Origin of the sequence: Pseudobacter ginsenosidimutans (genome assembly GCF_007970185.1) — a bacterium.
Classification (GTDB): Bacteria; Bacteroidota; Bacteroidia; order Chitinophagales; family Chitinophagaceae; genus Pseudobacter; species Pseudobacter ginsenosidimutans.
Genome location: NZ_CP042431.1, coordinates 2,941,246 through 3,171,931 on the forward strand (window position 1 = coordinate 2,941,246; position 230,686 = coordinate 3,171,931).

Annotated in this window: 187 protein-coding genes, 2 tRNA genes, 1 pseudogene and 1 riboswitch (2 of these 191 running past the window's edge); of the genes and pseudogenes, 127 read left to right on the top strand and 63 right to left on the bottom strand. The window is 46.7% G+C overall.

Annotated elements, in window-relative coordinates; all coding sequences use genetic code 11:
* From FSB84_RS11965 to metG, 3 genes are all read right to left on the bottom strand, one after another.
* On the bottom strand, positions 1-780 hold the beginning of the coding sequence (locus FSB84_RS11965; protein ID WP_130541299.1) for a 3-hydroxyacyl-CoA dehydrogenase/enoyl-CoA hydratase family protein. Its footprint begins 1,602 nt before the window's first position; the window shows 780 of its 2,382 coding nt (coding positions 1-780); its start codon is at positions 778-780; its stop codon lies off the left edge, out of view.
* Positions 781-864: 84 nt separating this feature from the next.
* On the bottom strand, positions 865-4,719 hold the full coding sequence (locus FSB84_RS11970) for an AsmA family protein (protein WP_130541297.1): 3,855 nt from the start codon (positions 4,717-4,719) through the stop codon (positions 865-867).
* A gap of 47 nt (positions 4,720-4,766) precedes the next feature.
* Positions 4,767-6,845, bottom strand: coding sequence for a methionine--tRNA ligase (gene metG / locus FSB84_RS11975; RefSeq protein ID WP_130541295.1), 2,079 nt, complete (start codon positions 6,843-6,845; stop codon positions 4,767-4,769).
* Between the two features lie 101 nt (positions 6,846-6,946).
* Here metG and FSB84_RS11980 point away from each other — a divergent pair, with 101 nt between their 5' ends.
* The 11 genes and pseudogenes from FSB84_RS11980 to FSB84_RS12025 all read left to right on the top strand — a co-directional run bounded on the left by FSB84_RS11980 (position 6,947) and on the right by FSB84_RS12025 (position 13,587).
* On the top strand, positions 6,947-7,987 hold the full coding sequence (locus FSB84_RS11980) for a S66 peptidase family protein (RefSeq protein ID WP_130541293.1): 1,041 nt from the start codon (positions 6,947-6,949) through the stop codon (positions 7,985-7,987).
* Positions 7,988-8,202: 215 nt separating this feature from the next.
* The gene (locus FSB84_RS11985; RefSeq protein ID WP_130541291.1) at positions 8,203-8,538 is read left to right on the top strand and encodes a type II toxin-antitoxin system HigB family toxin; all 336 of its coding nucleotides are present in this window, start codon (positions 8,203-8,205) and stop codon (positions 8,536-8,538) included.
* Between the two features lie 10 nt (positions 8,539-8,548).
* Complete coding sequence (locus tag FSB84_RS11990) at positions 8,549-9,100, top strand: helix-turn-helix domain-containing protein (protein ID WP_130541289.1); 552 nt, start codon at positions 8,549-8,551, stop codon at positions 9,098-9,100.
* Positions 9,097-10,005, top strand: a complete 909-nt coding sequence (locus tag FSB84_RS11995) for a S66 peptidase family protein (protein ID WP_130541287.1) — start codon at positions 9,097-9,099, stop codon at positions 10,003-10,005. Before FSB84_RS11990 ends, FSB84_RS11995 begins: the two co-directional genes overlap by 4 nt.
* Positions 10,006-10,092: 87 nt before the next feature.
* Positions 10,093-10,218 (top strand): annotated as a pseudogene (locus FSB84_RS31685) (DUF6934 family protein); the annotation flags it as partial.
* A gap of 38 nt (positions 10,219-10,256) precedes the next feature.
* Positions 10,257-10,544, top strand: a complete 288-nt coding sequence (locus FSB84_RS31690; RefSeq protein ID WP_394367093.1) for a DUF6934 family protein — start codon at positions 10,257-10,259, stop codon at positions 10,542-10,544.
* Between the two features lie 10 nt (positions 10,545-10,554).
* A complete protein-coding gene (locus FSB84_RS12005; RefSeq protein WP_130541283.1) occupies positions 10,555-10,743 on the top strand; it encodes a hypothetical protein in 189 nt (62 codons plus the stop codon).
* Between the two features lie 98 nt (positions 10,744-10,841).
* Positions 10,842-11,264, top strand: a complete 423-nt coding sequence (locus FSB84_RS12010) for a globin domain-containing protein (protein ID WP_130541282.1) — start codon at positions 10,842-10,844, stop codon at positions 11,262-11,264.
* A gap of 8 nt (positions 11,265-11,272) precedes the next feature.
* Positions 11,273-11,686, top strand: a complete 414-nt coding sequence (locus FSB84_RS12015) for a globin domain-containing protein (RefSeq protein WP_130541280.1) — start codon at positions 11,273-11,275, stop codon at positions 11,684-11,686.
* Positions 11,687-11,714: 28 nt separating this feature from the next.
* Entirely contained in the window at positions 11,715-12,464 is a 750-nt protein-coding gene (locus FSB84_RS12020) for a hypothetical protein (protein WP_130541278.1), read from the top strand.
* A 187-nt stretch (positions 12,465-12,651) separates the two neighbouring features.
* Positions 12,652-13,587, top strand: coding sequence for a hydrogen peroxide-inducible genes activator (locus FSB84_RS12025; protein WP_130541276.1), 936 nt, complete (start codon positions 12,652-12,654; stop codon positions 13,585-13,587).
* 2 nt (positions 13,588-13,589) lie between these two features.
* On the opposite strand, the gene FSB84_RS12030 is transcribed toward FSB84_RS12025, so the two are convergent.
* Genes FSB84_RS12030 through FSB84_RS12040 form a run of 3 tightly spaced genes read right to left on the bottom strand, consistent with a single transcriptional unit; the run spans position 13,590 to position 17,245 of the window.
* Complete coding sequence (locus FSB84_RS12030; protein ID WP_130541274.1) at positions 13,590-14,399, bottom strand: alpha/beta hydrolase; 810 nt, start codon at positions 14,397-14,399, stop codon at positions 13,590-13,592.
* 30 nt (positions 14,400-14,429) lie between these two features.
* The gene (locus tag FSB84_RS12035; protein WP_130541272.1) at positions 14,430-15,218 is read right to left on the bottom strand and encodes an alpha/beta hydrolase; all 789 of its coding nucleotides are present in this window, start codon (positions 15,216-15,218) and stop codon (positions 14,430-14,432) included.
* A gap of 44 nt (positions 15,219-15,262) precedes the next feature.
* Positions 15,263-17,245, bottom strand: a complete 1,983-nt coding sequence (locus FSB84_RS12040; protein WP_130541270.1) for a KUP/HAK/KT family potassium transporter — start codon at positions 17,243-17,245, stop codon at positions 15,263-15,265.
* Positions 17,246-17,443: 198 nt separating this feature from the next.
* On the opposite strand from FSB84_RS12040, the gene FSB84_RS12045 reads away from it, so the two are divergent.
* The 5 genes from FSB84_RS12045 (at position 17,444) to FSB84_RS12065 (ending at position 23,449) form a co-directional block, all read left to right on the top strand.
* Positions 17,444-19,003 carry a hypothetical protein gene (locus FSB84_RS12045; RefSeq protein WP_130541268.1) on the top strand — a complete coding sequence of 520 codons (1,560 nt, stop codon included), beginning with the start codon at positions 17,444-17,446 and terminating at the stop codon, positions 19,001-19,003.
* Positions 19,004-19,014: 11 nt separating this feature from the next.
* Positions 19,015-20,001 (top strand): hypothetical protein, encoded by a 987-nt coding sequence (locus FSB84_RS12050; RefSeq protein ID WP_130541266.1) that lies wholly within the window; start codon positions 19,015-19,017, stop codon positions 19,999-20,001.
* 65 nt (positions 20,002-20,066) lie between these two features.
* Positions 20,067-20,774 (top strand): phosphoribosylformylglycinamidine synthase subunit PurQ, encoded by a 708-nt coding sequence (purQ, locus tag FSB84_RS12055; protein WP_130541265.1) that lies wholly within the window; start codon positions 20,067-20,069, stop codon positions 20,772-20,774.
* A 112-nt stretch (positions 20,775-20,886) separates the two neighbouring features.
* Entirely contained in the window at positions 20,887-21,342 is a 456-nt protein-coding gene (locus FSB84_RS12060; RefSeq protein ID WP_127130757.1) for a protein-disulfide reductase DsbD domain-containing protein, read from the top strand.
* A gap of 91 nt (positions 21,343-21,433) precedes the next feature.
* Positions 21,434-23,449, top strand: coding sequence for a protein-disulfide reductase DsbD family protein (locus tag FSB84_RS12065; protein ID WP_130541263.1), 2,016 nt, complete (start codon positions 21,434-21,436; stop codon positions 23,447-23,449).
* A gap of 430 nt (positions 23,450-23,879) precedes the next feature.
* On the opposite strand, the gene FSB84_RS12070 is transcribed toward FSB84_RS12065, so the two are convergent.
* Positions 23,880-24,461 (bottom strand): RNA polymerase sigma factor, encoded by a 582-nt coding sequence (locus FSB84_RS12070; RefSeq protein WP_130541261.1) that lies wholly within the window; start codon positions 24,459-24,461, stop codon positions 23,880-23,882.
* A 337-nt stretch (positions 24,462-24,798) separates the two neighbouring features.
* Between FSB84_RS12070 and uvrA the strand changes: the two genes are divergently transcribed.
* Both uvrA and FSB84_RS12080 read left to right on the top strand, forming a co-directional pair.
* Positions 24,799-27,603 (top strand): excinuclease ABC subunit UvrA, encoded by a 2,805-nt coding sequence (uvrA, locus tag FSB84_RS12075; protein ID WP_130541259.1) that lies wholly within the window; start codon positions 24,799-24,801, stop codon positions 27,601-27,603.
* A 190-nt stretch (positions 27,604-27,793) separates the two neighbouring features.
* On the top strand, positions 27,794-28,297 hold the full coding sequence (locus tag FSB84_RS12080) for a hypothetical protein (RefSeq protein WP_130541257.1): 504 nt from the start codon (positions 27,794-27,796) through the stop codon (positions 28,295-28,297).
* 362 nt (positions 28,298-28,659) lie between these two features.
* Here the strand turns inward: FSB84_RS12080 and FSB84_RS12085 are convergent, their stop codons facing one another.
* Both FSB84_RS12085 and FSB84_RS12090 read right to left on the bottom strand, forming a co-directional pair.
* Positions 28,660-29,088 (bottom strand): DUF4293 family protein, encoded by a 429-nt coding sequence (locus FSB84_RS12085; RefSeq protein WP_158643869.1) that lies wholly within the window; start codon positions 29,086-29,088, stop codon positions 28,660-28,662.
* Between the two features lie 107 nt (positions 29,089-29,195).
* The gene (locus FSB84_RS12090) at positions 29,196-30,476 is read right to left on the bottom strand and encodes a serine hydroxymethyltransferase (protein ID WP_130541253.1); all 1,281 of its coding nucleotides are present in this window, start codon (positions 30,474-30,476) and stop codon (positions 29,196-29,198) included.
* 102 nt (positions 30,477-30,578) lie between these two features.
* On the opposite strand from FSB84_RS12090, the gene FSB84_RS12095 reads away from it, so the two are divergent.
* Both FSB84_RS12095 and FSB84_RS12100 read left to right on the top strand, forming a co-directional pair.
* The gene (locus FSB84_RS12095) at positions 30,579-31,577 is read left to right on the top strand and encodes a sugar phosphate nucleotidyltransferase (RefSeq protein WP_130541252.1); all 999 of its coding nucleotides are present in this window, start codon (positions 30,579-30,581) and stop codon (positions 31,575-31,577) included.
* Between the two features lie 199 nt (positions 31,578-31,776).
* Positions 31,777-32,184, top strand: coding sequence for a carboxypeptidase-like regulatory domain-containing protein (locus FSB84_RS12100; protein WP_158643870.1), 408 nt, complete (start codon positions 31,777-31,779; stop codon positions 32,182-32,184).
* 138 nt (positions 32,185-32,322) lie between these two features.
* On the opposite strand, the gene FSB84_RS12105 is transcribed toward FSB84_RS12100, so the two are convergent.
* From FSB84_RS12105 to FSB84_RS12120, 4 genes are all read right to left on the bottom strand, one after another.
* Positions 32,323-33,117 (bottom strand): hypothetical protein, encoded by a 795-nt coding sequence (locus FSB84_RS12105; protein WP_130541249.1) that lies wholly within the window; start codon positions 33,115-33,117, stop codon positions 32,323-32,325.
* A gap of 137 nt (positions 33,118-33,254) precedes the next feature.
* Entirely contained in the window at positions 33,255-34,550 is a 1,296-nt protein-coding gene (locus FSB84_RS12110) for an ABC transporter permease (RefSeq protein ID WP_130541247.1), read from the bottom strand.
* Between the two features lie 11 nt (positions 34,551-34,561).
* On the bottom strand, positions 34,562-35,494 hold the full coding sequence (locus FSB84_RS12115) for an ABC transporter ATP-binding protein (RefSeq protein WP_130541245.1): 933 nt from the start codon (positions 35,492-35,494) through the stop codon (positions 34,562-34,564).
* 115 nt (positions 35,495-35,609) lie between these two features.
* Positions 35,610-37,193, bottom strand: a complete 1,584-nt coding sequence (locus FSB84_RS12120; RefSeq protein WP_130541243.1) for an NAD(P)/FAD-dependent oxidoreductase — start codon at positions 37,191-37,193, stop codon at positions 35,610-35,612.
* Positions 37,194-37,448: 255 nt separating this feature from the next.
* On the opposite strand from FSB84_RS12120, the gene FSB84_RS12125 reads away from it, so the two are divergent.
* The 3 genes from FSB84_RS12125 (at position 37,449) to FSB84_RS12135 (ending at position 39,778) form a co-directional block, all read left to right on the top strand.
* On the top strand, positions 37,449-37,826 hold the full coding sequence (locus FSB84_RS12125; protein WP_130541241.1) for a hypothetical protein: 378 nt from the start codon (positions 37,449-37,451) through the stop codon (positions 37,824-37,826).
* 280 nt (positions 37,827-38,106) lie between these two features.
* Positions 38,107-39,540: a chromosomal replication initiator protein DnaA gene (dnaA, locus tag FSB84_RS12130; protein WP_130541239.1), complete on the top strand. Its 1,434-nt coding sequence runs from the start codon at positions 38,107-38,109 to the stop codon at positions 39,538-39,540.
* A gap of 147 nt (positions 39,541-39,687) precedes the next feature.
* Positions 39,688-39,778 (top strand) — tRNA-Ser (locus tag FSB84_RS12135).
* Between the two features lie 271 nt (positions 39,779-40,049).
* Here FSB84_RS12135 and FSB84_RS12140 read toward each other — a convergent pair.
* Both FSB84_RS12140 and FSB84_RS12145 read right to left on the bottom strand, forming a co-directional pair.
* On the bottom strand, positions 40,050-41,444 hold the full coding sequence (locus FSB84_RS12140; RefSeq protein WP_130541237.1) for a RagB/SusD family nutrient uptake outer membrane protein: 1,395 nt from the start codon (positions 41,442-41,444) through the stop codon (positions 40,050-40,052).
* 14 nt (positions 41,445-41,458) lie between these two features.
* On the bottom strand, positions 41,459-44,431 hold the full coding sequence (locus FSB84_RS12145; protein ID WP_130541236.1) for a SusC/RagA family TonB-linked outer membrane protein: 2,973 nt from the start codon (positions 44,429-44,431) through the stop codon (positions 41,459-41,461).
* 723 nt (positions 44,432-45,154) lie between these two features.
* On the opposite strand from FSB84_RS12145, the gene FSB84_RS12155 reads away from it, so the two are divergent.
* From FSB84_RS12155 to FSB84_RS12200, 10 genes are all read left to right on the top strand, one after another.
* Positions 45,155-46,576 (top strand): PQQ-dependent sugar dehydrogenase, encoded by a 1,422-nt coding sequence (locus tag FSB84_RS12155; protein ID WP_130541235.1) that lies wholly within the window; start codon positions 45,155-45,157, stop codon positions 46,574-46,576.
* Between the two features lie 301 nt (positions 46,577-46,877).
* Positions 46,878-47,489, top strand: a complete 612-nt coding sequence (locus FSB84_RS12160; protein ID WP_158643871.1) for an RNA polymerase sigma-70 factor — start codon at positions 46,878-46,880, stop codon at positions 47,487-47,489.
* A gap of 69 nt (positions 47,490-47,558) precedes the next feature.
* Positions 47,559-48,812 (top strand): FecR domain-containing protein, encoded by a 1,254-nt coding sequence (locus tag FSB84_RS12165; protein ID WP_158643872.1) that lies wholly within the window; start codon positions 47,559-47,561, stop codon positions 48,810-48,812.
* Positions 48,813-49,024: 212 nt separating this feature from the next.
* Entirely contained in the window at positions 49,025-52,636 is a 3,612-nt protein-coding gene (locus tag FSB84_RS12170; RefSeq protein ID WP_130541229.1) for a SusC/RagA family TonB-linked outer membrane protein, read from the top strand.
* Positions 52,637-52,655: 19 nt separating this feature from the next.
* On the top strand, positions 52,656-54,074 hold the full coding sequence (locus tag FSB84_RS31030; protein ID WP_147122147.1) for a RagB/SusD family nutrient uptake outer membrane protein: 1,419 nt from the start codon (positions 52,656-52,658) through the stop codon (positions 54,072-54,074).
* 26 nt (positions 54,075-54,100) lie between these two features.
* Positions 54,101-55,030 (top strand): hypothetical protein, encoded by a 930-nt coding sequence (locus FSB84_RS12180; RefSeq protein WP_130541227.1) that lies wholly within the window; start codon positions 54,101-54,103, stop codon positions 55,028-55,030.
* 137 nt (positions 55,031-55,167) lie between these two features.
* Positions 55,168-56,097 carry an ABC transporter ATP-binding protein gene (locus FSB84_RS12185; RefSeq protein WP_130541225.1) on the top strand — a complete coding sequence of 310 codons (930 nt, stop codon included), beginning with the start codon at positions 55,168-55,170 and terminating at the stop codon, positions 56,095-56,097.
* 21 nt (positions 56,098-56,118) lie between these two features.
* Positions 56,119-58,446, top strand: coding sequence for a Gldg family protein (locus tag FSB84_RS12190; protein WP_130541224.1), 2,328 nt, complete (start codon positions 56,119-56,121; stop codon positions 58,444-58,446).
* 15 nt (positions 58,447-58,461) lie between these two features.
* On the top strand, positions 58,462-59,808 hold the full coding sequence (locus FSB84_RS12195) for a MutS-related protein (protein WP_130541222.1): 1,347 nt from the start codon (positions 58,462-58,464) through the stop codon (positions 59,806-59,808).
* The gene (locus FSB84_RS12200) at positions 59,805-61,124 is read left to right on the top strand and encodes a MutS-related protein (RefSeq protein WP_130541220.1); all 1,320 of its coding nucleotides are present in this window, start codon (positions 59,805-59,807) and stop codon (positions 61,122-61,124) included. Before FSB84_RS12195 ends, FSB84_RS12200 begins: the two co-directional genes overlap by 4 nt.
* 90 nt (positions 61,125-61,214) lie before the next feature.
* Here FSB84_RS12200 and FSB84_RS12205 read toward each other — a convergent pair whose 3' ends face one another.
* From FSB84_RS12205 to FSB84_RS12215, 3 genes are all read right to left on the bottom strand, one after another.
* Positions 61,215-63,755: a DUF5686 and carboxypeptidase regulatory-like domain-containing protein gene (locus FSB84_RS12205; protein ID WP_130541219.1), complete on the bottom strand. Its 2,541-nt coding sequence runs from the start codon at positions 63,753-63,755 to the stop codon at positions 61,215-61,217.
* 79 nt (positions 63,756-63,834) lie between these two features.
* Entirely contained in the window at positions 63,835-64,986 is a 1,152-nt protein-coding gene (locus FSB84_RS12210) for a FecR family protein (RefSeq protein WP_130541217.1), read from the bottom strand.
* A gap of 43 nt (positions 64,987-65,029) precedes the next feature.
* Positions 65,030-65,575 carry an RNA polymerase sigma-70 factor gene (locus FSB84_RS12215; protein ID WP_158643873.1) on the bottom strand — a complete coding sequence of 182 codons (546 nt, stop codon included), beginning with the start codon at positions 65,573-65,575 and terminating at the stop codon, positions 65,030-65,032.
* 147 nt (positions 65,576-65,722) lie between these two features.
* Between FSB84_RS12215 and FSB84_RS12220 the strand changes: the two genes are divergently transcribed.
* The 10 genes from FSB84_RS12220 to FSB84_RS12265 all read left to right on the top strand — a co-directional run bounded on the left by FSB84_RS12220 (position 65,723) and on the right by FSB84_RS12265 (position 81,497).
* The gene (locus FSB84_RS12220; protein ID WP_130541213.1) at positions 65,723-69,220 is read left to right on the top strand and encodes a SusC/RagA family TonB-linked outer membrane protein; all 3,498 of its coding nucleotides are present in this window, start codon (positions 65,723-65,725) and stop codon (positions 69,218-69,220) included.
* 9 nt (positions 69,221-69,229) lie between these two features.
* Complete coding sequence (locus FSB84_RS12225) at positions 69,230-70,693, top strand: RagB/SusD family nutrient uptake outer membrane protein (protein WP_130541212.1); 1,464 nt, start codon at positions 69,230-69,232, stop codon at positions 70,691-70,693.
* Positions 70,653-71,651, top strand: coding sequence for a hypothetical protein (locus FSB84_RS12230; protein ID WP_130541210.1), 999 nt, complete (start codon positions 70,653-70,655; stop codon positions 71,649-71,651). Before FSB84_RS12225 ends, FSB84_RS12230 begins: the two co-directional genes overlap by 41 nt.
* Before the next feature lie 37 nt (positions 71,652-71,688).
* Positions 71,689-73,230, top strand: coding sequence for a hypothetical protein (locus tag FSB84_RS12235; RefSeq protein ID WP_130541208.1), 1,542 nt, complete (start codon positions 71,689-71,691; stop codon positions 73,228-73,230).
* A gap of 108 nt (positions 73,231-73,338) precedes the next feature.
* Positions 73,339-74,262, top strand: coding sequence for an ABC transporter ATP-binding protein (locus FSB84_RS12240; protein ID WP_130541206.1), 924 nt, complete (start codon positions 73,339-73,341; stop codon positions 74,260-74,262).
* Between the two features lie 12 nt (positions 74,263-74,274).
* Entirely contained in the window at positions 74,275-76,593 is a 2,319-nt protein-coding gene (locus tag FSB84_RS12245) for a Gldg family protein (RefSeq protein ID WP_130541205.1), read from the top strand.
* A 1-nt stretch (position 76,594) separates the two neighbouring features.
* Entirely contained in the window at positions 76,595-77,932 is a 1,338-nt protein-coding gene (locus tag FSB84_RS12250; RefSeq protein ID WP_130541204.1) for a MutS-related protein, read from the top strand.
* Positions 77,929-79,242, top strand: a complete 1,314-nt coding sequence (locus tag FSB84_RS12255; RefSeq protein WP_130541202.1) for a MutS-related protein — start codon at positions 77,929-77,931, stop codon at positions 79,240-79,242. Before FSB84_RS12250 ends, FSB84_RS12255 begins: the two co-directional genes overlap by 4 nt.
* Positions 79,243-79,395: 153 nt before the next feature.
* Complete coding sequence (locus FSB84_RS12260; protein ID WP_130541201.1) at positions 79,396-80,397, top strand: SPFH domain-containing protein; 1,002 nt, start codon at positions 79,396-79,398, stop codon at positions 80,395-80,397.
* 5 nt (positions 80,398-80,402) lie between these two features.
* Entirely contained in the window at positions 80,403-81,497 is a 1,095-nt protein-coding gene (locus tag FSB84_RS12265) for a hypothetical protein (RefSeq protein ID WP_130541199.1), read from the top strand.
* 17 nt (positions 81,498-81,514) lie between these two features.
* On the opposite strand, the gene FSB84_RS12270 is transcribed toward FSB84_RS12265, so the two are convergent.
* The 3 genes from FSB84_RS12270 to FSB84_RS12280 all read right to left on the bottom strand — a co-directional run bounded on the left by FSB84_RS12270 (position 81,515) and on the right by FSB84_RS12280 (position 87,215).
* The gene (locus FSB84_RS12270; RefSeq protein ID WP_130541198.1) at positions 81,515-82,432 is read right to left on the bottom strand and encodes a helix-turn-helix domain-containing protein; all 918 of its coding nucleotides are present in this window, start codon (positions 82,430-82,432) and stop codon (positions 81,515-81,517) included.
* Between the two features lie 34 nt (positions 82,433-82,466).
* Positions 82,467-86,144, bottom strand: a complete 3,678-nt coding sequence (locus FSB84_RS12275; RefSeq protein WP_130541196.1) for a PKD domain-containing protein — start codon at positions 86,142-86,144, stop codon at positions 82,467-82,469.
* A 126-nt stretch (positions 86,145-86,270) separates the two neighbouring features.
* Positions 86,271-87,215: a quinone oxidoreductase family protein gene (locus tag FSB84_RS12280; protein WP_130541195.1), complete on the bottom strand. Its 945-nt coding sequence runs from the start codon at positions 87,213-87,215 to the stop codon at positions 86,271-86,273.
* 91 nt (positions 87,216-87,306) lie between these two features.
* On the opposite strand from FSB84_RS12280, the gene FSB84_RS12285 reads away from it, so the two are divergent.
* From FSB84_RS12285 to FSB84_RS12300, 4 genes are all read left to right on the top strand, one after another.
* Positions 87,307-87,669, top strand: coding sequence for a winged helix-turn-helix transcriptional regulator (locus FSB84_RS12285; RefSeq protein WP_158643874.1), 363 nt, complete (start codon positions 87,307-87,309; stop codon positions 87,667-87,669).
* A gap of 281 nt (positions 87,670-87,950) precedes the next feature.
* Positions 87,951-89,708 (top strand): autotransporter outer membrane beta-barrel domain-containing protein, encoded by a 1,758-nt coding sequence (locus tag FSB84_RS12290; protein ID WP_147122149.1) that lies wholly within the window; start codon positions 87,951-87,953, stop codon positions 89,706-89,708.
* A 263-nt stretch (positions 89,709-89,971) separates the two neighbouring features.
* Positions 89,972-93,487 (top strand): T9SS type A sorting domain-containing protein, encoded by a 3,516-nt coding sequence (locus FSB84_RS12295; RefSeq protein ID WP_147122151.1) that lies wholly within the window; start codon positions 89,972-89,974, stop codon positions 93,485-93,487.
* Positions 93,488-93,733: 246 nt separating this feature from the next.
* Complete coding sequence (locus FSB84_RS12300; protein WP_130541190.1) at positions 93,734-94,498, top strand: carboxypeptidase-like regulatory domain-containing protein; 765 nt, start codon at positions 93,734-93,736, stop codon at positions 94,496-94,498.
* Positions 94,499-94,602: 104 nt separating this feature from the next.
* Here the strand turns inward: FSB84_RS12300 and FSB84_RS12305 are convergent, their stop codons facing one another.
* On the bottom strand, positions 94,603-95,034 hold the full coding sequence (locus tag FSB84_RS12305) for a hypothetical protein (protein ID WP_130541188.1): 432 nt from the start codon (positions 95,032-95,034) through the stop codon (positions 94,603-94,605).
* 123 nt (positions 95,035-95,157) lie between these two features.
* Between FSB84_RS12305 and FSB84_RS12310 the strand changes: the two genes are divergently transcribed.
* The 6 genes from FSB84_RS12310 to FSB84_RS12335 all read left to right on the top strand — a co-directional run bounded on the left by FSB84_RS12310 (position 95,158) and on the right by FSB84_RS12335 (position 103,613).
* A complete protein-coding gene (locus FSB84_RS12310; protein WP_130541187.1) occupies positions 95,158-95,757 on the top strand; it encodes a sigma-70 family RNA polymerase sigma factor in 600 nt (199 codons plus the stop codon).
* Positions 95,758-95,835: 78 nt separating this feature from the next.
* A complete protein-coding gene (locus FSB84_RS12315; protein WP_130541185.1) occupies positions 95,836-96,930 on the top strand; it encodes a FecR family protein in 1,095 nt (364 codons plus the stop codon).
* A gap of 76 nt (positions 96,931-97,006) precedes the next feature.
* Positions 97,007-100,093, top strand: a complete 3,087-nt coding sequence (locus FSB84_RS12320) for a SusC/RagA family TonB-linked outer membrane protein (RefSeq protein ID WP_158643875.1) — start codon at positions 97,007-97,009, stop codon at positions 100,091-100,093.
* Positions 100,094-100,117: 24 nt separating this feature from the next.
* Positions 100,118-101,896, top strand: coding sequence for a RagB/SusD family nutrient uptake outer membrane protein (locus FSB84_RS12325; protein ID WP_130541182.1), 1,779 nt, complete (start codon positions 100,118-100,120; stop codon positions 101,894-101,896).
* 18 nt (positions 101,897-101,914) lie between these two features.
* Positions 101,915-102,772, top strand: a complete 858-nt coding sequence (locus FSB84_RS12330; protein WP_130541180.1) for a glycerophosphodiester phosphodiesterase family protein — start codon at positions 101,915-101,917, stop codon at positions 102,770-102,772.
* A 217-nt stretch (positions 102,773-102,989) separates the two neighbouring features.
* On the top strand, positions 102,990-103,613 hold the full coding sequence (locus FSB84_RS12335; protein ID WP_130541178.1) for a GyrI-like domain-containing protein: 624 nt from the start codon (positions 102,990-102,992) through the stop codon (positions 103,611-103,613).
* A gap of 1 nt (position 103,614) precedes the next feature.
* Here the strand turns inward: FSB84_RS12335 and FSB84_RS12340 are convergent, their stop codons facing one another.
* Positions 103,615-104,214, bottom strand: coding sequence for an FMN-dependent NADH-azoreductase (locus tag FSB84_RS12340; RefSeq protein ID WP_130541176.1), 600 nt, complete (start codon positions 104,212-104,214; stop codon positions 103,615-103,617).
* An 87-nt stretch (positions 104,215-104,301) separates the two neighbouring features.
* Here FSB84_RS12340 and FSB84_RS12345 point away from each other — a divergent pair, with 87 nt between their 5' ends.
* Entirely contained in the window at positions 104,302-104,694 is a 393-nt protein-coding gene (locus tag FSB84_RS12345) for a winged helix-turn-helix transcriptional regulator (protein WP_130541175.1), read from the top strand.
* Here the strand turns inward: FSB84_RS12345 and FSB84_RS12350 are convergent.
* From FSB84_RS12350 to FSB84_RS12355, 3 genes are all read right to left on the bottom strand, one after another.
* Positions 104,691-105,626 carry an SPFH domain-containing protein gene (locus FSB84_RS12350; protein WP_130541174.1) on the bottom strand — a complete coding sequence of 312 codons (936 nt, stop codon included), beginning with the start codon at positions 105,624-105,626 and terminating at the stop codon, positions 104,691-104,693. The two genes, FSB84_RS12345 and FSB84_RS12350, sit on opposite strands and share 4 nt — an antisense overlap.
* On the bottom strand, positions 105,623-105,793 hold the full coding sequence (locus FSB84_RS30665) for a hypothetical protein (RefSeq protein WP_158643876.1): 171 nt from the start codon (positions 105,791-105,793) through the stop codon (positions 105,623-105,625). Before FSB84_RS30665 ends, FSB84_RS12350 begins: the two co-directional genes overlap by 4 nt.
* An 89-nt stretch (positions 105,794-105,882) precedes the next feature.
* Complete coding sequence (locus FSB84_RS12355) at positions 105,883-106,683, bottom strand: SDR family NAD(P)-dependent oxidoreductase (protein WP_130541172.1); 801 nt, start codon at positions 106,681-106,683, stop codon at positions 105,883-105,885.
* A 198-nt stretch (positions 106,684-106,881) separates the two neighbouring features.
* Here FSB84_RS12355 and FSB84_RS12360 point away from each other — a divergent pair, with 198 nt between their 5' ends.
* The 3 genes from FSB84_RS12360 to FSB84_RS12370 all read left to right on the top strand — a co-directional run bounded on the left by FSB84_RS12360 (position 106,882) and on the right by FSB84_RS12370 (position 113,189).
* A complete protein-coding gene (locus tag FSB84_RS12360) occupies positions 106,882-108,093 on the top strand; it encodes an ROK family protein (RefSeq protein ID WP_130541170.1) in 1,212 nt (403 codons plus the stop codon).
* A 74-nt stretch (positions 108,094-108,167) separates the two neighbouring features.
* Complete coding sequence (locus tag FSB84_RS12365) at positions 108,168-111,278, top strand: SusC/RagA family TonB-linked outer membrane protein (RefSeq protein WP_225980058.1); 3,111 nt, start codon at positions 108,168-108,170, stop codon at positions 111,276-111,278.
* 18 nt (positions 111,279-111,296) lie between these two features.
* Positions 111,297-113,189, top strand: a complete 1,893-nt coding sequence (locus FSB84_RS12370; protein WP_130541168.1) for a SusD/RagB family nutrient-binding outer membrane lipoprotein — start codon at positions 111,297-111,299, stop codon at positions 113,187-113,189.
* A gap of 95 nt (positions 113,190-113,284) precedes the next feature.
* Here FSB84_RS12370 and FSB84_RS12375 read toward each other — a convergent pair whose 3' ends face one another.
* Both FSB84_RS12375 and FSB84_RS12380 read right to left on the bottom strand, forming a co-directional pair.
* On the bottom strand, positions 113,285-114,253 hold the full coding sequence (locus FSB84_RS12375; protein ID WP_130541166.1) for a YeiH family protein: 969 nt from the start codon (positions 114,251-114,253) through the stop codon (positions 113,285-113,287).
* Positions 114,254-114,323: 70 nt separating this feature from the next.
* The gene (locus tag FSB84_RS12380) at positions 114,324-115,217 is read right to left on the bottom strand and encodes a LysR family transcriptional regulator (protein WP_130541164.1); all 894 of its coding nucleotides are present in this window, start codon (positions 115,215-115,217) and stop codon (positions 114,324-114,326) included.
* Between the two features lie 195 nt (positions 115,218-115,412).
* On the opposite strand from FSB84_RS12380, the gene FSB84_RS12385 reads away from it, so the two are divergent.
* From FSB84_RS12385 to FSB84_RS12405, 5 genes are all read left to right on the top strand, one after another.
* Positions 115,413-116,756 carry a TolC family protein gene (locus tag FSB84_RS12385; RefSeq protein WP_130541163.1) on the top strand — a complete coding sequence of 448 codons (1,344 nt, stop codon included), beginning with the start codon at positions 115,413-115,415 and terminating at the stop codon, positions 116,754-116,756.
* A gap of 24 nt (positions 116,757-116,780) precedes the next feature.
* Positions 116,781-118,061, top strand: coding sequence for an efflux RND transporter periplasmic adaptor subunit (locus FSB84_RS12390; RefSeq protein WP_130541161.1), 1,281 nt, complete (start codon positions 116,781-116,783; stop codon positions 118,059-118,061).
* Positions 118,062-118,082: 21 nt separating this feature from the next.
* Positions 118,083-118,829 (top strand): ABC transporter ATP-binding protein, encoded by a 747-nt coding sequence (locus tag FSB84_RS12395; protein ID WP_130541160.1) that lies wholly within the window; start codon positions 118,083-118,085, stop codon positions 118,827-118,829.
* A 9-nt stretch (positions 118,830-118,838) separates the two neighbouring features.
* On the top strand, positions 118,839-120,065 hold the full coding sequence (locus tag FSB84_RS12400; protein WP_130541158.1) for an ABC transporter permease: 1,227 nt from the start codon (positions 118,839-118,841) through the stop codon (positions 120,063-120,065).
* Positions 120,066-120,206: 141 nt separating this feature from the next.
* Complete coding sequence (locus FSB84_RS12405) at positions 120,207-121,322, top strand: hypothetical protein (RefSeq protein ID WP_130541156.1); 1,116 nt, start codon at positions 120,207-120,209, stop codon at positions 121,320-121,322.
* A 64-nt stretch (positions 121,323-121,386) separates the two neighbouring features.
* Here FSB84_RS12405 and FSB84_RS12410 read toward each other — a convergent pair whose 3' ends face one another.
* From FSB84_RS12410 to FSB84_RS12425, 4 genes are all read right to left on the bottom strand, one after another.
* Positions 121,387-122,730: a T9SS type A sorting domain-containing protein gene (locus tag FSB84_RS12410; RefSeq protein ID WP_130541154.1), complete on the bottom strand. Its 1,344-nt coding sequence runs from the start codon at positions 122,728-122,730 to the stop codon at positions 121,387-121,389.
* A 17-nt stretch (positions 122,731-122,747) separates the two neighbouring features.
* Positions 122,748-123,710: a hypothetical protein gene (locus FSB84_RS12415; RefSeq protein WP_147122153.1), complete on the bottom strand. Its 963-nt coding sequence runs from the start codon at positions 123,708-123,710 to the stop codon at positions 122,748-122,750.
* A 160-nt stretch (positions 123,711-123,870) separates the two neighbouring features.
* Positions 123,871-124,248 carry a nuclear transport factor 2 family protein gene (locus tag FSB84_RS12420; protein WP_130541151.1) on the bottom strand — a complete coding sequence of 126 codons (378 nt, stop codon included), beginning with the start codon at positions 124,246-124,248 and terminating at the stop codon, positions 123,871-123,873.
* Positions 124,249-124,354: 106 nt separating this feature from the next.
* The gene (locus FSB84_RS12425) at positions 124,355-125,017 is read right to left on the bottom strand and encodes a GDSL-type esterase/lipase family protein (RefSeq protein WP_225980059.1); all 663 of its coding nucleotides are present in this window, start codon (positions 125,015-125,017) and stop codon (positions 124,355-124,357) included.
* Positions 125,018-125,132: 115 nt separating this feature from the next.
* Here FSB84_RS12425 and FSB84_RS12430 point away from each other — a divergent pair, with 115 nt between their 5' ends.
* The 6 genes from FSB84_RS12430 (at position 125,133) to FSB84_RS12455 (ending at position 132,029) form a co-directional block, all read left to right on the top strand.
* Positions 125,133-126,257, top strand: coding sequence for a glycoside hydrolase family 26 protein (locus FSB84_RS12430; RefSeq protein WP_130541150.1), 1,125 nt, complete (start codon positions 125,133-125,135; stop codon positions 126,255-126,257).
* Positions 126,258-126,265: 8 nt separating this feature from the next.
* Entirely contained in the window at positions 126,266-128,092 is a 1,827-nt protein-coding gene (locus FSB84_RS12435) for a sodium:solute symporter family protein (protein WP_130541148.1), read from the top strand.
* Positions 128,093-128,103: 11 nt separating this feature from the next.
* Positions 128,104-129,291 (top strand): AGE family epimerase/isomerase, encoded by a 1,188-nt coding sequence (locus tag FSB84_RS12440; RefSeq protein WP_207234258.1) that lies wholly within the window; start codon positions 128,104-128,106, stop codon positions 129,289-129,291.
* 32 nt (positions 129,292-129,323) lie between these two features.
* A complete protein-coding gene (gene dctA / locus FSB84_RS12445; RefSeq protein WP_130541145.1) occupies positions 129,324-130,580 on the top strand; it encodes a C4-dicarboxylate transporter DctA in 1,257 nt (418 codons plus the stop codon).
* A gap of 41 nt (positions 130,581-130,621) precedes the next feature.
* Positions 130,622-131,206 (top strand): PhnA domain-containing protein, encoded by a 585-nt coding sequence (locus FSB84_RS12450; RefSeq protein WP_130541143.1) that lies wholly within the window; start codon positions 130,622-130,624, stop codon positions 131,204-131,206.
* 148 nt (positions 131,207-131,354) lie between these two features.
* Entirely contained in the window at positions 131,355-132,029 is a 675-nt protein-coding gene (locus tag FSB84_RS12455) for a DUF6985 domain-containing protein (RefSeq protein WP_130541142.1), read from the top strand.
* Positions 132,030-132,031: 2 nt separating this feature from the next.
* On the opposite strand, the gene FSB84_RS12460 is transcribed toward FSB84_RS12455, so the two are convergent.
* Complete coding sequence (locus FSB84_RS12460; protein WP_130541140.1) at positions 132,032-132,538, bottom strand: GNAT family N-acetyltransferase; 507 nt, start codon at positions 132,536-132,538, stop codon at positions 132,032-132,034.
* Positions 132,539-132,728: 190 nt separating this feature from the next.
* On the opposite strand from FSB84_RS12460, the gene FSB84_RS12465 reads away from it, so the two are divergent.
* On the top strand, positions 132,729-133,457 hold the full coding sequence (locus FSB84_RS12465) for a GAF domain-containing protein (protein ID WP_130541139.1): 729 nt from the start codon (positions 132,729-132,731) through the stop codon (positions 133,455-133,457).
* Between the two features lie 18 nt (positions 133,458-133,475).
* Here FSB84_RS12465 and FSB84_RS12470 read toward each other — a convergent pair whose 3' ends face one another.
* Together FSB84_RS12470 and FSB84_RS12475 are read right to left on the bottom strand one after the other, a co-directional pair.
* Positions 133,476-134,417: a hypothetical protein gene (locus tag FSB84_RS12470; RefSeq protein WP_130541137.1), complete on the bottom strand. Its 942-nt coding sequence runs from the start codon at positions 134,415-134,417 to the stop codon at positions 133,476-133,478.
* A 109-nt stretch (positions 134,418-134,526) separates the two neighbouring features.
* Positions 134,527-135,402: an aminoglycoside 6-adenylyltransferase gene (locus tag FSB84_RS12475; protein WP_130541135.1), complete on the bottom strand. Its 876-nt coding sequence runs from the start codon at positions 135,400-135,402 to the stop codon at positions 134,527-134,529.
* Between the two features lie 447 nt (positions 135,403-135,849).
* Between FSB84_RS12475 and FSB84_RS12480 the strand changes: the two genes are divergently transcribed.
* The gene (locus tag FSB84_RS12480; RefSeq protein ID WP_130541134.1) at positions 135,850-136,359 is read left to right on the top strand and encodes a hypothetical protein; all 510 of its coding nucleotides are present in this window, start codon (positions 135,850-135,852) and stop codon (positions 136,357-136,359) included.
* Positions 136,360-136,515: 156 nt separating this feature from the next.
* On the opposite strand, the gene FSB84_RS12485 is transcribed toward FSB84_RS12480, so the two are convergent.
* Positions 136,516-137,988 carry a metallophosphoesterase family protein gene (locus tag FSB84_RS12485; RefSeq protein WP_130541132.1) on the bottom strand — a complete coding sequence of 491 codons (1,473 nt, stop codon included), beginning with the start codon at positions 137,986-137,988 and terminating at the stop codon, positions 136,516-136,518.
* A gap of 246 nt (positions 137,989-138,234) precedes the next feature.
* Here FSB84_RS12485 and FSB84_RS12490 point away from each other — a divergent pair, with 246 nt between their 5' ends.
* From FSB84_RS12490 to FSB84_RS12500, 3 genes are read left to right on the top strand one after another with little or no spacing between them, the layout of a single operon-like run.
* Complete coding sequence (locus FSB84_RS12490) at positions 138,235-138,945, top strand: RNA ligase family protein (RefSeq protein WP_130541130.1); 711 nt, start codon at positions 138,235-138,237, stop codon at positions 138,943-138,945.
* The gene (locus FSB84_RS12495) at positions 138,929-140,047 is read left to right on the top strand and encodes an AAA family ATPase (protein WP_130541128.1); all 1,119 of its coding nucleotides are present in this window, start codon (positions 138,929-138,931) and stop codon (positions 140,045-140,047) included. Before FSB84_RS12490 ends, FSB84_RS12495 begins: the two co-directional genes overlap by 17 nt.
* Before the next feature lie 8 nt (positions 140,048-140,055).
* Positions 140,056-140,496 carry an SRPBCC family protein gene (locus FSB84_RS12500; RefSeq protein WP_130541126.1) on the top strand — a complete coding sequence of 147 codons (441 nt, stop codon included), beginning with the start codon at positions 140,056-140,058 and terminating at the stop codon, positions 140,494-140,496.
* On the opposite strand, the gene FSB84_RS12505 is transcribed toward FSB84_RS12500, so the two are convergent.
* Both FSB84_RS12505 and FSB84_RS12510 read right to left on the bottom strand, forming a co-directional pair.
* Positions 140,465-140,881: a hypothetical protein gene (locus tag FSB84_RS12505; protein ID WP_130541124.1), complete on the bottom strand. Its 417-nt coding sequence runs from the start codon at positions 140,879-140,881 to the stop codon at positions 140,465-140,467. The two genes, FSB84_RS12500 and FSB84_RS12505, sit on opposite strands and share 32 nt — an antisense overlap.
* Positions 140,878-141,072, bottom strand: a complete 195-nt coding sequence (locus FSB84_RS12510) for a hypothetical protein (protein WP_130541122.1) — start codon at positions 141,070-141,072, stop codon at positions 140,878-140,880. Before FSB84_RS12510 ends, FSB84_RS12505 begins: the two co-directional genes overlap by 4 nt.
* A gap of 69 nt (positions 141,073-141,141) precedes the next feature.
* Between FSB84_RS12510 and FSB84_RS12515 the strand changes: the two genes are divergently transcribed.
* From FSB84_RS12515 to FSB84_RS12525, 3 genes are read left to right on the top strand one after another with little or no spacing between them, the layout of a single operon-like run.
* Positions 141,142-141,750, top strand: a complete 609-nt coding sequence (locus FSB84_RS12515; protein ID WP_130541120.1) for a TetR/AcrR family transcriptional regulator — start codon at positions 141,142-141,144, stop codon at positions 141,748-141,750.
* Between the two features lie 55 nt (positions 141,751-141,805).
* Positions 141,806-142,909 carry an AI-2E family transporter gene (locus tag FSB84_RS12520; RefSeq protein WP_130541118.1) on the top strand — a complete coding sequence of 368 codons (1,104 nt, stop codon included), beginning with the start codon at positions 141,806-141,808 and terminating at the stop codon, positions 142,907-142,909.
* A 37-nt stretch (positions 142,910-142,946) separates the two neighbouring features.
* On the top strand, positions 142,947-143,234 hold the full coding sequence (locus tag FSB84_RS12525; RefSeq protein WP_130541116.1) for a hypothetical protein: 288 nt from the start codon (positions 142,947-142,949) through the stop codon (positions 143,232-143,234).
* Between the two features lie 11 nt (positions 143,235-143,245).
* Here FSB84_RS12525 and FSB84_RS12530 read toward each other — a convergent pair whose 3' ends face one another.
* On the bottom strand, positions 143,246-144,574 hold the full coding sequence (locus FSB84_RS12530) for a hypothetical protein (protein WP_130541114.1): 1,329 nt from the start codon (positions 144,572-144,574) through the stop codon (positions 143,246-143,248).
* A 57-nt stretch (positions 144,575-144,631) separates the two neighbouring features.
* On the opposite strand from FSB84_RS12530, the gene FSB84_RS12535 reads away from it, so the two are divergent.
* Both FSB84_RS12535 and FSB84_RS12540 read left to right on the top strand, forming a co-directional pair.
* Positions 144,632-145,846, top strand: coding sequence for a TlpA disulfide reductase family protein (locus FSB84_RS12535; protein ID WP_158643877.1), 1,215 nt, complete (start codon positions 144,632-144,634; stop codon positions 145,844-145,846).
* A gap of 15 nt (positions 145,847-145,861) precedes the next feature.
* Positions 145,862-146,368: a hypothetical protein gene (locus FSB84_RS12540; protein ID WP_130541111.1), complete on the top strand. Its 507-nt coding sequence runs from the start codon at positions 145,862-145,864 to the stop codon at positions 146,366-146,368.
* Positions 146,369-146,424: 56 nt separating this feature from the next.
* Here the strand turns inward: FSB84_RS12540 and FSB84_RS12545 are convergent, their stop codons facing one another.
* Entirely contained in the window at positions 146,425-146,631 is a 207-nt protein-coding gene (locus FSB84_RS12545) for a YqaE/Pmp3 family membrane protein (RefSeq protein ID WP_127130571.1), read from the bottom strand.
* Positions 146,632-146,761: 130 nt separating this feature from the next.
* Here FSB84_RS12545 and FSB84_RS12550 point away from each other — a divergent pair, with 130 nt between their 5' ends.
* The 5 genes from FSB84_RS12550 to FSB84_RS12570 all read left to right on the top strand — a co-directional run bounded on the left by FSB84_RS12550 (position 146,762) and on the right by FSB84_RS12570 (position 149,410).
* The gene (locus tag FSB84_RS12550; RefSeq protein ID WP_130541109.1) at positions 146,762-147,145 is read left to right on the top strand and encodes a hypothetical protein; all 384 of its coding nucleotides are present in this window, start codon (positions 146,762-146,764) and stop codon (positions 147,143-147,145) included.
* An 88-nt stretch (positions 147,146-147,233) separates the two neighbouring features.
* Complete coding sequence (locus FSB84_RS12555; protein ID WP_130541108.1) at positions 147,234-147,758, top strand: RICIN domain-containing protein; 525 nt, start codon at positions 147,234-147,236, stop codon at positions 147,756-147,758.
* A 74-nt stretch (positions 147,759-147,832) separates the two neighbouring features.
* Positions 147,833-148,333: a hypothetical protein gene (locus FSB84_RS12560; RefSeq protein WP_130541106.1), complete on the top strand. Its 501-nt coding sequence runs from the start codon at positions 147,833-147,835 to the stop codon at positions 148,331-148,333.
* A gap of 162 nt (positions 148,334-148,495) precedes the next feature.
* Positions 148,496-148,954 carry a YciI family protein gene (locus tag FSB84_RS12565; protein WP_130541104.1) on the top strand — a complete coding sequence of 153 codons (459 nt, stop codon included), beginning with the start codon at positions 148,496-148,498 and terminating at the stop codon, positions 148,952-148,954.
* Positions 148,955-148,993: 39 nt separating this feature from the next.
* On the top strand, positions 148,994-149,410 hold the full coding sequence (locus tag FSB84_RS12570; RefSeq protein ID WP_130541102.1) for a winged helix-turn-helix transcriptional regulator: 417 nt from the start codon (positions 148,994-148,996) through the stop codon (positions 149,408-149,410).
* 78 nt (positions 149,411-149,488) lie between these two features.
* On the opposite strand, the gene FSB84_RS12575 is transcribed toward FSB84_RS12570, so the two are convergent.
* Positions 149,489-150,298: a M48 family metallopeptidase gene (locus FSB84_RS12575; RefSeq protein WP_130541101.1), complete on the bottom strand. Its 810-nt coding sequence runs from the start codon at positions 150,296-150,298 to the stop codon at positions 149,489-149,491.
* 133 nt (positions 150,299-150,431) lie between these two features.
* On the opposite strand from FSB84_RS12575, the gene gloA2 reads away from it, so the two are divergent.
* From gloA2 to FSB84_RS31040, 6 genes are all read left to right on the top strand, one after another.
* Positions 150,432-150,821: an SMU1112c/YaeR family gloxylase I-like metalloprotein gene (gene gloA2, locus FSB84_RS12580; RefSeq protein WP_130541099.1), complete on the top strand. Its 390-nt coding sequence runs from the start codon at positions 150,432-150,434 to the stop codon at positions 150,819-150,821.
* Between the two features lie 224 nt (positions 150,822-151,045).
* Entirely contained in the window at positions 151,046-153,442 is a 2,397-nt protein-coding gene (locus FSB84_RS12585) for a TonB-dependent receptor (RefSeq protein WP_130541097.1), read from the top strand.
* Between the two features lie 29 nt (positions 153,443-153,471).
* A complete protein-coding gene (locus FSB84_RS12590; protein WP_130541095.1) occupies positions 153,472-154,674 on the top strand; it encodes a DUF4374 domain-containing protein in 1,203 nt (400 codons plus the stop codon).
* Positions 154,675-154,690: 16 nt separating this feature from the next.
* Entirely contained in the window at positions 154,691-155,833 is a 1,143-nt protein-coding gene (locus FSB84_RS12595) for a PepSY-associated TM helix domain-containing protein (protein ID WP_207234257.1), read from the top strand.
* 99 nt (positions 155,834-155,932) lie between these two features.
* Positions 155,933-156,388, top strand: a complete 456-nt coding sequence (locus FSB84_RS31035) for an alpha/beta fold hydrolase (RefSeq protein WP_207234256.1) — start codon at positions 155,933-155,935, stop codon at positions 156,386-156,388.
* Positions 156,364-156,939: an alpha/beta fold hydrolase gene (locus FSB84_RS31040; protein ID WP_207234255.1), complete on the top strand. Its 576-nt coding sequence runs from the start codon at positions 156,364-156,366 to the stop codon at positions 156,937-156,939. Before FSB84_RS31035 ends, FSB84_RS31040 begins: the two co-directional genes overlap by 25 nt.
* Here the strand turns inward: FSB84_RS31040 and FSB84_RS12605 are convergent.
* On the bottom strand, positions 156,899-157,639 hold the full coding sequence (locus tag FSB84_RS12605; RefSeq protein WP_130541093.1) for a serine hydrolase: 741 nt from the start codon (positions 157,637-157,639) through the stop codon (positions 156,899-156,901). The genes FSB84_RS31040 and FSB84_RS12605 overlap by 41 nt on opposite strands.
* Positions 157,640-157,887: 248 nt before the next feature.
* Between FSB84_RS12605 and FSB84_RS12610 the strand changes: the two genes are divergently transcribed.
* The 3 genes from FSB84_RS12610 to FSB84_RS12620 all read left to right on the top strand — a co-directional run bounded on the left by FSB84_RS12610 (position 157,888) and on the right by FSB84_RS12620 (position 161,150).
* Positions 157,888-159,621: a tetratricopeptide repeat protein gene (locus FSB84_RS12610; RefSeq protein ID WP_130541092.1), complete on the top strand. Its 1,734-nt coding sequence runs from the start codon at positions 157,888-157,890 to the stop codon at positions 159,619-159,621.
* 107 nt (positions 159,622-159,728) lie between these two features.
* Complete coding sequence (locus FSB84_RS12615) at positions 159,729-160,667, top strand: alpha/beta fold hydrolase (protein WP_207234254.1); 939 nt, start codon at positions 159,729-159,731, stop codon at positions 160,665-160,667.
* Positions 160,668-160,754: 87 nt separating this feature from the next.
* Positions 160,755-161,150 (top strand): VOC family protein, encoded by a 396-nt coding sequence (locus tag FSB84_RS12620; RefSeq protein WP_130541090.1) that lies wholly within the window; start codon positions 160,755-160,757, stop codon positions 161,148-161,150.
* An 11-nt stretch (positions 161,151-161,161) separates the two neighbouring features.
* Here FSB84_RS12620 and FSB84_RS12625 read toward each other — a convergent pair whose 3' ends face one another.
* On the bottom strand, positions 161,162-162,847 hold the full coding sequence (locus tag FSB84_RS12625; protein WP_225980060.1) for an RluA family pseudouridine synthase: 1,686 nt from the start codon (positions 162,845-162,847) through the stop codon (positions 161,162-161,164).
* A 337-nt stretch (positions 162,848-163,184) separates the two neighbouring features.
* On the opposite strand from FSB84_RS12625, the gene FSB84_RS12630 reads away from it, so the two are divergent.
* Positions 163,185-164,210, top strand: coding sequence for a ligand-binding sensor domain-containing protein (locus FSB84_RS12630; protein ID WP_130541086.1), 1,026 nt, complete (start codon positions 163,185-163,187; stop codon positions 164,208-164,210).
* Between the two features lie 488 nt (positions 164,211-164,698).
* A complete protein-coding gene (locus tag FSB84_RS12635; RefSeq protein WP_130544592.1) occupies positions 164,699-165,913 on the top strand; it encodes an IS256 family transposase in 1,215 nt (404 codons plus the stop codon).
* A gap of 105 nt (positions 165,914-166,018) precedes the next feature.
* Here FSB84_RS12635 and FSB84_RS12640 read toward each other — a convergent pair whose 3' ends face one another.
* The 3 genes from FSB84_RS12640 to FSB84_RS12650 are packed head-to-tail and all read right to left on the bottom strand — an operon-like array spanning position 166,019 to position 168,811.
* Positions 166,019-167,020 carry an NADP-dependent oxidoreductase gene (locus FSB84_RS12640; RefSeq protein WP_130544581.1) on the bottom strand — a complete coding sequence of 334 codons (1,002 nt, stop codon included), beginning with the start codon at positions 167,018-167,020 and terminating at the stop codon, positions 166,019-166,021.
* Positions 167,021-167,047: 27 nt separating this feature from the next.
* Complete coding sequence (locus tag FSB84_RS12645) at positions 167,048-167,950, bottom strand: alpha/beta fold hydrolase (RefSeq protein ID WP_130544580.1); 903 nt, start codon at positions 167,948-167,950, stop codon at positions 167,048-167,050.
* A 57-nt stretch (positions 167,951-168,007) separates the two neighbouring features.
* Positions 168,008-168,811: an SDR family NAD(P)-dependent oxidoreductase gene (locus FSB84_RS12650; RefSeq protein WP_130544579.1), complete on the bottom strand. Its 804-nt coding sequence runs from the start codon at positions 168,809-168,811 to the stop codon at positions 168,008-168,010.
* A gap of 92 nt (positions 168,812-168,903) precedes the next feature.
* Here FSB84_RS12650 and FSB84_RS12655 point away from each other — a divergent pair, with 92 nt between their 5' ends.
* Entirely contained in the window at positions 168,904-169,311 is a 408-nt protein-coding gene (locus FSB84_RS12655; protein WP_130544578.1) for a winged helix-turn-helix transcriptional regulator, read from the top strand.
* Between the two features lie 165 nt (positions 169,312-169,476).
* On the opposite strand, the gene FSB84_RS12660 is transcribed toward FSB84_RS12655, so the two are convergent.
* Positions 169,477-169,550 (bottom strand) — tRNA-Pro (locus tag FSB84_RS12660).
* Between the two features lie 284 nt (positions 169,551-169,834).
* Between FSB84_RS12660 and FSB84_RS12665 the strand changes: the two genes are divergently transcribed.
* Positions 169,835-170,407: a YceI family protein gene (locus tag FSB84_RS12665; RefSeq protein WP_130544577.1), complete on the top strand. Its 573-nt coding sequence runs from the start codon at positions 169,835-169,837 to the stop codon at positions 170,405-170,407.
* A gap of 9 nt (positions 170,408-170,416) precedes the next feature.
* Here FSB84_RS12665 and FSB84_RS12670 read toward each other — a convergent pair whose 3' ends face one another.
* Complete coding sequence (locus FSB84_RS12670) at positions 170,417-171,049, bottom strand: response regulator transcription factor (protein ID WP_130544576.1); 633 nt, start codon at positions 171,047-171,049, stop codon at positions 170,417-170,419.
* A 63-nt stretch (positions 171,050-171,112) separates the two neighbouring features.
* Positions 171,113-174,256, bottom strand: a complete 3,144-nt coding sequence (locus tag FSB84_RS12675; protein WP_130544575.1) for a sensor histidine kinase — start codon at positions 174,254-174,256, stop codon at positions 171,113-171,115.
* Between the two features lie 148 nt (positions 174,257-174,404).
* On the opposite strand from FSB84_RS12675, the gene FSB84_RS12680 reads away from it, so the two are divergent.
* From FSB84_RS12680 to FSB84_RS12695, 4 genes are all read left to right on the top strand, one after another.
* Positions 174,405-175,694 (top strand): OmpA family protein, encoded by a 1,290-nt coding sequence (locus tag FSB84_RS12680; protein WP_130544574.1) that lies wholly within the window; start codon positions 174,405-174,407, stop codon positions 175,692-175,694.
* A gap of 20 nt (positions 175,695-175,714) precedes the next feature.
* On the top strand, positions 175,715-177,820 hold the full coding sequence (locus FSB84_RS12685) for a tetratricopeptide repeat protein (RefSeq protein WP_130544573.1): 2,106 nt from the start codon (positions 175,715-175,717) through the stop codon (positions 177,818-177,820).
* A 790-nt stretch (positions 177,821-178,610) separates the two neighbouring features.
* Complete coding sequence (locus FSB84_RS12690; RefSeq protein ID WP_130544572.1) at positions 178,611-178,850, top strand: hypothetical protein; 240 nt, start codon at positions 178,611-178,613, stop codon at positions 178,848-178,850.
* 9 nt (positions 178,851-178,859) lie between these two features.
* Positions 178,860-179,660, top strand: coding sequence for an SOS response-associated peptidase (locus FSB84_RS12695; protein WP_130544571.1), 801 nt, complete (start codon positions 178,860-178,862; stop codon positions 179,658-179,660).
* On the opposite strand, the gene dinB is transcribed toward FSB84_RS12695, so the two are convergent.
* Positions 179,617-180,840, bottom strand: coding sequence for a DNA polymerase IV (dinB, locus tag FSB84_RS12700; RefSeq protein WP_130544570.1), 1,224 nt, complete (start codon positions 180,838-180,840; stop codon positions 179,617-179,619). The two genes, FSB84_RS12695 and dinB, sit on opposite strands and share 44 nt — an antisense overlap.
* 9 nt (positions 180,841-180,849) lie before the next feature.
* Positions 180,850-183,831, bottom strand: a complete 2,982-nt coding sequence (locus FSB84_RS12705) for a DNA polymerase III subunit alpha (RefSeq protein ID WP_130544569.1) — start codon at positions 183,829-183,831, stop codon at positions 180,850-180,852.
* 303 nt (positions 183,832-184,134) lie between these two features.
* On the opposite strand from FSB84_RS12705, the gene FSB84_RS12710 reads away from it, so the two are divergent.
* Entirely contained in the window at positions 184,135-184,416 is a 282-nt protein-coding gene (locus FSB84_RS12710; protein WP_127130529.1) for a hypothetical protein, read from the top strand.
* 173 nt (positions 184,417-184,589) lie between these two features.
* On the opposite strand, the gene FSB84_RS12715 is transcribed toward FSB84_RS12710, so the two are convergent.
* The 8 genes from FSB84_RS12715 to FSB84_RS12750 form a co-directional block, all read right to left on the bottom strand.
* A complete protein-coding gene (locus FSB84_RS12715; protein ID WP_130544568.1) occupies positions 184,590-185,825 on the bottom strand; it encodes a DUF4857 domain-containing protein in 1,236 nt (411 codons plus the stop codon).
* A gap of 1 nt (position 185,826) precedes the next feature.
* A complete protein-coding gene (locus tag FSB84_RS12720) occupies positions 185,827-186,495 on the bottom strand; it encodes a hypothetical protein (protein WP_130544567.1) in 669 nt (222 codons plus the stop codon).
* Positions 186,496-186,500: 5 nt separating this feature from the next.
* Positions 186,501-187,388: an ABC transporter ATP-binding protein gene (locus FSB84_RS12725; protein WP_130544566.1), complete on the bottom strand. Its 888-nt coding sequence runs from the start codon at positions 187,386-187,388 to the stop codon at positions 186,501-186,503.
* Between the two features lie 130 nt (positions 187,389-187,518).
* Positions 187,519-188,922, bottom strand: a complete 1,404-nt coding sequence (locus FSB84_RS12730) for a RagB/SusD family nutrient uptake outer membrane protein (protein ID WP_158643879.1) — start codon at positions 188,920-188,922, stop codon at positions 187,519-187,521.
* Between the two features lie 29 nt (positions 188,923-188,951).
* Positions 188,952-192,524, bottom strand: coding sequence for a SusC/RagA family TonB-linked outer membrane protein (locus FSB84_RS12735; protein WP_130544564.1), 3,573 nt, complete (start codon positions 192,522-192,524; stop codon positions 188,952-188,954).
* Positions 192,525-192,697: 173 nt separating this feature from the next.
* Positions 192,698-193,894: a FecR family protein gene (locus tag FSB84_RS12740; protein ID WP_130544563.1), complete on the bottom strand. Its 1,197-nt coding sequence runs from the start codon at positions 193,892-193,894 to the stop codon at positions 192,698-192,700.
* A gap of 98 nt (positions 193,895-193,992) precedes the next feature.
* Entirely contained in the window at positions 193,993-194,595 is a 603-nt protein-coding gene (locus tag FSB84_RS12745; RefSeq protein ID WP_130544562.1) for an RNA polymerase sigma factor, read from the bottom strand.
* 137 nt (positions 194,596-194,732) lie between these two features.
* Positions 194,733-195,188, bottom strand: coding sequence for a sigma-70 family RNA polymerase sigma factor (locus FSB84_RS12750; RefSeq protein ID WP_130544561.1), 456 nt, complete (start codon positions 195,186-195,188; stop codon positions 194,733-194,735).
* A 224-nt stretch (positions 195,189-195,412) separates the two neighbouring features.
* On the opposite strand from FSB84_RS12750, the gene FSB84_RS12755 reads away from it, so the two are divergent.
* Positions 195,413-198,580 (top strand): sensor histidine kinase, encoded by a 3,168-nt coding sequence (locus FSB84_RS12755; RefSeq protein ID WP_158643880.1) that lies wholly within the window; start codon positions 195,413-195,415, stop codon positions 198,578-198,580.
* Between the two features lie 2 nt (positions 198,581-198,582).
* Here FSB84_RS12755 and FSB84_RS12760 read toward each other — a convergent pair whose 3' ends face one another.
* Positions 198,583-199,251 carry a LuxR C-terminal-related transcriptional regulator gene (locus tag FSB84_RS12760; protein ID WP_130544559.1) on the bottom strand — a complete coding sequence of 223 codons (669 nt, stop codon included), beginning with the start codon at positions 199,249-199,251 and terminating at the stop codon, positions 198,583-198,585.
* A 316-nt stretch (positions 199,252-199,567) separates the two neighbouring features.
* Here FSB84_RS12760 and FSB84_RS12765 point away from each other — a divergent pair, with 316 nt between their 5' ends.
* From FSB84_RS12765 to moeB, 8 genes are all read left to right on the top strand, one after another.
* On the top strand, positions 199,568-200,068 hold the full coding sequence (locus FSB84_RS12765; protein WP_130544558.1) for a BON domain-containing protein: 501 nt from the start codon (positions 199,568-199,570) through the stop codon (positions 200,066-200,068).
* A 23-nt stretch (positions 200,069-200,091) separates the two neighbouring features.
* Complete coding sequence (locus FSB84_RS12770) at positions 200,092-200,514, top strand: SH3 domain-containing protein (protein WP_130544557.1); 423 nt, start codon at positions 200,092-200,094, stop codon at positions 200,512-200,514.
* A 114-nt stretch (positions 200,515-200,628) separates the two neighbouring features.
* Positions 200,629-202,227 (top strand): L,D-transpeptidase family protein, encoded by a 1,599-nt coding sequence (locus FSB84_RS12775; protein WP_158643881.1) that lies wholly within the window; start codon positions 200,629-200,631, stop codon positions 202,225-202,227.
* A 70-nt stretch (positions 202,228-202,297) separates the two neighbouring features.
* The gene (locus FSB84_RS12780; RefSeq protein WP_130544555.1) at positions 202,298-202,627 is read left to right on the top strand and encodes a DMT family transporter; all 330 of its coding nucleotides are present in this window, start codon (positions 202,298-202,300) and stop codon (positions 202,625-202,627) included.
* Between the two features lie 286 nt (positions 202,628-202,913).
* Entirely contained in the window at positions 202,914-203,861 is a 948-nt protein-coding gene (locus FSB84_RS12785; protein ID WP_130544554.1) for a PLP-dependent cysteine synthase family protein, read from the top strand.
* A complete protein-coding gene (locus FSB84_RS12790) occupies positions 203,858-204,313 on the top strand; it encodes a Mov34/MPN/PAD-1 family protein (protein WP_130544553.1) in 456 nt (151 codons plus the stop codon). Before FSB84_RS12785 ends, FSB84_RS12790 begins: the two co-directional genes overlap by 4 nt.
* 12 nt (positions 204,314-204,325) lie before the next feature.
* Complete coding sequence (locus tag FSB84_RS12795; protein ID WP_147122156.1) at positions 204,326-204,604, top strand: MoaD/ThiS family protein; 279 nt, start codon at positions 204,326-204,328, stop codon at positions 204,602-204,604.
* A gap of 27 nt (positions 204,605-204,631) precedes the next feature.
* The gene (gene moeB / locus FSB84_RS12800; protein ID WP_147122158.1) at positions 204,632-205,795 is read left to right on the top strand and encodes a molybdopterin-synthase adenylyltransferase MoeB; all 1,164 of its coding nucleotides are present in this window, start codon (positions 204,632-204,634) and stop codon (positions 205,793-205,795) included.
* A 55-nt stretch (positions 205,796-205,850) separates the two neighbouring features.
* On the opposite strand, the gene FSB84_RS12805 is transcribed toward moeB, so the two are convergent.
* From FSB84_RS12805 to FSB84_RS12815, 3 genes are all read right to left on the bottom strand, one after another.
* Complete coding sequence (locus tag FSB84_RS12805) at positions 205,851-206,327, bottom strand: hypothetical protein (protein ID WP_130544552.1); 477 nt, start codon at positions 206,325-206,327, stop codon at positions 205,851-205,853.
* Between the two features lie 5 nt (positions 206,328-206,332).
* Positions 206,333-206,821 (bottom strand): hypothetical protein, encoded by a 489-nt coding sequence (locus FSB84_RS12810; RefSeq protein WP_130544551.1) that lies wholly within the window; start codon positions 206,819-206,821, stop codon positions 206,333-206,335.
* Positions 206,822-206,993: 172 nt separating this feature from the next.
* Positions 206,994-208,475, bottom strand: a complete 1,482-nt coding sequence (locus tag FSB84_RS12815) for a hypothetical protein (protein WP_317132501.1) — start codon at positions 208,473-208,475, stop codon at positions 206,994-206,996.
* Positions 208,476-208,778: 303 nt separating this feature from the next.
* On the opposite strand from FSB84_RS12815, the gene FSB84_RS12820 reads away from it, so the two are divergent.
* The 17 genes from FSB84_RS12820 to FSB84_RS12900 all read left to right on the top strand — a co-directional run.
* The gene (locus tag FSB84_RS12820) at positions 208,779-209,948 is read left to right on the top strand and encodes a 2-isopropylmalate synthase (RefSeq protein ID WP_130544549.1); all 1,170 of its coding nucleotides are present in this window, start codon (positions 208,779-208,781) and stop codon (positions 209,946-209,948) included.
* 80 nt (positions 209,949-210,028) lie between these two features.
* Complete coding sequence (leuC, locus tag FSB84_RS12825; RefSeq protein ID WP_130544548.1) at positions 210,029-211,426, top strand: 3-isopropylmalate dehydratase large subunit; 1,398 nt, start codon at positions 210,029-210,031, stop codon at positions 211,424-211,426.
* An 18-nt stretch (positions 211,427-211,444) separates the two neighbouring features.
* Positions 211,445-212,041 (top strand): 3-isopropylmalate dehydratase small subunit, encoded by a 597-nt coding sequence (gene leuD, locus FSB84_RS12830; protein WP_130544547.1) that lies wholly within the window; start codon positions 211,445-211,447, stop codon positions 212,039-212,041.
* 30 nt (positions 212,042-212,071) lie between these two features.
* Complete coding sequence (gene leuB / locus FSB84_RS12835) at positions 212,072-213,187, top strand: 3-isopropylmalate dehydrogenase (RefSeq protein WP_130544546.1); 1,116 nt, start codon at positions 212,072-212,074, stop codon at positions 213,185-213,187.
* A 281-nt stretch (positions 213,188-213,468) separates the two neighbouring features.
* On the top strand, positions 213,469-214,359 hold the full coding sequence (locus tag FSB84_RS12840) for a branched-chain amino acid transaminase (RefSeq protein ID WP_130544545.1): 891 nt from the start codon (positions 213,469-213,471) through the stop codon (positions 214,357-214,359).
* Between the two features lie 104 nt (positions 214,360-214,463).
* Positions 214,464-216,143, top strand: a complete 1,680-nt coding sequence (ilvD, locus tag FSB84_RS12845; protein WP_130544544.1) for a dihydroxy-acid dehydratase — start codon at positions 214,464-214,466, stop codon at positions 216,141-216,143.
* 32 nt (positions 216,144-216,175) lie between these two features.
* On the top strand, positions 216,176-217,921 hold the full coding sequence (gene ilvB / locus FSB84_RS12850; protein ID WP_130544543.1) for a biosynthetic-type acetolactate synthase large subunit: 1,746 nt from the start codon (positions 216,176-216,178) through the stop codon (positions 217,919-217,921).
* A gap of 25 nt (positions 217,922-217,946) precedes the next feature.
* A complete protein-coding gene (gene ilvN, locus FSB84_RS12855) occupies positions 217,947-218,543 on the top strand; it encodes an acetolactate synthase small subunit (RefSeq protein ID WP_130544542.1) in 597 nt (198 codons plus the stop codon).
* Between the two features lie 50 nt (positions 218,544-218,593).
* Positions 218,594-219,673: a ketol-acid reductoisomerase gene (gene ilvC, locus FSB84_RS12860; RefSeq protein WP_130544541.1), complete on the top strand. Its 1,080-nt coding sequence runs from the start codon at positions 218,594-218,596 to the stop codon at positions 219,671-219,673.
* A gap of 283 nt (positions 219,674-219,956) precedes the next feature.
* Positions 219,957-221,213 (top strand): threonine ammonia-lyase IlvA, encoded by a 1,257-nt coding sequence (ilvA, locus tag FSB84_RS12865; RefSeq protein ID WP_262713805.1) that lies wholly within the window; start codon positions 219,957-219,959, stop codon positions 221,211-221,213.
* A gap of 113 nt (positions 221,214-221,326) precedes the next feature.
* Positions 221,327-221,471, top strand: a riboswitch (SAM riboswitch).
* Between the two features lie 321 nt (positions 221,472-221,792).
* Positions 221,793-222,368: an RteC domain-containing protein gene (locus FSB84_RS12870; protein ID WP_130544540.1), complete on the top strand. Its 576-nt coding sequence runs from the start codon at positions 221,793-221,795 to the stop codon at positions 222,366-222,368.
* A gap of 135 nt (positions 222,369-222,503) precedes the next feature.
* Positions 222,504-223,064 carry an RNA polymerase sigma-70 factor gene (locus tag FSB84_RS12875; RefSeq protein ID WP_130544539.1) on the top strand — a complete coding sequence of 187 codons (561 nt, stop codon included), beginning with the start codon at positions 222,504-222,506 and terminating at the stop codon, positions 223,062-223,064.
* Between the two features lie 12 nt (positions 223,065-223,076).
* Positions 223,077-224,081 carry a FecR domain-containing protein gene (locus tag FSB84_RS12880; RefSeq protein ID WP_130544538.1) on the top strand — a complete coding sequence of 335 codons (1,005 nt, stop codon included), beginning with the start codon at positions 223,077-223,079 and terminating at the stop codon, positions 224,079-224,081.
* A gap of 15 nt (positions 224,082-224,096) precedes the next feature.
* Positions 224,097-226,148: a peptidase associated/transthyretin-like domain-containing protein gene (locus FSB84_RS12885; protein ID WP_130544537.1), complete on the top strand. Its 2,052-nt coding sequence runs from the start codon at positions 224,097-224,099 to the stop codon at positions 226,146-226,148.
* A gap of 74 nt (positions 226,149-226,222) precedes the next feature.
* Complete coding sequence (locus FSB84_RS12890; RefSeq protein WP_130544536.1) at positions 226,223-227,143, top strand: helix-turn-helix domain-containing protein; 921 nt, start codon at positions 226,223-226,225, stop codon at positions 227,141-227,143.
* A gap of 287 nt (positions 227,144-227,430) precedes the next feature.
* A complete protein-coding gene (locus FSB84_RS12895; RefSeq protein ID WP_192909910.1) occupies positions 227,431-228,831 on the top strand; it encodes a TolC family protein in 1,401 nt (466 codons plus the stop codon).
* A gap of 28 nt (positions 228,832-228,859) precedes the next feature.
* On the top strand, positions 228,860-230,686 hold the 5' portion of the coding sequence (locus tag FSB84_RS12900; RefSeq protein ID WP_130544535.1) for an efflux RND transporter permease subunit. Its footprint extends 1,461 nt past the window's final position; 1,827 of the gene's 3,288 nt are visible here — the first part of the coding sequence; its start codon is at positions 228,860-228,862; the stop codon falls past the right edge of the window.

Below are 230,686 nucleotides of genomic sequence, written 5' to 3' on the forward strand. Positions count from 1 at the left end.
TTTGGCAACTTTCACCAGCGTATCGATACCCACTATATCAGCGGTTCTGAAGGTAGCGGATTTCGGACGGCCGATGATGGGGCCGGTGAGTGCATCGATTTCATCGATGCTCAGTTTCATTTTCTCCACCAGTCCGAAGATGGCCATAATGCCGTACACGCCGATGCGGTTGGCGATGAAGGCTGGCGTATCCTTGGCCAGTACAGTGGTTTTGCCGAGTTGAAGATCTCCATAGTGTAAAAGGAAATCGATAACGGCAGGATCTGTATATGGAGTAGGGATGATCTCGAGGAGACGCAGGTAACGCGGTGGATTGAAGAAGTGTGTACCGCAGAAATGTTTTTTGAAATCTTCACTTCTGCCTTCCGCCATCAGGTGAATGGGAATGCCTGAAGTGTTGGAGGTGATGAGGGTACCGGGCTTACGGTATTTCTCCACTTCTGTAAAGATCTGCTGCTTGATGTCCAGGCGTTCCACCACTACTTCGATCACCCAGTCGTAGCCCCCGATATCCTTCATATTGTCTGTGAAGTTGCCGGTGCTGATGCGTTTGGCTACATCTTTGGTAAAAACGGGAGATGGATTGCTTTTGAGTGCGGCCTGCAATGCGTCGTTTACCAGTTTGTTCCTTTCGCCGGGTTTGGTACTTTCTTCTGCTCCTTTTGCCAACATATCTAACAAGAGTACCTGTAAGCCTGCGCCTGCAAAATGGCAGGCGATCCTCGATCCCATTACACCGCTCCCAAGTACTGCAACCTTTCTGATGATGCGATTGGACATAGCGAAAAAATTAGTTAGTTAAACAACTATTTCCATCGAAGATAGAACAAAAAACGATAAAGGGCTAGCGGGTGGTTGAAAAAATTATTCAAAATATTGAATAGCAGGCAACTCATTTTTTTTGAGCGCCTTGTGGTAACGTTTGAGGAGTTTGCGGTTTTTCTTTACGCCAACACTGCTGGCCGCACCACTGAGTGTCATCTTCACCCAGTAATTGAAAATGGAGCGGTCGCGGAAACGGGGGAAATACACAGTGCCTGTTCTTTTTGCATTATGTTTTCGAAGCACCAGGTGATTGGCGGCCCAGGTAATGAAGCGTGTTACGAATGTCGTCTTTTCCTCAATTCCATTTTTCAGGAATTGGATATTAAGATTCCTGTATTGCATTTGCATTTCTCCGAGGGAAACGTAATCGCGACCTATGGCGCGGAGGATCATCGTGTCCAGCTCCCCGCTGCGCACTTTGATACTGGCCAGTGGTTCGAGTATTGAGTTAAGCATAGGAAGATGGGCAGGGCTCATGTGCACATCCAGGAAGAAGCCTTTCAGGCTGTCTGTATAGCTTTCGTCCATATTCAGTTTGATCCCGATCTTATCCATGAACCTGGCGGTTGCCCGCAAACGCAGGCTATCGGTATCGCTCATGTCAACATTCCTTACCGGATAAATAGCTGCATCGATATGGGTGAAGAGCACAACGCCTGTTTGTTCTGTTTTTGCGCTGAGCTCGGAATATTGTGCAGTGAGGTCATGCACCTGGATGGTGTCGATGGAAAACAGGAACGGGATCTTCTGTATCAGTCCGGTGGGCAATGGCTTATAAATGCCATGCTGAAAGGGTGGTCGTTTATCCCGGAATACTTCGATACGGGGATGCTGAATGGAAACAGTTGAAATAAAAAGTGTACTGTCGTTGAAATACATCCTGGGTTCGATATTCTTTATTTTGACAGCGCCGGTCTTTGCCTGGATATAATCGGTCTGGAATGGATGGGCTGCAATATATTCTTCCCTGCTTGCCACAGGCGTGTAACTGAAGGAATCCAGGGAGAGCTCTTTCTGTTTGTTGCTATAGCGCAGGTTCTGCCAGGTTAAATGGTTGCTCTTACTGATATGATAGCCGGTGAAATGATGTATGGACATGGCCGGGCTGTTCCTGAAGAATTGTTCAGGTTCTTTCAGCCAGGCAGTATTGAAATGCAGGTTATCCAACGAAAGCGAATCAGCGCGAGTTGAATTGCCCTTGTTCCTGTTTGTGCTCTCGAAATCCTGAATGGCTGCATGCTGCAGCAGGGCAGTGGCTTTCATAGCTGAAGCCTGCTGGAGTAATATGTCTTTGAAATGAACGCTAAGTGCTCCGGCAGCGATCCGGCTGCTGTCCTTTCCTGACTGATCGATATGGAACTGACTGCTTTCCCATTGAGCTGTGGCTGCGGTCAGTTGATTATGCGGAGAATGGTGTACGCGGATATTTGTAAACGTTAGTCCATCTGCTAACTTGCCGGGCAGCAGCTGCATAAATGTAAAACTGGAATCTTTATATTCCTTTATGTTCACTGCCGGCCTCAGCAATTTGAGAGAGCTCATTTCCAAATCCGGCCAGCGCTGGCTTTTGTGAGAGGTTTTCTGTACGTGAGGGTATACACTCATGTTCAATTCAGGCTCATTGATCACTATATCGTTGATGCGAAGCGGGCCTTTCGATGCTGTTTCGATGAATGGCGTGAATGAAACTGATTTTGCATTCAGGTAGACCGAATCCTTTTGCTGATGATGTCTTACCAGTATGCCATCCAGGCTGGAATTGCGGCTTTCATGGATATCATAGGCAGAGATGCCGATGGCGGTTCCCGGCTCCGAGAAAGTGAGCGGGCCGCCTCTAAGATGCACCTGGTTCAGTTGAACGGGAGCGTCCGTTTCTTTGATGATACTGCCTGCGGATGCCTGCCTGATAAAGGTCTTGAGCAATTGATGACCCCGCTTGAAATTAATATTGGTATTGTTGAGCTGTATGCCATTCACGAAAAGCTTTAGCGGAAGGGGAGCTGCGGCACTATCGTTTTGCGATTGCTTCATTTCGATATCCACATCAGCTTTCTTCCAGCTGATATGATCTATGCGGAGCAGGTGGATACTGTCGTTCAGCAAGAGGTCCTGCAATGCAAGATCATCTGCGGATATGCGTACCTGTTGTTCCTTATGATGAAGGTTGAATTTCCTGATCACCAGTGACCGGCTGCCTCCTTCAAAGTAGGCGCGGTCCATATCTATAAGCAGGTGTTTGGTAGCGATATTGCCTTTGGAGAAGGCGAGGCTTTCAACGGAGCTTTCGATGAAGCCTGAACTGGTGGCGCTCAACAGGCGGTCTGTGTTCACTGAACCATTGACGTTATTCAGTACAATGCGGGTATTGCTGTTGAGTTTGAAATCAAGTTGTCCGTCAATCATGCTGATGCGCCGAAGGTTGATGATGGTATCCAGCACAGTGAACAGTTCGTAGATGGACCTCCGGTCTGCCGTGTCTTTCCAGGGGAGTTTTTCGTAATGCAGCACAGGTTTGTGCAATATAGCTTCGCGGGCAGCGATATGGCGGTGGAATAGCAGGTCCTGCCAGCTTAGTCCTTTCAATTCAAATAATGGGATCCGGTAATTCCTGATTGCGGGCACACGGGCGCCGGGCGTGGTGGTGATAGAAAAATTATCGAGGCGGACTGTGTTGTTGGTGAAACGGATGCTGTCGAATTGCAGCCGGTAGGCGCTGTCTTTTCCATAACCATCGTAATTGCGGATGGCCATGAGGAATTGTTCAACGCTGATGGGCTTTTCGGCCCTGGTATCCACTATTACATTATACAGTTCGAAATTGTTACGGCTGCTGGAAAAAGTATTGGTCTGATGGCCTTTCGAAGTGGTTACATTCACGCTGGAGTTCTTCACGCCGATATAGGCCAGTTGCATATCGCTTGCGATGCCACTGAGTACATGCTGGATATTGAGGGGCTTCTTGTTTTTTCTTCGGGGCGCGATACTGTCTTCTTCGATATTCAACCGGATATCGCTGTTCACCAGGTATACAGAGTCTGCGCGGATAAGGCCCTGCCGCGATAACGCCAGGAAATCGACATTGGTGAGCATCATCGTATCCACAAACATCTTGAACACGGGCAAGCTGCCATGATGCCGGTAAGCGGTAATGGTGCAGCTATCCAGTTCTACCAGCCTGTTCCTGATATTGATGTTGAAATTCTTGTAAGCGATATGGTGATTGCCGTCCGGCAACATGAAGGATTGATGGTCTGAGCTCAGCACCACATTATCTGAGAACAGGAATTTGTCGCGCTGCCGGTGAGCGGAAGTGTCTACCTTGAAATTGTCTATATGAAAATGCAAACGTCCGATGGTGAGTGGTTGCAGTTGGGGAGCAGTCTTATCCAGCAGGGTGAACTGCGCGTTATCGATCTGGAAGCGGCTGATCTCGAGTACCTGCAATGCTTTTTCGATCGACTCATAGATCTTGCCCATTTCTTCGGGCAGCGACATATGTCTTTCTTCACTTTTCTGCAAACGGGTGATAGTGATATCGGGCGATTGCACCAGGATGGAATCGATGAGCAGTTGTTTGTCGAAGATGAGTGAGCGGACAGACCTTACCGTTAGATGAAGCTGACGGATCTGGAAATTGTATCCCATTTTCTCATCTGTGGAGTCTGCAGTATAGAAGCTGATGTTTTGAATGGAAAGTTTTCTGCCGTAGTTGTATTTGATCTTACCGATCTCCACTTTCAACTTACCATGACTTTGCAGGTACACTACATCCTCGATGGCCCTTTCCGCATGATGGATGAACCACCAGTAGAAAAGGGCCAGCAGGATGACCAGGGAACCGATAATGATCCCTGTTATTTTGAGGAATTTCTTTCCCAGCTTAATAAAGGTCATGAATAGGATTCCGATTCATCAGTAATTTACTGATTTCTATCGAACTATCAGCTAACGCCTGAGCCGGGATCTACAACATTTTCAGGTTTTACGAAATGCAGTTTTCCTGCTGCGTCCTCTGCCATCAGGATCATGCCATTGCTTTCGATGCCTTTCATCTTGCGTGGAGCAAGATTGGCCACTACCACCACCTGTTTACCAACAATGTCTTCAGGGTTGTAGTGAAGGGCTATACCGGACACGATTGTACGCTTTTCGAAGCCGAGGTCCACTTCCAGTTTTAACAGCTTGTCTGCTTTTGCCACTTTCTCTGCAGAAAGGATGGTGCCTGTTCTGAGATCGATCTTTGCAAAGTCGTCGAACTGAATGGCAGGTTTTACTGTTGCGGCTGTAGGCGTAGCTGCGGGAGCAGTAGAAGAGGTGGGCTTCACCATATTGGCGTGCAGCTTTTCCACCTGTGCTTTTACGGTATCTTCTTCGATCTTATTGAAGAGCAATTCAGGAGCACGAAGCGAATAGCCAACACTCAGTAGTTTTGTTTTTCCTGCATTCTCCCATTCCAGCATTTTGTCTACCACTTTCATTTTGTGGATCATCTTTTGTGCGGTGAATGGCAGGAAGGGATTGATGAGGATAGCGAGGTTGGCGGTCAGTTGCAGGCAGATATGCAGGCAGTTGTCGATATCCTTTTGCAGTGCCGGGTTTTCGGCCAGTTTCTTCTCCACCTTCCAGGGCTCTTTGTTCTGCAGGTATTTATTGCCTTTGCTGCTCAGCTCGATCACTTCAGCGAGTGCGTCCCTGAACCTGAATTGTTCCAGGTGGGCTTCCACTTTGCCTTTGGCGATCTCGAATTCCGCCAGCATTGCTTTATCTTCTTCAGTGAGAATGTCAGTATGCAATACGGGGACTTTTCCGCTGCAGAGTTTATGCATCAGAACAAAAGTGCGGTTCTCGAAGTTTCCGAAAGAAGCCACCAGTTCATTGTTCACCCTGTCAGCAAATTCTCTCCAGGTGAAATCATTGTCTTTTGTTTCCGGTGCGTTGGCGCAGAGTACATAGCGCAGGAGGTCCTGCTGGTCCGGAAAATCTTTCACGTATTCATCTATCCAAACGGCCCAGTTGCGGGAAGTGGATACTTTTTCTCCCTCGATGTTGAGGAATTCATTGGCAGGCACATTATCGGGCACTACAAATCCGCCATGCGCTTTGAGCATGCTGGGGAAGATGATACAATGGAAAACGATATTGTCCTTTCCGATGAAATGGATCAGTCTTGAATCCTCCCTGCACCAATAGTCTTCCCATTTATCTGTCAGTTCTTTGGTGGCGGAGATATAGCCGATGGGAGCATCAAACCAAACGTAGAGTACTTTGCCTTCGGTGCCGGGGAGGGGTACTTTCACGCCCCAGTCGGAGTCGCGGGTCATGGCGCGGCTTTGAAGGCCGTTCTCGATCCAGCTTTTGCATTGTCCATATACGTTATTCTTCCATTCCTTATGACCATCCAGGATCCATTCTTTGAGCCAGGGCTCATAGTTCTGTAAGGGGAAATACCAGTGTTTGGTCTTTTTCTTTACAGGGATGGCGTCGCTGAGTGAGCTGCGCGGATTGATGAGCTGTTCGGGACTGAGGCTGGTGCCGCAGCGCTCACACTGGTCTCCGTAAGCGTTCTCATTGCCGCAAACCGGGCAGGTGCCCATGATGTAGCGGTCCGCAAGGAAGAGGCCGGCTTTTTCATCGAAGAACTGTTCGGTTTCTTTTTCCTCGAAAAGTTTCTCGTCGTACAATTTTTTGAAGAAAGCCTGTGCAGTCTCGTGGTGCACTTTATTGGAGGTACGGCTGTAAATATCGAAGGAAATGCCCATCTTCTCAAAGCTGTCTTTGATGATGGCATTGTATTTATCAACTACCTGCTGTGGAGTAACTCCCTCCTTCCTGGCCCGGAGATTGATGGGTACGCCATGCTCATCCGATCCGCAAATGAATTTGATATCAGTTTTGCGGGCACGCTTGTAACGTACATAGATATCTGAAGGGAGGTAGCAGCCTGCAAGGTGACCAATATGCACGGGGCCGTTTGCGTAGGGCAGCGCTGCTGTAACTAAGTATCTTTTAAAATCTGTCATTTGTAGTATTGATCTTTAGGATCTGATTCATCAGACGTTGGCTGCAAAAATACCGGAATTGGGGGCAACGTCAAAATGCGCGGATTCGATAACTTTAGGAGATGAACCGTAAACATTTCCTTCGCTCCCTTACCCTGGCCGGCGCCAGTTTGCCGGTGATCCCGTCCATTCCGGCCCTCGCAGCAGCAGAGCAGGCTGTTTCTTCTGAAGCATTGCCGGCAATTCCTCCCTACCTGAAACCCGGAGATACCATTGGCATCACCTGCCCGGCGGGATACATTACGCCCGATTCCATCAAACCTGCCATTCAGCAAATGGAAAGCTGGGGGTATAAAGTTCGTCCGGGCAAGACCGTGGGCATGCGGGATTTTACATTCGGAGGGAGAGACCAGGACCGGTTCCAGGATTTCCAGGAGATGCTGGATGATCCTTCTCTCAAAGCGATCATGTGTGCCCGCGGAGGATATGGTATGGTGCGCATCATCGATCAGCTTAATTTTTCCGGCTTTGTGCAACAACCCAAATGGATCATCGGGTTCAGCGATATTACTGTTATGCATTGCCACCTGAGCGCTAACTATCCCGTTGCCAGTATCCATTCCAAAATGTGCAACAGTTTTCCAGATGATTGGAGCAAGGCTGATCCACTTCAGCAAGACACAATCCTGAGCATTCGACGTGCGTTGTCTGGTGAAAAAATGGAATACAAAACACCGCCATCGGCTTTCAATCGGATGGGGATGGCAGAAGGACTACTGGTTGGCGGCAATCTCAAAACCATCGAGAGCCTGAGCGGCAGCGCTTCCAGTATCAATACCAAAGGCAGGATACTGTTTGTGGAAGATACAGGTGAATACCTCTACAGCATCGACCGCATGTTCTGGAATCTGAAGCGGGCCGGTAAACTGTCTGACCTGGCAGCGCTGGTGGTTGGGGGCTTCAAAGTAAAGCCCGACGATCCCGGAGAGGAATTCGGCAGAACGGTGATCGATATCGTGATGGAGAAAGTGAAGGAGTTTAAGTATCCGGTTTGTTTTGATTTCCCGGTTGGGCATCAGAAGAATAATTTCGCGCTGAAATGTGGCGTAATACATCAGTTGACTGTGGGAACAGAAGGTGTGGAACTGAAGGAGAAAAGATAAGATCAATCAATAATAATAGTTGAACCCTGCCTGTATACGGCAGGGTTTTATTTTTCGAATAGACGGCAGGGTTAGAAAAATAGTTGAGAACCGGCTAGTAAAAATTTCCTCGTTTTTTGTTATCAGGGAGGAGCGTGTTTTTTAATTCGAAAGAATGTGGAGAAAAAAAAGTACGCGTTTTGAGAACTTTTTTGATAACTTTACAATTCGGTTGCATGAAGAAGGTTCATTTGGTAAAGGAGGAGACCCTGAAAAAATATGTGAAAGAGAGTGCTGTATTAAGGAGCGCTGCTAGGCATTGGCTATTTGTTTTAGGAAAAGCCCGCTGGCAGGTCCCGTCAGATCTGAAGTCTGACTTTGGAGCTGCAGATTTTCTCGGAAACGGATCTTGCAGGGTTGTATTTGATCTGGGAGGGAATAAATTCAGGATGATCTGCAAGTATGAATTCGGAAGAAAGTTTGTGCATTTGTACATCAGGTGGATTGGTACGCATGCGGCTTATGATGAGCTTTGTAAAAAGAACTTACAGTATACTATTCAAGCATTCTAAAATTACTGTTATGGAAATACAACTCCCATTTAAAGTTATCAAAGATTATAAACAATATATTGAGTATTGTAATATTCTTGAGCAATATACAGATATGAAAAAACATTCTGAAGCTCAGGAAGATATTATTGAACTACTTACAGTGCTTATTGAAGCATATGACAGAGAACAGGATGCTGAAGAAGATCAGGAGCCCATCGATCCTGTATCATCCCTCAAATTTGTGATGGAGCAGAACCGGATGAAGGCTGCTGATCTGGCAAAGGAATTAGGAGTAAGCAAGAGCCTCGTATCTGATATCCTTCATTACCGCCGTGGTTTTTCCAAATCGTTCATCCGCAAACTGGGCATGCGTTTTAGTTTCAGGCAGGAGTTATGGAACAGACCTTATAAGCTCAATCCTTCAACTAGATCTGCTAAAAGTTCAAAAGCAGCAAAGGCCGTCAAATCCGGTAAGGTTTCAAAAAAGACAAAACCAACAAATGGGATTTTGGCCAAATCAGCAAAGCCAGTCAGCCGCAAAAAAGCTTCTGCATCTTCCAAAAAAAACGTTGTAAAATGATCAAAGTACCTGCATACCTGCAACCAGGAGATACCATCGCTATTGTTTGTCCGGCCGGCTTCATGGCAAAAGAAAAAGCTCAGAGCTGTATCGATGTCTTACAGGAATGGGGATACAAAGTGAAAGTAGGCAAGACCCTCGGCAGCGATTCTGAAAATTATTTTTCAGGCACAGATGAAGAACGTTTGCAGGACTTACAGCAAATGATAGATGATGATTCTGTTCAGGCTATCCTCTGCGGAAGGGGTGGTTATGGTGTGGGAAGGATCATCGACCGGATCAATTTCAAATCTTTTAAAAAGAAGCCCAAATGGATCATCGGGTTCAGTGATATTACGGTCCTGCATGCGCATATCTATTCTAATTATAAGATCGCCACTTTGCATGCGCCCATGGCGGCCGCTTTTAATGATGAAGGCTTCAGGAATGAATATGTGCTGAGCCTTAAGAAAGCGATGGAAGGTAAGAAGGCTAAGTATTCCTGCGTACCACATACATTCAATAATAAAGGAGAAGCTGTTGGAGAGCTGGTGGGCGGCAATCTGGCTTTGCTCGCGAATATTACGGGAACTCCTTCGCAATTGAAAACTAAAGGACGAATACTATTTATTGAAGATGTTGGGGAATATCTCTACAGTATCGACAGGATGTTCTATCAACTCAAACGCAGCGGACAGTTGGAGAAACTGGCAGGATTGATCATTGGTGGTTTTACTGATATGAAAGATACAGAAAGGCCATTCGGTAAAACAGTAGAAGAGATCATCCATGAATTGGTAAGCGAATATGATTACCCGGTTTGTTTCAATTTTCCCGTGAGTCATGGGAAAGAGAATTATGCATTGAAAGTAGGAGTAGGCTATAAGCTGAAAGTAGGAGCGAATAAAGTGACGTTGGAAGAATAATTACGATTATAGATTTGCGTAAATTATTTTGAATACTGACTAGTAAAAAAACACCGTTTATTGTTTCTATGCTGGAGGACATAAACGATGAATTATGAAAAGTATGAGTTTGTGCGCGTTCATAAGAATATGAAGGAATTCAAGTTTTACAGTTCGGGACCGAATGGCAATGTAGAAATGATGATTCAATTTCAGCGTATCAATTTACTGACCTGTAATCTCGTAATGGAAGAGCAAGGCAGGATGGAAGCATGGATGATGCTTATAATGTCAGTAATCAAGACAGAAACAAAATACTGGCAACAGTTGCCGGGGCTGTTTATGAGTTTACAGCAGCCTATCCCGACAGAGTTGTTTATTTTTCCGGTAGTACGCCCGCGAGATGCCGGCTTTATCGAATGGCCATCGGCAATAATTTGAATCAATTGGCATTGTTTGAAATATTGGGAGACAGATCAGATAGTTCAGAATATATTGTAGAGGACTTTGTTAAGGATGCTCAGTACTTTGAGTTTTTCGCAAAAAGAAAAAACAATTAAATTCGATATTATGGAAAATAAAAAGAAATTATCCGGAGCGGAAATCCTGGGCATTAAAGTAATAGTGGACCCGGATATGGAATGCTCTGACCAGATCCTCTTCCCCGAGAAGCTCGCCAAAGCAAAAGAAACCATCAAAAAGATCAAGAACTGGCCTCCCGGCTTTGAAGGATGCGGAGAAATGGACCCCGATGAATAATCACCACGCTTCATCTTTTTTTTCATCCTGTTCACTTCCTTTTATTTTATAGCCCTCTTCTCTGTTCCAACTTTGCGGAAACAATCAATGAATTCCGCATGACAACCCAACAGATACAACTGATCAAACAAAGCTGGGCCAGCGTAGCAGCGCTGGATACCCTCACTGTAGGCACGCTGTTCTACGACAAACTCTTTTCAATTGCGCCGGATGTAAGGCCAATGTTCCGTTCTCCTGTTTCCGACCAATCCCGCAAACTCCTTTCCATGATCGGTTATGTGATCAACAAACTGGAAAGACTTGATGAGATCGCCCATGAAATTGGCGGGCTCGCCAAAAGACATGTTCACTACGGTGTTAAGAACGAACATTACACCGTAGTTGGAGAGGCATTGCTCTGGACCCTTCAGCAGGGCCTCGGACATCAATGGAATGACGAAATGGAAGCCGCCTGGACCAACTGTTACAGGACCCTCTCCGGCGCCATGATCCTTGCTTCCAAAGAAACAGCCACCGCATAATTTTTGAAATGACCAATAGCCAGATCAACCTGATCAAACGTTCCTGGAAAGTTTTCAGAGATGCAGACCCTCGTATTGTTGGCGATGCCTTTTACAGCAAACTCTTCAACGACACACCCACACTCCGGAAAATGTTCCCCGTCCAAATGGACGCTCAGTACAAAAAGCTCATAGATATGCTGAGTACCATCGTTGCCCGGCTGGACAGACCGGATGATATGCAGGATGAACTAACGGCTATGGCCCACCGCCACGCTGGTTACGGTGTACGTCCCGCACATTACAGGCTTGTAGGAAAAGCATTGATCTGGACCCTGCAGCGCGGACTGGGACCCGATTGGTCGCCTGAACTGGAAGAAGCCTGGACCACCTGTTATTCACAGCTATCGGATATGATGATCAATGCCTCTGTAGCCAACTGACCATTACTTTAATCAATCGTAAAATAAAATGAAAGCAATCACATTAATCCTGCTTACGACTATTGTATTGACAGGATGCAAAAAAGAAAAAGACACAACATCATCTGATGGTAAGAAAAAGGTACAGTCCATTACGCTGACTGGTTATGAAGACAAATCCATCTTTACTTACGATAACCAGGGCAGGATTACACAAATCGAAGAAAACTGGGGTACTGTATTTTATAGTTATGAGAATAACAAGGTGCTGATCAGTGCAAGACGGAATAATGAAGATACCGAGCGCTACACCGGAGAGATTTCGTTAGACGGCAAGGGCCGTTTCAGCAAAGCGGTTTATGAATACATAGAATCCGGCAGCATTATAGATTACACTTTCCAGTATAATGCGGAAGGCTATTGTAATAAAGTGACGAGGGCTGTGAAAGATGGAAATATTGAAGTATATGACTACAAGATCGTTAAGGGTAACCTGGTGCAGACGAATGAATTCAGGAATGGAGCACCGTACAGGGCAGTCAAGTACACTTATTACGAGGATAAACCTTATAAGCTGAATCAGGATAACAGGTATGGCAACAACACTGTTACAAATGGTATGACAGGCCTTTTTTCAACCAATCTGGTGAAAAGTTATTTTGTGGAAGATGCAGGTGGTAATGTTATTCACAAAGCAGACTTTAGTTACCAGTTAGACAAAGCCGGGTATGTTATCAAAGAGATCATTTCATATCCCATGCAGAATGAAGAATTGCATTGGAACTATGGTTACAAATAGGGTGTTGTTGATAAAAACAGAAAGACCGTCCCGGAAGGGGCGGTCCTTTCTTTTACCAGAGCGTTAAAACAGGTTAGGACAGGGTTTGAAAATTGGTTTGGGAATAATGATACAAAAGTTAATAATTTTGGCGATAAATCAGATCGATTGATTTTATACGATCATAGCTAAAATCTATATTTGTCGCATGACCTTTGTGCAACTGGAATACATCGTGGCCGTAGATACCTTCCGCCATTTCGCTTTAGCCGCCGAGCATTGTTATGTTACTCAGCCTACGCTTAGCATGCAGATCCAGAAACTGGAGGAAGAGATGGGCATCAAAATTTTCGACAGGAGCAAACAACCCGTAGTGCCCACTGAAGCTGGAATGGAGATCATCGAGCAGGCGAGGAAAGTACTGGCAGAGCGGAACCTGATCACCGAGATCGTTCAACACAAGCGGGGTATCCTCACCGGCGAATTGCGGATAGGTATCATCCCTACATTGGCTCCCTATCTGCTGCCTTTGTTCGTTCCGGCTTTCAATAAAAAATATCCGCACGTTAAACTGATCGTGCAGGAAATGCGCACTGAGTATATCATCAACCGCCTTCGCGAAGGCCGTATCGATACCGGCATTCTTGTTACGCCGCTCCAGGAGAAAGGCATCAAAGAACATGTTCTGTTCTACGAAGAATTCCTGGCCTATGTTTCACCAAAGAATGCTGCTTTCAAAAAAACATATGTGCTTCCCCAGGACATCGACCCCAATAAGCTTTGGCTGATGGAAGAAGGGCATTGCTTCCGCTCACAGATCGTGAACCTCTGCGAGCTGCGCAAGGCTACGGAAATGGGCACCCAATTTGAATATGAAGCCGGTAGTATCGAAACCCTGCGCCGAATGGTGGAACTCAATGATGGCATCACCATCCTTCCGGAACTCACTACCATGGATATGGACCATAAGAAAATGCAGCTGGTCCGTCATTTCAAAAAGCCCGCTCCCATGCGCGAAGTAAGCGTGGTGGTGCACAGGGATTTTGTAAAGAAAAGATTGATCGAGGTATTGAAAGATTCCATTATTGCCGCTATTCCCGATAAAGTAAGAAAGAACAAAAACCTCAAAGTGGTGCCGGTATAAGATCAGTTCCTCAGCAAAGAATCCATTTTCTGCTGATAGAGGGGGAACCCGGGCAGATCGTTATGACTGCCGTCTTCAATAGTGATGAATTCATCTTTTGATTTCAGGAATGGTTTCAGTCTGGATGCATTCCTGTAAGGTATCACGCCATCGGATGTGCCATGGAAGATGGAAACCGGGGCCGTCACCTCCTGGAGGTATTGCCAGGTGGGGATCTTGAATTTGATCATTCGTTCCATTGGATAAATGGGGATCCTTGAACTGAGGATGCTGGGAAAATCATAGTAGGGAGTTTCGAGGATCAGTTTCCTGCAATCCCTGATTGCTCCCAGTTGCGCGGCAATGCCAGAACCCATGCTGCGACCATATAAAACGATGCTGTCCGGCTTATAGCTTGCACGCGCCAGCTTGTATAACAGTAATGCCCATTCGTATAATTTCGCTTCCGTGAAAGTGCCGGTGCTTTTGCCGAATCCAGGGTAGTCGAGCATCCAGACTTCATAGCCAGTTCGTGTGAACACCGGAGCGTTCCTGGCATACCAGGAAATATTCCGGCGATTGCCATGGAAATACAGCACCACGCCTTTGGGAACGGAGTCTGTGGTAGTGAACTGGATCACGTTGATGTTCACATTGGAAGAGTAGGGGAGATTCACCTCGCGGTAAGGGATCCTGAAATCATACTTATGCGATTTGTCAACAGCAACTGGTCGGAACATGATATAGTCCTGCAATCCATAGATCGCGATGCCGATGATGCAATACACCAGCAGCAATATTTTCATCCACCTGATGATCTTCTTTTTGTTCATACGAATGCCTGCAAGTTAGCAAGGCGGCAGTTAATCCTTGAGAATATCACGGATAAAATTATGGTACTCGGGAAAGTTGGGAAGGTTATTGTGACCACCGCCGTGGATTCGGATCAGCGTGATCATATCAGGATTGATGGCCTGCAGTTTCTCGCTGTGGCGGATGGGAATGAGCCAGTCGCGGGTGCCATGAATGATATAAGTATGGCATTTCACTTTCCGGATCCAGAGATCGGTGCGCAGGTGGTACTGCAGTACAAAGCGCACAGGAAGGATGGGAAGAAAGCGGTCCACTACCTTTTTGAAGCTGTAATAAGGGCTGTCGAGGATCAGGTAGCGGGGATGGTTATCCGAAGCGATCTTCGTGGCAAATCCGCTGCCGATACTGCGTCCATAGAGGATCAGGTAATTCTCGGGGCATTGTTTTTTGAGCCTGTCGTATACGAACTGCATATCGGACAGCATCTCTTTTTCACTTCTTTTGCCGGTGCTTTTTCCGAAGCCACGGTAATCCACCATCACTACATCATAATCGTACCGGTAGAAATCGCGTGCGTACCTGGCCCAACCCTTGATGCTGCGGGTATTGCCGTGGAAGTAGAGGATGATGCCTTTGGAGTCTTTCCTGTAAAAATGGAGGCCATTGATCCTTACGCCGGGCTCGATATCGAAGAAGAGCTCTTTGAAGGGAACATCGTATTTGAACTGGAAATCGGCGGGCAGCCTTTCCGGTTTGAAGATGAGTTTATCCTGTATGAAAAAAGCAATGATGCTGAGTGCGGCAATTCCGATGATGATATACCAAACGAATGTAGGCAATACAGTCAGGTTTGCTGTAAGATACAAAAAGTCCGCGCTCTTGCTTAAAATCCGTCGTCGTTATTGATGCGTTTCAGGTTGAGATTAGTTACCGGTGCAACGATCAGCGGGAATTTCTCCACCGTTACATTGCTCACATCGAGCCCAAATCCTCTTTCTTCCGAGAGGCTGTATTCCTTGATCCAGAAGTAGAGTTTCATGATCATACGCTCGGTGATAGGCAGCTCGATATCCTGGCTGAGGAATTTTTCCATTACGATGAACTGGAAATCGCCTACCACATTGTTCCTTTCGAGGCTTTCGTAGCGGCTGGTGATATTCACTTCCTTATTGGCTACCAGGTCTGCCACCACTTTGCGGAACATGAGGTTGATCTTCGGCTCGATCCTGAATCCCAGCCTGAATTCCACGCGGATGATATCATTGGGGATGATATGGTCTACTGAATACTCGCAGGTATAGGGATCATCCAGTGTATCTACGTGAACGAACCAGTAGATATCTGCGCGTTTCGGTTTTTTGTTGAGGATAGAGTAGATGATCTTATGCTCGATCTCCTTGGGGTTATTGGCGCTGGTGAGGTACACCAGGTGGGTTGCATATTTGGGAACGGTTTTATCGTTGCTCAGTTCCTGTATCTGCGGGATATAATGTTCCAGCCGCACAAATTCCACGTACCTGTTCTTGATCTTGCGTGCCCGGTACCAGATATACATTACGGCAAAGAGTCCTCCGCCTACTATCAGGGTCACATAACCGCCGTGCGGGAATTTGTCGAGGTTGGCGGAAAGGAAACTGAGCTCGATACTGAGATAAACGGTGAGGAAGAGATAAATGAAAATGGGCTTCGTCCTCCTGCTGACCAGGTAATTGGCAAACAGGATGGTGGTGGCGATCATACACATGGTGATGGCCAGACCGTATGCGGCTTCCATCCTTGATGATTTCTGGAAATAAAGTGTGATGCCGCAACAACCGAGGAAGAGCATGGTGTTGATGCCGGGGATATATAACTGACCTCTTTCTTCCGTGGGATAGTTGATGCGCATTTTAGGCCATTGGTTCAGGCGCATGGCCTCACTGATAAGTGTGAACGAACCGCTGATCAATGCCTGGCTGGCGATGATAGCTGCAGCCGTAGCGATGATGATACCCGGCAGTACGAACCACTGGGGCATGATGGCATAGAAAGGGTTGAAGCCTTCCGCCAGCATCTGGGCTGTCATTTTATCGCCTTCGAAATTGGCGAGGAGGTAGGCGCCCTGTCCGAGATAGTTCAGGATCAGACAGCTCTTCACGAAGATCCAGGAACGGCGGATATTGGAGCGTCCGCAGTGGCCGAGATCCGAGTAAAGCGCTTCTGCACCGGTGGTACAGAGAAAGACGGCGCCGAGAATCCAGAATCCTTTCGGGTAAGTGGTCAGCAGATCGATGGCATACCAGGGGCTGAAAGCTTTGAAGATATGCAGATCGTCCTGGAGGTGCACGCTGCCCAGGGTTGCCAGCATGATGAACCAGCAGAACATGATCGGCCCGAACATCTTGCCGATGCTATGGGTGCCGAACTGTTGCAGGAAAAATAGCACGGTAAGTACACCCAGTACAATGTAAACGATAGTGGAATCCGGAATGGGACCCAGCTCATCGATATTGCGCAAACCTTCGATGGAGGAAGTGATGGAGATGGGAGGCGTGATCATTCCATCCGCAAGAAGCGCAGCTCCGCCGAGCATGGCCGGCAGCACCAGCCATTTTTTCTGACGTCTCACGAGTGCGTACAACGAAAATATGCCGCCTTCCCCCCGGTTGTCTGCCCGGAGAGTCAGGATCACATACTTTACGGTAGTTTGTAATGTGAGGGTCCAGATGATACAGGAAAGCGATCCCAGGATCAGTTTTTCCGTTATCACCTTATCACTGATGATTGCATTCAGTACGTAAAGAGGGGAGGTCCCGATATCGCCGTAGATGATCCCTAAAGCAATGAGTAGAGTTCCTGCCGTGACTTTATTAATATTTTTGCCCACAGTGAGTTAGCTTTCCCGTTATCAAAGGGTTTTTTCAAAAAAATAATAGCACCTGGGATATTCCGGGCGCTGGTACAAAGGTATAAGCAAAAAATTGAATCCGGGGGCGGTTTTTTGACCCTTCTCCAAATGAACATAAATACTTAAAATTATCCGTAAATTTTGGGCATGGAACTCACAATGCGTAATTTGGCTATTATGAAAAACGGAATGAAAACCCTGTGCAGTCTGCTTGCTGTGCTTTTGCTCACAGGACTGCTGCCCTTCACTTCCCGGGCGCAAAAGATAGCCTACGCCGAACCCGAACGGGAAGATAACCGCCGCACCAATTTCGAGATCATCGGAAAGGTGGGCAATAATATCCTCGTATTTAAAAACAATCGTACAGACAATGCCATTAGTGTGTACGACAACGATATGAAACTGATCAACCGGGTGAAGCTGGATTATATGGACGACCGGTGGATCAATGTAGACTTCATCCCTTATGCCAACCATACCTGGATGATCTACCAGTTCCAGCGAAAGAATGTAGTGTATTGCATGGGCGTGAAACTGAATGAAGAAGCAAAGCGGCTGACAGATCCCATTGAGCTGGACACTACCCGGATTGGTTGGTCTGCCAACAACAAGATCTACACTACCATCTTCAGTGACGATAAGCAGCAGGTGATGGTATTCAAGATCAACAGCAAGAACCCGAAGAATTTTCTCTTTACCACAATGCTCTTTGATGCCGAATTGCAGTTAAAAGAAAAACAACAATTGTCGCTCCCCATGGAAGAACGCCATGATTATCTCACAGACTTTTTACTGGACAATGAAGGCGAGCTGGTATTCGGCAAATTCAGGAGAAGGAACAGCAACGATTATATCACCGATCTCCAGATAATACGTAAAAAGCTCAACCGGACTGAATTCTCCTCCAATGTGCTGAATGACGACGAGAAGCTGTTGCTGGATGAAGTGAAGATCAAGGTTGACAATACAAACAGGCGCTACCTCTTCTCTGCACTTTATTACAAACAGAAAAGAGGAAATATAGAAGGATTGTATTCCGTGGTGTGGGACAAGGCCACAGACACATCTGTTCGCGTGAGCACGCTTATGTTCAGCGACGATCTCCGCAAACAGGCAAAAGGCTCGGATGCCAATCTTCGGTTAGCCTTCAACGATTATTTCATCAAGAACATCATCATAAAAAAAGATGGCGGTTACCTGCTGGCGGCAGAGTCCATGTACACAACTTCACGTGGCGGCCCCTTCAACAGGTGGGATTATATGGGCTGGGGTAACCCCTGGGCATACCCGATGGATTATTATTCCTGGGGTTCGCCTTACTATTCTCCCTGGGGTTGGAGCCGCTATGGCTACAACAGGTGGGGCGGAAGTCAATCCACCCGTTATTATGCGGAGAACATCATGCTCCTTTCCTTCGACAAAGATGGGAATATGGAATGGAATAATGTGATCCCCAAGAGCCAGTTTGATGATGATAACGACGATCTCATCTCCAACAATATCATGAATACAGGCGGCCAGCTTCACTTCCTTTTCAATGTGTACGAGCGCCGTACGCTCATCCTGAATGATCAGAGCATCGATGCCAATGGTAAAATTACGAGACACCCAACGTTGAAAAACCTCGACAAGGGCGTAGATTTCATGCCCAGATTGGGCAAACAAATAAGTTCCCGTAGTATGGTTATGCCTGCTCTGTACAGAAACTATATTACTTTCGCAAAAATCGATTTCTAAACCATTTTTGCGTGACAGGAACCTTTAAACAAAAAAACTCCGGCAATACGCTGGTATTGCTGGTGTATGGTTTAATACTAAAATTCAGCATCTTCCTTCGCCCGCAGGGGCCACTGGTACAGCCGGACGACGATCACTTTCTGTACAAATGGTTGATCGGATTCCTGGAGCCATTGCATCTATGGCCGGGCGTTTATTCCCTGATAGCATTTCTGTTGCTGTACAGTCAGGCATTGTTACTGAACCGTGTCTGCAATGCCCAGAAAATGATGGCCCGCCCCAATTACCTGGTGGCGATGAGTTACATGCTGATCACTTCCCTGTTTCCTGACTGGAATTATTTCTCTGCGCCCTTGCTGATCAATTCACTGCTGATCTGGTTGTTCTACAGGTTGAACACCCTGTACAATGCTTCCAAACCAGGCTCGGTTGTGTTCAATGCCGGCCTGATCATGGGCTTTATCACACTGCTGTACCAGCCTGCCATCGTATTCGTATTCTTCCTGATGCTGGCGGTCTTCATTGTGAGGCCTTTCCGGATCAAGGAGTGGCTGATCGGGCTGCTGGGTGTTACAGCACCTTATTATTTTATCGGGCTGGTGCTCTATCTCACCAATCAGTGGGACTGGAAAAAATTGCAGCCTGATATTTCATTCAGTCTGCCGCCAATGCCGGATTCGATATTCATCACCATCAGTCTTGGTTTGCTGGTATTGCCATTTATCATTGGAGGTTTCTTTGTTCAGAACAATCTCAGTAAAATGTTCATCCAGGTGAGAAAGAGCTGGAGCCTGTTGCTGGTTTGCCTTGTAACCAGCACTCTCATCATCCTGATCAACGGGGGCACCAACTACGTGAACTGGAGTCTTTGCGCAGTACCGCTGGCTGTATTCCATGGTGCGGCCTGGTTCTATCCGCAGGGGAAATTAATCCCTTCCATTATGCATTGGCTCATATTCGGATACGCCATGTATCTGAATTACTGGCTGCCAGCATAATCCACTTGTTCCGCTATGAAATGATTCAGGTTTCGTATCTTTGCAATCCTCAATGTATACCCATTATGAAATTTGGCGTTGTAGTTTTTCCAGGATCAAATTGTGACAGAGATATGCAGGATGCCCTGCAGAATGATCTTAACCAGGAAGTGACCATGTTGTGGCATAAAGACAAGGACCTCAGCATGTTCACCACAGATGATTGCATCGTGCTTCCCGGAGGTTTTTCTTATGGCGATTACCTGCGCTGCGGCGCCATCGCCCGTTTCAGCCCGATGATGCAGAGCGTGATCGAGTTCGCCAACAAAGGCGGCAAAGTGCTGGGCGTTTGTAACGGCTTCCAGGTGCTTTGTGAGGCAGGCCTTCTTCCCGGCGTGCTCTTACGCAATGCTAACCAGCAGTTTATCAGCAAAAACATTTATATCAAAGGTCTGGGTTCCAACCAGGCGCTCAAGATCCCTATCGCTCACGGTGAAGGCCGCTACTATGCAGACGAGAAAACGCTCGATGCGCTGGAAGCCAATGGACAGGTGATCTACAGGTATTGTGATGAGAACGGTAACATCAACGTAAATGCCAATCCAAATGGCGCTACACGCAATATCGCTGGTATCAGAAATGCCAATGGAAATGTATTCGGAATGATGCCTCACCCTGAGCGCGCAACCTCCGAAGCACTGGGCAATATCGACGGTAAGATCATATTAAACGCCTTGTTGATAAACCCCGATAGCACGTTGGTAAAGACTTCCGCTGAATTGGTCAACTTTTAGAGATTTGTTAGCTTTTTTTAGTTGAAATTTACAAGCATGATCGGCAGGTGAAAAGGATTCCTGCTAAAGGAATGAACCTGATCGTGATTTGTAAACTCTTAATTTTTGTCTGATGAAAAAGTTAGCATTACTCGGTATAGTTTGCCTGATCGGCTCTGTAGCCCTGGCCCAGTCTTCTAAAGCTGTTAAATGGACATTCACCTCCAAGAAAGTTGCTGCCGGCACTTATGAAGTGCATATGACAGCTGCTGTTAGCGGAGACTACCATATCTACGCTCAGAACGCTGGCGTTGAAGGACCTCTTCCTACCGTATTCACTTACACCAAGAATCCTCTGGTTACTGCTGAAGGCAAGGCCAAAGAAGTAGGTAAGCTCATCAAAAAGAACGAACCTGTTTGGGGCGGTGATGTGAACTACTACGAAAAAACTGTCACCTTCGTTCAGACAGTGAAAGTAAAAGGCAAAAGCAAAACAAACCTGGCTGGTAAAGTAGAGTTCATGGTTTGTAACGAAGAACAATGCCTTCCTCCCTCCGAAGTAGAATTTTCTGTTAATATCGGCGGATAGTCGTTATGCGACTAAACTGATTCACATATAAACGGGTTCTTTATTTATTGAAGACCCGTTTTTATTTTTTGCACCCGTATAATCCATCGTAATGAAGCAATTTATTACCCGGTCGCTTGCGTTCCTACTATTAACGTTTGTGTCTCTTGGCGTCTGGGCTCAGGACTCCTCCCAGGTTAAGCTCTCTTATTCTTCTGAAAGATTGAATGACAAAGAAGTTCTCCTCACCATCAAAGCCGTAGTGGTGGGTGAAGGAAAGAAATTGTATTCTGTAAACAAACCATCGGAAGAGTCTGTGAACTCTACGGTGGAGTTTGATAGTTCAGTATTAAAATTCTTCAAGGATCCCCTGATTGAAAAGGGGAATGTGAAGACTGAGAAAGATTCCGAACTGGAAGTGGATGTAAAATATGTAACCGATAGTCTGGTTTGGCAGCAGAAAGTATCGCTTGCGGATACCATTACCAAAGCATTCGATGGGAAAGTAAGTTACTTCATCAAGGATGGAAATGAATTTAAAAGCGGTGAAGCTGTGTTCAGCATCACTGCAAAAAAAGCTGGTGGAGAGAAAGCTGATAAGGCAGCATCCGAAACAGCAGCAACAGAAGAAGAGAAAGAGCCTGAATCTTTATGGGAGTTCTTTCTCGTGGGGCTCATTGCTGGTATCGGTGCATTCATCATGCCCTGTATCTATGCAATGGTGCCTGTAACTGTGAGCTTCTTCACCAAGCGCAGCACCAGCCGCGCTGCTGGTATCAAGAATGCACTTATCTATTCTCTATCTATCATTCTTATTTATACACTACTTGGATTTTTGATCACACTGATCTTCGGGCCAGGTGCATTGAATGAAATGGCGAGCAGTGCTGTGTTCAATATTTTCGTGTTTGTGATGTTTGTGGTATTCGGTATCTCCTTCCTCGGTGCATTTGAAATTACATTGCCTGCATCATGGAGTAATAAGATAGACAGTAAATCCAATTTTGGTTCTGTATCGGGGCTTTTTTTCATGGCACTTACACTGGTAATAGTTTCTTTCAGTTGTACAGTTCCTTTCATTGGAACGCTTACTGCGTATACTGCCAAGGGTGGGTCTATGGCCGCTCCGCTGGTTGGATTTTTCGGTTTCTCATTCGCGTTAGCAATGCCTTTCGCACTCTTCGCGTTCTTCCCTGCATTGCTGAACAAAATGGGTAAGTCCGGTGGATGGTTAAATACAATCAAAGTAGCACTCGGCTTTATCGAATTGGCACTCGCATTGAAATTCCTGAGCAGCGCTGATCTGGCTTACCACTGGGGTATCCTGGACCGTGAGGTGTATCTTTCACTGTGGATCGTGATCTTTGGTCTGTTGGGACTTTATCTGCTTGGTAAACTCAGGTTCCATCATGACAATGATCTTCCGCTGAATGATTATGGCAAGCCATATCTCACTGTAACAAGATTGTTCTTTGCGATAGCTGCGCTTTCTTTCACAGTATTCCTGATCCCTGGTTTGTGGGGAGCTCCTCTGAAAGGATTGAGCGCATGGTTGCCTGAAATGAAAACACAGGATTTCAACCTTGCTGAAGCAAGAACAGCAACTGTATCATATGCTGAAGGTGGAGCAGAAGACAAGAACAGAGTGAAACCTGTAAAATATACAGACTTCCTCAAATCTGAAATTCCGGGAGTAGATGCATTTTTCGACTATAAGGAAGCGCTAGAAGCCGCTAAGAAAATGAATAAACCTTTAATGGTAGACTTCACTGGTCATAGCTGCGCCAACTGTCGTAAGATGGAGCAAGAAGTATTGAATGATCCTGAAGTGATGAAGAGATTAAGTCAGGATTTTGTGGTGGTGTCTCTTTATCAGGATGATAAATTCCGTTTACCTGATGAAGAAAGATTTGAATCGAAGCATGGTCTTGGTACCATCAAGGATATCGGTAATCTGAACAAAGAGATATCTCTCGAGATGGTGAGCAGTCTTGCTCAACCTCTCTATGTATTTGTTGATACCGATGGAACTGTTATCAAGAATGCAGGAGGATACAAAGCTGATATTCCAAGATTTGTGAAGATCCTGGATGAAGTGAAGGAAGCCTTCAAAGCAAAACACAAGTAAGCACTGGCTTCAGATAATAAAAGGGCGCAATCGAATAGATTGCGCCCTTTTATTATTGCTCTAGAATGTAGTGATGGCAAAGGTTATAGCGAATTGTAAAGTATATAAAACCCCGCTTTACTCAAGCGGGGCTTCACAATTAGGCGTCATTCTGTTCCAGCCTTCTGACCAGCAAGCAAATCAGTGAAAAAGTCTGATGGAGGACCAGAATGACAATATTTTCCAGTTAATTTCTTTCAAATTTAAAGTGTGTATCCGTTCCCTTTTTACGGTTACCGTTAATCTTTTGCAAAGAAATGGTACTGGTTGAGTCAAATTCTATTCATCGTTCTTCTCTGAAAAATAGGCTTCGTACTGTCTATTTTTCTCAATTCTTTTTGTTGAACAAGAGGTTCAGTGAAAAGTTCAATGGCTTTGAAAAATTGCGTGCTTATAAAGCGATCTTTTTTTGCGTCATCATCTTGCGCAGGTTGATCAGGCCGTAACGCATTCTTCCCAAAGCCGTGTTGATACTGCAATTGGTGAGAGATGCGATCTCTTTGAAGCTCATGTCTGCATAATGACGCAGAATGATCACTTCACGCTGATCGTCTGGCAGCAGGTCCAGCATCTGACGAACCCTGTCGTAACTTTGACGTTTCATCATTTTCTGATCTGCACCATCTTCCGTAAAATTGATCACTTCGAAAATGTCACGGTCATCACTTGTTTTGATAGCCGGTGTTCTTTTTACTTTTCTGAAATGGTCTACACACAGATTGTGTGCAATGCGCATTGCCCAGGGCAGGAACTTTCCTTCCTCAGTGTAACGGCCGCTACGGATTGTGTCGATGATTTTGATAAGCACATCCTGGAAGATATCCTCAGCGAGGTATTTGTCTTTTACGAGGAACAGGATGGAAGTGTACATTTTGTCTTTGTGACGGAGAATCAACGTTTCAAGGGCATAGAGATCCCCATCCTGGAAGTCCTGGATGAGTTCATGGTCGGTCTTTTTGCGTAGTAAATTCATAAACTTCTACGGGTTTTGAAGGTTATAGGATATATATAAATGGATTTTATTGGTTAGGTCGGCTTTTCAGTGTAGAAGTAACTAAATCAATAGGCTGTAATGTTTGGTGAAGTTTTTATTGTCGGTTTAGTAAATTAAAGATAGAGACTTTTTTGAAATAAGCAAACTTTAACCATATTTTTAAAACATTTGCATACTATTGAATATGACTTATTTAACATAGATCAAATTGCTTGATTTAAGTCAAATTCCGGGGCGATTCCGTTAAACTTTCTGCCTTCCCATATGTAGTATACAATATTCTCCCGATTGCAATAATTTTGTGCTCCATTATAATATGACAGTTACTACCAAAAAGAGCAAAGCCACTTCCAAAAAGGCCGGACCTCCCAATATACAAGACAGCATTTATGTTCAAGGCGCACGCGTACATAACCTGAAAAATGTTTCAGTGAGTTTCCCGCGCAACAAGTTCATTGTGGTGACAGGTGTTTCCGGATCAGGAAAATCATCGCTCACCATCGATACACTTTTTGCAGAAGGACAACGTCGCTACGCAGAAAGCCTCAGCGCATACGCACGCCAGTTCATGGCCAGGATGGTGAAGCCGGATGTAGACTTCATCAAGGGACTTTGTCCTGCCATCGCCATCGAACAGAAAGTGATCACACGCACACCGCGCTCCACGGTCGGCAGCATGACAGAGGTCTATGATTATCTCCGCCTTTTGTTCGCACGCACAGGAAAAACCATCTCACCCGTCTCCGGACAGGAAGTGAAGAAAGATGATGTGGCCGATGTGATCGAAGCCATCAAAAAACAGAAGGCGGGCGACAAAGTGCTCATGCTGATCCCCTTCAAACAACACAAGAACCGTAAGCCACAGGAAGAATTGAATATTCTCCTGCAGAAAGGTTTCACCCGTATCTACGATGGCGAAGTGCAAAGCATCGAAGACCTGCTGGAAGCAAAAAGCTGGAAGCCTGCTAAAGAAACTTATGTGCTGGTGGACCGGATGATAGTGAAGGATTTTGATGAAGATGATATTCATCGCATGGGAGATTCCATCGGCACCGCTTTCTATGAAGGCGAAGGCAGCATGGTGATTGAAATAAATGGTTCAGTCAAACGAACCTTCTCCAATAAATTTGAACTGGACGGCATCGTATTCGAAGAGCCGGTACCCAATCTCTTTTCATTCAACAATCCATTCGGTGCCTGCCCTACCTGCGAAGGCTTCAGCCAGGTACTGGGGATCGATGCGGATCTGGTGATCCCGGACAAACGTTTAAGCGTATACGAAATGGCCGTTGCTCCCTGGAAGGGCGATAAGCTCGGCTGGTGGAGGGATCAATTCATCAAAGGTGCGCGCAAGTTCGATTTCCCCATTCATAAGCCTGTTATCGATCTTACAAAAGATCAATACACTACACTCTGGCAGGGAAATGAATTTGTACAGGGCATCAATGATTTCTTCCGTGAAGTGGAAGCCAATCTGTATAAAGTGCAGTACAGGGTATTGCTGAGCCGCTATCGCGGAAGAACGCAATGCCCGGATTGTAATGGTTACCGCCTTCGCAAGGAAGCGCTCTATGTAAAAGTAGGCGGCCTGCATATCGGTGAGCTTTGTGAAATGCCTGTTCGTGATCTGCAACAATGGTTTGCTGATCTGAAACTGAGTGTGTATGATCAACAGGTAGCCAAACGTATTCTCATCGAGATCAATCATCGTCTGAAAACTTTGATGGATGTTGGTCTCGGTTATCTCACACTGAACCGTCTCGCCAATTCATTGAGCGGCGGCGAAAGCCAGCGTATCCAGCTGACCCGCTCACTGGGCAGTAATCTCACCAACTCATTGTACATCCTGGATGAGCCGAGCATCGGCCTCCACTCACGCGATACTGAAAGATTGATCCGCGTATTGAAAGAACTGCGTGATCTCGGCAATACTGTAGTTGTTGTTGAGCACGATGAACTGATGATGCGTGAAGCTGATCATATCATCGATATGGGCCCGCTGGCTTCACATCTCGGAGGAGAAGTAGTGGCAGCAGGAAATTACGATGAGATCATCAATAACGAGAACAGCCTTACAGGAAAATACCTCAAAGGTGAAATGACCATCGATGCGCCGAAGACCGTTCGCAAGTGGACGCGCTCCATCAAAGTGGAAGGAGCTCGTCAGAACAACCTGCAGAATGTTACAGCCGAGTTTCCGCTGAATACCTTCACGGTAGTAAGTGGTGTGAGCGGAAGCGGCAAGACCACACTGGTGAAACAAATTCTTTATCCCGGTCTGCAAAAGATCAAGGGAGAGTTTGCTGATAAAGTGGGATTGCATAAAAGCATTACAGGAGATATCGATCTGATTGCGCAGGTCGAGATGGTGGACCAGAACCCCATTGGTAAATCTTCCCGCTCCAACCCGGTAACTTATATCAAAGCATACGATGAGATCCGCGATCTCTACGCCAAACAACCGCTCAGCAAAACACGCGGCTTCCAGCCCAAACATTTCTCCTTCAACGTAGACGGAGGAAGATGCGACGCCTGCAAAGGTGAAGGCGAACAAATTGTGGAAATGCAGTTCCTCGCGGATGTGCATCTCACCTGTGAAGTTTGCGGTGGAAAGAAATTCAAGGAAGAAGTGCTGGAAGTACAATACAAGGGCAAGAGCATCTATGATATCCTTGAGCTCAGTGTTGATGAAGCGCTGGAATTCTTTGCAGCAGAAAAAGACATAGTGAACCGTGTGCGTCCTCTGAGCGATGTGGGATTGGGCTATGTAAAACTGGGGCAATCATCCGATACGCTCTCCGGTGGTGAGGCGCAGCGTGTGAAGCTGGCTTCTTTCCTCGGCAAAGGAAAAGGGCAGGGACAGATCCTATTCATCTTCGACGAACCTACTACTGGTTTACATTTCCACGATATCCGCAAATTGCTGGCGAGCTTCAATGCGCTGATCGAGCAGGGGCATAGCATCCTGGTGATTGAGCACAATACAGATGTGATCAGGAGTGCGGACTGGGTGATCGATCTCGGCCCTGAAGCCGGCGATGGCGGCGGCACTATCGTGTATGCCGGCGTTCCATCAGGATTGAAAAAAGTGAAAGAAAGCTATACAGGAAAATTCCTGTAAGCTGAAAGCAAAATAGTGAACAGGCCGGGGTTGTTAAGTCTCCGGCCTGTTTCCTTTTTTTGGGGGCAGCTGCCCAGTAACCCGCCTCCGGCGAGTGACCTGTATTAGTTCGCCTCCGGCGCACACCCTGTACTTTAACTTTTCTACCTCTTCCTCTTATCTTTTCTTTGCTTCACAATTCAGCGCTGATATGTTCCGAATTCTACTTTTCTTCTTTTTCATTTTTTCTGTTCATTTTTCCAATGCGCAGCAGGTTACTGTTGCCGAGTTGAGGAAGTTCATGGACTATGATCATTTCCGCATCGATACCACGCTTAAAAAGAGAGGCTATCTTTTGATGCAGAAAGATATCGACTCTACCAGCTCCCTCTATCAATACTCGCATATCGATCATAAGGAGGATGATAAAGATGGCAGGCCTACCGTTATCCGTTCGGTGCAATACATGGATGTGAATACCGAGAAATACAGCAGCCGCCTTCTCACTTACCGGACCTACGACAAAGATGAATACAAAGACATTTCCGTGTACCTGCTCTCACACAATTTCAGGTGTACCGAGAAATACAATTTCCAGGGAGCCGAGAATCTCGTATATAACAGTGGGGATCAAACGATCCGGATCAAGATCTTCACCACGCCGATGGGAGATGGCCGGAAGTTCACGGCCTATGAAGTGGAGCTGGGAAAATAATTTCGCTTAACACGTTTCTATATAAAAATGGCGGCCAAACGGTCGCCTGTTTTTTTCCTAAAACCATTCTACGAAGTACAAAAAAATTTACCCTTACTCAAGCCTGCTGCACCTTTACCACCATAAAGCTGCCCCGGAGGGAGATTCGCAAATGGCGTGGGGGGATGTTATTGGAGGCCTTCGAAACAAAAGCTCCAAAGCTCAACAATGAACAGCAGCTCATCCTTCGCACCAAAGTAAAAAGATTATCCAACTGCGCTGGTTTGTTTCACAGTCTCCAATAACATCCCCCCACGACATTTGCAGCAATAAAAAAGGCTGACCCAATTGGACCAGCCTCAATGATGATATTTAAATGATTTTTATCTCAGTCTATCCAAACTCTTCACCAGTTTCTGGTCCCTGTAAATTCCGCGCAGTGCGAGGAAGAGCATAATGGGAACCACCAGGGCCACCAGGGCGGAGATGCCATAATTACCTTCGCCCGGAACAAATTTTTTGGTTTGCAGGTAGAACAGCAGCAGGTTGAGCAGGGAAAGCACCAATGCGATGCCCACCAGTTTGATCTGTAATTTCCTGTCTTTGAAAATAAAGATGGAGATCAGCGCCAGCAGGCCCGTTCCCACTGTAGTGATCAGGAGCAATGTACTGGTTTGTGCAGTGAGGGCAGTGAATTGTTTGATGGCCATTCCCTCCTGGATCATATTGCCGGTATAGAAAAATAATTTCAATGTCAGGAAGGCTGCAATGGCAGCCAGCAGCAACCATATCGTTTGTATACGTTGGATCATAATGGTTAGTTTGACAGGCCCAAAAATAATCATTTGTCCGTTACTTCCGCATCAAAAGAAAAAGCCTGCCGTAATTGGCAGGCTTTCCTGTTTATGAAATGAATTGATTATCCAAGTTCGGGATAAAGCGGGAACTGTTTCATGAATGTGTTCACATCATTCTTAACACCGGCGATGGTTGCCTCATCATCGATCTTGGTGAGCACTTTGTCTATAAAGCCGGCAACAGTTTCCATATGCGCTTCATTCATACCTCTTGAAGTGATGGCAGGCACGCCGATACGGATACCGCTTGTAACAAACGGGCTCTTATCGTCGAAAGGCACTGCATTCTTGTTGAGGGTGATATGTGCTTTATCAAGTGTTTCCTGCGCTTTCTTACCGGTGAGGTTCTTGTTGCGGAGGTCGATCAGCATCAGGTGATTGTCTGTACCGTTGCTGATGAGGTTGTAACCGCGGTTCACCATTGCTTTGGCCATGGCCTGGGCATTGTTGATCACATTCTTTCCATAAGCAGTGAACTCATCTGTGAGGATTTCTCCGAAAGCGATGGCTTTGGCTGCGATCACATGCTCCAATGGTCCGCCCTGTGCGCCGGGGAATACGGCGAGGTCCAGCAGCTGGCTCATGGTACGTGTATTGCCCTTTGGATCTTTCAGGCCCCATGGGTTCTCGAAATCATGACGAAGCATGATGATACCACCACGTGGTCCGCGCAAAGTTTTATGTGTAGTGGAAGTTACGATATGGCAATGATCGAAGGGATCATTGAGAAGGCCTTTGGCGATCAGACCTGCAGGGTGTGCAATGTCTGCCATCACCAGGGCGCCGATCTTGTCGGCAACAGCGCGGATGCGGGCATAGTCCCAGTCGCGGCTATACGCAGAAGCTCCGCAAATGATCATCTTTGGTTTTTCTGCGAGGGCGATCTGCTCCAGTTGATCGTAGTCAACGATGCCGGTATCTTTTTTCACACCGTAGTGCAGCGCCTGATAGTATTTGCCGGAGATATTGGCGGGGCTGCCGTGTGTGAGGTGTCCGCCCATACTGAGGTCCAGACCGAGGATCTTATCACCTGGTTTGAGGCAGGCGAGGAACACGGCTGAATTGGCTTGTGCACCGGAGTGGGGTTGCACGTTGGCCCAGGAGGCGTTGAATACTTTTTTGAGGCGTTCGATGGCCAGGGTCTCTATCTCATCAATGACTTCACATCCGCCGTAATAACGTTTGCCAGGATAGCCCTCTGCATACTTGTTAGTAGCAACAGAGCCCATAGCCTGTATTACCTGCAGCGATGTGAAATTTTCAGATGCGATCAGTTCAATGCCGTGGCGTTGGCGGTCCAGTTCCTTACGGAGGAGGTCAAAAACGAGCGTGTCTTTTTGCATGGCGCAAAAATAGTGAGAACGCCCCATAATTTTCACTATTTTCACGGTTTCGTAAGGAACCAGCTTTGTTGTTTTTGGATAAGCTGAAAACAGAATTTCGATATGAAGGCAATTATTCCCGTAGCCGGTGCAGGCACCAAACTACGGCCACATACATATACTCAACCCAAGGCTCTCATCCCGCTTGCAGGAAAAACAATCCTCAGCATTATTGTGGACCAACTGAAGAGTGCAGGGATCAATGAATACATTTTTATCATAGGCTATCTCGGACAAAAGATCCAGGACTATGTAAGAGATAATTATCCCGATATCAAGGCGCATTTTGTACACCAGACTGAAAGACATGGGATCGGTCATGCGATCCAGCTCACCAAAGACATCGTTGAAGACGACGAGATGTTTGTGGTATTGGGCGATACCATCTGCGAGTACGATGTAAAAGCCGTGCTGGATATGCCGCATTCCGCGCTGGGTGTGAAGAGGGTTGACGATCCCCGGGAATTCGGCGTGGCCGAGATCGGGGAGGATGGGTTTATCAGCAGGGTGGTGGAAAAGCCGCAGATCCCCAAATCGAATATGGCGCTGGTGGGCATTTACCGGATCAAGGAATCCGCTTTCCTTTTTCAATGCCTGGAAAGTAATGTGCGTAACCAGGTGATGACGCGTGGCGAATATTCATTTACAGATGCACTGGAATGTATGATCCGCCAGGGGGCAAGGTTTCAGGCCTTCAAAGTACAGAACTGGTTCGATTGCGGAAAGAAAGATACACTGCTGGAATCCAATGCCACCATGCTGAAGAAATTCGGCAGCATGATCTCCCAGGACCATAACTTCGAGAACACTATTATAGTTCCTCCTGTCAGCATCGCGAGGGGCTGCGATATCCGCAATTCCATTGTGGGCCCCAACGTCAGTATCGGCGAAAAGACCGTGGTCAATTACTCCATCATCAAGAACTCCATAATCGGCTCATTTGCTGATCTGTACGATATTGTACTGAGTGAATCCCTGATCGGCAGCGATACCGAAGTGAAGGGCGAAAGCCGGAGTCTAAACATTGGTGATAATACGGAGATCGATCTTGGGAAATCATGACAATTTTCCCTTAAAATTTCTTTAAAGCTTCACCCGTTATCAGGGAGATTGAGTAACTTTCATGGCTGAATGCAACATTCGGTATAGCTGTCTTGTCTTTTTACAGAGAAGACAGAGTATGGACAGTGTGATCGGCAGGTAATCAACTTTGCCAACCTTTTAAACTCCTATTATGAGAGTTCGGAAAAAAATGCTCCTTATGACGGCAATCCTGCCGCTGGCCCTTTTAGCCAAAGCTAACAATGGAAATAATGGGGAGAAGGAGCGCGGAAAAACAGAACCTGTTTTGTATGGCATGGTAGCTGATGCTGTGACCAAAAAGCCTGTGCAGGGAGTAACATTATCCATTACTACTGCAGCGAAGGGACAGGAGAACGTGAAGGATAGAAAAGAATATGTAACCGATGCGGCAGGGCAGTTCAAAGTGCCTCAGATGCCGCCAGGTGAGGTGGTGATCGTGTTAGAGAAGAAAGGCTACAAGACTTACAAGAAAGAGAATGTGATTATCAAAGAAGGAGTTTCCCTTAAAATGAATTTAGATCTGACCGCCGATGAAGATGAAAGTGACGTATTTCATCCACTAATGCGGATGATGGACGGTGATTAATACACATCGGGGTTTACCCACAGTAAGAAGCCGCTTTGTAATACAAGGCGGCTTCTTGTTTTTGTAGACGTTTCCTTTATTGTGACTAAAAAAAGCGGAACTGAGAACAGTCCCGCGTATAACGCAAATGAGAAAACACTAATCGTGTAAAAAATCAAGATTTCCGTCTTCCTTCTTCAGTGTAACGGAATCTTTTTTGAAATACTTCCTGTATTTGTTGGTAACTGATTCCGGTTGTTCATTGCCGTTAATGCTGAGTTTACTGTCGTTGTAGCGGATGGTATAGTCTTTCTTCGTATCCAGCAGTCCGTCTGCTTCCATGGCATAGATCATCTCCTGGTATCCCTTCAGCTCGATCTCTGCTTTTTTGATCTCTTCTTCTGCGCTGCGGATAGATTTTTCTATGTCCAGCTTGTCGAACCTGATATTCTCTCTGGCTTCTGCAATTTGTTTTTTGGCGCGCCCGATCTGTTCCTTCACTTGTTTCTCATGGCGCTCCTGGCTAAGGCGATGTTCTTTTTTCGCTTTTTCCATTTGCAGTTTTACTTTTTCCATCACTTCTTTGCTGATGTGTTCGGTTGCTCCCGTGGAGTGCTCAACAGCTTCTTCCACCTGACGTTGTATGGCTTCAAAATCGATATTCTTCAGCGCTTCTTCTGCATGGAGTTGGGCTTTTTCGATATCGATCTGGTCAAGGGACCTGAGCATTTCCTCCTGTGCTTTTTTCCAGTCTTTGGTCATTTGTTTCTGCAGGTTGCCCCTGGCTTTTTCAAGCTGATCCAATTCTTTGTCCAGGTCTTTGAGGTATTGTTTCTTAGCCGGATCTTTTGATTTTTCCTGGCTGAATGCGGGGGAGGTTATCAATACTCCGGCAATGGCGGCGGCTGCCAGCATGGGGCGGACAGTCAGTCTGTTCATGTGTGACAATTTCATGCGAACATGGTTTTAATAGTAATATACGATGGTTTTCGTAATAAAGTACGACGATTTTCGTAAAATGTTGCATGGAGCTTGAAAAAGAAAAAGGTGCATCTTTCGATACACCCTTTGAAACTTATTGTGATACGTAATCAGTTACTTCTGAAAGCCCATTTCCACATTTCTTTCCAGGTAACTTTTTTACCGTAGAGGAGGATGCCTGTGCGGTAGATCTTTCCTGCCAGCCAGGTGGTGCCGAGGAAACCGAGTACCAGCAGGACCATACTGGTGATCAATTCCCAGACTGCCACGCCATCGGGGATGCCATGTGCCACGCGTGCCATCATTACAACCGGTGAAGTGAGCGGGAACAGGCTGCCGAATACGGCGAGGCTGCTGGTAGGATCATTCACCGCTTTCATGGCGATTACGATCGCGAAGATGATGGGCAATGTGATTGGCAGCATCAGGCTTTGTGCATCCTGTGGATCCTCATTCACGGCACTGCCAACAGCAGCGAAGAGAGATGAGTACAAAAGATAGCCGCCCAGGAAATAGAAAAGGAAACAAGGCAGGAGCAGGGGCAGCATTTCTTTCACCTGGTCAAGGAAAGTAGCCGCTCCACCCTGAGGCATTTGTTGGGCAACATCTGCCATCTGACTGGCCGCCGGGGTGTTTACACCCATCACGAGTGTTACTATCAGGTTCATCGTAACACCCAGAACGATCCATATAAGGAACTGTACCAATCCTACTGCACCGATGCCAAAGATCTTACCCATCATTAGTTGTATTGGCTTCACGCTGCTCACGATCACTTCTGCAATGCGGTTCACTTTTTCTTCCATCACACCACGCATTACCATGGTACCGTAAATGAAGAGTACGATATAGATCAGGAAGCCGGAGATCATGCCTACTGCATAGGCAACTCCGGATTTATCCTGTTTCTTATCGCTTTCAAGTTTATTGATATCGAGGATGGCATCACGTTGCGCACTATCGAGTTGTGCTTTTGAAACGTAAGCCAGCATTTTGTGTTCCTTTATCGTGTTGTTGATCCTCTTTTCCACTTTTTCCCTGGTGATCAGTCCGAGGGACTTTGCAGTTCTGATACGGATGGAATCAGTAGCAGAGTTGAATTGTTCAGGAATGTACATGTAGGCATTGAAGCTGCCTGACTGCACACTGTCGCCCAGTTGATTTTCCTTCAGAGAATTCTGAAATGTGAAGCTGATATCTCCGTCGTTTTTCAGTTTTCCTTCAAAGACGTTAGATCGGTCAGACACCAGCACCTTTACAGAATCTCCTCCTTTAACAGAGAACCAGATGATGGCGGCATAGAATCCTGCAAACAGCAGGGGTAATAATATCGTTGTCAGCAGGAAGGTCTTTTTACGAACCCTGCTGGTAAATTCTCTCTGTGCAATGATCCAGGTTTTGTTCATGGTCAGTTGTTTTAAGCGTTGATCGATTCAAATTGACGGGCAGTGGGCGTTCCTTCCACCAGCCTGATAAAGATCTCGTTGAGCGATGGCAGTATTTCCTGGAAAGCGGTTATACCTGTGGGTTGGTCCAGGAAAAATTGCAGCACATCATTGGGTCTGCGGCCTTCGTGGATCTTCACTACCAGTTCATGCTGATTTTGTTCGATCACTTCAAATACATCTGATATGATTGATTTCGGATTTTCTTCAAAGCTGATACGGAAGAGATGTTCCTTGAACTGTTGTTTCACCTGTTTTACGGTGCCATCCAGGATCTTTTGTCCTTTGTTCACAAGAATGATATGATCGCAAATCTCTTCCACCTGTTCCATCCGGTGGGTACTGAAGATGATGCTGGCGCCGTTTTTGGCCAGGCGGTAGATCTCGTCCTTGATGAGGTTGGCATTCACAGGATCGAGTCCGGAGAAGGGCTCATCGAGGATAATGAGTTTCGGTTCATGGAGAACGGTAGTAACAAACTGCAGCTTCTGGCTCATCCCTTTACTGAGGTCTTCCACTTTTTTATTCCACCAGCTCTGCATATCGAAGCGGATGAACCATTCTTTCACTTTCTCTGTGGCAGCGGCCTTGCTCATTCCTTTGAGTTGAGCGAGATACACAGCCTGTTCACCGATCTTCATCTTTTTATACAAACCACGTTCTTCCGGCATATAGCCTGTGAGAAGAATATCAGTCTGTGTGTTGAAAGGTTTTCCGTTGAACAGGATCTCACCCTCGTCTGGGTAGAAGATGCCGGTGATCATTCTGATGAGGGTGGTTTTGCCGGCTCCGTTGGGGCCCAGCAGTCCGAATATGCTACCGGGCGCCAGTGAGAAACTGATATCGTCCACTGCTTTCTGGGTAGCATAATACTTCCTGAGGTTTTTGACTTCAAGGATGTTCATGAATAATGCTTTGGTGAAGTTGAAAAAATAGGGGTTACGTCCCCGGAGGGGTAAAGCAACCACTCTTTAGTAGCATAAAAGTTAAAATTATTACAAACGGTTCCAAATAAACCTTTCATGAAGGCTGCAGAATGGCATGGATGGCAGCGGCTACGCGCTCACCGTCCATTGCGGCGCTGACGATGCCTCCGGCATATCCCGCGCCTTCAGCACAGGGGTAAAGATTGGTGATCTGTGGATGCTGCAGGGTTTCTGCATCGCGTGGGATCCGCACCGGGCTTGATGTCCGGCTTTCGGTGGCTACCACCAGGGCCTCATTGGTGAAGTAACCGCGGGCGCCATGACGGCCTGGCATCTTTTTACCAAATTCTTTAAATGCCTGTTTGAGGGAATGATGAACGAAGCCTGGGAGCACATCTTTCAGGGAAGCGGCGTGAAGGCCCGGCAGGTAGGAGCAGTCGGGCAGTGTAGAAGAGACTTTTCCTTCCACAAAATCGACCATCCTTTGCGCGGGCGCAACCAGTTTTCCGCCACCAGCGTTCCATGCTTTTTGTTCCACGGCTTGCTGGAAATGCATGGCGGCAAGTGCTCCATATTTATTATACGAACCGAGGTCAGACAATTCCACGGATACCACCATTCCTGAATTGGCGTAAGGATTATTTCTTTTGGAGGGAGACCACCCATTTACCACCAGTTCGCCTTCGGCAGTGGCAGCAGGAGCGATGATACCGCCCGGGCACATACAGAAAGAAAAAACACCACGTTTATCTACCTGTTGCACCAGACTATATGAAGCAGGCGGCAGGAATTCTCCACGCGAAGGACAATGATATTGCAGTTGATCGATGAGTTGTTGCGGATGTTCTATGCGCACACCGAGTGCAAATGGTTTTGCTTCAATCAGTATCTTACTATCGTGCAGGAGTTGAAAGATGTCGCGGGCGGAATGTCCGGTTGCCAGGATCACTGCATCGCCGTGGAACATATCTCCTCTGGCAGTAGTAACAGCTTTGATGATCCCATCTTTTATTTGCAGGCCTGTCACTTTTTGTTCGAAGAGGAATTGGCCTCCGCAATCGATGATGGCTTCGCGTATTGCGGTGATGATCTGTGGCAGTTTGTTGGTGCCAACGTGAGGGTGTGCTTCGTACAATATCTTTTCATCTGCGCCGAACTGAACCAGCAGTTGAAGGATGCGGTTGACATCGCCGCGTTTGTTACTTCTCGTGTACAGTTTTCCATCACTGTAGGTGCCTGCGCCACCTTCTCCGAAGCAATAATTGCTTTCCGGGTTCACGATCCCTTCTTTGTTCATTTGTGCAAGATCTCTTCTTCTTGCCCTCACATCTTTTCCTCTTTCAAGTATGATGGGTTGAATACCAAGTTCGATAAGTTTCACTGCAGCAAACAATCCTGCTGGTCCGGCGCCAATGATCACCACTTTATTGGCAGAAGCAGATACATTGCGTAATGGAATGGTAGCCGGTGTTGCAGGGTGGAAGGGTTCATTCACGAATACATTGATGGTAAGCTGTATCCATGTTTGCTTTCCACGCGCGTCAATAGAGCGTTTGCGGATTTGGTAGCCTGTGAAGGCATTGGATTGTATACCGAGATGACTGGCAGCATATTGCTGCACGATGTTTGCATTGGCTGCTTCAGATGGTAGCAGTCTGAGTGTAAATGTTTGTTGCATGGTGTCAGGTAGTTAACCTAAAAGACCTTTAATGAATATGGGTATTATTGTACCCGAAGCTGCAAAAGTAGTGAATGAGGGCGACAAAAAAACGCAAACACATCATGACGAAAATAATGTCTGTTGTGCAGATTTCTTGACAAATTATATTGAAAAAGTAGAAGTACGATTGTTCTTTTTCTTTCAGGATGGAGAAGCTTTTAAGGTATAACATTTTTCCATTTAGTGCCTGGAAAAAAGGGAAAAAATTTTTCCGTGGCGGGTCAAAAAAAAGAGGGGGAAATTGGAGTTCGTTTCAAATTATTTGTATCTTCAATGACATCAGTCATCAGTTATTTTTTTATGAAGAAATGTGCCTTCAGATATGAAACGCCTGGTAATTTCTTCATCCAGATTTTCTGCAAAACCACTTGCGAAAAAGATTCCGTTCAGTGGGAGCAAGATATCCGGCCGGAACAGAAGTATGTAAAGAATGTTTCGCGGTGTTTGCTTAACTATCTCTGCTACCTTACAACAACGAGTGAAGATGCTTCGGTTCAATCAGATCGTATCAAACGGTTTTTGGCGATGGGTGCTGGAATCTTTTCCACATCCTTTTTGATTGTTGACAAAACTTTTTCTGTAAAACAGTGATTAAAATTCCGGCTGATCAGTTATTGCTGATCAGCAGACTACATCTGTGTTTATACGAAAAGTAAAGATTAATCTACTGTAGATAAACAATGTAGTAATTCCTAAAAAAACAAGTGAATAAAAAATTTTTTTATCCACAGGAAATTTAGATATTCGCACCCCTGCTCAAGTTTTTTTTGATGAATTAAATCAGAGAAAGTCTGAAATCCTGTGAAGAATTTTTGCGGTTGGCATGATTAAGGCATATTCCTAACTCAACATAAAAACTGCTTGTAGAATAATGGCAAAATCTTTTGACAAAGTTTGGAGCAATTGTTTGGAAATTATCAAGGACATAGTTGAGTGGCAACATTTCAAAACATGGTTTGAACCTATCAAGCCGGTTGAGTTAAAAGAAAACATTTTGGTAATCCAGGTACCCAGTCAGTTCTTTTATGAATACCTGGAGGAACATTATGTGAATTTGTTGGCAAAGACTTTGCGTAGAGTGCTTGGGAAAGAGGCCAGGCTGGAGTACCGGATCATGGTTGATAGTGGTAACCATTCCAACAAACCATTGACGATGGATGTTCCTACACATGGTTACAAAACATTTTCCAGTAATGAAATGGACTTTCCACTCATCATACACAATCCGGTAAAGAATCCGTTCGTCATTCCGGGATTGAAGAAAATGCAGATCGATCCGCAGCTCAATCCTATATATACGTTCGAGAACTTTATTGAAGGCGATTGCAACCGTGTTGCCCGTCGTGCCGGTAAAACGGTAGCGGAGAAACCAGGAGCCAGCTCCTTCAATCCGCTGGTGATCTATGGTGGTGTAGGATTGGGTAAGACTCACCTGGCGCAGGCCATCGGTAATGAAACAAAAAGACTTCAACCTAATAAGGTAGTATTATATGTAAGCTCGGAGAAGTTCATCAACCAGTTCCAGGACCATAGCCGGAACAATGCGATCAACGACTTCATCCATTTCTACCAGCTGATAGATGTGCTCATCATCGATGATGTACAGTTCTTCAACCGTGCAGAGAAAAGCCAGGATGCTTTCTTCGCTATCTTCAATCACCTCCACCAGAGCGGCAAACAACTGATCCTGACATCAGACAAACCGCCGAAAGACCTGGAAGGTGTACAGGAGCGACTGCTGAGCCGCTTCCGCTGGGGCCTCAGTGCAGACCTGCAGGTGCCGGATTACGAGACCCGCATCGAGATCCTGGAGCGCAAGATGAAGAACGACGGTCTTGAAATGCCTCGCGAGGTGGTAAAATACCTGGCCTATAACGTGAACAACAACGTCCGCGAACTCGAGGGCGCTTTGATCTCATTATTGGCACAATCTTCGCTGAATAAGCGGGAAATTGACCTCGATTTGGCAAAAAGAGTACTCCGTAATTTCGTGAAAACCAGCAGCAAAGAAATTACCATCGAGACGATCCAAAAGATGGTATGTGAGTATTTTGATGTGCCGTATGATAAGCTGTTGCAGAAAACCCGGAAACGGGAGATTGTTCAGGCCCGTCAGATCACTATGTACCTGGCGAAGGCATTTACCAAGAATTCATTGAAAACCATCGGTGAACATTTTGGTGGAAGGGACCATACTACGGTTATCCATTCCTGCCAGACTGTAAAAGACCTGATGGACACAGATAGTACCTTCCGCGAAAGCGTGATGGAGTTGCAACAGAAAGTGCAACTGGCTGCCATGTAAATCTGATAAGATATTTGTTATATAATAAATCCCGCTCTGATCAGCGGGATTTGTTTTTTATAATGCTGAGAATAAAAAGATTAATTGAGTTTGGAAATTGAAATTTTCCGCTTATTTTTGCCGTCCATTAAGCGGAATGCTTATTACGGTGAGGTGCCTGAGTGGCCGAAAGGGCCGGTTTGCTAAACCGTTGTACGAGCTTAAACTTGTACCGAGGGTTCGAATCCCTCCCTCACCGCAAAAAAAGGTTCATAAAACGAAAGTTTTGTGAGCCTTTTTAGTTTTACAAAATTCTCAAATACGCTTCAGGTTGAAGAGGATGGATCAAGGATCAAGTTGAAAAATTTAGGGTCTATTCTTTCGCCCAAAAAATCCAATAAGAAATACTTGATGCAAAGTTTCAGCGTATTGCCAAATAGTAATTATTCAATCCCTGCAACCTAAACAAAAGAAGGGTGCCATTTGACACCCTTCTTTTAGCATGCTATAAAATTGATCTTATTACCTCATCAGTTACAAGGATATTTTGAATCCCAATCCACTTCAGACAACAATCGGGGGAACTCAGTCCAAACCTGGTGTTCTGCATTGTCTTTAGGTAATGTACTCAACCGGTCATAGCGGCGCATATCGAACCAGCGATGTCCTTCCATGAACAGTCCATAGCGGCGTTGGTTCAGCAGTTCATCCAATACGGCATCTGATGTTACGGCACCTGCATAATCATTCAGTCCGGCTGCATCCCTTACGATATTCAGAATACGCACTGCTTCATCCAGATCGTTGGACTGCATGGCTGCTTCCGCTTTCATCAGCAACAACTCTTCATTACGGATGATGCCTACCGGCGAAGAAATTGTTTCAAACATCTGCACTTCATAAGGCATTAGTGGAAATCCTGTTGGAGCCAGCGGATTAGTTCTTTGTTTCACTTTTGCTGTACCATCTTTTTTGTTTCTGGGTAAACCAAACACACGTTTATCACCAGCTTCAGCCTCAGGTACAAAATTAACCTGCACCAGTGTGGTTACATTGGTAGCGTTTTCATTTTGAAAAAATGGATTGGTAGCATCATTGGCTGTTGTAGAATAGGTGAATTTCGGGCCTGCATCCATAGAACCAGTCTCATTGATGAAAGACTCGTTCAATGCACTACTCAAGGCTGCCCAGTCTTTCTGGTACATCGCAACACGGGCAGCTACAGCACGGTTGAATTTTCCGAATTTTTCCGGAGTTTCAAACCCCGCCCACCCTGCGGTCATAGGAAATGGAAAGGTATTGCTTCCTGTTTTCAACGCCGCATTACCATCTTCCACTAATTGTTTAATATAGGCCAATGATTGCTCATAAGTGCTGAAACAACCTGGCTTCAGCATATCGCCGGGCACACGGAGATCAGTGAAGGAAGTACGGATACCCTTGGAGTAAGCCATGTTTGCAGCATTGAGCATAACGTAGGCCTGTACGGTTTTTACAAATCCTTTCACTGCAAGTTTTTCAGCATCGGAAAGTGCAGAGGACTTCTCTGCAGATTGGTGAAGGATTTCGGCACGGCGGCGGGTTTGACTGGCAGCGCTGTACCAGCCCATCATCAAACCACCCGGATCGATGGGTTTGCTGCCCTGAAGTTCTTCATGGAAGCGGCTTTCTGTGGAAGCATAATAAACAACTTCTCTGCCAATACAGCCGCTCCAGGTATAATTTGCAGAAAGACCGTTGCGCATTACAGACTGAACTCCAACTCCAAGCTGATTGATCTGTTCTTTGGTAGCATTGTTCAATACGGTTTCAACAGCCGGATAATTCGGGTCGGTAACCAGTTCAGTTTTGGTACAACCTTTCAACAGCAAGCCTGCTGCAAAAAGTGTTGCCAGTGATATGCTGATTTTATTCTTTATTCTCATGATAGCAATAGTGTTTAGAATTCAAAATTTAAGTGGAAGAAGAATCGGCGTACAGCTGGGTGTGGTGCCAGGTCAACGCCGGTGGATAAAGCGCCGCCTGCGTTGCTGGTATTGAAGTTGGAAGCTTCGGGATCATACCCATAGTAATCAGTGATCAGGAGCAGATTAGATCCTGAGATACCTACACGAACGCGCTCAGGTCCTTTTTTCAAAATACTCTTCAGCGCAGATTCGGGAATAGTATAATAAAGAGATGCTTCTCTCAGGCGAATGAAGCTGGCATCAAAAATAAAGTTACTGATTACCTCTGCCTGTCTTTCCCTGCCAATTACATCCTCTTTTCCTGGCTGGCTGTAGTCATGTGTAGTACCACCTTCATCTTTCAGCAATTTGGTAAGCGAGGCATTATGTCCACCCTGGCTGGTATGCCAGAACATGCCGAACTCGAATCCTTTTCCAAATCGCACTGTGTTTCCCCAGCTCATCTGGAATTTCGGTTGTGACTCTTTGTAAGGAACAAGCACATTGTTTTCATCAGGACCATACCACAGAGTAGGAGATTGACCCTGCACCAGGCGTTTCCTTCCATAATTACCAAACCCTGAACTACCAACAAATGCAGGCGGAACATCCAGGCGGGTAATAAGCGATTTGTTAAACCACCATTGAATGTTGGTAGACCATTCGATATCTTTCTTCCTGATGATAGCAGCATTGAGACCCAATTCAACACCTTTGTTTTCCATATCTCCCACTGGGAAAACTGAAAGGCTGCTAACACCTGTTCCTGCGGACAGTGTGAAGGGGAAAAGGAAGTCCTGGATCTTCTTTTTATAATAGGTGGCTTCCAGCACAACACGGTTATCAAAAAGACCCAGATCAACACCGAACTCCAGCTCGGTTGCCCTTTCAGGTTCCAGGCGGCTCAGTCCAAGGGTTACCGGTGCAGCCACACCCAGCTGTCCACCGTAGTTTATCGGAGACATGCGTGAATAAGCTCCGTTGAAAGTGGGGAATCCGGAAGTTTGTCCATATGCGATACGCGGCTTCAACATCGTTACAGGAGCCACATTCCAGAATGCAAAATTGGTGAGATTAACAGCCAGTGAAGCTCTGGGGAAATAAAACCATTTGTCGAAATTCAAACCTGCCAATGTGGATTTATCGGCACGTACACCTACACGGCCGATCACTTTATCGTCCCAGTTGATATCCTGGCTGAGGTCAAGCGCTACTACCGCTTCTTTTTCTACCAGGCTTTCAGTAGTCACACGCTGACCTGTGCTGGGGTTACGTTGACCACCGAGCAATCCATCACCCTGGATCCAGGAAATATCACGACGCTGATCATCACGTAATACCACAGCGCTGGTAGTGAGATCGATATTCTTTCCAACATTCACATTATATGCCAATGATGTTTGGAGATAAGTATAAAATATTTTGTTGAGTGAGTAACGTGTGGCTCCTTTCAAACTATTGCCAGACTGGAACTGCATGTCTTCCGGCATATATGCCCTTGGCTCGGAGAGAATAAAATCGATACCGCTTCTGAGTCCGAGCTTCAGGGAAGATCTTTCCTTACGCAGCAGCCATACGTTCATTTCACCTGAATACAGGAAACGGTTGGTCCTTTCCTTATTCTCTGCCCTGTCTACCACTTCGAAAGGATTTTGACCGGTATTGGGAGACTCAGGATACTTTCCATCTGCCGTTTTGTTCAGGTTAATGAAATTAGGAATATGGGCAATGGAATAAGCCAGCGCCACACCATTGTTGTCATTACCGGCAAAGCCGCGGCTGGTATTGGTGTTCAGGTAATTGGTACTTAGTTTCAGATCGATGAAATCAGTAAGCTTATGGTCCAGGTTGAGGCGGATACTGTGACGTTTGTATCCTGTATGTTTCTGGATGCCTGTTTCACTTTGCAGTGATCCGGCAATGAGGAACCTGGTTTTATCAGTTCCGCCGGATACAGTGGCATTGGTATTACTGATTAAGCCTGTATTACCCCAGATCAGTTTTTCATAGTCCCAGGTTTGTCCGTTGGCGGCACGGAACAATTCCAGTGTTCTATCCTTACTCAACGCATAACTTCCGTTGTCCGCATCAAAGTTGTTGATCTTTTCCTCAGTCCAGTTTTCTGAGCCCAGCAAATGCAGTGCACGCGCCATACCCAGATCCTGGGAAACGTTGATCCTCGTCTTACCTGATTTACCGCGGCGGGTAGTGATCACAATCACACCGCCATTGGCGCGTGTTCCATAGGCTGCTGCAGCTGAAGGACCTTTCAGGATATCGATTGATTCGATATCACCGGGATTGATATCCGAGATCCTGTTGGGGGCCTGGTCTTCAGATCCCGCATTTGAGCCTACCGCACCGCTGAACGAATTCGTCCCTGCGCCAGAAGGCAACTGGCTGTTGTTTACGATGATCCCATCGATCACATATAACGGTTCTGAAGAACCGATAACTGTAGATACGCCACGAAGACGGATAGACATACCTCCACCCGGAGCACCCGTATTGGCTGCAATAACAGCTCCTGATACTTTACCGTTCATGGCGGCATCCAATGTGGGAGGACGTGTGCTACCTGTAAGTTCTTTGGCACTCAGTCTGGTAACAGCATTTGCTGCGTTACTTCTTTTGATACCGCCTGCCAGTCCGGTAACTACCACCTCACTTAAGTTGATGGCTTCTTCCGACAAAATAATGGTGAGGTCCGCAGCAGCAGCAACGGTGCGTGTGGTAAAGCCTACGTAAGAAACTGTAAGCTTGTCTTTTGATGCTACTGTGAGAGTGAAAGTTCCGTTAGAGGAGGTCTGAATGGAATTTCCGGCTTTATTGGTTACCGTAGCGCCGGAGAGCGGTAAACCATTTTTGTCTGTTACTTTGCCCGTGATTGCTTCCTGGGCAAACGAAAGGAATGGGAATAGGAGGGCCAGCAGGAGCAGGCTGACCCCTCGAGTCAATTTCATCATGTGTTAATTGTTTGGCTTTAATAATATAAACCGCATAATTAACAATTAGTTTCTGCTCTGATTCTATACGTGATGACGAACTAAACAAATAGCATTCTGAATTATAGTAGTATCTACTTGTATTCCCGGCTAAAAACACCGGAAATGATAATAGCCCTTCTGAATGTACAATTTCCATATGTTATGTCAAATGAAAAGCGCCTGTGAGCGCCGGCCTGACAAAATTTGGCACCGTCATCCGGTTTGGTTGCTCGATGGAAATCCTCTTGTCGGCTAGAGCAAATTAAAAGATTGCATACATCTCCTGTTCTGGAGCGGACAGTCAATAAGAATATCGTTAAACGGAAAGATGAGCTGTAAAGATTATTCTGGCAACGGAACTCCCAATAAAAAATGCTGAAAGATTTGATATCACGATCTAACGGTATACTATACCTGCTTTTAAGTTATCCTGCATACTACAGCACTGGAATTTCCTGCATATCCTCTGTGTAACTCTCTCCACAATATTTTTTTTCAACAGCAACAACCAACCTTCCCAAAGCCTCGTAACTCCTTCGGTCTCCCATTCATTTCTTCCCGGGTACCCATCCTGCCTGCCCCCCGTTCCCGTACCACGAACCTCCATTGTACTATCAATTACAATTCCGTACTGCATTGCAGGAATTAATCACTTGTATGAAATATACAGTTCTCATTTATTAAACAATTAAAACCAACTTTATGAACAAGAATTGTATGCAGGCTTTGCGGAGCAGAACGCCTCTGTTCTCCATCATCACTGGTTTATGTTTTCTTTTGTTATTACAGGCTTGTAAGAAAGGAGACCATATGCCGGGCAAGGAGATCGATCTGAAACTCATCGCAGACAACCTGATTTCTCCGCTTGGGGCGATGTCTGCACCTGATCAGAGTAAGCGCCTGTTTGTGATCGATCAGATCGGTAAAGTTTGGATCATCGATAAGAATAACCAAATGCTGCCGGTTCCGCTGATCGATCTCAGCAGCAAAATGGTAACACTGAATCCCAATTATGATGAACGCGGCTTACTGGGGCTGGCATTCCATCCCGGTTTCAAAAGCAATGGGAAATTCTATGTGTATTATAACCTGCCGCCCCGCAGTGGCGGACCCGCACCTGGCGCCAACTGGAATAATCTCAGCCGTGTTTCGGAATTCAAAATCGCAGCAGCAAATCCCAATATGGCGGATATGAATTCAGAAAAGATCCTGCTTGACCTGGATGATCCGCAAGGCAACCACAACGGTGGCACCATCGCATTCGGACCTGATGGCTATCTGTACATCGCCATCGGTGATGGCGGTGGCGCCAATGATACACCCGTCGGACATGCAGACGATTGGTATCCCGTAAATGCAGGCGGTAACGGGCAGGACAATGAAGCTAATCTCTTCGGCAATATCCTTCGCATAGACGTCAACAGCGGTTCGCCATATGGCATCCCGCAAGACAATCCCTTCGTGAACAAACCAGGCAGAGATGAGATCTATGCTTTCGGTTTCCGCAATCCTTTCCGTTGTTCCTTCGATATGGGCGGCTCTCATGGGTTGTATGCAGGTGATGCCGGACAAGTGTTGTATGAGGAGATCAACCTGGTAAAAAAAGGCGGCAACTACGGATGGAATGTGAGAGAAGGAAGGCATTGTTTCAATGCAGCCAACAATAAAGAAGAATTGCCATCCTGCCCGCTGGTAGACAATATGGGTATGCCGCTCATCGATCCTGTGATCGAATTGAACAACTGGCAAAACCCCAAAGGCGGAAAAGCAACTACCATTATCGGAGGCAATGTCTATCGTGGGCACGATATTTCCGGCTTGTATGGCAATTATATTTTTGGCACTTTCTCACAAGGTCCGGGTACGCCCAATGGAGAGTTATTTATTGCCAGACCTTCTTTCTCCGGCAACTGGGATTATTCAGAACTGGTGCTGAAGAACCGTCCGGATGATATCGGATATTATCTCAAAGGATTTGGTCAGGACAATATGGGCGAAATGTACCTCACTGTATCCAGTATGGCCGGGCCTTCAGGAAATACTGGAAAAGTATACAAGCTGGTTGAAGTCAAAAAGAATGGCAAACCTGATAAAGATGATGATATCAAAAAAGGAGATTACTGATCCATAACATAATATTACGATCATTGGCCGCATCGGTTACTGGTGCGGCCAATACCTGCTTCAATGCCTGATCCGGGTCAACTGTAAATTCAATCCATTGGAAATATTTCTATTACCTGCGGGTCCTGTTCTAATGCCAGACTATCAAACGCTGTTGCAGCATACTTTCTTCCATTCTGATCAATGAACAAAACTACTTCCAGGAACATTGGTTGCAAGAAATTCCTTTCCCCATTTGCACTTTTATCCCCCCTTTAAACCCTTTTCATTTTTATCTTTTTACATTTGTTCCCACCATACTTTGGAAACCAGCTACTCATCATACCAGGAAATTGAACTCATCGAAGCTTTCCGCGCCGGCAATGAACAAGCCTTCACGGAGGTCTACAAGCGCCTGTACAAGCGGGTTTACCTCTTCGCCAGCAAATACGTAACCCAACCCGCCGACGCCCAGGACCTTACCGCAGAAACCTTCGTTCAGCTCTGGAACAGACGTTCTGATTTCCATAATTTAGACGGCATCGCTGCCTTCCTCCACGTCACCGTACGCAATAAATGCTTCAACCTCCTCAAACACCAGAACATGAAGGAGGACAAAAAAGAAGAATTGCTTCAGCTCTTGAACGAACAAAACACTGAAGACTTCTACCTTGAGCGCGTACAGTCCGAACTCCTGCACCGCATCTACGCCGAAGTAGACAAGCTTCCGCCGCGCATGCGGGAAATATTCCTCTTATCCTATCGGGAAGGACTTAAACCAGCCGAGATCGCAGCAAAACTGCAGCTCCGCGTCCAGACCGTCACCAATCAACGGGTAAGCGCTGTCAGGCTTCTCCAGCAGGCCCTTCGCCAGGATCCGCTGGCAATCATCCTGCTGGTAATGCTTACAGAAGGCCCCGGACTCTTATCCTGAAAAAAAAATTCAAAAAAACTTAATGATCGGATGGTTGGTTTTGATCATCCGGTTGTAGAATATAATAGTATGACAACTGTTGACCAGATAGCAGACATATTGCTCAGGCATCTTCAGGGAACTTTATCCGATGCAGAACAGGAACAGCTCCGGCAATGGCTGTCTGTTTCTGCGCAACGCCGTCATTTCTTTGCGCAGCTGGATGATGAAGAAAAACTGCGTGAACAATTGCTGCTTTTCATTCCGGAAACAGAAGCAGCAACAGAAGACGCCATCTTCGCAAAGATCAATGCTATCAGGCATCAGGAAGAAGAAGCAAAAGTTATCCCCCTCCGGAAACGAGGCTGGATACGCTATGCAGCGGCTGCCGTAATATTAGTAGGAGGCGTGAGCTATTTCTGGATCACCGGCAGCAAAGATCAGCCTTCACAACCCAAGCCTGCACTCGCCAAAACCGAGATCCTGCCTGGCACCACCGGCGCAGTGCTCACACTGGCAGATGGAAGACAGGTAATACTCGACAGCGCAGGCAATGGCCTCATCGCCACCGAAAGCGGAACAGCAGTAGTATTGGAAAACGGAAAACTCCTTTATGGCGCCAATGATGAAGGAACGGGTAAAACATCTTTCAATACCATGACCACGCCCAAAGGAAGACAATTCCAACTAATCCTTCCCGACGGCACCAAAGTCTGGCTCAATGCCAACAGCTCTATCCGCTACCCGGTTGAATTTGCCGGCCATGAACGCAAAGTATACATAGCAGGCGAAGCATATTTTGAAGTGGCAAAAGATATGCGCAGACCATTTTTTGTAAATGTGAACAATATTGCAGACGTTGAAGTACTCGGCACAGAGTTCAACGTGAACGCCTACGATAATGAAAAACTGATCCGCACCACGCTCATCAATGGCAGCGTACGCGTTGCAGCCCTTGAAACAGAACCCCGTACCGACGGGCGTTTGAACGAACTGATCCTAAAACCCGGACAAGAGGCCCAGGTAGCAAACATAACAGCTGCTCAAAAGCAACGACAAGGTAAGAATCCCATTTCTTTATCCGATGAAGTGGATATCGAAAAAGTCACCGCCTGGAAAAATGGATTCTTCAATTTCGAGAATGCGGACATAGGTGAAGTGATGAGACAGCTCGAACGCTGGTACGATATAGAAGTTGTATACGAGAATAGTGTACCTGATATAGATTTTGTGGGAGAGATCGGCAGGAATTTCCCGCTCAAAGATGTCCTCGATTTCCTGCAACGGGCGGAAGTTTCTTTCCGTCTGGAAGAAGGCAGAAGACTGGTGGTGCTCAATAAATAAGAACCTTACCCATATTCGAATAGTTCATCCCCGATTGAATAAAAAAACCGCCACGGGTGCGACCGTGACGGCAATGATTTCAGTCGGTCATAAATGGCTTTGCATTCACATTTACTAACAACCAAACCACTTTGCAATTTATGCAAAAAAACTGCTATTGGCTACCGGACCGGTTCAAAGAAATCCGGCGGCGCACAAAAACCATGCTGGTTATGAGATTGACTACTTTGTTACTGACTGCGGCCATCTTACAGGCCAACGCTTCAGGTCTCGCCCAAACCGTGACTGTTTCAGGGAAGAACATCCCCCTGAAAAAACTCTTTTCCACCATCAAACAGCAGACAGGCTATGTGATCTTCAGCAATGCCATTGCATTCAAAGATGCACATGGATTCACGCTTTCCGTACGTGATATGCCGCTGCGAACATTGCTGGATTCTATCAGCAATGATCTGAATCTCACGTACGTGATCAAAGAAAAGACCATCGTACTGAGCCGCAAAACAACAAGCCCTGTAACTGTTGATCCGGTGATAGCATCGGCTTTCGCACCACCTGCAAAAGTTTCAGGCGTAGTTCGCACTTCCGAGGGAGAACCACTTGGCGGCGCTTCCATCTCACTGAAAGGTCAGACCGTAGGTAAAGTAACTTCCGCCAAAGGTGAATTCAGCCTGAGCTCCCTTCCGGAAAATGCAGTGCTGATCGTGAGCATGCTGGGCTACGAACCACTGGAGATCAGCATCCGCAAACTTAATGACGGATACACTGCTGTTATTACCAGCGCAGGCCCCAATAAAGGTTCTATCAAAGTAAGCTCGGGTAATAATGTAACCATCGATATCACATTGATGTCGAGAGAAACCAAAATGAATGATGTGGTGGTAACAGGTTACATGACCATCGACAAAAACAAATATGTAGGCGCTGTAACTACCGTTGATCCGGACAAGATCAAAGTGGCAGGTGAAACAAGTATCGACCAGATGCTACAGGGACATGTGCCCGGTATGCTGGTGACGATGTCTTCCGGCCAGGTTGGTTCCACTCCAAAGATCAGGGTGCGCGGTACTTCCACCATCCTGGGAAACCAGGAACCACTCTGGGTAGTGGATGGTGTGATCCAGCGCGACCCGCTTCCCATGCCCAATGGCAGCGGCTCACTCGCCGGTGATATGGGTGAGCTCAGGCTCATCGCTTCCAACGCCATCTCATGGCTCAATCCCAACGACATTGAATCCATCACGGTATTGAAAGATGCCTCCGCTACTGCTATCTATGGTTCTCAGGCTGCCAATGGTGTGATCGTACTCACTACCAAAAAGCCAAAACCCGGACAGATGGCCGTGAACTACACCGGCAGCTATACTGTTGGTCAGCGTCCCCGCTATTCCATGTATGATCTCATGAACTCACAGGAACTGATGCAGTTCTCCAAAGAAGTATATGAAGCCCGCGACAGCTACACCTACGAAGTACTGCCGATCGGTTATGGCGGCCTGATCCAGAAACTCCAAAACAAAGAGATCGATCAGGCTACTCTTGAAAGGGAATACAGGAAAATGGAAACGATGAATACAGACTGGTTCGATCTCCTGTTCCGTAATGCTTTCAGCCAGAACCACAGTATCAGCATCTCAGGTGGTACGGAAAAACTGAGCAACAGAACATCCTTCAACGTACAACAACAGAAAGGCGAAGCTATCGGTAACGACCTGCTCACCTTCTCCGCCACATCCAATACCACTGCACGTTTCAACGATCGTCTTACCGTCAACTTCCTGTTGAACGGAACAGTTCGTGAAGCCGACGGTTTTGCATACGGAGTAGATCCTTTCGAATATGCATACAACACCTCACGCACCATTCCCATGTACAATGATGATGGTACACTTGCCTATCATTACAAAAGAGGGAACAGCAGTAATTCATTCCCCAGCAAATTCTTCTATAATTACAATATCCAGAATGAGCTGAACAACACAAATAATAACAACAGTACAAAATCATTATCATCCACCGTTGATGCAAGATTGAAGATCACGAAAGACCTGCAATACCAGGGGCTCTTCTCTTACAATATCGCAGCTACGGATGTGAAGTCTTATGCAACTGAGCTTTCCAATTATATCACACAGTTCAGGGGCTACGAATTCGGTTCAGTGCTGAGCAATTCTCCGCAGGAACTGGCCAGTGCACTGCCTTTCGGAGGTCTGGTACAATTGCAGTCGAGCACCAACAGGGGTTATACATTACGTAACAGCCTTGTGTACAACAAGGTGTTCAATGATAAGCACGCAGTAACTGCGCAGCTTGGAACCGAAGCCAGGTCTACCATTACAGAAGGAAGTATGAATACGCGTTATGGCTACCTGCGCTATCGCGGAGAGCAATTCGCTCCTGTTCCTTTGGTAGTTGTTTCCAATGGCAACGGTACTGCAACCCCTCTGCATGAAGCTATGCGCCAGAATTCTTCCATCGTGAATACAGAGCTCAATTACCTGAGTGAATATTTTTCCGGTGTGTATGCTTATGACCAGCGCTATATCTTCAATGTGAATGCGCGCCTGGATGCCAGTAACCGTTTTGGCCAGGATAAGAACAAACGCTTCCAGCCAACCTGGTCTATCGGCGGTAAATGGAGGATCGGCAACGAGCCTTTCCTCAGTGGACTCCACTGGCTCAACAGCTTCGATCTGTCTGCTTCTTATGGCTACCAGGGTAATACCGTGGAAGCCGTAAGCCCATACCTCATCGCTACTGATGGAGGCCTGAGCAGTCTCTTCAAACAATACACGCTCTCCATCAAGTCACTTCCTTACCTGGAACTGGGATGGGAGAAAACGAAGTCCTGGAACTTCGGTCTCGATTTCTCTTTCCTCAGCGGCAGGCTGAACGCCACTTTCAACTACTACAAGAAGATCAGTAATGTACTTGCCTCCAGGGAAGTGCCTGTTGAGAATGGTATGAACTCTGCAACTGTATTCGGTTCTGAAATGGAAAACAAAGGTTATGACCTCATCGTGAATGTGGTGCCGGTGCGTACCAAAGATTTCACCTGGCAGTTCTCTGTAAATACCGGATTGGCCAGGAACACACTCAAGGAAAACCAGCGTATCAATACCAGGGCTGATTTTCTCAATGGTCAGGCCATCGTGAATGGACAATCATATTCCACTTTCTATTCCTATTCATACAAAGGATTGAATCATTCTACCGGAAGACCGGAGTTCAATAATATGGACATCAAGCTTACTGCCAACGATCTGGACTACCTGGTGAAGAGTGGTAAACTGGAGCCGGATTTCAGCGGAGGCTTCAACACTTCTGTTCGATACAAGAGCTTTTCATTCAGTGCACAGTTTGCTATGGCATTCGGAGCTCAAAAGCGTTTACCGGTTTTCTATAACAACAGTGGTGCGCCAACTCCAGAGCAGAATGTACCGAGATTGCTGAACGATCGCTGGAAACAGCCGGGTGACGAAGCTTACACCAATATCCCTTCAGTGCCTGCAGGTAATCCGAACCGGATCAATATCAACCTTCCCACCATTGTTCCTTTTGGCATTTCTCCTTACGAGATGTACAATAATTCTGACCTGCGTGTAGCAGATGTTGATTTCATCCGTTGCCGTCAGATCTCCCTGGCATATGATCTGCCGCAGACCCTGGTGAAGAAGATTCGCTCCAAACGTATGAATGTCGGTTTCAGTTTGGCTAACCCCTTCCTCGTATCATTCGATGATAAATGGAATGGATACGATCCTGAAACCGGAGGCTGGCCTGCAAGGAGGACTGCATCATTGTCTATTAATATGTCGCTCTAAACATTAATGTTTGATCACAATGAAAAAGAAATTATTCTATATAACCGCCATCATGGGAGCAACTCTCTTCGGAAGTTGTTCCAAATTCCTCGAAGAGAAATCGCAGAGCGAAGTGATCCCGAAAACAACTGTGGACTTCAGGGAGCTGCTAATGGGCTCTGGATATTATCCTTCCCAGGAACCTGCCGCATTTCTTTACTTCATGGATGATGATGTTGAGTTCAACTCAACCTTCGATAACGGATCGGCAGTAGGAAGCTCCACGGCAAAAATGTATTATCCTGCTTTTTCCTGGCAGCCGTTCTTTGTTGATTATAATGGATTGGGCGATCCTGTGGCTCAGGATCCCGGCACTACAGGATATGCTACCTACTACGCCTGGATCAAAGGCTGTAATGCAGTGCTCGATTATATCGATGATGCCATCGGTACACAGGCGGAACGCGATCGTGTGAAAGCGGAAGCCCTGGCCGTACGTGCGCTTTACTACTGGCGTCTCGTTAACCTCTACGGAGATCCATACAATTCAAATCCTAACGGACTGGCCGTTCCGCTGAAGCTAACTTCCACTATCGAGGAAGTACCCACGAAGCGCGCCACTGTTAAAGAAGTGTACGATGTGATCGTGCGAGATCTGAGAGAAGCAACCAGGCTGATGGACCCGATGCCGGTTGTTCGCACGGATTATCATATCAATCAGCCGGCCATTCATATCCTGCTCTCCCGTGTATATCTTTTCATGGAGAACTGGGAAGGATCTGTGGCTGAGGCAGACAAAGCTTTCGAACAGGGAAGCCGTCTCTGGGATATGACGCAGCTCACTGCCGCTTACCTTCACAATTATTCCAATCCGGAAGTGGAGTGGCTGTATGGTGGCAGTACACAGCCTGATCAATCCACTTATATCCCCTCCAATCATTTGCTGGGCATGTTCGATGAAAATGATGCACGCCGCAAATATGGATTTGGATTGAGTAACCAGAATGTGAATTACGTATTGGTATCCAAACTTGCTACAGGCGTTGATCTCAGGCAGAGCATCCGCACTTCCGAAGCCGTCCTTAACAGAGCTGAGGCAAATGTTCAGCTGAATCAACTGACCCCGGCTATGAATGATCTCAATGCATTGCGCAGGTATCGCATTCCCAACTATGCAGATGAGAATATTACAGACAAAGCACAGTTGCTGCAGGCTATCCGGGATGAGCGCAGAAAGGAATTCTGTTATGAGCTGTTCCGCTGGTTCGATCTCCGACGCTACGGAATGCCTTCCATTTCCCATGTTTACAAAGCTGAGCCAGGTCAACCGGACCAGACCTACGTTTTGAAAGAGAAGGATCCTATGTACGTATTGCCTTTCCCGAACAGCCTGCTGATCCGTAACCCGGCACTGGAACAGAATCCTTCCGCTAAAATGGGCGAAAGGCCAGGCAATTGATTTACTAACGCTTAACATTATTCGAAATGAAAAATATATTCATAGCCGGATCACTTGCAGCCTTGCTTTTCGCTTCCTGCAAAAAGGATAAAGCGATCGGTCCGCCTGTAGAAATTAAACCGGATTATGCACTGCCCCAGGGCAATGCATCCACAACAGACAATAACAGGATCCAACAGCTCTTCAATAATTACGGATCCTATTTCCTGTACGTGTACACGCAGAAGGATTTCGAATGGACGCAGGCCACCAGCACCGGTAACTCAAGGATCGATACAGCTGTGCTCGCCAATCCGCAGTATGCAGGCCAGATGCTCGACTTCCTGGATGATGTATGGCTGAAGTTCCTGCCCGATGCATTCAAAAAGAAGGGCGGCATCCCTTATCGTGTATTCCTGGCCGATAGTATCCGTCAATACAGGACAGGCTATCCGCCGGGCATGGAATATCTCTACTCAGATATCAAGGTATCGGGTAAAGCCATCGGGTTTGCAGGAATGAATTCCGGACTGTCTGTTATGACGCCGGCACAGAAGCTGACCAAAAAGAACGCTATTACTGCAGCCGTTTGGAATTATTATCTCGGTAATAATATCCTGGAGATCCCTGCTGCCTTTTACAATGTGAGCAACTATACGGCAGCGGCGCCCACAACCCCGCTGAATGCACTGAATCCCGCCAACGTAGAGGCTTACCGTCAGAAGGGATTCCTGCCCAACTCTTACAATACAGTAACGCAGGCTCCTTTCGAGTGGCATAATGGCGCTTACTCCTGGACCAACGCGAAATCGAATGATCTCAGCTCATTCATTTTCAACCTGACTCAGCGTACGGATGCACAGATGGCGCCTTATCTCACTTATCCGCTGATCAAACAGAAGTGGGATATCCTCGTGAATCATTTTCAGACAAAATATGGTATCGATGTGCGTGCTATAGGCAACGCTACCTACTAATATCAACTATCAACTGTTCCTCCGCATGGCGGGGGAACAGTTCCCAAAACTTTATTGCATAGTGAGGATCATCACTAAAAAAATTGTAAGCGAAAGCTTACCCAGGCATCTTTTTCCCAAAATCTAAAGTTGAATGAATGGAAAATCCCATTGTTAAAGTAGAAAACCTGAGTCACCGCTATACTGCGCAGTGGGCCATCAGGGATATAAATTTCGAGATCCGCGATAAAGGCGTTGTTGGCCTGCTGGGATCCAATGGCGCAGGGAAGTCTACCACCATGAATATCATCTGCGGAGTGCTCAAGCAAACCAAAGGCGAAGTGTTCATCAATGGCATCAATCTGAAGGATAAACCGGTGGAGGCTAAACGAAATATCGGTTTCATGCCTCAGAAACTCCCGCTGCACCTGGATTTTACAGTGGAAGAATACCTCACTTACTGTGCCGATCTCCGTATGATCGATAAGCACAAGGTAAAGGAGATGGTAGGCGCTGCGGCAGAAAGATGCGGTGTGGCGCATTTCCGCGGCAGACTCCTTCGCAATCTCTCCGGCGGTTATCAGCAGCGTGTAGGCATTGCCCAGGCCATTGTGCACAATCCAAAATTTGTGGTGCTGGATGAACCCACCAACGGCCTCGATCCCAACCAGATCCTGGAAGTGCGAAACCTCATCAAGGAGATCTCGCAGGACAGATCTGTTTTGCTTTCCACGCATATCCTCACTGAAGTACAGGCAACCTGCCAGGATATCAAAATGATCGAAGAAGGCAAGATCGTATTTGCCGGCACCATCGAAATGTTCGACAACTACATCGAACCGAATTCGCTTATCCTTAGTCTGGATACACCACCATTGCAGGATGAGCTCATGAAACTCGAAGGTGTTAAATCTGTGGAGCAGATGGCTTCTTACAAATTCAGACTGGGCTATGATGGCGATAAACGTACTGCCCAGAAGATCGCGGCAGCCAGCGTGAACAACGGCTGGGGCCTCATGGAAATGATGATCGAAAAAAGTTCACTCGATGCTGTGTTCGCCAGCCTGTCCAAGAAAAATCCAAATTAGAAAACTGATAAAAAGAAATAAATGAGACGGATTTTAAAGATCGCGAAAGCGGAATTGTTCACCCTGTTCTATTCACCCATTGCCTGGATGATCCTGATCGTGTTTGCATTCCAGACTGGGATGACATTTGCTGAACTGCTGCAGGGCGTAGTACGCCAGAAGGATACCGGCTTCGGGAACTCATTCATCACTGCCGGCCTCTTTGGCGGACAGTTCGGTCTTCTCAATAAGGTGCAGGAATACCTTTACCTCTATATGCCACTGCTCACCATGGGCCTCATGAGCCGCGAGCTCAGCAGCGGCTCCATCAAACTGCTTTATTCCTCACCTGTTACCAGCACGCAGATCATCCTCGGCAAATTCAAAGCCATGATGGGTTTCAGTCTCATCCTGATGATCCCCTTGTTCATCTATACCATCATCAGTGGTGTAGTGGTAGAGAAATTCGACCTGCCCAGCGCCATCTCCGGATTGCTTGGCATCTACCTGCTGATGTGCGCTTACTCCGCCATCGGACTCTTCATGAGCTCACTCACTTCTTACCAGGTGGTGGCAGCGCTCGGTACACTGGTTGTACTGGCTGCATTAAGCTATATGAACAAGGTTTGGCAGGATATCGCTTTCGTACGCGATCTCACTTACTGGCTGAGCATTTCAGGTCGTACAACAGAAATGATCAATGGTCTCATCAACAGCGAAGATGTACTTTACTTCTTCATTGTGGTAAGCATGTTCCTGATGCTGAGCATCCTCAAATTGCAGGCCAACCGCACACATGCTTCCTTCTCCGTAGTATGGGGCAAATACTGCGGCGTAGTGCTGGCAACGGTTCTACTCGGATACGTTACGTCAAGGCCAGTGCTGATGGGCTACTACGATACAACAGCCACCAAACGCAATACACTTACGCCGAAAAGCCAGGATGTGATGAGCAAACTCGAAGGAGGACTTACCATCACTACCTACGTGAACCTGCTGGACCGCGAATATTATCACGCCATCCCCAGCAAAGTGAACGAAGACCTCGAGCGATTCAAACAGTATATACGCTTCAAGCCTGAAACAAAAATGAAGTATGTATACTACTATGATAAGCCAAGCAACAATCCATGGGTAGACAATCGCTTCCCTAAAATGACACTGGCCGAGCAAGCCAAAGGCGTAGCTGATATGCGCGATCTCAACGTGGATATCTTCATGCCTCCTGCAGAACTGAAGAAGACGATCGATCTCACCGATGAAGGCAACACATTCGTGCGCCTCGTGGAAAGGGAGAATGGTCAGAAAGCATGGCTCCGTATCTATGACGACTTCATGAAGTTCCCCACCGAAGCGGAAGTGACTTCCGTATTCAAACGCATGGTGATGAAACTGCCGCGGGTCGGATTCCTGGCCGGACATGGAGAGCGCATCATCACTGGTGAAAAGATCAAAGATTATTCACTCTTCGCTTCCGCCAAAACTTTCCGCTATGCCCTCACCAACCAGGGCTGTGATGTGGAAACCCTCGATCTCAGCGGTAACAATGATATCCCGAAAGAAATGGATGTGATTGTACTGGCCGATCTTAAGACAAGTCTTGATTCCGCACAGCAACGCAAGCTGGATGAGTATATCGCCAAAGGGGGCAACCTCATCATCGCAACGGAGCCCGGTAATACTGTGATGGATTCACTCATGTCGCAATTCGGTGTGGGTACTATGCAGGGACAGCTGGTGCAGCCTAAAGAAGAAGTGCTGGCCAATATCGTACTCACCAGGCCAACCACTGAAGGCATCGCTCTCAATGAGCATTTCAAATTCCTCAACGAAAGAAGGTTATTCGTGGGTATGACGGGCGCAGCCAGCCTGGTACAAACTGCCGATAAGGGATTCAAGGTGGAGCCCATCCTCCGTACGGATTCCATCAAGCTCTATGCAGTGCCCGATACTTTCGCAACCTGGAATGAAAAAGAGACCATCGATTTCATGAACGATTCACCTCGTGTGAACAATGCAATAGGTGAAGTAGTGAAACAGCATATTACTGCAATGGCTGCGTCCAGGAAAGTGGGAGCCAAGGAGCAGCGAGTTATCATCCTCGGAGATGCAGACTGCATCAGCAACGGAGGCATGCGTCCGCAGACAAGAAGGTTCCAGACTTCCAACTTCACGCTCATTCCCGGAATGTTCAACTGGTTGTCTTACGGCAATGTTCCTGTGGATGTGAGCAGGCCGCCTTCTCCTGATAATGATATCGATCTTACAAAGAACGGCGCCAAGCGGATCAAGTATTCATTGATGTGGGTGATCCCGGGTATTGTTCTGGCGGCCAGCACCATCCTGCTGATCAGAAGAAAAAGGAAATAATTAAAAACGAAGTGCATGAGCCTCATCACCGATAAACAAACGCTCGACGATCTGAATATTTTCGGAAAGAGAGGAGCGAACGCGATCTACAATATTTTCAACCGCGCCTTCACCCGTGGGGGCGCGGAATTGCTGGAGGAAATTTTCCGCCGCCCGATCGCTGATATGGATGCCATCAACCAGCGCAGCGCTACCATCCGCTTCTTTGCATCATCATCAATCCCTTTCCCGTTCGAGAACGAATGGTTCGATGCAGCGGAACATTACCTTCAGCAAACCGATAACAGGAGCATGCTCAGCGAGACCGAGAACACAATCGGCAGAAAATTCAACCAGCTGATCTCGGCAGATACTGAGCTGAAGGAAATTCAGAAAAGTGTGACAGCCCTTGTTCAAATCCTGCGTAAAACGGATGAGCTGTTGAAGGAGATCAACCCGAAAGCGGCCGGAACACCCTATGCTACTGAGTTGCAGCAGATACAGCAAATTATGCATGCACCTGAGCTGCAGCCTGCGCTGCAGGAATCCGCGCCGCAAAAACTGCCCTTCAACAAGCTGGCTGAATTCGACAAGCTGCTCCGTTTCAAACAGCGCAATAACCTGCTGAAATTGCTGGCGCATATCTATCAGCTGGATGTATACATGGCTGTTGCGCGTGTTGCGGTGGAAAAGAAATTCGCGTTCCCTGTGGCAAAGAAGAAAGAAGAGCAGATGGTTGTGCTGGAAGATTTCTATCATCCGGCACTTCAAAACCCGGTGGTGAACAGCCTTACCATTACACCACAGAGCAATATCCTTTTTCTCACCGGGGCCAATATGGCAGGCAAATCCACTTTCATGAAATCACTGGGAGTGGCCATGTTCCTGGCGCATATGGGATTTCCGGTACCTGCTTCACGCATGGAATTCTCTGTACGTGATGGAATATTCACTACCATCAATCTGCCGGATAACCTGGCGCAGGGCGCCAGCCATTTCTATGCGGAAGTGCTGCGCATCAAATCCGTGGCGGCTGAGCTGAGTAAAGACAAATATCTCTTCGTGATCTTCGATGAGCTTTTCCGCGGCACCAATGTGAAGGACGCCTATGAAGCCACAGTGGCCATCACATCGGCTATTGCCAGAAGAAAGAACTGCATGTTCGTGGTGAGCACGCATATCATCGAAGCAGGAGCAGTGCTTCGGGAAAAATGTAAGAATATAAACTTCATTTACCTGCCTACCTTGATGGAAGGTAACAGGCCCGTATATACGCATAAGCTGGCATCGGGTATCACATCAGACAGGCATGGGATGGTGATCATCCGCAACGAAGGGATCCTGGATATTCTTACAAAGAAAAAAGCGGAGGCAACAGCATGAACTTCATAGCCGATAATCAAACACTGGAAGACCTGGCACTGCTGGGTAAATTCAATCCCAATTCAGTTTTCAGCATCTTCAATAAAGTGAAAACAAGGGGAGGGGAAAAATTGCTGGACAGGATGTTCCGCAATCCAATGACCGATGCGGCTTCCATCAATGCGAGGAGTAATGCATTCCGGTATTATTACAATAATAATATTTTGCTTCCTGTAAGCGGTGAGCTGGTGGAAAAGCTGGAAGCCTACCTGGATGAAGCCCGCGGCGGTTCTTACATGAGTAATCTCTGGACCAGCATGCGGAAAAAAGTGATGGCTTCGCTCGTAAAAGACGAAAGCTATGGTCGCATTGAAGCGGGGGTGCAACACTGTATCCAGTTCTTGCAGCAATCAAAGAAACTCTTGCAGGAGCTGGAGCAACTGAAGAAAAAAGAAAAAGCGCCATGGAAGGAATGGGCTGATACATTGCGCAGCATCACTGGTCATAGTTCATTGAGTGATATGCCTGATGGGAATGGTCAACTCAGCCTGATGCAGGTATCCAAACTGCATCACCTGTTTGGTCAAACGCTTCGTGAAGCAATACAACAGTTGCTGGAGCTCACCTATGAGCTGGACCTGATGGTTACTGTGGCAGATGTAGCGCGTGCGCGTCAATTCAATTTTGCAGTAGCAGAAGATGGAGATCTTGCTGTTCTCGATGTTCAGGATCTGAGGCACCCATCGTTGAAACAGGCTGTTCCCAATCATCTCCACTTCGATACGTCGGGCAATTCCCTGTTCCTTACCGGCGCCAATATGGCCGGTAAATCAACACTGATGAAATCGGCGGGTATTGCAGTATACCTGGCGCATATGGGATTTCCTTTGGCCTGTTCCTCCATGCGCTTCACCGTTATGGACGGATTGTATTCATCCGTGAATGTGCCGGATGATCTCAATAAAGGCTATAGCCATTTTTATGCGGAAGTGCTTCGCGTGAAAACTGTAGCGGCAGAAGTGGCTTCAGAGAAAAAGCTCTTCGTGATCTTCGATGAGCTGTTCAAGGGAACGAATGTGAAAGATGCTTATGACGCCACACTGGCTGTAACAGCAGCTTTCGCTTCATTCCGGAAATCATTCTTCATTATCTCAACACATATCATTGAAGTGGGAGAGGAACTGATGCGCAGTGATGATAGTATCCGATTTGTGTTCCTGCCAACCGTGATGCAGGGAACAGTACCAACCTACACTTATACTTTACAGAAAGGTATCACAGAAGACAGACAGGGTATGATCATCCTCGAAAATGAAGGTATCCTTGAAATGTTGTAAAGCCATGAATGAATAGTCCGACCCTTTGCAGTGAAGCCAGGGAGCAGCATCATCCCGTTTAATACTGCTCCCGGCACCTGCAAATAATTCCTATTTGAATTGGAAAGCTCCGCCCAGCAATCCTCCTAAGCCCAGTCGCAATGCCACCTGTCCCTTGTTGCCATTCAGGTAAGAGCCTACCACATCTACGCGCAGCACTTTGAAAATATTCTCGAGTCCGGCAAATACTTCCACGTAGTTATTATCCTTGTTCACAAAAAAGGCATTGCCACCACCTACAAGATGCCAGTTCAGTTTTTTGAATAATGGAATCTTATTGGTGAGCATTCCATTGAAATGATGTTCGAGGTGCGCGGCAGCATAAAATGAAGCAGTAGTACTGTTGAGATAATACGGAGCCAGTTGGAAACTGTTCAGGTACTCACTGGCAAAAAGCAATTGGTTGCCATTGAAGTGCTGGTAATCCTGGATCGGCACTTTGTTGTCATTGATAAATCCGCCAATGGATACACGGTATTTCATTAATCCACGCAGTTTGAAATTCACATCATCGGACACAGAGAATTTCCATTTATCGAAATCCACATCACTGCCCAATACTTTGTCGATGCCCTTGTGATAAGCCAATGTCAGCAATGGATACTTCGATCCGATGGCCACTTTCCTGGTAGGGTACTCGATGAACTGCTGTCCGGGCCTGTATTCCAGCTGGATCCTCGCAATCACTGCCTGGTGTTGCGTGAACTGGCCGAGCATTTGTTCGAAAGGATAGTTGGGAGTAAAGATCTTGTCCTTGTCTTTAAAAATGGAGAAGTCGCTAGTGTTGTCCAGTGGAAGACGGTCTTCATATAATACTCCGGCAGTGATGCGCAGGTCATTGTCGAACCGCTTATTGTATACCAGTTCACCGAAATAATTCTCATAGATCTTCATATAATTCCGGCGATCAAATAAAGTATACACACTATTGAACAGAGGCCAGATAGGATTTGCCTGGTTGAACTGGCTTACCCGCTTACCACCATTGAGTGTCCAGGAGCTGTTTTCGGCTGTAAGTCCTGTTCCATCTCTTTCCATTTTCCTTTTTGCAAATTGAAGGGTACCCCAGGCGTTCAGGTGAGAATTGCTGAACCCGTAACGGAGATTGGGCGTGAATGAGGTCGTGTTCCCCGCTTTTGGCCACCAGCGGCGATAAGTGGCGCTGGCGCCAACCACCAGACCTTCTACCGTATTGTATTGGATCTGCTTCAGCAAGGGCTTCCAGGTGATATCTGAAGGACGTTCCTTATTGAAATTGGAAAAGCGTAGTCCGTCTGTCCAAAGTATTTTGCCAACAGTGATCCTTCCTTGTTTTCTGCGCATGGAGTCGATATAGGCTTTTGACCAGGCCGAATCACTGCGATAAGCATGCAGGCTGTCTTTGATCCTGTAATCCTTTATTTCTTCCGGTTCCAGGGCAACCGGGCGGATGGAATCCCAATAAGTTTTTGATTTCTTATTGATGCTGGTATCATAACGGACGATCACATTATTGAAATAATTGCGCTTGAACTCCGGCGTTAGTTCGTATTTGTTGTAAACATTGAGGAAAGTACCGGTGGCATCGATGCCGAACTGGTTGAAGGTAAAGTATACAACCTGATCTTTCGTCTGCCAAATATCTTTTGCAACCGGTACATGGATCTGCCGGATCACCATGGTGTCCAGTATCTCCAGCTGCGACTGTTTGGTGAGGGTAAGCTCCAGGCTATGAATGCGCCAGTCGCCTTCCGTGATATTGATGGTACCTGCAAATAATGGTTCATATTTCCTGCGTGGGATCACTTTGATCTGGTTCACTTCTTTTCCATCTTCCCAATATGATCCCAGGTACTGGTATTTGTAATAATTCAAAGCCGCGTCCGCAATGGGCGAAACAAACCCCCGGGGATTGAGCTGGTTGGTCAGAACGTTTACATTATTGTTGTAAAAATTAATGAAAGTGGGGAAATTGAAACCATAACCTCCCGAGCCGCTTTCGCGGCCTGATAATACTTCCAGTTTTATCCTTCCAGGTTTCCGGTAAGCGATCTTTGTAAGGGATTCGGAAAGAAAGATCACGCCCTTGCCGGCAGAGTCAACGCCCATATCCTGTTTGTCTTCGTCCTTTATTTTCTGTCCGAATACCTTCCTGGGCAGCTTGCGGGTCTTCATCAGTGTTTTGATATAAGCTTCGCAGGTGAAGGAATCGAGGGGAGCGAGATAGTCTTTTCGTTTGCGGATGGCATTGCGGATGATCTCGTATGCCGGGTCTTCAGCATTTGCCCTAACCACTACTTCGTTCATGGTGGTTTGCTGCACTGCCAGCGTAAAATCGACAGAAACAGTACTGTTGCCGGCTCCTGCGCTAACTGTTTTCTCTACGCGTGTATAGCCTATGTATTGGCATACCACGGTATAATTCCCGGGGTCGAGCTCCAGGAAGTAGACACCCTGGTTATTGGTGGTAGTGCCCTGGGTTGAGCCTTTGATGAAAACTGATGCGTAAGGAAGGATCTCGCCTTTTTCATTGGTAACCCTGCCGGTTATGCGCCCGGCCCGGGAAGAAAGAAAGCATAGGAAGAGGAGGGAAAGCAGTAAAGTTTGTTTCATGGAGGCATGATACGGAATTGTATGCTGAAAGTTACAGCCTCCCCTGTTAAAAGTTTTTGAAAGGGTAGAGCCGGAATGGCTATTTCAAATGAAGATTTCCTTCCCTGTCAAACCAGGACTCAATTTTTGCGATGGCTTTCAGATCATCCAGGAATACTGCTACTGGCTTTTTCCTGTCGATAACCCCGGTAAATCTCCGGTCATTTATTGCGGGATTATCAATTTCCAGATTTATCCCAAACCAGCGTGGCACTACTTTGCTTATTTCCTGCAGGCTGGCATCGTTGAAATAATACAAGCCATTTCTCCAGCTCAGCACATATTTGGGATCGAAAGCTTCCTGGCTCACCGGTTGGCCGGCAGTATAGATTGCCTGATTGCCCGGTACTATCCTGCTTTCAGCTCCGGGAACTTTGAGGCTTACGGAACCTTCCACCAGCGCCACTTTTTCTATACTGCCATCATAAGTGTTTACATTAAATGCAGTTCCCAGCACCTGTACGCTGCTCTGAGGCAGGTGCACGATAAATGGTTTCGCCGGATCCTTCGCCACTTTGATATAAGCCTCCCCATTTATCCTTATCTCACGGGTATTACCGGTGAAGGATAGTGGAAATTCAAGCCGCGTTTTCGAGTTCAGCCATACTTCGGTGCCATCTGCCAGCTTGATCTTGTAATCCGCGCCCACAGGTATGTTCAGGGTGCTCATGCCCTGCTCAGCGGCCCCGGAGAGTGAATAGTTCAGTGATTTATCGGTATTATTCAGTTTCGCTGATCCGGCATCGATAGCGCCCTGCTGTTTGGAGAGATCGATCACTCTCCCGTCTGCAAGCGTCAGTTCGATGCCTGGTTTTGAAACCCCGGCCACAGTTGTGGCTGATTCTTTTGTGGAGGAGGATCTCGGCAGGAACATCAATCCGGCGCCAATCACCAGTCCGCTAATAACTGCAGCTGCAAACCATTTTCTTTTATAGAGCGGGACCAGTTTGCCTGGCAGCGGTTTACGGAGATCTTCTGTAAGATCCTTCCAGGTTGGATTTTGATGACGATTGGAGAAATATTCAGATGTATTTTTTACAGGTATTTCATTCTTCAGTTCTTCATATGCGGTATTGGCATGCGGATTCCTGCTGAACAATGCTGTCAGCTCAATTTCTTCTTCCGGGCTCAACGAGCCGCTGATCTTTCCCAGTAGCAGAAATATTTCTTCCTCAGTTAATTTATCCAGCATATTAGAATGACTGTTTTTTCGATTTTAGTCACTAACCCAAAGCCTAATTTATTTTTAATTGCTGCCTTAGCATTTTAAGCGCCCGCGTCATATGATTGCTGATAGTGGCAGTGCTGATTCCCAGCTCCTCTGAAATCTCCTTGTAGCTCTGCTTTTCAACATAATGAAGTCGGAATACTTTGGCTGGCATCGGTGGCAGGCTGGTGATGGCTGCTTCCAGTTCCCGCCCCAGTTCACGATTCACCAGTTTGTCGCCCTCCTGAAAACTCCCTGCCTCGATCTCCCCGAACTGCCGCTGCAGCAATTTCCTGCGTTCTTCTTTTTTCTTCAGATCGATACTGCGATTACCGATGGATCGCACCAGATAGCCCAGCAGGCCGGAATGGATATTCAGGAATATTTTGCTCTCCCAGAAATCGATAAAGAAATCCTGTACCAGGTCCTGCGCCGCCACTTCATCTTTCAGGATGGAAAAAGAATAGGCAAAGAGTCGCTCCCTCGTGTTGCGATACAAGGTATCAAAAGCAGCCAGATCAAAGGCTTTCAGTGCTTCTAATAATAGGGAATAATCTGTTGACTCTTTTTGCAAGCAGTAGTTTTTGGAAAAAGAATGATGGACGAATGTACATTTTTTAAAAATATTTCAAACCGGCTTAGTGACTCTTTTCCGAAAAACCGTCATTATGATAAGCGCTGAACTTTTCAACAGATCTAACAACCAAATCAACTGCGATTTATGCACGAAATGCTTCGGGTCCATCTACTGCTTGTATCGATCTTCATTTTTTCATCTTCCATACTCTTTGCCGGTTCTGTGTATGAACAGGGAAAGGAACAGACCAGGATCACCCTGAGTTTCAAAAACGTTCCGATCCGGCAGGTCTTTTCTTCTATCGAAGAGAAAGCAGATGTTATCATCATGTATGAGAATACTGATGAGATGAAAAGTACTAAGATCAGTATCAATGCCTCCAATATGAAAGTATCTGACATACTGAACCAGATATTGAAAGACAAATCGCTGGAGTGGACCATCAGGGATAATGTGATCCGGCTCGTACAAAAGAAAAAAGAAACAGGCGTTAATGGCGATGCAGCCGCAGGAAACGATAGCCATGAAAAAACAAATCTCTTCCAGTTCATCGTTTGCAAGGTGGTTGATTCAACAGGCGCACCTATAGCCAGCGCGAGTTTTTCTATTCGCGGAACAGATAAGAAAGGTGCAGCAGACAATACCGGACGATTCGTATTGCCGGAAATAAAACTTTCCGATATTCTTATCCTTTCCGCTGTTGGCTATGTTCAACTGTCTGTTCCCGTTACAGATATGTTGAGCATGCCGGCCGGAACTCCGCTTTCACTAAAGAATGGAAAAGTGAAAAGAGGATCTGGCACTGAATTCACTTTTATCTTATCGCTTGAAGAAAAGGCGATGGAGGAAGTGGTGGTAAGCACCGGTATGTTCGATAGAAAGAAGGAAACATTTACCGGCGTTACGCGCACTTACACGGGCAAAGAAGTGCGCCTTGCAAGCAGGCAAAATATACTGGAAGCCCTCAATCTGCTGGATCCTTCATTCAGGATCATACGCGATAATAACCTGGGCTCAGATCCCAATCAGCTTGCAAAAATAGAAATGAGAGGCAGCAGGAGCATGCCTCCGCCCACACCTCAGAAATATAGCCAGCAACTGAAGCTGCAATATGAGAAAGATCCCAATCAGCCCTTGTTTGTGCTGGATGGTTTTGAAACGGATCTCCTCACTGTAATGAACCTGGATGTGAACAGGATCGCCAGTATTACACTGTTGAAAGATGCCGCCTCTACTGCATTGTATGGTTCAAGGTCTGCCAACGGAGTAGTGGTGATCCAAACTATCAGGCCGGCTCCCGGTGATCTGCGTATCACGTATTCAGCCACCGGCACTCTTGTGATGCCGGACCTTTCAGGTTACAATATGATGGATGCAAGAGAGCTGTTGAAGTTCCAGGAACTGGCATCCGTTGGGGCCAATGCACCCGGGCCTTTTACCGTGGATGGTTACAATATCGTATTGCCGAAGGTAAAGCATGCTTTCAGGGAAAACGCAATCTTACAGGGAGTGGATGAGAACTGGTTGAAAGTGCCGCTCCAGAACGCAGGCTCAGTGAACCATAATCTTTCTGTCAGTGGCGGTGACTCTTATTTCACTTATGTAGGAGGTCTCAACAGGAACTCAAATATCGGGGTAATGAAGGGATCAGAGAATTCCAATACCTCCGGTTATTTCAATCTCAGTTACCGGAAAGGAAATATCAATGTATCCAATAATCTTACCATCAACGGACAAAAACAATACGGAAGCCCTTACGGTTCATTTACGGAATATGTAAAGATCCCGCCTTATTACATGATCAATAACTCAGACCGTTACCTTGAGCAACATAATACTGAATATTACACTTCCGGCGGATTCCCTTTTACTGCCGGTTTCCGCTTCTCAAACCCGCTTTACAATGCAGGTCTTCCATTTAAGAATACGGTGAAGGGAAATACGATCACCAATAACCTGATGGCTAACTGGGATGTATTCCCGTTCCTGAGATTGTCAGGTAGCTTCCAGTACCTCAAATCGGAAAGTCAGTCTGATTTTTTTGTTTCTCCGCTCAATACAAGATTCGATGAGGTGGAATCGAGCCTGAAAGGCTCTTATGATTACAGCAATCTTCATTCGGAGTCTTATTCCGGCAATTTCACGATGACTTTCAATAAAGTTGTGGCAGGTAAACATATTTTCAATACCAACCTGCGAAGCGAATTTCAGCAGAGTACCACTGAAACCAGCAATATTTCAGCAGTGGGTTTCGCCACCACGGCGGAACCGCTGATCTATCTCGCCAATTCATTCACGCCGGACAGCAGGCCTGGTGGCACTACCACCAAACAGACTTCGATGAATTTCATTGCAAGTTTGAATTACTCCTATGATCTGAAATATAGCATGGACCTTTCCTATGCACTTTCTGGCACCAGCATTTTTGGTCTTGATAATCCTTACAAACCTTTTTATGCAATGGGTTTGAAATGGAATCTTCACCGGGAGAATTTTATGCGAAATATCAAATGGGTAAATGAACTGGCCCTGGCTACCAATTTTGGTGTTACAGGAAATCAGAATGCCGGCAATTTTGGATCGAGGGCTACCTACCTGCTGAACAATACGCCAACCTTCTTTGGAGAATCTGTGAAGCTGGTGAGTGTGGGCAATCCTGATCTGGACTGGACAAAAACATATAATCTAAGCTATAACCTGATCGGTAAATTCTTCAATAAGCTGTCGTTGACAGTTTCTGGTTTCAGGAATATCACCAATCCACTTATCATCACTATGCCATTACCGCCCTCCGTTGGAATTCCTGATGGTATTCCCAGGAATATTGGAAGGATGACGGAAACCGGGCTGGAACTGGATCTGGATGCTAGACTGGTTAATACCCGTGACTGGACCCTGAACCTCAGTCTTAAATCCCCGGTATTGTATAAGCGCGAATACAGCGGTCTCGGAAACTCACTGGAGAAATTCAATGATTCTGCAAGGAACGGCGGATATGCTCAGCGCTATTATGATGGAGCAAGCCCTGATGATGTATGGGCCGTACGCTCCGTAGGTATCGGACAGGCAAGAGGCATGGAAGTATTCCTGGACAAAAATGGACAGTACACTTTTCTATTCGATAAGAACAATGAAGTGGTGATCGGAAGCAGCCGCCCGGTTACCCAGGGAGATATTGCTGTGAGAGCGCGCTACAAAAGATTTACACTGGCCGTTTTCTGCCGCTACATTGTACAGGAAATGAAATTCAATGATGCACTTTACAATAAAGTGGAAAATATCAGCAAGGCTCAGATGGAGTATAACCAGGACAAGCGGGCGCTGTACGTTCGCTGGAAACAAGCGGGAGATGATGCCAGCTTTCTCGGTATTACCAATACTACATTGGGCATGTCATCCCGTTTTCTGCAAAAAGAGAATTCCTTCGCTGTCAATAATATCACTTTCAACTACGATCTGCTGGATCAGTATTCACAGGGACTGAAAGCTTATATCAGGAAAAAACTTGGCCTGGAAACATTTGGTTTCTCTTTAACCACCACCAATATTTTCCAGTTCAAGCTATCCAATATACAAAGGGAAAGAGGACTTGATTATCCTTTCCAGCGTAGCATCACCCTGAATGTAAACATGACTTTCTAAAACTGCGTTATGAAAATTAAAGCAATTGGTAAACCAACCGTTTTTATATTCCTGATACTGGGGCTGTTGTTGCTGCAATCCTCATCCTGCAAAAAATTCCTGCAGGTACAGCCGAGGGATTATATGTTTGAAGAAGAGGCCTTCTCTACTCCCAAAGGAGTGGAATCTGTGCTGAATGGAATATATCAGTCCCTGGCCGACTCCCTTTCATATGGCAATGCCCTTTCTCTGAATGCAACGGAGAACATGGCGCAATATTATTATTCTTTCCGGGGTCCATACAGCAATGTATTCAGAGACTTCATTTATGTAGTGCCTGAGGCCAGAACGGCGCTGAATAATATCTGGAGCCAGTCTTACCGGACCATCCTCGGCGTCAACAATTTTTGCGAAAGGCTGGAAGCACCTTCATTCAATGTACTGCCTGCTGCGCAAAGGAATATTATGCTGGGAGAAGCCTATGCAATCAGGGCTTATCTGCATTTTGACCTTCTTCGTATGTTCGGCCCTGTTTATGCAAAGGATGCGGCTAAGCAAGCTATCCCATATGTAAGGATCGTTGCCAGGGAAGCGCAACCGGTATTACCCGCCAACGAAGTGGTCACAGCCATAATGAAAGACCTGGAAGCTTCATTGGCATTACTTGAAAATGATCCTGTGCGCACGAAAGGACCAGATTGGTCAACTGCTTCGGCAGAAGGTCAGGCTGTTGATTATTTATCCAACCGCCAGAGGAGGATGAACTATTTTGCCGTGAAAGCCTTTGCTGCAAGGGTATTGCTGTACGCCGGTAAAAAATCGGAAGCATGGAATTCTGTACAGTCGATGCTCACTGCTCAGGAAGCTTTCTTCCCATGGCCAACGGAACCGGATTATAACAAGGACCCACTGCTTAGCAAAGAAACATTTTTCGGAATCGAGAACAGGAAAATGTACGATTATGACCGCCGGATGTTCAGTGCCTTATTGAATGATGAGGTTATTGCTACACCCGCACCTGCCCGACTGGATGAGATATACAATGCCGCTTCAAAAGATCTTCGCCTGAAGTATTGGTTCAAGGTGGGGCTTGAAGGAGACAAGACCTACAAGGTGATGACCAAGTTCAGCAATACCACTGTTGCGAGTTCCTGGCTCAGGTATTTCCAGCCACTGATCAGGAAGTCCGAACTCTACCTCATTGCTGCGGAAACTGCTCCTGTATTGGAACAGGGATATTATTACCTGAACACATTAAGGGTTAACAAGGGACTTCCTCCGGTGCAATACCAGCCCGGAAGCACCACTGCGGAACTGATGTCGAATATCCGGGCTGAATACCAGCGCGAGTTCATCGGCGAGGGACAATTATTCTTTATGTTCAAAAGACTGAATCTCGCAGAGATCCCTTCCTATACAGGCGCAGCCACTATTCCCATGGATGACTGGAAATATGTTCCTCCTGTTCCGGATGATGAATCCTGGTATCGTTGATCCTTCCAAAACCATCACTCAATACTATACGCTAAAAGAATCATATATGGCCGGGAAAAAAAGTTTTTGTTTACAGGTAGTCCTCTGCATTGCAGCCGTCTTTTCACTCGCTGCATGTAAAAAAGTGGAACCCGAGAAATTTTCCGCTAACGATTTTCTCTATTTTATCAATAAGAATTACAGTGAGGTAATACTTACTGTTAACATGAATGCGATCTATGCAAAACAACAGGAGTATAATTTCCTGATCACCTGGAACCAGACGGATTCATTCCGTACCAATATCGATCCCACATACCAGCTTTATGTCCAGGCGGATGGCAGATTAGCGGACAGAAAGCGAGCAGTTTCTCTGGAGATCGAAGGAAATGGAAAGGAGTTCGCGGTTTTCCCTGATCCTGATTCCATCTATATTCCAGCCAATTCCATTGGGTATAAACTGGACATGAAACTGGCCAGACCACCACTGTCTGATACCGGCGTAAAAACGCTGACCATAACGCTAAAGAACAACGAAGATTTCAAACCTGAAGAGCATGCATGGCACAAAGTCACCTATGTATTCGGGAATATGGTAAAGCCCACCAGATTCTACAGCTCCATTGTTGATAAGTACGGAGAGTTTTCGCCAGCCAAAATGTATGCTGTCAGAGAGGCGGTAGCAAGAAAGGACAAATCATTCTGGGAAACAGATCCTGACGTGATCCTCCTGAACACCAGCCTGCAGAATTTAGGCGCAAAGAAGTTTCGTTTCGATCCGTTTACTATGGATGAATTGTATAACATCATGGACGTAACATCCTACCTGCAGATACCCGAACAGAAAGGGCCGGTGCAGAACGCCTACTGGGCGCTGACACAAAAAATGATATCGCTCACAAAGGAACTTATCGAAGAAAGAAGAGCAGCCAACAACCCTATACTGGATGCCTCAGGAAAAGAAATATCATTCCCCTGATGAAACTCTCCCACTATAATTCAAAAATATCAGCATAATGAGGTCATTATTCTTTTATACTAATCTTCTGTTCTGCTTTGCTGCTGTTCTGATCAGTGGTTGCAAAAAAGATTTGGTGAACGGCAATAAAAAACTACCGGATCATTTTACCATTGAGCTGCCAGGGGAAGACCTGACACTGATCAGGGGCCTGGAAGGCGCAGACTCTATCAAGGCAAGGATCAGGATACCGGGGCAATCATCTTCACAATTTGATACAGCCGCTTATACCTTCATTTGGACCAGTCTCTCCAATGGAGACACGCTTAGTCTGAAGCCATACCTTATACCCGGTGATTTTGACGGATTACCTGCTGTTCTGAATTCCGTTTTACTCACCGTAAAAGAAAAGAAAACAGGAATAGTGGAAATAGCCACCAGTTCGGTTTCCATTACTACGCCAACACGCGAGGGATGGATAATACTGGGAGAAAAAGCCGGTGCTTCACAACTCGGCATGCTTACCTACACTACACAGGGGTACAAGAAATTCGTGGACCTGGCAACTGAACTGGGAAAGAATATACCGCTCAGCGGAAAACCAGTCTGCATCAATGCGATAGGCAGCGATATCTATTTCGGATTGAGTGTACTGCAATGGGTGGGCATCACCACGGACCAGGAGATCAAGGTACTGCAGAGCATGGACTTTGTAGTGGACGAGAATATTTCCAATTTTCTTACCAGTACTTTTCAACCCGGTCCGGCAAATCCTGTCAGGATCGAAAAGACCGGCTATACAAGTTTTACAGCCAATAAAGGTGACGATCTGTTTTTTACAAGCCTGTTCTACCTGAAATATATGGGCCTCATGATGGTTCAGCAATTGAATGAATGGAATGGTCAGCCTTTCCATGTTTCCAAAATGCATACCTATGTGGGACCAGGCCGCGGGCCTTTTGATTATAGCCGCCTGGTATATGATCTGGACGAATACAAATTCAGATGGGTACCTGATGACGGACATGATCTTAGTCTTCAAACCCCTTTTTCGATGGATGGTTTTCAACCATATGCCATACAGAACAAAATGAGTGAGCCTGGTGAAGAAAGCCTGATCCTTTCATTGCTGCATAATCCGGTAACCCAGCAGAGTTACATGCTGCAATTCCTGACAAATGGAATAGTGAAAGAAACCAAACAGATCGCTTATGCCGATGCCGCGGATATCATCGCTTCCAGATTCATCGAGATCGATCACAATACAGGATACATCATCTATGTAAAAGGAAACAAAGTGATGGCCTATGATTATACCATTGGCCAGACCTTCATGCTGCTGGATATGGGCAATGAATCCATCAGCCTGATGAAATTTGAAAAATACAATCAGGGATTCAGCAAAATGCCCGGCCGTGTTGAATTGTATGATGAGTTGTTCAAAAGACTGTTGGTTTGTACCTATGATGCAACGAGCCCCGATAATAGCGGAACATTCAGATTATACCAGATACCATTAGGACATCAGGCGCCAGTGCTTGAATCTGAAGAAGCAGGGTTCCCCAAAATAGTGGACGCTTCGTTTGTGCCTATCCATTAGGCAAAGTATCACTGAGCAGTAAGTGCAATTGACAGAGGAGGCAGAATTGCCTTCCGGGGATCTTTTTGCCCAATAGTAATTCAATCATTTTTTAATACTGAAACCCATATGAGTAGCATTTTAAAGATCGAAAATCTTTCTCACCGGTATAGTGCAGCCTGGGCTGTTCGGGATATCAATCTCGAAATAGCGCAAACCGGCGTCATTGGCCTGTTGGGATCGAATGGTGCAGGCAAGTCCACTACCATGAATATCATTTGCGGTGTGTTGAATCAAACTGAAGGAAAGGTTTTTATCGATGGAAAAGATACAAGGAAGGAACCCGAAGCTGCGAAAATGAATATCGGCTTCCTGCCACAGAGCCCGCCCCTGCACAGTGATTTCACAGTGAATGAATACCTCACTTATGCTGCAGGGCTTCGACTGATGGAAAAAAGCACAATCAAAAGCGCTGTGGAAGAGGCTATGGAGAGAACGGGGATTTCTCATTTCAGCTCCAGGCTCATCAGTAATCTTTCCGGTGGCTACAAACAGCGTGTGGGCATTGCACAGGCGATCATTCATAAACCACGGCTCGTGGTGATGGACGAGCCTACCAATGGCCTTGATCCAAACCAGATCATCGAAGCACGAAAACTGATCCGGGAGATCGCGCAGGAAAGAACTGTGCTCCTGTCTTCACATATCCTTTCTGAAATTCATCTGCTCTGCAGGGAAGTGATCATGATAGAAGCCGGAAGGATCGTATTCTCTGATACAATGGATGCATTCAATAATTATATCCAACCCGGTACCATGCTGTTGAAAATGGAAAACCCTCCTCCATTGTCTGAGCTTCTTTCCATCAAAGGTGTATCGAAGGCCGAATACCTTACCGATAAGCAGGCAAGGCTTTATTTCGATGGCGACCAGGATATAACAGAAAGGATCATCGAAACCGCCGTGAAGAGCGGATGGAGAGTGAGAGAAGCCAACCTGGACAAGAACCTGCTGGACGACATCTTTAAACAATTATCTACTCAATCCCTATAATTACTGACAGACATGAAAACAATCTTGCGGATATCAAGAGCAGAGCTGCGCAACCTTTTCTATTCTCCCGTTGCCTGGTTCCTTGCTGTGGTGTTTATGGTTCAATGTGCATTTTTTTATAATAGAATTGTGTATGCATGGGCCAGGATGCAGGAACTGGGAATGAAAACAGCCAAATTCAAAGGCTTTGATCTTTCCCTCACCAAGTCAATGTTCCTGAATCCGGACGGAATGTTCGTGAATGCCATGAGCAATCTTTATTTATTCATTCCTCTGCTTACGATGGGCCTGTTGAGCCGCGAGGTGAATAGTGGAAGTATTAAATTACTGTATTCATCTCCCATCAAAACAAGACAGATAGTATTCGGAAAATACCTGGCTATGATGGTGTTCAACCTGGTGCTGATAACTATCATTGGCTTCTTTATGGTGTCTGCCGGTTTCAATATCAAGTCTGTGGATTATGGCCTGTTGATTGCTGCTTCTATCGGGTTCTACCTGCTGGTATGTGCGTATGCGGCTATTGGTCTGTTCATGTCGAGCCTCACTAATTACCAGATCGTTTCTGCAATAGGAACATTTATTATTGTGCTGGTGCTGAGCCGTATTGGCGGGCTTTGGCAGAAATTCGATTTTGTAAGGGACCTCACTTATTTCCTTTCGATATCCGGAAGGGCAGAGAAAATGTTGTATGGCCTGATCACTACCAAAGACCTGTTCTATTTTTTTGCAGTGATCTGCATGTTCCTGGGATTCACACTGCTTAAATTAAGGTCTGTGAGGGAAGTGAAACCCTGGTATATAAAAGCAGCCAGATACTCCGGTATTACTGTAGTGGTGCTGCTTTTGGGATATATTACTTCGCGTCCTGCATTGATCGGCTACTGGGATACAACAGATTCCCAGGCAAATACCATCCATCCCAGGGTACAGAAAATAGTGAAAGGACTTGGTAAGGAACCGCTGGAAGTAACGTTGTACACAAACCTGATGGGGAAAAATGGATCCCTGGGTCTGCCTGAGAACAGGAATAATTACCTGTCGGAGTTATGGGAATACTATGTAAGGTTCAAGCCTGATATTGAATTCAAATATGAATATTACTACGATGCCAAACCTGATCATTACCTGTTCAGGGCATTTCCCGGAAAGAATATTCATGAAATAGCAAAGGAGCTTGCGAAGTCGATGGACCTGAACCTGTCACACTTCAGAACGCCGGAGCAGATGAAACAGATCATCGATCTGGAAGATGAGGATTATGGCCTGGTGATGCAGCTGAAATACAAGGGAAGGACTACTTTCCTGCGAACCTTTACAGATAATCCCTGGCCGGGTGAAGAGCATGTGGCCGCTGCAATGGCGAGACTGCAATTCCCTAAAATGCCAACCATACTATTCACAACAGGCAACCTGGAGCGTGATCCGAACATTATGGGTGAGCGTGGATACTCCATCAGCACCACAGCGAAACCGCAGCGGGTTTCTCTGATCAATAATGGGATCGATATCGATACCATCAACCTGGAATACAAGGACATTCCTTATGACTCAATGAATATCGCGGCGCTGGTACTGGCTGATCCAAAAACCGAATTGAGTGAAACTGTAAAAAAGAAAATACAGGATTATATCGGTAAGGGAGGGAATTTCATGGTCCTTGGTGAGCCGCGCAAGGAAGATATCGTGAACCCTGTATTGAAGCCATTGGGTGTTCAGTTTGAAAAAGGAGTGATGGTGCAGCTTTCCAAACACAATGCGCCGGATATGATCATTCCTTTTCTTACCAATACAGCAACAGATCTGGCAGAAGAAGTCATGTTGCTGAAGCTGAAGAGTAAACAGTTCGATAGCCTTTTCATCAGATCCGAGACTGTCCTTCCCGTTACCACCCTGGATAGTTCAGCCTTCACCGTTAAACCAATAACGATAGCAATGCCTGATGTATGGTTGAAAAAAGGTGTTTTGGTAAGGGATTCTGTTCCGCCGGTTTATACAGCTACTGAGGGAGATTTCAAAAATGACGCTTTTCATACAACGGTTGGGCTTACACGAAAGATCAATAACAAAGAACAAAGGATAATCGTGGCCGGTGATGCTGATTTTATCAGTAACAAATTCCTGGGAGGCGATTATTTCGGCAGGGCGCTCTATAGTTGGTTGGATAATAACGAATACCCCGTTTACTCGCCAAGACCCATTTACAAGGATAACCTTTTCCTGATCACCCCGGAAACAGCTGACCTGCTGATTACCATCAATACGTGGATCATCCCTGCTATCCTGGCTATCATAGGAACTGTTATCATCATCCGAAGAAAAAGAAAATAAGATGCGCCTTCAAACAGACGAACAAACCATCGAAGATCTCAGGATCTTCAGCAAGAAAGATAGTCCGGGCATTTATGATATTTACAATCAAACCCATACCCGTGGCGGAGAGGCAGCATTGCAGGAAATGTTCCGTCATCCGTTGGGAAGCAGGGAGCTCATCAATAAACGCAGTTCAGTGATTGAGCAGTTTGCCGGATCGGGCGCCCGCTTTCCCTACAGCGCTTCCTTATTCGATATGGCGGAGAAATACCTGGCACATGCAGGTGAACAGGAAACGCGATCTCCGAATGGAGCAGCATTCGGAGAAAAGGAAATTCATAACGGCGTAGGAGCAGTGATTGAGCTGATCAGGGGCACCCATTCTTTTCTCTTTTCAAAAGAGCTGGGGACAGTGAAGGATTATTCAGATGAGAAGGGAGAAATATTGATGCTGCTGACTGATCCTGCTTTTGAACCGGCACTGAAGGATCATTCCAAAGGGAAGTTGTCTTACGCGACTGTAACCGCTTTCGATACTTTGTTCAGGGTGCGGGAGTATGCGAAGATCAAAAAACTGCTGGGTTATATTTTCCGTCTCGATGTATACCTCTCAGTTGCGGAGGTGGCCAATAAAAGAAATTTCGTTTTCCCGAAAGCACATGAAAAAGGGAATTATGAACTGGAGATAACCGGCCTCTATCACCCTGAATTGAAAAACCCGGTAAGCAATGATATCAGTTTGAATGCAGTTTCTCCTGTGTTGTTTTTGACCGGGGCGAATATGGCGGGGAAATCCACATTCCTCAGATCACTGAGTACGGCTGTGTATATCGCGCATATGGGATTCCCCGTGGCGGCAAGGTCGATGCAATTCCCGGTAATGGATGGGATTTACACCACAATCAATCTTCCGGATAACCTGGGCATTGGCGCGAGCCATTTTTACGCGGAGGTTTTGCGTGTAAAGAAGATGGCGGAGGAGCTGCATTCCGGAAAGTGTTTGTTCATCATATTCGATGAGCTGTTCCGGGGCACCAATGTGAAAGATGCACATGAGGCTACAGTGACCGTTACCAACGGTTTTTCGCAAAAAAGAAACAGTTTGTTCGTGATCTCTTCTCATATTGTAGAGGCCGGTGAGCAACTGATGCAGAATCCGAAGATCGGGGTCCGGTACCTGCCAACACGCATGAACGGCCATACACCCGAATACACCTACAAACTGGAAAATGGAATAACAGAAGACAGGCATGGCATGATCATCATCAACAATGAGGGAATCCTGGAAATATTGAAAAATGGAATGAAAAAGAAAGCGAAGCACGTTCTTTCAAACACTAAACATTCACTGGCATGAGTTTCAAGATAGACAAGCAAACCCTGGAAGAGCTGAACCTGTTGGGTAAATTCAGGCAGGGATCCGTATACCATTTGTTCAATAAGGTGAAAACGAGAGGTGGAGAGAAGCTGCTGGATGATATGTTCCATCATCCCCTGCTGGATGAAAATGCCATTAATAACAGAACAGCCGTGTTCCGGTTCTTCCAGGATCAGCAATTCAGTTTCCCATTTGATGTGATGCAGATAAACCTGATGCGGGAATATCTGGACGCTGGCGGGAAAAAAAATGAGGCGATGGTGCTGATCGATATCATGTTTAAAAAGTTATTGTCCGGTCTCACCAGGGATGAGCGATTCAGGAAGATCGTACAGGGATTGCAGGCCACCATCGTTACCCTGAAAAAATGTGCAGCAATTGCAGAAACGATGCAAACAAAGAATGGTGTATTTGAAAACAGGGTGCAGGCGGTAAGAGCTGTGTTGCGCGGGAAGCAGTTGGATAGCCTCCTCAATACTGATATTTACCAAAACCTTCCACTGCAAAAGATCGCCCACTTTGATTACCTGCTCAAGAATGAGCTGGCGAAGGCCATGCAGGAGATCATGGAATTCATATATGAGCTGGATGTGAATATTGCCGTGGGTAGTGTTGCAGCCGCACGTGGGTTCACCTATGCGAGGGCGCTGCCTGCTGCGCGGGATGTCCTTTCTGCAAGCGATCTCAGGCATCCCTGTTTGGAATCTGCTATCGGGAACGATATCCTGATGAGTGAAACAAAGAATGTGATCTTTTTGACAGGGGCGAATATGGCGGGCAAATCAACCCTGATGAAAAGCATCGGTATCCTCATGTACCTGGCGCATATGGGTTTCCCGCTTGCGGCAAAGGATACTGAGTTTTCTGTAAGGGAAGGAATGTATACGAGTATCAATGTGGCGGATAATATCGGACTGGGCTATAGTCATTTTTATGCAGAAGTGGTAAGAGTGAAGCAGGCTGCTGAAGCGGCGGCATCCGGAAGCAGGTTGCTGTTGATGTTTGATGAATTGTTCAAGGGAACGAATGTAAAAGATGCATACGATGGAACGCTTTCTGTTACCCAGGCATTTTCCGGCTATACCGATTGTTTGTTTGTGGTGTCTACCCATATTATTGAAGTGGGTGAAGCCCTCCGGGAAAATGATAATATCCGGTTTGCCTTTATGCCAACAGTAATGGAAGGTGCACGGCCGAGATATACGTACAGGTTACAGGAGGGGATAACAGAAGACAGGCAGGGAATGATGATCATCAGGAATGAAGGGATCCTGGAATTATTGAAATAGTATAATAGAATTATTTCTGATTGGTACAATTACTCTAAGCAATGGACTGCCCGGTTATTCCGGGCAGTTCTTTTTTTCTTCCCTCCCGGATTTTCTGTAATTTTTCCCTCCGATTCGCTACAAACTATTCACAACTCAACTAAATCAACACATATGGGCCTGTTTGACTTCATCAAGAACGAATTTATTGAGGTAATCGAATGGGTAGACGATACCCCGGATACCGTCATCTATAAATTCCCCGACAAAGGCAATAAGATCAATAACGGGGCCCAGCTCACCGTGCGCGAGTCACAGGTGGTGGTGCTGATGAATGAAGGGGAATTTGGCGATGTATACATTCCCGGAAGGCATGAGCTTACCACCAAGAACATGCCCATCATCACTACGCTGAAATCCTGGAAGTATTTATTCGATTCACCTTTCAAGGTTGATATATACTATGTAAATACCAAGCAATTCACCAACCTGAAATGGGGCACTTCCAACCCCGTGATCGTCAGGGATAAGGAATTCGGACAGGTGCGCCTGCGTTCATTCGGATCCTATGCCGTGCGGGTGATCGATCCCAAAAAGTTCATCAAAGAATTTGCAGGCACCAATCCCTGGGTGCGTATCGATATAGTAAATGAACAGCTGAGGAATATCATCGTCAGCAAACTTTCCGAGGGTTTGGCTGAAGCCAATATTTCGATCCTGGACCTGGCAGCCAATTTCACAGAAATAGGAGAGAAGCTGAAACCCGTGTTCCAAAAGGAATTCGACGTATGGGGTATTGAACTTGGACAATTCTACATCGAGAATGTTTCGCTACCCGAAGAAGTGGAAAAGATGCTGGACAAAACCACACAGCTCAACATGCTCAACAATAAGTTGAACCAGTTCAACCAAATGCAGGGTGGTATTGCTATCGAGAACCTGGCCAATAACCCCGGCGCTGCAGGAACGGCAGGTATCGGTGCAGGTGTGGTGCTCACCAATCTGCTGCAACAGGCACAGCAACCCAATGCAGGAGGCAACACAGCAGGCAATGAAGCCCAGGATAAACAGAAACTTCTCGATCTCCTGAAACAACTCGGGGAACTGAAAACCCAGGGCATCATTACAGAAGAAGAGTTCAATCAAAAGAAAGCCGAGATATTAGGTAAGCTCTAACCAACATGGAACTGACATCTACCGCACCCCTGCTATTATTTCCTTGTCCTGGTTGTAATTCGCAGTTGTACTTCAATCCTCAGAACCAGCAACTGGTATGCGAACATTGCGGTACAAAAGTGGACATTGAAAAGTCCACCAACCTGATCAAAGAAAACAGTCTGAAGGAACAACTGAATGGTGGTTCAGATGCTGCTGCCATCACCATTGAGCAGCAGGTGTACAAATGCAACCGTTGCGGATCGCAATCGGTATTCACCACCGAAACGCCGGTTTTCGTGTGCAGCTTCTGCAATTATGAGGCTGTGAACCCGGTAGCATATAAGACACGGATCATCCAGCCTTCGGGGATGATACCATTCATCGTAGATCAGCAGCAATCCATTTCGATCTTCAAAACTTGGCTGGGCAAGGGATGGTTCGCTCCTGGCGACCTTAAAGAATTTGCCAGGCAGGACGCGCTGCACGGTATCTATCTTCCCTTCTGGACCTACGATGCACAAACGCATAGCCAGTGGAGCGGCTATGGAGGACGCTATTACTACGTTACGGAATACTATACAGACGGAAATGGGAAGCGCCAGTCCAGGCAGGTGCGGCATACGCAGTGGATCTACCGCGAAGGAACATACGATCATTTCTTTGATGATATCCTGATTGGCGGCGCCAATGAATTATCTCAGGATGAATATGAAAGTATATTTCCCTACAACCTGCAGGAGCTGGTGAATTTCGATCCTCGTTATATGTCTGGCTGGAAAGCAGATGTGTATGATATTACTGTGCATGACGGTTATGATAAAGCCGAGGCTATCATGACTGAATGGATCCATGAAGCTTGTGCAGATCAATGCCGGATCGATACCTACAAAGGATTGCAGGTAAATACCGAATATGCTGATCAAACCTACAAACATATTCTCCTTCCACTCTGGATCTGCTCTTACATGTACAAAAAGAAAACCTATCACTTCCTGGTGAACGGTCAAACAGGAAAGATCCACGGAAAGAAACCTGTTTCAGCACTAAAAGTGACGTTGGTTGTGATTTTGGTGTTGCTGCTTATTGTGGCGATCGTAATGCTGTTCCAGAATAGCTGATCAACCTGTTAATCAAATCAAAGAATCACTCCTGGCTCTGCCCTGAACAATCTGGGGCTTTTTCCTGTATGTTTTTTGAAAAAAAGATTGAAATACTGGGGATAACTGAAGCCGAGACTGTTCCCGATCTCAGTAATATTCCAGTCGCTGTTCTGGAGGAGGTCAATGGCTTCGCTCACTAATTTGTCTGCAATCAGTTCCGAAGTGGATTTGCCTGTTGCTTCCTTCAGGCAATGGTTAAGGTGATTCACATGGGTATGCAGTTTCAGCGCAAAGTCGTTCGGCGTTTTGAGCCGGATACTGTTCTTGGGAGAATCGATGGGGAACTGGTTATTGAGCAGGTCTATGAATTCATTCACCAGTCTTTCGCTTTTGAGAGGCTTTTGGAGCGGCGACCTGGCCGCCTGAATTTTGAGTGTATTGTAAATGATGAGTTTCAGGATACTCCGGATGATCTCGTGCCTGTATGCAGAATGTTCCGCAAACTCGCTCTCCATCAGCCTGAACAGGTTTTTGAATTGTTCGTATTGTTCAGGTTCGAGGAAGAGGAATGAATAGATGCTGTCGCGAAACCTTTGCTTGAGTTTACGCAATTCCTTTTTTAGTTCTGCATTCAGGTAGCCGTCGTTGAAAAGACAAACATATCCTTCCTGTTTACCGGAGAGGTTCTTCCAGCCGAATTCGATTTCCGGATCATTGAAGAAGATGGCCGGCCGGTCGATGGGCACTTCTCCTTTATCTGTTACCAGTACGGCATTGCCGCCTGCGATGGAGATCTTATAGTAGTCCCTTCTGCTGAAAGGGATGGTGGCCATGCAGTTCTTGCGCTGCAATACGTTGAAATGACTGGCTCTTCCCTGCGATGCCAGCAGGTCTTCCGGGATTTCCCGGTTGGTGCTGGTATAATACTGTATGATCGATTCTCTCTCTACCATACACCAAATTTAATAAATTCAAAGAAAATGGAAATTACCGGACCAGCAGTACCATGCCACGCGTATTCACAGGTCCGCAGATGGTCCGGGCCCGGATGAGATAAGCATAAGCGCCTGCAGGCTGCATTTGTCCATTGAAGCGACCATCCCAGCAGATGGAAGGATTGTTGGTGCTGAACAGTTTTTGTCCCCAGCGGTTGAAGATGGCAAACTCTTCCACTTTTGCATCTCCCCACCTTGCAATACCGAAGCAATCATTCTTACCATCACCATCAGGCGAAAAAGCATTGGGCACAACAAAGCGGGGAATACCTGTCTGAGAAACATTCAGGCGAACAAAGGCGCTGGATTCACAGCCGTACTGGTTGGTGCCGGTCACCTGGTAATTGGTGGACTCGGAAATGGCAGCTACAGGATTGGCTTTGGCAGGATCATTCAGTCCTGTAGCAGGCAGCCATGTATAAGCCACGCCTCCGGTGGCGATTAGCGTTGCCGTAGGTTTATTGCAGTCGATATCATTGGATTTACCGGCTTGTATGAAAGGCAGTGGGTTTACGGTAATATCTAGATTGATGGTTGAATCGAAGCCGCAGGTATTGTCCTGTATATGCACGGAATACGTAGTGTTGATATTGGGGCTGGCAACGGGCGAAGCTTTTGAAGGATCATCAATGAAACTGGATGGCGTCCAGGTGTATTGGTCTCCTCCGCTGGCATTCAGGGTAGTGGTTTTGCCGAGACAGATATACCTGTTGCTGGAAGATGCAGCAAATTCCGGGTAGGGGAGGATGTCTACTTCTACGGAATCTATCTTTTTACAGGTATAGATATCCGTTACTTCCACTTTGAATTTCATCTTTTCCAAGCCCACCTGTACAAGTGGTTGATCGCTGTTGATATTACTTACATTGGCCGATGGCGTCCAGTTGTAACTAACGCCTCCGCTCACACGGAGGGGGAAATTGGCGAAACGGCAGACGGTGGTGTCCGGTGTTTTGGTGATATTGATCTCCGGGTGCAGATCGATCACCACTTTGTCCTGTGCCGTGCAGCCAAGGGCTGTTTTTCCGGTAACAGTATATTCGGTGAGTGTAGTGGGAGTTGCTGTGGGTGATTGAATGGCTGCATTGCTGAGGGAGGCAGTGGGCGTCCAGCTATATTCGGCAGCACCAGTGGCGTTTAATTGGATATTGTCACCGGGACAGATGGTGGCGTCGGCGCTGGCAGTGACCACCGGGGTTTCCACATTCACCCTGATCATATCTCTTTTGATAAGCACTTCGCCAAACGAAATATCATCCAGCGCAAAATCATTTCCTGTATTCTGCAGGTTTTGGTTCACAATGGAAATGGTGGCGGTGGTATTGTTGCCGGAATTCCAGGTGGCATAGAACTGTGTCCAGTTGCAGGTTGTAGCCGGTGCGCTGATGAGGTTGCCCAGCGTTAATCCATTAATGGAAAATTGTAACAGTGCCGGGTTGACATTTGTTACACTGGTAATCCAGGTGGAGAAAGCATAATTGGTATTGGGCGTTACAGTGATGGTTTGTTGCCATACTACCATATTCAGAACGGGAGATCCGTTCATTACCATCATATTGCCTGTGCCGGAGGTATGATCCCCGCAGGAGATAAAACCGGGATGCCAGTTGGTGGGATTATTTCCTACCCAGTACAGTCCTTCCGGAAAGCCGTTGGTGGCGTAACTGTATTGGGAGGTGAAGCCGGTATTTCCTGCACTGAAATCTCCATTATTGATAAGGTTGTTGCCTACCACTTTTGCATTGAGGTAATAGATCATATCTGAAACTGGTGTGGCTACAGGATTGAGCGTTCGTGGATTGTCGAGGTCTGTGGATGGACTCCAGCAGAAATCGATAGCGGGTATTGTTTTCAGTTTGAGGCTGGCCCCGATGCAGATGGTTGTGTCATTGGTGGTGATAAGGTTGTCATTGGTAACGAGTACACGGATCACTTTGGTGATCACTTCGTCGCAGGTGCCGTTGAAGGCGGTGAGCGTTATGGTATACGTGCCGAAAGCGTTGTATACATGGTTCACGGACTGACCAGTGCCAGTATTGCCATCGCCAAAATCCCAGCGGGCATTGCTGACGTTGGCGCCAAGGGCCGAGAAGCTGAGCTCATAGGGGTTACAGATGTTTTGAGAGAAACCGAAATCCACTTGTTTATGATATTCAACAAAGAAAGTATCTGTTACTTTGCAACCAAACCTATCGATATCCACCCAATATTTTCCGGGAGCCGTTACATCTATTTCCTGTATGGTTTCACCTGTATTCCATAAATATTTTGCATGTGTGGTGGGAGTGCCAATGCGAACAGTTCCGTTAAGGCAAATCGGAAATAATTTATTGGGGTTTTGGATGGGGGCAGGCATCACCACTACCTGCCTGCAGATGGATGCCTGGGTGGAGAGGCCTTCATTTACGGTAAGATTGATATTGTAAGTGCCGGGAGTATTGTATTTGATGGGAGGAGGGGTGTGAGCAGAAGAGCTTTGCATGCTGGCATTATTGCATCCGGCGAATCGCAGCCTGGTAATGGAATTGCTTGTAACGTTAGTCACAAATGCAAAGAGATCTTCGTTCACACGGAACAGCCGGGAGATCGAGTGGGCGAAACTCAGGTTGCCTATATTTCCAAGATTTGTTCCGGTGGGTGGTTGACCGAATCCGCTGGAAAAGTCCAGTCTGCTGATGGAAGGGAAATTTGGATGTCCATTTGCAATGAATGCTACAGTTTGCTCACAATTTTGAACAATGGTCAGGTCTCGCGGGTGTTTCAGCGCATTGCCCGGGTTGCCCAGGTTGACTCCTGATGGTGTGTTGAGGAGAGAGCTCCCGAAATCAAGCCTGCTGATCGTATAATTGGCATTGGGGTTATGATAAAAATCATCTCCTCCATTGGTAACAAAAACGCGCCAGAATCCATTATCGTTTACAGCGTAGATGCCTGTTGGAAATTCTAGATTACCTACGTTGCCGAGGTCAGTAGCGGTGGGGATATTATCGAAGCTGTTGGAGAATTCATACCTGATTACTTTGTTCTGGAGAGTGCTGATACCAAGCCCGTACCAGTTGTTGCCTTCTTTGAAAACATGCAGATCACAGGTTTGATCGAGGTTGCCTATATTTCCCCAATTGGTGGCAACAGGAGCAGGATTGTTGAGGGCCGATCCAAATTCGATCTTCAATATCCTGGGTGTAGGGCCTCCCACATATCCTCCAATGATGATCGCATACCATTTACCTTCATTGAACACCAGTTGTATTCCTTCTGCGCCCTGAGGTGTGGGTATGACTCCTCCGAAATTTCCCATGTCGATGGTAGCAGGTGTATTCAACAGGCTATTCCCGAAATCATGCCGTATCAGTCTCCCATTTCCGAAGTTCACTGAGAAACCATACCAGTTACCATTATACTGTGCATAATCCATGAATACTGGCATGTTCAGATTGCCCCCGATATTACCGAGATTGGTGCCGATAGGAGCCTGCTTCAGATCTGCTACACAAAAATTCCAGAAATAAGTTTGAGCGCCAACAGTGGCATTGGTGATATTGAGACTGTTGTTGACACAGATGGTGTCCGGAACCGCGAAGGAAGGTGTTACCGTAGGTTGGGCATAGCTTGCGCTTCCAACAAAAAACAGGATCAGGCACCAGATAGAAATTCTACAGGATGAAAACATGGGCGTTAATGAATACAAGAATTTGAGTATACCGGGGCTGGTAATGTAATTCTGAAAGATAATGATAAAAAATAAGCCTGTCAATTACGACAGGCTTTTCTCCACATGTATTTCCTTTTAATGATCTTAGGGCATAAGCACTATCCTGCCCGTTACTGATCTGCTTTTCAGCAGGTCCTGCGCTTCAGCAGCCGCAGACAACGGAAAGGAACTGGTCTTTTGCCGGATGCTGCCCTGCATAATTTTCTGAAAGATCTCCTTTGCCCATTGTTGTTTTTGCTTCATGGAAGCAGCATAAATAGTGGCGCCGGTTACAGAATTGGATTTCCAGATCAGGTCCTGCGCATTGATAGTAGTGGGAACTCCTGAGCTGCTGCCAAATACCACCATTTTACCACCGGGAGCCAGCTGATGAATCAAAGAGGCGCCGATGGGCCCGCCTACAGCATCGAGGACCAGGTCAACTCCTTTTCGGGCTGTGATCTCCTGCAATACAGAAGCCCATTGGTCATCCTGAAAGCTAATGGCATGGGTAGCGCCCATCGATCTTATATATTCCATTTTTTTATTATTGCCGGTCATGCCAATGATCAATGGAATGCCTCTTGACTTCGCCAGCTGAACTACCATCGATCCAATACCTCCTGCTGCAGCTGTGATAAGCAGGGATTGGTAACCGTTAGTTTGCTCCAGCAGATGACAGGCGGTCAGTGCCTGGAAGATCAATGCCTGTTCTGAGGGAATCTCGTCCGGCACAGGGAAAACCTGGCTAACCTGTAACAGCGCATATGCAGCATATCCGTGTTGGGCAACACCGGATACTTTTTGTCCGGGTTTCAAATCATGTACATCATTGCCCACTGATTCGATAATGCCGGTAACCTCCGCGCCCGCAATGGCAGGCAGCGGTCCGATGGGATAAACTCCTTCCCGAACAAGTATGTCGGCATAATTGATGCCGATGGCTGTAACGCGGACCATTACTTCCTGTCCGGAAGGAATGGGTGTTTCGGTTTCGCGGAGACGCAGCACGGTACTGTCTCCATGTTGAGTGATGAAGATGGCTTTCATTATTCGGTCTTGTATTTTGATAGGTCCAAAATTGAAAGCATTTTCTGATATTACTGCTATGGGTTACCTTCAGGTAAGTAAAACTGCATGTATGCCATTGATAAAAATTGAAGGGAGGGCTTGCCGGGAAGCAGGTCTTGCCATTCGCGATACATTGGACCTCTTAGGTGGAAAATGGAAAGTGTGCATCCTGCAAATGCTCTCCGGAGGACCGTTGCGTTTTACAGAGTTACTGACCATCATTCAGCCGATCAACGCCAAAGTGCTGACAAAAGAATTGAACGAGCTGGAACAACACCAGCTGATCGTAAGAAATCCCTGCAATACCAAGCCAGCCACCGTGCAATACACTCTTGCGCCTCATGCCGAAAATATCAGGGGCGTGCTGGATGCTTTATTGCAGTTCGGGATCCTTCACCGCGAAAAGATCAGGGCCGGGTTCACTATAAAATAATACTCTATTTTTTTCGGTTCCCCCTTATTGTGAGCCGGTGTAGTATGAGTTCTACAGGAATATAGAAATCGTACTACGTGATATATATATGTTTTGAACGTATTTGCTGAAGATTAGCAGCATTCCGGCACAGGGTGTCAAAATTTTCCCTTTTTACATAAGGTTGTAATCCGCAGATCCTATGCTGGCAACGATTGTTACTGTTTGCCGGAGTTGATGGTTGTATTGATACGGCCAACATTCAATGTCTTATATCCTTTAAAAAATATATAAAATCCCAAATGACAAAACTCTACCTACCAAAAGGTCTGGTGCTGTTATGGAAGCACAGACTACTATTAGTTCCATTTCTTTTTACATTGTTTTTTTCAACTCAATCTCACGGACAGGCGTATGTGAATTACAGCCGGGTATTTACGAGCGCTGGTACCGATAATGTATCTGGCTTGATTACCGATGATGCCGGGAATAGCTATTTGATTGCATCCTTCGCCAGTGTTCCCACTTCTTTTACGCCAACGATTCCCGGAACGCCTAACGCCACCGGGAATAAGCCAATGCTGTTTAAGTTTTCTGTGAATGGTGGTCTTGTGTGGAGCCGTTACCTGACAACTTCCACAGGGCAACCGATGGGTTTATCGAAAATAGTTTACGATAATGGTAAGTTGTTTGGTATTTCGTCTACCACTATAACCAATTTGCCTACCACTAATGGCAGTACGTTTAACGGAGGAACATCCGACGTTATATTTACTTCAATAGATGCAAACACCGGAGCAACTCAAACACTGGCATATCTTGGCGGATCCGGACAAGATCAGTCGGGGTTGGATATTGTTGCCGAAAACGGTTTTGCCTATCTTCTGTTTGTTACCAACTCTCCTGATATTCCGGTTACAACAGGGCCTGCCTTCAATGTTCAATATGATCTTGCTATCACTAAACTGACAGCAAGTGGTTCTACGGTTTACAGCACTTACGTGGGTAATGTAGCCAGTATAGCAGCTCCCGCATCAAATAATAGTCTGGCCGTCCATAATGGAATCGTTGCCATGGCCACAATTGTAAATGCTACCAATAATTTTCCTGTTACTACCGGGAACGGGTATGTTGGTGGTAATGATTATGCGGTTGTTAAGCTTAATGCCGATGGTACTGCAGCGTTCAAAACAATAATAGGTGGAGGGCTTAATGAAGAATCTCCAACTGTTATTGTGAACAATAATGAAGTTTACCTGGCGGGTACATCATTGTCAACAAACTACCCCACTACTGATGGTACCAGCGCTGCCGGTTCAGTCAGGAATCATGTGGTCACCAAATTCAATAGTGCAGGTGCGCTGGTATACAGTTCGGTAATAGCTGGTATCAGTACCGATGCCCAGGTTTCACCAATGAAGTTGAATAACGGTTCTCTTTTTTTCCACGGTTCTGAATTCAATGCAATTCCAGTGGTGAATGTGACCGATGGTTCATCTGGCGGTAGTTATCTTGTGCGTGTAAATCCTGCCAACGGACAAAAAATATTTGCTCTCCGCTATGGGGGCATCAGATCTGTTACTAACCGCCCCGGTTTAGGATTTGATGTGATGGATGGCCGTGCCGTTTGTATGACCTCCACGATGAACATCACTACCAATACCACCACTGACGGTACTACCAGGGCCAGTAATTATGCCAACTACCTGGCTGTGTACTCTCCTGAAGGTAAACTGGTGTATGGTACTTACAGGCTTACCGGCACCGCTCTGAATAATGAGCAAACATTCCTGGCTGCTTCCAATAACAGGATCTATACGGCTGGTGTAAATAATGCAAGTAGTATAGCTCATATTCCGGTTTCTGAACCTATCCTTGGATCTCCAAACGGAGCAGAAGTTCAAACCGTAAGTTTTGTATTATGCCCACCACTGCCAACACAAAATGATATTACTCCTCTGAGTCAGTCCATTTGTGGTGGTGGATTTACTCAGGCGATTACTGGTAATAAAGTGTCTCTGCCTTCTTCGGCAATGCCTATGCTAACCAGGGGGGAGTAAATATTCCTCAGCCCGAGGTTAATGCAAGGTATCAATGGCAAACTGCTACTTCTGCTTCCGGTCCCTGGACAAATATTGCCGGAGCAACAGGAACACTTAAAGATTACTCTCCACCTTCGTTAGCTGAAACCCGCTACTATCGCAGACTTGTTCTGCCTGCTGCAGGTTGTGGCGAAACGCCCATCAGCACTTCTGCTGTTGCTGAAGTGGTGGTAGGCAGCAACAACAGCCCGGTTATTACTTCCAGTGCCTATACTACCTGTGTGGGAACTGCTGTAAATATCGAGGCCACTGTATCCGGAGGAGCTACTCCTTATACTTATACATGGGACAATGGTGTCAGCAGCACTACCAATACTGCTACTGTTACTCCCACTACCAATAGTGTATATACCATTACTGTTACAGATAATAATGGTTGTGAACAAAAAGGCCAGGTGGTGGTAAATGCTTATGCAGCCAATGCAGGCCCCGATGTAGTTGTTTGCGCAGGCAAACCTGTTCGTTTGGGTGCTGCACCTCCTGCCGGCGTTGCAGGGGTAGTGTATGCATGGACGCCGGTTACTGGTTTGTCTGATGCAACCATCGCACAACCACTGGCTACTCCTGCTGCTGCACAAACTTACTCTCTGGACATGACCATTCCCATTACCGGCGGGGGTACCTGTACCACTACGGATGCCGTTAACGTAAACGTAGTGGCTGGCCCGGCAACCGCTGATTTTGCCGGTAATGATGTTGCTGTTTGCAAAGGTGGAACTGTTGGTCTGGGTACTGCTGCCGAAGCAGGATTTACTTATACATGGAGCCCTGGTAATTATCTGAACGCTACCAATGCCAGCACTGCTACTTATGATGCAGGAGCCGGAGGCGCAACGCCTAACCCTATCACTTATACGCTTACTGCTGCAAGTGGAGGTTGTTCGTTTACAGATGATGTAACTGTATATCAACTGAACGTTAATGCCGGGGACGACAGAATTTGCGGCCCGCGTACAATTGGTAATGGTGATCCGATGCCAACTGTATCAGGTAAAACATTCCTGTGGGAGGTTGTATCCGGCCCCGGTACTATTACAGGCGCTACCAATACTGCTACCACAACAGTATCTGAAAGCCTTGGAGGTACTACTGTTTATCGCCTCACTATGAGTTACCTGGGAACCAGTTGCTCTGATTTAGTTTCTGTTCCTGTGTGCGGAGACGCTAGTGCCTGTCCGCTGGACAGTATCCAGGTAGTGGCAAATCATAGTTGTCCAAGCACAGCCTTTGGTGCTGTTACACTGCGTGCAATTCCTGATAACCTGAATTCAAATGACTGGACTTACACCTGGTCGTCTTCTCCTGCAGGTGGTATTTCTTCTACTACAGGCGCCATCGTTACCCTTACTGATAATATCGAAAGGGATGTGACCGTAACTGTGGCCAGCAAGAGCAATCCTAATAGCCGCTGCTCCAGAACAATTCGTGTGAATGGTGCCGGCTGGACATTGCCAACATTCACCGCGCAGGATCAGGCTATCTGTGTTGCTACTCCGGTGAATATTGGTGCGGCAGCTGTGGCTGGTTACACTTATGACTGGACCGGCGTTTCTACCGGAGACAGGTATGCTTCCAATCCAACTGTTAGTCCAGCCAGCACAACCAATTATATAGTTAAAGTAACTGAAGCAACATCAGGATGTTCAGTACGCGATACTGCTACCGTAAAAGTTGCAGCTGTTGTGGCTGACCCCGGTGCTGACTGGATTACCTGCAGTAATGCAGTGATTCAACTGGGTACACCTGCACGCCCCAACTATACTTATTCATGGACGCCGGCAGTTGCCAGCTACCAGGATCACACTGATGCTACATCTGCACAACCGAAAGTACTGGTAGCTATTTCACAGGACTTCACTGTGCGTGCCACTGATACCGAGAGTGGTTGTTTCAAAGATTCAACCGTTCACATCGTAGTGGATGATTCACCAATACTCACTGGTCTTCGGGATACTGCTATCTGCCGTGGCGCTTCTGCACCCATCGGTAAAGCAATCAACGGCAATGTTACTTTTGCATGGAGTCCTGCTGCAGGCCTGAGCAGCACCACTGTTGCACAGCCGATCGCAAATCCAACATCTACCGGGACCTATACACTGGTGGTTACATATTATGATGCTGCCAATGTACCTACCTGTACAAAGAGTGGAACAGTAACTGTTACTGTTGGCGGTCCGGAAATCACCATGACTGACGCTACAGTATGTACTTCAGGAGCACTGTTTGATCTGGGCACCAATGCAACTATTTCAGGAGCTGTTACTGCTTATGCATGGAGCCCTGCTTTATCTCTGACCAACCCGAATACACTCAATGCAACCGTATCGGCTAACCCCACAGCTTCCAGTCAGTATACCCTGGTTGTTCGTGATGCTGATGGTTGTGCTGATACCGCTACTACCACTTTAACGGCCAGCACCACGCCGCCAAATGCGGGAAGCGCAACTACCATATGTGCGGGAAGTAGTGTAACGCTGGGTGATGCAAGTAATGTTGGAACCTGTACCTGGACTGTAACGCCTACTCCGAGCGCAGGATCATTCCCTGTAATGACAGGTCCAAATCCTGTATTTACGCCTGCTTTGGCTGACGCAGGTGCTACTCCTGCTATTGCTTTGATCGGAACAGTTTACACTTTTACCTGCTCTCAGGATATTGGTGGTTGTATCAATACATCAACAGTTACGGTTACCGTAAGGGCATTTACATTGCCGGCTATTCCGGTTCAAACAGTTTGTCAGAATGCTTCAACCAATATTGGGGTTACCCCTGCTGCTAACGTAAGCTATAGCTGGAGCCCTGCCACCAATCTGGCTGATCCATTTGCTGCCACTACACAAGTAAGCAATGTAACAAGTACTGCTGTTTACACACTTACCGGAGTGCATGCAAATGGTTGTGTTGCCACTGCAGACGCTGTGATCGGAGTAAATCCAACACCGGCACCTACAGTAAACATCGATGAAGTAAGAACACCATTGGGAACACCTGCCGGTGCCTTCAATCCGCAGATCACTCCTGCTGTCGGTACTTATACCTATAGCTGGACTCCAGCCAATAAGGTAACTGATCCGTATATCGGCAATACTGTTCCTACAGAGAACAAACTCGGTACGTATTACTATAACCTGTCTGTAACAGATGGCAATGGTTGTACGTCTGTTGCGCCAGCGGTGCTTCGTGTTGAGAATCTCAGTACGCTGCCTGTAACATTGAGCTCATTCACTGCAAATGCCAAAGATTGCGGTGTAACCCTCAACTGGAAAGTGGAATCCGCTTCCAACTTCTCTCACTTTATTGTTGAAAGAAGCCTGAACGGAGGCAGCTATGTTGCAGTGAAGAAAGTATTCTATGAATTCAATCGAATCTATTATAACTACCAGGATGCAGAAACCGGTAACGGTAACTGGAGCTACAGGCTCAAAATGGTAGATATCGATGGACGATTTGAATACAGCAGTATTGTTCGTGCTTCTGTGAAATGTTCTACTACAAGCAGCAGCCTGAAAATATATCCCAACCCTGCGTCCAATATCCTGTACATCAACAGCAGTAAACCTGTGAAGTCTGTAGTGGTTTATACCCTTACGGGTGGCCAGGTACTTCGCAAGGATTACGCACAGTCAGCTGCAGGTGTGGTATCACTTCCTGTGAGCAATCTCATAACCGGGATCTACCTGGTTCAGGTAATTGCTCAGGATGGTACCAGCCAGCCGGCAAGACTGGTGAAGGATTAGAAAGACCAGTAGGTTTTAAGAAAACGGTGTCTCTTCTGAGGCACCGTTTTTTTTGGGTTTTTCTTATTCCCTTCATGGGTAACAGCCGCTTTAACCAGGTAAAATAGTTATACGGATCATCGGCAAATTGGGGGAGTTCAGCAACGCTTCAATTTCCAGCCATCAGCTTCGTTTTAATATTGGGTAGCCGGAATCCCATATAGGAGCTGATTTCAGCCGGTAATCATTTATCATTAATTCACCAATATGAAAAGAGTAAGTTATCCGTTCAGGAAAACGATGTGCGCCTGCGCAGCAGGCTTTGTGCTGCTCATGCTCGCCTGCAGCAATAAAGACAGCGATGAAAACAACTCCGGCGACAAAGGTTATGTATCAGGCGTCATCACAGACACGCAGGGGAAGCCCATTGCAGGCGCCGAAGTAGTGATCGACAATACCATGATCTACAATTCCAATCTTCTCACCAATTCCGATGCAGCAGGCAAATACAAAGTAAAGCTGAACGGGGCTTTTACCTGGTCAGCATCGGCCACGTTCAGGAAGAATTATAATGGACGGAACTACAAATTCCATTTGCAGCCAGACAATGATGGCGGCTTTACTTCAGATGGCGCTGTACGCAATTTCTCCTGGAAACTTACAGGACAGCGTCCTGAATCGAGTACCAGTTTTTATGGTTCCTGGATACAGCTGCAAAGTGAGATCGGAAGTGATATCCTGGCAGAGGATGTAGATTTTATTCTCACGCCTGACGGTCCGCTTGTTGACGGCTCAACTGGCCAGGCTATCACCAAAAGAGGTGGCGCTCCGCAAACCTATTCTTATTTCAAATTGATGGATATTCCGCTGGGAAGGTATAAAGTGAAAGCGAGGCACCAGGGCGTGTACCTGACTTTGAAAAATCTTATCAATAATGAATCGGGTACAGAAATTACATTGAACTTTGAACCTGAGATCGTGCTGACAGGATTGGTTTGTGATAATTGTGCGGTACTTGAGTATAAGAGTTAGTGCATTGAATTACTCAGGGAGCCTGTCATCAGCCAGGCCAATTCCGCAGGTTATGGCAGGCTTCCTGAGTATTTTTGATGTGTTGTAATGGATATCTCCTGCTCTTATTTCTTATTCTTCTTCACATCAAACACCAAATAAGTTTCATCTCCGATAAACATATATTTCTTCCCTTCCTTCTTCACATACATCTTCATCAGTGTATCCTTACTCTTTCCCGATCCTTCAGATACAATGATGGATTTGTCTATTTCATTATATACCCAGGAGGTTTTACCATTCAGAGAAGCTCCTGCTTCTTTTGCCATCAATTCAAGGATTGCAATCTTACATTTTCCATCCTGCTCAAATTCCATTGTTGAATGCTGCATGCCCTTCACCATTTTATCATATCCTTCTTTAAACTCTTTGGGAGCGTTGGGAGCAAGGGAAACTTTAGTTACCGTCCAGGTGCCCACCAGTTCCTCTTTCGTCTGAGCAATACTGTTCAGAAAAAACACTGATAACAAAATCGAAAACAATACGGTTTTTTTCATATAGGGGATAATTATTGTGTACAATATAGGCAGTTATTCATAATTACATAATCTCCCGGCAAACATTCTGCCATTAATTTTGCTCCGGCTTTTGAATTATCCGGATTCTATAAATTAATAAGGATGCGTGTAGCGCAGGCAATACCGCAAAACCAGGTTAAGGCAGATGAACTGGCACAGTTTGATACTGTGTATCACCAGTTCCATCAGGCAGTGTACGCCAATATCTGCAAACTGGTTTGTGAGCCCCAAATGGCGGAAGACATCCTCCAGGAAGTTTTTATCAGCCTTTGGGAGAACCGACAAACAGTCAACCTGCAGGATGCAGGCGGATGGCTGTTTGTAGTGAGCTACAATAAATCCATGACCTTCCTCAAAAAGAAACTTCGCGAAACCTCCGTTATACTTCCCGATACAGAATACCTCGCTGCCATTTCAGAAGAACAACCGGTAGACGAAGAATTGTTCCAGCTCCGCCTCTCCATGGTGGAAGAAGCCATCGATCATTTGCCTCCAAGAAAACGAGAAGTATTCAGGCTTTGCCGTTATGATGGCAAATCGTATGATGAAGTGGCCGATATGCTGAACATATCTGTGGTATCCGTGAAAGACTATTTGAAACAATCCACTCAATTCATCAGACAGTATATCAGCCGCCACTACAACAATATCGAGATCCCCGGCATGTACCTGCTCCTCATCTATTTCAGCCAGCAGGGTTGATAACATTTTGGTAATATGAAATGGCATCCCCTTTTTTTCATTGCAGAGTATTTATAGTGAACCACGGTTCCGAATACAATGACAGAACAGTATCAGTCAGCCATAAGCAAGGTTTGGAAAGAGGCTTTGAGCCCGGAAGAGAAGCTCATCCTGCTGGAGCGGCTCACCAGGGATGAAACCAAATGGAAAGCTTCATTGCAGCAACAGTTTGAACAGAGTGTTCATAACGGTACGCAATACCTGCCGTTGCAGCGATCTGAGCTAATACTGCAACAACTTCATGAGCGCATACGTCTTATGGACGAAGCTGCTACTGGTATTGAATCAGCTTCTAAAGTAGTACGATTGCAACCAGGGCTCATTCGCCGGGCAATGGGCATAGCAGCTGCCCTGCTGATCATAGCAGGGTTCTTCTGGTATCCTTCCAATAATAAAAAAAGTATTGGCAATAATGCGCTGGCGCTGTACAAACCGGTTCGGGAATACATGCGTCATATAAATGAAACTGTAAAAGCAGAACGATTCAGATTAAGTGACGGATCGGAAATAAGACTGGCGCCGGGTTCAGAAATAGTATGGGTAGATGGGTTCACGGATGCGGAAAGAAAAGTACAATTAGCAGGAAAGGCCTGGTTCGATGTTGCGAAAGACAATCGCCGTCCATTTTCTGTAGATGCCGGAAACATCACCACCACAGCATTGGGCACAAAGTTCCTGGTGAATACATTGCGCAACAGCAAAGTGGCTGTTCAATTGTTTGAAGGAAAGGTGAAGATCGAATCTCCGTCTTCAGGATTGAAACCAGTTTTCCTTGAGCCGGGTGAGCAATGTATTATAGATGCGCGTTTGCAGGCAGTGGTAAGCAAGCTGCCAGTGGACATTAACGCAATGCGCAATACAGAAATTGAACAGCCGGAAAAAAGCGGCCCAGCCATTCGAAGAATAAAGCCACTCGAGTTTGTTCAGACACCTTTGGTGGATGTGCTGTCGCAGCTCGGTCACAGATACAAAGTACAATTCAAGTATGATCTGGCAGAAATCAGTAAAGACCAGGTAACGGGAACCTTCCTGGCTTCCGACTCCCTGAAGGTGACGCTGAAACTACTGCAATCGATCAATAACCTGTCCTTCAGCCAATATCAGGATACCATTCTCGTCAGCAAACTGAAATAAGTAAAGTCGATAAAAAATGTCTGAACGCGCCTGCACAGGTGCGCGGACCAACACGCTCATGAACAAAACATTCTGTATGATAACAAACTCCAGACCCTTCCAATGGTGCTGCCTGCTCCTGCTGTTCCTGCTGGGGACCGCTGCCGTACAGGCGCAGACAAAGGCGCAGTTGAATGGTATCGTCACTACCGAATCAGGAGATCCCCTGGACGGTGTGAGCATTACCGTAAGACTTGCCAATGCAAAAGACAAAGAAGTGCAATCCTTCTCAGCAGACCAAAAAGGCGTATTTGTGGTATCCGGACTGAATCCCGGAAGCAGGTACAGTTTTACATTTTCACATGTGGGTTACCAGGAACAGACCGTGAAGAATTTCGAGATCAAAGCGGGAGTGAACAATTCCCTGATCGTTAGAATGAAAGAACTGCCTTCCGGCCTGAACGAAGTGGTAGTGATCGGGTATGGATCGGTAAAGAAGAAAGACCTCACGGGTGCAGTGAGTTCCGTGAAAGGAGGCAAAGTTACTGAAGTGGCCTCTGGTGATATCACCAATGTGCTGCAGGGGAGGGCTGCCGGTGTGATGGTGCAGCAGACATCGTGGAAACCCGGATCCATGGCTGAGGTACGCGTAAGGGGAAACCGTAGTATCAATGGTGATAATGCTCCCCTGTATGTAGTGGATGGAGTTCCCTTTGTGGATGCCATCAATATGATCAGTCCAAACGATATCGAATCGATGGAGATCCTGAAAGATGCTTCCGCTACCGCCATCTATGGTAACCGCGGCGCCAACGGTGTGATCCTCATCACTACAAAAAAAGGGAAAAAAGGAAAATCCATCGTGGAGTATAATGGTTACTATGGTATCCAGAAGAACCAGCCCTTGCCGGAGTTGATGAGTGCTGCTGAGTTTGTGGAATATTCAAGGGAATCACAACGCAACTCACTGGGTGGCACATACGATGGAAAGCCCAACAAAGAGAACGATTTTAAGAATGAGCAACTGGTGGCCACTCCCTACATGCGTGCACAAATGGAGCGCGCATGGGCCAGCGGCACCTACGACCCTTCACAACTCACCTCCACTGACTGGCTGGATTATGGTCTGCGTCAGGGTATGATCCAGGACCATCAGCTGAGCATCCGCGGCGGCTCTGAGCAAACCAGGTTCCTCCTCTCCGCCGATTATTTCGATAACAAAGGCGTAGTGCTTGACCAGGATTACAAACGCTATTCCGTTCGCCTCAATGCCGACCATGATGTAAGGAAGAATTTCCGCATCGGTACACAGATGTCTTATGCCAACTCGGCCCTCAATGCAGGCTGGTCGGATGTTTTCGATGGATATGGTTTGAAGAGTTTCAATCCGCTCGCTTCTCCCTGCAATGAAGATGGCACGCTCGCCATGTTCCCCACCAACAATACCAGAACGCCCAATCCTGTTACCAACTTCGGTAAAACAAAACGCCTGAGAAAACAGGACCGTATCCTGGCCAACTTTTATGGTGAAGTGGATATCCTCCACGATCTCAAATTCCGCTCCAACCTGGCGCTCGATTACCGCGCCTTCCAGAGCTTCGATTTCAACAGCGAGAATACTGCCGCTGCTGGTGGACAAGCACCTTCCTCCGCCATCAACGGATCGGAACGCCGCTTCATGTATTCCTGGGAAAATATCCTGAGCTATACCAAAGAGCTGGGCGATCATTCTTTCTACGCAACCCTCGTGCAATCGATCCAGCAGGAGAAATCGGAATCCAACAATATCAATGTAAAGGAACTGCCTTATGACGGGCAGCTTTATTACAATGTAGGCAGCGCGCTTACCATCAACAACGTGGGCAGCAATCTTTCCCAATGGAACCTTGCTTCGTTCATGGGGCGACTGAATTATTCCTACCAGGGGAAATATCTGGCGACTGTCTCTGCCCGTTATGATGGTTCATCAAGACTGGCTGAAGGACAAAAATGGGTGCTCTTCCCTTCAGTGGCCCTCGCCTGGAGGATCAAGAACGAAGACTTCCTCATTAACAACAATACCATTACCGACCTGAAACTCAGGCTGGGCTGGGGACGTACGGGTAACTCCGGCATCGATCCCTACAAAACCTGGGGTAAGCTCAATACCATCCGTTACGTTTTCGGAGAAAGCTCCGCACTCGGCTATACGCCCGATGAAATGATCAATCCCAACCTAACCTGGGAAACAACCGGCACTTATAACGTGGGCATCGACGTTAGTTTGTTCGATGGCCGGATAAGTGGTAGCATCGAAGGTTATGTGCAGAATACCTATGATCTGCTGCTTGACAGGCCGCTGCCGATGGTCTCCGGTTTCGGTTCCATCCTCAGCAACGTAGGCAAGACGCGTAATACGGGTATCGAGTTCACGCTAAATACCATCAATATGCGCAAACGAGATTTTGAATGGCGTTCGGACTGGATCTTTGCTCTCAACAAACAGGAAATTGTAGAACTGTATAATGGAAAAAAAGACGATGTAGGCGCCAACTGGTTCATCGGTAAACCCGTGAATATTTACTATGATCTCGGCTTCAACGGTATCTGGCAGGATACGGAAGCAGATAAAGCTGAAATGGCGCTGTTCAATAAAAATGGCTCCACTTTCAAACCCGGCGATATCCGTCCACTCGATCGAAATAGTGATAAGAAGATCGATGCCGGCGACCGCTACATCATCGGTCAGCGCGATCCAAAATGGACAGCCAGCTGGGCCAATAATTTCCGCTACAGGAATTTCGATCTCGGCGTATTCTTCGTGGGTATGTTCGGACAGACCATCAACCACGATATGGACATGCGCTTCGATGGCCGCTATAACCAACCCAAACTGGATTACTGGACACCGGTGAATCCCAGCACAAAATATCCCCGTCCGCTGTTGGGCACTGCAAGTGTGAACTACCTGAGCACGCTCAATTATTACAGCGGCTCATTTGTTCGCGTGAAGAATATTTCTTTGGGTTACACACTGCCTGCGCATATCGCTAAAAAAGCTTTCTTCGAGAAGTTCCGTGTATATGCCAGTGTTCAGAATCCCTTCCTCATTACCAATTTCCCCGGCACTGACCCTGAAGGAGCTACCGGCTTCGACGAGCCCAGTGTAGTAACCGGTTTGATTGGTGTAAACATTTCCTTTTAACTGAAAGCATAAAAGTTAAGAAGTATGAAAAAGATGATTGGCATTGTGCTGGCATCCTCCATGTTGATGGGCACAGCCTGTAAAAAATACCTGACCGAAGACGTTGTGAGCAGTGTGAGCTATCAGCTGTATACCACGGAGAAGGGAATCGAAGGCGCACTGGTGTCTGCCTATAATACGCTCAGGCAGGGCGTTACCAGCGAAAGGAAATTGACCCTGTCCGATGCTGGAACAGACCTTTTTACTCTCGGTTCTGACGGTAACGCCGCTTTCAACCAGTACCTGGCAACATTGAGCTCGCTCGAAGGCAAACTCACTGATTTTTGGGATTATCATTACAAAGGCATCTCCGAGTGCAATGTGATCATGACCTATCTTCCCAAAGTACCCATTGCCGACGCAAGAAAAGCTGTGATCGAAGGCGAAGCGAAATTCCTTCGCGCTTTATATTATTTCGATCTTGTACAACAGTACGGCAATATTCCATTAGTACTGGAATCATTCGATAAAGTGAAAACAGATTTCAAACGCGCACCGGTAAAAGATGTGTACGAAGCCATTATCGCCGATCTGAAGTTTGCCTTTGAAAACCTGCCTGCAACAGCCACTGCGCAGGGCCGCTGTAATAAAGCCGCCGCTGCCCACCTGTTGTCTAAAGTGTATCTCACCAGAGGCAGCGCTGTTTCTCCTGAGCAACGCAATATCCGCGGTACACAGACTACAGACCTGGATGATGCCATTACTTATGCCGGCAAAATAGTGAACAAAGAACTGGGTACTTTTTCGCTGGTGGCAGATTTCGCAAAGCTCTGGGACATCAATAACCAGGTGAACAGTGAAGTGATCTTTGCTGTTCAGTTCACCACCACTCAGCTGAACAACGGAAGCGGCAATCAGCAACACCTCTATCATGTTCCCCAATATGATGCTATCAATACCAGGATCCTCGCGCGTTCTATTGAATATGGCAGGCCTTACAGAAGGGTTCGCCCAACACCTTTCGTGTATGACGGATTGTTTGGAGCTACACGCAAATATGATTCGCGTTTTGTGAAATCCTTTGTGTGGGGATATATCGCCAACAAAGCAGCCACAGGTATAGTTACTACCGCAGGTAATACCATCAATGTGGCTGTGGGGGATACCGCGCTTTATTTCTCGCCCATTATTTACGCCACACCGGCAGCATTGGCCGATGCTGTACAGGAGCATAAACGTTTTGCACTTTTCTATCCGCAGAACACATATGCGCCGGTAACGATGAACAATATCTTCCCCGGGCTCCGCAAATGGCTGGATCCTACAAGGCCCACTACCAATGAAACCAATGGGAGCCGCGACTGGGTGATCTTCCGCTACGCTGAAACCCTGTTGATCCTGGCGGAAGCTTATGGCAGAAAAGGAGAATTCGATAAAGCTGTTCCATTGATCAACCAGGTACGCGAGCGTGCGGCGTATAAAGAAAATGAGGCCAAGACCATCCAGTACTGGACTTTCGAAGGCGGCAGCTATGCAGATCGTACCAAATCAACGGTGGTGGATATGCGCATTACAGAATCAGATATCAACACGGATTTCGTGGACTTCATGCTGGATGAACGTGGTCGTGAATTGCTGGGAGAATTGAGCCGCTGGGAAGATCTCGTTCGTTGTGAAAAACTAAAAGAGCGTGTAGAGAAATACAATCCCGATGCGCAGAATATCAGGGACTATCACAATTTGCGTCCAATTCCGCAAACGCATATCGACCGGCTGGATCCACGCGGGCCTATTGAAGAAGAACAAAATATCGGATACTATTAATCTATAAACTGAACCTATATGCGAAAGATACTGTCTTCCTTTTCATTTTTTATATTGCTCGCAGTGGCAGCGGTGGCGCAGCAGCCCACCGCCCGCTTCCGCGAGATACAGGAGTCGTTCAGGAATACCAATAATTCCATTGTGATGATCGCGGCACATCGTGGCGCACACCTGGAAGACCCTGAAAATTCACTGGCGGCTTTCAGAAAAAGCATCGAAATGGGCATCGATATCATCGAACTGGATGTGCGTTGTACCAAAGATGGGGTGCTGATTTGTATGCACGATAAAACTGTGGACCGAACCACTAACGGCAAAGGCAATGTGAAAGATCTTACTTTCGGGGAGATCCGTAAACTCAAACTGAAACACAATAATCAGCTTACGGAAGAGATCGTTCCCACACTGGAAGAAGCGCTGAGCCTCACCAAAGGAAAGATCATGGTTGACCTGGATATCAAAAGCGCCGGGTGCATCGATGCCATCATGGACATGGTGAACAAGACCAATACAGCCGATCAATGCCTCTTCTTTGTTGGCGAGGCAGAACATGCAAAAATGATCAAGGCCAAAAATCCTGCTTTCATAACACTGTTGCGTACCAACAGTGCACAAGAAGTGACCGATGCTTTCAAAGTGGTGAAGTCCGAAGCTATTCATATCGATGACTCGCATAACAATAAGGAAGTGATCAAAGGGATCAAAGCCAATGGTGCAAGAGTGTGGCACAATGCTTTAGGCGATGTGGACAATGCGGTGAAAGCCGGTAACACCGCTGCATTCGAACGCGCGTTGAATACTGGAGCGAATATCATTCAGACAGATTATCCTGCTTTGCTGAAACAGTTCCTGACTGAAAAGAAGATGTATTATTAATCCCTGGATAACCATCATGAAAAAGAAACTCCGGCCTGTGCGCCGGAGTTTGTGTAAATGCCATATCGTTCCAGGCGTATATTAGCAAGCAACTTCCTGCCGGAATCCAAAGCAGAATGAGTAACTGTGTATTATATTAATACAAGTGAATTGTTTACTGCTGACATAGGGCTGTCACACCGCCCGCTTTTCTTTGCTCATAAAAATAAAACTGGCTATGGAAAAAACAGATCTCACTAAAACTTACAAACAGTATTACACCGCCAAAGCAACACCGGAACTGGTAATCATTGAAGCTGCCCAATTCCTGAGCATCACCGGCAAGGGCGATCCGTCCGGGCCTGCATTTGCTGATTCCATTCAGGCGCTTTACACTGCAGCTTATGGGATCAAATTTTTTTACAAGGATCAGGGAAAGGATTTTATGGTGGCGAAACTGGAAGGGCTTTGGAAATTCGATACAACAATCTATAAGGATGTAAGCATGTCCGATGCTCCTAAACTGATCCCGCGCTCTGAATGGGAATACCGACTGCTGATCCGTTTGCCCGGCTTTGTTAGTAAAGTGGTAGTGGCAAAAGCATTGCCGGAGATCGCTGCGAAAAAAAATATTCCCCGCGCAGGCGAAGTGGAATGGTTTGAGATGAATGAAGGGAAATCAGTGCAGATACTGCATGTAGGCCCTTTCTCCACTGAGCCGGAATCTTTGCAGAAGATTGCTGATTTCTGCAAAGAGAAAGAATTACAACAAAACGGACTTCATCATGAGATCTATCTCTCGGATTTCCGCAAAACACCTGAGGCCAAACTCAAAACCATTTTGCGGGAGCCTGTGAAGTAAATCACACTGCCACACTCGCCAATCCTTTCTCCAGCGCCGTTTCCATTATTCCGGAAATGCCGCCGCCTTCAACCCTGAATGTGGTGATATCATTCAATCCAATGAATCCAAGAATATGCCGCAGGTACGGCTCTGCAAAATCCATCGGTTTCATCGGCCCATCGGAATATACGCCGTTGGATGCCAGCGCCAGGTAGATCTTCTTATCCCCCAATAACCCTTCAGACTTTCCATTGGCATAACGGAAACTCAGGCCGGGTCTCACTATCAGATCAAGCCACGCTTTGAGTGTACTCGGGATATGGAAATTATAAAGCGGGGAACCGATGATCGCAATATCAGCGTCAGCCAGTTCTGCCACTGCATCATTGGAGATCCGGAGTGCATTACGCTGTTCAGGCGACTGCTCTGTAACCGGCACTTTAAAAGCTCCGATCATCGTCTGATCCAGGGCCGGATAATTCTTTTCCGAAACATTGATGGTCTTCACCCTGCTGCCGGGATATTTCTCTAACAATTTCTCTATAATGTTGTTACCGAGCTTAATACTGGCAGACGCTTCCTGCCTCGGGCTCGAAATGATATGTAATATGTTTTTCATAACACAAACCTACATACCTTTGCTAATTAAAAGTAAGCAGTAAACTAAAGGTTAGTGGTAACCTTTGGGTTAGTAAAAAGAGAAAATATGAAAGATATCAATGGGAAAATAAGGCTGAGTGCGCCCGAATGTAATTCGGCTTTGTCTGCCGTGGGGGATGCGTTGTACGTGATAGGAGGGAAGTGGAAACTGCGCATCATCATCGCCCTTTCCGAAGGCAACAAACGTTTCAATGATCTGCAGCGCAGGGTGGAAGGGATCTCTGCAAGAGTTTTGAGCAACGAATTGAAGGATCTTGAAATGAATGGTTTCGTGAAACGGATGGTGGATTCAAAAGCTAAGCCTGTGGTGGTGCAATACGAACTCACTGATTATTCCAATACACTGGAAGAGGTACTGCGTGCGCTGCACAATTGGGGCCGGCAACACCGGGAGAATATCATGCAGCGCAGCAGGAAAATGAAACTGGTGGAAGCTTAATTCTTTTTGTCGAGTGAAAGGATGATACCACCGCCATTGCCACTTTGTACCTGCGGCAATTGTCCATCCCATTTCTGAATTTTCAGGTACTCGATATAAGTACTGTTGAGTGAAACCTGTTTTCTCCTGATCGCTTCTGCTTCACCGGAAGCGGCAATCACCTGTGCAGCACTGTCGGCCCGGGCCTGCGCAATCTTTCTGTCTCCTTCTGCAATAGCCACCAGTCGCTGGTTTTCGGCTACCTGCACTTCCTGGATCGCTTTGGTTTTTGCTTCGATGGATTGTTGCAGCGCTTCAGGAGGAATGATATTCGTTCTCAGTTGTGAGATAGTGAACCATTTGGCCACACGCTTATTGGCTTCGTTCACAATATCTGCTTCAAATTTTTCACGCTCATTGAAGATATCGTCTACTGCCCATTTGTTGGCCACGTCGTTCACTGTGCCTACGATAGCGGTCTGTAACCATTGCTGTTCGATGCTCTTGATATCAAGGCGCAGGTTCTGGAACATATCGCCCACATCACCGGGTTTCAGTGAATAGTTGAAACTTGGTTTGATGGTGGCGGAAAATCCACCCTTGGTGATCACCTGTTGTTCAGGATAATCGATATGCTGCTGGAAGGTGGGGAACTCGTAGAGTTTACTGATCCAGGTATTGTAGATCACCCAGCCGGTCTTGTATTCGAATTTGCTTACACCACGATCATCGCCGGTGAGATTCACTTTGATACCAACATGGCCCGCATCTACCCGCTCCATCACAAAGGGTTGCACAGCCGCGATAATGAAACCGGCAATCAAAATAAAAATACCGAACCAGAATTTGGAAGATGACATGGCGCGGCCGCCTGCGCGGATCGTGGCCCAGTTGGATCTGAAATAAAGGAATACGATCAGCAGGGTGCCGACAACAAATAAAGCTGTGATCATTTTCTGATAAGTTTTTTAATGAGAGGGGTAATAAGGAAATAAATCAATGCAAGCTGTATCACGATCGCCAGCACCAGCAGCAGGGTTGAGCTCTGGCGGTTGATCAGGTACTCTACATTCAATGTAGTGAGTGCAATGAACAATAAGATCCTAAGCAGGGTGATCATTTGGGGTGTTTTTCTACTTAAATATTGGTCGTGTAATGATAATATTTATTACGTAGAGTTTGATCAATCCCGCAAAAGAATACCCAGTCTCAGTCCACCATTGATCCGCAAGTAAGATTGATAACGGTACCCGTGATTGCGCTTGCCTGGTCCGAGGCCATGAACAATGCTGCATTGGCCACTTCTTCCAGCGTTGGTAATCTTTTGAGTAAAGTGTTCGCCTGCGCATGTTGCTCCAGCATGTCTGCAATACTGATCCCCGCGCCTCCGGCCGCTTTGGCAAACACTTCATTACTGTGTGATCCGTGAGCAGCAGCTTCCGGCATCGCATCTGGTCTCAAACAAAGAGAGCGGATCCCGTATGCTCCCAGCTCTCCCGCAAAATGACGGTTCAATGCTTCGATACCTGAACAAGCGAGGCCATATCCCATGAATCCTGTACCCGGTAATTTGGAGCCCGGCGTGGAAATGCTGAGCAGCACACCGCTTTTTTGTTTGATCATGAATTTTGCTGCAGCCTGCGCTGTGATGAAATTGGCGCGGATATATGTGGTAACGGGAAACAGGAAATCCTCCAGGCTGAGCTCAGGAAAAGACACACCCTGTATGTGAAAAGTACCGGTTACATTCACTGAGATATCGATGCGCCCTGTTTGTTTTACAACCTCTGCAACATGCCGGTGCACTGCGGTTTCATCCAGCACGTCCAGTGTGTCAGTATGAATGCGTCCGGAGTCCTTTCCGATTTCGGCGGCTACCCGTTCCAGTTTGACAGCATCTCTGGCCACTAAAAAAATATTTGCGCCGGCTTGATAAAAAGCGCGGGCAATTGCGCTGCCGATGGCGCCGGATCCTCCGTAAATGATAGCGGTCTTATTTGATAAAATCATAATCAGCGTTTTAGCTTTCCAAACTTACCTTTAACAGCTCAATTTTCCGGGGTGCTCATGCGGCAAAAAACGGGTAGTTTCCTCTCGTAAAGTTTCATTAGTGGTGGCTTGTTTATAAATATTTTAATAACTTCTTGGAATTATTTAAGAAGTTGGCTATTTTAACAGTCTATTTACACTTACTAAAAACTGACGCCTGTGACGGAAAAGCAGCAGAGGTACAAGCAGAGCCTGATCAAACACCTGTATTTCAAGAAGGAGTTGTCCTGTGCGGATCTGAGTTCATTCACAGAAAAAAGTCTGCCCTACACTGCCAAAGCTTTGTCGGAACTGATGGAGGAAGGAGTGGTGGTGGAATCGGGCCATGCCCATTCTACCGGTGGCCGCAGACCGCAGATGTATTCGCTGAAGCCGGATATCATGTATGTGGTAACGGTAGCGATGGATCAGTTCATCACGCACGTTGGTATTCTGAACATGCACAACCAGTATGTGGGTGAGGTTGAGAAACTGGAACTGGACCTGAGCAATCAGAATGATTCTTTGAACCAGCTTGGGCAATTCCTGGACGGGTTTATCACCCGCTCCGGGATTCCCAAAGAAAAGATCGCAGGCATCGGCATTGGAATGCCCGGCTTTGTGGATGCGAACAAAGGCATTAATTATACTTTTTTACAAACAGGCAGCGGCAGTATTGTGAGTCATATCGAAAAAGTAACGGGATTGCCTGTATTGATCGATAACGACAGCAGTCTGATAGCGCTGGCTGAGCTTCGTTTGGGAGCAGCCCGTGAAAAGAAGAATGCGATGGTGGTGAATATCGGATGGGGAATCGGACTGGGATTGGTCCTTGATGGCGGTCTCTTCCGCGGAGCCAACGGGTTTGCCGGAGAGTTCAGTCATATTCCATTATTCACGAACGACAAGATCTGTAATTGTGGAAAGATGGGATGTCTTGAAACGGAGACCTCACTGTTAGTTATAGCCGAAAAAGCCATCGATGGTCTGAAGAACGGAAGAACATCGTCCATGAAACATCTTAGTCATGATCACGTGGAGGAAACGTTCAGAACCATCATGGATGCGGCCAACAAGGGCGATAAGTACGCGGTGGAGCTGATCTCACAGGCGGCTTATAATATCGGTAGGGGAGTAGCCATTCTGATCCATGTATTGAACCCGGAGCAGATCGTATTGAGCGGAAGAGGGGCATTGGCGGGAAGGATCTGGCTGGCGCCCATCCAGCAGGCATTGAATGAACATTGTATTCCAAGGATCGCAGAAAATATCGAGATCATGATCTCTCAACTGGGGTATGAGGCCGAACGTCTGGGAGGCGCTGCCCTGGTGATGGAACATTTTGATAGTATCAGGCCCCACAGAAGAAGTCATAAACTGATGACTGCCTGATCCGGAAAAGCTCCGTGCAATGCCTTTACGCAGGAAGGCAGCACGAATTTTTTAACCAAACAATACACCACTGCATGAGACAAATGCTATGCCGCCTTGTGCTATGTGTCATCTTCGGCACATTGAGCTGCCTCACAGCCACAGCGCAAGAGAAAAAAACGGTTACGGGCTCAGTGAAAGATGCGTCCGGCAACCCGGTAGCTTCCGCCACCATCGCAGAAAAAGGAACCGCCAATCAAACAGCTTCCGACAATCAGGGTGCATTCCGCATCCAGGTGGCCAGCGGGGCAACCATCGTGATCAGCGCCGTGGGATTCGGCACACAGGAACTGGCCGCTACTGACGGGCCCGTCAACATAACCCTTCAAACAGCCGCTGCAGGCCTGGATGAAGTGGTAGTAACGGCACTGGGTATACGCCGCCAGAAAAAATCTTTAGGTTATGCCATGCAGGAAGTGAAAGGCAGCTCCCTTTCAGAAGCCCGCGAAGCCAATGTCACCAACGCTTTGAGCGGTCGCGTGGCCGGCTTGCAGATCATCCGCTCCGGCAACGGGCCCGGCGGTTCATCCAAGATCGTACTTCGTGGCAACACCTCTTTTAAAGGAACCAACCAGCCGCTCATCGTAGTGGATGGTATTCCTGTTGACAACTTCACAGGCGTTGAGAACAACGACTACTGGAACCCTCAGATGGATATGGGTAACGGCCTGTCAGATATCAACGCTGACGATATTGAAAGTATGTCGGTCCTCAAAGGCCCCGCCGCTTCTGCACTCTACGGCAGCCGCGCCGGTAATGGCGTGATCCTCGTTACCACAAAGGCAGGAAGAAAACAGAGCGGGCTCGGGATCTCCGTTGGCTCTTCCATTGGTCTGGAAAGTATCTTCACTTCTCCCAAACTGCAGAAAAATTTCGCGCAGGGAGACAATGGCATCTACCAGCCTCAGGGATCCACCGGCTGGGGGCCGAAGATCACCGGACAGGAGGTGACCAACTGGGAAGGCAACAAAGAAACGCTCCGCTCATATGATAACCTGGATGCATTCTTTGGCACAGGTGTGAGCAATAACGAGAACATCTCATTCCAGCAGCAATACAAGAATATCGGTATCTACTCTTCGCTGAATTATTTCAACGATAAGAGCATGCTGCCTGGTTCGAAGCTGACCCGCACCAACTTCACGCTTCGCGCCACTTCCAGATTCGGACAGGACGATCGCTGGTCTACCGATGCCAAAGTGCAGTACTCCAATGCACAGGCAAGGAACAGGCCGCAATCCGGTATCAATGTCAACAACTATGCATCTGTCATGTACATGCTGCCGGTATCAATGGACATTACAGATTTCAAGCAGGACCTGCTTCCCAACCGCAAAATGCGCTGGTACCGCACAGAAGATAAATCAGTTAACCCGTACTGGAATGTGCGCAATCGCACCAATGATGATAAACGTGATCGCTGGATCGTGAATGGTTCATTGAAATATGATTTCACCAACTGGCTGAATGCTGAAGTAAAAGCAGGTGGCGATATGTACACTACCAACCAGGAAACCAGGGTGTATGGAGGAAGCCCTATTGTGACCAACGGAAGTTACAGCACCAGCAAAGAAACTTACAAAGAATTCAACTACAGCACCCTCATCACTGCAAAAAAAGACAATCTCTTCGGAAAGCTCGGTGGTAGCGCTACCGTAGGTGGCAACCTCATGGACCAGAAATGGGCCAAGTTAGGTATCGATGCGGGAGAACTGCTGGTACCCGATCTTTTCATGTCTAACAACAGCAAAGGCAATCCAACACTTACTGACAAAGTAAAAAATAAGAAGATCAATTCCGTGTATGGATCAATTGGGCTGAACTGGGATAATTACCTTTTCCTCGAAGGAACTTTCAGGAATGACTGGACTTCCACGCTCCATCCTGATAACCGTTCTTATTTCTATCCTTCCGTCAGTATGTCCTATATTTTCACGGAGCATTTCAATACACCTGCCTGGCTCACCTATGGTAAAATCCGCGGATCAGTGTCCAGTGTAGGTAATGATATGGATCCTTATCAGCTCTACAACACCTACGAACTGGGGCGTGATCCCAATAACAACCCCATCACCAAACGCAATAAGATCCTCTTTGATTCAACAGTGGTGAATGAACTGATCACTTCAACGGAACTGGGAGCAGAACTGCGTTTCTTCGACAACAGGTTTGGTATCGATTTCTCTTACTACAATACCGTTGCCAAGAACCAGCTGATCGATCTGCCCATGGACCCCGGTTCAGGTTATGAAAAAAGAAGGATCAATGCTGGTAAGATCAAGAATACAGGTTTCGAAATCACTGCTGATGCAAAGGTGCTGACAAGCGGCAGCGGACTGAACTGGAATATCCAGGCCAACTTCTCTACCAACCGCAATAAAGTGATAGATATATATCCAAGAGAGAATGTTACAAGGTATGATCTCGCTACCTATGATGCAATAAGCATTCAGGCAGTAGCGGGTGCATTGTACGGTGAGATCTACGGAAGCACTTTCCTCAGGGTTACAGATCCGAAGAGCGCTGATTATGGCAAACTGATCCTGGATGCCAACGGCAATCCACAACGTGGAGAGCAGAATGTGCGTCTCGGAAACCAGCAGCCTACCGCACTGATCGGTATCACCAATGGATTCTCTTATAAGAACTTCAATCTCTCTTTCCTGTTCGATGCAAGACTGGGTGGCAAAGTTTTCTCTGCTACCAATGCGCTGCTGCAGAGAAACGGATCAGCAGAAGTTACTGTTACGAATGGCGACAGGGCTGAGTTTGTGGCAGATGGTGTTGTTACCGATGGAAGTGGCGGATATACAAAGAATACAAAAGCAACTACACCTCAGCGTTACTGGACAGCGATCGGTATCGGCAACCTCGGTATCACCGAAGCCAATCTCTATGATGCTTCCAGCATCCGTATCCGGAACATTCAGCTCAGCTACGATCTGCCCAAAAAGATCCTTGGTAAAACACCCATCCAGCGTGCAAAAGTGGGAGTGAGCTGTAACAATGTGTGGCTAATCAGCAGCCATCTCCGTGGCCAGGACCCTGAAGCCATCTTTGCTACAGGCAACAATGCAAATGGATTCGAGTCCTTCTCTCCACCCACCACCAGGACCATTCTTTTTAACCTGAGCTTAAGTTTTTAACACTGAAACCGAATTACAATGAAAAAGCTACATATAACTTCTGGAATATTGTTGTCGGCAATACTGATGACTTCCTCCTGCAAGAAGTTCGATGATATGCTCACCAATCCAAGGGAAGCGAATGTGGACCAGGTGGAAGTAGAGTATTTCCTGAACAATGCTATCGTAGATGCACAAATGGACCCGCATATTGCTGAACGTATTTTTGTTTTATACTGGAAAAATGCTTCCAGGCAGCAACTCGGCTCTACATTGACCATCGGAGCTGATAACGATGATTGGAACCGCGATTACTTTACCTATATCTCAGGCTGGCTCAATGCCGCCAATACAGCCATTCAGGTGGCCGATGAGAAACAGGCAAAAGGAACCGCCTGGCCTTATAATGAAAGCCTGAAACAAGTGGCCCGCATCTGGCGTGCTTACCTGATGAGCGAAATGTCAGACAACTTCGGCCCCATTCCTGTGAATGGTTTCCAGGGCACCAATCCTGATTTTGCCGATGTGAAAACGGTGTATTACCATATCCTGGACGAATTGAAGGATGCCGGCACCAAACTGGATGGTGCAGCAACAGCCGCACCCGAAGCCAAGTACGATGCAGCTTACGGTTGGAAGTATGCGAAATGGAAAAAATATGCGGTATCGCTGCGTATGCGACTGGCAATGCGCCTGTCTGAAGTGGATGAACAAAAAGCAAAATCCGAGTTTGAAGCAGCCGCAAAGGAAGCAGCCATCACCACCATGGATGACGCTTTCCAGGTACAGGAGAAAGCCGATGGTTACAATGCACTGAATGGTGTGATGAGCCGTGAATGGAATTCGCAGATCATGAGCGCCACACTGGAAAATATTTTCACCGGTCTTGGCGGCATCGCTACAACAGATTTGTTGCCTGCAGACTTCCACAGTTATATCAGGGCCGCCAATGATGCAGGCATCAAACTCACCAATCATTTTTCTACCAAAACCAATGAGCCGCTGGCTGGTTATTTCCAGGATGGCATTCCTCCGTCACTCGATCCCAGGGCATTGAAAGCATTCCCGCTGGCCGGTGATTTCGATAACCTGGATTTCTGCCGGTATGGCGACTGGTCTATCACTGAGCGTGATCTGATAGATGATGATGGCGATCTCGTTCGTAAACTGAATGGTAAATTCACCTGGAATGGCTGGCAGAGCGGCGACTGGGGTGTTTACAATTCAAGGAACCAGTTGCGTTCATATCCAGGCGCCAATCCAAGACTGGCGCTGAAATTCAGGAACAGCACCAACAAAAGGATCTTCTTCGCTCCATGGGAAACGTATTTCCTGCTGGCAGAAGCGGCGCTCAGAGGCTGGGATGTTCCCACCACTGCAAAAGCTGCATACGAAACAGGTGTGAAGCTCAATTTCGATTACTGGGGCGTTACTGCATTTGCTGCTAATTACCTGGCATCTTCCGATTATAACAGGTTTGGCACTTCAGCAAGCTGGGACCATACTACTGAGCCGCCCGCTACTCACCAAATGACTTACAAGGATGGATATACGGGAACTCCGGGTGTTGTGAACGTGCTGTATCCCGTGAACAATATTTACAAGAACGGAACTATAAAGAATGATCGTCTCACCAAGATCATTACACAGAAATATATTTCCAACCTGCCGTGGTTGCCGCTGGAAAGCTGGAACGATCATCGTCGCCTGGGATTACCATTCTATGAGAATCCCAGCGTGGAGTCGCCCCTGCCGAACATGAAGCAGCTGACAGAAAGCAATTACATGCATAACCAGGTGAATTTCTTCGCACAGCGTTTAAGGTATCCCGCGAGTTTGCGGAATGCCAACGCGAAAGGTTATGCGCAGGCAATGGAAGCCCTCGATGGTGAGGATACCAACTTCACACCACTCTGGTGGGCCCAGAAATAATTCGTGGGTTCTTTAAACTGTCCACCTACGGGTACATGAGAAGAGAAAGCCGCTCCACCTGGAGCGGCTTATCTGTTTGTATTCAACAATGATGCCTATACGAAATAATAGATGAACCACAATGTAGCAGCTGCTATCGATGCCCAGGTGATCAGGCCCTGTACCATTGGCCTGATACCAACGGAGCGAAGCACATCACGTGATAATCCGGAACCGATCAGGAACAGCGTGAGCGTGAGGCCTGCTTTGGCGATGATGGTGGCATAAGGGCTGAATGTTTGTACAGCAGGAATGAAAGTATTGCCCAGCATCGCTAAAATAAAGAGCCCGATGAACCAGGGAATCTGTATTTTTTGTCCTTTTTTCCTGAAAGCGAAAGATGCAATAATGCTCACGGGGATGATCCATAATGCCCGGGCCAGTTTCACTGTGGTGGCCACTTCCAGCGCCTGCGGACCATACCTGCTGCCAGCGCCCACAACAGAGCTGGTATCATGGATGGCAATGGCGGCCCAGGTGCCGAACTGCATTTGAGATAATCCCAGCAAATGACCGGTAACCGGAAAAATGAACAAAGCCACTGCATTCAAAATGAAAACAGTGCCCAGTGCCACGGATATCTGTTTGTCTTTCGCATCGATGGCCGGCGCAACGGCTGCAATCGCACTACCTCCGCAAATTGCCGTGCCGGTTGCAATCAGGCAGGCTGTTTTTTTATCGATCCTCATCCATCTTCCCAATAACAATCCGATGCCGAGCGTAGCAACAATGGAAACTACCGTAATGCCGAAACCTGCCCGTCCTGCTTCTATCGCAGCATGTGCGTTCATTCCGAATCCCAGTCCAACCACAGATATCTGTAATAACCAGTGAGTGACTTTGTGATTCAGGTGCAACCAGGGATGGCCCACCAGTTGCGCTACCAGCAAACCCAAAAGCAAAGCTACCGGTGCACTGATCAGATTGGTACAACAAAGCACCGCGATAATAATGAAAATGATTTCCCGGGCGCTGAACTGCATGTCTAAAAATTTCCTGCCGGGAACAGGTCTCGTCCTGTCCATACACGATGATTATGGAGGCAAAGTTCAGGTAAACCCCTGTGAAGGAGAAATGGTATATCGTAATGATCGATTACCTGAAGTTATGGGTAAGGGCAAATTGCATAAACAGATTGACCAGCGCTCCGCTTTCTCCATGCGGGCTGATAAGGAAGAAATCACGTTGGATGGAAAGTCCTTTTACCTCTATCACGGTAAACAGTCTTTGTTCCAGTTCAGATAAAATGGAATGAATGCTCAGGAAGGCCATGCAATGGCTGTGTTGCAAATAACCTTTGATACTTTCTGTACTGCTGAGCTGCATTTCTTTTTTCAGTTGTGCAGTTTTTATGCCGAGTGGGCGGAGCGCATGTGCAATTACTTCGAGTGTGCCTGAACCGGGCTCGCGCAATAGCAATGGGATCTTCGGGAGGTCCTCAGGCCTGATGATGCCTTTTTTCGCCAGCGGATGCCCGGCATTGGCTACCAGCACCAGTTCATCTTTCAGAAACGGTGTATACCTGAATGCGCTGTTCTTCGATCTTCCTTCTATGATTCCTATATCCACCTGGCGCTGCTGCAGCGCCTGTTCGATCTGTTCTGTATTATCGGTACTGAGCGTAATGCGGATCTCCGGGAATTTTTTATGGAACGAAGCCAGCACCGGGGGAAGTACATACTGCGCTACAGTAGTGCTGGCGCCTACACGGAGCCGGCCCGCTTTTTTATCGGCCTGCGTATTCATCTCGAATTCCAGGTTCCGGTAAAGTGCGAACAGTTCAGTGGTGTATTTCAACAGTGTTTGTCCGGCTGCTGTCAATTGCACTTTGCGGCCATCACGCTCAAACAGTTTCACTTTGAAATGCTGTTCTATTTCGTGGATATGTTTGGTAACAGCAGGCTGCGTAATGAACAGCTCTTCCGCTGCTTTGGTGAAATTGAGCCTGCTGGCAACAGTATGGAACACTTTTAACCGGAAATCAAACATGATATGAAGTTAGGGGATTAATCCTTCATTAACCCGATGCATGACCGCAGGATGGGTTAATTTATGTCGTCAAAAAATAGACTATCTTTGGTCATATCCACCCTGATAGTCAAACTCCCCTTACTCAAACTGGTTTAGCTTTCAACTTCAACGATCCGGAGGCGGCTCAGACCCGGACAATAAAACAGTTTGTATATGCGGAAACCAATTCCTGGAATAGCTTTCAGCACCATTTTCGTTTTGCTCTTTTATTCCGTTACATCTGCCCAGGATTCACTCAGCCGGCCTGAACTCAAATGGGACCTTGCCACCTGTTTGAATTATGCCGCACGCAACAATATCCAGGTGCGCACCCTGGAACAAAGCCGGCTCAGCAGTGAGCAGAACCTCCTGCTCTCCAAAGCCGCCAGGTATCCCAATCTCAACGGCACCATGAGTCAGACCATCGTGAACAGCAAGAGTACAGACCCGGTGGTGGGCGGGTTTCAAACACAGGCAAATTTCTCCAGCAACTACTCACTCAATTCTTCCGTTACATTATACAATGGTGGTTATCTTAAGAATGATATTAAACAGAAAGACCTGCAGGTGCAGATGTCTGATCTCGATATTCAAACTGCACTCAATGATGTTACCATTCAGATCACACAGGCCTATCTCAACATCCTGCTGGCAAGGGAGAATATTGTGTACCTGGAAGACCTGCTTACTACCTCGCAGGCGCAACTGACGCAGGGAAAACAACGCTATGATGCAGGCAGCATCTCCAGGAAAGATTATATCCAGTTTGAAGGGCTGGTAGCCACGGATCAATTCAACCTGGTGACGGCACGCAATGCTTACAGGCAGAATATCATTACACTCAAACAATTGCTGCAACTGAATTCCTCTGTGAACTTTGATGTGGTGGTGCCGGATACCTTGTACATGAATCCAGTGATCACACCATTACCTGATGCTGCTGCAAGAGCGCTGTCTATCAGGCCTGAAGTGATGGCAGATTCGCTCAATATCATGGCGGCAGAACTGGAACTGGAAAAATCGAAAGCAGGACGAAGACCTTTGATCTCACTGAGTGGCGCACTCTCCACCGGTTATTCAGACAACCGCGATGAAGCCTATTTCCCGCAACTGAACAATAACTTTTTCCAGCGCGCAGGTTTGTCTATGTCCATTCCCATCTTCCAGAACCGTATCAACAAAACGAATATAGAACTATCGAAGATCCAGATAGAGCAGGCAAAGCTGACATTACTCGGCACCAAAACCACGCTGGACCAGGCTGTTGAGCAGGCCTATATCGCATTGCTGAATGCGCGCAACCAGTACAGTGTGGCGGAACTGCAATTGCGGGTAAGCCAGCAAACGCTTGACATCACCAATGAACAATTGAAATTGGGAGCCGTGAATATGGTGGATCTGCTCACTCAGAAGAACCTGTATGTGCAGGCATTGCAGAATTACATTCAGGCCAGGTACAGCGCCATCCTGAATCACAAAGTGTATGATTTCTATACCGGTGTTCCGGTAAGCTTATAGTATTGGCAACAGAAAACAGTACGTATGAAAAAATGGAAATGGCTGATCATCCTGCTGGTCCTGGCATTGGTTGCCGGGGCAGTATGGTTCTGGAAGTTCAGGAAGAAAGAAGAAAAACTGATGCTGGAAACAGAACTGCCGCAATATGGAACAGTGGCTATCAGTATTACGGCTACCGGAACCATCCAACCGGTAGATACAGTATCGGTAGGCACCCAGGTGTCGGGTACTATCGCGCAGGTATATGCGGATTTCAATTCGGCAGTGAAAAAAGGACAACTGCTGGCGCAGCTGGACAAGATCCTGCTGCAGGCCCAGGTTCAACAGTTCAGCGGTTCATTGCAACAGGCGAAGAGCAATCTTGTTTATCAGCAGAGCAATTACAATCGTCAGAAACAATTGCTGGATGTGGGCGCCATCTCCCGTGCAGAATATGAAACAGCCCTCTATCAGTTGAGTGCTGCTAAAGATAATATCATGAGTGCTGAAGCCCAGTTGAAAACAGCCAACCGGAATTTACAGCTGGCAGATATCTATTCACCTATCGATGGAACTGTGCTCAGCCGCAATGTAAGCGCAGGACAGACTGTGGTTTCAAGTCTGAATGCGCCTACGCTGTTCGTGATTGCCAGGGACCTCATGCGCATGCAGGTGCAGGCGGCGATAGATGAGGCGGATATTGGCAATGTGAAAAAAGGACAGAGAGTCACCTTCTCCGTTGATGCATATCCCGAAGATGAATTTGAAGGAGTAGTGAAAGAGATCAGGTTGCAACCGAGCATCTCATCCAATGTGGTTACTTATGTTACCATCATCGATGCACCGAATGACCAGTTGAAACTCAAGCCGGGTATGACTGCCAGCATTACCGTTTATACCAAGGAAGCCAATGACGCACTGCTGGTTTCCGCCAGGGCCATCAAGTTCACCCCGGACTCAAGCCTGCTGAAAGATTATAAGATCGAAGGGAAACCTGCTTCGCACAGAGGCGTTCGCAACAGACAGGAACCGGAAACGGATACCTCTGCCCTGCGAAAGGAGAGACCAAAAATGGACGAAGTTTCCGATACAACGGTAAAGGCTAAGCGCGCAATTGTATGGCTGAAGAACCATAACGTAATAACCAGGAGGGTGATACAGGTAGGACTTACGGATGATGCCAATGTACAGATATTGCAGGGGCTTACTACGCGGGATACAGTGATCACCGGCATTGTACAGCCCGGCACATTGCCTGCTGCCAATAACGAAGTGAGAAGTCCGTTCATGCCGGCCCGCAGGGGAGGAGGCAACAGATCCAGATAGCATAATATTCAATCATGCACTATGCCGAAGATCATTCTTGAAGTTACAGACCTGAAACGAGAATTCCGCATGGGATCGGAAGTGGTAAGGGCCTTGAAGGGCGTACACTTTACCGTGGAAGCGGGAGAGTTTGTTACCATCATGGGCAGCAGTGGATCGGGAAAGACCACCCTGCTGAATATACTCGGTTGTCTCGATAAGCCAACCAGTGGCTCCTATCTCCTGGATGGCGTTAGCGTGGGGGACCTCAGCAGAAATGAGCTGGCGCAATTGCGCAACAGGAAGATCGGTTTTGTGTTCCAGAGTTATAATCTGCTGGCCAGAACATCAGCCCTCGAAAACGTGGAGCTGCCACTATATTATAACAGTGAAGTGTCAGCGAAGGATCGTCACGAAAGATCGGTAAAGGCGCTGGAAGCTGTGAACCTGGGCAACAGGCTCCATCATCTTCCCAATCAATTGTCGGGTGGACAACAGCAGCGCGTGGCCATTGCACGCGCACTGGTAAATGATCCCGTGATGATCCTGGCGGATGAAGCTACGGGAAACCTGGACTCACGCACTTCTTATGAGATCATGGCATTGATGCAGGACCTGAATCAGCAGGGAAAGACCATCCTCTTTGTGACGCATGAGCCGGATATTGCCAGTTTCAGCAGTCGTACCGTGATGCTGAAAGATGGAAAAGTGATCAGGGATAGTAAAAACGAAAATATCAGATCGGCAAAGGAAGTGCTGGCAAGTCTTCCCGTTGCCGAAGATTATTAAACAGCCGCTATGAAATTTGTAAATCTCTTCAAGATCGCTATGAAGGCGCTGATCCGGAATAAAATGCGCGCCTTCCTCACCATGCTGGGTATTATCATTGGCGTAGCGGCTGTGATCACCATGGTAGCGATTGGGCAGGGCTCCAAACAAAGCATACAGGACCAGCTCTCCAGTATGGGATCGAATATGATCACCATCAGGCCGCAAAGTAACCAGACCGTTGGCGGAGGAGCCCGGCTGGATGCCAGCAGTGTGCAATCGCTCAAAGTGGAAGACGTAAACGCCATCGGCAAACAGGCGCAATATATTTCTGCATTGTCGCCGGCTGTACAGAGCCGCGGACAGGTGATCTATGCAGGCGCCAACTGGCCCACCACTATACAGGGAGTGTATCCGGATTATCTTGCCATCCGCGACTGGGACCTGAAAAGCGGTATTGAATTCTCAGGCGAAAATGAGAACAATGCAGCCAAGGTTTGCCTGCTTGGGCAAACGGTAGTTGACAATCTCTTCACTTCCGGTGAAGATCCGGTTGGTAAGATCGTACGCTTCAATAAGATCCCATTCAAAGTGATCGGCGTACTGGCTGAAAAGGGAGAGAATGCATTCGGACAGGACCAGGACGATATCATCATTGCGCCATTCTCCACCGTACAGAAGCGGATCCTCGCCATAACCTGGGTGCAGAATATCTATGCTTCTGCTATCGATGAATCCAGAACAGATGATGCTGTTGATGAGATCAGCTCTATCATCCGCACGCAGCACAAACTGAAAAAAGGAGACCAGGATGATTTCATGGTACGTACCCAGGCAGAGCTGATCAATACTTTCAGTTCTACAAGCCAGTTGCTGACCGTACTGCTCACGGCAATTGCGGGGATCTCGCTGGTAGTGGGTGGCATTGGTATCATGAACATCATGTATGTGTCTGTAACGGAGCGGACCAAAGAGATCGGATTGCGTATGTCCATCGGAGCGAGAGGCATCGATATCCTGCTGCAGTTCCTGGTGGAAGCTATCCTGATCAGTGTTACAGGAGGTATCATCGGCGTATTGCTGGGCATACTGGCGTCGCAACTCGTTACAACTTTTCTTAACTGGCCTACACTTGTTTCCCAATCGAGTATCATATTATCCTTTCTTGTTTGCGCCATCACCGGTGTCTTCTTCGGATATTACCCGGCGCAGAAGGCTTCCAGGCTGGATCCTATTGAGGCCCTGCGCTACGAGTAAATCTTTATTTCTGTTTTTTTGAATTTGATTTCCTGCGTTTCAGGAATGGAATGGTGCATTCCGGAAATCGATATGATTTCTGTAGCATGCTGCCGGGTAGTTTTACAGGTTCTCAAAAGAATTACCTGTAAAAAAATAGTTATGAAATGGAAATGCGATAACCGTCTTACAGTAATGGCATTGCTCTGGTGCTGCCTGTTTGTGAAAACAGCAGATGCACAGGTCCCAAGGGCCCTGTACAAACAAAAAGGCGAATACCTGCCGATGGCGAAGAATCTTCCATCTTATCAGGCTTTGAACAATGGCTTTTCTGCCGCGCAGATCAGGTTCCTCAATGATAATATGGCTGCGTTCATGGAGCTGATGCACAAAACTCCCTGCATCAATCCGCCACGTGGTTTTGAAGTGGGTACCTACGCGGGTATTTGTGGAGATGGAGCCTGCCACGAAAGCAAGGTGATGGCTGGCTCAGCCGGTTATATCATCAGGGAATGGACCATCACTGAAAACAATCCGGTTCCTGAGCGGGCAGCAGAAGGGCCCGGCATTAATGTGCTTTTCAATGATATCAGGTCTATGCTTAAACAGGGAGTGTACGATAGAACCGGCTTTGCGGAGCCCGCTGTGATCAAAACCATTGCAGGATGCCCCGTACTCGAAGGCGGGTTTGTAGTGATCACGAAAAATAAGAAACCACTATTCAAATATGTTTCAAATGAAACTGTACTGCTCGGTTTTATCAAAGATGAAGAGCAGGCTATAAAAACTGCGAAAGAACATTTTGCGAGAGGATCTTCTTACCAGCAATGGCTTAGAGATAAGCCTGGCATTTTAAAAGCAGTGAAAGAAGGATTGGATATTCTTTCCAGAACAAACCCGGCAGATGCAAAGCAGAAGTGGGAGAAGGCACAGGCTGATTATGCAAAAATGGAAGAGGAGATGAAGCAGCGCGAAGCTGTTGAACTGGCTGAGAACAAAAGTTACCTCTCAGCATTTGAGTCGAGATTACGGGAATACAAACAAAAGATGGCGGCTATGCCGCCGGAAGAAAGAAAGGCTCCCGGTTCACATACCAATGGTAAGAAGCTGGTAATCCCCAATCCGGATTTCTTCGATCCGATGCGCAAGGCAACAGACCTGCAGTTGGTGATCATTGATCTGTTTCGCTATGATCTGGATGATCGCCTGCCGCACCAGTTGATCCGTGAGATCAGGGAAACACTTGATATAGCTGCACTGGCGGCTTACATAAAATAAGAAGGAAAAATAGAAAGAGAAGAGCTGCCTTCATAGCGGCTCTTCTCTTTCTGGTGATGTCTGATTAATTCTTGACGAACCGAATGGTATGATGTCCTGCTTTCCCTTTTACCTGCAAAACATAAATACCTTTTTGTAATGATCCGAGTTGCAGCAATTGGTGGCTGCTATTGCTGTTGGCGATGGATTGCTGCCATACCGTTCTGCCAGCTGCATCGAACACAAGAAGATGTGTTGCTTCGAAAGAAGGTGGAAGCAGAAGTGTTGCGTTTTTATCTACCGGATTGGGCATCAGCACAGGCGCAGTATTCCTGTCAACAAACGGAATGGAGATAATGCCGGAGTAACTGAAATTTCCATTTTTATCGATTTGTTTCAAACGGAAATAATTTACGCCGGGTTGTAATCCATTCCAGGTGAATTCATACTTGCGGCTTGAGCTGCTGTTGCCGGCAGCTGCCACTTCTCCGATGCTTATGTATTCTCTTCCATCCCTGCTGTATTCCACAATAAATTTATCTGAATCGAATTCCTGCGCAGTGGCCCAGTTGATCAATGCGAGCTGCTGCCTGCGTTCACCACGTACATAGAGCCAGGTTACAGGCAATGAGGTTCCGTAATTGAAATTGACTGCCATGGTGAGGCTCCAGGGAAACGATCTGCTGCGCAGGTATAGCATATGCTGCCCTTCTGTGAGCCCGGCAATATCTGCATTCAAAGAAAGCTGGTTGATATCGGGCGCTCCTGTGAAGCTGATCGGTTGTCCATTACCGAAACCCGGATCGGTATCGAAGAAGTATTCCATTTCTGTAACCGGGCCTGCGGTAACGGCTGCAGGATAAGGCTTCGAAGCCGCGTTCTCGAAAATGCTGATATGCGTAAGGCTCCATTGGTTCAGACTGTTCCTGCTTCGGATCACCAGCCGGTGAATGCCGCCTGTCAAATTGGAAATCTCCACCGGGATGGTGAGATTGTTTTGATCTGTTGAAGCAGGCAAAGGGATCTTGATACCATTACCCATGCCCGGATCATTATCGATATAATATTCCATTTCTTCCAGGTTGGCAACAGAACTGGCATTGGGATAAGCGGGGATAACAACATTGTCGAACAACGCATAGGTGCAAAGCCCCCAGCCGCCTTCTGCATTGCGGGCGCGAATGTATAAGCGATGCCAGGACTTCGGGATAGCACTGATGTTTGCATCGAAATTGATGGAAGCGATATCTTTGCCTGGTGTTACCGGAATGGAAATACCGTTGCCGGGTCCCGGATCATTGTCGATAAAATATTCCAGGTAAACGATATTACCTCTGTCTGTGGCTAAAGGATAAGGAGTTTGTGCTGTTGCCGCCGAACAAATGATCCCTGCAGTCAGGCATAAGCCTGCAATTGTTTTCATGATCATAAGAATTGATTGAAGGATCAGTTATTGGACCTTGTACTAACGATAACGGGTAGTACAGATGAAGTGGAAGGTACCGATGCAGGAACGGTCAGTTCATAGATAGTGGGAATTGGAGGGATACCACTCAGCCTGTATGGATCAGGCGTTCCGTATGCGCCGCAATCAGGTGTGATGCCTTCGATAGGCTCTCCTGCGCCACGCGCCGGCGATGTTGCAGACAGCATATGCTTTCCGTCCCTTGAACTACCACCAACAAAAAGAGAACCGGCCGGAACCCCATTTACATTGCCATTGCCTGCCGGAAGATTATTGCCTGAGGATAAATTGTATTTGATAGTGCAGCTGGTAGGAGTGAAATTACTGCCCACGAAAATATTATTCGAAATATAAGCGTTACTGATAGTGAGGTGGGCATTGAAAAAGATATTATTCCTGTACAAACTGTTCATGCCCGCCATATAGCTTACAGAAGTTTCAAAAATACAATTGGTGACTTCAAGGTTTTCTGTTGGGTAGGTTGTAAACCTGTGACTATGAATAAAACATTTGTTGATGACCAGGTTGCTCATAATGCGGCCCGTTGTCCATTGCCCAATAGAAAGATAACATCTTTCGAACCTGATATTGTCTGTTCCTCCATGCATATTGGCTGTGAGATCCAGTCCCATGAAAACGGAACCACTGGCGAGTGAATCTACATACATTGTAATGGTGGCGGAATTGGGGTTTGCCTGTAAGCCAGCATTGCCGGTTGTTCCGGAGAGAAGGTAGCCCGGTCCGATAATGACCAGCCTCTTATATAGATTAAACCCGCTGTAGGCAGTGCTGCTGCCTTCGAGATAGATAGTGTCTCCCGCATTTACCTGCTGGTTGATGGCCGCCTCATTGAGTTGTGTGAAATCAGCCCGTACTCCAAAATTGTTGTTGACACGCCAAATCTTTGCCTGCGCTACTGTAGTAGTTAATAAAAGCGCTGCCATGCACGCGCACCTGAATGTAAACTTGCCTTTCATAACTAAATTTTTGAAAGGCAAAGCTAGACTGATGAAATAGCGGGAAATGATGGCTTCAACCGAACCGCAGGTTTGAGTGCCCGGATCGAAAATTTTTCTTGCCTGATACATTAGAAATACGGAAGAATCAGCCCTGTGGCTCCTGGCCGGACTTTTCCTGCGCATCGAGAAGCGGACGGGGATCGAATACTACCTTTAGATGACTGATCTTATCATTCTTGACCGTGTACCATCCGCAGCAAAAAATGATCTCGTCTTCTATCAGCAGATCATATAAAACACATACATCATTGCCTTCTACGAAGATGCGCCTGATATTGTATTCCAGCTGCATCTTCTCCATGTCTGTAAAATAGCTTTCGGCCCCATCCCTGGATCCCAGCACACCATCGAATTTCATATCAGGGTTGGCAAACTTCCTTGCCTCCTGGTAATCATGAGCATTCAGCGCCTGGAGCAATCCCAATACCACTTCACGCGGGTTATGTACAGTTGTAGTTTCCATAGCTGCTTTTGGAAGAATAAGAAAAAAAATTATGCCAGCAGCCAGCGAAACTCAGCGCCCACGTACAGTTGGGAAAACTAATCCCCGCATTGAGCGGGGATTGTTCTTAGTCTTTTATGAGGTGTTGCTGTATCAGCGGCTGCCAGATCTTGTAGCCGTTGGCATTCATGTGCAGATTGTCTTCGAGGAAAATATCTGTTCTTAAGCTGCCATCTGCATTGCGCATGGCGGTGAACACATCTATATAAGCAGTCTTCTTCTTCTTTTTAAGGAATTTTTTGATTTGCTTATTGCCATCCTTCATCCCATCCAGGAATTTCTCCCTGCGCGGGCTGGGCTTCATAGACACATATGCGATGGGCACATTGGGCATCCTGCTGCGGATCAACAGGAAAAGTTCCTTGAACTTGCCTGATATATATTCGCCTTTTACATTTGGACCCAGATCATTCTCTCCGCAATAGATCACGATCTGACGCGGATTGTATTTGAAGATCACATCTTCTGCATACTGGATCACATGCGGAAGTCCTGATCCGCCGAAGCCCCTGTTCACAATTGTATAACCGGGAAAATAATCTTTCACATCTTTCCACATACGGAAAGAACTGCTGCCGACAAACAAAATAGGATTGGCTGGCGGAGTAGAAATGGAATCCTGTTTTCTGAATTGCTGGATCTCATTGATAAATGGTTGGGCAAACGACTGTGCCGCTACAATCAGCAGCAGGCAAACAGACAAGAAGGTGTAACGGAGTTTTTTCATCATGGCATAAATATATTAAAGGATCAGCAGATCATGGAATTATATCATAAGAAGATAAAAAAGTACTATTCAAGCGTATCATTAAACTATACTTTTGAAAAGCTATAAACAGACTGCCATGTTTCGATCCCTGACGATTGCCATCTGCATGCTGATGCTGTATGCATCAGTGCCTGCCCAACAACCCTCCGATCCGTTGGCAACGCCTGCCACAAAACAGCTCTATACCGCAATTAAGCAAATCAGTAAACGATACACCATCTTTGGTCACCAGGATGCACTTGCCTACGGCGTTGGCTGGAGAGCGATACCTGGCCGATGTGATGTGAAGGAAGTAGTGAATGATCATCCCGGCGTGTATGGCTGGGATATCGCACATATTGAACTGGATTCGGCACGTGAAATTGATGGTGTGCTATTTTCTGATGTGAAACGATTCATTCGCGAAGGATATGAAAGAGGCGGTGTGATCACCATCAGCTGGCATGCCCGGAACCCGCTCTCAGCGGGCTCTGCATGGGACACTACACCCGGAACGGTGAAAGCCATCCTGCCCGGCGGTACCAGACATGAGCTTTATAAAAGCTGGCTGGATAAAGTAGCGGTATTCATGAATGATCTGAAAGACAGTAAAGGCGAATACATTCCCATTCTCTTCCGTCCCTTTCATGAACTCACCGGTAACTGGTTCTGGTGGTGCAGGAACGTATGTACAATTGATGAGTTCAAACAGCTCTGGCAGTTCACTGTGCATTATCTGCGTGATAAAAAACAATTACATCATTTGTTGTACGTGTACAATACCGCCGGATTTGAAAATGAGCTGCAATTCATGGAACGATATCCCGGTGATGAACTGGTGGACCTGATCAGCTTCGATAATTACCAATACAAAACCGATCCTGCAAGCAGGCAGCAATTCATTCAGCATATGCGCAGCATGAGTGAGACCATCTGCCGGATCGCAGCATCAAAGAATAAGATTGCAGCCATCGCGGAAACCGGACTGGAAGCCATTCCTGACCCATATTGGTGGACGGCCGTGGTGTGGCCCATCGTGAAAGAACTGCAAATCGCATATGTATTGGTGTGGCGTAACCATGGTTTTGATCAGCACAACAAAAAAATGCATTACTATGCACCTTATCCCGGACAGACATCTGCTGAGGATTTTAAAGTATTTTACAACAACCCGCATATTCTTTTTGAATCGAAACTGAAACAAGAACTGCAACGCCCTTAACCTGAACTATGAAACTGCAATTGGTAGATATCAGCATCGTAGTAAGTTACCTGGTGATGATGGTGCTCATCGGCTGGTTCCTTCGCAAGAAAGCACGTCAAAACAAAGAAAGTTACCTGCTGGGTGGAAAGAAGCTTCCCTGGTACATGCTCGGGCTCAGCGATGCTTCTGATATGTTCGATATCAGTGGCACCATGTGGATGGTGGCCCTTTGTTTCGTATACGGATTGAAAAGTATCTGGATCCCCTGGCTATGGCCTGTGTTCAACCAGGTATTCAATATGATGTATCTCGCCAAATGGTTGCGGCGCTCCAATGCCAATACCGGCGCGGAATGGCTGGCCACGCGCTTCGGGCTTTCAGGAACAGGCGTAGGCGCTTCGCATATCATTGTGGTGGCATTCGCGCTGATCGGTTGCCTCGGTTTCCTCGCATATGGTTTCGTGGGGCTCGGTAAATTCATGGAGATCTTCGTTCCCTGGCATATCGTTTCGCCGTATGTTCCCTTCGATGTGGCGCCGGAGTATGTGGCGCATTTCTACGGGATCGTTTTTACACTTTTCGCGATGTTCTATTCTATTCTCGGTGGTATGCATAGTATCGTGCTGGGGGATATGATCAAATACATCATCCTCGGAACGGGTTGCATCGCAGTGGGTATCATTGCGGTTACGCATCTGCGTGGTAATACCCTGAATGTGCCGGCAGGGTGGAACAATCCATTCTTTGGTGTTGATCTGGGCCTCGACTGGAAAGGAATCATAGACGATGCCAATAAAAAGATAAAAGATGATGGCTTCGGATTGTTTTCCATTTTTTTCATGATGATGCTATTCAAGGGAGTGCTGGCCAGTCTTGCAGGCCCGGCGCCCAACTACGATATGCAGAAGGTGCTCAGCACGAGATCACCAAAAGAAGCATCGAAGATGACAGGATTCGTGTCCATAATTCTATTGCCTGTACGATACACACTGATCATCGGTCTCACTGTGCTGGCCTTATTGTATTATGATCAACTGAACTTGTCCGATGGCGCCGGTGGTACAGACTTCGAACGGATCTTGCCGGGTGCAGTGAATAATTTCCTGCCGGTTGGTATCATGGGCATCATGCTTACCGGTTTGTTAGGCGCATTCATGGGAACTTTCTCTGGTACACTGAATGCAGCGCAGGCATACATCGTGAATGATATCTACCTGAAATATGTGAACCCCAACGCGGGTACGAAGAAGGTGATCCTCATCAATTATTTCGTGGGAGTGGTGGTAGTGGCCACAGGTATCGTGCTTGGTTTCTTTGCGAAGGATGTGAACTCCATTCTGCAATGGATCGTAGGCGCACTCTATGGAGGATACATTGCAGCGAACATGTTGAAGTGGTATTGGTGGCGATTCAATGCCAATGGATTTTTCTGGGGCATGATCAGTGGTATTGCAGCTGCGCTGGTATTCCCATTCATCTTTACCGGCATTAGTCTTTATAGCTGGCCTTTATTATTCCTCATCTCTCTTGCGGGTTGTATCATTGGTACTTATACTGCTCCGCCAACCGATCTGGAAGTCTTAAAATCTTTTTATCGTACTGTAAAGCCCTGGGGATTTTGGGGCTGGATACATAGCCGTGTAGTGGCTGAAGATCCAACATTCCAACCCAACAGAAGATTCAAACTGGATATGTTCAACGTGGCGCTCGGTATTACAGCTCAGTGCTGCCTGACCCTTTTACCGATGTATCTTGTACTCTGGATGGAATTGCCGCTGCTCATCACTATTGCCATCCTGGTGGTGATTGCCATTATCCTCAAAAGGACCTGGTGGAATAAACTGGAAGATTAAACAACAGCATCATGCTCAGTCTGGCTCAGTTCAAAGAAGAAGTAACAAAGGAATTGTACAGTATCCTGGACTACTGGATGCTCCATGTGGTGGACCATCAGCAAGGTGGATTTTATGGAAAAATAGACCACGATGATACCGTTTTTCCCGAAGCATTAAAAGGTTCCGTGCTCAACAGTCGCATATGCTGGAGCTTTGCTGCTGCTTACAATCAAACCCAAAAAACTCAATACCTCCGCATTGCCGAAAGAGCGTATGAATATATCGTTGAACATTTCATCGATCCGGATTATGGCGGTGTATACTGGACTGTGACCGCTTCCGGACAGCCCGCAGACACAAAAAAACAGACCTATGCCATCGCATTTGCCGTGTATGGCCTCAGCGAGTATTACAGAGCATCCGGCGATGAAGCAGCGAAGCAACATGCCATCGATCTTTATCGAACTATCATACAGCATGCTGCCGAGCCAGTGCATGGTGGTTACCTCGAAGCTTTTGCCCGCGACTGGTCTGATTTGCCGGACATGCGTCTCAGCGCCAAAGATGCCAATGAACGGAAAACCATGAACACGCATCTGCATGTGCTGGAAGCCTTCGCCAACCTGTACCGCATCTGGCCAGAGCCTGCACTCAAAAAACAGATCATCCAACTGATAGATATCTTTTCACATCATATCATTCATCCCTATACGCAGCATCTTCAACTCTTCTTCTCCGATGATTGGGAACCCCGTTCTACACTGATCTCTTATGGTCATGATATAGAAGCGGCCTGGCTGATCCAGGAAGCTGCAGAAGTAATCAGGGAAGACATTCTGCTCAAAGAAATAAGTACGCGCTCTGTGCAGATTGCCATCGCTGCTGCCGAAGCGTTGGACGCTGATGGTGGTCTCTGGTATGAGTTCGACCCCGCAACCAATCACTGGGCCAGGGAAAAACACTGGTGGCCGCAGGCCGAAGCCATGGTGGGATTCTTCAATGCCTGGCAAATCACGCATGATGAAAATTTTCTAAAAAACGCTATTGGTTCCTGGAAGTTTATTCAAGAATTTCTAATTGATTCCCATAAAGGCGAATGGATTTGGGGCGTGTATGAAAATTACCATATCATTGCGCAGGAAGATAAGGCAGGTCTCTGGAAATGCCCTTATCATAACGGCCGTGCATGTTTGGAGATCATGCGCCGGATTCAATGAAAACCGGGCTTCGCCCCCACCCTGAAACAGTCATGAAATATTTGAAGAGCCTCTATGTCCAGGTAATCATTGGAATGATCCTGGGAGTACTTGTTGGTTGGAAATTCCCTGCATTCCAGGATAGTGCCAAACTGATCAGTGAAACTTTCATCAACATGATCAAGATGGTGATTGCCCCTGTTATCTTTTTCACCATCGTGGCAGGTATTGCCGGCGCAGGTGATCTGAAAAAAGTGGGTAGGGTAGGATTGAAAGCATTCATCTATTTCGAGATCGTTACTACCCTTGCACTCATCATCGGTTTGGTCACTGCCAATGTATTGAAGCCTGGTGTTGGCGTTGAAAAGCAAACAGGCGGTGCTGCAAAAGTGGCCCAATACGCAGAACAGGCCAAAGAAATGGACTGGGGGAGTTTTTTTTCCAAAATCGTTCCTCACAATGTAGTGGAAGCATTCGCTACCGGAGATATCCTGCAGGTACTTTTCTTCAGCGTTCTCTTTGCCGTTGGCCTGAAAATGATGGGTGATAAAGGTGGCAGTCTGCTGACCACATTCGAAAAGATAAACCAGGTATTGTTCAATGTGCTCAAGATCATCATGAGACTGAGCCCCATCGGCGCCTTCGGTGGTATGGCCTACACAATCGGTAAGTTCGGGTTCGGAACACTCAAAGATCTCGGCTTCCTGATGATGAGCTTCTATCTCACTGGTATACTCTTCATTTTTATCGTACTGAACCTGATCTGCATGTATTACAAGATCAGCCTGTGGAGATTGCTGGCGTACATCAAGGAAGAGCTGCTGATAGTGCTGGGAGCCAGCAGCAGTGAAGCGGCCCTGCCCAGCATCATGCAAAAACTTACTGCCGCAGGCTGCGAAAAGGAAGTAGTGGGATTGGTGATACCCACCGGATATAGCTTCAATCTCGACGGTACTACCATTTATTTAAGTATGGCGGTGATCTTCCTGGCCCAGGTATTTGAAGTACCGCTTTCATTAGGGCAACAACTAACCATCATCGGTATATTGCTGCTCACCAGTAAAGGTGCTGCAGGCGTAACCGGCAGCGGCTTCATTGTGCTCACTTCCACACTTACCGCTTTAAAAGTGATCCCGCTCGAAGGACTGGCAATGCTTATTGGTGTTGACCGTTTCATGAGTGAAGGCCGCGCCATCGTGAACATCATCGGCAATACCATTGCTACGGTGGTGATAGCCAAATCCGAAAACGAGATCGATATGGAACGATACAGGATGGTAGTGGAAAAAAAGACCACCCGCCTCATCTGATCTGAAAATATTACCTTCGCGGCCATTCAAAACAGCATAGTATGAAATTGCTTGATTTACTGGAGGCCAGAAGTGGCAAAGTTTGCGAACTCTGCGGATCGGCAAACGGACTCAAACCTTACGAACTGCCGCCATCCTCGGATGGGACTATCGACGATACCATCCTCGCCTGTGAGAAATGCAGGATGCAGTTGGAAAAGAAAGAAGAGCTAGACAGTAAACACTGGGCTGTGCTCAGCACATCCATGTGGAGCGAAGTGCCAGCGGTGCAGGTGGTAACATGGCGCATGCTCAACCGCCTCCGCAACGAAAGCTGGGCCGCCGAGAATATCGATATGATGTACCTCAGCGAAGAACAACTGGCCTGGGCTAAAGCCACCGGAGATCATGAGAACGATGGCAGCGTTGACCTGCATAAAGATGCAAACGGACATACCCTCCAGAATGGCGACTCCGTTGTGCTGGTAAAATCACTCGATGTCAAAGGCTCAACCATTAATGCAAAAATGGGAACGGTAGTCCGTAATATCAGACTGGTGCCTGACAATGCGGAACAGATCGAAGGAAGGGTGGAAAATCAATTGATTGTGATCCTCACGAAATATGTAAGAAGACAGAACAACTGATTCCTGTTTTCCACTAATACTGAAAAGGACGAGCCTGAACATGGCCGTCCTTTTTTTATAACTGTCTATCGATAAGCAGAGATAGCTCTTGCAATCCTCCATCTTTCTTTGTATTTTACAGTAGACCAAAATACCCTAAAACTGTTTGATGTTTACGCCCCCAGATAGCATCCCCGGCCTTGAAGTGTTTACGGTAGGATCAGGTAAATACGCAATTAAGAACCTGGAAGGGCCTATTACTTTACCTTGCTGGAGCGGCTTTCAAAGCAGACTGGATGCTTCCGGCATTACCGGTGATTCGTATTCTGCCGATGGTCAGGCAAGGATCACACTGGGTGGAGATATGATCAGCGGGCATCCTGCAATTCAACCAATCCATATTAACGCTTACCAGTACCTGCTGAATCATCAGCACGAAGTACAGGAACGGATTCTGATGGCGCTGCTGACAGAATACAAACGACTGCAGGACATGTATTGCTATAGTGAGAAACTCGCTGCTGCGCTCATGCCCAATGTGAATGAAATACAACAATTCAAAAAACTCATCGGTCTTTCTGCTGTTCATTTGCTCAATGTGAGCAAAGACGATATAGCCTATGTGGGATATGAATTCAGCTGCACCTGGGACAGGGAATTTGGCCTGGGTGTAATGACCCATAAAGACCGGATCATCGAGATCGGCGATGCCAGTACTGCCTTCCTCACCTGGATCGCGGACAGGGACAGGGACCCCGAAACTGCCAACAGCGATTCCATTTTTATCGCTTTGGAAGAAGAATTACTCCTGCCTTCCAAAAGGCCCTGGTGGAAATTCTGGTGAGTCTACAATTCCATTTCGAATAAACTGTAATCTCCTTTTTTATAATGCAAGGGCAGGTCCGCATCCGGGTGGATGCCCGTTGTACCGAGATAATTGAAACCACAACTGATATAATAATTGTTGAGTTTATCATTTCCACTGCCCGTATCCATCCGGATAAACTTTTTTCCATTTTCCCTGGCGTACCGTTTTGTCCATTCCACGATCTCCTTCACCAGTCCCTGACCCCGGAAAGCAGGATGGGTGGCAATACGATGCAGGTACACGGCAGGATCTGCATCCCTTTCTTTCCAGATATGCGGATCACTGAACCCCGTTACGAACACACAGGCGATGACTTCTTCTTTTACAACCTTCCATTGTCTCTGTGCAAGGACCTCTTCTTCTACCAGTGCCCGGTCGAAGCCCAGCCAGTAGCGGGTTGTATGCAATTTTTGATAAGCCGTGGCCTGATCATAGAGCTCAAAGATCGTATCGATGTCCGCCGGCGTACTGTTGAGGATTTTCATAAACCAGACTGTTTTAATAGTGATATCCGGAACAAAGCTCCGATCAAAATCCGGAATAAAACAGACTCAGTTTTTAGAAGATTGGCAGGATCAGTTATTACGGCTAATTATTTTACCTGATTAAAATCATATGCGGGAAAATCACAAAAGGCATAAATTGCAAAATACCTTTATTCAAGATTTCAGGCAAATGTTCACCCAGGAGTACCCAGTTTACTTTTCGTATCCATTGGATGAGGAGCGATCGCTCCTGATCAATCTGGCGGCCAGTGTCCGCTGGCAACCTTATTCAGGAACCTATATTGTCAATGAATTCTACAGCTCTGATGCCTCAGGGTTGAGCATCACGCTTCCAGAGATCCGTATCAGGAAAAGGGAAGGAATGTGGGTGCATACGGATAGCGAAGCGGAAACCCGGCTCAGCCTGATCGTTGGACGGGCCATCGATATCCATGAGGAGAGCGGGGGGAGTTTCATGGCTGTGCTTGAACATTATCTCGATAGCACTATTAAGCTCCATAACGCAGACTGCGGCAATATCCAGCTTTTCGATCCGGAGGCAGGCATGATCCAAATGCTGGCCCATCGCGGATTCCAGAAATCATTTGTGGACTACTTCAAATATGTTTCGGCGGATGATGGTACTGTCTGCGGCAATGCCATGCGCCATCGCGATATCAATTTTGTATCGGATATCATGCAGGATGAAGCGTATGTTCCGCACCGGGAGATCATCCGTAGTGCAGGAATTCACTCAGTGAAATCATATCCCCTGGTGTTGCCAGACAATTCCTTTGCTGGGGTTATCTCCGCCCATTGGAAACGGACGGTCAGCGAAGAGCAGCTTCCGGACGCATCGCCGTCGCTTACGGGCCTTACACGCTTTTTGCAGGAAAACAAAACCAGGCACCTGATCTAAAAAGAAAACATTGCGGCATCAGACATCCCTGGCAGGCAGTTTTTCCACCATTTGAATGAATTCCACTGTTGGCTTCAGTGTGATCTTGTTTTCTCCGATCTCATAAGGGAGCGATTGGAACATTCCGTTGCGGTACCAGAACAGGCAATTACTGACAGAACCGGGACCTTCCCTGAACATACCGGAAATGATAAACGGTAAACTGTTCACTGCTGAAATGGTTTCTATCGTTTCGATGGGATAGATCATGGCCGCATGCCTGTGAGGAACACCTATCAGTGACCCATACTCGCCGATGAGCGCGGGATATTTTTTCATGGAAAAAACGAAATTGGGAACGAAATGATGTTCGTCCTGGATGAACCAGATATCGAAATCATGGATGGTTTCGCGGGAAAAATCGAAACTGTATTTCTTTTCTACATTCTGTTTGCCTGTTTGGAACAACTCTTCTGCTGACTTGTTCCAGTGCTTCACCTGGTCCGGCTGTACATTGATTACGCTTTGTGGCAGGTCAAACGAAAGCATAGTGAAAGCGTCCCCGCAAAAATCCTGTCTAACCACCAGGTCCTTAAGACCATTTTCCACAACATCCTGGTTGAACAAACGGATAGCCAGGAAATCCTTTGCATACTCATAATCCTTCGATCTCTCTTCAAACAATCTGTTGAAGTCTGAACTTTGTTCCATTTCGTGAAAGTGGGTGTGGATCAGGTTTTCCCAATTGGCAGGATTTGAGATCTTGCATGTTTGCGCCAGGTTGAGCAATCCCAGTTGTTCAAATACGATATTGCTTCCATTGAGATAAACCACCCCTTCGCCGATGCTGTAATTGAGATTTCTGCTTTGTAGCATTGACTCCAGCGTATTCATGAAGTAGTTGTATTCATCCGCTGAGAAAAAGGAAGCTGCCCAGGCCGGAACAGTATTGGCTTTGGATTTTTTGAGAAAAGAGAACATCGGTATAGGGTTATGAATAAAAAAGAAATTCAATGCGTCCTCTTAAACGATCTGATAAAGGTAAATAGTATGGATGTTGATAAATGGATTACAGGATTATGTTTTTGTATTATTTTAAGCCACCGGCTCTTGCGTGTAACAGATATGCTGTGATCTTCCTGTCCAGTTCCGAAGGGTAAGGATAACCTAAATGAGAGGACAGATACTGACCGATCTCCCGTCCCAGTTCTGCATAGGCGAAAAGCGCACGCCAGTTATCTTCCAAATCTGCACCGGCAAAGGTTGCTGTGGCGCGCTGCCACATTTCTGCGCTCAGGTATTTCTTGAATAACCTGCCATATTTATTCGTGGTTACGTTCCAGTTATGCTGTGACCCGATATACCATTCCAGCAATACCTGCTGATGCTCGAAGCGCATGATCTGCTCAGACATGAATTTGGCATAGTAAAGTTCATCGCGCGCCAGGCATTTGGCTACATAGGTCATGTCCCACCAGTAATTGTTGAGTACCCAGAGGAATTTTTCTTCATCAGGTTTTTGAATATTGAAAGCTGAGTGAGTGGGAGACGGCATATTGGTAGTGAGCCCATCTTTATCCACCAATACCTTGTAACCAATATCCCAATCTTCATGCAACGGTGACATTGTCACTTCCTCCCTGAATTTATTGACAGAGAAGATCAGGAAATCGATCTTCGAATAATCCTCGTACAAAACCATGCGTGAGGAACAGCGCCCATCGAAAGGTTCCTCCCCTTCAACGATGGTGGTGATGATGGAGCCGAAATTGCTGATCCAGCTATCGTCTTGCAGGAATTCTTCATAGTTATCCACCACCAGATCGATGTCAAGATCGCTGAAAGCGTCAACGGGAGCGATAGGATTGGTGAGGGAGCTGGTGAGGAGAGCGGCGCGGATATTGGGTTGAGCTGTTGCCCAAAGTATCACCTCATTGAGTTGGGAGGCTCTTCTGTCATTTGTCATACACAAGGTTGTAAATCAAATGTAAGGAGCATTTCTGGAAAAAAATGCCAGACCTGTTTATTGAAAAGGCCTGTCAGTGCATCTCTTCTGCAAACCTTTCCGCTCATGCGAATTTCTCTTATCATCACATTATGCTGTTTCTTTTTCTCATTTTGCCATTCCCGGCAGCCGGCACCGGATTGCCATCTGGATATGAGCGCGTTTAGGGATGTATATGATTATCCTGATACGGTAGTTGCAGCAGATATTCCAATCCTTTTTTGTCAGAAAAGACAGGAGTTGTCGAGAGATGATTCCCTTTCCCAATCCCTGATTGGCGCAAAATTTTTCAACAGGTACAAAGAAAATAATCTGAGCATTGGTTTTTCGGGCGAAGAAACATTCCGGTTCACTGCAGCAAGCAGCTATAATTTTTCACCTGTCTGCATCCGGTTCAACCGGCGCGAAATGATTGTTAAAATCTGTGTGGAAGGTGAGTTTGATGACCGCTATGATGATAGCCTGTTGACAGAAAAGGAACAATATGATCTCAGATTTATGGAAAGGATCGTATGGGTAAACAATTACGGTTGCCGACTCTGGAAGAAAAAGTATTATGATTCTATGATCACTGCCGATCCCAGGTTGTTATCCGCGGACTATTTGTTGCAGTTGTATCGAAAACGATTGGTAGATACAACCTGTGTGATCAGCACGAAAAAGATACCACTCACAGAAAAACAGTATTGTTCCTTATTGAAAGAATTGAAGGCAACTGATTTTGGCGAGCTGCCCTGGCAAATCAAAGCGAAATACCCTCCGACGCACGATTCTTACTTGATACTGGAAGCGCATACTGCCAATAAGTTTAAATACATGGTTTGCTCCACTTCAGCAGACCCGCTTCCGGATGTGAGGGAGTTTTGCCTCAAACTGGTGAAAATGGCCGGGCTCGATCCAAAGAAAGTCCGGCTCTGATCATTTCTTTACTTTGGTCATAGACAACTGTCCATGAATGATACCTTTCACTGCTGTTAGGAATGAACCGGCAAATAAATTTTACAAATGATAAAAAAAGAAAAGAGGAAAAATGGACCGGTTCTCACGCCGACATGATACCGGTCCTGTTTGTGCTTACCTGGAAAATATGGTTTGCCGGAATACAGGAGCATTTTGCGTGAGATCGTAAAAAGCTTCCTGTATCTGGCTGACAGTATTGTTGTTCAATGAAAAATTGAGCATAGCCCAGCCATTGTACAACTCTTTGGATGCAGGCTTCCTGTTGGTTGCCCTCCAGGTGATCTGTTTGTTGATCAGGTTAGCTGCATCACCATAGGGCAATGCTGCGTGACCAAGGCATCTCGCATAGGTTTGCGTGCTCAGCTTTGGCGCAGTGATGGGAATATGAATAGGACTGTTGTATACTATTCCATTATGTACATGCCCCCAGTACCATGCATAGGGATCGGAACCGAATGCGGCCCGTATCTGTGCCCAGAGCGGTGAAACATCAGAACAGTCTGCTTCAAACCCGTTATGATGCGTGAAGAGAATGGTCCTGTATGGGTTGAGCCGTAATTGTTGTATGGCTTTGGTTTGCACATCTGATGGAAGACCGATGCTGCCATTCATGAATGCATTGGTTACGGAGGATTGATAAGCGGTGTCGATGCAGGCCAGCGTCCAATCACCGCATTGCAGAAAAAAATAACTGGAGCCCTGTTGTGCACTGAATACGGAATTCATTCCTCCATTGGCGGCATCCAGTGCATCGTTGAAATAACCGATGGCGCCGCTGTACATTTCGTGGTTTGAATTAAGGGTAAAGGAACGGCCTTTATATTGCGGTGGCCAGAAATTGTTCAGGCAGCCAACTTCTTCACCAGGAAAAAAGAAATAGTTTCCGTTGGGGCTGTTGGTCAGCGGCGTGCCTGCATAGTACACATCGCCCACATGTATGATGTAATCCGGGTTTTCTTTAACGATGCTTTGCATGATGCGTTGCAATGTATAGTCGCCGGTACCGCAATCGCCTAATACAGCAATTTTGATAAGGCCTGGTGTAGCGCCAGTGAGATTTATTACCGGCGGAGCCTTATCAGGAAGCTGTTCTCCATGGTACCATAGATTGTGACGGATCGATTGCAGCATATTGAGCACAGCTACCAGCCATCCCTGATCGAAAGTGGCCCATTTCTCTGTACTCAGAACGCTGCCGTCTGTGTAGATGAGCTCACCGGTCTTGAAGAAATCTGCATTTGGTTGCGTCATTTGAGAAGGCTGAATCAGTCCATCCAATGCAAGAATGAGGATCCATGCTTCCGCTTCCTCTTCAGCACTGAACATGGAAAAATCGATTTGTGAGGGATTGTTCAACCAATAAAGAACCAGGCCAAGATCAACTGTGCCTTCGTTAGGTTTGTAGTTGGCAGGTGGTGAAGGGATGAAACCCTGCCATACATTTTTTGCCACCATGAACCTGATCAGTTCATATTCGCAATTGGGAAGAAAATCAAGAAACTCCTGTATGTAGGATGAAACCGGAAGTTCGGTCCGGAATTTCAGTCGCAGCGCGGCTGCTCGGTCCCTCAGGTCCTGCGTTAACATACAAAAGGTTTAAGGTTTAGGGGTTGCTTTACCGTTATTGAAATTACTGCCTTGCACTGAAGTAATGTTCAGTAGTTGTACGCAAGCTTTGTGGAATTGTGGACAGCCACATGGAAAATTCCTATCTTCGCATCTCATTCAAAACCTGCAAAGATTTGAGCCATGTAATTCTTTTGACATATCTCATGTAAGTTCTCCCATCCCCAGGGAGCAGAAATCTTATTTTCATTAATTTAATTGATTATCATGGCTATTTCTCAGAAATATGGCCGGACTTATCATTACCCGTTTTCTCCGGGTACTGAGAGTGACGACCGTATTCAATATGATTACTGGCAACTGTTGCAGCAAATGCAACAGATTGTACATACGGAAAAACTGGATGGAGAAAATAATTGTTTGTCGAGGTACGGTGTATTTGCCCGCTCACACGCGGCGCCCACTACATCTCCATGGACGGAAACGCTGCGCATTTTCTGGCAAAGGATCAGGAATGAACTGGGAACGATGGAGGTCTTTCTCGAAAATCTGTATGCCGTTCATTCCATCGAATATAAAAATATCGATCATCATTTTTACGTGTTTGCTATCCGGGACCGTGATCAATGGCTTGGTTGGGAGGAAACGAAATTCTATGCAGCATTACTGGACCTTCCGATGGTGCCCGAGATATCGGTGTTGAAGCCTGCTGCTGTACGCAGCCACTTTGAGAAGGAACTGCTTTCACTTGCATCCGGTAAAGGAACATTTCAGCCGCATGATGCAAAGGAAGGATATCCGGTTACGATGGAAGGAATTGTAACGCGTAACTGGAATGGATACCCGACAGATGCCTTTGCCGACAATGTATTCAAGTACGTGCGTAAAGGGCATGTAAAAACAGATCAGCATTGGACCCGTAACTGGAAGCGGGCCAAACTAAATCAGGAAGGAGGTAAATATGTGGACTTTCACTGAAAATAAAGATTGGTCATTCATCGAAAAGCAATTCGATTGGGTGAAGGATATGGCGCAGACGCCCCAGGATCCGCTGCATCATGCAGAGGGTAACGTGGCGGTACATACGCAGATGGTGATCGATGGGCTGAAGGCAATGCCGGCATTCAATGCATTACCTGCAGAAACACAGGAGATCATCTGGACTGCCGCTTTACTGCATGATGTGGAAAAACGAAGCACCACTGTTACAGATGAACAGGGCAGGATCAGTTCGCCGGGCCATGCAAAGAAAGGGGCGCAAACTGCGAGATTGATTTTGTACAGGGACCGTGCAACGCCCTTCGCGATCCGTGAGCAGATAGTTGGACTGGTGCGTTATCACGGACTTCCAATCTGGTTGCTGGAACGGCCTGATCCGCTCAAAACCCTGATCAGGGCAGCTTATGAAGTGAATACCGAATGGCTGGCGACTCTCGCAAGGGCAGACATACTGGGAAGGATATGCGAAGACAAAGAAGAAATGTTGTACAGGACCGATTGCTTTGAGGAGTTCTGTAAGGAACATCGATGCTGGGGAACAGAAAAAACGTTTGCAAATCCGCATTCGAAGATGCGTTATCTGCAAACCGATGATGCGCCTGTTGATTATGTTCCTTATGAGAATCCGGCATTCGAAGTGATACTGATGAGCGGGTTACCCGGTGCAGGAAAAGACAGTTTTATCCGCAGGAACTTTTCAGAGATGCCCGTGATCTCGCTGGATGGAATACGGGAAGAATGGAAAGTGGCGGCTGATGATCAAACGGCCAATGGGCGCGTGATCCAGGAGGCGAAGGAGAGGGCGAAAGTACTGTTGCGGCGTGGCGAAGGTTTTGTGTGGAATGCCACCAATACTACCAGGCAGATGCGTGAGCAATTGATCGAATTGTTCCTGACCTATCGTGCTGCGGTGCGGATCGTTTACCTGGAAGTGCCTTACCAGGTGCTGACTGCACAGAACAGGAACCGGGAAGCTGTTGTGCCGCAGAAAGTTTTGGAGCGGCTGATCAACAAACTGGAAGTGCCCGCAGCCTGGGAAGCGCATGCAGTTTCTTTGATCAATCTCAGGGAATTGGCGTAAATTATGGGATGATCATTAATAAAACAATCAATATACATGCACCCGCTACCCGCGTCTGGGAAGCACTTACCACACCTGCTATCATGAAGCGGTGGATGACGGATGCAGAAATGGAAATCATTTCCGATTTTAGAACGGGTAGTGCCATTGTGATCTCCGGGAACCTTCATGGAATTCCTTATGAGAACAAAGGCACTATCCTTCAATATGAGCCATCCTCCGTGCTCAAATATAATTACTGGAGCTCACTCTCACAACATGAGGACCTGCCTGAGAATTACTCTCTGATCACTTTCAGGCTGATGTTTGCGGAAGGCACAACCACACTGGTGTTCACGCAAACGAATTTCACTGAGGATGTGATATTCAAACATTTCAATTTTTACTGGAACACGGCTCTTCAGTTGTTGCGGAAACTCAGCGAAGAAGAGCGCTTGCCGGATCAGTAATAGGTTTGGATCTATTTCCTTTTTTGCCGGTTTTCATTTTCCCATGTACGAAATAATAGAATAATACCCCACAGCCATAGGCTATCATATCCCCCGGATCCCCCGTATACACCCGCGAAAACCCTGGCATCAGCCATTCAAACACAACGGACAGGTACACTGCAATGAAGAGTACATAGCCAAACGGATAATTGTAGGAGCGATCTTTTACTATATAGGTCCGGATGATGGTTATGGTCAGATGTGCAATGGCGGGAACAGCTATCAGGTCAGTCAGATAATCGTTGAATATGGTAATGATCACACCTGCTTTGCGAAAGCCTTGTACCAGCAACCAGAGTAATCCATAACAAATGAACAATGGATCGAAGAGCCGCCTGATCACAGCACTACTGTTACGGCTGTAATCACGGACAATGTGATCAGCGACAAAAAAACGAGAAAAAAATAAAAACCCGAATGCTTGGCCAGCCGGACCAGCTTGCTGTCGTCAGGCTGAATCTCTAAAGATTTCCCTCTCATCTTTTCCAACCACGCGAATCTCTTCTTCCTGGGACTGGATCGTTCATTATTCATAATCTCCCTGATTTTAGAACAAATGTACTAAGTTTTTCAGTATTAGAACAAATGTTCTAAATTTGGAAAATGAACACAAAGGAAAAGATCCTGATCACTGCGCTGGAATTGTACAATGCCCAGGGGATCAGTTCCATCACCAGCCGGCATATTGCAGCGGAGATGGGCATCAGTGCGGGCAACCTGCATTATCATTTCAAGCACACCGATGAGATCATCATTAGTTTGTACAACAGACTGAGTGAGGCTTTCAGCGATATCATCAGCAAGATGAATTTGACAGGGATCGATGGCCCGGGAGCTTTCCGTGTTTTTATCGATCAGACTTTCGAAATTATCTATCGGTATCGTTTTATCTTTTTACATGCAGTGGAGATCAGTTTACGGATACCTTCGGTGAGGAAGGATTACCAGCAATTGATGAAGAGGAGAACAGATGAGTTCATGGCCATATTCCGGCAGTTGATCAGGAAAGGCGTGTTCCGGGAGGACTTCCCCGATAAAGTCTGGAAGGCGCTGGTGACGCATGCTTTCATCGTGATCGATTTCTGGTTGTCTAACAATGAACTGGTGAACAATTTCAAAGGAAAGAAGGCGATCAGTCATTACAGCGAAGTTTTCCTCACTATGTTCTATCCTTATATGACCAGCAAGGCACAGGCTGGTTTTGAATTGTAGCCCCGATTGGCGGTGGTTTCCATTTTTCCAGTTAAATTTAGGAAACCGCCTGCTTATGCGAAACGAGTCTTCTCCCATCTCCCGCAATTTTATCGAAAGCGTGCTGGTGTTGTTGTTGCTGCTGGCGCTGATCATGGCATTGGTAGACACATTGAGGATATTTTTGGGTGTGTTCACTTTTGCCATTATTTTCTATGTATCATTCTCCGCACCATATGAAGGGTTGGTGAGATTGGTGAAGCGCAGGAAACTGGCAGCTGTTCTGTATTCCCTTATTCTCATTGTTATTGTGGCCCTTCCTTTTGTTTATGTGGTCACTGCACTGGGCAGGCATGTGAAAGACCTGATGCACCTGGCAACTGAAGTGAAGGAGAATGGATTGCCACCTTTACCGCCAAATGTATCCAATTGGCCACTTATCGGAGAAAGTATTGCTTCCTTCTGGCAGAACCTGCAGCTCAATCCAAAAGAAACGCTGATGGGATATGAACACCAGTTGCAGGTGGTATTGCACCATCTGCTTACGGGGGGCGCAGGGGTGATCGGAGCAGCGGTACAGGTAATGCTGGGCATCATTATATCAGCATTCATGCTTGTGGCCGGGGATCGTGTATTGCAGCCTGTTAAAGTAACACTGCAGCACCTGCTGGGCAGAAGGGATGGACTCACACTGATGGAGGCTACCGGGCATGCCATTAAAGGTGTGTCCATCGGTGTTATGGGAACGGCTTTCATTGCTACAGTGATCTCCTGGATAGGCTTTGCCATCGCGGGATTGCATTTCAAAATACTGCTGGCGGCGCTTGTGTTTTTCCTGGTGCTGATTCAGGTTGGGCCTTTGATAGTTTGGTTGCCACTCGTAATCTGGGCTGCTCTGGAAGGGCATAGCGGCACTGCTATCTTTCTCGGCATTTATGGGGCACTGGTGCTTGCTGCGGATGCGGTACTGAAACCTGTACTCATAGCGAAAAGCGGAGGCAAACTGCCTTTCCTCGTTCTGTTCACCGGAGTGGTGGGAGGACTGGCCGCATGGGGATTCACCGGCATGTTCAAAGGAGCCATCATCATGGCCGTTTTCTATACCGTGTTCACATCCTGGCTTGAAAAGAAAGCACTGCCTGGTAGCAGGCAGGGTGAAAAAACGGTACCGGCGGTTTGATCAGTTGTTTAGATTTGGTCCATCATTTACCTTATTCATGAAAATAATGGACAATCAGGAAACTCTTCCGTTCCGGGTCCGGCAACAATATGCACTGATTGCGGAATGGTTCAAGCTCAATGGTGGCCGTGAGAAGAACGGCTTCCCCAAACATCCAGAAGTTCCTGCCGGCCTACCATCTGCCGAATCAGCCACGCTTGCACAGATCCAACTCATTGCAGAATTATTCAATGATGGAATATTGGAAAAGTATAAAACCGGACGCGCATCCAATGGCGTGATGCTGGGGCTGATTGCAGAAGAACTGAGATCGATGTTGACCTGATAGTTGTTCGATCAGTCCAGCATCAATATGATCTCATTATTTTTCGCAAGGTCTGTACTCAACGCAAGCGTCTTCACCTGGTTTCCATACCTGATACGCAGCTCCGCCGTATTGGGAGGAATGGATCCGAGATTATCTGCTACAAAAAGTAACCTGTTTTCTCCTTTTTTCAATTTGACCGGGATCTCCTGAATAGCTTTTTTCACAGGAAAGCCTTTCGCGATCCATTGCCCGTTGAAGCGAAGAGAAATGCTGTCACCATCCTGTATTTCAGTATCTCTCAGCTCCAGAATGATGTCTGCCGTGTTCACGGTGAAGCTGGCGACAGGTGTGGTGACCCTGTTATTGACCATAGTATCCGGCGCAGGCTCCTTTGAAGGGTGATGGTAGATGTCGGCTACAATGAAGGTGGCATAAGCGTTGTATCGATTGCCGAATGAGAATTCGTAATCCTTTCCGTCGATAGTGGTTTGCAGATTGCCGGTATTCGGCTGTATATTACCGTAATTATCAGCAAAGAATAGAAAAAGATTACGACCGGTGTCAAGACGCAAATTCTGAACGCGGTTCGCATCAGTGATCTGTTCTTTGGTGAAGATGGCCCTTCCGTTTTGCAGGAGGGTGACTGTGTCTTTGTCGTACCGTTCATTGTCCGCAAGCCTGATTGTGATATTGTCTTGTTTGGATTCAATCCTGTCGTAGATTCCGAAATAGAGTTTGCTGGTCTCCGGATGGAGTATCCTCCCGGCGCTGGAATCAGGAAAAGCTTTGTTGGCTGATTTGGTGAGCGTGATCTTGTTGCGGTACAGGAAATCGCGCAACATTACTTTCGGGACCACGAAAATCTCATCATCGTCATATAATCCACGCATCCAGAAATCTGCCTGGTCTATGAACAGGCGGTTCACGCTGATTTGATTGTCTTTCATATCCAGCGTACCATTCAGGTACCAGAGCCAGATACCGAGTTTGAAAGGTGTTTCCTTCAAAGGATATTTGGAACGGCCGATGCCCAGCTGGTATTCACTTTTTCGCACCAGCAACATTTCATACACTCCGGTGAAAACGCGGTCCTGGATCGTGATCACTGCAGGATAGAGAAGCCCCTGTTCTGGCTTGCCGATCTGTATCTGGAATTGCAGGTCCGACTGATTGGTGCGCTTCAGATTCATCTTCCAGACCCCCGTCCAGGGATCGGATTGTGCATGTGCACGCAGAAATAAAAGGCTGGAAAATAAAAGAAAAATGTACCGCATCAACAGCAACTTAGCTAAAAAATTGATCTTTCTCAAATCTGCATGAATGATGGTTTGGTCAACCGGTTTTAGCAGTTGGTCCATTGGTTGTTTACAATGTGTTGGGACCAGGTAACTTCAGCGTCCATCAATATTCAGACAATGAAGCAATTATTTTTCTGCCTGGCGGCAATCTCCTGTGGATTGTTTTCGCATGCGCAGTCCGGAAAGAATATGGTCACCATCAAAGGTACACTCACCGGTGATCTGAAAGGTTACAACAAGATCTATCTCTACACGCGTACTAGCCGGGATTCTGCCGTGATCCAAAACGGAGAATACAGTTTCAGTTTTCCATTTGAACAACCAACATTCAGGAACCTCTATCCGGAATATCTCCGTCATGGAGGAATGATGTACCAGCCTTTCGGTATACTTATTGCCGGCCCTGGAACTTATTATGTAAACTCCGATGCAGGAAAAGGATTGGCGCAATCTTCGGAAGTGAAAGGACCTGAAGCTGCTGTGGTTTACCGCCGGTTCGAGCAGGAGAGCAGCGCTGCACAAAGGAATGTAAGCATGGCACTGGCAAAACTTTATGGTGATAACTGGTACAGGAAAAATGAAAAGGATGCTGACTACACGGCATTACAACATAGCAGAGACTCTCTGCAGGATTTGTACATGATTCCATTAATTGAAAAACTGCTGAAGGATCATCCCGATTCCTATGCAGGTGCATTTGTATTGGCGGGAGCTGGCCGTCAGGTTTCAACTATAGAGAAAAAGGAAAAACTGCTGGGTATGTTGTCTGCAAAGCTGAAGAAGACCGATCCTGCACAGAAGTTTGCCGATCATATTCAGGGACTGAAGAATTCTGCGATAGGTAAGAAGGTTGCCAATTTTGTGTTGCCTGATCCCGCGGGAAAGGACTTTTCGCTTGAGGAGTTGAAAGGAAAGTATGTGCTGATCGATTTCTGGGCAAGCTGGTGCGCGCCCTGCCGCAAATCATTCCCGCGTATGCGCGAAGTGTACGCAGCTTACAGGGACCAGTCATTCGAGATCTACAGTGTTTCAATCGATGAAGACAAAGCTGCCTGGCTTAAAGCTGTACAAGAAGAAAGCAATCCTTGGAAGCAATCACTGGACAATAAGAATATTTCCCAGAGCCGCTTTGCAGTAACGGGTGTTCCTTCTACTTTCCTGATTGGTCCTGATGGCACCATCATCGCCAGCGAAGTGGGCTTCGATCCCAAAGGCGGTAGTGAAATAGAAAAGAAACTGGCTGAACTTTTCGGAAAAAAAGTTCCTGCTCCGGGGCAGGAAGAAAAAAAGCCGGCAGGAGTGATGAAGGCTATTCCCATGACCAACATGTAAAAAAAATCAGGAATTATGTACAGGATATTTTTGATGCTGATGCTGTTCACTGGTGCTAAAGTGAACGCGCAGATGACAGCCGCCCAGAAATTTCACTGGGATGCAGATACCGCAGCAGTGTTCAGTGTAAAGTCTTTGCCTGTTTGGGACCTGATCAAAGAAACAGGAAAATGGAACGAGATCAGCAATGGCTATGTTCAATCGGTAACGGTTATGGGCGATCATCCCAATCAAACCCGGGTAGTGAAATTTGCCGATGGTAAGGAAAGAAAAGACCTTGTTGCGCAGTATCAACCTGAATACAAAATGATCGTGCTAAAACTGGCTGCCCCATTGCCAGCCGGTATCAAAGAAGGTGTGATGGCATTTTATGTAACGAATAAGGAAGCGGGTGGATCTGAATTGAGGATCACAATCGTTGTGAAAGGTGAAGATGTGCCGAAAGCGGCGCTGGTAGAGGAATTGAAGCAAGAAGCTGCTGCTTATTTAAAAGGAGTATCTGCCAGGGTTTCCGGAAAATAGATATTGATTGTTTCATTCTTACAGGAGGCGGCAGCATCGATTGCCGCCTCTTTTATTTATCTCCGGTTGCTTTCCCTGATGGCCCTTTCGATTCTTCTTGTTCTCTTATCTTCCCTTGCATTTTGCAAAGAGATCACGGCCCAAATGGCGGCCGGGATCCAGCCAATTAGTGTGATCTGAAGGATCAGGCACAGTATGCCGGTCAGTATCCTTCCCCGCAGGATGAAGCTTAGCCAGGGCAATAAGATCGCTAATAAAGTCATGGCTACTGATTTCAGCTAATGTAAAGAAAATCCAGGAAGCAGGATCGTGAAAATGTATTATTGAAAAGCCGTATGTATGTTGTAAGTTTAGTTGCAGAACCTGCTGATCAGGTTCAATAAATCGAAGCTCATGAAAGATCGTTTTGCAGCGTTGAAAGATTTCCTGACAAAAATCCCTGCTATCGAAGGGAATATTGGAACGGGTAATACCAAAGAAGGTTTGTGGTGGCTGAAGTTCAGGATCGATATCAGCAAACCCGTTGCCTGGCAGGTTGTGCAGGAAATTTCTTTTGTGGTGAATAATCTTTCTGTATCTGAGAAATTGCCCACTGTATTTTTCCCTGTTTCACCACCGCCATACCTCAATGGCGGGCCGCAGGAATTCCTCAGCTGGGTGATAGAATGCAATCACTCAGAATTTTCACCCGATGATCTGCAGGAATGGCTGGCGGGCAGATTGCCCAACCCTGTGGACGATCTCAATCAATGGGTAGGGGCCTGGGTAGATGAGTAACGCCCGATTGCTCATCCATTCCAGTGAATGGCTCATTCCTTTTTTCCAGTATTTGGTCTGCTCACCAATTTTGGCGAAAACTACGCCTATGTTTACCTTTTTCTATTGCAGGTCAATTCGCCTGGGAGTGATTGCAGGCTTATGTATGATCACTACTTCCGTTATTGCACAGGGGAATAACAAATCCCCGAAAGCAGAAAAGAAACTGCCGGCAGGAACTTATTACATCGTGAACGTGGAAACAGGAGAAGCAATCACTCCGGCCATGTCTTCTTCCGGGCAGAATGTTTTTTTACAGGAGTTCAATAAAGACGGTACACAAAAATGGAAACTGGTTTCAAAAGGAAAAAAATTCAATATACTTCTCAACGGCTTCAATGATCTTTTCTTTCAACCTCATCCATCAGTAAAAGATCATACGCCCATTATCAGTCTTCCAACCAATGGCAGTGATCAGTACAGCATCGAATCAACACCATCAGGTTATTGGGTGATCAAAAATCAAAATGGTAATTTCCTGAGTGCTTTCATTACTTCAGCTGATAAGGAAATGCGGTTTGGCCCTGTTCCTGACGGAGGCAAGTATCATCTATGGGAATTCAGGCCCATATGATGAGTTGCGGGATGGTTGCAGGAGAAAAAAGTTTTGATTATTTTTCGCGGTCAACCTAAATCCTGAGTACTCATATGAAAACCCTCTGTACCCTTTGGCTGATGTTCCTCAGCCTGCCCATGATGGCGCAAACCAGTGCCAAACCCTCTTTCAACGTTACCGATTCTTCCTGCATCACAGAGTGCAAAGCCCGCGTGGAACAATTCAGAAAAGATGGAAATGCAGACAGATTCCAGCTTGATGAAGAATTCTTTTGTCATGTTTCTAAATTCGACAAACAAAAGGGAGCCAGCAAGCTTCAGTTGGTCAATCTGGGAGATGACAAAGTAATGTCTGTAACCATTCTGCAGATGCAGGTGAATGCCACCAATGTAAAAGGACAAACCGGCACACTCACTGCGGACGAGCCACTTGATTTGCTGAAAGACGCTTCCTTTTCGCGTTGCAGGATCCTGAACCTGGATCTTGGGAAAGGCATTTTCGGCGCCGTGGTCCTGAATGAGGTGGAATCACTCCGGCTCAGGATCATTTACGACGGAAAAGAAAAGATTTACGTTGTTGGAAAAGAAAAATGATCATCAACTATTAAACACAGGAAGGCAGCCTCGTGCTGCCTTTTTTAGTGTCGTGAAATGCCCTCTGGGAACGGATCTCTGCAACGCTGAATTGCTTACCTTAGTAGTGTGCAGGTGTTTACAAATTGTCGTTTTCTTCTTTCTTTACCCAAAAACAACTTTATGAAGAATTTGCTGTTTACCATCCTGTTGTTCAGCGGTGGTTTTGTTGTATCTGCTCAGGAATCAGGAAAAGTGTACAACAAAGCCCTGGCCGATTCTCTGGGTGCCGATAAATATGGAATGAAGAGTTACATTTTTGTAATATTGAAAACCGGAAGCAATACCACTACTGATAAAGATAAGCTGAGCCTGCTGTTTCGCAGACATATGGAAAATATAGGAAGACTGGCGAAGGAAGGAAAACTGGTGGTGGCCGGCCCTTTCAAAAAGAATGATAAATCCTTCCGTGGTATTTTCATCCTGAACGTTCGAACTGTTGAAGAAGCAAAAGCATTGCTGGATACAGATCCGGCTATCAAAGAAAAAGTATTGGATGCCGAAATACTGGAATGGTACGGATCGGCGGCCTTGCCGATGTATCTTCCTTATCATGGAAAAATAGAAGAGCAGCAACCATAACTTATGAGTTGGTAACGCTTACAAATAAACTTTGCAACGATGTACGAGAAAAAGATACCAGAGAGGTATGAATGTGGCATCAGCATTGCCATGAAGGTGCTGGGTGGAAAATGGAAATCACTGATCATCGAATATATTCACAGGGGTGTAAGGCGCCCGAGCGAATTGCACCGTACCGTAGACCAGGCCAATCCAAGAGTGATCAATATGGCATTGAAAGAACTCGAAGATTATGGCATTGTCACAAAAACCGTTTATCCCGGCCTGCCTTTGAAAGTGGAATATTTCCTGACCCGTTTAGGCGAAAGCATATTGCCCGTACTCGATGCCATGGAGCAATGGGGCAATAAGCACAGGGAGGAAATTGTCCCGGATTATTCCATGCCTGACAAGCCTCCATGCGCAGGTATTCCTCCTTTATTGACAAACTTTGAATTTTCTGGAAAATTGGAATAGTGTCCTTACGAGTTTGGCCCCGAAGGGCGAATGAGCATCTTCACATGCAAAGCCGGCTGGCCGAAAAAGACAAAAAAATCAGAAGTCTCCTTTATAATATTTCGCTTTTATATCCGGGATCAATGCTGCAAGATTCTTCATTCTCGTTTCATCTGAAGGATGGGTTGACAGGAATTCAGGCGTTTTTGTTTTTCCATTTGCCTGGGACATTCGTTGCCATAATGCAACGGACTCAGTTGGATCGTAGCCTGCCATACTCATGAAGATCAGTCCCAGCTTGTCTGCTTCACTTTCCTGTAAACGGCTGTTGGGGAGGGAATAAGCAAGATTGGATCCGATCATATAAAGACCAAGAAACAAAACCTGTGTTTCTTTTTTCTTTTCCTTTAATGCTTCCTGGAGTACAAGACCACCCAGGTTCACCAGTAATCCCTGGCTCATTCTTTCATTACCATGCCTGGCAATGGCATGGGCGATCTCATGTCCCATTACAAAAGCGAGTGCTGTTTCGTTCTGTGTAACCGGCAGCAATCCGGTATACACCACTACTTTTCCTCCGGGCATACACCAGGCATTTACAATGTTTTCATCGATGGTGTTGAATTCCCAGCTGAGATGTTTGAGGTCTTTCTGGAAATTGTTCTGCTGCATGTACAATTCAACAGCTTTCTGTATCCTTGTACCGATCCGGGTCACCATTGCAGCACGTTCATCCTGTGCCGGCAGTGTACGGCTGACTTTCACAATGGAGTCGTATTCGGAAAAAGCGAGTTCCTTGATCATGAAATCCGGAACAATGTTCAATTGTTTCCGTCCGGTTACAGGAACGGTTTTACAGGAAATGAAAAAAGATGATATGAGAACAATGAACAATAGAGACCTGTGCATTTTTCTTGTTTTCATAAAACTATTTCTTCCCCTTAACGCTTGCAATCCCATAAAAGGGGGATAATCAGAGCCGGTAGCTGCACCTGCTTGGATCTTTATCGTTAATTTAGAACTTCATGCAAATCTGAAAAACATGCCAGGATTAAAAGCAATTCACCATATAGCCATCATTTGTTCAGATTATGAACGCTCGAAGTATTTCTATACACAAGTTCTGGGCCTTTCTGTGATCCGGGAAGTTTACCGGGAAGCTCGGCAATCCTGGAAGCTGGACCTGGCCCTTGACGGCGAATACCTGATTGAGCTTTTCTCTTTTCCGGAACCGCCTCCACGTCCTTCACGTCCCGAGGCTTGCGGATTAAGACACCTGGCTTTCCAGGTTGATAATATAGAAGCTACGGTTGCTGTTTTGCAAAAAGAACAGGTTGTTACAGAACCTGTAAGAACTGATGAATATACCGGAAAGCGATTCACGTTTTTTGCAGATCCGGATGGCCTCCCGCTTGAGTTGTATGAAATCTGACCTGCCATCCATTCAAGAGTTTGCACTTTAGCCATTAATTGAATTAATGGTTAGAGGAAATGCCAGCCCGTATCTTGGTTGCCTGCTTGCCAGTATCATGAAGCCAGTACAGGAATAAGTAAGTTTTTCCGCATCTCGAAACAGAAATCCCTGATTCCGTACCCTTAAGGGAGAGCTATCTTCTAGTTTTGCTGCCTCCAATAAAATGGCCAAAACTAAAAGGAATGAATTACTTCAGAGCGTTATTATCGGCTGTACTTTGCCTCAGTGTAGTATTTGTTCATGCACAAAAATCAGGTACAGCCACTGTTTCGGGGACGGTCCGTTCAACTGGCGGGGAAGCAGTTTCAGGGATCACTGTGAGCCTGAAAGGCGCATCGATTACAACCGTTACAGATGAAAACGGTAAATTTCTCCTGAAAAACATACAGGCAGGAACTTATACACTGCAGATATCTTCTGTGGGTTACACCACTCTCGAGCACGCCATCACTGTAAAACCTGGTGTTCCGCAGGACATCAGCTTTACACTTTCCCGGAACAGAAAGGAAATGCAGGCGGTTACCATAACAGGAAAATCGAAAATTCAGGAAATCAAAGAGTCTGGTTTTGCAGTAAATGCCATCGAGACCAAAAAATATGCGAATACAACCGCTGACCTAAACCAGATCCTTAACCGAACTACTGGTGTCCGGATCAGGGAACAGGGCGGACTTGGTTCTGATTTCAAATTTTCCATTAACGGTTTGTCCGGCAAACAGGTGAAATTCTTTATCGACGGCATTCCGATGGAAGTGATGGGAAGCGCCATGTCCCTGAATAATATCCCCGTGAATCTCGCAGACCGCCTGGAAGTATATAAAGGCGTGGTGCCGGTACAGTTAGGTGCGGATGCCATGGGCGGTGCAGTGAACGTGGTAACCAATCAAAAAGCCACCAGCTATCTCGACGTAAGTCATAGCTATGGTTCCTTCAATACACATAGGTCTGCTTTGACGGGTCAGTTTGCCGATAAAAAGACTGGCATCATCGTTAAGGCCAGTGGTTTCCTGAATTCATCTGATAATAATTATAGGATGAAGGGCGTGGACGTGATAACAGGCGGCACAAAGAACGGTAATTTCATTACCGACTTCAACGGTGCGGAATATGTTGTGGCCGATGCAAAACGTTTTCACGATAATTACTTTTCCATTCTCGGCCAGCTCGAAGCAGGCATCACCAACAAGAAATGGGCGGATGTGCTGATGATCGGCCTTGGTTACAATGAAGCACACCAGGACCTGCAAACCGGGTTCGATCAAAAAACAGTTTATGGAAAAGTGGAAAGGAACAGTTACGCAAAAAGCGCCACTATCCGCTATAAGAAAGATGATCTCTTTGTAAAAGGTTTAAGCCTGAGCACATTTGCAGCCCGCTCAAAAGATACTTACAGGACCATCGATACCCTTTTCGGAAAATACGACTGGGGCAATATCTGGTATGAAAGCGGATACACTGAAATGGGTAAAAGTGTAAAAACGATCGGTGTGATCGAAAGGCACAGGACCTATGCCATGGCCAATATCAGCTATGTGATCAATCCTCAGCACTCCCTGAACCTGAACTATACACTGGACCATCTGAAAAATGAAAACTTCAATGAGGTCTTCAAGGATTTCGATACCCTTCCAGGAAAGATCAACAAGAATATTCTCGGATTGGCATATCAGCAAAACCTGCTGGAAGGAAGACTGGTAAACACTTTTTTCACCAAGTATTATAGCCTCGGCCTGAACCGCGCGAAATACATCGATCGTATTCTGACATCCCAGGATACCACTGCCGGAAACTGGGGTTATGGTATCGCGGCCAGGTATAAACTCACGGAAGGCCTTGGTATCAAAGCATCTTACGAACATGCTTACCGCTTACAGGATGTGGAGGAAGTATTTGGAGACGGATTGAACCTGCAGGGCAATCCTGATCTGAAACCTGAAAGCAGCGACAATTTCAACCTGGGTGCATTCTATAATTTCAAGATCGATAAACATTCATTTTATATCGAAGCATCAGGGTTCTACCGCGATGCAAAAGATTTCATTTTTCCTGTACCAGATCTTCGCTCCAATGTGCTGAAGAACGAGAACCAGTCAAGTGTACGTATAACAGGATTCGAATCTGAACTTAGGTATAATTATGATCAACTGTTCTCTGTGACCCTGAACATGACCTATCAAAATGCGATCAATACTACAAAGCAGGGACAAACTGAATCTTATTATGTAGAAGGTACTTATAAAAACAAGATACCCAACCAACCCTGGTTGTTTGGTAATGCAGATTTCACAATCGGGAAGAGTGATGTGTTCAAAAAAGGGACCAGGTTGCAGTTCAACTGGTTCACGCAATACATCAACTGGTTCTACCTGACCTGGGAAAGCAAAGGAAACCCGAATGGTAAATCAGATATTCCCACGCAGTTTGTACAAAATGCTTCACTTAGTTATTCACTGCAGAATGGCAGGTACAATATTTCAGCTGAATGCAGGAATCTGACGGACCGCCTGACCTATGACAACTTCAGGCTGCAAAAACCAGGCAGGTCCTTCTTCGTTAAATTCCGGTATTTCTTACATTAATCTATCCTTCGGTTCAAATCAAAAGTTTCATGAAAAGACTAATCAATATATCAGTATCATTCCTGACAATCGCAACTGTTCTTTTTTCCATCAGTGGTTGTGAAAAAAGAGACATTGGAAATGTTGAAGCAGGAACACAATATTCGGCCATTCTCTGTGTGGGCAGCTGGCCCAATACTGCCTATTATATTTCCAGTATTTCATCACTCACCAGTGGCACCATCAGCCTGAAAGGCAATGGCGCTGAAATGACCGGTAAGGTATATGCGCAGGATGTGATCCAGAAAGATGGCTATTATTATCATGCCAATGCCACGAGTGGCCGGTTGGGAAAATACCATGTTGAGAATGGAGTGTTGTTGATCGATAAAGAGATCCCCTTTTCCTGGCTGAACTGGTCTGCCTACACATGGGTGGATAACAATACCCTGGTAATCATCGGTGATGGTAAGGGAGAAGCGCGTTACGCAATTGTAAAAGTGGACAAAATGACTATCAAAACCGGCAGTCTTGCACTGGATGCTATTCCGGAGGGATTCAGCACTTACAATATTGGTTTTGCTGAATACAGGGACAATAAATTGTTCCTGGGATACGGTTTCGGTTCAACAGACTGGACACAGTATCCTAACATGCCGGTGTATCCGAAATCTTTTGTTGCTGTGATCGATTATACCGATATGGTAGTTGAGAAGTCGCTGGAAGATAATCGCAGCAATGGATTTGGCGGGCCAACCGTATATGCGCCCAGCTCTTTCATCGATGAGAACAATGATCTCTATTTCATCAGTGACCCGGTAGGTATTTACGATTACAATTCTCCATCTGCCATGTACCGTATCAAAAACGGCTCTACAGAGATCGATCCCACTTATTTCTTTAACTATTCTGCCGCTGCCAATAATGAAAAAGCTCCGGCGATATGGTATATCGGAAATGGAAAAGCGATTGTGAGATCCCGCATCAACGGGCAATCTATCGATACAGACCACTATTATACCGTGATTGATGTTCAGAACGGAGCTTTGATCAAAAAGCTGGATCTGCCTGCTGATAAAGGCGAGAGAATGGTGAATGCAGTGATTGTGGAAGATGGAAAAGCTTATATCGCAGTGAATGCAGCGGACAGGGATTATATCTGGGAATACGATCCTGCCAGTGATAAGCTTACCAAAGGAGTGGAGTTTGTAGGGGGGATCGATTATATCCTGCGAATAGAAAAATTGAAATAAGAATAACAGAGTTGTGATGATGTCTTTCAAAAAGATCAATGCCTGGTTCCATTTGTGGTTTGGGCTGGCTTCAGGGATCGTGGTTTTCATTCTGGGGATCACGGGCTGCGCCATTGTGTTCAAAGATGAAATAAAAAGTCTCACTCAACCCTGGTTGCATGCCGCCAGGCCTGCGGATGGAAAGTTGTTGCCTCCTTCGGTATTGGTCAATTCCCTGCAAAAGCAGGTGCCCGGAAAACATATCGAGTCAGTATGGTATCACGGGGAAAACAGGACGGCGCATTTCAATATTCATGAATCCGATTCCATCGCATTCGTGAATCCCTATACGGCTGAAGTGGTAGCGCTGGTGGACCATGAAGATGCTTTCCATTTTTTTGAAGACGGTCATTATTATCTCTGGCTGCCCCGCGAGATTGGTCACCAGGTAGCCGGATGGGGTACACTTATCTTCTTCCTGCTGCTGATCAGCGGACTGATCCTGTGGTGGCCGAAAAAATGGAATAAGAGAAACCGGGACCAAGGTTTCAAAATAAAATGGAACGCAAAGTTCAAACGCCTGAACTACGATCTGCACAATGTATTGGGCTTCTATTCCCTGATAGTGGCCATCATCTTTGCCTTTACAGGATTGATGATGAGCTTTGCCTGGTTCAATAAAGGTGTTTACTGGCTGGCAGGCGGAGAGAACAAACCCCGTATACAGGCTGTGTCTGATACCACTACCAATCTGAAAACAGACCTGATGATGCAGGTGGACAAAGCCTGGCACAAAGGCATCTATGAGCTGGCCGAGCAGCGTCCGTTTGATATTCTCATGCATTTCCCCGAAACACCCTCAGAAGCCATCTATGTTTGTACTGATATGTACAACGGAACCTGGAGGGATGTTTATCTCGATCAATATACTTTGGCTGAATTACCCGCTTCACAGAAAAGAGTAAGGGACGAGGACTTCGCTTCCTGGATCCGCAGGTACAATTACGGATTGCATGTTGGACTGTACGGTGGGATCACCATCAAGATCATCTACTTCATTGTGAGCCTGATCTGCGCCAGTTTACCTGTTACAGGCTTTTATATTTGGTGGGGTAGAAGAAGAAAGAAGAAGTCAATTGTTCCCCGCAAACGAAAGGAGCTGGAAGTAACGACTGCCTGATCTTCCAACAATTACTGCACAGATTTGTTTCTATGGTAGCCTGGCTCAATTTTTTCTGTAAAGAAAAACAGGTACAGGTAATTATCAAAAAATAGAAAAATGAAACAGTTCTGTGTTTTCCTGTTGTCTGTAATATTGCTCAATCCGGTTACTGCGCAAACCGGCCGTCCTGTATTGGACATCATGCTCACTAATTACGACTATCCGTTTGAGGTGCATTTTCTGAACCTGAAAAGTCAAAACCAGGAATTGAAAATGGCGTATATGGATGTGCATCCCAGGCAAGCGAATGGAAAAACCGTTGTGCTCCTGCATGGCAAGAATTTCAACGGTGCTTATTGGAAAGGCACCGTTGAAGCATTGACGGCGGAAGGATATCGCGTGGTGGTTCCGGACCAGATCGGTTTTGGAAAATCCTCAAAGCCTGAAGGCTATCAGTTTTCATTTCAACAGCTGGCGCAAAATACCAAAGCCGTTCTTGATGAGTTGAAGATCGATAAGATCTGCCTGCTGGGCCACTCGATGGAGGCATGCTGGCTACCAGGTTCACGCTGATGTATCCTGAAAAAGTAGAGAAGCTGGTGCTGGAAAATCCGATCGGCCTGGAAGACTGGAAACTTGTTGCGCCTTATACATCCATCGACCAGAATTATCAGAACGAACTAAAGGCGAACTACGAGTCAGCAAAGAAATACCAGCTGGAATTCTACTACGATAAAAAATGGAAACAGGAATACGATGAATGGGTGTATTTACTTACAGGCTGGACTAAACACCCGGATTATCCTGTAGTGGCATTGAACAATGCACAAACTTCCGACATGATCTTTACCCAGCCTGTAGTTTATGAATTCCAATATATCAAATCACCCACATTGCTGATCATCGGCACAAGGGACCGGACCGCGATTGGAAAAAATAATGTGAAGGACGAGGCGGCCCGCGAAAGGATGGGCCAGTACCAGTTGCTGGGAAAGGAAACACAGAAGAAGATCCCCCACTCGCAATTAGTGGAATTGGATAATGTTGGACACCTTCCGCATATTGAGGTCTTTGACCGGTTCATCAAACCACTGTCCACTTTTCTTTCTTCCACTCAAAAATGAATTTACTCCTGGCCGTGGTAACAATCTTCGCATAGTTGCCAGCGTTATCTTTCCTGAATTCCATTTTGAAATCCGGCCCTTTCGTAAAGAAGTGGTCAACCTGATATGGATATACAGGGATTTTGGTTATCTGGTCTGCAGGGTTGGAACCTTCAATATACAATTGCCCGTTTTCCAGAGTGACTAATATTTTGTGCTCTTCATTGAGTGCGTATACTCCCGTATATTGCTGCAGCATGGCAGCAGTGATGGAGAACTCTGCAAGTACCGGCTTACCGAGGCTGAGTTGTGTTACCTGATTGATCAGGTCCATTGTTCGGGCATCCGTTTCCTGCGACCGGCCATTTACCAGGAATGCCATAAATATATCCTCCTCCGGGAAATAGCGGATCTCTGCTCCGAATCCCATGACGGAGCCATCGTGCCTGTAACATCTTTTCCCCAAAATTGTCTGGTTCATCCATCCCAAACCATAGGTTGAAGTATTCCCATTTTTCAATTTCACCGGAGCCAGTACTGAATCAAGCATTTGTTTTCCCAATAAAACCTGTTTGAAAACGGCTTGGTTCCACTTAAAAAGATCTCCCACTGTTGACAGGAGGTGGCCGCAGGCAAATCCCAATGAAAGGCTTTGGTAGGAAGCGTTTTCAAAGGCACTGTCTTGTTTCGGGTGGCCAGGCGCCCAGGAGCAGGATCGTATTAAGGAGACCGGATAAAGTCATTTTCAATTATTTTGAGGCCGGAAGGAAGTATGATCAAATGTAGTTTTTAATATTTTACCTTATGCGGAATATGTGTAAATTAGAGATCAGAAGAAATTTCCCCTGCAATTTTTTTATAGTCTGATCTTACCCGCAAACCTATCCGCTATTACCCTTTTGTTTGAGAAGATGAAACGTATGCCATGCAGTTACAACGGATTCCTTTCAGGTTCGTAAATCATCTATTATGAAACAATGCTGCTTATTATTTCTTTCTTCTTTTATCCTTTTTGCCTGCAACAACAGTGATGGAACAAAAGGTGCCCGGCCGGCGAATAATGATTCCCCGGCCATAGGTTGCTATAACCCGCAAACAACCGACAAAGCCTGGTATACTTCAGGAAAAAAAGCTCCCCGGCTGGAAGGCCTGGAGGGCATCGATTTCAAAATTTCAACTGCATCCAATGAAGTGCAGGATTACTTCAACCAGGGAATGATGCTTGCGTATGGGTTTAATCATGCTGAAGCAGCGAGATCTTTCTTTGAAGCCACCCGCCTGGATTCTACCTGCGCGATGGCGTACTGGGGCTTTGCATATGTGTTAGGCCCCAATTACAATGCAGGCATGGAAGAGGATAATTTTCAGCGGGCTTATGAAGCTGCCGTGAAAGCGAAGGCTCTTTCGAAATCCTGCACGCCCAAAGAAAAAGCACTTATCGATGCATTATCTGTCCGATATGTTGCAGAACCTCCCGCCAGCCGAAGCGAACTGGATATTGCTTATGCAGCAGCAATGAAAAAAGTGTACACACAATTTCCCAATGATCCGGACATTGGCGCATTGTATGCTGAATCAATGATGGATCTTCATCCCTGGGACTTATATGAAAAAGATACAAAAGCGCCCAAAGCATGGACACCAGAACTGTTGAGCGTTTTGGAGCACCTGATGAAGATCAATCCGAAGCACCCCGGGGCGCATCATTTTTATATACATGCACTGGAAGCATCTGCCACTCCAGAAAAAGCCCTGCCCAGTTCGAGAATGCTGGATACACTGGTGCGGGGTTCAGGCCACCTGGTGCATATGCCTTCGCATATTTATATCAATACTGGCGATTATCATCTGGGATCACTGTCCAATATCGAAGCTGTAAAAGTGGACAGCATTTATACAACGGTCTGTCATGCGCAGGGTGCTTATCCTTTATCGTATTATCCGCATAATTATCATTTTCTGGTGGCCACTGCCACGCTGGAAGGTAATTCATCGCTGGCATGGGAGGCCGCCAGGCAATTGCAGCATCATACATCAGAAGAAATAATGCGAATGCCCGGCTGGGGAACCCTTCAACATTATTACACTATTCCATTTTATACTGCAGTAAAACTTTCCTTGTGGGATACAGTGCTGTCCCTTCCCGCTCCGCCCAATGATCTTGTATATCCCCGTGCAATCTGGCATTATGCAAAAGGAATGGCTTATTTGGGAAAGCATCACTTGTCCAATGCAAAAAAAGAAATGGATAGCGTGAAGATATTGGCGGCGGATACCACCCTGAAAGACCTTACTGTGTGGAGCATCAACACTACAGCAGACCTTGCACAGATCGCTTCGAAAGTTTTGGCTGCCGGTATAGCATTTCAGGAAAAAAAGACAGATCAATCCATCGAATTGCTGAAAGAAGCTGTTGCACTTGAAGACAAGCTCAATTACAATGAGCCACCGGATTGGTTCTTTTCAGTGAGACACCATCTGGGTGCATTATTGCTGAAAGCAGGAAAATACAATGAAGCAGAGAAAGTTTATGATCAGGATCTGCGGGTTTGGAAGAAGAATGGATGGGCGCTGATCGGATTGTACAATGCATTGACCCAGCAGGCAAAGAACAGGGAAGCACAGAAGGTTCATGCAGCATTTGTAGAATCCTGGAAATATGCAGATAAGAAAATTTCATCCTCTTCAAGTATCGGGGATTAGCGGGGATGATACTGCTCTGCCGCAATTTACCCTATGATTGCCGCTTATGCACAGCAGATAGGCCGGATTTGTTGACGAGCTTTGTATCGAAACAAAAAGACCCTGTAATGAAAAAGCATTGGACTAACATCCTCTCGTTTGCTATCGTGATGTCAGTAATGGCATCCTGTCAATCGCCATCAAAGAATGAACAAAAAGGAACTGATACACAAGTAGAAAAAGATACTATCGGGAACATTGAGCCGGATGAATCGGGCTATGCCGATGTAAATGGTTTGAAGATGTATTATGAAGTGTATGGAAAGGGTAAGCCCATTGTACTGTTGCATGGTTCTTTCATGAACATTCCTCTGAACTGGTCGAATATCATTCCTGTTCTATCGAAAGACCGGAAAGTGATCGTTGCAGAAATGCAGGGCCATGGCCGCACCAAAGATATTCCCCGGAAATTCAGTTATCAAAACATGGCAGACGATGTGTCTGCTTTGCTGAAACATCTCAAAACAGACAGCGCAGATGTACTCGGTTATAGTATGGGAGGCGGTGTTGCATTTCAGTTTGCAGTGCGTCATCCTCAACAATTACGCAGGCTGGTGATATTGTCGGGCACATATGCGCATAACGGATGGTGGCCCGATGTGGAAGCCAGTTTTGCTGCTATCAATGCAGACATGTTCAAAGGAACACCGATACAGAAACAATACGATAGTCTGGGCAATGATCCGTCACGTTTCGGAGAGTATATAAAGAAAGTGATGAGCCCTGATCTTGAACCTTATGACTGGTCTAAGGAAGTAAAGAATATACAGGCTCCCATTTTTATGGCCATTGGTGATGCTGATGGAGTCCGGTACGAACATGCACTGGACCTGTTTCGTGCAAAGGGTGGTGGTAAAATGGGCGATTTACACGGATTACCAAAGTCGAGGCTGGCGATTATTCCCGGTACTACGCATATCGGTATGATGCTGCATACGGGATGGTGGCTGCCGATGGTGACCGATTTTCTGGATTCCGACCTGAGCCCAACGCCACCTACATTCTAGGTGACCTGCTTCCAAAATAATTATTACCGTCAATTTGATACAGACGCTTGAAATAGCGAACTTAGGTAACAACAAATTTGGACTACTATGAAAAAAGTAACAGGCCTGGGCGGTGTTTTCTTTAAATGCGCTGACCCAAAAGGAATGAACGATTGGTATGCCAAAAACCTGGGATTGACTACAAGCGAATATGGAACCAATTTTGAATGGCTACATGCCGATGATCCAGGCAAAAAAGGGACCACTGTATGGTGTGCATTTCCGCAGGATACGCAATACTTCAATCCTTCAGCCAAGCCTTTCATGATCAATTACAGGGTAGAAAACCTGGTTGAGCTGGTTGAAGAACTAAGAAAGAGCGATGTGACCATTGTTGATGAAATTGCGGAATACGATTATGGTAAATTCGTTCATATTCTCGATCCTGAAGGAAATATCATCGAGCTGTGGGAACCCAGGGAAGAATCGGATAAGCAATCCTGATACATCGCAGATCAAAAACTTTCTTCCACTTCGAAGCTGATCTTTTCTTTTGTTTTGGGATGCATAAATTCGATAGATGCTGCGTGCAGACACATTCTTTCTGACGCTGTTCCGTAAAGATCATCTCCTACAATGGGAGCATCAAGTCCTAATTCATGAGCAGCGTGCATACGCAATTGGTGGGTCCTTCCGGTAAGCGGCCAAAAATCGACTTTGGTGGTGGCCTTGTACCGTTTTATCATTTTCCATTTTGTGACGCTTTTCTTTCCGGTTTCAAAACAAACGAGTTGCCTTGGCCGGTTGAAAAGATCGGCACTGAGCGGAAGATCGATCTCTCCTTCTGACTGATCGATCACTTTGGAAAGTAATGCCCTGTATCTTTTACTGACAGTTCGTTGCAGGAATTGCCTTTGGAGATGCTTGTGCACCTGTTGGGTCTTAGCAATCACCAGGAGCCCCGAAGTATCCATGTCGAGCCGGTGAACCATTAGTGGTTCAGTTTTTTTCCAAATATTTTTCAGCCTGGAATAAACCGAGTCCTCAATATCAACTCCGGGAACAGAACGTAGTCCCGCCGGCTTGTTCACCACCGCAAGGCTATCGTCTTCAAAAATTATTTCGAGATCATATCTGCCATCTGTGTTTACCAGGAAAGGATTCTCTTCAACAGGCATTCCTTCCAGCATATGTGCCAGAATAGGTTTGCATTTTCCAGTGCAGGCCGGATAGAAATGTTTATGTTTTCTGATCTCGGATACCGGGGAAGCTCCCCACCAGAATTCGGCCATCGCTAAGGGTTTGTAACCGTTCTCAAATGCGAACTGCAGCAGTTTGGGTGTAGCGCATTCGCCGGCTGCTGAAGGTGGTTTGCCAAATGGTGTCTGGCTGAAAACCTCTTGCAGGCTTTTTCTTTTTCCGTTTTTATTCAGGAATGAATATTTTTCAAATAGTTGTTGCTGCAATGCGGCTGATCTTTCCCTGCGTTCATTTTTCAGGGCTTCGATGGCTTTTTCGATTTGTGACAGCCTGGTTTGCTTTTCCTCCAGCAGCGGTTTCCATTTGTTGGTAAGGTCCCTGAGCAGGCGTTTATCGAAGAGACTTTCACGTATCAGACCGGCTTCAGCCAGGTGGTAATCTTGCTTACTCAGGCTTCTGTTCGATTCACGGATCTGATCACGCGTTATTTTGTTGCTTCTTAACTGTGTTTTTAAGGTTGAAATTTCCTGTGCGGATTGAGCGGATAATTTTTCGATGTTCTCTCTTAATGATTGATAGTCTTCATCCGAGCAGATCTCTGTGATCCTGTGGTTAACAGCGCTGATGATCTCCACCTCTTTAAGAAAAAAACTGTTTTCAATTAGCATATCAAATACAGGAGGAACAAATTTCGGGTGATCATTGGAGTTGGCCAGTTTACCTGAAAATGCAGAAAGGTAACCCAGTTTCCCCTCCGCATCCTGCACTACCAGAACACCAAACATTTTCCCGATAACAGAACCTTCCTTTTCCGGGCTCAGTCCAAAATTATGGTCAAGGTCCGTTTGTGTTTCGAGGTAGTGCTGTAGTTCGGAAACAGCAATCTTTGCCAATGGATGCGGCTCATAATAAAATGGAAAAGTGAACCGCTCAGGTAATGCAATCCCGGCAATCTGCTCATTCCGGAACCAGGAAATTTTCTGAAGTATATCGTTGCTCAAGTATCGATTCGTTTGATTGTTGCTCATAATAAAGCACAACAAAGGTAATAACTTTACTGGGTACCGGTTATTGGACCAGGACTTTCCTGCGGAATACAGTTTTTGCTGACCAGATGCTCAACGTGTAAACACCAGCCGGCAAACCGGCAACGAAGATAGTCCGTCTTTGCAAATTCTCGGTCGTTGTAACCACTCTATAAAAAACAAACTGTCTCCGAAAATTTACATCCATTTACATTCTTTTTACAAGCTGTTTACTACCGTTTCTTCTCTTTGAACGTAGGTTTGGATAAAGAAAGTCAGCTTCCACGAAATTCTTAAGTGATTAATATAGATTATGAAATACGTACAGGTGTATGCTTTGTTCCTGGTGTCCGTTTGTTACAGTTCCTGTGGACAAAACCAAACAAACGTACCACAAGATAAGATCAAGGCCACAAGAGCTAATTACTCCGAGTCTCAACTTAAAGAGGCGGATACCACCAAGGTGCCTATGAGTATGGTTCGGAATGTAAAGCAAGCCAGAAACGGAGACATTTTGATTGCTTCTTATTTAGGTGTGTTTCGATACGATGGAACATCTTTTACCAACCTAACAAGTAAAATAGTTTCGCCCCGCTTCTCCAGCTTCTGGGATGTGCTCGAAGACCAAAAAGGAAATCTTTGGTTCGGCACCCGGGATTCAGGTGTGTATCGTTTCGATGGCAAATCCTTTCAACATTTTACAACAAAGGATGGGCTTAGCAGTAATACTGCGATTCATATTTATGAAGATAGAGCCGGTAATATTTGGTTTGGAGCAAGTCGTTACGATGGGAAATCTTTTCGAAATTTTACCACAAAAGATGGATTTCCCAGTAACAGTATTTGTTTACTCCTTGAAGATAAAACCGGCAAGCTTTGGTTTGGTGCACCACTAGAAAATATGTTCGTTTATGATGGAAAAACATTTACCGTTTTAAAAAACAAAGATGGCAAAGCGTTTAACAACGTTTGGTCGATAATTGAAGATAGAAAAGGAAGCATTTGGTTCGGTGACGTTAACGGTCTTTGGCGTTATGACGGCAGTACCTTTACGCACGTATCTCAGAGGGGAGCTTATGCTATAATCGAAGATAAAAAAGGAAACATCTGGACTACTGGTGAAGTAAATCCGAAGGCCTGGGCACTTTCACGTTATGATGCAAAGTCCTTGTACGATAAAACGCCCACTGTAACAGAAATTAAGTCAGGAGGAAGAATGGGTTTTTTGGGAATATTGGAAGCCAAGGATGGAAGTATTTGGTATGGATCTGGAAATGGGGTGCATCGTTTTGATGGAAAGATATTTACAGACTTTAGAAATAAAGAGGGGCAGGAATAATGTGTGGCCGACATTTTTACTCGCCAGGCTTTTTATTTTAGATTGTAGAAATAAAAAAATATCAAACAGATTAACAAAATTGAGTACTAACAAAAGAGGAGCAGCGGCGTACTACAGCAGAAAGCTGTAACCGTTGTGTAGGGCTCCTAAAAGTTATGCCTGACTGCTGGATTCGAACCCAAACAAATTATTCCTTCTGACGATTTAGAAGCTTAAAGAAGTGAAATTGATTCGAACAAAAAAGGCTTTAAGCTCTATAACTTAAAGCCTTTTTTGTTTTTTGTCGGGTCAGCTGGACAAATTTCGAACCTGCTGATACAGGATTTAAAGATTTTAATTGGCTTTGTAAGCCTTAATAAGGAATAGCAAAAGTATCTAATTAACATGACAAAATGGCAAAGCAAACTAATCAGACAATTATTGCTGTTTTACCGAGAGTATTACAAAAAGTGTGTCAGTAAAAAGTTTAATAACTTTAAACTGGCAACATGGAAAAGAAAAACTTTGATTTCGAGAGCTTCAAGAAGCAGGCAACAAGTCGTTTGAAGAACGGCGAAAGCCTTTTAGGTAAGGATGGAGTACTCACCCCATTGCTGAAAGAGTTCCTGGAAGGGGCTCTGGATGGGGAACTGGAAGCTCATTTAGAGGAAGATCCTGCAGAGAACAATCGTAAGAATGGCAAAGGCCGCAAACAGGTAAAGACTTCGATTGGTACTGTAGACATCAACCCACCGCGTGATCGCAATGGCAGCTTCGAGCCGGAGCTGATTCCCAAAAGACATAAGACGTTAGGAGTAGATCTGGACCGCCAGATTATAGCCTTATATGCTCGTGGAGCAAGCTATAGTGATATTCGGGACCATCTGATGGATATGTATGGCCTGGAAGCCTCCACAGCAACCATCAGCCGTGTTACTGATAAAATTCTTCCCCTGATCCAGGAGTGGCGCAGTCGTCCATTGGAGCGGGTCTATCCGTTTGTATGGCTGGATGCCATTCATTACAAGGTTCGTCATGAAGGTCGTGTGGTAAGTCGTGCTGTCTATTGCATTATCGGCCTCACTCAGGAAGGGTACAAGGAACTGCTGGGTATGTACATCGGAGAAAATGAAGGTGCAAAATTCTGGCTGCAGGTACTTACTGATCTGCAAAACCGAGGTCTGGAAGATATTTTCATTGCCTGTATTGATAACCTGACTGGCTTTGCCGATGCTATCGAGAGTGTGTTTCCGAAAACAGAAGTCCAGTTATGTATTGTGCACCAGGTCCGCAATTCTCAAAAATATCTCTCTTACAAAGACCTCAAGCCTTTTATGAAAGACTTGCAAAACGTCTACAAAGCAACTACCATAGAACTGGCGGAACGCAGCCTTGATCAGCTGGAATCCAACTGGGGAGAGCGTTATCCGAAGGTTATCGAATCCTGGAGAAAGAACTGGCCCAGACTGAGCAACTACTTCCAGTATAACAAAGATGTTCGAAGGATCATGTACACCACTAACATCATTGAAGGCTTCCATCGTCAACTAAGAGCTGTCACCAAATCAAAAGGCGCCTTCCAATCGGAAGACGCCCTAATGAAGCTTTTATTCCTGGTGCAGGAAAATATATGTGCCAGGTGGAATAAGCCTGTCCACAACTGGAACCAGACATTGGCTCAATTATCCATTATCTTTAGTGATAGATTAAAACTCAATCTTTAAAAAGTGACACACTTAATGTAACACTACCGTTTTACCGCTGGAAACCGATTTTCTTAAGACAATGGTTAGTTCTTATTGAAGTAGCTGATTTTTTCAGCAATAGTTTTATTTTATTTTGATAACAACTTTACCTTTTGCACGCCCTGTTTCCACATACCCCATAGCTTCATTGGTTTGCTCAAATGGAAATACCTTGTCAATAACTGGTTTTATGATACCTGCATCAATAAGTGAAGTAATTTGGCCTAATTGAGTTCCTTCTGCCCTCATGAAAAGGAATGAATAGCTTACATTGAGTCGCTTTGCTTTTTTTCTCACTCCGGCGCTTAGAAGGCGCACTATTAATTTCATGAACCAGGGCGCTTTGATTTCTTCTGCAAAACTGGGATCAGGCGGACCAGAGATAGAAATAAGTTTTCCCCCAGGTTTTAATATTCGCAAAGATTTTTCAAGAGTCTTTGCATCCTGACTATTTAATACTATATCGTAATCTTTCAATAGTGTTTCAAAATCCTCTTTTCTATAATTAATTACAATATCTGCACCGAGACTTTTGACTAAATCAATATTACTGGCACTTGTTGTGGTAGCTACAGTAGCGCCCAAATGTTTCGCTAACTGAATGGCAAATGTGCCCACACCACCAGAACCTGCCTGGATGAAAACTTTTTGCCCTTTCTTCACATTTGCCTTTTCAACCAGCGCCTGCCATGCGGTTAAACCAACCAATGGAATAGACGCAGCTTCTTCCATTGAGAAATTTCCGGGCTTTAATGCAACATCGTTTTCATTAATCGCAATAAGTTCTGCAAAAGTGCCAATCCTATGATCTGACGGACGCGCATACACTTCATCGCCGGTTTTGAATTGTTTTACACCTAAACCTACTTTTATTACGATTCCCGCTACGTCGTGTCCCAGCGTAATAGGAGGTTTATAAGGTAGAATTAACTTAAAGTCACCATTTTTTATTTTGGAATCCAGAATATTTACACTGGCAGCGTGAATCTGCACTAATACATCATTTGCCCTTAAAACCGGTTCTGCGATCTCGGCAGATTGCAAATTTTCTTTTTTGCCGTATCGGTTTATAATAAATGCTTTCATTTTTATTAATTGTTATTCATAAATAGCTTACTTCGCTAAAAACGCTAATGCACTTTTTACGAACGCCTCATGATATTGATACATACCACCATGGCCGGCATCTTTATATATGATTAATTCGGAATTGGGAATACGCTTGCTTAATTCATGAGTATTACTGCTCTGCACCATTCTGTCATTATCGCCATTTGCCACTAATACAGGTTGCTTGATTACTGATAGATCCTGTGGTGTTTGCAGCGCCCATGCATGGATAGCCTTAAGTTGTCTTTGGAGGTTGCTAAAGCTCATCTTTTTGTCACGGTTTTCTATGCGTTCCTTTAGCCGGGCTAAAAACTCTTTTGCCGATTTCTTTCCATTTTCATTTCTATTGAAAAAAAGATAAGTTTTTGCATCTTTAAAACTAAATAAGCCTCTTAGAATGTCTGTATAAGTAATCTTTGTAACATTTTTGATCCCTTCACCACCGGCCGGGCCAGTACCTGTTATTACAGCTTTGCGAACAAGCTGTGGCTCCTGAAGTAATATTTCCTGCGAAATAAAACCGCCCATCGAAAAGCCAACCAAATCGACTTTTTCATACCCTAAAGCATGAATAAATGCTCTTGCATCTTTTGCCATTTCAGCAATAGTTTTCGGCGTTTTACCTTTCGTAGCACCAACACCACGATTGTCAAAACAAATTATCTGATGCTCTGAAGCAATGCCATCCATAATCCGGGGATCGCAATTATCCATTGTGGCGCCTAAGTGGTTTAAAAAAATTACCGGTACACCAGCATTATTATCACCAAGTTTTCGATAATAGAAATCTGTTCCACCAATATTGACAGATTGTGTTTTTACATTTTTAAATGTAATACCTAAGTCGGTTTTGACATCATTGTTTGCTACAGTATTTTGGGCAGGGGATGCGTTTGTCTTTGCCATGATTAGTAATATTATTAGGAATGTTTTTTTTTCATTTTTTGCCAGAGCTCTTTTAAATTATTTCGCAGCATTCACCCTTTTCAAAACAGTACCTTCAAGTACGTTATATGCAAAACGTTGCATGGTTAGAAGCATAGAAGTTCCTTTGCCAACAGGATAACTGTATTTTGGCGCTTTTTCATTTATGATTTTCAAAACCGTATTTATAACAGGTTCTGGCCCTGGTGCATTCTCAAACTGAGTTTTAGAATAAGCTGAAATCTTTTTTCGAAATACATCGTAATCTTTGATATCCCCTGTTGCGGCGGTTGAACTATTACCAATATTTGTCTTGAAGCTCGAAGGTTCAACCATGCTGACCTGTATGTTAAATTGATTTAATTCAAGCCGCAAGGCTTTGAAATATCCTTCCAATGCATGTTTTGAAGCTGCGTAATAAGCGACATTGGGAAGACTAATCAACCCAAGAATAGAACCTACGGTAATTATCTTGCCTTGCTTCTGTTTTCTGAAATAGGGCAACAACTCGTTTGTAAGTTTAACAGTGCCCCAAAAATTGGTTTCAAACTGCTGTTTGCCTATTTCAATTGTGGTTTCTTCGGCAAGCCCTGTCACTAAGTATCCTGCATTGTTTATAAGCACATCCAACTTATTGATCTCCCTGAAGAGTTTCTTACTAAAAGACGCGATTGAGTTGTAATCGGCAATATCCAATGCCAACAATTTAAACGGCAGTTTAGCCTGGTATTTTTCGGGGTTACGACTTGTTCCAATTACCTGGAAGCCACTTTCATGGAGCTTTTGGGCAGTCAGCAATCCAAAACCTGAAGAAGCGCCAGTTATTAATATTGTTTGTTTCATGTCTCAACGTTTTGTAATTTTACTTGCATATTGCAAGTGCAAATGTAAACATTACTTGCAATGTGCAAGTGTATGTTTGAAATATATTCTTTATGAACAAAACGAAAAAAAGATCAGATTGCCCTATCAGCAACTCGCTTGATATATGGGGAGACAAGTGGTCGCTGTTGATTATCAGGGATTTAATGTTTGCAAAAGAGTGTACTTATGGCGACTTTCTAAAAGCCCAGGAACGCATAGCCACGAATATTTTGGCTTCACGACTACAATCTCTTGAAGAAAATAAGATCATTGAGAAATTAGACCATCCGGATAGTAAAGCAAAAGTGTTATACCGGTTAACCAAAAAGGGAGTTGACTTAATGCCTGTACTGATTGAAATACATCTATGGGCCGAAAAATATTTTCCTATTCCGGATGACAGAAAGGCAATGTTGAAAGAAGTGAAAAAGGATAAGGCAGGATTTATTAAGGCAGCGACAAAAGAATTGATGGGTTAACGCAGTATGCTAACGCTAAATAATATTTTCCGAACTTAAATGGATTCGAACTTCCTGTAACGTATTAAAATTGAAAGTAGTGACGCTTTTAGACCGAATGGATGCAATATTATTTAAATTAAGAAACCCTTCAAATCCAACGATCTGAAGGGTTTCATTTTTTCGTCGGGAAGACAGGATTCGAACCTGCGACCCCCTGGTCCCAAACCAGGTGCGCTACCGGCCTGCGCTACTTCCCGAACTTTTTCCGGACGCAATCCGAAAATTGCGGGATGCAAAAGTAAGGATTTAAGTTTCAAAAACTCAAACAATCAGCAATTTATTTTACCAGAAATTACCCCTTTCGGGCGAAATGCCCCACCAGCAACAGTTCCAGCCAATAAAAAACAACTCCCTCCATCCACCACTCTTCCGGCTTCAACCGTCCTGTCGCCGTTCTCCCCCTTTTTGTCGTTACCACACCCGCTTCGCGTCCCGCGACTATTCTAGGTTTGCATTATTCCATCAATAAAAAATCAACAACATGAAAAAGGCAATTTTATTTCCCCTTCTCGCCATAACATTGTTCTCCTGGAAATCATTCCCGGCAGATACATGGACTTTCGATGAATACCATGCCAGGCTACGCTTCTCCGTTTCACATCTTTCCCTTGCTGATGTGGAAGGATCCTTTAAGATCAAAGAATCCACCATCACTTCCAATGGCAAGGATTTTACCGATGCAACGGTTACCCTCATCGCGGATGCGGCCAGCATCGATACCGATAATGAAATGAGAGATGGTCACCTGAAAAAGCCCGAGTACCTGGATACTGATAAATACCCAACCATCTCCTTCAAAAGCACTTCATTCAAAAAAGAAGGGGACCATTACTCTGTAACCGGACCACTCACTTTGCATGGGGTGACCAGGACCGTTACCCTTACCGCCATCGGCAAACTCGGAGAGAACCCCATGAACAAAGCGCCAATGGCAGGATTCAAGGTTACAGGCACCATCAACAGGAAAGACTTTGGAGTATGTACCAGTACACCTTCAGCCATGCTGGGCGATGAGATCCATATCGTCGCAAATGTGGAGTATAACAAAAAGTAGAAAATGAACTTACACGATCCGGTCGCGGAGCGCTTTGGCAACAGCTTCACTCTTGGAGTTCACATGCAGCTTTTCGTAAATGCTGCGTATATGACTCCGCACGGTATCGATAGAAATGTACATTTCCGCCGCCACCATCTTGTAGCTGTTCCCATCCACGAGGCTTTGCAATACCTGTTTCTCACGCTGCGAGAGTGCGTAATCCGGACTGACTGAGGGCTGCATACCGGCAAACATTTTCAAAACCTGAGTAGCGATGCTCGCATTCATCGGAGCCCCGCCTTCATGCACTTCCCGGATATAATCGATGAGTTTGGCAGGAGGGGTTTTCTTCAGCAGGTAACCATTGGCGCCCTGGCGGATCGCTTCGAATACATTCTTATTGTCGTCAAATACAGTCAGCATCAGGACTTTTACATCCGGGTGCTGGCTTCTTATTTTGGCCAGGCCTTCAATACCGGTCATCGCCGGCATATCGATGTCCAGCAATATCACGTCAGGCTGCAATGTTTTGATATCCTGCACAGCGGTTTCACAATTGTCGAAAGCGCCCACTACTTCAAACCCATCGGTATTGCTGAGCAGCAACACCAGGGTTTCGCGCATCACTTCGGAATCATCGTATAACAATATCTTGATCATGTACGTAGTTTGCTGGTTCTTCTGCAAAAATAAGGGCTCCCGGCTTTTTCAGCTATCGCATGATTATGCTAAGGGTATCCTGAGCTCCACGGAAGTGCCGGATTCCGGAGCCGAAATGATTTTCAGGGATCCATTCATCGCTTCCGCCCGTTTCCGCATGTTGCGCAGCCCGTTACCTCTCATGGCTCCCTGGTGATCGTTGTCAGTATTGAAACCCACTCCATCATCGTTGATCGTCATTTGCAGGACGTTCTTTTGTTTGCGGAGCGTAATGTCCACTTTTGCAGCTTTAGAGTATTTCACAATATTATTGATGGCTTCCTTGAAAACGAGAAAGATCTCCCTTCTCCATTCCATATCGAAGGTCATATCTTTTACTGTTTCGTCCACTGTAAAAGTGTAATCGATATCGCTTGCTTCCAGCACGTTGCCGGCAAATTCCTTCATGCGAGCCAGGATCTTCCGCATGCTGTCGTTCACGGGGTTGATACTCCAAACGATATCATCCATCGCCTCCATGATACGGGAAGAGCTGTCGCTGATGCGGCCCATATAATCCTGGCTGGCTTTCTGATCAGATTCGATCTTCTTCACGGCCATATTGCTGAGGATATTGATGGTACTGAGTGTGGAGCCCATATCATCGTGAAGGTCGCGGGCCAGGCGTGTGCGGATCTTTTCCACCTGCATCAGCCTGCGAATCCGAAGGCGGTAAAGATAGTAGAGTGCGCCTGCAATGGTCAGCGCCACCAGTCCGTAGAACCAGAACGTCCGCCAGAAAGGCGGCCTGATAATGATCGGCAATGAAGTGATATGGGGAGAAAAGATGCCTACTTCATTTCGGGCGCGCACCTTGAACACATAATTACCGGGAGGCAGCAATGTATAGTTCACCTGCAACGGGCCTTCCATTCGTTGCCAGTCTTTATTGGCGCCTTCCAGCATGTAGTAATAACTGAGCTTGTCGATACGGTTGAAGCTAAGCGCTGCGAAAGTGATAGTGAGTGAATTTCGGTCGTACGGCAGGGTTAGTCCACCCTGTTTTTCCAATGAATCCACTGGCAAAAATTCGTTGAACAGTTTTACACTTCCGATGCGGACATCGGGCGGTAAAGATCTGTCGTGGTAATGTGCAGGATCGAAGGTTACCATGTTCTGATTCCCCAGGAAGGCCATTCGTCCATTCCTCAGTTTCACACTGGCATCCAGCATGAAATTTTGATTGTATACAGTGATCAGACCATCCCATTGGGTGAACCTGATGAAATAGTTGCCTTCGAAATTGTACTTGTACATTCCATTGGCCGTACTCAGCCAAACGTTCTGCTGATTATCCACCTGCATGGTCAGTACCGGGCCAACGGGCCACTGATTATAAGTGGCTGCATTGGTAATAACACCTGTATTGTAATTGAGGAGATGAAGATGGTCGCCGGCAAACGCATAGATGCTGTCGTTCACCTGCACGATATCGCGCACCTGGTTACCATAAAAGAATTGTTGGGAAGATGGAATATTGTACTGTTTTATTTCATTTCCTGTGAGCGGGTCTACTACAAAAACGCCTTTCCCACCGGTTGCGATCCAGAGAAGTCCACGATCGTCAATCATGATCTTACTTATGATGGACCTGTATTGATGCATTACCCGGAAGGAGCTGTCGTGCAAGCTGGTTCCATTTTTCCATTTTAATACCATTCCGCTTTGGGTAGCGAACCAGAGATCGCCCTGCTGATCTTCGGTAATCTGCCGGATGGTGGAACCCTTGAACGGAGCGGGTTTCAGGAAAACGGACTTTTCCTTTGCCGTATCGTAGATCATCAGCCTCCCGGCCTGACAGGCAACCCAGACCTTTCCTCCCGGGATCTGCAGGTGCAAGTCCCAGGTGAGGTTATAATTGCCATCGTCTTTGGGAAGATCGAAAATGATCTCTCTTTTTTTCAGGTCCGGTTGGCGTGTGATTACACCACGGCCCCAGGTGCTTACCCAAAGATCGCCATTGGGCAATTCCATAACAGAGCTCAGGCTGGCGCGTTGTTTGTCTTGCCGCAATGACAGGTGGAGGTTGCTGTTGAGCTTACTGGTGGAATTGTACAATCCGTTGTCTGTGGCCACCCAAAGTATCTTCTCCCGGTCCTGAATAACCGAATAGATCCTGGTGAACTCGATATTGTAGGGAGATGACCCGGGAAAGATGAAAGTTTCGAAACGATCAGCCTGCCGCATGGCCATATGATAAAGGCCATAGGTGAGAACGGTAGTGTCTTCAAATTCCGTGAACCTGTGCAATTCATAATATCCGCCAGGCGAAACAGTGGTAAGGCCTAGCGTATCATCACTCCAGGTTTTCATTTTTTCATCATAACAGAAATAGTGAATGGAAGAAGTGATGGTATCCCAGGTGGAAAACCAATGTCTTCTTTTCCCATCGATATACATATTGGTGATATGCTGTCGCATACTGTTTTCATTCAACAGAAAATGCGGCGCATTGGAGTCTGTGGCTTTGAAGAGTTGTCTTCTTTTTTTATCGTAGTAGGCTAATCCGCCTCTGCCTCCGATCCAGTAGCGGCCTGTACTTAAATCGTCGAAAGTGGTGAATAGACCGAATGAACGGGGAATCGGGAATGGAGTGATGTCTTCCCGAAGTACATTTTTTTCTTCATCGTAGGATAACCACCCCCAGTTGCGGATCAGAACAATGACCTGTCCGCTTCCATTTTTTTCCAGGAAAATGTCTGCGTTCTGCGGTATGTCCAACTCTTTGGCGAAGGGAACAGGTTTGTATCGGAAAGTGGCATGATCGAATATCCCGATGGACTTTCCCATCCGAAGCCACATACGTTGCATCGTGTCCATGAGGATCTGGTTCACGGGCAGGCGCGGAAGCCGGTCGGCGCCGCTTTGCTGATATGGATAGAAGAATTGATATCCGTCGTATCGCTGCAATCCGTTCTCAGTACCGATCCAGAGATAACCTTTAGCATCCTGCAATAAACTGTACACGAAATTGGATGCAAGTCCATCCCTTGCAGTAAGATGATTGAAGATAAACTCCTGCGCCACTGCCCTTCTGCAGCCGGTAATGCCAGCCATCAGTATCAGGATGCTGAACAAAAAGCTTCGAATCCGGCTCTTGCATTGACTTTTGGAGCTTGTACCGGAAACAGGCCCGCACATATTATCCGCGGAACGGTGAGTGATCATGTTAAAAGGATGATAAAAAGGTTCAGGATTTGAAAGCAAATGTACAACTCATGCAGTTGGTAAGCCCTGTTCAACCTTTCGTTAGCATGTTTATGCGATTGAGCCGCACAACTGGCCGCAGTAGCTTTGCTCCCGTTAAATCATCGATATGAAAAAGCTCATTCTGTTATGTGTGTTCATTGCACCCTTCGTTTCACAGGCTCAGTTGGGTGGTTTGGTTAATAAAGCCAAAAACAAGATAAAGGAAAAACTGGACAATAAAGTAGACAGGGAAATCGACAAATCTCTCGATCCACCCAAAGAAAAAACAAAAGAAGAAGAAAATAAGACAAGCGGGGAAGAAAACAAACCGGGCGGGACCGAAGCCAGAAGCCCCATTGCCGCTTACTCACGCTATGATTTTATTCCGGGTGAAAAGGTATTGTATGCTGAAGATCTCGCACAGGACAATATCGGAGAACTGCCACTGGGCTGGAATACCAGGGGAAAAGGGGAAGTAGTGACGCTGGAAAATTTTCCTGGTAAATGGATGCGCATGTTCACCGGAGCTACTTATCTATTCGGTAACAACAAACCTTTCGGTGAGAATTTCACCGTAGAGTTCGACCTGATCGTTGATGGCACAGCGCCACAGGGAACGCGCTTCTTACCGGGCTTCAAATTCGGCATGTTCAGCAGCGGCACCAAAAAAGCAACTGATAAATCATTGTGGTCGGAGTCTGAGTGGATGGATAAAAATGTACTGAGTATCACCACCAAACCTAATCTGGACCTCATCTCCAAGGCCGAACTCTATTCCCGCGAAAAAGGCAGCCAGAGTTTCAGCAGCGGCAATACAGACTTTGCTGCATTCAGCAAATCTTATTTCAAACCTGCACACTATGCCATCCAGGTACAGAAAAGCCGCGTACGTGTTTGGATAGATGGCAACAAGGTTTTCGATATTCCTGAAGTGGTTGGTTCTTCCATTCCTTTCAACAACCTGGTATTCGGAGTGTCCGATTATGTTTTTTACAACGAAAGCAATTTCGGGATCTATATCTCCAACATCAAGGTAGCCACAGGCGTTCCGGATACAAGACATAAACTGCTGGATGAAGGGAAATTCTCTACAACGGGAATCCTCTTCGATCTCAACAGCGCCAGTATCAAACCCGAATCCAATAGTGTGCTGAAAGAGATCGGCAACCTGATGAAAGAGAATAAAGATCTCAGAGTAAAGATCATTGGTCACACCAGCAGCGATGGCGATGATGCGGCCAACCTGGAGCTTTCCAAAAAACGGGCAGCAGCCATCAAAGACGCACTGGTAAAGGATCATAAGATCGAAGAAGAAAGGCTGCAGGCCGAAGGAAAAGGAGAAACACAACCTGTTGGCGACAACAAAACAAAAGAAGGACAGGCACAGAACCGCCGTGTGGAATTCATCAAATTGTAATCAGAACAGATCGTATAGCCATGAAGTTTATTGCAATGCTGGCATTGGTGCTGCTTACGGGCAGCGCTTTTGCCCAGGAAAATATGTCTGAAAAGGAACTGGAAGAACTGATCCGCCGTGCCGAAAAAATGGCAGAAAAGGCGAAGTCGGACCCGAGGATGAAAAAGGCGATGCAAGAAGAGGAGAAAGCGGAGAACAAGCCGAAGAAATTTCCAACCCGCGATAATGCAGCATTGGCCGCGCTGCCTGCCAGACCGATGAGCAATGGCAGTATGAGCTCTTACCTGCAAAATCTTTACACTGCTTATAAAACAAAAATGCCAGTCGGCGCCATCCAGGCTGCTCAGAAAGCAACGGAATCGCTCGGCGGCAATGCAGACAAGATAGGTGTGGCGGGCGTTTCGGCCTGGTACAACGGCGCTCAGGAACAGGGCATTCTCATGCTCCTGCAGGCTGGCGCCAAAAAGCCGGAAGATCCATTATTGCTCAATAACCTCGGTGCACTGCTCAATGCAGGCGGCGCTGCCAGGCATGCCCTGCCGGTCCTGCAAACACTGGTGAACAGGTATCCCGAGAACCCGATGCTGCTGAATAATCTCGGTCAGGCATATGCGGGAGTAGGACAGCTGGACACGGCAATGAAATATTTCGCACGAGTATTTAAAAAATCCCCACAACATCCGGAAGCCCGCAATACGGCTGGTCAGATAGAGAAGCAACGTGGTCGCACAGCCGAAGCTGTCAAACATTTCCAGGAATCTCTCAAAGGCGCTCATAACCTGGAAGCCCTGCAGGGACTTGATGAATGCACGGGTGGGAATTATTACGCCAAACTGCCGCCCATCGGCTCTCCCATCGATCTTCCTTACTTCAATGAATTTAAATACAAACTTCCCAAACAATGCTCCGGTCCGGCTGACGCGCCTTATATCAAACAGGAGCATGATGATTTCAGGCAGTTCGTAGGCAACCTCTCGGCAGCCTACAATAATCTCGCCGCCGCAGAAAGAAGAAAAGGAGAAGAACTGCTCAGCAAGGAAAGTGAAAAACTGAACAGGACTGTATTGAATGCCCTCAAAACAGGCGTTACACTCAGCACTCCTCCATCGATCGGAAGCCCGGTGAATATTGCTGCTGCAAGAAAAATGATGGATATCGGCATGCGTCTCGCTACCGTGGATCTGCCTGATCACGGCAGGCGCATGGATAAACTCGACTCCGCTTACCACCGCCTCATCAGGGAGTACAGGGAAAAAAGTGAAAAGATCGCAGAAGAGTATGCTCAGAAGAAAAGCCAGTATGATTGCGGTGAAGGCCGTGGTGCCGACTGCGCCGCCATCGAGAGGCTCAGCAAAGAAGAATGCCAGAAACAGGTAGCTCTCGGCAATGCCGCACAGGGCGCCATCTCTGCCGCCAAAATGGATTACCAGAACGAACATCTCCGCTTCATCCGCTGGCAGTTCAACTACAGCGCCTTTTATGGATACCTCTCAGGCTTCAATGAACACCTGGCACGCGCCGCCTTCTATGATGCCTGCAGCAAGTATCTCACAGAACTGGAAAGGCTGGCATATGATCCATTCGTTTGCGCCGGTGGCCGTTGTGACGATGAAAGAACTGAAGCATATGCCAAAGATGAATCGGATAATACCAAAGAAATGGAATGTCCCATCGATATCGATATCAAATTCATCATCGGTAAGATCAAACTCAATTGCGAAAAATTTGAATTCACTGCGGGAGAAGGACTGGTATTCACTGCCACCAAAAGCTTCGTGGGCAGCAAACAAACCACCATGAGCCTCGGCGCCGGACTGCAATTCCAGGGATCAAAAGAATGGGGCATCTTCTCCGGTGAAGTCAGCGGCAGCGCCACACAATCATTTTACATCGTATGGGATAAAGACGACAAGATCATCGATGCGGGCATCGCCGTGAAAGCGGAAGGCTCCATCAAAGGCGAAGCAAAAGTGGAACTGCCTGGCGGCATCGGCAAAGACCAACTGCCCCAAAAAGAAATCAAAGTAGAAGGCGAATTCGGTTATACTCTCGGAGTCAACTCCGGCTGGACCTTTGCTGACGGCAGCCTCAGCAGGATCGCAAACGCTGTCGGCGTGTTTAAATAAGGGCCGCCTTTTTATTGTTTTGCTGTGTGGCGACGGGATATGAACAAATGGGGCTGTGGAAACAAACCAACGCAGGTGGATGTTTATTGGACTGTGGGTTGGTTGGATGAAACGATAGAGCACTGCCGGGCTTCTTCGCTTATGTTTCCAAGGCTCCATTTGTTCATATCCCGCCGCCATTGGCATTCATGGAGGTGCGGCAGAGATATTTCAACACCCCGCATTGTTTGCATCGGGGTACCAAACCAACCGTTGATGGTGTTCAGGTTTGATCTTTGCTTTGTTATAGCAGCAATTTATAGATTGCGTTTTTTTATTTGTTATTTCTTCATACATTCTTTCCTCTGTTCTTCTTTCTCATTTCTTCGCTCTCTTCTTATTGGGCCTATTAATCTTTTTTCACTTTTTTTAAGTTGCCCCTGCCGGATTTTTTAGCATTTCATCTTCATTCATTTTCCCTGAATTTTTTTCGATTATCTGTTTTTGACTTTTCCACTTTCCCATTTTCTCTTTTTTCTCGGCAATGTATGATCCCAATTCACCTGTTCATTTTTATCAGCAAATCAGCCTTGTCAAACATCCATCTCCTGCCACGCAGGTTGGCAGGGGCCGGGCGGGGTATGAAAGTGAGGGCCTTGGAAACATAAGCGAAGCAGCCCGGCCCAGTACCTCCGCCCAACCCAACCCCACAAAAGCTCAAACAAAATCCTCCCGCGCCGGTTTGTTTCCGCAGCCCGCACTTTCATACCCCGCCCGGCCCGGAAAGGGAAAAAGTGTAAATTGAGGTGTTATGAAAGATCAGGATATTCCATTCGAGATTATTTATGAACAGCAGACACTGAAAGTGGAAATCATCCGCAGCGGCAAAAGCGTGGTATACAAGATCACGAATGATAAAAAGCCGGGCGTATTCTTTGTGACCAGAGCCATGGATGCGGAAAAGAAATATTTCTGGACATCCATTCCGGAAGGCCGGCTCGAGATCGCTGCGAAGATTGGAGTTCTGATCGAAGAAAAGATCAAACAGTAATTTTGTCCTATGTGCTACTATAATGGAGTGAAGGTTACCAGGTCTGAATTCATCCGGTTGAAACAACTGGAGAAAGCCATTGCCAAACTGGAATTGCTCAACAGGCCCATGATCATCGGATTCGATTATTCGCAGGCGCCGGTATTGAAACGGGTTGAGGGAAAAGAGGATTTTGAGATCACGCAGATGGAATGGGGCTTTATTCCGCCTTATCTGAGGAATCGCGAGGCTGTGGTCAATTTCCGGAATGGTTACAAAGATGCGAATGGGAAATTCCATCCCCCCATCACTACTCTGAATGCGGTGGGAGAGGAAATGCTGCAACCAGGAAAAATGTACAGGGATGCTGCATTGAACCGACGCTGCCTGGTGCTCAGTTCGGGTTTCTTTGAATGGCGACATGTACATCCGATCGGTAAGCAGGGCAAACCACTCAAGACCGCTGTTAAATATCCCTATCATATCGTGCTGCCAGGCCAGGAAGTTTTTTTCATGGCGGGTATCTGGCAAAGCTGGACAGATAAAGACACGGGCGAAACGGTGGACAGTTTCGCCATCGTTACAACCGCTGCCAACAAACTGATGCAACAGATCCATAATTCAAAAATGCGGATGCCGCTGATCCTGTCGGAAGACCAGGCATGGGACTGGCTGTTCGGAGACTTGAGTGAAGAGGAGATCAAAAAAATTGTTGCATCGCCTGTTGCGGCAGAACAGATGTCGGCCTATACCATCGCCAAAGATTTCAGGGCCATGACCGATCCAACTACCCCTTTCGAATATCCCGAATTGACGCCCGTTGAAATGTAGGGTGGTGGCGGATCTCGGAGGGCATCGATTCCAGTCCTTTTGCACGCATCAGCAATCCTTCGCCAAAACGGTGCTTGATATGATCGATGCTCTGGTAGAGCCTGATCATCTCCTGCGTGTCTTCAAACAGGTTGATCTGGTAATTACCCGGCACCAGGTGCGTGAAGCGGATGCCAAGTAAGCGCACCAGCATCCTTCTCTCATATAATTTCTCGAACAGGTCCTTTGCCGCTTTGAGCAGGGTATGGTCCGCTGCAGAGTAGGGAATGCTGAGCTGTTTGGTAACGGTATCGAAATTGGAATAGCGCAGCTTCACTGTTACACAGCCGGTGAGCTTGTTCTGCTCGCGTAGCTGGAAGGCGATCTTTTCGGTCATGCGTACCAGTTGGGAGCGAAGGAATTCCACATCGATAGTGTCCTGCTGGAAAGTGCTTTCGGTGGAGATGGATTTCTGCTCGTGATAAGGGATAACGGGCGTATCGTCGATGCCATTGGCGCGTCGCCATAGTTCGATGCCATTCTTGCCGAGCAGGTTCTGCATCATTTCTACGGGGATCTCACTGAGCACTTTTACTGTTTCCACGCCCATGCGCAGGAGAAGGAAAGCTGTTTCTTTTCCAATGCCGGGGACCTTGGCTACGCTGAGCGGCGCCAGGTAGGTTTTCTCGGAACCGAAAGGGATCTCGATCTGTCCGTTGGGCTTCACCTCATTGGTGGCCACTTTGCTGATGAGCTTGTTGCTGGCCAGCGCATAGGAAACGGGCAGGCCGCTTTCTTTCATCAGTTTCTGACGGAGCTCTGTGGTGAACCGGCAGCAGCCAAAATATTTGTCCATTCCCGTTAGGTCTACATAGAACTCGTCTACAGAAGATTTCTCGAATAATGGAACGGAATCACGGATGATATCTGTTACCAGGCGTGAGTAGTTGCTGTAGGATTCCATATCTCCCTGAAGGATGATCGCATGCGGACAGAGCCTTTTGGCTAATCTCACCGGCATGGCTGAGTGGATGCCGAAAGAACGGGCTTCATAGCTGCAAGCTGCCACAACACCTCTGTCGCTGCTGCCGCCTACGATCAATGGTTTTCCTTTCAGGGAGCTGTTTTTCAAACATTCTACAGATACAAAAAATGCGTCGAGGTCGAGGTGAGCGATATGCCGCTCATGGTTGATGAACATAACATGGGCTTAAAGGTTTGCGTATTGTCTTTCCCTGTAACCGATCTTCTGCATGTAATCAACTTCCACGCTGAATACACCGAAGTCTTCCACTACTTTCCCACGGATACGATAGAAACCTTTTCCTTTCATAGGGTATATGCGGAGCGCAAGCGGAAAATGCACCGTGTCTACCCAGTTGAGGTCCCTGTCTATGAAGGTGCCGAAGCTCATCACTTCCTGGTTTTTGGTAGGCACTGCTTTATAATCTATGAAATAGAGCTGCATGGTCACCGTCTTGCCCAGGTAATTCGGAAGATCACCGGCCAGCAGGGTGGACTCATCCTGCTCAACCAGCTCGAAAGGATTACGCAAAGGGAAGCCGAGCAGCTCTATTTCATCGTGAAGGTGGTCCAGAGGATTATCCGTCAGTTCCGGTAACCGGAACTGAAGCGGTGCTTCCTGGAACAAGCGGTGACCAATATGCGATTCTGTATTTTTCTTTTGCAGGAAATTGGATTCCCACAGCAGTCTCTTTTTATTCTTTCCGGTGAAGCGGAGTGCGCCGATCCTTACCAGGATATTCAGCTGCTCCGCACCGGGCCTGGTACGCTCTATGAAATCCTGCAGATGCTCAAAATGGCCGTGTAGGCTGCGTTCCAGGATGATGGTCTCGATGAGCTGTTTCTCCAGCCCTTTCAGGTTCACAAAACCCATGTGCACATCAGTATCCCTGATATTGGTGAGGTAATCACTATTGTTCACACAGGGAAGATGGATGGTGGCGCCCGTTTTCCGCAATTCCAGGAAGTACAGTTCCTGTGAATAAAATCCCCCGAAGTTATTCAGCACACCCACCATGAACTCCATAGGATAATATGTCTTCAGATATAAATCCTGGAAGCTCTCGACAGCGAAGCTGGCAGAGTGTGCTTTACAGAAACTGTACCCGGCAAAGGATTCCATCTGACGCCAAACCTCTGCACTCAGCTCATCAGGATATCCTTTTTCCCTGCAATTGCGTGTGAATTGTTCCTTCATCAGTGCAAAGCGATTGTGGCTGCGGTATTTGCCGCTCATGGCCCTCCGCAACACATCGGCTTCGCCCATGGACATTCCACCAAAAAAGTGCGCCACCTTGATCACATCTTCCTGAAATACCATTACACCAAATGTGTCTTTCAATAATTCTCCCATCAGGGGATGGAGATGTTGTACGGTTTCAGGGTTATGATAACGTTTGATATATTCCCGCATCATGCCGCTGCTGGCCACGCCGGGCCTGATGATACTGCTGGCGGATACCAGCGTGAGATAATCGCGGCATTTAAGCTTGCTGAGCAACTGCCGCATGGCAGGACTCTCCACATAGAAACAACCGATGGTGTTCACGTTCTGCAACTGGTCCTGTACGTTAGGATCGTTCTTGAACTTTTCCACCTCATCTATCTGGATGCTGATATTCCTGTTTTCCTTCACCAGCCTTACAGTCTCTTTGATATGTCCGAGTCCGCGCTGGCTCAGCACATCGAATTTGTACAGGCCGATATCTTCCGCCACATGCATGTCTATCTGCGTGGTGGAAAATCCCTTTGGCGGCATCCAGGTGGCAGTATAGGAATGAATGGGCGCTTCACTGATCAGCATACCGCCTGCATGGATACTGAGATGGTTCGGGAAATTGTTTATCAGTTTTCCATATTGCATGATCAGTGAATGGTACTGATCACTCTGAGGTTTGTTGAAACGCTCCTTCCTGCTATCGCCATAATAATAACCGCGCGCTCCCATATCATCGATCTCTTTGGAAGGAAGACCGAACACTTTGCCCAGCTCGCGTACAACAGCATTGTACTGGAAAGTGACGTAGCTTCCCACCAGCGCCACATGCTGTTCTCCATAGCGTTTGAAGATATAATCGATGATCTCGTCCCGGTCCAGCCAGCTGAAATCGATATCGAAATCAGGAGGCGATGTACGCTCGGAATTGAGGAAACGTTCGAAGAATAAATTCAGTTCCAGCGGGTCAACATCTGTGATCTTCAGACAGTAGGCCACAATGGAATTGGCGCCGCTGCCGCGTCCTACATGAAAGAACCCACGGTTGGAAGCATACCGCAGGAAATCCCAGGTGATAAGAAAATATGCGGTGAAACCGAGATCTTCTATCACCTGCAATTCCTTGTTGAGCCTGTCGATGGCTTTTGTGTTGTTGCCGTACCGTAAGCGGTAACCATCGTAAGCCAGCTTTCGCAGCAGCTGCACATCATCTTTTTTGCTGGCGGTGAAAAATTTCTTGTTCTTGTCTGTTCCGAATTCCATTTCTATGCTGCACATATCGATGAGACGGAATGTATTGGTGACAATGAACGGGTATTGCATGAAAGCTTCGAACAGCCTGGACGGGGCCACAAACTGTTCCGTGGTTGCACAGATAGCGTCTGATTCCAGTTTCGAGAGTACAATATTTTTATCAACAGCCCGCAGCAGACGATGTACGTTATGGTACTTCTTGTTCTGTACGGTTACAGGTTGACGAATGATAAATTTTTCTTTGTACTGATTACTCATTCCAAAGAGTTTGTTCACCTCTTCGGGAAGAACACCGATCATTTCATTGGGCAGGAGTTCTTCTACCGGCTTGCTACCCAATGGATAGATCACATAGCCATCCCATAAGTCCTGGAAAAATGGTTCCTGTCCGGCCTTCACAGGAAAAGGCTTGCTGGCTGAGAGATGACCAGACAGGAACGCATTGATCCAGGTGAAGCCGCGATTGTTGGCTGCCAGTAAGATATACAGCAGCTGATCACCATTGCGGACTTCCGCACCCAGGATAGGTTTGATACCTGATTCTTTGCAGCGGGAAACGAATTCCCAGGCATCACAGGTGGTATTTATATTAGTGAGTGCCAATGTTGTAGCCCCGGTTTCCATGCCTGCCTGTACCAGTTCTGCCGTGCTGTAAGTACCATAATGAAAGCTGAAATATGTTTTGCAATTCAAATACATCCGGTGGCGATTTTCTTTTTCAAACCTACAACTTCTGCTAATAATTTTAGCATGATGAATACTAAAGAAATTAGTATTTTTGTTGCGGAAGAGGGCATGAGGTTTTTAAGAAAAGTGGAAAGTAGTCTTTGAAATGCAGATGGAATGAGAGTTTTGAGAATATCAAATTTTACTGAGAAAGAAAGATAAGTATAATCTGCATGCAATAAAAGTAGAATAGTGAATAGAAAAAAAGTGGAATGAGTACTTAAAATAAATAGCCACGAAGACGCGCAAAAGTATAATTCAAATGAAATTTGGTTTATGGTTGACGATCCAAGATATATTGCCGCAAAAAGAATGGTTGAACAGGGTGACATCAGTACTTTCAATCAGTTGTTCACGATCATTCCCAAAAGCATTGTTGCTGCCGATATGGGAACACAGAACGTGAGGTTCACTACACTGATGAACCATATCGAGAAATTCACCCTGCAGGAATTGTTCATGCTGAGCAAATTGTTTTCATTGGATGAGAAGGTTATCCTCGATCTGGCATTCAGCCAGTACATGGAACAAAAGAAAAGCAAAACCGGTAAAACATAATCCGCTCTTCTTGCGATAAACGCATGTTGCATTAGCCTTATCCATTCAGCACACTGATCATTTTCAAAGAGCCATCATCTCAGCGATGGCTCTTTTTTATGCAGTGCCCGGAATGCAAAGAGGCGACCCTTCGGCCGCCCCTTGTTTGCTACATCAGAGTATTGCTTACCTTATCAATATTGCTTATTCGGAATGATATGCACGGCCAGGAATCCAAAGATGCCTGTCAGTGCAACGATCACCAGGTCCGGAATACTTCTTCCCAGACTTTTTCCCTCTCTTCGTATAAGTATCAATGTTATAATAACCAGTACAAGATTCAATACCAGCCAGCTCCAGTTTTTGCTGTCGCTCAGGTGAAAGCTGATGAACTCATTGTGCGGGGAGCTGAGATCCAGCTGGAAAGGGAAGAGGGCGGAAGCCACTTTGCCGATGGCCATTTCCGATTTCTGTGGCAGTGGGTAGAAATATTTATCAATCACTTTATAGTTCCTGTCCATCGTAGTGAGCTGCACACCTTTGTCTGATCGGGCTACTACTGTTTTGTTGAACAGCGTACCGCTGATGATGGCGCTGGTATTGTTGACATTGTAGCCTTCCACGGGTAATTGGGTTGTGCTGTAATCTTTCTTGTTCAGCACATAAATTTTGGAATCGGGAGTGATGATGATGGCATAGAATTCATCGGCATCAAAATCGTTACAAACAATATACCTGAATTGCATACCGGCAGGTGTTTGTATCTTTTTGAGCCAGGGCTCGCCTTTGATCAGCTTCAGGTGGAACAACTGGTCTTTGTTGTCTACAATGAACCAGCCTTCGTCCCTTTTCTTCATCAGGGTAGGCAGGCCGGCGGCCATCTTTGCAGGATAGCTGAATCCTTCCCTTTGCAGTACTTCATTGAATTGTTTGCTCTTGGCTTCGTTCAGCTTGTTGGTCTTTGCATCGATGAATTCGATCCTTTTGCCGATACGGAAATAATCCTTCGAGAAGCTCAATCCGAATTCAGGTTGCGATTCAAATAAGGGATAGATGCCATACACAGGTGTATTGAGTTGCGATAATTCCAGCCAGCTGAAAAAACTCTCGCGCTGCAATTGCCGCGGATCGAGGCGCATGCCTGCGAAGCTGTCGAGATAAGTGCCTTTCGAGAGATGGTAAGAATAGTTCTCGATGGGTGTATTCTCCATGAACTGTTGCTGGGTATAGATTTTCCCGTGTCTGTCTGTGAAAACGGATTTCCCGTCCTGCCAGAGTGCGGCAAAATATTCTTTGTGTGTGGTGCTGTAAGTGATATAAGGTGCATTGATGCGGGTATCGAACAGCACATTGTAAATGGAAGGCAGTACATATGCGAATGTGATCACGGCGACTGCCACCAGCAGGTAACGACTAATTTTGGGTATCATATTACATTTCTCCTTTTCTGAATCGGTAAATAGAAAACAGTGATGACATACTGAGCATCAGCGTGCAGATCAGTAGTGGCAGGATAGCGGGTTGATAAGAGCCCGATACATTGCTTTTGTAAAACAATGTAAGGAATGCGACACCGGTGATCATGTACAGGATGCGGTATTTCCAGATCGGTTCCAGTATCACGAAACTGGCGAGGAAGTAGGCTGCCAGCCCGGAGAAGAACCAGGGCAATATGCTCACGGCAGTCTTTTTTACGATCTCTGCGGGAAAGTATACCAGGCTCCAGCCATACATAACGGCAAAGAGCAGACTAAAGATCAGCAGCAGGATACCGGTGCCGATCCCTGCCATCTTCAATACGATCTCTTCTTCATTGATGGGGAGGTGCAGGCTGAGCTTGATCCTTTTGTCTACCGTTTCCGGAATGAACTGCGCCAGTCCGATCAGCAGGCCGGTGATGAGCGGCAGGAATTTGAAAATGGAAAAATAGACATACTTCTGGTACACGATATCAGCCCAGTAGATCTCTGCATCTTTCATCAGCAGGTCATGACGTACGGTGAGGTGGATGCCTGCAATGATAAGCAGGCCAACAGCAGTGAGGAGGAGTGAGATCTTCCCGATCTTGATCCATTCTTTATAAAAAATAGAGGGTAGCATGATTATTAATATTTTCCGGTTAATCCAATAAATGCGTCTTCCAGGCTTATTTCAACAGCACGAAGATCAGAAAAGGGAATGCCCCGGGCATCCAGGTAAGCGCTCACTTCATCCTGCTGCGCATAGGTATAGAGCTCTACAGTATTTTTTACTCTTTCGTGATTTACGATCGGTCCGTTTTTCCCGAAAACGATCTCATTGGCGGTGGTGTCGAAATTGAACTGGCGGAAGGTGCCCATGAACTGGCTGAGGGGCATGTAGGCAAGCACGCGGTTATAGTCCATGATCATCACATCGTCTATAAGTCTTTCCATATCCTGGATAATATGGGATGTAGTGAAAATGGTTTTGTTCTCTGCTTTCGCATACTCACGGAGATAGTCTACAAAGAGGCGGCGGTAGCCTGGATCGAGGCCAAGTGTGAAATCGTCCAGCACCAGCAGGTCAGGGTCCTGGGCCAGGATGAGACCCAGTGCCACCTGTGAGCGTTGTCCGCAGCTCATGGTGCTGATCTTCTGTTTGGGCGTCACTTTCAGTTTGGCCATCAGTTCAAAATAGGCTTCGCGTTTCCAGTTGGGATAGAAGCCGGAATAGAACTTTTCGATCTGGTGGATATTCATGAAGGCATACTGGATATGACCTTCGATGAGGAAGCCGATCTTCGCTTTCACTGCAGGAGAGAGGTTGCGCGAGTTCTCGCCGAGAATGATACATTCCCCGCTCCTGGGAGTGAGAAAGCCATTGATGATATTGATGGTAGTGGTTTTACCCGCACCATTCTTGCCTAACAATCCGAGGATACTGCCTCTCCGGATATTGAAGCTGAGGTTTTCGTACACCAGCTTTTTCCCATAGTAATGGGTAAGGTTTCTACATTCTACGATATTCTCCATAACGATACTTGATAAGGGCTGCGCCCATTTTTAAATGAACTGACCAGGCATAGGGCGGACAGCCGCAGGGCGGCCGGTGCTTCAAACGGGTTGCACCGGACCCTGCGTTCCGCACTATGGGGGGCAGTGGTTATTGTCTGTTATCTCTCGGATTTTGTTCCAGTAGCGGGTTGAGGACCATCACTTTTTTGGGAATGGGAAGTACATAGTTCTTGTCGTCTGGTTTCAGTGTGATGGTTTCTCCGCCCCAGTCCCTGCTGATATCTTTTCTGAACCTGGGATCAAGGTTAAGGCGTTTGAGATCGAACCATCTCCATCCTTCTGCAAACAGTTCCATCCTGCGTTCCTTTAGTACCAGTTCGAGGGCCTGCAGATCGGTCTGGTTCCTGTCGATGGCCACGAAGTCGGCAGGCAGGAATCTTTTTGCACGAAGGGTATTGAGGTCATCGATGGCGAGACCAGGTTGGTTCAGTCTGGCATTGCATTCTGCGCGGATGAGATATAACTCGGGCGTGTATACGCCGATCTTGAAATATTTCTCTTTTGGCCAGATATTGAGACCATGCTGGTTGTTGCCGAACATGCCTTCTTCGATCAGTGTGAGGTAGAGCCTGCGGTCTTTATTGTTGTAGAGCGCGCGGTGTTCATCAGACATGTATACGCCGATCATATAGATGAAAGTATTATGCGCCTGTTTGTGCCAGAGACCTTCCCTGTTATCGATGGCACGGTTGGGAGCGCCGGCCACGCCCAGGTATTTCGGCAGACCGGGAATGAAGTCCATGTCCTTGAGATCGTACAGGAAACTGTATACATCCAATGCAGCCTGTGCTTTTTGTTTTGCCAGTTCATACTTTCCCTGGTAGAGATATACTTTAGCAAGCAGTCCGTTCACGCCTGCCTGGCTGGGATGGTAATTGAATTCAGGTGTCGGAGGCAACAGTGGCAATGCATCTGTCAGGTCCTTCTCGATCTGATCGTATACCGCTTTTACTGTAGCGCGTGGTTTGGCATCATTGATATCTGCTACCAGGTAGAGTGGAACGCCCAGGTCTTTCTCGTAGGTAGCAGGATTATAATGTTGTGAATAGAGATTCACCAGCATGAAATAGGAATAGGCTCTTTGTGCCAGCGCTTCGCCTTTTGTTTTTTTGCGCAGCACTTCATTGGAGCCGGTGGCTTTGTCGATCTTGTCCAGCACCACATTGGATTTATAAATGGTTTTGTACAGGAAGTTCCAGTCCTGGTCATTATCCTGTTCATTCACAAATATGAAATCCTTCCAGAGATAACCGTTGGTGAACATATCGGCGCCGAAGAACATGCGGTTCACTTCATCTTTGTATACTTTTATATCATCGCTGGCCATGAAGGCATTGCTGGAGCTCATGATGAAATAACTGTAATCGCACATGATATCATAGAAGTCATCGATGGTGGTGGGAATTACTTTTCCCTTTTCGTTGATGTCGATGTATTTGTCGCATCCCGCGAACAAAAGTCCTGCCATCATGATGCTGAGTAATTTTTTCATTTCGGAACAGTTTAGGCTTAACCAAATAATTAGAAATCCAGTTTCAGTTGGATGGTCCATGTTTTCACTTCAGGCAGACTGAGGTCGCCAGAATTCCTTGTGATGGCTTCGGGGTCGATACCGAGATCGTTTTTCTTCCAGAGGAAAACATTGGTGCCCTGGGCCGCCAGTTGAATATTGCGGAAGATGTTGCCTGTCCAGCGTTGTGGCAGGTTGTAACTCAGGCTCAGTACACTGAGACGAACAAAATCCGCGCTCACCACCCTGCTGGAATTCTGTGCGTAGAACAGCCTGCGCTGATAAGGTTCATTGGCAGTGGTAAAGAGTCCGGGAAGGTTGGTGATGTTCTCATCGCCTGCTTTGCGCCATCTTGTTGAAATATCTTCCAGTACGGGAATGCCTGAGCGCACATAGGTAACAGGGGCCCGCATTACAGCGCCAAACTGGTATGTGAAGATGGGGGTGAGTGTGAATCTTTTCCAGCTGATCACATTCATGAATGAACCGAAAACATTCGGGACTGTGCTGCCGGAATACACGAGCCATTCCAGTTTGGGAGTTTGGGAAGTGCTCCAGGGGACTTTCTCACCCTTATCATTATACGCCATCGGTTCACCATTCCCGTTCAGCCCCGCCCAGTTGTAGCTGTAGAAATAGTCGATGGGTTTGCCTTCCTTCTCCCTGCTTTTGCCGCCGGTGAGGTAGGTGTCCATGGAAGGGGTGGGAACATATACTTTCGTTACTTTATTCTTGTTGAGCGAAAGGTTGAGGGTGGATGTCCAGCGGAGATCACCTTTGCGCAGGATATCGCCGCTGATGCGGATATCGATGCCTTTGTTGCTTACTTCGGCTGTGTTCTTGTACACTTTTTCAAAACCAACGGATGGATCTGCCTGTACATAGCCGAGGAGGTCGTAGCTTTTTTTGATATAGTAATCAGCGCTGATTTCGAGGCGATGGTTGAAGAGATCGATGTCCGCTCCGAAGTTGGTGCTGCGGGTGCTTTCCCAGCGGAGTTTGGAGTTTTCCGGGAATTCGATATCCAGGTAGTCTTCACCGGTAGAATAGTCGTTGGTCCTGGGAATGCCTACCAGTACTTTACTGGTGAGCCTGTCGATATTACCGTTCAGTCCTATAGTGGCGCGGAGTTTCAGGTTGTTGATGAAGTCTGCCCGGAAGAATTTCTCTTTGCTCAGATTCCAGGCCAGGCCGAAACTATAGAGTGGCGTCATCTTATCATTGGTGGTTGCACCGAAGAGATTGGATTTGTCGATACGTCCGCTGGCCGACACAATATAGCGGTCATCATAAGTGTAAGAACCATTGGCATACATGGAGAACTGGCGGTTCTCTTTATCAACTACCGGCTGGAAGATCGGTGCATAGTTCAAATTTCCGCCGTTCCATCCGGTAACGCCTCCGGCCAGTTTGTCGGCGTCGATCTGGCTGTAAGTGAGTCTTTGCTTATCATAATTGTGGTAACGGTCTTTGCGTTCCAGTGTTCTCACCCTGGAGATTTCGGTACCGGCGAGGATATTCACGCGGTGTTGTGATCCGTTCCATTCTTTATCGAATTTGACCTGGTTCCTCCAGTTGATGGCCTGTATACTGGAATTGTTCTGGTAAAAGATGGGGCCTGAGGGTAACTGGTTAACAGGTTTATTGTCCGATCCGATGATGGTGAACTCGTTGATCAGCCTCCTGGTATTGTAGATCTCGAGATTCTGGTAATCGTCGTTCCTGTTCTCGGTTCTTTCGTACTGGAATTTTGTTTCGAAGGAGAGTGCGCGTGTGGCGTTCCATGCGAGGGTGAAGTTGATGCGTGGTGCGAAGATGCTCCAGGTCTTGTCGAAATTGTCGAAGTCTCTCTTCAGGTTCTTGTTCCAGTCGAGATACCCTTTGTTCATCAATTCCTGGTTGCGCTGGATGGTCCTGTAAGGTTCGTACACCGGAACGTAGTTGCCATTTTCATCCAGGAACATTTCATAGCGGCGCTGCCGCACGAAATCGTAGGTGCTCAGGCCATTGTTCATTCCTTTCTGATAGGTGATGTTGAGGTCTGCATCGAACCGGAGTTGGGGAATGATCTGGTAACTGTTTTTCACGAGGAGGTTCATGCGCTTATACTCTGTTTGACGCGCTGTGGTTTTGTTGTCCTGGTAATTCATGGAGATGTAATACCTGTTCTGGTTGGTAGCGCCTGAAACAGAGAGGTGCTGATTGGTAAGGAGACCTGTGCGGAAGAACAGGTCTTTTTGCGACCAGGCGTCATTGTTGCGCAGTACATCGTATTGTTTCTTCGCTTCTTCTTCTGAGATCACATTGTTCTTCCGGTTGCGGTAGATTTCATATGCTCTGGAATAGCCTACATTATTTTCGGGGTTGTTGGTGTTGTACCAGCCTTTGTCGAGCGCTTCGATCTCCACATCCACGAGCTGGGAGGAGTTGGCGATGCGAAGGGCTTCTATCTCCGGCATCTCCAGGAACTGTATGGAAGAGCTGAAAGAGAATACGGGAGGGCCTGAACCTTTCTTTGCCTGTTTGGTGGTGATCACGATCACGCCGTTGGATGCGCGTGCTCCCCAGATGGATGCAGCGGAAGCGTCGCGGAGGATGGTGATACTTTCAACATCATTCGGATTGATACTGCTGTAGCCGAGTTCAGAGGCAAAGCCATCGATTACGAGGAGGGGGGATTGCGATGCGTTGAGAGAGCTTTTTCCGCGGATGATCGGATTGCCGTTCACGAGCTGTACGCCGGGCAGCATCAGGAATTTCTGAGTGATATCGATGGCGCCGATCTGCCTGTCGAGATCCACACTGCCGATATATCCGAAAGAGCCGGTGGCGCGATCGCGGTTAAAGCTCTGATAGCCGGTGTTCACCACGGTCACTACTGAAGTGTCCATGATATTGGTTTTGATCTTCATCACGATGGTGATGGAAGTGTCATTGCTGACCAGTTTGTGTTCTACTGTTTCGTATCCGATAGCGCTGATCACGAGGATATTTCCCGGATTGGCATTGATGGAAAAAGCGCCGTCGTTGTTGGTTACAGTACCGGTTTGAGTGCCTTTCACCTGGATGTTCACGCCAGGCAGCTGTTGTCCGTTGGGCCCCTTCACTACTCCGTTGTACACGATATAAGTCGGATACAATGGAGGAAATGCAAGAGATGCCGGTTGTTTTGCCTGCACGATAATATTTTTATCATCGATGATATAAGTAAATGGGCTGTGTTCGAAACACTGGTCCAGTGCATCTTTCAGTGGTGTATTCTCGAGCCTGAGGGTAACGGAAGGCATTTTCTCAAGGTCTTTTTTGAATACGATGAAAGTGAATCCGGTTTGCTGTTCGATACTGCGGAACACTTTTTCTGCCGGGGCTTTTCTCATGGAAAGCGTTACGGTCTGGGATACTCCACTGGCTGAAACCTGCAGGAATCCTGCGAGCATAAAAAACATAAGCAGCCTCATAATACGCAGTGTTTGTTGTAACCGGGGAAACGGGCTGAAAACGGCGGGTCCGCCGGGCGTCTGCTGCGCCCCGGGTAATTGAATGGAATGCCGGCGCAGGCCTGCATTCTTACAAGTTAAATGCATAACTTCGTTTAGTTTTGGGTTAATCAAATGCAATTGTAACAGGTTTGTCAAATGGTAGCCCGAATTGCCACAGGTGAGTACCAGTCATCTGTGGGCCACCCGTCAGTAGCAATGCTGCCGGGTTTTTTTGCGGGCTTACTTTTTTCTTTTTACTTCATCAGCAGTGAATGGGTTTAGCGTGTTACGATAATCTTTTTTCCTTCGATAGTGAAATGCAGATGGCCTGTGAGGCTGAGCTTATGCATCACGCGTGAGATGGGGATGTCTCGTGAAAGATTGGCCATGATGGCTTCATTGGCCAGGTCTCCTTTCATCACCACATCCACATCATACCAGCGTTCGATCTGTCGCATGGCAACTGCCAGGCTGGTATTGGAGAACACGAATGCATTTTGCGTCCAGGCAATAACAGGACCGGTATCTGCTTTTTGTATTTTGATCTCATTCAAATAATCGGGTTGGGAGCTATTGCCCTGCGGATAGACTGCCTGTTCTCCCGGCTCCAGGATCATGGGTGTTTTCTGAAAACTGGTAGTGAGACCGATCTTCCCTTCCAGTAGCGTGGTGGTTACTACCGGTTCATTCGCATAGGCGTTCACGTTGAACTTTGTGCCGAGTACCTGTACCTGGCCGTTCGGTGATTGTACGTAGAAAGGAAGATTCCTGAATTTGGCCACTTCGAGATAAGCTTCGCCAGTGATCTCCACCTTGCGCTCTTTGTTATTGAAGGCAGCCGGGTAGCGGATGGAGGAAGCGGCATTAAGCCAGACCTTGCTGCCATCAGGCAGGGTTAAACGATAATGTCCGCCCCTGGGTGTACTTAACGTATTGAGCATGCCTGCAGCATTCGACTGACCGTTCTGTGGAAGATAGTTCAGTTCTCCGTCAGCCTGTTTGAGGATGCGGATGCCGCCCTGCTCGGCAATATGACCATTGGCTGTACTGTCCAGCATTACCTGCGTGCCATCTGCAAGTGTGAGCATGGCAACATCCCTTCCGGGTGGAATATCTGTAGTGGCAGCAATGAAGGGAGGACTGGTCTTGTTCTTATCGCTTCGTGAAAGCAGGTACCAGGCGGCGGTTGTGGTGATCGCCAGGATCGAGGCGGCCACTGCGATCTTTTTCAGGGTGAACAATCTTCTTACAGGTTGCTGTTCCTCTGTGATCTTTTCGTAGAGCTCATCCCAGTCGATTTTATCCACTGCCGACCCCGGGGAAATGTTTTCATAGAGCGAATCCATGTAAGGATATACTGACTCCGGTTCCATTTTCCTGAACTGATCGAACAGTTCCTGCAACTCGGCGCGGGTGCACTGGTTGCTGGTATAGCGTGAGAAGAGATAATTGAATCTGTCTGGTGTTGTTGACATACAGTTGTTAGTTTGCCTGCGATGGATCAGACATGGTTTGTAATACTGACGAATGGCGGATGATTGAATAACCGTGCGGAAGAAAAAAAATATTTCAATCAGCGGAAATGGTTCCAGGCATAGATCCAGAAGATCATTCCGAGTTCGCCGGAATGTTTGTCGAGATGCGCTTTGATGAACTTCAGCGTTTCCGTGATGATATTGTTCACCCGGCTTTTGGAGAGGCCGGTGATGGCTGCAATTTCTTCGTGCGAGTGTTCCTGTTCCCGGCTGAGGCGGTATACCTGTTGTTTTTGAAGAGGGAGCTGGCTCAGGGCCTGATCGATCAGTTGCTGGTATTCGCGCGTGAGGATGAATTCTTCCAGTGAGCGATCGGGCTGGGAGAGATTTGTCCAGACCTGGTTGATCATTTTTTGTTCACGGGAGATCTTGCGGAGATGATCGAGGGTTCGGTTACGGACCATCCGGTAGAGGTAGGCTTCGGGGGAATCGATAGCGGGAAGCTGGTTCCGCTGGATCCAGAGGCGGGTGAAGCATTCCTGGATGATCTCTTCTGCATCGGCGGAGGATTTGGTCATGGCCAGTGCGAAGGAGAAAAGGCGCTTGCTGTAGTTATTGAACAAGGTTTTGAAGGCAGACTCATTGCCTGCAGCGATCTGAGAGATCAGATCTCTTGCGGTATCAGGGGATTTCTTAACCAATCAGTGCCTTTGTGATGCTTAAAGTTCACAAAAAATCCGATATGGCATAAAAAAAAGATCCCCGGCAAGAATACCAGGGATGGTTTACTAATCATTTCCATTAACACATTAACCCTTATCCTAAAAAAAGTTTGAATTCAGTTTTTAAATTTTTCCTGCTTCAGCTGCTGGAAATATTCTTTGGCCAGCGGCGGCAGATTTTCAGTGGGATTGTAGGAAAGCTCTCTCCATATTCCCGGCCGGCTCAGTTCTTTTTCCATGAACTGGGTGGCGTCCCGCCACACATAAACGGATAAACCGTCATCCTTGATGCCTTTCTGCCCAATCTCGATCATTCCAAAACAGGCATCCCTCACATTTTTATACAGATAAGCCTTGATGGCTTTCCAGTTTTCGAATTGTGTGTGTGATTTCCAAAGATCTATAAACGTATTCTCTACAATTCTTTCAGCTTCCCTGGGTCTGTCCAAAATTTGTTTGGCAAAAAAAAGTATCTCTAAATAGAACTGGTGAAAAATGATTGCAAATGTGTCGGCATTACCCGATCTGAATTGTTGTACGATCTCGTCTGTATTAGAATTCCGGTGGCTCATGGGTTTCTCCTTATCTTTAGAATCTTCCTTGCTTCAGTAAAAAAACTTCCAAATTTAAGGACTACCTGGTTGGGGACCTCCACTTGATTACTGCGGGAGGATTACAATGTAAACTTACGTTTCACGTTAAAATACAGATTGTAGTATTTTCTTTACAATCAATGGAATTCATTATATTCATTCCTTCAATAACCTGTCCAATATTGCCATTTACCTTTTCTACTATGTCTGTAACCACAAGGGTTTGCCAAGCCTTACTGCTGTACCTGCTGATTAGTGTGCCCATTTACGTTAGATCACAGCAAACCTCTTCTCCCGATCCTTACCTGCTGGTGAATACGCTCAACGACAATAGCGGGCTGCCACAGAATTCCATCATCACCCAATATATCGATACCAGCTCGGGTATGCTCTGGCTGGCCACCTTCGGCGGGCTCGTCCGTTACAATGGGATCTCTCTCAGAAGTTTCAATCACGACCATGATAATGCGCTCCTCACCAATAAACTGGTGAACCTTTTCCGTACCTATAACGGAGACGTGTATGCTATGAATGTTCATTCGCAGCTGCTGAAGATCGGGGCACAGGATATCAGCATCAACCAGTCGCTCACCTGGATCTGGCAGCAATATTCCCTCTATGTCTGGTTCCGCGGAGTGCTGCATTCAACAGACCAGATCCCGCGGCTCGGGGTGCATGCATTCGGAAAGAAAGCATACTATGCCGGACAGGAAAACTGGCTGGCCACATTGTACGATTATTACGTAACGGCCATTCCCAATAATCGTTTTGCCGTGATCAGCAAGCAGCATGAACTGCTGATCTATTCGGACAGCCTGATAAGATTCCGCCAGCAACTACCCTTCAAATCAGATTCGATCCGCATCTTCTTATCCGGTGGTTTGCTTTACATACTCAATAACCAGCTGGATGGAGTGTGTTATGATGTGCGCGGAGAGCAACCTGTTCCGGTTCCCGGCGCATTCACAAGATTGGAGAGCATTAGAGCTGCAGCTGGTAAAACACAATTGTATTATAATGAGCTGAACAATCAGGCCATCGTTTCCAGAGGCAGGGAACTGTTTGTACTGGCTTCGGATGCCAATGGCCTTTATCCTGCATACCATGTGGCCGTTGAGCAAATGCCCAAATCTATCAGCAGTATTCTTTTCTATCCGCGTCACCGGACCCTTTTCATCGGAACATCCACGGAAGGGCTTTTCGTTTTCAGGAAGAATAATTTCAAACAGTTACTGGCGCCGGACCTGGCCCTCAATATCAACAGCGTATATGCGCAGATCCAGAAAGACAGTAACCGCCTGCTCACCAGCAGGGGCGTCACTTTCAATCTTGTGAATAACGGCTCCGCTTATACGCAGGAGAAGAACAGCATGTATTCTCCCTTTGTTCTCGATAGCGCCGGCGGATATTACTGGTGCAATGAAAATACGGTACAATACCAGCCTCCCGGTGGCGGGCCTGCGAGTATCTTTTACAGGAAATCAGACACCAGCCGGAAAGACAACAGGATCTGTTTTGTGTGGCTGGACCCAGCCACGCAAAAGCTCTGGGTGATGGAAACCTACCAGTGGGGCTATTTCTTCCAGGGGCGTTATTATGTGTGCATCCATTCTCCCCGTAACAAAATGCCGCATCCCTGTTATTTCACCCGAAAGGGAAAATTCATCTACCTGGCAACCGAACGTGGTTTGGTGAAACTGGATGAAGCCACCGGCCAATGGTCCTTTGTGTCGCAAACGCGTAATATGGAAGCACGCTTCGTGGCTGCAGATCCTCAATATCCTGTTTGCTGGTTCAGCACATATGGACATGGATTTGGCGCCTATCTTCCGGAGAAGGACACGGTCGTCTTTTTTCCGCAGGATGCCACCAGTTATTTGTCGAGCACCCATGCCCTGATCGAAGACAGCAGCCGGAATATCTGGTTGCCTACCAATAAAGGATTATTCCGGGTGCAGAAATCACTGCTCCTGCATTTCATCGATCATCCCGGCAGCAGGGATATCCTGCATTATGATTATTTCGACAGGCAGGAGGGATTGATGACGAACGAATTTAACGGAGGCGCACAGCCGATATTCACCCGTTGGAGAGATGAGTTGCTCTTGTCAACCATCAATGGGGTGCTGCGTTTCTCCCCGGGTACTATTCCCGGCAAAGTCTTGTCTGAGCCCTTTTTCATCGATTATGCAGAAACGCCCGATCACAAATACATCAAGCCAGCCGGTGAAGGTGTTTGGGAATTCAATAAAGAGGACCGCGATCTCAAATGGGTATTCAACCAGGCCTGCTGGGGCAATCCTTACTCCCTGCGCGTGGAATACAGGATCGATGAACGGTCTGAGTGGAAAGTAGTGGAAGGCAATCGTCTCGTCACAGAACAGGAACGGATCGGCGGTGGCGATCATACGCTGCATATCCGCCGGTACAATGCAGCAGAGGGGAAGTATATCGAGAAAGCAATTCCTTTCAGGATCGATCTCTACTGGTACGAAACCTGGTGGTGCTGGGCATTGGCGATGTTGCTGCTGATGGGCCTCATCATCTTCGTTACCCTTCATTTCTCATTCCTGAAAAATGTATTGAAGGTGAGCAGGAAAAAAGATCAGGTATTGTCTGAAACGCTCACGCTGATGGAGGAGGGCAATGCAATGCTGGATGCATCCAATTTGTATAAAGCAAAAGTGATGCACGTATTGATGCACGATATTACCGTGCCAGTGGCTTCCATCGAAAAAGTATCCGGCATGATCTCGCGTAACCTCGAAAAAGTGAGCCCGGATACTATCAGGACCGTGATGAAGGAGATCAACGATGCCACCCGCAACCTGCTGATCCTTTCCGATCAGCTGATCCAATGGTCGAATATTCAGGATACAGACAATAGCACTTCCGTTGAACCTGCCGATGTACATGCCGTAGTGGAAGAGATCAGGGAAGAGCTGGGCGACCGCTTCCAGTGGCGCAATAATGAATTGATCAACCGTGTACCGGAAGATATGCAGATGCAAACGAAAGTGCATCTGCTGCACCACCTGCTTTTCAACCTTGTGCTCAATGCCAATAAGAATATGAAAGATGGCGTGATAGAAGTGGAAGCTTCCCAGACACAGGGCTATACCGTACTGATCGTAAAAGACAATGGCGCCAGTATGGACACGGAGCTTCGTGAACAACTGATCACCGCTTCTGCCTCCCATGATTCATCAGCCGTGTATTCCGGTCATAGATTATGGCATATCGGATACCAGATCATCTTTGACCTGGTGCAATTGATGAAAGGGGAAATAGAGATCAAGGCGGGGGAGCATGAAACCGGGCTGATCATTGCCATCGGTCTGCCACCTTTACATGAAATGTCCCGGAAATAAATTTAAACGAAATTGTGGAGCCGCGCCATCTCGTGCAGTTCGATGATGTTCCGCGCGTTCACCTTCTCCAGCAACCGGTGCTTGTAGGTGGCGATGGTGCTTTGCTTTACGCCTATATCGGAAGAAATATCTTTCAGTCTTTGTCCCTCCAGGATCTGCCGCAAAACCTGTTGTTCCCTTCTGGACAAACTGAGGAAGGGATTGGGTTCAGCAGGTGAGGTGGATTTTGTATCGGAGCCGTTCATGGCCCGGTACTGCTTTACGAGCTTGCTTTCGAAGATCTGTCCGCTCAATACTGTCTGGATCGCATTCAGGATCTCGGTTTCTTTGGAGTCTTTTACCAGGAATCCGCGGATACCCGCTCCATAGAGCTGGTTGACATGACGTAATTTATTCTTTGTAGTTACGATCAGGATGTACATGGAAGGGAATTTCTGTACCGTTTCCTCGATGAAATCGATCTTATTGGTCATGTCATCATCGGTCAGTTCAAGGTCCCAGATGGCAAAAGTGAAGCGATGCCCCTGCTGCTCCAGGATCTCCTGGAGGTCCTTCATCGTGTTCACTATTTTATAATTACTGTCGCGGAAATGAAGATCCATAAAGAGCGTATAGCCCATGTTGGTAAGACCGTGGTCTTCGGCTATTAAGAAATACTCAGAAGTAGGCATATGGTAATGGTTTTATGGAAACTGGCCGGCTGACCAGGTGGTTTCCTTTTTGCAAGAGAAACCACTGCGTGCTTTTTGTGTTCGTAGACTCTCTTAAAGATAAACAAATTATGAGTTTCAACACTGTTTTCAAAGCTGTTTTGTAATATGTTCTGCTATTGTGTACAAAAGATTACAAATCTATATTAAACAAATTGATCCCGATCAAGGGTGTTATAATAGGTGTATCGCCACAATTACTGTACTGTTTAAAATAGTATATTTAGGCATAATATGTTGACAGGTATTTTTTTGCAAAAATCTAAATCACCGAATTATGAAAAAATGGATGGCAATTACGGCAATGGTACTTTTTGTGGCCTTTGCCCAGCAATCATGTAAGAGCAAACCTAAAGACGCCGACCTGCAGCAGGCAGCCACAGAAGCAGTGGCCAAAATTCCTGATGGAGGCCCCACCCCCATGATCTCTGTTCAAAATGGCGTTGCAACCCTTACCGGTGAAGTGAAAGATGACAATGCCAAAGCTGCTTTTGCCGCAGCAGTGGCCGGCGTAAAAGGCATCAAGGAAGTGAACAACCAATTGTCCGTTGCTCCACCGCCAATGCCCGATCCTGCACCTGTTACAGTTACTCCTGATGATCCCCTCACAAAAGGAGTGAATGACATTCTCAAAGATTTCGCTACAGTAAAATCCGAAGTGAAAGATGGCGTGATCACGCTTACGGGTACTGTTAAAAGAGCCGATCTGCAAAAGATCATGATGGGCCTGAATGCACTGAAGCCTAAAAAGATCGAAAACAAACTTACCATTCAATAACCAAACAGAGGAGGGAACAAACTATGGCACTTCAGGAAAAATACAAGGAATTGGTAGATGCCGCCAATACTTCCGGCGCTACCAATCTGCAGGTTAGGGAACAGGACAATGTTCTCTATATCGATGGCGATGTACCAACAGGCGCTGCCAAAGACAAATTGTGGGACATCTATTCCAAACTAGATCCTGATTACAGGTCAGCCGACCTGATCATGAACCTGAACGTCACCTCCATGGCTCCCGGAGCCAAAGCGAAAGTGACCACCACTTCATCCAACCTGAACATTCGTAAAGGCCCGGGCACCGATCACCCGATCGTTGGCAAGGCTGCTCATCATGAGATCGTAACCCTGGTGAACAAGGGTGAAGGTCAATGGTGGGAGATAAAAACAGATAAGGGCGTGGAAGGATATGCCTCAGCGCAATACCTTACTCCTGTAGAGTAAGCATCACCGGTAGTTACCGGCTGCCCGGCAAGCCCGGGTGGCCGGTAACTACCTCTTATGATCATACGCTTTGCCTACCGGTATTCTATACAATTGATATTTATATTTGCACCTATGAACAGATTTGTACGATACGCTGCAGTAACGGCCATTATCTTTTATTCCTGCAATGGAAACAAAGAAAAATCTCCTCCTCCTGTAGCTCCCAGGGATACTACCATCAACAAGACCAACTCTTACAGCGAACTGTTCTTCGACAGCGCCAGCATGGAAAAATATATCGTTGCCGAAAAGCTTCACGATACGCTCGCTGACCGGGTACGTAGTTTTTATAATTCACGAAACTACCAGTACGCCTGGTTCCTGGATGGTACCATTGCTGAATACGTGCCTACTTTCATAGAGATGCAGAATAATTATATCGGTTATTCCGGTGACAGCTCCCTGTATGACCCCAGGCTGGAAGGGATCATCGATTCCATCAAGAACAACAAGGACTCCTTCAACGTGAAGAGCCCGCTGCTCATGAATACCGAGCTGCGTCTTACAGAGCAGTTCTTCCGTTTCGCCAACCGCGCCTGGGCCGGCAGCAATCAGCAACCGAAAGACCTGGGCTGGTTCATTCCCCGTAAAAAAGTGGACGTTGTGTCTCTGCTGGATTCCCTGATCAGGAACAAGGGGAAAGATGTGTCCCGTTACGAACCAGTAAACAGGCAATACAACCTGCTGAAAGAATATTTGCTTAAATATTATGGTATCGAAAAAGAAGGCGGCTGGCCTGCCATCACAGATCCGGGTAAAAAAGTGTACAAGGAAGGAGATTCTTCTGCTGTGATCACACAGATCAAGAGAAGGCTTTTTGCCTCCGGCGATTTCGAAGGCAATGATACGAGCTCCAGTTTCACGCCCAGACTGGCAGAGGCCGTTAAGAATTATCAGACAAGATATGGTTTCACCAGTGATGGAAAAGTGAACAGCAAACTGGTGAAGGAAATGAACAAACCGGTGGGCGACCGCATCCGTCAGATCCTTATCAATATGGAAAGGATCCGCTGGGTGCCTGCCGAGCCACCAGCCAATTACCTGCTGATCAATATCCCGGAATACCGGTTACATGTATACGAAAATGGGAAATATGCCTGGAATATGGGCGTAGTGGTGGGAACCCCGGCGCACAATACCGTGATCTTCTCCGGTGATCTCAAATATGTGGTGTTCAGTCCATACTGGAATGTGCCGCCGGGCATCCTGAAAAATGAAGTACTGCCAGGGATCAGGCGAGACCCCAGTTATCTCGCCAGGCATCATATGGAAAAGATCGGTAACAGTGTGCGGCAGAAACCCGGGCCCTGGAATTCTCTCGGTGGCGTAAAATTCCTCTTCCCCAATTCTTACAATATCTACCTGCACGATACGCCCAGCCGCAGCCTTTTCGACAGGGACCAGCGGGCATTCAGCCACGGCTGTATCCGCCTGCATGAGCCAAAGCGGTTAGCGCAGTACCTTCTGCGGGACGATCCCAAATGGGATTCCGCCAGCATCGACAAAGCCATGAAATCCCAGAAAGAACAATATGTTACCCTTAAACAGACCGTTCCCGTGTTCATCGGCTACTTCACTGCCTGGGTTGACAGGGAAGGCAGACTGAACTTCCGGGATGATGTGTATGGTCACGATAAGAAAATGGCTGAGCACCTTTTTGCTGTGAAGTAGCAGTTTTTATCATTTGTATAAACAGCGCATACCAGGGTAGCGGAACTTTGCATCCCTAAATCAATAAATTATGAATTGGGTTATTCTCATTATCGCCGGATTGTTTGAGGTGGCCTTCACCACCTGCATGGGTAAAGCCAAAGAAACCTCGGGAACTGCGTCAACCGGATGGTGGATCGCATTTCTGATCACGATGAGTATCAGTATGTACCTGCTTTACCGGGCTACGCTCACACTGCCCATGGGCACTGCATATGCTGTTTGGACGGGCATCGGAGCGGTAGGCACGGTACTGGTTGGGATCTTCCTTTTCAAAGAACCCGCAGGATTTTTGCGGTTATTATTCATCTTTCTCCTAATTGGTTCAATCATAGGGCTCAAGGCTGTATCGAAACATTGAGTAAATATTTTTTAACAGATAGTCTACCTGATGAATAGGAATTGTCAGTAATTTCCTATTATATTTGTAGAGAAATGAATCAACCGATGCGAATCAATCATTCAAATAATTCTTGTTGTTGCTGTTGTTGTAAACAAAGCACCAGGGTTATTTGGGTGGGCGATAGCCTTTGGTTCAGTTAGTGTATATAAATATGCATCAACATAGTGAAGCTCCACCACGCGGTGGAGCTTTTTTTATGTCCCTCTGCGTCCGTAGCTCACTCATAACAACAAAAAAGCCGATTATGTCCGTTTCAACAGCATCAACAAATGTTGATCCATCGCTGCTGCAAAGTGTAAAGCTACTGGGTAGCCAGGTAGGACGAACGCCCCTGCATACTATTACCAAACTCTTTTCAAAACCCGGTGTGCAATTGTATGCGAAGAAAGAATGGGAGCAATTATCGGGCAGCGTAAAGGCCCGGGCAGCTTACAATATCTTCAAACATGCCATCGAGAGCGGTCAGCTTTCCCGCGATACTGCTTTGCTGGACGCAACCAGTGGAAATACCGGTATTGCCTATGCGAAGATTGGTCATGTGCTGGGTATACCTGTCACGCTATGCCTTCCTGAAAATGCCAGTAAAGAACGAAAGGAGATCCTTCTGTCGCTCGGCGCCACCATCGTATTCACGTCGCGTTTTGAAGGTACGGACGGCGCACAGGCTGCTGCACGTGAACTGGCGGCTTCCCATCCACACAAATATTTCTACGCAGACCAGTATAAGAATATCAATAACTGGAAGGCGCATTATCATACCACAGCACCGGAGATCAAAGAAGCGTTGCCCGGTCTCACACATTTTGTAGCGGCCCTGGGCACTACCGGAACCTTTGTGGGCACCGGAAGAAGATTGAAGGAGCTGGATCCTTCTGTGCAACTCATTTCCCTGCAACCCGATAATCCGCTGCATGGCCTCGAAGGCTGGAAGCACCTGGAAACCGCACTGGTGCCGGGTATCTACGATCCCTCCGTGGCTGATGATAACCAGGAAGTGGGAACCGAAGAAGCCTGGGAGATCATGAAAGCGGCCTGGAAATTTGAAGGACTGCGCCTCAGTCCCAGCAGCGCCGCCAATCTCGCCGGCGCTATCCGCGTGGCAGAAAAATTGGAATCAGGCGTGGTAGTCACTATCCTGCCAGACAATGCAGACAAATACAGTGAAATTGTTTCAAAACTCAACATCATATGATCATCATCGATAACTCCGCCCGCGCCGAAATATTGAAAGATGCTATTGCAGCATTCCCGGATGAATGTTGTGGCTTCCTTTTCGGAACAGAAGACAGTAGCGGCCTCCGCGCTATCACTCAGATCCAGGTGGTGAACAATGCAAAAGAAGGTGATAAGCGCCGCCGCTTTGCCATTGCGCCGCTCGACTATCTTAAAGCTGAACAGTATGCAGAAGAGAACGATCTGCAATTGCTGGGTGTGTACCATTCCCATCCCAATCATCCTGCCATCCCTTCGGAGCACGACAGGGTAGCGGCGCAACCCTGGTTCAGCTACGTGATCGTATCCGTGCTGGAAGGAAGGCCCGATGCGCTTCGCTCCTGGAGGCTGAACGAGGAGGACCAGTTCGATGAGGAAAATGTTGGCGTAGTGGCCAGCAATGCCAATCATGTATTCAATCATCAATCATAAATTTCATCAACCATGGCAACAGTGATCATTCCCACACCGCTGCGCAAATTCACCAACAACACAGCAAAGCTGGAAGTGAAAGCAGAAAATATTCAACAGACAGTAGACGAGCTCACGCTCAATTTCCCTGACCTGAAAAAACATCTCCTGGATGAAAAGGGGCAGATCCGCTCCTTCGTGAACATCTTCGTGGGGAACGACGATATCCGGGACCTGCAGCAGGAGCAAACCTCTGTGAAAACCGATACCGTGATCAGCATCGTGCCGGCCATTGCAGGCGGTTATGCATAATAGTTATCATCCTAAATAAATCATCCCATGAGCAACAATAACCCTGTTAGTTTTTCAAAAGATGAGCTGGCCAGGTATAACCGGCATATCATCATCCCCGGATTTGGATTGGAAGCACAGCAGAAACTGAAAGCCGCCAAAGTACTGGTGGTGGGATCGGGTGGACTGGGGAGCCCATCGCTGCTCTATCTTGCGGCGGCAGGCGTGGGCACCATCGGTATCGTGGACTTCGATGTGGTGGACGATAGCAACCTGCAACGCCAGGTGCTCTTCGGTGTGGAAGCAATCGGTAAGCCGAAGGTGGAGGAAGCAAAAAAAAGACTGGAGGCCCTGAACCCGCATATCAATATCATTCTTCACAATACACAGCTTACATCGCAGAATGCACTGGACATTCTTAAGGATTACGATGTGATCGCTGATGGCACAGACAATTTTCCCACAAGATATCTCGTGAACGATGCAGCGGTATTGCTCGGCAAACCGAACATATACGCTTCTATCTTCCAGTTTGAAGGACAGGTTTCAGTATTCAACTATACCAATGCAAATGGCGAGCTGGGGCCCAATTACAGGGATCTTTATCCAACACCTCCGCCGCCGGGGCTGGTGCCCAGTTGCGCTGAAGGTGGTGTGCTCGGTGTATTGCCCGGTATCATCGGCAGTCTGCAGGCTTTGGAAACCATCAAAGTGATCACAGGAGTTGGAGAGCCGCTTTCCGGAAGGTTCTATATTTTCGATGCGCTCAATTTCGGGAGCCGCACATTCAATATTTCAAGGAGAAAAGACAATCCACTGAATGGCGAGCATCCTTCCATCACCCAACTGATCGATTATGAACAGTTCTGCGGTGTGAAAGCAGTGGAAAAACCGATCAAAGAAATCACAGCAGAGCAATTGTACAACTGGCAGGTGAATGGCGAACAATACCAGATCATCGATGTACGCGAGCCGCATGAATATGAGATCGTGAATATCGGCGCTGAGCTGATACCGTTAGCTACTGTTGCTGCCAATGCTGATCGAATAAGCAAAGAAAAGAGAGTTGTTGTGCATTGTAAGATGGGAGGCCGCAGCGCCAAAGCGATTCGTGAGCTGGAAGAAAAATTCGGATTCGATAATCTCTACAACCTGAAAGGTGGAATTCTGGGTTGGATAGATGCGGTGCAGCCAGAGCTGACGAAATATTAATGTTCTGCAAAAGAATCAGAATCGGGCTTTTCAATTGGAATTGGAAAGCCCTTTTTTATTTTTCGATTCTAAACACTGTCATAGGTGTTTTATTGCTGAGAGAAGGACACTTGACTTCAGGGTTGCCAGGCTTTAATTGACACAGTGGAGTGAAGTAGTCAATTATTTTGTCGAGACTTTTGATTGATTTGGCGAAGTGAATATCATAAGTGAAAAAATCGCCTTGATTGTGGTTATTCTTGTTTTCGGAAATCAGATATCTCGCTCTTCGTGAAAGGCCTTCCAGTCTTGCATATGCCAGATAAATATCCTGCGGGATGGATGGATCATTGAACAATACATTTTTGACTTCATGGTGTGCTCTGTAATGCATATTCGTTGTTCCAACAATATGCGCATTTACCATATGTACTCCGATATAGTATGCAATTGTGACCTGCCAATCCCAATTCGTATTATTAACGCGATTTACGGCAAGTAAAAAGTCTAAATTATTCTTCGCTTGAAGACTATGTCCGTCAAAAGAAGCCACGGTAATTAAATGATGGTTTGAAAATGCGAAGGAGGAGTGGAGATCTTATCTCTTTTTTCAAGTATTATAGAATCGACATAGAATCCGTACTGGCTATAGTCTGCATTGATTTTTGCTTCTGCAAGCAGAAGCGCATCTTCTGCTGCTTCATCATCATTCTCGACCTCTGCCCAAACCAATATTTTTGAGTCTGACAGACTCAGTGCTAATCTTGCAGGAGTACTTCTTTGTTTAAGTTCCCCCAGGTAATCGTAGATCAACTTCTTGATGAAAGACATGGAAGACTTTTGTCTAACAAGCTTAGACATAGTTGCCTCATCCTCATCGAAGAGGGCATCATAAAACTTTTTTGTATCCTCGGATACTGCATTTGTGACAAGCATGAAGTGATCTGCGTTCAATTGACTAATGAAGTCAGGGAACCAACGATCTCTTTTTATCTCGTCTGAATTTGATTTGTTTACCTTTTTGGACATCAATGGAGGTTCGCTCATTACTAACGATTAATTTATGCAAAATTTGTGCGTGGGTAAAGGCAGATTTCTAGTAGTCAGTGATATCATTTGCACCAGAGCAAATTGAGTCCATGTAATATTTATAAAATAAGGAAAAACATTTCGAATGCAAAAAAATCTTCGTCAATAAAATTTCTGCAATAGCAAATCTCTATTCCTCCACCGCCTTCCTTTTCGAAGCATGCAAATACTTCTGCCGTATAATATTCTGCACCGGCACCTTACTGATCTTGCTTTCCAGCCAGGAGATGATATCCAGATACATGAACGCACGCGTTTCATAACGGTTACGCTCATGCTGTTTTAATTTATTGAGGAGCTTTTCGAATTCACCTTTCAGATCCTTCGGCGTTACGTGGAATGATCTCCGTAAGAAAGCGAAGATCTCCTCTTCCACAACGGAAAGGTTTTCCATTTTCGACATAAAGCGGTAAACGGATTTGAAAAGATATTCCAGGAGATCGAAATTCTTCAACTCATAGTGGGCAATGAGGTGCAGCAGCCGGCTGTAGGCCTGAAGATCTGTCCGCAGATCCACTTTCCAGTTGATGATCTTATTCAGGTAATCGATGGCTTGCTCATACTGGCCCGCGCCGAAATATAAAGAAGCGAACTTGTAATAGAATACCAGGATCCGATGACGGTCTAAGTACAAACTATACTCTTTCAATTTCTCTTCTATCACCGGCACCAGCTCACATCCTTCCGTGAACGTGCCTTCCATGAAATGCTTGTTGATCCGGCTGGTATTGAGATAAACGAAGGTCTGAATGGTGTTGTTGTGATTATGCACCACGATCTTCGAATGCGAGAACTTTTCAAAAACATCCAGCACTTCCCTGAACTTCTGGAAATTCCCCAGGTCGAAATGCGCGCTGAGCAGGTTATGCAGCCCTTTGATATAGTGGGCTGTTTCCACATCGATCATCTGGTCTTCCTTGCTGAAGAGGTCCACCCATTTTTGTGTATAGCGATAATACGTAAGCAGGTCCTGCCTGATAAAGCCATACCAGCAGTAGCATTGATAACGATATAATCTTTCGTAAAAACCTTTGAGCCCTTCCGCTTCTTTGGGAAAATGTTTTTCGAAGAAGCTGGTCACCGATTTCTCATCTTTTTCATTTCTCGCATGTCCATTCCTGATATACCAGCTATAGAGCTGCAATGAAAGGTTGCTGAGCTTGCTGGTCATATCGAGCCGCTGGTTCACTTCTTCCACTTCGGAAGTGAGTTTATCGGCGCGGTCCTGCATACTGCGGGTGATATGCAACGCTTCGATCTTTTTCTCAAAGAAGAGCACCTGCAATAAATAGGTGAATTGATTATAGTAACGGGCGAGCTCCTTCATGCGGTCCAGTACTTTCAGGCTCTGGAGATAGAGGCCTTTGTTATAGAGGATTCGGGCATGGTCCATTTGCTCGCGTAGCTGAATATCGATATTCTCATCATCCTTTATGAGGCGCAGGGAGCTGAGTATCTGTTTGTACAGGTGAGCTTTGATATTGGAAAGCTGCTGTTTTTTGAGGTCTTTGTTCTTTTTGAGCAGTAATGCCTCGTCGTATTCCTCCATCTTGTCCATGGCGTCGAACAATTGCACCACTTTCAGGTCTTCACCGGAGGAATTTCTGGTCACAAACAGTTTAAAGTTTCGCTTTTCGGACTTTTCCAGTGAGTGGATCAGTTGAAATAAGGCGTCTGTTGATCTATTGGGCATCGTAGTTTAATATCGTTAAAGTGCTTGACAGACAAGGTTTTACGACCGTCTTGCACCTTCTCAGAAGTGTAAAATAGGTACAATTTTGATTTCCGTCCCCAAATTAATGGGAATAATTTCGGTTCAGCAGGTTGTTTTATCGGTTATCTATAGCAAGCAACACAAAAGTAAAACAACCTGCTATTTCAAATTTCTAAAAACTAAATCCACCTATTGAATTGTATGCCGGATCAAAAGATATACATATTCGACACTACCCTCAGAGACGGTGAGCAGGTCCCAGGATGCAAATTGAATACCAAAGAAAAGATCGAGCTGGCTTTGGCGCTGGAAGACCTGGGAGTAGATATCATCGAAGCCGGTTTCCCTATTTCTTCTCCCGGCGATTTTCAAAGTGTGGAGGAGATCAGTAAGGTAATCAGGAATGCTACTATCTGTGCCCTGAGCCGTTCTGTACAAAAAGACATCGAGGTGGCCGGTGAGGCGCTGAAGAAAGCAAAGAGAGGCCGTATCCATACTGGGATCGGCACTTCCGATTTTCATATCAAAGGTAAATTCAACAGTAACAGGGAAGATATACTGGCGCGTGCCATCCAATGTGTGAAATGGGCGAGGAATTACACGGACGACGTGGAATTCTATGCAGAAGATGCGGGTCGTACAGACAATGAGTATCTCGCACGTGTGATCGAAGCGGTGATCGCTGCCGGAGCAACAACAGTGAATATCCCTGACACAACCGGCTATTGCCTGCCATCCCAATACGGGGAAAAGATCGCGTACCTGGTAAACAACGTATCTAATATCGATAAGGCAGTGATCAGTTGCCATTGTCATAACGACCTCGGCCTGGCCACTGCCAATTCTATTGCAGGCGTGATCAATGGAGCAAGACAGATCGAGTGCACCATCAACGGTCTGGGTGAGCGCGCCGGCAATACATCGCTGGAAGAAGTGGTGATGATCCTGAAGCAGCATCATACGCTCGGATACACTACCAGCATTAAGGCACAACAACTGAACCCTCTCAGCAGACTGGTTTCCGATACCATGCGGATGCCGGTACAACCTAATAAAGCGATCGTAGGCAGCAATGCATTTTCACACTCTTCCGGTATTCACCAGGACGGGTTCCTGAAAGATGCACAGACCTATGAGATCATCAATCCGGATGAAGTAGGAGCGGAAGGCAGCAAGATCGTGCTCACGGCACGCAGCGGCCGCAGCGCATTGGCGCACCGTTTCCATAAGCTCGGATTCCAGTACACAAGGAACGACATCGATGTTTTGTATGCACAATTCCTCAATGTGGCAGATGGCAAGAAAGAAGTAAACGATGAGGATCTGCAAGCCCTGGCCAACGAATATCAGGCCGTGGCCGTAACAGCGTGAGCAGTATTTTCTCATAATCATGTAGTTTTTGTTTTCGCGTGGCGCGTCTGCGCCACGCTTTCTTCTCACAAAAAGAAAAAATGGCTAAGACATTATTTGATAAGATCTGGGATAAGCACGTTGTTCAACAAATCGACGGCGGCCCTTCAGTGCTGTATATCGACAAACATTTCATTCATGAAGTTACCAGCCCTCAGGCCTTCCAGGGCCTGGAGAAAAGGGGCATGAAAGTTTTCCGCCCGCAGCAGATCGTTGCTACGGCGGATCACAACGTTCCTACACTGCAGCAACATCTTCCCATCAAGGATGAGCTCTCCAGGGTACAGGTTCAGCAACTCATCACCAATTGTAAAAATCATAACATCGAATTATACGGATTGGGTCACCCATTCCAGGGAATTGTACATGTGATAGGACCGGAACTGGGCGTTACACAGCCCGGCATGACCATCGTCTGCGGAGACAGCCATACCAGTACGCACGGCGCATTCGGCGCTATTGCCTTCGGTATCGGAACCAGTGAAGTGGAAATGGTAATGGCAACTCAGTGCCTGATGCAATCTAAACCAAAGCTTATGCGCATCAATGTAGAGGGCACATTGAACAAGGGAGTGGTATCTAAGGACATTATTCTCTACATTATCGCACAGATCTCAGCATCAGGCGCTACCGGTTATTTTGTTGAATATGCAGGATCCGCCATCCGCAGTCTCTCCATGGAAGGCCGCATGACCATCTGCAACATGAGCATCGAAATGGGCGCACGCGGAGGCATGATCGCCCCCGATGAAGTGACCTTCGGGTACATGAAAGGCCGCCAGTTCGCTCCCGGTAACGGACAATGGGATCGAAAAATGGAACAATGGAAAGAACTCTACTCAGATGCCGACGCCAAATTCGACGTAGAGATCAATATCAAAGCGGAAGATATCGAACCGATGATCACCTATGGCACCAACCCCGGAATGGGCGTGAGTGTGGCAGGACTGATCCCCGGTGAAAAGGATATCGATGACAAAGAGAAGCCATCTTTTCTCAAATCACTCGACTACATGGGCCTTCAGCCCGGTAGCAGGATCAAGGGAAAGAAGGTGGATTATGTTTTCATCGGAAGCTGCACCAACAGCCGTATCGAAGACCTTCGTTTGGTGGCAGGTTTCGTGAAAGGCAAGAAGAAAGCCAGTGATGTGGAAGTATGGATCGTGCCCGGTTCCAAGCAGGTTGAAAAACAAGCCATCGCGGAAGGGATCGACAAGATCTTCGAAGAAGCTGGCTTCCAGCTCCGTCAGCCCGGATGCTCTGCCTGCCTGGGTATGAACGAAGACAAGATCCCGGCAGGAAAATATTGCGTAAGTACCAGTAACAGGAACTTCGAAGGAAGACAGGGGCCTAATGCCCGCACTTTCCTGGTAAGCCCGCTGACTGCTGCTGTAGCGGCCATCACCGGTGAAGTAGGAGATGTAAGAGAATTTATCTAATCAAGAACAAATCAGAACGTGAGTAAATCAATCAATATAGTATCAAGCAGGGCTGTGCCACTCAGGGAAACCAATGTGGACACAGACCAGATCATTCCTGCCCGTTTCCTGAAAGCTACCAGCCGTGCAGGTTTTGGAAAGAACCTGTTCCGCGACTGGCGTTATGCGAATGATGACGAGAGCCAGCCACGCGCTGAATTCGTTCTCAATAACCCAACCTACTCCGGAAAGGTTTTGGTTGCCGGAAAGAATTTCGGTTGTGGATCATCGAGAGAGCATGCTGCCTGGGCCATCAAGGATCATGGATTCGATGTGGTAGTGAGCAGTTTCTTTGCTGACATTTTCCGCAACAATGCCCTCAACAATTTCCTGGTGCCTGTACAGGTAACCGATGAGTTTTTGGACCAGCTGTTTGCTGCCGTGGAGAAAGATCCTGCCACTGAAGTGGTGGTTAACGTGGAGGCACAAACGATTTCCGTTCCTGCTGCCGGACTGCAAAGCAGTTTCGACATCAACAATTACAAGAAAACCTGTCTGCTCAACGGCTATGATGATATCGATTATCTCCTTAGCATCAAACCAGCCATTGAAGCATTTGAACAACAACACAAATAAGGACGCTCTGAACCCTGAAACGATCAAACTATGGAAAAAAACATTGTAGTTATAGAAGGTGACGGTATCGGTCCTGAAGTGACCCGCCAGTCCGTAAAGGTGCTGAACACCATTGCTGAACAGTTCGGTCATACCTTTCATTATACCTATTGTCTGATGGGCGCCGATGCCATCGACAAAACCGGCAATCCCCTTCCTGATGAAACCATCGAAGCCTGTCTGAACAGCGATGCCATCCTGTTCGGCGCTATCGGGCATCCGAAATATGATAATGATCCTACCGCCAAAGTAAGGCCGGAACAAGGTTTGCTGAAGCTCCGCAAGAGCCTGCAACTGTTCGCCAATATCAGGCCGGTAACCACATACGCTTCTTTGCATCACCTGAGCCCGCTGAAAACAAAGAATATCGAAGGCGTTGACTTCGTGATCTTCCGTGAGCTGACCGGTGGTATCTACTTCGGTAAGAAAGAAGTGAACGAAGAAAGAACACAGGCCTCTGATGATTGCGTGTATACCCGTGAAGAGATCGAACGTGTATCACATCTCGCTTTCCAGTATGCGCAACAACGCAGGAAAAAGCTGACGCTGGTTGATAAGGCAAATGTGCTGGAAACATCCCGCCTCTGGCGCAAAGTAGTGCAGGAGATCGCTGCACAATATGCCGATGTGGCTGTCGACTTCCTGTTTGTTGACAATGCCGCGATGCAGATCATCCTGAACCCGAAACAATTTGATGTGGTGCTCACAGAGAATATGTTCGGCGATATCATCAGCGATGAAGCCAGTGTGATCAGTGGTTCACTGGGACTGCTGCCTTCCGCCAGTATCGGAAAAGGCGCTGCCCTGTTTGAGCCGATTCACGGTTCTTATCCGCAGGCTGCGGGTAAAGATATTGCCAATCCGCTGGGTTCCATTCTCAGTGCTGCCATGTTGCTGGACCATTTGGGACTGGCAAAGGAAGCGGCCCTGGTACGGGAAGCCGCAGAGTGGACATTGAGCAATAGTTTCGTTACCAAAGACATCGATCCCGTTAATTTTTATTTCACCAGCACCATCGGGGAACTGATCTGTGATTACGTTTCCAACAGGGTGCCAGGTGGTATCAATAAAGCAAATATTGAGTTGAGGAAATCAACCATTATTTAAGTTTTTTCCGAAAAGTTGCTTGCTACAGTTCTTTTTATCGACCGGCGGGTGTATATTCGCAGAACATCATCTCATTTATGTTCAAAAGCGGAATCATTAATATCATCTCTGTAGTCATCGCAATTATTATTGTGGTGGTGGTGATTATTATTCCCGGAACTCACGGAGGTGGTGCATAGCGATAACTAAAAAGTTTGAAGATACATAGCGACCCGCCTCCCAAGAGGCGGGTCGCTTTTTTTTATGCTAACAAACGCTGGTCATTTTAAAAATCTGAAGTCATGCCAACTTATTACAACCAGGATACCATTCTCTATTATAATGGAGAATACCTGAAAGCCGCCGAAGCCAAAACCGATCTGTACAGCCAGACCCTGCATTACGGGTACGGTGTATTTGAAGGAATCCGCTCTTACCGCACAGAGAGTGGCGAAACAAGGATCTTCAAGGCAGTTGAACATTATGAGAGGCTGAAAGCATCCGCTGAAGCGCTGAACCTGCCTTACTCCTGGAGTACCGATGAACTGATCGAAGCAACGTATGAAGTTCTGAAACGTAACGATCTTCAGAACGCATATATCCGCCCGCTGGTGTTTGCTCCTGCCAATATGGGCTTCAATCCGAATACCGAATCCAATATTGTGATCGCCGTTTGGGAAATGGGTTTGTTCCTGGGAGAAAAGAACCTTCGTGTTATGACCTCTCCCTGGCAAAGGCCCAACCCGCTTGGTTTCAAGATCCAGGCCAAGGCAACAGGCCATTATGTGAATTCCATCCTCGCCAGCCAGGATGCCAAGGCCAAAGGCTTTGACGAAGCGCTGCTACTGGATATGAGCGGACATGTGGCTGAAGGTCCCGGAGCCAATATGTTCTTTGAGAAAGACGGGATCGTATATACGCCATCGTTAGGAAATATCTTACCCGGCATCACTCGTGCAACAGTGATTGAAATGTGTGAAGAGCTTGGTATCAAAGTAGAGGAGAAAAAAATTACACCGGCAGAACTGAGATCCGCTGACAGTGCATTCTTCTGCGGCACTGCAGCTGAAGTGGTAGGCTTTGAATCGATAGACGACTACATCTTCCCGCAACCCTGGGAAAATTCCATTGGAAAGAAACTGCAAAAATTATATAAGGCAAAAGTCACAGAAGCCGGCGTAGCCGTCAGCTGATGTAACGGAAAAGAACAATCGCGGGCCTCCACGGAGATCCCGGCGTGGCGCCGGTTCCAGGCCATCATTCTCGAACTCAGAAAACAAAACGATAACAAAAAGCAATGGCACTCAACAAATATTCACGCACCATCACTCAGGATGTAACGCAACCCGCGGCACAGGCAATGTTATATGGCATCGGATTAACGGATGAAGATCTTGCCAAGGCGCAGGTGGGCATCGTCAGCATGGGCTACGATGGCAATACCTGTAATATGCACCTCAACGATCTGGCGGCTATCGTCAAGAAAGGCGTATGGGCGCAGGACCTGGTAGGGCTAATCTTCAACACCATCGGTGTTAGCGATGGTATCAGCAATGGTACAGAAGGTATGCGTTATTCTCTCGTGAGCCGCGATATCATTGCGGATAGCATCGAGGCTGTTTGTGGCGCACAATATTATGATTCACTGATCGCCATTCCGGGTTGTGACAAGAATATGCCCGGTTCCATCATCGCCATGGGAAGGCTGAACAGGCCCGCTATCATGGTGTATGGCGGCACTATCGCTCCGGGCCACTACAAAGGCCAGGACCTGAACATCGTTTCTGCATTCGAAGCATTGGGACAGAAACTGGCAGGCAATTTATCCGAAGCGGATTTCAAAGGCATCATCCAGCATTCCTGTCCGGGTGCAGGCGCCTGCGGCGGCATGTACACTGCCAATACCATGGCTTCAGCCATTGAAGCGCTGGGTATGAGCCTTCCGTATTCCTCTTCCAATCCTGCCCTCAGCGAAGAAAAGAAAGCCGAATGTATCGAAGCAGGTAAAGCCATCCGTCTCCTTCTCGAAAAAGATATCAAGCCCTCCGATATCATGACGCGCAAGGCATTTGAAAATGCCATCGTTACCATCATGGTCCTCGGCGGCAGCACCAACGCAGTACTCCACCTCATTGCCATGGCAAAGAGTGTAGGCGTTACCGTTACACAGGACGATTTTCAGGCAATCAGCAACAGGGTGCCAGTACTGGCCGATTTCAAACCCAGCGGCAAATACCTGATGCAGGACCTGCACAATCATGGAGGCGTTCCTTCCGTGATGAAGTACCTGCTGAAAAAAGGATTGCTGCATGGCGATTGTCTTACCGTTACCGGTAAAACCCTCGCAGAGAATCTTGAGTCAGTACCTGATCTCGATTTTGAAACACAGAAGATCATCGTTCCCCTCGAAACACCGCTCAAAGCCACCGGCCACCTGCAGATCCTTTACGGTAACCTGGCATCAGGCGGCAGCGTAGCCAAGATCAGCGGAAAAGAAGGTGAGTTCTTTGCTGGCCCTGCACGTGTGTTCGACGGAGAGTTCGAGCTGATCGCCGGTATCAACAGCGGCAAGATCCAGCACGGAGATGTAGTGGTGATCAGGAATGTTGGTCCGAAAGGAGCACCCGGTATGCCGGAAATGCTGAAGCCCACCTCTGCACTGATCGGTGCAGGACTTGGTAAAAGCATTGCCCTGATCACCGATGGAAGGTTCAGTGGAGGTACGCATGGATTTGTGGTAGGCCATATCACCCCCGAAGCTTATGAAGGTGGATTGATCGCACTGGTACAGGATGATGATCCAATTGAACTGGATGCAGTGAAGAACACCATCACGCTGAAAGTGTCTGAAGAAGAGATCGAAAAAAGAAAAGCGGCCTGGAAACAGCCGGCATTGAAAGTAACAAAAGGAATTCTATTCAAATACGCGAAGAGTGTTAAGAATGCAGCGGAAGGATGTGTAACCGATGAAGCATAATCAACTTAACCTCCAACATTAAAAAATAAATTATGAGCACAACAACGGCAGCGCCCACACAGCCTACGGAAGAGAAAAAAGCCTCCACCACTACTGTCAGTGGTTCAGTAGCCGTGCTGGAGGCGATCATCGCAGAAGGGGTGGATACCATTTTTGGCTACCCCGGCGGCGCTATCATGCCTATCTATGATGCACTGTATGATTACCAGGAGAAACTGAAACATATCCTCGTTCGTCATGAGCAGGGTGGGATCCACGCTGCGCAAGGGTTTGCGAGAACATCCGGGAATGTGGGCGTGGTGTTTGCCACCAGTGGCCCCGGTGCTACCAACCTGGTGACTGGTCTGGCCGATGCCATGATAGACAGTACACCGGTGGTTGCCATCACCGGTCAGGTGTTTGCACACCTGCTGGGTACCGATGCCTTCCAGGAAACAGATGTGATCAATATCACTACTCCGGTTACCAAATGGAATTACCAGGTGACCGATGCAACGGAGATCCCGGCTGTAATGGCGAAAGCTTTTTACATCGCACGCACCGGTCGCCCCGGTCCTGTATTGATCGATATCACGAAAAATGCACAACTGCAAAAATTCGATTACGAAGGATATACCAAATGCGAGCATATCCGCAGTTATCGTCCTAAACCGATCGTTCGCAAGGAGTACGTGAAAGAAGCAGCCGAACTGATCAATGCAGCAGAGAAGCCTTTCATTCTTTTTGGTCAGGGTGTGATCCTCGGTAAGGCAGAGCAGGAATTCAAGAAGTTCCTGGAGAAGAGCGGTATCCCCGCAGCCGCCACCATCATGGGTTTGAGCTCACTGCCAACTGATCATCCGCAGCACGTGGGTATGCTGGGTATGCACGGTAATTATGGTCCGAATGTACTCACCAATGAATGCGATGTACTCATTGCTATCGGAATGCGCTTTGATGACCGTGTAACCGGCCGTCTCGACAAATACGCCAAGCAGGCGAAAGTGATCCATCTCGATATCGATCCCGCAGAAATCGATAAAAATGTAAAAGCAACCGTTCCTGTCTGGGGCGATTGTAAAGAAACATTACCACTGCTCACAGAGCTCATCGAACCAAAAGTATATCCGCAATGGTTGCAGAAGTTCCGCGACTTTGAGCAGCAGGAAATAGATCAGTGTATTCATCCTGAGCTGCATCCTGAAACAGATATCCTCACAATGGGTGAAGTGATCCGCGTGCTCAACGAGCTTACCGGCGGAGATGCAGTGGTGGTAACAGATGTAGGCCAGCACCAGATGGTAGCCTGCCGCTACGCGAAATTCACGCAGAGCCGCAGCAATATCACCAGTGGTGGATTGGGAACGATGGGCTTTGCATTACCTGCTGCTATCGGCGCCAAATTCGGTGCGCCGGATCGTACAGTGGTGGCCGTTATAGGAGATGGAGGCTTCCAGATGACATTGCAGGAGCTCGGCACTATCATGCAGAGTGGCATAGATGTGAAGATCCTCATCCTCAACAACGAGTTCCTCGGAATGGTGCGCCAGTGGCAGCAACTCTTCCACGACAAGCGCTATTCCTTTGTGAATATCACCAGTCCTGATTTTGTGGCCCTCGCAAAATCTTATTATATCGATGGCTACCGCACCAGCGATCGTGCAGAACTGAGAGCTGCATTGCAAACCATGCTGGACCACAAGGGCTCTTACCTGCTGGAAGTGAAAGTAGGCAAGGAGAACAATGTGTTCCCGATGGTGCCACAGGGTTGCAGTGTAGCGGAGATCAGACTGAAATAAAAACAGGACCATTCAATTCAAACGTATGTCAACTTCGAAACAGGAATTCACAGTAACAGTATATACCGAAAACCAGATCGGCCTGCTCAACCGCATTGCCATCATGTTTTCACGCAGGAAAATAAATGTTGAAAGCCTCAACACTTCACCCAGTGAAGTGGATGGGATCCATCGCTTCACCATCGTGATCAATGAATTCGAGGAGGTGGTGAAGAAGCTGGTACGCCAGATCGAGAAGCAGGTGGAAGTATTGCGCGCCTACTACAATACCGGCGACGAGATCGTATGGCAGGAACTGGCCATGTACAAGGTTCCTACAGACGAGATCGCAGAAAAAGTAAAAGTGGAAAGGCTGCTCCGCGAGTACGGTGCACGCGCTGTTGTGATCCGTAAGGATTACACCGTGTTTGAGACCACTGGTCACCGCGAAGAGACCGATAAGCTCATCTCCGTACTGGAACCTTATGGGCTCATCGAGTTCGTAAGGAGTGCACGTGTGGCCATCATCAAGGCCAGCAGCGGCTTCCACGAAAAGCTGAAAGAATTTGAAGAAACCGTTCCCAGCGAAGAAGTGGTGGAGAACGAGTTCCTCAATCGCAATGACGAAGTATTCACAATGTAATTTCTATAACAAGCAACCAAGCTTTCTAACAACCATAAACAATTACGACAATGGCAAAACTCAATTTCGGCGGTGTTGAAGAAAATGTAGTAACCCGCGAAGAATTTCCTCTGGCCAAAGCGCAGTCAATCTTAAAGGATGAAGTAGTGGCCGTGATCGGTTACGGTGTGCAAGGTCCCGGACAAGCCCTCAATCAAAAAGACAATGGTGTGAATGTGATTGTAGGCCAGCGCAAGAATTCAAAAAGCTGGGATAAAGCCGTTCGTGATGGTTTTGTTCCCGGTGAAACCCTCTTCGAGATCGAAGAAGCGCTGCAACGCGGAACCGTGATCTGCTATCTGCTCAGCGATGCTGCACAGATCGCCATGTGGCCTACAGTAAAGAAATATCTGACTCCCGGCAAAGCCCTGTATTTCTCTCATGGCTTCGGTATCACTTATAATGATCAGACCGGTATCATTCCTCCTGCTGATGTGGACGTGTTCCTCGTAGCGCCCAAAGGTTCCGGTACATCACTCCGCAGGATGTTCCTGCAGGGCCGTGGTCTGAACAGCTCATACGCTATCTTCCAGGATGCAACAGGCCGCGCTTTTGAAAGAGTGGTGGCGCTGGGCATCGCTATCGGTAGCGGTTACCTGTTTGAAACTGATTTCAGGAAAGAAGTATTCTCCGATCTTACTGGTGAGCGCGGCACCCTGATGGGCGCTATCCAGGGCATCTTCGCTGCACAGTACGAAGTGCTGCGCAAAAAAGGTCACACGCCATCTGAAGCATTCAACGAAACTGTTGAAGAGCTCACACAATCCCTGATGCCATTGGTGGCTGAGAACGGAATGGACTGGATGTATGCCAACTGTTCTACCACTGCTCAACGCGGTGCACTGGACTGGTGGAAAAAATTCCGCGACGCTACACTGCCTGTATTCACTGAGCTGTATGAGAGTGTGGCAGCTGGTAAAGAAGCAGCCCGTTCTATCAGCAGCAACAGCCAGGTTGATTATCGTGAGAAACTGGAAGCAGAACTGAAAGAGCTCCGCGAAAGCGAACTGTGGCAAGCCGGTAAAACAGTGCGCAGTCTGCGTCCTGAAAACCAGGCGGCGCAACCTGCAAAAGCAGTAGCGGCCAATTAAGATTTTTTGCAAGGGTTATGCGGCGGCTGCCTGTGGCCAGCCTGCGGAATGGGGGGCTTCAGACCCCGGACCAACGGAACTGTTCACGGCAGTTGTCCGCCCCGCCCCTGCAATGATTGATGTAGTTTCGGAGAGCAGTCGCTCGCGTCCCCGCGAGTGACATTTATTGGCTCGCCTCTGGCGGGCACCGTGTCGCCGGAGGCGACAAAATAGTTGTCACTCGCGGGGACGCGAGCGACTGCACCCAAAAATGGCGGGCAGGCGCCTGAACCTGCAACAAAACATGAGCACTACTACAAACCTGATGGCGGCCCTCGAATTCCACAAAGCGGCTATGCGCCTGCGCAAAGTGGTGAACAGAACGCCCCTTCAGTATTCGCATAATCTAAGCCGTAAGTACGGGGCCCAGGTATATCTCAAGCGTGAGGATCTGCAGGTGGTGCGCTCCTACAAACTGCGCGGCGCCTACAATATGATGAGCAGCCTTGAACCGGGGGAAATGTCCAAAGGCGTGGTATGCGCAAGCGCCGGTAACCATGCACAGGGATTTGCTTTCTCCTGTAAAAGACTCAACGTGAAAGGTGTGGTGTTCATGCCCATCATTACACCCAATCAGAAGGTTTCACAAACCAAGATGTTCGGGGAAGATAATATCGAGATCAGGCTCGTTGGCGATACCTTCGACGATTGCGCTGCAGCAGCACGCGCATTCACTGAAGCCAATGGCATGACCTTCATCCCGCCATTTGATGATCTGCGCATCATTGAAGGACAGGGAACCGTAGGGCTGGAGATCCTGGAAGACCAGAGCGAAGTGGATTTCCTCTTTGTGCCCGTTGGCGGCGGCGGCCTCAGCGCCGGTGTTGGGTCTTACTTCAAAACCTATTCACCCAAAACAAAGATCATTGGCCTGGAGCCGGAAGGTGCACCCAGCATGAAACAGGCGCTGGAAGCAGGTCACCCGGTAACGCTTGATAATATCGAAAGATTTGTAGACGGCGCTGCCGTGAAAAGAGTAGGGGAGATCACCTTCGAACTATGCCGGGAAGTGCTCAGCGAAATGCACCTGGTGCCGGAAGGAAAAGTTTGTTCCACTATTCTCAAACTTTATAACGAAGATGCGATTGTGGTAGAGCCCGCAGGAGCACTCAGCATTGCTGCGCTGGACGACTATGCTGCACAGATCAAAGGGAAGACCGTGGTTTGCGTAGTGAGTGGCAGCAACAATGATATCGACCGCATGCAGGAGATCAAGGAACGCAGCCTTCAGTACGAAGGACTGAAACATTATTTCCTCATCCGGTTTGCCCAAAGGCCCGGCGCGCTGAAAGAATTTGTGAATCATGTACTGGGACAAGAAGACGATATCACCAGGTTTGAATATTATCAGAAACACAATAAGGAAACCGGACCTGCTTTGGTTGGGATCGAGCTCCGGAAGCGGGAAGATTATGATGCATTGCTGAAGAACATGCAGCAATACCAGATCAATTACACTGAGCTGAACAAAGACGATACGCTCTTCGGATATCTGGTGTAACAGGTTCTCTGGATAAAGGCAGGATTTAGTGTTGTAATAACACAATAAAAAAATTTTCGGGAAGTATATGAATCCACGAGATTCATGTATATATTTGCCACGTTCTAAGGAATAACTTATCAAGAAAGGCAGAGGGAAACGGGCCCGATGACGCCTTGACAACCTTCCAACAGAGCAGACATAGTGCATCGTCGTTTGTATAACTGTTGGAAAAGGTGCCAATTCCTACCCCCTGCCATGATGGGGGAAAGATAAGTCAGAGTATAGCTTTGAATGGTGAATATGCCTGTATGGGCATTCCTATATAATTGAAGCTCGTCTGACTATATATCAGATGAGCTTTTTTGTTTGCGCCTCCTCTGAAACCCAGTACCGGGCGCTTACATGTACGTTTGTTTAATAGTAGATTTTCTCATGTGACCGTTTGGTCTAACCAGGGATTGTTTTTACTTTCCCTGCTTTTTTTTAGAACCGCATTCACGTAGGGACAGTTGTAACAGGTTATTACACTTTGGTCAGGGTAATACGATGTTTCAAAGCGAAACAAAGGGCAAGTACTTTGCTTTAACTGTCTGAGCTATGAGAGAACAATATCGTCAACTGTATGAAAAAATGCTGGTTGAGATGGAAGACTGCGGTAAACGGTATGCCACTGAGAAAGAACAGATCGAATGCTGCTTTCAAACTTGCGAACGTAACTGGAATGCCTTACTGCAACTGCTGGATCATCGCCAGTTCCGCACCATCAATGATGAGATCTGGTTCTTCAAAACAGTGAAGCCGGCCTTTACCGGAATGCTGGAATACTTTGCACTGGTGTATAAAGCTGCGTTGTTCCACCCGGAATCAGGCAGCGATGTACAGGAGATCAGTAATTTCTGGAGAAAAGAGCTACGCCACGCCGAAAAATTCCTCGAAGAGAACGAACAATTCTATCACTATTACAAGACGGGCAGAACTGAAATGGACGAAGTTTATTTTGTCCGTACAGTCCATCCGCAAGATCCCTCTGTGCCCGTTGCATACAGAAGTCATCACGGGACCATCTCCTTTCACAACAACTCTTCCCACGACGGCCTGTTCGCCGCCATCCAGGCCCGCGACAAATACCTCAGCTACGTAAAACGAAAAATTCAAACGGTTGAATCACAGTAAGTTTGATGTTGTGCCGCTATTTTTTTAGTTAAACCTGCATACTGCCATAGGGGTAAGCCATTTTCCGGTTGTCATATTAATAAAGGTCAATTGGGCGAAGCAGTTATCTTTGGCGCCAGATTTCAAAATCTACGAATGGCAGTATCGGAAGCAGGGAGTACACACTTGCTGGGCACAGCATTTGAGAATGTTTTTAAAAGTCATTTTAAGAGCCTTCACTCCTATGCATATACGATAGTTAAAGATGATATGGTTGCTGAAGAGATGGTCCAGAACGTATTCTGCAAGATCTGGGAAAAGAAAGGACATCTCGAGATTGAAACTTCGCTCACCGCTTATCTGTACAGGGCCGTTTACAACGAAAGCCTGAATCACATCAAACATCAGAAAGTAAGATTGGCCTATCAGGCGCATGCCTCTTATCAAATGAAAGAGCAGACTGATTCTGCTTCAAAAAAAGTATTGTTGAGCGACCTTGAACAAAAGTTGCGGAAAGCCATGAGCGAGCTTCCGGAACAATGCCGCACCATTTTCCAGATGAGCCGTTTTGAAGAACTCAAATACCAGGAGATTGCCGACCGGCTGGGCATCTCCATCAAAACCGTAGAAAACCAGATGGGGAAGGCACTCAAATTGCTGCGAAGCAAATTGATAGACTTCCTGCCACTGTTATTGATAATCCTGACCAACCTCTAAAACGAAAACTGATTGAATGCCGAATTTTACAATATAAGTGATGACCTGCTGGTGAAATACCTGTTGGGTGAGGCGTCTGCCGGTGAACGGAAAGAGGTGGAGCAATGGATCGATGCCAACCCTGACCATCAGCGTTATTATGAGCAGTTCAAATTCATCTGGGACGAAAGCCAGGAACTGGCAGCCAAAAGTTCCGTGAATGAGAACGATGCCTGGAAAAGATTCCAGCAGCGGATCAGTGGCGAAGAAACCCGCCCCGTAATGACCGTGGTGGAACCCGCACGCACAAAATGGTACGATACGCGCATAGCCGCCGCCGTTATCATGCTGGTGGGAGTGGCCGCCCTGCTCTTTTTTATTCTTGTGCCATTCAAGTCCAATAAACAAGTAGTGCTGGCCACGCAAACCCAGTCAAAGGCCGAAACACTGCCCGATGGTTCGGTTGTTACCCTCAATAAGAATTCCACCATCTCCTATGCAGATGCTTTCAGGGGAAAGGACAGATCTGTGAAACTCAATGGCGAAGCCTTCTTTCAGGTGAAAGCAGATAAAGCGAAACCATTCATCGTTACCATCAATGATGTTACCATTACTGTTCTGGGTACTTCCTTCAATGTAAAAAGCAATAAAGGGAAAACGGAAGTGGTGGTGGAAAGCGGAATGGTGAAAGTGGAGCACGCTGCAAAGTCCGTGCAGCTGAAGCAAAAAGAAAAACTGGAGATCGAAACCGGTGATACGGTTCTGGTGAAGGAACCTGTAACAGATCAGTTCTATAAATTCTACCGGACACGCGAATTTGTTTGCGATGATACTCCGCTCTGGAAGTTAGTACAGGCAATGAACGAATCCTACAATGTGAATATCCGGATCGAAAATCCTTCATTCAGGAATATACAGTTCACGGGAACTTATTACAATATGTCGTTGCAGGAATTGCTCGATATGATCGTAGAAACTTCCTATCCATTATATGAGATCACCGTGGAAAGAAAGGATTCCCTCATCATACTGAAATAGGCATAGTACAGCAGCATGAGAACAATAATCAATGTGAAAAAGACGGGCCTTTGCGCTTTGCTCTCCTTACTATTCTTTTTCCTTTATCAAACCGGTAAGGGACAAACGCCGTTGAACCGCACGGTAACGCTGGAAGTGAATCGCCAGCAACTGGCCCATGTACTGGAGATCCTCAGTAACAAGGCTAATTTCTATTTTTCCTACAACAGCAATATCGTTCGTAAAGACAGTCTGGTTTCACTTAATGTGCAGAGCAGGTCTGTAGGCTATATCCTCCGCTTGCTTTTCAATGAAGGCTATGAGTTCAAGGAGAGTGGCAACTATATCATCATCCGCCGCAGGCCCATCCAGGTGCCGCTGATCACCACACAGGCCGCAAGTGAAGAAAACCTTTACTATGTTTCCGGTTATATTTTCGATGACCAGACCGGTGACCGGGTAGTGAATGCGAGCGTTTTTGAAAAAGACCAGCTGGCCTATGCGCAAACCAATACAGAAGGTTTTTTCAAACTGAAGCTGAAGAGCCGATATAAGCAGGCGAGCATCACCGTTAGTAAGCAATATTATGCCGATACCACGGTTACCATTCGTCCAAAATTCAACCAGGAACTTTCCATCACCATCATGCCGGTGGAGATCTCCGATCAGACCACCATCATTGGTCCATATACCTTCCAGGCGCCTGATTCCATCGTGATCGCCGTCCGTAGTCCGGACAGTACGCACTGGCTCTACACTTACCGGAAGACTGATTCCGTGATGGTGGAAAAAACTGCCATGGGAAAATTCCTGGTGAGCACCATGCAGCAGATCCAAAGTATCAACCTCAGCAAATTCTTTACTGTTCGCCCTTACCAGGTATCGCTGGTGCCAGGGATCAGTTCGAATGGAAAACTGAACAGCCAGGTGATCAACAATTTTTCATTCAATATCCTCGGTGGTTACTCCGGTGGTGTGAATGGATTTGAGTTGGGTGGCCTGTTCAATATCAATAAGAAAGATGTACGTTTTGTGCAGATCGGTGGTTTGCTCAATGTGGATGGTAAGAGTTTTACCGGTGTGCAGATTGCAGGTATACACAATACTGTTCTCGATAGTGTGAATGGCTGGCAGATTGGTGGTATCGGCAACTTCGTGAAGCGCAATGTGAATGGCTGGCAAATCGGTGGTATTTACAATCATACGGGAGGCACATTCAAAGGTGTACAACTGAGTGGTATTGCCAATTTTGCCGGAAAAGAATTCAAGGGGTTGCAGGGTAGTGGCAATTACAATGTGGCGGGTAATGCATTTGTTGGCGCACAGATCGCTGGCACCATCAACTTTGCGCGAGGCAATACCCTGGGAGCGCAACTCGCCGGGAATGGGAATATCAACTGGAAGGATTTCGAAGGCGCGCAGATCAGCGGCCTGGCGAACCTGAATGGAAGACATATGAATGGCGCGCAGATCGCGGGTTTGGGCAATATCAACGGAGGAGAAATGAGAGGCGCACAGATCTCGAGTTTGCTGAACTATACAAAAAAACTCAGGGGTGTTCAGATCGGTCTGGTGAATATTGCCGATACTTCCGATGGTTACAGTATCGGTTTGATCAATATCATTTTCAAAGGTTATCATAAGCTCAGTTTGTATACCAATGATGTGCTGCCTTTCAATGGCGCATTCAAAACCGGTAACAGTAAATTGTACAGCATCCTGCTGGCTGGTGTGAGTGTGGGTTATGGCAATGATACAATTGACAAAGCGTGGAGCTTCGGTTATGGTATTGGCCGCGAATGGCCGGTAGCAAAGAAATGGGCGCTGAATACGGAACTTACTTCGCAACATATCTACCTGGGCGACTGGGATCATATCAATCTCCTGAACCGTGTGAACGTCAACGCGTATTTCAAGATCAACAAGCTGATCAGTGTTTTTGCCGGCCCGGCTTTCTCTGTTTATTATTCAGACCAGACCATCAAGAAAGATGGATTCAAGCTGGACATGGCGCCTGATAGTCATTTCAAATTCAGCGACCGCGTGAAAGCCTGGTTCGGATTCAGCGCTGGTATCGATTTCTTCTAACCTGTTTCGGTCAGGGCAATAATCACTAACCAAACATTAACAATTCGATTGTTTGAATTCCATAATTTTGGAATATGGCCAAAAGTGAATCGATCCAGGAATTCCACCAACGCAATAATCTTGCTTTCACGCCTGCAGCATGGGGCAGCGGACCACCGCGTCATGCACTTGGGCAGATCAATGTATTCCGTCGTCAGGATCTTGGTTGTAAAGCTGCTACGCCCTACAATCGCCGCGATTATTACAAGATCTCGCTGGTGATCGGACAGGGCGTATTGCATTATGCAGACAAGAGCATATTGATTGATAAAGATGCCTTGTTGTTCTCCAATCCTAATATCCCTTACAGTTGGGAAGCCCTTTCCGAAAAGCAATGCGGCTTCTTCACTTTGTTCACCCAGGATTTTATTTCGAGAACAGACAGCCTGCAGGATTCAACATTGTTCAGGATCGGGAGCGAGCCCGTGATGTTCGTTGATGAAACACAGAAATCCTTCTATCATGATATCTTCACCAGGATGCTGGCTGAGATTGAATCTGAGTATGTTCATAAATATGATGTACTGCGGAATTATGTGAACCTCATTCTGCATGAGGCCATGAAAACGCAGCGGGGAAGTATCACTTACTCACATCCCAATGCGGCCACCCGTATTGCTGCGTTGTTCATCGAATTGCTGGAACGACAATTCCCCATCGATACACAGGATCATGTGCTTTGTTTAAAGACGGCCAGTGATTACGCGAAGCATATGAATATTCACGCAAACCACCTCAATCGCGCAGTGAAAGAGGTTACCGGAAAGACCACTACCGAGCATATTGCGGAACGTATAACAAAGGAAGCTAAAGCGTTGTTAATGCATACCAAATGGAATGTTTCCGAGGTTGCCTATAGTCTGGGATATGAACATCCTGCATATTTTACTAATTTCTTCAAAAAACAAACAGGTTCCAGCCCCAATAATTTCAGGGCTGAACAGGCTGTTGTTTGATTTTTATAAGTTATTGTTTGAAAAGTTCAACTGAAAAGAACTGCATCCTTCTTACTTTTACTTTTTAAAACACGCCGGCGCCACACACCGCTATTGCAGTTTCCTGATTCCTTCTGAAGCAGGCACCCAGCGCAACTGCAGCGAAAAGGCGGGTTAAGAGCATCTTGCCATCTTGCATCCATTCTTAAAGTGTAAACAAAAACACGATCCTGACGGATCAGTGGATTGTATTGCCCTGACTATACAAGCCGCTGCCTGCAGATCTTCACAACCAATTGTTTCAATGCATGTCAGCTAAACACATGAAGAACCTGGCCGGAGTTGCCCTGTTGCTTTTTAGCGCAACGCATACGATGGCGCAGACGCTTACGCTCAAAGACGCTGTGCAGACAGCCATGAAGAATTACGGCACCATCAGGGCGAAGGAACAGTATGCGAAAGCTTCCGGAGCCTCGGTGCAACAGTCGAAAAAAGAATATCTGCCAGACCTGAATCTCAGCTGGCAACAGGATTACGGAACCGTGAACGGACAAACAGGTCCCTTGTATGGCTACCGGGGAGGCGCAGTTGCTTCTGCCGGACCTGCGCTTTCATCGCAGAATTACAATGCTGCTTTCGGCGCATTGTACCTCGCCAACGTGAGCTGGGATTTTTTCAGTTTTGGAAAGGCAAAGGAAAAGATCGAAGTATCCAAAGCCACACTGGCCCGTGATGAAAGCGATTTCCACCAGGAACAGTTCCAGCACAGCATCCGCGTAGCCGGAGCTTACCTGAACCTGCTGGCGGCTCAACGATTATCAGGTTCCTGGCAACGCAACCTGGAACGCGCCCTGCAGATCCGCGAAGTGGTACTGGTAAGGGCGCGTAACGGACTGAATGCCGGAGTGGATTCCTCACTCGCCAATGCAGAAGTGAGCAATGCGCGGATGGCGCTTACCCGCGCAAAGGATTATGAACAGGAGCAGGGTAATATCCTGTCGCGATACCTGGGTGTTCCTGCACAGGATTTCCAGCTGGATACCTTGTTCATCGCGCGTATTCCCGGAGCATTGCAGGATCAGCCATCCACGCAATTGCACCCGCTGCTTGACTTTTATCGCAAGCGCATCGATCTCAGCAATGAACAGCAGGTATACCTGAAGAAATTCAATTACCCCACATTCACACTCTTCGGTGTTTTCCAGGGAAGAGGTTCCGGATTCCATAACAATTACGGCATCCTTGATCAGAACCTCGATGCCTATACGAAGGATTATTTCAAGGGAGTAGAGCCAAACCGCTACAATTATCTCCTGGGTGTGGGGATGATCTGGAACCTGACCACACCATTGCGCATACACCAGCAGGTTAGTTCACAGAAATTCATTTCGCAGGCATTGCAGAGTGAGTATGAACTGGCCGATCAGCAACTGAAGGCGCAACTGGCATTGTCTGCCACACGCATCAGTAATTCGCTGGACAATTACAAGGAAGTTCCCGTGCAGCTGAAAGCTGCCGGTGATGCATACCTGCAGAAATCCGTGTTGTACAGGAATGGCCTTACCAATATGGTGGATGTAACGCAGGCATTGTATGCGCTGAACCGTGCGGAAACAGACAGGGATATCGCCTACAGCAATGTATGGCAGGCGCTGTTGCTGAAAGCAGCCGCCAGTGGCGACCTGAACCTGTTCATGAATGAATTCTAATAGACAAGCTGATCAATAAAAAAATATTATGGGCTTAATCAGAAGCGGTTTAAGAAAACCAATCTCGGTACTGGTGATCGTTGCAGGATTACTGTTCTTCGGGATCAGCGCTGTGAATAAGATCAAGGTAGACATCTTCCCGAATATGAACCTACCCGTGATCTATTTGTCGCACCCCTACGGAGGTTTCACGCCTGCGCAGATGGAGGCATATTTTGGAAAACAATACATCAATATCCTGCTGTATGTGAACGGTGTGAAATCCATCGAAACAAAAAACGTACAGGGGCTCACCCTGATGAAGATCTCTTTCTATCCCGGCACCAATATGGCGCAGGCGGCGGCAGAGCTGAGTGCATTCAGCAACCGCGCGCAGGCCATCTTTCCACCGGGATCGCAGCCTCCTTTCATCATGCGTTTCGATGCCAGTACATTGCCCGTAGGGCAATTGGTATTGCGCAGCGATGTAAGAAGCAATAATGAACTGATGGATATGGCCAACGTGTACGTGCGTTCAGCATTCACATCTATTCCCGGCCTGGTTGGCTCACCGCCCTTTGGTGGAAATATCAGGACCATCGTTATCAAAGCTGATCCTGAGTTGATGCGTTCGCACAATTTGACCCCTGACCAGTTGGTGGAATCAGTTCGTCTCAATAACCAGGCAACGCCATCCGGTAACGTTCGGATAGGAGATTACAACTATCTCACACCAAGCAATACCACCATAAAGAATGTAAAGGATTTCGAGAATATTCCCTTGTATAAAGGAGGCGCACATAATTTATACCTGCGTGATGTAGCCACTGTGGAAGATGGAGCAGATGTTACAGTGGGGTACGCGATGGTGAATGGCAAAAGATCCGTGTACCTCAGTGTGGGAAAATCAGCTGATGCCAGTACCTGGGAAGTGGTGCAGAAATTGAAAGCAGCGCTGCCGAAGTTCCAGGCGCAGTTGCCCGAGGATGTGCATCTTACCTATGAATTCGATCAGAGCGTGTATGTGATCAATGCCGTGAAGAGCCTGATCAGTGAAGGCATCATCGGCGCCATACTCACCGGCCTGATGGTATTGTTGTTCCTGGGCGATACGCGTGGAGCCCTGATCGTTATACTCACCATTCCCACGTCCATTATTTCAGGTGTATTGTTTTTGCAGTTGTTCGGACAAACCATCAATATCATGACGCTGAGCGGCCTCTCGCTGGCCATCGGTATCCTGGTGGATGAGAGTACCGTGACGATAGAGAATATACACCAGCACCTGGATATGGGCAAGCCGAAAGCGCTGGCCATCTGGGATGCCTGTAAGGAGATCGCATTCCCGAAACTGTTGATCCTGCTCTGTATCCTGGCAGTGTTTGCACCAGCATTGAGCATGGAAGGTATTCCGGGATCATTGTTCCTGCCGCTTTCACTGGCCATCGGCTTCTCGATGATCACCAGTTATATTCTGAGTCAGACATTCGTACCTGTAATGGCCAACTGGCTGATGAAAGGGCATAAACATAAAAAGAAGAAAAAAGAACAAACAGAAGATGAAGCAGCATTCGCAGCATCGGAATTATCGCCCGCATCTGAATCAGACACATGGGACCAGAAAAAAGTGTTGGTAGAAAGGGAAGACAGTAATCGCGATGGTAAGATCAGTGGTTTTGAAAGATTCCGTGCGCGGTTCCTTCGCTTCCTGGAAAGGTTATTACCTGTGAGAAAACCCGTGGTGGCCCTGTATGTAGTGCTGGTGCTGGGTGGCGCCTGGCTGATGTTGAACAGTATCGGAAGGGATGTATTACCGAAAGTGAATGGCAATCAATTCCAGGTGAGACTGAGAGCCCCGGATGGAACGAGGATCGAA

Excerpts from the sequence above, each read along its gene's own strand:
- FSB84_RS12250 (WP_130541204.1), top strand. The coding sequence starts at position 76,595 with ATGCGCCTTCAAACAGACGAACAAACCATCGAAGATCTCAGGATCTTC.
- FSB84_RS12405 (WP_130541156.1), top strand. The coding sequence starts at position 120,207 with ATGAAATGGAAATGCGATAACCGTCTTACAGTAATGGCATTGCTCTGG.
- FSB84_RS12775 (WP_158643881.1), top strand. The coding sequence starts at position 200,629 with ATGAACAGATTTGTACGATACGCTGCAGTAACGGCCATTATCTTTTAT.
- FSB84_RS12665 (WP_130544577.1), top strand. The coding sequence starts at position 169,835 with ATGAAAAAGGCAATTTTATTTCCCCTTCTCGCCATAACATTGTTCTCC.
- ilvA (WP_262713805.1), top strand. The coding sequence starts at position 219,957 with ATGAGCACTACTACAAACCTGATGGCGGCCCTCGAATTCCACAAAGCG.
- FSB84_RS12725 (WP_130544566.1), bottom strand. The coding sequence starts at position 187,388 with ATGGAGAATATCGTAGAATGTAGAAACCTTACCCATTACTATGGGAAA.
- FSB84_RS12270 (WP_130541198.1), bottom strand. The coding sequence starts at position 82,432 with ATGGTAGAGAGAGAATCGATCATACAGTATTATACCAGCACCAACCGG.
- dnaA (WP_130541239.1), top strand. The coding sequence starts at position 38,107 with ATGGCAAAATCTTTTGACAAAGTTTGGAGCAATTGTTTGGAAATTATC.
- FSB84_RS12565 (WP_130541104.1), top strand. The coding sequence starts at position 148,496 with ATGAAGAATTTGCTGTTTACCATCCTGTTGTTCAGCGGTGGTTTTGTT.
- FSB84_RS12305 (WP_130541188.1), bottom strand. The coding sequence starts at position 95,034 with ATGAAAAAAACCGTATTGTTTTCGATTTTGTTATCAGTGTTTTTTCTG.
- FSB84_RS12795 (WP_147122156.1), top strand. The coding sequence starts at position 204,326 with ATGGCAACAGTGATCATTCCCACACCGCTGCGCAAATTCACCAACAAC.
- FSB84_RS12410 (WP_130541154.1), bottom strand. The coding sequence starts at position 122,730 with ATGATCATGAAAACAATTGCAGGCTTATGCCTGACTGCAGGGATCATT.
- FSB84_RS12840 (WP_130544545.1), top strand. The coding sequence starts at position 213,469 with ATGCCAACTTATTACAACCAGGATACCATTCTCTATTATAATGGAGAA.
- FSB84_RS12890 (WP_130544536.1), top strand. The coding sequence starts at position 226,223 with ATGGCCAAAAGTGAATCGATCCAGGAATTCCACCAACGCAATAATCTT.
- FSB84_RS12005 (WP_130541283.1), top strand. The coding sequence starts at position 10,555 with ATGGAAAATAAAAAGAAATTATCCGGAGCGGAAATCCTGGGCATTAAA.
- FSB84_RS12265 (WP_130541199.1), top strand. The coding sequence starts at position 80,403 with ATGGAACTGACATCTACCGCACCCCTGCTATTATTTCCTTGTCCTGGT.
- FSB84_RS12440 (WP_207234258.1), top strand. The coding sequence starts at position 128,104 with ATGCTCAGTCTGGCTCAGTTCAAAGAAGAAGTAACAAAGGAATTGTAC.
- FSB84_RS12460 (WP_130541140.1), bottom strand. The coding sequence starts at position 132,538 with ATGAAAATCCTCAACAGTACGCCGGCGGACATCGATACGATCTTTGAG.
- FSB84_RS12685 (WP_130544573.1), top strand. The coding sequence starts at position 175,715 with ATGAAGTTTATTGCAATGCTGGCATTGGTGCTGCTTACGGGCAGCGCT.
- FSB84_RS11995 (WP_130541287.1), top strand. The coding sequence starts at position 9,097 with ATGATCAAAGTACCTGCATACCTGCAACCAGGAGATACCATCGCTATT.
- FSB84_RS12555 (WP_130541108.1), top strand. The coding sequence starts at position 147,234 with ATGTTTACCTTTTTCTATTGCAGGTCAATTCGCCTGGGAGTGATTGCA.
- FSB84_RS12645 (WP_130544580.1), bottom strand. The coding sequence starts at position 167,950 with ATGGCAAAGACAAACGCATCCCCTGCCCAAAATACTGTAGCAAACAAT.
- FSB84_RS12785 (WP_130544554.1), top strand. The coding sequence starts at position 202,914 with ATGTCCGTTTCAACAGCATCAACAAATGTTGATCCATCGCTGCTGCAA.
- FSB84_RS12770 (WP_130544557.1), top strand. The coding sequence starts at position 200,092 with ATGGCACTTCAGGAAAAATACAAGGAATTGGTAGATGCCGCCAATACT.
- FSB84_RS12455 (WP_130541142.1), top strand. The coding sequence starts at position 131,355 with ATGTTTACGCCCCCAGATAGCATCCCCGGCCTTGAAGTGTTTACGGTA.
- FSB84_RS12110 (WP_130541247.1), bottom strand. The coding sequence starts at position 34,550 with ATGAACAAAACCTGGATCATTGCACAGAGAGAATTTACCAGCAGGGTT.
- FSB84_RS12245 (WP_130541205.1), top strand. The coding sequence starts at position 74,275 with ATGAAAACAATCTTGCGGATATCAAGAGCAGAGCTGCGCAACCTTTTC.
- FSB84_RS12495 (WP_130541128.1), top strand. The coding sequence starts at position 138,929 with ATGTGGACTTTCACTGAAAATAAAGATTGGTCATTCATCGAAAAGCAA.
- FSB84_RS12240 (WP_130541206.1), top strand. The coding sequence starts at position 73,339 with ATGAGTAGCATTTTAAAGATCGAAAATCTTTCTCACCGGTATAGTGCA.
- gloA2 (WP_130541099.1), top strand. The coding sequence starts at position 150,432 with ATGCCAGGATTAAAAGCAATTCACCATATAGCCATCATTTGTTCAGAT.
- FSB84_RS12620 (WP_130541090.1), top strand. The coding sequence starts at position 160,755 with ATGAAAAAAGTAACAGGCCTGGGCGGTGTTTTCTTTAAATGCGCTGAC.
- FSB84_RS12345 (WP_130541175.1), top strand. The coding sequence starts at position 104,302 with ATGAAAGATATCAATGGGAAAATAAGGCTGAGTGCGCCCGAATGTAAT.
- FSB84_RS12120 (WP_130541243.1), bottom strand. The coding sequence starts at position 37,193 with ATGCAACAAACATTTACACTCAGACTGCTACCATCTGAAGCAGCCAAT.
- FSB84_RS12365 (WP_225980058.1), top strand. The coding sequence starts at position 108,168 with ATGAGACAAATGCTATGCCGCCTTGTGCTATGTGTCATCTTCGGCACA.
- FSB84_RS31690 (WP_394367093.1), top strand. The coding sequence starts at position 10,257 with ATGGATGATGCTTATAATGTCAGTAATCAAGACAGAAACAAAATACTG.
- FSB84_RS12655 (WP_130544578.1), top strand. The coding sequence starts at position 168,904 with ATGAACAAAACGAAAAAAAGATCAGATTGCCCTATCAGCAACTCGCTT.
- FSB84_RS12490 (WP_130541130.1), top strand. The coding sequence starts at position 138,235 with ATGGCTATTTCTCAGAAATATGGCCGGACTTATCATTACCCGTTTTCT.
- FSB84_RS12115 (WP_130541245.1), bottom strand. The coding sequence starts at position 35,494 with ATGAACATCCTTGAAGTCAAAAACCTCAGGAAGTATTATGCTACCCAG.
- ilvB (WP_130544543.1), top strand. The coding sequence starts at position 216,176 with ATGAGCACAACAACGGCAGCGCCCACACAGCCTACGGAAGAGAAAAAA.
- FSB84_RS12170 (WP_130541229.1), top strand. The coding sequence starts at position 49,025 with ATGAGATTGACTACTTTGTTACTGACTGCGGCCATCTTACAGGCCAAC.
- FSB84_RS12535 (WP_158643877.1), top strand. The coding sequence starts at position 144,632 with ATGAAGCAATTATTTTTCTGCCTGGCGGCAATCTCCTGTGGATTGTTT.
- FSB84_RS12820 (WP_130544549.1), top strand. The coding sequence starts at position 208,779 with ATGCCGGATCAAAAGATATACATATTCGACACTACCCTCAGAGACGGT.
- FSB84_RS12755 (WP_158643880.1), top strand. The coding sequence starts at position 195,413 with ATGTCTGTAACCACAAGGGTTTGCCAAGCCTTACTGCTGTACCTGCTG.
- FSB84_RS12010 (WP_130541282.1), top strand. The coding sequence starts at position 10,842 with ATGACAACCCAACAGATACAACTGATCAAACAAAGCTGGGCCAGCGTA.
- FSB84_RS12065 (WP_130541263.1), top strand. The coding sequence starts at position 21,434 with ATGAAGCAATTTATTACCCGGTCGCTTGCGTTCCTACTATTAACGTTT.
- FSB84_RS12155 (WP_130541235.1), top strand. The coding sequence starts at position 45,155 with ATGAACAAGAATTGTATGCAGGCTTTGCGGAGCAGAACGCCTCTGTTC.
- metG (WP_130541295.1), bottom strand. The coding sequence starts at position 6,845 with ATGACAGATTTTAAAAGATACTTAGTTACAGCAGCGCTGCCCTACGCA.
- FSB84_RS12630 (WP_130541086.1), top strand. The coding sequence starts at position 163,185 with ATGAAATACGTACAGGTGTATGCTTTGTTCCTGGTGTCCGTTTGTTAC.
- FSB84_RS12575 (WP_130541101.1), bottom strand. The coding sequence starts at position 150,298 with ATGCACAGGTCTCTATTGTTCATTGTTCTCATATCATCTTTTTTCATT.
- FSB84_RS11985 (WP_130541291.1), top strand. The coding sequence starts at position 8,203 with ATGAAGAAGGTTCATTTGGTAAAGGAGGAGACCCTGAAAAAATATGTG.
- FSB84_RS12615 (WP_207234254.1), top strand. The coding sequence starts at position 159,729 with ATGAAAAAGCATTGGACTAACATCCTCTCGTTTGCTATCGTGATGTCA.
- FSB84_RS12705 (WP_130544569.1), bottom strand. The coding sequence starts at position 183,831 with ATGTATTTGAATTGCAAAACATATTTCAGCTTTCATTATGGTACTTAC.
- FSB84_RS12100 (WP_158643870.1), top strand. The coding sequence starts at position 31,777 with ATGACGGCAATCCTGCCGCTGGCCCTTTTAGCCAAAGCTAACAATGGA.
- FSB84_RS12730 (WP_158643879.1), bottom strand. The coding sequence starts at position 188,922 with ATGAAAAAATTACTCAGCATCATGATGGCAGGACTTTTGTTCGCGGGA.
- FSB84_RS12280 (WP_130541195.1), bottom strand. The coding sequence starts at position 87,215 with ATGAAAGCCATCTTCATCACTCAACATGGAGACAGTACCGTGCTGCGT.
- FSB84_RS12560 (WP_130541106.1), top strand. The coding sequence starts at position 147,833 with ATGAAAACCCTCTGTACCCTTTGGCTGATGTTCCTCAGCCTGCCCATG.
- FSB84_RS12185 (WP_130541225.1), top strand. The coding sequence starts at position 55,168 with ATGGAAAATCCCATTGTTAAAGTAGAAAACCTGAGTCACCGCTATACT.
- FSB84_RS12020 (WP_130541278.1), top strand. The coding sequence starts at position 11,715 with ATGAAAGCAATCACATTAATCCTGCTTACGACTATTGTATTGACAGGA.
- FSB84_RS12595 (WP_207234257.1), top strand. The coding sequence starts at position 154,691 with ATGATGTCTTTCAAAAAGATCAATGCCTGGTTCCATTTGTGGTTTGGG.
- FSB84_RS12255 (WP_130541202.1), top strand. The coding sequence starts at position 77,929 with ATGAGTTTCAAGATAGACAAGCAAACCCTGGAAGAGCTGAACCTGTTG.
- FSB84_RS12810 (WP_130544551.1), bottom strand. The coding sequence starts at position 206,821 with ATGAGCGAACCTCCATTGATGTCCAAAAAGGTAAACAAATCAAATTCA.
- FSB84_RS12570 (WP_130541102.1), top strand. The coding sequence starts at position 148,994 with ATGTACGAGAAAAAGATACCAGAGAGGTATGAATGTGGCATCAGCATT.
- FSB84_RS12430 (WP_130541150.1), top strand. The coding sequence starts at position 125,133 with ATGTTTCGATCCCTGACGATTGCCATCTGCATGCTGATGCTGTATGCA.
- FSB84_RS12780 (WP_130544555.1), top strand. The coding sequence starts at position 202,298 with ATGAATTGGGTTATTCTCATTATCGCCGGATTGTTTGAGGTGGCCTTC.
- FSB84_RS12500 (WP_130541126.1), top strand. The coding sequence starts at position 140,056 with ATGATCATTAATAAAACAATCAATATACATGCACCCGCTACCCGCGTC.
- FSB84_RS31035 (WP_207234256.1), top strand. The coding sequence starts at position 155,933 with ATGAAACAGTTCTGTGTTTTCCTGTTGTCTGTAATATTGCTCAATCCG.
- ilvC (WP_130544541.1), top strand. The coding sequence starts at position 218,594 with ATGGCAAAACTCAATTTCGGCGGTGTTGAAGAAAATGTAGTAACCCGC.
- FSB84_RS12735 (WP_130544564.1), bottom strand. The coding sequence starts at position 192,524 with ATGCATTTAACTTGTAAGAATGCAGGCCTGCGCCGGCATTCCATTCAA.
- FSB84_RS12030 (WP_130541274.1), bottom strand. The coding sequence starts at position 14,399 with ATGAACAAAAAGAAGATCATCAGGTGGATGAAAATATTGCTGCTGGTG.
- FSB84_RS12335 (WP_130541178.1), top strand. The coding sequence starts at position 102,990 with ATGGAAAAAACAGATCTCACTAAAACTTACAAACAGTATTACACCGCC.
- FSB84_RS12325 (WP_130541182.1), top strand. The coding sequence starts at position 100,118 with ATGAAAAAGATGATTGGCATTGTGCTGGCATCCTCCATGTTGATGGGC.
- ilvN (WP_130544542.1), top strand. The coding sequence starts at position 217,947 with ATGTCAACTTCGAAACAGGAATTCACAGTAACAGTATATACCGAAAAC.
- FSB84_RS12470 (WP_130541137.1), bottom strand. The coding sequence starts at position 134,417 with ATGTTCTCTTTTCTCAAAAAATCCAAAGCCAATACTGTTCCGGCCTGG.
- FSB84_RS12420 (WP_130541151.1), bottom strand. The coding sequence starts at position 124,248 with ATGGAAACTACAACTGTACATAACCCGCGTGAAGTGGTATTGGGATTG.
- FSB84_RS12230 (WP_130541210.1), top strand. The coding sequence starts at position 70,653 with ATGTTCCTCCTGTTCCGGATGATGAATCCTGGTATCGTTGATCCTTCC.
- dctA (WP_130541145.1), top strand. The coding sequence starts at position 129,324 with ATGAAATATTTGAAGAGCCTCTATGTCCAGGTAATCATTGGAATGATC.
- FSB84_RS12480 (WP_130541134.1), top strand. The coding sequence starts at position 135,850 with ATGATTGTTAAAATCTGTGTGGAAGGTGAGTTTGATGACCGCTATGAT.
- FSB84_RS12180 (WP_130541227.1), top strand. The coding sequence starts at position 54,101 with ATGAAAAATATATTCATAGCCGGATCACTTGCAGCCTTGCTTTTCGCT.
- FSB84_RS12400 (WP_130541158.1), top strand. The coding sequence starts at position 118,839 with ATGAAATTTGTAAATCTCTTCAAGATCGCTATGAAGGCGCTGATCCGG.
- FSB84_RS12435 (WP_130541148.1), top strand. The coding sequence starts at position 126,266 with ATGAAACTGCAATTGGTAGATATCAGCATCGTAGTAAGTTACCTGGTG.
- FSB84_RS12260 (WP_130541201.1), top strand. The coding sequence starts at position 79,396 with ATGGGCCTGTTTGACTTCATCAAGAACGAATTTATTGAGGTAATCGAA.
- FSB84_RS12635 (WP_130544592.1), top strand. The coding sequence starts at position 164,699 with ATGGAAAAGAAAAACTTTGATTTCGAGAGCTTCAAGAAGCAGGCAACA.
- FSB84_RS12070 (WP_130541261.1), bottom strand. The coding sequence starts at position 24,461 with ATGAATTTACTACGCAAAAAGACCGACCATGAACTCATCCAGGACTTC.
- FSB84_RS12340 (WP_130541176.1), bottom strand. The coding sequence starts at position 104,214 with ATGAAAAACATATTACATATCATTTCGAGCCCGAGGCAGGAAGCGTCT.
- FSB84_RS12395 (WP_130541160.1), top strand. The coding sequence starts at position 118,083 with ATGCCGAAGATCATTCTTGAAGTTACAGACCTGAAACGAGAATTCCGC.
- FSB84_RS12080 (WP_130541257.1), top strand. The coding sequence starts at position 27,794 with ATGTTCCGAATTCTACTTTTCTTCTTTTTCATTTTTTCTGTTCATTTT.
- FSB84_RS12195 (WP_130541222.1), top strand. The coding sequence starts at position 58,462 with ATGAGCCTCATCACCGATAAACAAACGCTCGACGATCTGAATATTTTC.
- purQ (WP_130541265.1), top strand. The coding sequence starts at position 20,067 with ATGAAATTTGGCGTTGTAGTTTTTCCAGGATCAAATTGTGACAGAGAT.
- FSB84_RS12390 (WP_130541161.1), top strand. The coding sequence starts at position 116,781 with ATGAAAAAATGGAAATGGCTGATCATCCTGCTGGTCCTGGCATTGGTT.
- FSB84_RS12540 (WP_130541111.1), top strand. The coding sequence starts at position 145,862 with ATGTACAGGATATTTTTGATGCTGATGCTGTTCACTGGTGCTAAAGTG.
- FSB84_RS12275 (WP_130541196.1), bottom strand. The coding sequence starts at position 86,144 with ATGTTTTCATCCTGTAGAATTTCTATCTGGTGCCTGATCCTGTTTTTT.
- FSB84_RS12315 (WP_130541185.1), top strand. The coding sequence starts at position 95,836 with ATGACAGAACAGTATCAGTCAGCCATAAGCAAGGTTTGGAAAGAGGCT.
- FSB84_RS12205 (WP_130541219.1), bottom strand. The coding sequence starts at position 63,755 with ATGAAACAAACTTTACTGCTTTCCCTCCTCTTCCTATGCTTTCTTTCT.
- FSB84_RS12790 (WP_130544553.1), top strand. The coding sequence starts at position 203,858 with ATGATCATCATCGATAACTCCGCCCGCGCCGAAATATTGAAAGATGCT.
- FSB84_RS12545 (WP_127130571.1), bottom strand. The coding sequence starts at position 146,631 with ATGACTTTATTAGCGATCTTATTGCCCTGGCTAAGCTTCATCCTGCGG.
- FSB84_RS12690 (WP_130544572.1), top strand. The coding sequence starts at position 178,611 with ATGAAAGATCAGGATATTCCATTCGAGATTATTTATGAACAGCAGACA.
- FSB84_RS12640 (WP_130544581.1), bottom strand. The coding sequence starts at position 167,020 with ATGAAAGCATTTATTATAAACCGATACGGCAAAAAAGAAAATTTGCAA.
- FSB84_RS12090 (WP_130541253.1), bottom strand. The coding sequence starts at position 30,476 with ATGCAAAAAGACACGCTCGTTTTTGACCTCCTCCGTAAGGAACTGGAC.
- FSB84_RS12895 (WP_192909910.1), top strand. The coding sequence starts at position 227,431 with ATGTCAGCTAAACACATGAAGAACCTGGCCGGAGTTGCCCTGTTGCTT.
- FSB84_RS12680 (WP_130544574.1), top strand. The coding sequence starts at position 174,405 with ATGAAAAAGCTCATTCTGTTATGTGTGTTCATTGCACCCTTCGTTTCA.
- FSB84_RS12375 (WP_130541166.1), bottom strand. The coding sequence starts at position 114,253 with ATGGACAGGACGAGACCTGTTCCCGGCAGGAAATTTTTAGACATGCAG.
- FSB84_RS12140 (WP_130541237.1), bottom strand. The coding sequence starts at position 41,444 with ATGAGAATAAAGAATAAAATCAGCATATCACTGGCAACACTTTTTGCA.
- FSB84_RS31030 (WP_147122147.1), top strand. The coding sequence starts at position 52,656 with ATGAAAAAGAAATTATTCTATATAACCGCCATCATGGGAGCAACTCTC.
- leuC (WP_130544548.1), top strand. The coding sequence starts at position 210,029 with ATGGCTAAGACATTATTTGATAAGATCTGGGATAAGCACGTTGTTCAA.
- FSB84_RS12145 (WP_130541236.1), bottom strand. The coding sequence starts at position 44,431 with ATGATGAAATTGACTCGAGGGGTCAGCCTGCTCCTGCTGGCCCTCCTA.
- FSB84_RS12875 (WP_130544539.1), top strand. The coding sequence starts at position 222,504 with ATGGCAGTATCGGAAGCAGGGAGTACACACTTGCTGGGCACAGCATTT.
- FSB84_RS12095 (WP_130541252.1), top strand. The coding sequence starts at position 30,579 with ATGAAGGCAATTATTCCCGTAGCCGGTGCAGGCACCAAACTACGGCCA.
- FSB84_RS12015 (WP_130541280.1), top strand. The coding sequence starts at position 11,273 with ATGACCAATAGCCAGATCAACCTGATCAAACGTTCCTGGAAAGTTTTC.
- FSB84_RS12025 (WP_130541276.1), top strand. The coding sequence starts at position 12,652 with ATGACCTTTGTGCAACTGGAATACATCGTGGCCGTAGATACCTTCCGC.
- FSB84_RS12310 (WP_130541187.1), top strand. The coding sequence starts at position 95,158 with ATGCGTGTAGCGCAGGCAATACCGCAAAACCAGGTTAAGGCAGATGAA.
- FSB84_RS12210 (WP_130541217.1), bottom strand. The coding sequence starts at position 64,986 with ATGCTGGATAAATTAACTGAGGAAGAAATATTTCTGCTACTGGGAAAG.
- FSB84_RS12465 (WP_130541139.1), top strand. The coding sequence starts at position 132,729 with ATGTTCACCCAGGAGTACCCAGTTTACTTTTCGTATCCATTGGATGAG.
- FSB84_RS12320 (WP_158643875.1), top strand. The coding sequence starts at position 97,007 with ATGATAACAAACTCCAGACCCTTCCAATGGTGCTGCCTGCTCCTGCTG.
- leuB (WP_130544546.1), top strand. The coding sequence starts at position 212,072 with ATGGAAAAAAACATTGTAGTTATAGAAGGTGACGGTATCGGTCCTGAA.
- FSB84_RS31040 (WP_207234255.1), top strand. The coding sequence starts at position 156,364 with ATGCTGGCTACCAGGTTCACGCTGATGTATCCTGAAAAAGTAGAGAAG.
- FSB84_RS12285 (WP_158643874.1), top strand. The coding sequence starts at position 87,307 with ATGCCATTGATAAAAATTGAAGGGAGGGCTTGCCGGGAAGCAGGTCTT.
- FSB84_RS12530 (WP_130541114.1), bottom strand. The coding sequence starts at position 144,574 with ATGGACCAACTGCTAAAACCGGTTGACCAAACCATCATTCATGCAGAT.
- moeB (WP_147122158.1), top strand. The coding sequence starts at position 204,632 with ATGAGCAACAATAACCCTGTTAGTTTTTCAAAAGATGAGCTGGCCAGG.
- FSB84_RS12760 (WP_130544559.1), bottom strand. The coding sequence starts at position 199,251 with ATGCCTACTTCTGAGTATTTCTTAATAGCCGAAGACCACGGTCTTACC.
- dinB (WP_130544570.1), bottom strand. The coding sequence starts at position 180,840 with ATGTTCATCAACCATGAGCGGCATATCGCTCACCTCGACCTCGACGCA.
- FSB84_RS12710 (WP_127130529.1), top strand. The coding sequence starts at position 184,135 with ATGGTTGACGATCCAAGATATATTGCCGCAAAAAGAATGGTTGAACAG.
- FSB84_RS12330 (WP_130541180.1), top strand. The coding sequence starts at position 101,915 with ATGCGAAAGATACTGTCTTCCTTTTCATTTTTTATATTGCTCGCAGTG.
- FSB84_RS12650 (WP_130544579.1), bottom strand. The coding sequence starts at position 168,811 with ATGAAACAAACAATATTAATAACTGGCGCTTCTTCAGGTTTTGGATTG.
- FSB84_RS12475 (WP_130541135.1), bottom strand. The coding sequence starts at position 135,402 with ATGACAAATGACAGAAGAGCCTCCCAACTCAATGAGGTGATACTTTGG.
- FSB84_RS12350 (WP_130541174.1), bottom strand. The coding sequence starts at position 105,626 with ATGATCACAGCTTTATTTGTTGTCGGCACCCTGCTGATCGTATTCCTT.
- FSB84_RS11990 (WP_130541289.1), top strand. The coding sequence starts at position 8,549 with ATGGAAATACAACTCCCATTTAAAGTTATCAAAGATTATAAACAATAT.
- FSB84_RS12525 (WP_130541116.1), top strand. The coding sequence starts at position 142,947 with ATGAAAATAATGGACAATCAGGAAACTCTTCCGTTCCGGGTCCGGCAA.
- FSB84_RS12290 (WP_147122149.1), top strand. The coding sequence starts at position 87,951 with ATGACAAAACTCTACCTACCAAAAGGTCTGGTGCTGTTATGGAAGCAC.
- FSB84_RS12235 (WP_130541208.1), top strand. The coding sequence starts at position 71,689 with ATGAGGTCATTATTCTTTTATACTAATCTTCTGTTCTGCTTTGCTGCT.
- FSB84_RS12200 (WP_130541220.1), top strand. The coding sequence starts at position 59,805 with ATGAACTTCATAGCCGATAATCAAACACTGGAAGACCTGGCACTGCTG.
- FSB84_RS11970 (WP_130541297.1), bottom strand. The coding sequence starts at position 4,719 with ATGACCTTTATTAAGCTGGGAAAGAAATTCCTCAAAATAACAGGGATC.
- FSB84_RS12415 (WP_147122153.1), bottom strand. The coding sequence starts at position 123,710 with ATGGCAGCGCTTTTATTAACTACTACAGTAGCGCAGGCAAAGATTTGG.
- FSB84_RS12105 (WP_130541249.1), bottom strand. The coding sequence starts at position 33,117 with ATGAAATTGTCACACATGAACAGACTGACTGTCCGCCCCATGCTGGCA.
- FSB84_RS12225 (WP_130541212.1), top strand. The coding sequence starts at position 69,230 with ATGAAAATTAAAGCAATTGGTAAACCAACCGTTTTTATATTCCTGATA.
- FSB84_RS12355 (WP_130541172.1), bottom strand. The coding sequence starts at position 106,683 with ATGATTTTATCAAATAAGACCGCTATCATTTACGGAGGATCCGGCGCC.
- FSB84_RS12485 (WP_130541132.1), bottom strand. The coding sequence starts at position 137,988 with ATGTTAACGCAGGACCTGAGGGACCGAGCAGCCGCGCTGCGACTGAAA.
- FSB84_RS12550 (WP_130541109.1), top strand. The coding sequence starts at position 146,762 with ATGAAAGATCGTTTTGCAGCGTTGAAAGATTTCCTGACAAAAATCCCT.
- FSB84_RS12510 (WP_130541122.1), bottom strand. The coding sequence starts at position 141,072 with ATGAATAATGAACGATCCAGTCCCAGGAAGAAGAGATTCGCGTGGTTG.
- FSB84_RS12590 (WP_130541095.1), top strand. The coding sequence starts at position 153,472 with ATGAAAAGACTAATCAATATATCAGTATCATTCCTGACAATCGCAACT.
- FSB84_RS12450 (WP_130541143.1), top strand. The coding sequence starts at position 130,622 with ATGAAATTGCTTGATTTACTGGAGGCCAGAAGTGGCAAAGTTTGCGAA.
- FSB84_RS12380 (WP_130541164.1), bottom strand. The coding sequence starts at position 115,217 with ATGTTTGATTTCCGGTTAAAAGTGTTCCATACTGTTGCCAGCAGGCTC.
- FSB84_RS12720 (WP_130544567.1), bottom strand. The coding sequence starts at position 186,495 with ATGCTACCCTCTATTTTTTATAAAGAATGGATCAAGATCGGGAAGATC.
- FSB84_RS12385 (WP_130541163.1), top strand. The coding sequence starts at position 115,413 with ATGCGGAAACCAATTCCTGGAATAGCTTTCAGCACCATTTTCGTTTTG.
- FSB84_RS11980 (WP_130541293.1), top strand. The coding sequence starts at position 6,947 with ATGAACCGTAAACATTTCCTTCGCTCCCTTACCCTGGCCGGCGCCAGT.
- FSB84_RS12165 (WP_158643872.1), top strand. The coding sequence starts at position 47,559 with ATGACAACTGTTGACCAGATAGCAGACATATTGCTCAGGCATCTTCAG.
- ilvD (WP_130544544.1), top strand. The coding sequence starts at position 214,464 with ATGGCACTCAACAAATATTCACGCACCATCACTCAGGATGTAACGCAA.
- FSB84_RS12045 (WP_130541268.1), top strand. The coding sequence starts at position 17,444 with ATGAAAAACGGAATGAAAACCCTGTGCAGTCTGCTTGCTGTGCTTTTG.
- FSB84_RS12425 (WP_225980059.1), bottom strand. The coding sequence starts at position 125,017 with ATGATGAAAAAACTCCGTTACACCTTCTTGTCTGTTTGCCTGCTGCTG.
- FSB84_RS12885 (WP_130544537.1), top strand. The coding sequence starts at position 224,097 with ATGAGAACAATAATCAATGTGAAAAAGACGGGCCTTTGCGCTTTGCTC.
- FSB84_RS12765 (WP_130544558.1), top strand. The coding sequence starts at position 199,568 with ATGAAAAAATGGATGGCAATTACGGCAATGGTACTTTTTGTGGCCTTT.
- FSB84_RS12370 (WP_130541168.1), top strand. The coding sequence starts at position 111,297 with ATGAAAAAGCTACATATAACTTCTGGAATATTGTTGTCGGCAATACTG.
- FSB84_RS12740 (WP_130544563.1), bottom strand. The coding sequence starts at position 193,894 with ATGTCAACAACACCAGACAGATTCAATTATCTCTTCTCACGCTATACC.
- FSB84_RS12585 (WP_130541097.1), top strand. The coding sequence starts at position 151,046 with ATGAATTACTTCAGAGCGTTATTATCGGCTGTACTTTGCCTCAGTGTA.
- FSB84_RS12675 (WP_130544575.1), bottom strand. The coding sequence starts at position 174,256 with ATGATCACTCACCGTTCCGCGGATAATATGTGCGGGCCTGTTTCCGGT.
- FSB84_RS12715 (WP_130544568.1), bottom strand. The coding sequence starts at position 185,825 with ATGATACCCAAAATTAGTCGTTACCTGCTGGTGGCAGTCGCCGTGATC.
- FSB84_RS12220 (WP_130541213.1), top strand. The coding sequence starts at position 65,723 with ATGCACGAAATGCTTCGGGTCCATCTACTGCTTGTATCGATCTTCATT.
- FSB84_RS12085 (WP_158643869.1), bottom strand. The coding sequence starts at position 29,088 with ATGATCCAACGTATACAAACGATATGGTTGCTGCTGGCTGCCATTGCA.
- FSB84_RS30665 (WP_158643876.1), bottom strand. The coding sequence starts at position 105,793 with ATGATCACCCTGCTTAGGATCTTATTGTTCATTGCACTCACTACATTG.
- FSB84_RS12670 (WP_130544576.1), bottom strand. The coding sequence starts at position 171,049 with ATGATCAAGATATTGTTATACGATGATTCCGAAGTGATGCGCGAAACC.
- FSB84_RS12300 (WP_130541190.1), top strand. The coding sequence starts at position 93,734 with ATGAAAAGAGTAAGTTATCCGTTCAGGAAAACGATGTGCGCCTGCGCA.
- FSB84_RS12750 (WP_130544561.1), bottom strand. The coding sequence starts at position 195,188 with ATGAGCCACCGGAATTCTAATACAGACGAGATCGTACAACAATTCAGA.
- FSB84_RS12515 (WP_130541120.1), top strand. The coding sequence starts at position 141,142 with ATGAACACAAAGGAAAAGATCCTGATCACTGCGCTGGAATTGTACAAT.
- FSB84_RS12870 (WP_130544540.1), top strand. The coding sequence starts at position 221,793 with ATGAGAGAACAATATCGTCAACTGTATGAAAAAATGCTGGTTGAGATG.
- FSB84_RS12060 (WP_127130757.1), top strand. The coding sequence starts at position 20,887 with ATGAAAAAGTTAGCATTACTCGGTATAGTTTGCCTGATCGGCTCTGTA.
- uvrA (WP_130541259.1), top strand. The coding sequence starts at position 24,799 with ATGACAGTTACTACCAAAAAGAGCAAAGCCACTTCCAAAAAGGCCGGA.
- FSB84_RS12190 (WP_130541224.1), top strand. The coding sequence starts at position 56,119 with ATGAGACGGATTTTAAAGATCGCGAAAGCGGAATTGTTCACCCTGTTC.
- FSB84_RS12520 (WP_130541118.1), top strand. The coding sequence starts at position 141,806 with ATGCGAAACGAGTCTTCTCCCATCTCCCGCAATTTTATCGAAAGCGTG.
- FSB84_RS12695 (WP_130544571.1), top strand. The coding sequence starts at position 178,860 with ATGTGCTACTATAATGGAGTGAAGGTTACCAGGTCTGAATTCATCCGG.
- FSB84_RS12610 (WP_130541092.1), top strand. The coding sequence starts at position 157,888 with ATGAAACAATGCTGCTTATTATTTCTTTCTTCTTTTATCCTTTTTGCC.